This is a genomic window from Enterococcus sp. DIV0574 (assembly GCF_051711125.1).
GTDB classification, from domain to species: Bacteria; Bacillota; Bacilli; order Lactobacillales; family Enterococcaceae; genus Enterococcus_D; species Enterococcus_D gallinarum.
Genome location: NZ_JBIOMA010000001.1, coordinates 1,707,844 through 1,938,529, shown reverse-complemented (window position 1 = coordinate 1,938,529; position 230,686 = coordinate 1,707,844). Strand labels below are relative to the sequence as shown.

The window sequence follows — 230,686 nt, the reverse complement described above, 5'->3', positions numbered from 1 at the left end:
ATTTGAACAAGAAAATAGCGAACCGATCATTTATCAAATCGTAGAATTTGAAGATTATTATGCTGCCAAAAATAAAAACGGGCAGCAAGTGCGAATCAAGAAAAACGGCAATCGGAATTTTCCGTCTGCTAATAAAACGTACACGTTGATGGCAGGATTCAAAAAAGCATTTTTCCCTAAACAACCTCTTTTTATCTTTTACTATGATATGTTGGAGAATACTTATGATGAAGCCTATCGCATTAGAAGAAATGGACAACCTACTTTTAGCAAATGGTCCCGTTACTTTAGTTTCCGCTCGTTTCGTGCCTCCATTGGAAATGGCTTCCGCTTTATTTTAGGTAACCTGTTTTTCTTGTTTTTGATCTATCGATTGATTCGTTATCTGATTTCGCTTTTGCGGATGTTTATTCAATGATAGGAAAACGTATAGCCTGAAGAGCTTTTTTTCTCACTATAGCATGCGAAGGTCAGACCTAGTTAAATAAGTCGTTGTTAGCAAAAAATTACTGTGAGCAGTAGTTAACCCAAAACATGAGTCTTTTAAGGAGTGGAGAAATCCACTCTTTTTTTATGGAGGGCAGAAAAAAACGATTAACAACCTTATTTAGAGAGAGTTTATAAGTTGATCCATCAACTATCAGTTGAACAAAAGACACTTGAGAAATAGTTTTTGCGATATTCTTTAGGAGAAATGATCGCAAATTGCTTGAATACTTGGATAAAGTGGCTTTGATTCGAAAAATGAAGCAATGCAGCTATTTCTTTATAGCTATAATCAGTAAACAATAACAAATGCTTTGCTTCCGCTACTTTCTGCTGATTGATATAGGTGTGGATCGTTTGGCCTACATGTTTTTTGAATTCTGTGCTCAGATGGGTGGGGTGTTTTTCAGTAAATTCAGCCAAATCGTTTAATGTAATTTTATCGTAAATATGCGTATCAATGTAATTGATGAGACTTCTGATCAAAAAACTTTTCTGGGTAGGAAATGCATGAATCAACCTCATGAAATGATAAGTACTTTCCTGAATATGGGTCAAACATTCCTGAACGTCATAAATATTTTGTAGTTTTTGGAGTAGTGTATCGGATAACCCATAGGCTTGACTCACCGGAACGCCTTCATTGATACTGACCCGAGTTAGAATGGTAATCAATCCTGAATACTTGTATTTCAAACTTTCTAGCTTGTTGTTTGCTAGTTCGACGCTGTAGGTGCTGCTCATTTTATGGAATAGCCAAAGAATTTTTTCGGGTTGATTTCGGCGTACAGCCTCTACGTAACGTTTCTCAAATTCAAACGAGTCCAAATAAGGATCCTCTAACCGTCGTTGATAAAGATTTTCTTCTAATAGGGTGGACGTATTGGAATTTGCTTGTTTCTCTGGAACGCTCCAACGAAACTTGTTGGCATCAGGGATGGCTCCTTTTAGGATCGTGTAAAACAATTCAACGAAAGCGACAAAAGATTCTCGACTTTCTTTCGAGTAATGGACCCCAGCAATGTAATCATATCCTTGAAAAGGAAATGATCTTTTGTTAGTACCTAATATCCCGCAAGGTCCAATCAGCACATTGCCAATTGAAGAATCTGGTAGATCACAAGTAAAGCTGCTGAAAAAAAAGTCATCTCCTTCAAAAAACGTCACCACATCCAATTCAGTCGATTGGCTGGTAAGGAAAAAATGTTCCGCCACTTGTTTATCAGTTATGAAGGAATTACGAGGAATCACCACTTGCTGTTTTTCATCGAAGATAAATAAAGGAATCAAATATTTATCGTAGAGTTTTTTCACAATTGATTCTAGTGCTGCTCGATTCATCAAAAACCTCATTTCTGTTTTTTTAGTATGAATTCTCTTTTTTTAGTATACCTTATTTTAGAAGATTCCTATAATAGAATTACGACTAAAAACGCTTGCAACTACCTGAGAGGGATAGTCGATCAAAACGTGACTATCTGTCTGAGAAGAAAAAGGAGGACAATGATGAAACAACGACAGCATTCTCAAAAATTGATACTAGGAGGAGAAGTCCATAACTCCACTGCTTCATCTATCGCTTACATGGAGGAAAAAGTATGGGACAAGATTGACAAAGTTGCGATCAATACCCTTTTGATACCTATTTATTGGGAGCTGATCGAACCACAGCCTAATCAGTTTGATTTTTCATTAATTGATTCCCATTTGGAAAATGCCGCTGAGAAGAAAATCGATGTGATTTTTTTGTGGTTTGGCCTTTGGAAGAATGGCTTATCCACGTATGTTCCTGAATGGATCAAAACGGATCCCAAATATTTTCGCATAGAGGATAGCGACGGAAACAAGATGAATAGTTATAGTCCGCTATGTCAAGATGTGATAGCACAGGCTCATTCAGCCTTTGCCGCCATCTGCGACTACTTGGGAAGCCATCCTTTGCGGGCCTTTATCAGAATGGTGCAGATTGAAAACGAGATTGGTAGTCTTGGCACTAGTCGTGATCATTCGTCAGCAGCAGAAAAAGTCTATCAGATGGCGTTGCCGCAAGAAATCAGAAACCTCTATCCTGGAGCTAAACAATGGTCAGAAGTACCCTTTGGGGATGAAGTGTTTATGGCATATCATTATGCCGCAGCAATCCAAGACTATGCAAAGATTGCAAGAAAACGTTTAGCGTTGCCGTTATTTACGAATGTATGGCTCAAAAAGCCAGACAGGCGGCCGGGAGAATATCCTAGTGGTGGCGCTGTATCCACCACTTGGCAAGTTTGGAAAGTTATTGCCTCTCAGTTGGATTTTATTGCCCCAGATATTTACGAAGAAGAAATCAAACCGATCATCGCGGAATACGGGAATGATCAGCCGTTGTTAATTCCGGAAACCCGAATTGACAAAAGATATATTTCGAATCTATTTTATGCTTTTGGTCAAGGAGCAATCGGCTATTCACCTTTTGGTATCGAAGATCTTCTAACGAATGATACTAGTCAGGATTACCGCTTTTTATCCCAGTTAGGATTAGCGAAAGACGCCTTTGATTCTTCCGATACACTGCCTCATTTAAACCAAGGGTATCGAATCATCGCCGCCCTTGAGCCACTGTTGCAAGATCAGGAAGCTCAAATCTTCTCATTTAAAAAAGAAGGGGCTCAGAACCAAATTGTGTATGAAAATGGACAGGATCGCTGGGCAGTCAAATTATTTTCTCGAGACAAAATGATCAATTCCGCAGGTCTGATCATTAAACACAAAGAATATTACTATCTCACCGGTGCTAATTTCGCATTGGATCTGCAAGCGAAGCAGGGTTCTAATCCTTTAGGTATCCTTTCTTTAGAAGAGGGGGTTCTACAAGATGGGCAATGGCGGACAAATCGTCGCCTGAATGGGGATGAAGCCTATTTCCCATTTATCGGTGAAGATTTTAAAATTTTGCGCATGCGATTGTATTCTTATTAACGGATAGCAGTGAGATCTGCTTCTAACTACTTTTAATGCAGAGGCGTTTCGAGATAATCTTACTTATGATAGAATGGGGAGCGGATATACCTCGGATCAGGTTCATTTGCTGCGAGCCGTATTTGTGCAGTTGAACGTTGATTTGATCTCTGAAAGGAATAAAAATATGCAAACCATGAATAAGATTCCAATCAATACACTTCCCACCAGTACTTCTGCCTATATTCACATCCCATTCTGTGAACATATTTGCTATTACTGTGACTTTAATAAAGTTTTTTTAGAAGGGCAACCGGTAGATGAATACATCGACTGTTTGCTGAAAGAAATCGCTCTAACGGTGAGCAAACAACCAATCACTACTTGTGAGACGATTTATATTGGCGGCGGAACGCCGACTTCCCTTTCGGCTGCGCAGCTAGACCGTCTGATTACGGGCATACATGAATTACTGCCCACGCAAACGACCAAAGAATTTACGGTAGAGGCCAATCCTGGGGATTTAACGGAAGATAAATTGCTAGTTTTGAAAAATCTGGGCATTGATCGGTTGTCGATGGGGGTGCAGACTTTTGATAACCGCTTGTTAAAGAAAATCGGCCGCAAGCACACGGCAGAGGATGTCTATCAAACGATTCGGTTGTTAGATAAACATGATTTTCAAAATATTACGATCGATCTGATTTATGCTTTACCTGGACAAACGATGGAAAGTTTTCGAGATACGCTAACACGAGCAATTGATTTGGGTTTGCCTCACTATGCTATGTATTCACTGATTTTAGAGAACAAAACGATGTTCATGAATTGGGTTAGGCAAGGGAAAATGGAGCTGCCTTCTCAGGAATCTGAGACACAAATGTTTGAAGAAGCCATCACTGCAATGGCTAAAGCTGGCTTATCGCAATATGAGATCAGTAATTTTGCCCGGCCAGGATATGAGTCTAAGCACAATCTTGTTTATTGGAATAATGAACATTATTACGGATTTGGCGCAGGAGCGAGTGGTTATATCGGACAGACGAGATACAAAAACTTTGGACCGATCCAGCACTATCTGCGTCCATTGAGGGAAGATCAACTGCCGATCCATGAAACAGAATCGTTAACGACCAGCAATCAAATGGAAGAAGAAATGTTTCTTGGATTACGGAAGAAACAAGGTGTATCGAAAACAGCCTTTTCAAATAAATTTGCCTGTTCTTTTGATTCGATCTATGGCAATGTCGTTGAAGAACTTTCTAAAAATGGCTGGTTAGTCTCAGAAGGAGACCGCGTTTATTTAACAAAGTCTGGGATGTTTATCGGCAATGATGTTTTTGAAAAATTTTTATTAAGTTAAGAATAACCAAGAAGATCGAGCTGTTTTCGATCTTCTTTTTTTGGAGCTAATTGACAATGAAGTGGATTAGCACTCTCTCTATAAGAGTGCTAAAAGTCTGTGTCAAATTCTTGACATTCGTAGGAAATATGGTATATTAATAATCGTGTTAGCACTTAATGTGAAAGAGTGCTAACGGAGGAGTGGATAAGATGTTGACACAACGACAACAAACTATTTTACACCTCATCATCCAAAATTATACGGATACTGGTCAGCCTACGGGCTCCAAACGATTGATGGAGGATGGGGTTGAAGCAAGTTCGGCTACCATCCGCAATGAGATGAAGGCCTTAGAAGAAGCGGGTCTCTTATTGAAGACACATTCCTCTTCTGGACGTGTTCCTTCAATGGCCGGCTACCGCTATTACGTTGATCACTTATTAAGACCATCAAAAGTCAATCAAAATGAGATCAAAGCAATTCGCCATTCCTTGGGGAAAGAATTTCATGAAATCAATGAAATCATTCAGCAATCTGCTACGATCCTATCCAACCTTACGAGCTATACCGCATTATCGTTAGGACCGGATGTCAAAGAACGGAAATTAACTGGCTTTCGGATCGTACCTTTGAATGCCCGACAAATTATTGCTATCATTGTTACGGATAAAGGCAATGTTGAAAATCAGATTTTTTCATTACCTTCATCGATGGATAGCAGCGACTTAGAAAAGATGGTTCGGATTATCAATGAAAAATTAGTGGGTGAACCGCTCATGACGGTCTATCATCGATTGCGAACAGAGATTCCGATGATTTTGCACAAGTATTTTCAAACAACAGAAGGAATCATTGATTTATTCGATGATATGTTGAGTCATCTCTTTGAAGAGAAAATTTACGTCGGCGGACGGATGAATCTATTAGATTTTGAACCAAGTCAAGATGTTCGTCAGTTTAAGTCGATGTACTCTTTCATGAAAAATGCAGAAGAACTCACACAATTATTGGCACCGAGAGACTCCACGATTCAGATCCGCATTGGTCAGGAACTAGGGAATGAATTACTCCAAAATATGAGTTTGATTCAAGCAAGCTATGACATTGAAGGTCATGGCCAAGGGACGATTGCTTTATTAGGTCCTTCTAGTATGCCTTATTCGCGAATGTTTGGACTGATGGATGCCTTTCGTCGAGAATTAGCAATGACATTGGCTGATTACTATCGCACACTAGATGCAAACAGTGAATGATCAAATAAGTGAATTATAGAAGGGATGGTAGCAAGTGTCAGAAAAAGAAGAACAGGTAGAAAAAGATCTTGAGACAACTGAAGAGCCTCTGACAGAACCGTCAGAAGAAGAAATCGATGCAGCTGGTCTATCAGAAGCAGAAGTAGAAAAAAGCGAGATCGACAGTTTAAAAGAAAAAAACAATGAACTAGAAGACCAATTTCTGCGCGCACGGGCCGAAATCGCTAATATTACAGCAAGAAACCGTAATGAACGTGAATTGTTGCAAAAATACCGTTCGCAAGATTTGGGCAAAAAATTATTGCCAGCGATCGATAATTTGGAACGCGCTATGGCAGCAAATGTGGAAGAAGACCAAGCGGCTAACTTGAAAAAAGGTGTCGAAATGGTGTTGGAAAGTTTGCGTCAAGCGTTGAAAGAAGAAGGAATCGAAGAAATTCCTGCTGAAGGAGAAACTTTCGATCCCAATCTTCATCAAGCGGTACAGACCGTACCTGCGACAGAAGATGTGCCTGCGGATACGATCGTCACAGTATTGCAAAAGGGCTATAAGCTGCATGATCGTGTCTTGCGTGCAAGTATGGTTATCGTAGCACAATAAATAAAAGAACGATGAATGAAAAGGAGCGTATTACTTATGAGTAAAATTATCGGTATTGACTTAGGTACAACTAATTCAGCTGTTGCTGTCCTAGAAGGCGGCGAAGCAAAAATCATCACCAATCCAGAAGGAAATCGTACAACACCATCTGTTGTTTCATTTAAAAACGGCGAGATCCAAGTAGGGGAAGTTGCTAAACGTCAAGCAGTTACGAACCCTAACACGATTTCATCAATCAAACGTCATATGGGTGAAGCTGGCTATAAAGTAGAAGTTGAAGGGAAATCATACACTCCTCAAGAAATCTCTGCAATGGTCCTACAATATATCAAAGGATTTGCTGAAGATTATCTAGGAGAAAAAGTAGACAAAGCAGTTATCACTGTTCCTGCTTACTTCAATGATGCACAACGTCAAGCAACAAAAGATGCTGGTAAAATTGCCGGATTAGAAGTAGAACGAATCGTCAACGAACCAACAGCAGCAGCTTTAGCTTATGGATTAGACAAAACAGACAAAGACGAAAAAATCTTAGTCTTCGACCTTGGTGGGGGTACATTTGACGTATCGATCCTTGAATTAGGGGATGGCGTATTCGATGTGTTGTCTACTGCTGGGGACAACAATCTAGGTGGAGATGACTTTGATAACAAGATTATCGATCACATGGTTGCAGAATTCAAAAAAGAAAATGGCATTGATTTAGGTAAAGACAAAATGGCATTGCAACGTCTGAAAGATGCTGCTGAAAAAGCGAAAAAAGACCTTTCAGGTGTGACAAGTACACAAATCAGCTTGCCATTTATTACAGCTGGCGATGCTGGTCCATTGCACTTAGAAATGACATTGACACGGGCAAAATTTGATGAATTAACCGCTGATTTAGTCGAACGGACAAAAGTTCCTGTACGTCAAGCGCTAAAAGATGCTGGTCTTTCACAATCTGAAATCGATGAAGTGATCTTAGTCGGTGGATCAACTCGGATTCCTGCAGTCGTCGAAGCAGTTCGCAAAGAAACCAATAAAGAACCAAACAAATCAGTGAACCCAGATGAAGTAGTAGCAATGGGTGCTGCGATTCAAGGTGGCGTGATCACTGGTGATGTGAAAGATGTCGTTTTACTTGATGTCACACCATTATCATTGGGTATCGAAACAATGGGCGGCGTCTTTACGAAGTTGATCGATCGCAATACGACGATCCCAACAAGCAAATCACAAGTCTTCTCAACAGCTGCAGACAATCAACCTGCTGTAGACATCCATGTCCTACAAGGCGAACGTCCAATGGCTGCTGACAACAAGACATTAGGAAGATTCCAATTAACGGAAATTCCACCAGCACCTCGAGGAATTCCACAAATCGAAGTAACATTTGATATTGATAAAAATGGTATCGTAAATGTATCTGCAAAAGATTTAGGAACTCAAAAAGAACAAAAAATCACGATCAAATCTTCTTCAGGTCTAACCGATGAAGAAATTGAACGGATGGTTAAAGATGCGGAAGCAAATGCGGAAGCAGACAAACAACGTAAAGAAGAAGTTGATTTGCGTAATGATGTCGACGCATTACTATTCACTGTTGACAAAACATTGAAAGAGCTTGAAGGCAAGGTAGATGCCGATGAAGTGAAGAAAGCGGAAGAAGCTCGTGATGAGTTGAAAGCTGCTGTCGATGCAAACAATATCGAAGAAATGAAAACAAAACGCGATGCATTGAATGAAATCGTACAAAACTTGACAGTGAAGTTGTATGAGCAAGCTGCACAACAACAAGCACAAGAAAATCCAGAAGCTGCACAAGGCGGCGCAGACGATGTGGTAGACGCCGATTTTGAAGAAGTAGACGGCGACGATAAATAATCGCTGTTTGTGAAAAAGCCAAAGTCACCACTTTGGCTTTTTCTTATGAATTTCTGAAACGTATTTTTCTGAAGCAAATTATATGCTAAAATACGAGGGACGCAAGAAAATAGTGGAGGGAAGCCAATGGCAGACAAAAGAGATTATTATGAGGTCTTAGGTCTACAAAAAGGGGCTTCGGATGACGAAATAAAAAAAGCATATCGGAAGCTTTCCAAAAAGTATCATCCAGACATCAATAAAGAACCTGATGCAGAAGCAAAATTCAAAGAAATTTCTGAAGCATATGAAATACTGAGCGATCCTCAAAAACGAGCTGCTTACGATCAATATGGTCACGCGGGAACTGATCCGAACTACGGTGGTGGTTATGGCGGCGGCTTTGGCGGCTTTAACGGCGGGGGATTCTCCGGTGGTGGCTTTGGTGGATTTGAAGACATCTTTGAATCATTCTTTGGCGGCGGTGGCAGAACGGCAAATCCAAATGCTCCGCGACAAGGAGCTGATTTGCAATATGCTGTCGATCTTTCTTTCGAAGAAGCGATTTTTGGTGTGGAAAAAAATATTCAGTATAACCGCGAAGAAACCTGTCATACTTGTGGCGGTAATGGCGCAAAACCAGGAACACAACCTGAGACCTGTCATAAATGTCATGGCTCAGGTACGATCAATGTGGAACGTCAAACACCTCTTGGTCGTGTCATGAGTCGTCAAACCTGTGATGTATGTCACGGTACAGGGAAAGAAATCAAAGAACCTTGTACGACTTGTCATGGCACAGGACACGAAAAGAAAAAACATAGCGTCAAAGTCAATGTACCCGCTGGCGTGGAAGATGGCCAACAAATGCGCCTATCCGGTCAAGGAGAAGCTGGCAGCAATGGCGGACCTTATGGAGACCTGTATGTCGTTTTCCGTGTTGAGGAAAGTGATATCTTCGATCGTGATGGATCCGAAATTTATTACGAATTACCATTGAACTTTGTTCAAGCAGCTTTAGGTGACGAGGTCAATGTTCCGACTGTTCACGGAAATGTCAAATTGAAGATTCCTGCTGGTACCCAGACGGGCACGAATTTCCGTCTAAGAGGCAAAGGTGCACCAAAATTACGTGGCAATGGCAATGGTGACCAACAAGTCAAAGTTAAGTTGATCACACCAAAGAATTTGAATGAAGAACAAAAAGAAGCGTTACGGGCTTATGCAAAAGCAAGCGGCCATGTAACCAACGAGCAACAACCCGAAGGATTTTTTGATAAAATGAAAGATGCTTTTGGTGGTAAGAAAAAATAATAAGCGGAGCCTGAAGAAAACCACTTTTTCAGGCTGCGCTTTTACTAGTTTTTGTGAAATTTTTAACAAAGTCGGGAATTGGTATAAAAAACTGAAAGTAGGAGAGTTCATGGAAAAAATATTTGTTAGTCCGCAACGCTACATTCAAGGAGAAAACGTATTAAAAAAAGGCTTGCACTATATTAGCTCATTAGGAGATAAATTATTACTAATAACCGATCCATTTGTTTGGAGGATTGCTGGCGAAGAACTGGCAAGTGATTTAGCCCATCTAGGAATCGAAGTAACCTTAGCAAATTTCAGCGGTGAATCCTCCAATGCAGAAATCAGACGTATTGCAAAAGAAGCAGAAAGAGCAGAAGTGGCAGCAGTTGTTGCTCTTGGTGGCGGAAAGGTGATCGATACCGGTAAAGCAGTGGCCCATCAATTGAAGCGAGCGGTTGCTGTCGTACCAACAGTTGCCTCAACAGATGCCCCTACCTCCTCCATCTCGGTTCTTTATTCGGAAGAAGGGAAGTTTGAACAGTATAGTTATTATCCGAAGAATCCAGAACTGGTCTTGGTTGATACAACTCTGTTAGCCAAGGCACCTGCAAAATTATTAACTTTCGGCATCGCCGATGGATTGGCGACGTATGTTGAAGCCAGAGCAGTAGCTAAAAGCAGCGCTCAGAATCTCGTAGGAGGCCGGCCGACTTTAGCAGCTCTGGCAATTGCTGAGAAATGTGAAGCAGTGCTGTTTGCCAATGGGGTCGCTGCCTATAAGGCCAATCAGCAGCAACAGGTAACAGCCGCTTTCGATCAAGTAGTGGAGGCGAATACACTTTTGAGCGGACTAGGATTTGAAAGTGGAGGACTAGCAGCAGCTCATGCGATCCATAATGGGTTGACAGCCGCTACTGGGAAGTTCCACCAACTTTCTCACGGAGAAAAAATTGCCTATACGACGTTGATGCAATTGCTGTTGGAACAAGATACAAACGAGTTGGAACGTTATATTGTTTTATATCAAGCTCTGGGGTTACCAACAACGTTAGCAGAAATGCAGATGGACTCACTTAGCGATCAGGAATTACTAGCAATCGGTATTCAAGCCACTATCCCTAATGAAACGATCCATCGAATGTCCTTTAAGATCACAGCAGAAGAGGTAGCAAATGCGTTTCAGGCTGTCGATGCATATGTCACCAAAAATTTTTCACAAAGAAAAAAAGATTGACTTCTATTTTTTCCCATGCTATTTTGTTTACAAGCTTAAAAAGGAGGGGACATAGACATGACAAACAACAACTTTGCATTGGTATGTTGTTGTTGTATGGTGCTAAAAAGCAGCATACTGATTTGTCATGCCTATTAATCGTTCCCTCATCTTGATAAATCACTCTAAGAGTCTCTTTCGTTGGGAAAGAAGAGTCCTAGAGTCATTCTCTAAGAGGTACTGATTGAATAGTCAGTGCCTCTTTTTGTTTGCTTTGATTTACCTTGCAAAGATCTGTAAACAAAGACAGATCATGCCTTTTTAAGCAGGTGATCACCTAGGAATGACCAATTGTAAAACGCAGTGCCTCTGATTTGCTGCAGCACTTTAGCGGACTGACAACAAAAATTTCATTGAAAAGAAGGTTGCCCATGATCGTATCAGATATTAAAGAATTAATTGGTAAGACACCGATTTTTCAGTTTTTAGCCACTGACTACGGCGGAGAAAGCCAAAGCCGGATCTATGCGAAATTAGAATACTTAAACCCTGGAGGTAGTATCAAAGACCGATTAGGCAGTTATTTGATCTCAGAAGCAGTTGCTGCTGGAAGAATAACGAAAGACACAACCGTGATTGAACCCACCGCTGGCAATACTGGGATTGGCTTAGCTTTAGCCGGTTTGGCATATGGATTAGACATGCTTTTTGTGATTCCAGAGACATTCAGTCAAGAAAAGCAACAACTAATCAAAGCCTTAGGAGCACGAATCATTCACTCGCCTAGTCAAGAAGGCATGCAAGGGGCAATCAGGAAAGCCAAATTTCTTGCTGACCAATTGCCAAACTCTTTTTTGCCGCTACAGTTTGAAAATGAACAAAATCCGGCTGCCTATTATCGAACACTAGGTCCGGAAATCGTTCAAGAAATTCCTGAGAGAATTGACAGTTTTGTAGCAGGAGTGGGGAGTGGCGGGACTTTCGCCGGGACAGGCGCGTATTTAAAGTCGATAGATTCTACTATACGTTTGATTGCTGTGGAACCAGAAGGATCGATCTTGAATGGCGGGCCTGCTCATGAACATGCGATCGAGGGGATAGGCGTTGAAGAGAGGCCGATCTTTTTTAAGAGTCTTATGCCAGACAGCATTGAGACTATCAGTGATCCAGAGGGATTTTATTATACCCGGTTGCTGGCAGCCCGTCATGGTCTATTGGTAGGCAGTTCCAGCGGTGCAGCATTTGCAGCCGCTATCCGAGAAAGCAAGCGACTGCCAAAGGGAAGCACGATCGTCACTATCTTTCCTGACAGTGGAGATCGCTACTTGTCAAAAAATATTTATGGTCAACTAGAGGAGGCATAAACATGGAATTTCGCACAAAATTGATTCATGCTGGGATCAGTCAAGATCAAGAAACGGGGGCTGTCAGTGTACCTATCTATCAAACGTCTACCTACAAGCAAGTAGCTGTGGGACAGCCAAAACAATATGAGTACTCTCGTTCGGGCAATCCTACACGGTTTGCATTAGAAGAACTGATTGCTGAACTGGAAGAAGGCATACGTGGGTTTGCTTTTGCTTCAGGTTTAGCAGCAACCCATACTATTTTTTCTTTATTTCAGTCCGGAGACCATATTTTGTTGGGAGATGATGTCTATGGAGGCACCTTTCGACTGCTTCAGAAAATCTTCAAAAAGAATGGATTGACGTATACATTGGTCAAGACTGATGATCCCCAAGCGATTCAGCGGATTGCCGCAGCGATTCGGCCAGAAACAAGAGGAATCTTTCTGGAGACGCCTACTAATCCTTTGTTGAAAATCACAGATATTCAACAAGTTGCCACGATTGCTAAGAAAAAGGATCTCTTGACCATCGTTGATAACACATTTGCGACACCTTATTTTCAGCGTCCACTGGCATTAGGTGCCGATATTGTCATTCATAGTGCAACGAAATATCTGGGGGGCCATAGTGATGTCGTTGCTGGGTTGGTCGTAACCAATCAAGCGGAACTAGCTGAGCAAATTGGTTTTCTGCAAAATGCTATAGGTGGTGTGTTAGGGCCTCATGACAGCTGGCTAGTTCAGCGGAGCATCAAAACATTGGCTTTGAGGATGGAAGCCCATCAAGCCAATGCACTAAAAATCGCCACATTGCTTCAAGAACATGCAGCTGTAGCCAGAGTTTATTATCCGGGGTTATCAAGCCATAAAGGACATGAGATCGCCAAAAAACAAATGTCTGGTTTTAGCGGGATGATTTCATTTGAATTAAAAGCGGAAAACCGAGTAGCTGCGTTTGTTGAATCGCTAACTATTTTTACACTAGCTGAAAGCTTAGGTGGCGTTGAAAGTTTAGTTGAAGTTCCTGCGGTCATGACGCATGCTTCAATTCCACCTTCAATCAGAGAAAAAGCGGGAATCAAAGATGGCTTGATCCGTTTGTCTATTGGTATTGAAGACGCTGCCGATTTATGGACGGACTTAAAGCAAGGATTAGAAAGGGTGCTGGAAGATGGGGCGTGAATTCATTCCGATTTTTTCTGAGTGGGCCAAGCAATATGACGAGACCGTCAAAGGGAAGGATGAAGAATATCGGGAGGTTTTTCTTCATTATCCAGAATTGTTAGCAAATATTGCTGAAAAAGCAGGAGATTCTGTGATAGAATTTGGTAGTGGTACGGGAAATTTGACGTTGGAGTTGATTCGCAGAAAGAAAACAGTGTTCGCGATCGAGCCATCGGCTGCGATGCGTCAAGTAGCTGAGGCAAAGCCGGAGTTGTCACAGGTAACTTTTATTGATGGAGATATGGAACAATTTCCACAGATCAATTTTCCAATCGATACGATCGTTTCTAGTTATGTCTTTCATCACTTGAATGAAACAGAGAAACAGCGAGTGATCAAAAGATATAAAGCGCTGCTTTCTGAAGGCGGAAAAGTCATTATAGGGGATACGATGTTTTTATCCCCTGAGCATAAAGAAAGCATCCTAAGACAGGCAATCAAAGCCAATCACTTACGATTAGCAGCGGATCTGCAACGAGAATACTACCCATTGATACCAGATATTGAAACCTATTTTCGAGCCAATGGTTTTACCAGTCGCTTTAAACAAATCAATGCTTTTGTTTGGCTCGTCGAAGCGAGAGGAGAAAAAGAATGAAAATGAACGTGGAAAGCTTTAATCTAGATCATACGAAAGTCAAGGCACCTTATGTACGGGTCGCTGACAAAAAACAAGGAACAAAAGATACGATTATCAAATATGATGTTCGATTGAAACAACCGAATCAAGCACATATGGAGATGGCTAGCCTCCACTCATTAGAGCACTTGACCGCAGAATTGATTCGTAATCATGCCGATTACATTGTTGACTGGTCTCCGATGGGCTGTCAAACAGGATTTTATCTAACGGTTTTAAATCATGAAGATTATGATGAAATTTTAACTGTGTTAGAAAAAACGATGGAAGATGTGTTGAAAGCGACAGAAGTTCTAGCTAGTAACGAAGTCCAATGCGGCTGGGCAGCCAACCATACCTTAGAAGGCGCCCAACAATTGGCAAGGGAGTTTTTAGCCGAACGGGACAACTGGTCAACCGTCTTTGCTTAAATCCATTCTAAAAAGCTGTAAGCCACACGAAACATTTCAGCGTGGTTTACAGCTTTTTTTGTTTTGTTACGTAGAAATAACCTTCTGAATACGTTAGTAACAGTGATATACTATTCTTACTATAATATTTTTTTGCAACTTTTTTGTTGTTCACTCGTCTATATAAGTAAGGAGGGGTAGTGTTGGAGGAGATTTATCAGATCTATTACGAGAAAATTCAGCACTACTTTCAAAAAAGAGTGGGGGATGAGTATCAAGCAGAGGATTTAACGCAAGATGTATTTGTTAAAGTTTTTTTGGCTTTGCCAAAGACAAAGCCAGATGACTTTGAGAGGTGGCTCTTTACGATTGCTAAGTTTACACTATATGATTTTTACCGTCGTAAGCGGTATCTTTTGGTAGCGGAAGAAGTCGATACTTTGATGCAGGAGATTCCTATCGAAGACCAAGATAGTCTTGAAAAAGAAGAAGCGCTCCGTCATGTGAATCAATTGCCTAACAAATTAAGGCATCCTTTGATATTGGCGATTCGCGGCTATAGCTATCAAGAAATAGCAGAAATATTAAATCTAACGTTAAGTACAGTGAAATCTCGTGTTTTTCAAGCGAGAAAACAAGTGAAAAGCAGGTGGTCACATGGATAAAAAACAGTACCAGCGATTACAAAAGTCAGTGGATCGTACAAAGAAAAGCATGGTACTCCAAATGATCTATAGCGTGTTGTTTTGGGGGATGGTAGTGCTTGTTTTATGCTACTTTTTACCATTAGCCTATTATCGTGCAACCGGAAATGACCGCGAGGATTATCAATCGATTCCTTCGGCGATGAATGCTCCATATTCGGAAGATGCGCTCAAGAATGATACGTTAGAGAAGTACCGCTACTATTGGTATGAGATGGGACAGCGAAACCTCCATTACGATCCTATCAATCGGCAATCTCTGCTTGCATTTTTGGGGAAAGAGGACGTTTATCCGGTCATTTCTCGTTTAGGAAATCAGAAGACGGTCGCGTACACAGTCGAAAATCGCTATATTTTTGATCAGGCAGTTCAGACAATTGTTTCCAGCGATACGCTGACCGCATTTGCTCCCTCTGCAACACTATATGAGCCAGGCAATGCGGTTTCGACCTATGACTCCTTTCTCGCCTATTTACGTTCACTCGGCGAGTACAAGCAGGCTGAAATTTCTATTACTTTAAAAAATCCTCAAATTCCTAGTGAGCTAAGGGAAAAACTGGCTGATTTGTCTGTTCAACATTATAGTATTGATTATCATTCAGGCAATATTTTTGGTTATTCAGATGAAATGGTTCGTCAGACAACAGGAAATAATTATGATCGGCAAGTAACAGAAAGCGTCACGCAAGGACTGGTTTTTTTGGAAAAATATTATCCGACTTTTGGGAATCTAGGCTGGGATAGTCCTGACAATCTCCATTTTACCAATGATCTTACCAATCAAATCAATTTCTATGATTTCGGCGACATTCTAAATTATGTCAAAGATAATGGTGTGAAAGTAAGTGCCGTTCATGTATCGGCCTCTTGCACTGAATTAGCTCGATGGTTAGCGGAGAATCGGTCGCTTGTCATGAGAGTCCAGCTGCAGCAGCTCTCAGATATCATGGTCCAAGATGTAATCACGGAAGGAGAATGAGTATTGTTGAAAAAAATTCCATTTAGCAAACTATTCCGTTGGTTTGCAAAAGGGTATTCATTGGTGTTTTTGTCTTGTTATGTTTTCAGTCGTTTCATTCTTTTTCGTTTCAGTTCTTTTAGGTTAAGCACAGGGGGTGATAAACTAACAACCAGAACCTATTCAGGTAATTTGATTGGCTTATTGTTTGAACCGACTATTTTATTGCTGATCATTGGCGGTTTGCTGTATCTTGCTTGGAAAGAAAAACACTGGATCAGAGAATTGATGTATCCAGTTGTTGTTTTGTTATTAATAGTCATTGGAACAATTCTTTATTGATCAAAGGAGGGTATGGGATGAGTTTTTTTAAGGAAATAAAGGAGCAGCGGCAGCAAAAGAAAGAAGCGAAGAAACAAGAATTGCGTAAAAAGAACGCTGAACTAAGGAAACAAGGAAAAGATCCGCTGAAAGGCTGGGGGCAAATGATGGATACTGGTGCTGGGGGATTCAACAAAGCCAATCCAATCGATACAAAAGTTTATTTTGGTGAAAAGCAGAAACGAATCGCTTTAGAAGCACAGCACAAAAAGCAGCAACGAGAAACTAAAATGTCAGATGAATAACAAAATCCGCAGAAAACTTGGTCGTTTTCTGCGGATTTTGTTTAGATATTCAAGACTTTGTCTAAAAAGTCTTTGGTTCGTTCGTTTTTCGGACTAGTGAAAATTTGTTCTGGTGTGCCGTCTTCGAGGAAATTTCCGCCATCGATAAACATGACGCGATTGGCTACTTCTTTAGCAAAACCCATCTCATGGGTAACGATAACCATCGTCATGCCTTGTTTTGCCAATTTTTTCATAACATTCAAAACATCACCGACCATTTCAGGGTCTAACGCAGATGTAGGTTCATCAAACAGCATAACATCAGGATTCATAGCTAATGCACGGGCGATGGCTACCCGTTGTTTTTGACCACCAGATAGATTGTCTGGATACATGTCTTTTTTGTCAGCCAAACCCACTGTGTCCAGCAATTGAATGGCTTTTGATTCAGCTTCATTACGGGACATCTTTTTTAAATCCATCGGTGCTAAGATAATATTCTCTAGTACAGAAAGATGAGGAAACAGATTGAAATGTTGAAAAACCATGCCTATGTGTTGACGGACGGCATTGATATTGGTGTTTTTATCCATTAGATGAGCACCATCGATAATGATATCACCACTAGTAGGTTCTTCTAAACGGTTCAAGCAACGCAGGAAAGTAGATTTACCTGAGCCAGAAGGACCGATAACACAAACGACTTCGCCTTCTTGGATCGAGACATTGATATCATTTAAAACAGTGTTATCCCCATATTTTTTTACAAGATTTTCGACTAAGATTTTTTCCTTCATTTATTTCACCTTCTTTTCTAAAACTTTAGCAAGTTTTGTTAAGGCTGTGATAACAATTAGATACATGACAGCAACGATTAGATAAACATAGGTACTTTGTGTGGTTCTTGCGACAATGATCTTACCAGTTTGCAGCAGCTCCACAACACCAATAACCGAAATGATTGTCGTATCTTTCAGCGAGATAACGAATTGATTGACGAAAGATGGGATCATGATCTTGATGGCTTGCGGCAAAATGATTTTTTGCATGGTTCGGGTATAGGTCAATCCCAAACTGCGGGAAGCTTCCATTTGGCCTACAGGAACAGCCTTGATCCCTCCGCGAACGATTTCTGCGATATACGCACTAGCGTTCAGTGTCAAAGTGATGACTCCTGCAGCAAAGTCGGGGATTGTAATCCCAATTGCATCCGAAAGGCCAAAGAAAATGAAGAAAGCTAACACCATCATTGGTATCCCGCGAATAATATCGACATAGATACCGGCGAAGATACGCAAAGCTCGGATTGGGGACACGCTGAAGAGTCCCAAGATGATCCCAATGATCAACGCTAAAGCAAAGGAGATCAATGCAAGCAGCAGGGTATTCCATAAACCTTTTAGCAAAACTTTGTAATTGTTTTTGATTAAACCAGCGACTGTTGATTCATCGGCTTTCTTTTCTGTAGCCGAACCGTCTTTGATATAACGGCCGACGATTTCATCGTATTCGCCAGTTCGTTTCATTTCTTTTAACGCTTCATTGAACATTTGGATCAATTCAGGATTTTGGCCTTTTTTGACGGCAAACCCATATTGTCCGCCCACTTCTTTTTCAATCGGCGTACTTAGTTTTTGTCCTTGACTGATGGCGTAGCCAATGACTGGGTAATCATCCATCATGGCGTCGATCTGACCGCCACTGACTGCAGCATAAAGTTGATCAGCTGCGTCATAATACTTAATGGTATAGCCGTATTTGTCTTCATTTTCAATCAAGAAGTCTGCACTCTCGGTACCAACTTTAGCACCAACTGTTTTTCCTTCTAAATCTTCATAAGACTTGATACTATCGTTTCCTTCTTTGACCGCAATTTGAATACCACTTTCAAAATAGGAGTCTGAGAAGTCATACGCTTTTTTGCGTTCATCATTGATACTCATCCCAGCAATCATACCATCCGCTTGATTCCCATCTAACGCTTGTAGCGCTCCTGAGAAACCAATGAAATTAAACTCAATGTTGAATCCTTGCATTTCCGCCGCTCTAGTTAAGAGATCGACATCGATTCCGACATATTCATTGTCTTCATTTTGAAACTCGAAAGGTGCGAATGCAGAGTCACTTGAGATTCGATAGACGTCTTTTTTCGGTTCAACTTTAACCATTTCACTTGCTTCATCAGAAGTGCTTTCTGATGAAGCAATATAAGTAGCAATGATTTCGTCGTATTTACCACTGGATTTCAACTCTTTTAGACCAGCGTTGAATTTAGCCAGTAATTCAGGATTTTGGCCTTTTTTGACTGCGAACCCGTAAGATGCCCCTTTTTCAGGCTCACCCACAAGTTTCATAGCTTCACCATTACTAATCGCATAACCTAAGACTGGATAGTCATCAAAGATGGCCACAACTGTTCCATTGCGAACGGCACCATAAAGCCCGCTAGCATCATCATAGTTTTTGATAGAGTAGCCATATTTTTTTTGATTGGTTTCTAGAAAACGAGCACTCTCGGTACCAACTTTAGCGCCAACTGTTTTATCTTTCAAATCAGCGTAAGTTTTGATATCTTGGTTGTCTTTTGCGACAGCCATCTGAATCCCACTGTCGAAGTAAGGATCTGAAAAATCAAAGGTTTCTTTCCGTTCGTCTGTAATACTCATCCCAGCGATCATCCCATCAAGTTGATTGGATTGGACGCCCTGTAACGAGGAATCAAAGCCTAATGGGCGCAAATCAACAGCAAAGCCTTGATCTTCAGCAATAGCATTTAACAGATCAATGTCGATCCCTACATACTCATTTTTTTCGTTTTGAAATTCGAAAGGAGCAAATGTCAGGTCTGTTCCGATTTTATACGTTGTTTCTGCTGCACTGACTGGCTTGTTCGCAAAAGCGAAAAAGCAGAAAATCACTGAAAACAGTGCACAAAACATATATTTTCTTTTCAAGAAAATTCCCCCTTTTGATTTTAACGTATTTTTAGATTATAGGTATTTTTGTAAAAACACACAAGTCTTTCGGTCAATATTTGCAAAAAACAGCGCTATTTCTGACATTGGGTGTTAGAAAAACTGACATCTTAAGTAAAGTTAAACTAGCAGAATAAAAAGTACAAAAGATGGCGAAAGTATGTTCGCTATGGTATACTATTCTATGGAAAAGCGTCAGCTTTCTTTTTGTTTCACGGACGCTTCGCAAATATAAATACAGGGGGAATGAAGATGATCGAAAGAACGACTTCCCATGAATTTGAATTAATCTCAAAATATCAGCCGGCAGGAGATCAGCCAGAAGCCATCCATCAATTGGTCGATGGCGTCGTTGGGGGCAAGAAGGCGCAGATTTTGTTGGGGGCAACTGGAACAGGGAAAACCTATACTGTTTCAAACTTGATCAAAGAGGTCAATAAGCCAACACTGATTATCGCACACAACAAAACATTGGCGGGTCAATTATACGGTGAGTTCAAGGAATTCTTTCCTAATAATGCAGTAGAATATTTTGTCAGCTATTATGACTATTATCAACCAGAAGCATATGTACCTTCCAGTGATACTTACATTGAGAAAGATTCAAGTATCAATGATGAGATCGACAAGCTGCGGCACTCGGCGACCAGTTCATTACTGGAACGCAACGATGTGATCGTGGTTGCTTCAGTCTCTTGTATTTTTGGTTTGGGTTCACCAATTGAATATGCTAAGCAAGTGGTTTCTTTACGAGTAGGAATGGAAAAACCGCGGGATCAACTACTGAAAGAAATGATCGACATACAATTTGAACGCAATGATATCGATTTCCAACGGGGACGCTTTCGTGTTCGAGGAGATGTGGTAGAAATTTTTCCGGCATCGCGGGACGAGCGGGCATTACGCATCGAGTTTTTTGGCGATGAGATCGATCGAATTCGAGAAGTGGATGCGTTGACTGGGGAGATTTTAGGGGAAACAGAACACGTTTCTATTTTCCCAGCTACTCACTTTGTGACCAACGAAGACCATATGGAACATGCTATCGCTTCGATACAAAAAGAACTCGAAGATCGATTAGCTGTTCTTCGAAGTGAGAACAAATTATTGGAAGCACAACGTTTAGAGCAACGCACCAATTATGATATCGAAATGTTGCGGGAAATGGGCTACACATCCGGGATCGAAAACTATTCACGACACATGGACGGGCGTAAAGAAGGCGAACCACCTTACACGTTGCTGGACTTCTTTCCTGATGATTTCCTGATCGTGATCGACGAGTCTCACGTAACGATGCCCCAGATTCGTGGGATGTACAACGGTGACCGTGCCCGCAAACAAATGCTGGTGGATTATGGCTTTCGTTTACCGTCTGCGTTAGATAACCGGCCGTTACGTTTAGAAGAATTTGAAGAACATGTGAATCAGATCGTTTATGTCTCAGCAACGCCGGGACCTTACGAGCATGAACAAACGGATACCGTTATCCAACAGATCATTCGTCCAACAGGGTTATTGGATCCAGTAGTAGAGGTTCGCCCGATCATGGGGCAAATTGATGATCTTGTAGGAGAAATCAATGAGCGGGTAGAGAAAGATCAACGGGTCTTTGTTACCACATTGACGAAAAAAATGGCAGAGGATCTGACCGATTATTTTAAAGAGTTAGGAATCAAAGTCAAATATCTTCATAGCGACGTCAAGACACTTGAGCGGACAGAGATCATTCGCGATTTGCGGCTTGGTGAATTTGATGTATTAGTCGGGATCAATCTGCTTCGAGAAGGGATCGACGTTCCTGAAGTTTCTCTCGTAGCGATCTTAGATGCAGATAAAGAAGGATTCTTGCGTAGTGAGCGTTCTTTGGTCCAAACAATTGGTCGAGCTGCTCGGAATTCTGATGGTAAAGTGATCATGTATGCGGATAAAATGACTGACTCTATGCAGCGAGCGATTGATGAAACAAGTCGCCGCCGCAGTATCCAAGAGGCGTATAATAAAGAGCATGGCATCGAACCAAAAACGATCATTAAGGAAATTCGCGATTTGATCGCTATTACGAAAGTTGCGGAAGAGTCAGGCGATTATACAACCACTTCGTATGAAGACATGACTCGTGAAGAGAAAGCAACTCTCTTATTGAAACTGGAAAAAGAAATGAAAGATGCCGCAAAAGCATTAGACTTTGAAACTGCAGCTACTTTACGAGACACGATCTTGGAATTGAAAGCAGCTGAGTAAAAGGAGACAAGAGAATGGCAAATGATAAAATCGTAATCCATGGCGCTCGCGCACACAATTTAAAGAACATTGATGTGACGATTCCTAGAGATAAACTGGTTGTTGTGACCGGTTTGTCTGGTTCAGGAAAGAGCTCTTTGGCGTTTGATACCCTTTATGCAGAAGGACAGCGGCGGTATGTGGAAAGCTTGTCTGCATATGCACGACAATTTCTAGGACAAATGGATAAGCCAGATGTGGATAGTATCGATGGACTGAGTCCAGCGATCTCCATTGATCAGAAAACGACGAGTAAGAATCCTCGCTCAACGGTCGGTACGGTGACCGAGATCAATGACTATCTGCGTTTGCTGTACGCCCGTATTGGACACCCGATCTGCCCGAATGATCATATTGAGATCACTAGTCAATCAGTGGAACAAATGGTCGACGAAGTACTGGCATTGCCAGATCGGACAAAGATCCAGTTGTTGGCACCGATCGTTTATCAAAAGAAAGGCCAGCACAAAAAAGTTTTTGAAATGATTCAACGAGAAGGGTATGTGAGGATCCGAGTAGACGGTGAAATCTATGATGTTTCTGAAGCGCCTGAACTGGAAAAAAATAAAAAACACGACATCGCCATCGTGATTGACCGGATCGTTGTCAAAGAGGGCATTCGTTCGCGATTGTTTGATTCTTTTGAAGCCGCATTACGTTTGGCAGATGGCTACGCTGTAGTAGATGTGATTGGTCAAGAAGAGATGTTGTTTAGTGAACACTATTCTTGTCCTTATTGCGGATTCACAGTAGGCGAGTTAGAACCACGTTTGTTTTCTTTCAATGCACCTTTTGGGGCTTGTCCGGATTGTGATGGATTAGGGGTAAAATTAGAAGTTGATACTGATCTAGTGATTCCTGATACTAGCAAAACGTTGCGTGAAGGTGCGATCGTTCCTTGGAATCCCATCAGTTCACAATATTATCCACAAATGCTGGAACAAGCTTGCTTGGAATTCAATATTGACATGGACACGCCTTTTGAAGAATTGCCAGAAGAACACCAAGCAATTATTTTGAATGGTTCCAATGGCGAAATGTTCCATTTTCATTATGAAAATGATTTTGGCGGTGTACGGGACGTTGAAGTACCCTTTGAAGGAATTCTTCCTAATATCAAACGTCGCTATCATGAAACCAATAGTGATTTCACCCGGGAACAAATGCGTCTGTACATGACAGAATTGACCTGTAAAACCTGTCATGGCTACCGGCTAAACCCGCAAGCATTATCCGTCAAAGTGAATGGCAAGCATATTGGTGAACTTAGTGAGATGGCAATTAATAACGCTTTATCATTTGTCGAAAAATTAACGCTCTCTGAACAAGAAAAGATGATCGCAAAACCGATCGTCAAAGAAGTGGATGACCGTTTAAGCTTTTTGCGTAATGTGGGATTGGATTATTTGACCTTAAGTCGGGCTTCTGGCACTTTGTCCGGGGGCGAAGCTCAACGTATTCGCTTAGCGACACAAATTGGTTCCAATCTTTCTGGTGTGCTTTATATCTTGGATGAACCTTCGATCGGTCTTCATCAGAGAGACAATGACCGCTTATTGGATTCATTGCGTAAAATGAGAGATCTTGGCAATACATTGATTGTGGTCGAACATGATGAAGACACCATGCGTTCTGCCGATTATTTGATTGATGTGGGTCCGGGAGCTGGACATGCTGGCGGCGAGATCGTTGCAGCAGGGACCCCAGAGGAAGTTGCGGCTAATGAACATTCACTGACTGGACAATATCTTTCAGGAAAACGGGAGATTCCAACGCCGGCAGAACGTCGAGCAGGAAATGGACAGTCCATTCGCTTGACTGGAGCAGCTGAGAACAACTTGAAAAATGTCAGCGTTGATTTCCCTCTTGGAAAGTTTATTGCTGTGACTGGGGTATCTGGTTCGGGAAAATCAACATTAGTGAATGAAATTTTGAAAAAAGCTTTAGCACAAAAAATCAACCGCAATTCGAACAAACCGGGAAAATATAAGAAACTAACCGGATATGAAGCAATCGAAAAGCTAATCGACATTGACCAAAGTCCCATCGGGCGAACCCCTCGAAGTAATCCGGCAACTTATACAAGTGTTTTTGACGACATTCGTGATTTGTTTGCAAAAACCAATGAAGCCAAAGTCCGCGGTTATAAAAAAGGTCGCTTCAGCTTTAATGTCCGCGGCGGTCGCTGTGAGGCATGTAAAGGAGATGGGATCATCAAGATCGAGATGCATTTCTTGCCGGATGTCTATGTTCCTTGTGAGGTTTGCCACGGCAAACGATACAATTCAGAAACCCTCGAAGTGCATTACAAAGGGAAGAATATAGCAGAGATCCTTGAGATGACGGTCGAAGATGCTGTCGAATTCTTCAAACATATTCCTAAGATCCATCGAAAATTACAAACGATCGTTGATGTAGGTTTAGGGTATGTCACGATGGGGCAACCGGCAACCACTTTATCAGGTGGGGAAGCACAGCGAATGAAACTTGCCAGTGAACTCCACAAAAATTCTCACGGAAAAAGCTTCTATATATTAGATGAACCTACAACTGGTTTGCATACGGATGATATTGCTCGTTTATTGAAAGTCTTGGAGCGTTTTGTTGATGCAGGGAATACAGTTCTAGTGATCGAGCATAATCTTGATGTGATCAAATCAGCAGATCATGTGATTGATTTAGGTCCAGAAGGCGGCGAGGGCGGAGGAACGATCCTTGCAACTGGTACACCTGAAGAGATAGCAGCAGTTCCTGAAAGCTATACCGGAAAATACCTCAAGAAAGTCTTATGAGAGAGGTAGGATAAAGGCGGAGATAAAGGGGATTTTAGCAAAATTTAATATTTACTGTAATAATTCTGCAAATTCTCAAATAACTCTTGTAATGCACCGTTTATTTGTTAAAATAGCAATAGGTAAATGTCTATTCGTAACAGAATAAACGACCTATAAGTTCTATCCGTTCAAAGAAGAGGAAGGCAATCAGAGGTACATACTTTGATTGCTTTTTTCTTTATGGTATTATAGGTCTGTTGTAACAAAGTAAATAGGTAAAAATCTAAATTTATATATGCAAAAGAGAGAGTGGTTTTATGAATCCGGAAAAATTCGTTCCTATTTTGTTAGGAAGCGATATGAATGTCTATGGTATGGCAAGAGCCTTTCACGAAGCATATGGCATCCAGTCAATTGCTTATGCTGGGACACAGCTTGCCCCCACCCGCTATAGCAAAATCGTCAAGGTCAATCAAGTAGCAGGATTTGATCATGATCCTGGTTTTTTAGATACATTGATTGATTTGGCAAAAACCACTTATAACGATCCCTCTATGACTTATTTGTTGATTCCTTGCGGGGATGGTTATGCTGAATTGTTAGCGAAACATAAAGCAGATTTAGCGTCATATTACACATTTATTGCGAATGATTATTCTTTGTTGAAACGATTGATCAATAAAGTGAGTTTCTATGAAGTGTGTGAAGAGTTTGGCTTACCTTATCCAAAAACTTTTATTTTGACACCAGATCTATTAGAGGATGGCCGCTTTACTCAAGAACTGCCATTTGAGTTTCCCGTGGCATTGAAACCGGCAAATAGTGTCGCCTGGTTATCTGTTGATTTCGAAGGACGGAAGAAAGCCTTTATTATTGAAGATCGTGCCGAGTTCGATAAAATTGTTGAGCGGATTTATCAAGCTGGCTATAATTACGAGATGATCGTGCAAGATTTTATTCCAGGGGATGACAGCAATATGCGTGTGCTGAATGCCTATGTTGACAAAGACCATAATGTACGAGTGATGGCATTGGGTCATCCACTTTTAGAAGATCCAACTCCTGGAGCAGTCGGCAATTACGTGGTTATTCTGCCGGATGAAAACCAACAAATCTATCAAATGATTTCGACGTTCTTAAAACAAATTCAATATGTTGGCTTTGCCAATTTTGATTTGAAATATGATAGCCGAGATGGGCAATACAAATTATTTGAAATCAATCTTCGTCAGGGGAGAAGTAGCTTTTTCATCACATTAAGTGGATTGAATCTTGCTAAATTTCTGACAGAAGACTTAGTATTTGATGTGCCTTTCCAAGAAACTGTTTATGGGAAAGCAGATGCTCCAACAGCGAAGCTTTGGTTGGGTGTACCGAAAAACATCTTTTTGGATTATGCCAATGAAAATGAAGAAAAAGAACGGGCTAAAAAGCTGCTAGCCGAAAATCGCTGGGGGACTACCGTTTTTTATGACAAAGATCTCTCCATCAAACGTTGGATTCTACTAAAAAGAATGTTCTATCTTTACAACAAACGATTTAAACTGCATTTCCATTCGAAAGAAGGCTAGTCTATGGAAAACTTCTTTAGTATCTTAGGTGGAATGGGAACGATGGCGACTGAAAGTTTTGTACGAATCTTGAACCGTCGAACCGTTGCTCATAAAGACCAAGATTATTTGAACTATGTGTTATTCAATCATGCGACAGTGCCAGATCGCACTGCGTATATCTTGAACAACGATTTAGAAGATCCTGTTCCTTATTTGCTTGATGACATCGCTAAACAGAACTTATTACAGCCAAATTTTATTGTACTGACATGTAATACTGCGCATTATTTCTTTGATCAGTTGCAAGAAGCCACACCGATTCCGCTACTTCACATGCCGCGGGAAGCTGCTAAATCTTTGCAAAAAGAAGGTGTTACCGGGAAAGTGGCCTTTTTAGGAACAGAAGGTAGTATCAAGGCTGGGATTTATGAAGCCGAGTTACGTGCTTGTGGCTTTGATGTCTACTTGCCTGAGCCGCAATTACAACAAAAAGTAAATACATTGATTTATGATCGGATCAAAGAATCTGATACATTAGACCAAGATCTTTATTTTGAGATCTTAGAAGAAGTAACGCATAAAATTGGTTGTGAGAAAGCTGTCCTAGGCTGTACCGAACTTTCATTGATGGAAGAATTCACGGAAAATAATCCTTATCCGGTAGTCGATGCGCAATCGATTTTAGTCGATCGAACAATTGAAAAAGCGTTAACTTATCGAAATTGAGCGAGGCATTGACATGGGAGTCAACTCTCATGTTGATGCTTTTTTTGTGCGGTAGTGTTTAAATGATACGCCCGGCATGATATACTGTTAATGAGTGAGGAAGGAGTTTTACGATGACAGAAGTAGATAATTTAGAACTAGTGATCATCACTGGTATGAGTGGAGCAGGAAAAACCGTTGCTATTCAAAGTTTTGAGGACATGGGCTATTTTTGTATTGACAACATGCCGCCGAGTTTAATTCCTAAATTCTGGGAATTGATCAAAGAGTCAGGGAAAGTGACCAAAATTGCATTGGTCGTTGATTTGCGTTCGCGTTCCTTTTTTGAAGAAATCCAAAGCATGCTGATCGATATCGAGAATACTCGATTCATCGATACAAAAATATTGTTCTTAGATGCTACAGACAATGAGTTGGTTTCTCGTTATAAAGAGACACGCAGAGCCCATCCCCTTGCGATGGACGGCTTAATAACGGAAGGGATCCGTAAAGAGCGTGCGATCTTGGAAGACTTGAAGACAAAAGCGAATATCGTGATCGACACGACAACTTTAACACCAAGACAGCTGCGAGAAAAGATCAATCAAGAATTTCGTTCTTCCCATGAACATGGATTTCGGGTGGAAGTTGTTTCCTTTGGCTTCAAATACGGATTGCCTATCGATGCGGATATCGTGATGGACGTGCGATTCTTACCAAACCCACATTATATACCCGAATTGCGTCCGCTAACGGGAAAAGATAAAACCGTATATGACTATGTCATGTCTTTTCCAGAAACTGAAGAGTTTTATCAGCAATTTGAGACATTGCTTGAAACTATAATGCCTGGGTATATCAAAGAAGGAAAAAGCAGTTTGACGGTCGCAATTGGTTGTACGGGCGGACAACATCGTTCGGTCGCTTTATCTGAACGGATCAGCGCTGCTTTAGCAAAAAATTACAAAGTCAATGTGACCCATCGTGACAAAGATAAGCGCAAAGAGACGGTGAATCGATCATGAAAATGAAAACCTATCGAATCCGTAAACCTAAGATCGTTGTCATTGGGGGCGGAACTGGCCTGCCGGTCATTTTAAAAAGTTTGCGGAATCAAGGTGTTGATATCACAGCAATTGTGACGGTCGCAGATGATGGTGGCAGCAGTGGTGAGATCCGCAACCTAGTTTCGTCTATTTCGCCTCCAGGTGATTTGCGCAATGTGCTGGCTGCTTTGTCAGATATGCCGCAACTCTATAATGATATTTTTCAGTATCGGTTCAAGAAAGAAGACAAATTTCTTGCAAACCATGCCTTAGGTAATTTGATCATTGCCGCCATTGCGGAAATGCGCAACAGTACCTATGAAGCGATCCAGATACTTTCAAAAATCATGCACATTGATGGCCATGTCTATCCCTCTTCTGACCAACCTTTGATTTTGCACGCTGTTTTTAAAGACGGGACAGAAGCAGTGGGAGAATCCAAAATTGCCTTGGATCGTAAAACCATTGATCACGTGTTTGTGCGGAATCAAGATGACGAAAATGAACCCAAAGCTGCACGTAAAGTTGTGACGTCGATATTAGAAGCTGATATGATCGTATTAGGACCGGGTAGCTTGTTTACGAGTATCTTGCCGAATTTGATGATCAGTGAGATCGGACAGGCGTTGCTAGAAACGGCAGCGGAGACTGTTTACATCTGCAATATCATGACGCAAAAAGGGGAAACAGAACACTTTACTGATGCAGATCATGTTCGAGTTTTGCATCAACATTTAGGGAAGTCTTTTATTGATACCGTGTTAGTCAATACAGAGAAGGTCCCAGAAGGCTATATGGATCCAGAAATCTACGATGAATACCTTGTCCAAGTGAAACATGACTTCCAAGGACTGCGGAATGAAAGTTGTCGCGTGGTTTCAGCGGATTTCTTAGAGTTACGTGATGGCGGTGTCTTTCATGACGGTGATAAAGTGATCGATGAATTACTGCGGATCGTCTACGGTGCCAAAATCTAGAAAGGAGGCGACGCTATGTCCTTTGCAGCAGAAGTCAAAAAGGAACTGACATCACTAGAAGTACATCGGGAACATGCAAAAGCAGAATTAGCTGCTTTGATACGAATGAATGGATCGTTAAGTATTAATAACCAGCAGTTCGTTCTCAATGTGCAAACAGAAAATGCTGCCATTGCTCGGCGGATTTATTCCTTATTGAAAGATCACTACAATGTCCGAAGTGAGCTGTTGGTTCGTAGAAAAATGAAGTTGAAAAAGAACAATGTTTACATCGTTCGCTTAAAACAAGAGACCAAACGTGTATTGCTAGATTTAGATATTATGGATGGATTGATGTTTCATAGTCATGTATCGGATGAAATTATGGGGAATGCCCAAAAAATGCGTTCCTATTTACGGGGGGCATTTATGGCATCAGGTTCAGTCAACAATCCAGAGACCAGCCGCTATCATTTGGAAATCTATTCGATCTATGAAGAGCACAATCAAGATATCTGCGATATGTTGAACTATTATGGATTGAATGCGCGAGCCCTTGAACGACGAAATGGCTTTATTTCTTATTTAAAGGGCGCAGAAAAAATTGCCGATTTTCTCACATTGATCGGCGCGACCAATTCGATGCTCAAGTTTGAAGATGTTCGGATTGTCCGCGACATGCGCAATTCAGTCAATCGTTTGGTGAATTGTGAAACAGCAAATATGAACAAGACCATCGATGCAGCTTCCAAACAGATTGACAATATTGAATTTATTCAACAACGGGTGGGGCTGGGAGCTCTTCCAGAGAAGCTGCAGGAAATTGCCGAATTGCGATTGGAACATCCTGAAGTCAGCTTGAAGGAGTTGGGAGAGATGATTCCTTCTGGAGCGATCTCCAAATCAGGCATCAACCATCGAATCCGTAAAATCAATGAATTTGCGGATCGTTTGCGAGATAAAGTCAGTTAAACTAACCTGTGCCACAGGTCATAACAAGACAACAGTTGAAGGGATAGAATGAAGCTAAAACGGCTAAGTATCAAGTAGTTTTGGCTTCGTTGGACCGCACGTGCGAGTCGATTATCCTTCAAGAGTGGGTTGCTGTTAGAACTGTGGCACAGGTTTTATTCATTGATCAATTGTGTCAACTCATCCGCTGAGATTGATTCATCGAAAATGTGACTGCCTACCATAACGGTCGGCACAAATTGAATATTTGCTTTTCGGGCTTCTTCCACGATTTCACCAGCATACGTGGAATGGTTATGTTCGGTTAATCCTAGCTGTTTTTGCGCAAATTCTGCAACCTCCTCTAAAGTTAAATGTCCCCATTGATCTTGTGTTTGATAGATTTTAGTAATATCTGCGATCGTTTGAGCAGGATTATCCGTTGCTACAAACCGATGCATCACATTTCCCCGTTGAAGAGACTCTTTTTCTTTATCGAATAATTTGATTACTCGTTGAACTTTTCCCGCAGCAACAGCTTCGGTTAGGATCGGCAATGACTCTTCAAACCATTTGCGGCAATAAGGACAACGAAGATTCATGAATTCAATGATTGGCTTAGCATTTTCATCACCAATCTTGATTCCTGTAGTCGTATTTGTTTCTTTAGCTTTGATAATTGAAATATCCATGTTTCATCCTCCTTTTTTTTAAGTTTAACAGAATTTCAACTAGAAAGAAAAGGAGAAACAACCAAATGAAATTTGTGAAAAAATCTTAGATTAGATAGAAACTGTATCGTTTGCTCTTTCACTAAATCGCTGCTATTTTGATTTGCAGTATTTATTCAAGTAGATTTTTCAGCTATAATGGATTGTGTGAGAATGCTCAAAATGGAAGATAAAGGAAGTTAGAGAGATGCGCAAGAAAAAAACAATGGACGGAAATACAGCGGCAGCCTACATTTCTTATGCTTTTACAGAATTAGCCGCAATCTATCCTATTACCCCTAGTTCAACAATGGCGGAATTGGTAGATCAATGGTCCGCCAGCGGAAAGAAAAATATTTTTGGACAACCAGTGAAAGTGGTTGAAATGCAGTCAGAAGCCGGAGCAGCTGGTGTAGTACATGGTTCATTAAAGACTGGGGCTTTAACGACGACTTATACAGCTTCGCAAGGATTGCTGTTGATGATTCCAAATATGTACAAAATCGCGGGAGAACGTTTGCCTGGCGTATTTCACGTTGCCAGCCGAGCAGTCACTACGAATGCATTGAATATTTTTGGTGACCATACAGACGTGATGGCGGCTCGCCAAACAGGCTTTGCGATGTTGGCGGAAAGCAGTGTTCAAGAAGTTATGGATCTTGCACCTGTGGCTCATTTAGCGGCGATTGAAAGTGGGATTCCCTTTCTGAATTTCTTTGATGGTTTTCGAACCAGCCATGAAATCCAGAAGATTGATGTACTTGAATACAGTGAATTGGCTCAATTGATTGATCAAGAAAAATTAGCAGCTTTTCGCGAAAAGGCAATGAATCCAAACCATCCAACGGTTAGCGGAACGAATCAAAACCCCGATATTCATTTTCAACAGCGAGAAACGGTCAATGCCCATTACGATGCGTTACCGGCAACAATTCGCAAATACATGAAAGCCATTAATGATTTGCGCGGAACCAACTATGATTTGGTCGATTATTATGGCTGTGCTGATGCAGAAGAAGTAATTGTAACAATGGGTTCTTCGGCTCAGACTGTACAACAGACGGTGGATCATTTGCTCAAACAAGGAAGAAAAGTCGGGGTCTTGACAATTCATTTGTATCGACCATTTCCATTAGAAGTCTTTTTGGAAAAACTTCCATCAACGGTCAAAGCAATTGCCGTTTTAGACCGTAGCAAGGAGCCGGGAGCAAACGGCGAGTCTCTGCTTTTAGATGTCCAAAGTGCCCTTTATGATGCAGCGATCCGGCCAGCTGTCATTGGTGGTCGCTATGGATTGGGTTCAAAAGATGTAACGCCAGATCAAATCGTTGCTGTATACGAAGAACTGACGAAACCAAAAAGTGAGCAAAAAAGACGGTTTACGATTGGGATCATGGATGATGTTACCCATCTCTCGTTGAATACGGAAGCTACTTTGGACTTGACCAATACCAATACATTTCAGGCAAAATTTTGGGGATTTGGCTCCGATGGAACCGTGGGTGCCAATAAATCAGCGATCAAAATTATTGGCGATCACACAGATAAGTATGTTCAAGGTTATTTTTATTATGATTCCAAAAAATCAGGAGGATTAACAGTCTCCCATTTGCGTTTCGGAGACACACCGATCCGCTCGACTTATTTGATCGAGCATGCTGACTTTGTCGCATGCCATACCCCTGCGTATCTGCATACATATGATTTGCTGAAGGGGCTAAAAAAAGGCGGTACCTTCCTACTAAATACCACCTGGAATGAGCAACAAATTGCAACTAGTCTTCCTAAACACATCAAGCGTTACATTGCAGAAAATGACATCCGTTTTTATACCATCAATGCCATGCAATTAGCGATGGAGACTGGGCTCGGCAGACGCATCAACACGGCAATGGAAACTGCCTTTTTCTATTTGTCTGATATTATGCCTTTCGACGAGGTTCTGCCGATTTTAAAAGCGGAGGTATTAAAGAATTACGGACATAAGTCCATGGAAATTGTCGAAAAAAACTATTTAGCGATTGATCGGACCCTTGAATTGCTTTGCGAGATTCAAGTGCCATCTGAATGGGCCTTCATTGATGTGCCTGAACGGAAATCAACTGCAACATCCCGTTATGTTCGGGAGATCGTTGAGCCAATCAATCGACAGGAAGGCAATCAATTATCAGTGGGGACGCTCGTTCGGAATCAAATGACGGAAGGAGCGATGCCTCTAGGGACCACTGCAGTGGAAAAACGAGGGATTGCTTTAGAAGTGCCAGAATGGTTATCCGACCGTTGTACGATGTGCAATGAATGTGCATTTGTTTGTCCGCATGCAGCGATTCGACCTTTCTTAGTGGATGAAGATGAACTGACAGAGGCACCAGAAGGGTTTATTGTTCGAGAAATGCGAGGAAAAGATGGTCAGAAGTATCGAATCCAAGTTTCAATCGAAGATTGTACTGGCTGCGGGCTTTGTGTTGAAGCGTGTCCCGCAAAGGACAAAGCTTTGGTCATGCGCTCCTATGAAAGCCAAAAAGAGCAAGCAATGAATTGGGCCTTTGCTATGACACTACGTCAGAAAGAGAATCCGGCAAAACCGGGTACCGTAATGGGCACCCAATTCAATAAACCGCTTCTAGAATTTTCAGGAGCCTGTGCAGGATGTGGCGAAACTCCGTATGTCAAACTGTTGACTCAAATGTTCGGGGACCGCATGATGATCGCAAATGCCACCGGCTGCTCATCGATTTGGGGCGGCGCTGCTCCGGTGTCTCCTTATACGACCAACGACCAAGGGCAAGGACCGGCATGGTCCAATTCACTATTTGAAGACAATGCCGAATTTGGTTATGGGATGTTTCTAGCAAATCAAACACGAAGAGAAGCCTTAGCAGCAAAAATGCAGGCAGCCTTAGTCACTGTTCCGATAGATCTACAAGGAATTATGCAAGACTGGATCGATCATCGGGAAGAAAGTGCAGGAAGCCAACAGAGGGCGGCAAAATTACAGGCTGCTTTACAGCAAGAAATTCATCAACAGCCAAGTTTGCAAGCGATTCTTGACGACAGCGACTTGTTTGTTAAGCCAAGTCAATGGATGATTGGTGGAGATGGTTGGGCTTACGATATCGGATTTGGCGGAATCGATCATGTCTTGGCCTCAGGCGCGGATGTAAATATTCTGGTTTTAGATAATGAAGTCTATTCAAATACTGGCGGGCAAGTCTCTAAAGCAACCCCAACTTCAGCGATTGCTAAGTTTGCAGCTAGTGGGAAATATGTGTCGAAAAAAGATTTAGGGATGATGGCTATGACATATGGTCATGTATACGTGGCGCAAATTGCTTCCGGAGCCAATCAAATGCAGACGATCAAAGCTTTCGAAGAAGCGGAGAAATTCCCTGGACCGTCTTTGATCATTGCTTATACACCATGTATCACCCATGGATTAGCAGGTGGTATGAGACAATCCATCAAAGAAGCAAAAGAAGCGGTAGCTTCCGGTTATTGGTCTCTATACCGTTACAACCCATTAATGACTGAAAAAGGTAAGCCAGCAATGACACTAGACTATAAAAAACCTGATTTTTCGTTGATGCCAACGTTTATGAAAACACAGGTTCGTTTTTCAGCCTTAGATGCAGCTAACCCAAGTGCTGCTAGTGCATTATTCACAAAAACAGTCTTGGATGCCAAAAACCGTTTCTATAATTATGCGCGTCTTGCTGGACAAGAAGAAAAGATTCGAGCAAAATTAGAAAAAGAGCCATTGTCTGAAGCAGAACCTCAATCGGTGGAAAAACAAGGAGATTCTGTTAGAACTAAACAGCGTAGATCAGTCTCTGATCCTGAAGTCGAAGCAGCTCGCGCGGCAAGAAGAGCTGCCAGAGCGCAGCGGAGAAAAAAATCAGAATAGACAAGTGTCACAGCTCTAGCCAGTATCTGGCAGAGCTGTTTTTTTTAAGCTCCATTACGTAAAGATCAACCGTGTTATCCAATAATCGAGAGTCCAGAAAAAAGTGAGATTTTTTTTGGAAAAATGAGATAAATTTGCTTTTTTTCAACGTGTTAAAAGAAGTCCTATGTTATACTATTATTTGAAGTCTTAAGAATAAAGGAAGGCTGTTTATGTCGATGAATTTCAGTGATTTTTTTAATTTTGATTATTGGAGAGAAGTTTTCTCGTTTAATATATTTTCTATTTCGTTTTTAATCAATGTTTTGGATGTTTTAGTTGTCTGGTATGTGGTCTACAAATTGATTCAGTTAGTCAGAGGGACCAAGGCGATCCAGCTATTCAAAGGGGTCGGGCTGTTTATCGTCTTACGTTTTTTAGCGGGTTTGATTGGTTTGAGAACTCTCTCATGGCTGATGGATCAAGTAATCACCTATGGGGTGATCGCTGCTATTGTCATTTTTCAACCGGAGATTCGGCGAGGTTTGGAACATTTAGGTCGGAGTTCGCTATTCAAGACCTCTAAGTCTGAAAAGCACGAAGACGAAGTGATGGTCCAATCTTTAGATAAAGCGATCCAGTATATGGCGAAACGCAAAATAGGTGCCTTGATTACAATTGAGCGAACTACCGGTTTGGAAGAGTATGTCGAAACTGGGATTGCCTTGGATGCCGATATTACCGGAGAACTATTGATCAATATTTTTATTCCCAACACACCTTTGCACGACGGAGCAGTCATTATACGAGACGGCAAAATTGCGGTTTCGAGTGCGTATCTGCCCCTTTCAGAAAGCTTGTTGATTCCTAAAGAATTCGGGACTAGGCATCGGGCGGCAGTGGGGGTGTCAGAAGTCAGTGATGCTTTGACGATCGTTGTGTCTGAAGAAACTGGGGATGTCAGTATCACTATGAACAACCAATTGTTATCTGGGTTATCTCGAGAACAATACTTGGATATTTTGAATCGAGAGCTTGTGCCTGAAGAAAAAACAGCAAAACGTAATCTACTGCAATCTTTCCTTGACGGTGTGAACAAAGGGGGAAGAAAATGATTAAGAAAGAACGCCAACGAAATATTTTTTATGGTATACTAGCGCTGTTCTTTAGTTTGGTGTTGTTTTTTATTGCTAGTGGTTCCACACTGCAAGTCAATCTATCCGGCTCTACTAGTGGTTATGAAGAACATCTTAGCAATGTTCCCATCCAAACGACGTATGATACAGATAGCTATTTTATCCAAGGGTATGAAACCACCGTGAATGTCACCTTGAAAAGTCGAAATCGTATCCAGTTGAATGCAGAAAAAAATGATGAGACACGAAACTTTCGCGTGATGGCGGATCTCTCTGAATTAGGGGAAGGAACGCATGAAGTTCCTTTAGAAGTTCAGAATTTGAGTTCGGGTGTAACAGCTGAAATCGAGCCGAAGACCATCACAGTGACTATTGAAAAGAAAGTAACAAAAACATTTACTGTTGAACCAGTCATATCGGGCGCAGATTTAAAAGAAGGGTATTCTATCGCTTCTCTAGAGGCAGATCCTCAGAAAGTAGCGATCACAACGGGTGATCGCACCTTAAATGATATCGATCGTGTGGTGGCTGTCATTGATCCTAATGAGATCGGAACGTCCTCTTCAACAGTCAAAGGAACGATACAAGCGTGGGATACCGCTAAAAATGCATTAGCAATTTTGCCAGATCCCGAAACTGTTAACGTAACGGTAACATTAGAAGCCCCGACAAAACAAGTGGAATTATTCGTCACCCAGCAAGGAACAGTTCCTAACGGCATCTCCCATTTTATCTACAGAATGAGTGCAATCAGCGGAACGATTTCTGGTAGCCAGTCTATTTTAGATACATTAGATCAAATTGGCGTACCAATCGATATTTCAAGAATCACCTCAACTGTTGAGCGAACTGTTGAAGTGCCAGTGCCAGATGGTGTGACGGTTGATCCTAAAGTAGTGACGATCCAAGTGACACCTGTTTTCCAATCAACGAAAACGAATGGTCAAACTGGCAACGATTCATCTGCCGAATCTCGATCAGATGAAACTAGTGAATCATCTAGTGAAGAAAACCGTGATTCAGAAAGTGAAACAACTGTTACAACTTCAGATGAGAGTAAAGAATAAGAGAGGGTAATACATTATGGGAAAATATTTTGGTACAGATGGTGTTCGTGGAGAAGCAAATAAGGAACTTACACCAGAATTAGCATTTAAACTTGGCCGCTATGGCGGATATGTATTGAGTCAACATGAAACAGACGATCGTCGACCTCGCGTCTTAGTTGGTCGAGACACACGAATCTCTGGTCAGCTATTAGAAAATGCACTGATCGCTGGTTTGCTATCTGTGGGAATCGAAGTGTTTCAACTAGGCGTCATCTCAACGCCGGGTGTGGCTTATCTGACACGGGTCCAAAAAGCTAGTGCTGGAGTAATGATCTCAGCATCACATAATCCAGCACAAGACAACGGAATTAAATTCTTCGGTAATGATGGCTTCAAATTGGTGGACGAACAAGAAGCGGAGATCGAAGCTTTATTAGATGCTGCAGAAGATACGTTACCACGGCCGTCAGCTGAAGGTTTAGGAACCGTTGATGAATTTCCAGAAGGTCTTTTGAAGTATTCCCAATTTCTCCGTCAAACGATCCCGGGTGATCTAGAGGGCATCACCGTCTGTGTAGATGCAGCCAATGGGGCGACTGCTACAAGTGTCAATCGGTTGTTTGCAGACTTAGAAACTGATTTTTATACCATGGGAACTTCGCCGAATGGTTTGAACATCAATGATGGTGTTGGTTCCACTCATCCTGAGAAATTAGCAGAGTTTGTTGTCGAAAAAGGGGCCGATGTTGGACTAGCCTTTGATGGAGACGGTGATCGGGTGATCGCTATTGATGAACAAGGTAATATTGTTGACGGCGATAAGATCATGTACATTTGTGCAAAATACTTAGCTGAACAAAAACGTTTGAAACAAGATACCATCGTTACAACTGTGATGAGCAATTTAGGTTTTCATAAAGCTGTTGAAGCCATTGGTTTGAAAGATGTGATTACTCAAGTGGGTGATCGCTACGTTGTAGAAGAAATGCGCAAAAATGACTACAACTTTGGCGGGGAACAGTCCGGACACATGATCTTCTTAGACTTCAATACGACAGGGGATGGAATGCTGTCTGGTATCCAGTTATTGAATATCATGAAGCAGACTGGGAAAAAACTTTCTGAGCTGGCAGGGGAAGTTACGATCTATCCGCAAAAATTAGTTAATATTCGTGTGACAGATAAAAATGGCGCGATGGATGTACCGGCAATCCGAAAAATCGTCGAAGAAACAGAAGCAGAAATGAATGGGGAAGGTAGAATCTTAGTACGCCCTTCTGGAACAGAGCCACTATTGCGCGTGATGGCTGAGGCACCAACAACAGAAAAAGTAGATTATTATGTCGATAAAATCGCAGCTGTCGTACGGGAAGAAATCGGTGCGGAATAAATGAGATCAAAAACCAACGAAAGTCGTTTTCGTTGGTTTTTTTATCTTGTGAAAATATAATGATAATCCAAATAATGATTTTCATGTGGTATACTCACTGTATAAAGCGCAAGAAACCGATTGGTGAATGGATCTAAACGTTAGGCAGACGTGTAGAGAGGATGAATGTGTGATGGGAAATACAACAGGATGGTTAGTCGTGGGTTTGTTTTTTATTACAGGTATCCTATTTTTAAGCAGACATGGATGGCAATTGATTGCTGGATACAATATGGCTTCTGAAGAAAAAAAGGCACAGTATGATTTAGATCGTTTGTATGTAGCGAATGGCATCGGTATGTTGGTTCTGGGTGCTTTCATCCTGCTTTCATTACTTTTTAGTGATCACTGGTCATTAATGGGGAATATTTTATTCGTTGCAACTAGTTTACTGACGATAGTAGGGATAATCATCATAAATGGCACGTGGTGTGTAAAGAAATGATACATTTCTCCTATGTTGATCAACAGAGGTGCAATGAATCTGGGATGAATGCTGCTTGCTGTTTTGTGCATTACTTAAAAGACTTTAAAAAAATTGAGGGACGAGAAAAGAAAGGATGATCAAAATAGGCAATTCCAAGCAGTTTCAGCTTGTCTAAAAAAATTGCTTTTAATTGGTTGTACGAAAAAAAGAGCTGCGACAATCGTCTTGTCGCAGCTCTTTTTTCTGCCTAAAAACTTTTAAAAGTTTTATTCGACAGTCACTGATTTAGCTAAATTTCGAGGTTTATCCACGTCATACCCTCGTTGCAATGTTGCAAAGTAAGCCAACAGTTGCGTAGGAATCACGGCAACTAAACTAGTAACCAATGGATGGACCGAAGGCAAAACAATGTGATCCGTCGCTTTCGCTAGTTCTTGGCTGACGATGACTAAAGTATGAGCGCCACGAGACTCAACTTCTTTCAAATTTCCTCTCGTATGGGAGCCGGTCACTTCTTCAGTGATGATTCCGATGACTGGGGTTCCTTCTTCGATCAGTGCGATGGTTCCATGTTTCAATTCGCCAGCTGCAAATCCTTCTGCTTGAATATAAGAAATCTCTTTTAGCTTCAGTGCAGCTTCCATGGAAACATAATAGTCATTGCTTCGACCAATATAAAACGCATTGCGACTAACAGACAAATAATCTTCTGCTAATTGACTGATGACCGCTTTTTCATCAACTAATGTTTCCATAGCAGAGGCAACAATACTTAATTCATGGAAAACATCGAAGTCCTGTGCAGCAGCAATACCTTTAGCATCACCGATTGCTTTTGCTAATAAGGTTAAAACTGCGATTTGAGCAGTATAGGCCTTGGTAGAAGCTACGGCGATTTCAGGTCCGGCATGAAGCAACAATGTATGGTCAGCTTCACGAGAAAGAGTCGAGCCTGCTACATTGGTAATAGTCAGACTAGGCAAATTCATTTGATTGATTTTTACCAAGACTTGTCGGCTGTCGGCTGTTTCTCCACTTTGTGATAGAAAAATAAAGAAAGGTTTTGCAGACAGCAAAGGCATGTTGTAGCCGAATTCACTTGATAAATGTACTTCAACAGGAATCTGTGTCAGAGATTCTAGAATCGCTTTTGCGGCCCAACCAGCGTGATTACTGGTTCCGCAAGCAACGATGTAGATGCGGTCGCTCGCAATCATTTTATCCTTTAATGCGTCATCGATCGTCACTTCTCCTGTGCCTTGATACTCTTGAACGAGACGACGCATCACAGCTGGCTGCTCGTCGATTTCTTTCAGCATATAGTAAGGATACGTTCCTTTTTCGATGTCTGTTAAATCAAGTTGTGCTTCATAAGACTCGCGATAAACAAGATTTCCTTTTAAGTCTTCGATTTCAATCGTTTCTGCCGTCACAGTTACCATTTCACCGTCTTCAATTTCAACGAAATGAGTAGTCTGATCCAACATAGCCAATGCATCACTACAAATAACGTTAAACCCATCCCCAAGCCCAATCAATAACGGACTTTTATTTTTTGCTACATAGATGGTTTCAGGGTCATTTTTATCAACTAATGCAAAGGCATAAGAACCACGAATCAATGAGAGTGCCTTTTTGAACGCTTCTTTAGTCGAAAGGTCTTTTTTCAATACTTCGATCAAGTGGACGACAATTTCTGTATCTGTCTGTCCTTCGAAGTGATGATCACTTAAATAGTTTTGATGCAATTCTTCAAAATTCTCGATTACTCCGTTATGAACCAGTACTAATTCTTGGTTAGAAGAAGTATGAGGGTGGGCATTTTTTTCTGATGGTTTACCATGAGTTGCCCAGCGAGTGTGTCCGATACCGATCGTTCCTGTTACTTCTGGTGTGACTTTGTCTTCCAAGTTTTTGATACGCCCTTGTGCTTTGACTAAGTGGCCAGAAGTACGATCAGCAACATATAAACCTGCTGAGTCATACCCACGATATTCTAAACGTTCCAAACCATTCAAAATGACTTGTTCAGCATTTGATTTTCCTACAATTCCTACGATTCCACACATAATGACAAATCCTACTTTCCACTACTTATTTACGATTCATTATGTATTTCTACCTGCGCAGCAAGAGGTTTGTTTTCATCTCACGATGAGGTTTTGTTCTTGCTTATAGAGTGCAGTCCCTAGAGTTACCCGCCGAAAACTTCGATAAACTCTTTCCTCGTCATCTGTTGTACAGATCTGGCGCTATTCCTATTGGTCTATCTATCCTCCTTAAATTATTTTATAGAAATACATGCATTATCATAATATTTATAAGGACGTTAGTCAAGAGAAAAAGCTAAAAAAAATAATTGGTATAGATGTTATTAGAGGCAATGTTTGTTCTGTAATGGAGATTTAAAGAAGGAGAATTGCGGATGATCCAATTCGTAAAATTGGAATTGTCGTTTTTGACTATCCTTTTTTTTTTAATTTCGATACAATGACAGAAGAAAGTGAGGGATGAAGATGTCAGAAGCTGTACAATGTATGACGTTTTCCGAGTTGAAGGAAATAGTGGAAAGATTAGAGAAACAAGAAAATGTCAATGATGATACAAAAATCATGTTAGACACTGGTTGGGACAGCCTGCAGGAAATTCTTCCGGGTGCGATCTCTGTTCAAGAAGCACAAGCGTTTCGAGTGCAAGATGAATTAACTAAAGAATATTTCGGCGGCTACGCATTGAAAGAAAAAAGCGAAAAATTCGATGCAAGTGGACTAGTTGAAGCGGTAATTGTGATTGAGAACCGCTATTAAAAAGGAGTGGAAAAATGAATAAGAGAAGATGGGTGGCTGTTGCGATTGCAATTGGATTGTTTGTGTGCTCAGGTGTTTTTGCTTTGATGGCTCCGCCAGCAAATGAAGAGTCGTCACTGGACGGATTGAATGCTCTTTTATACGGAAGCAATGAATTGGAGGAACATCAAATAGCGGCTGGAGATAGCAATAACCGTATCCTTCGCTTGACTTTGGAAGGGACGATTGCGAATACTTCAGGTGGTGGATTGTTCTCATCAGAAGGATATGATCATCAATTATTTCTTGAAGAATTACGTGCCGCGCAAGAGGACCCAACGATCAAAGGGATTCTATTTGAAGTGAATTCGCCTGGGGGCGGAGTTTACGAAAGTGCAGAGATTGCTCGTGAAATGAAAAAGATCAAAGAAATTGGAATTCCTGTCTATGTCAGTATGAAGAACACCGCAGCTAGCGGTGGTTATTATGTCTCAGCGGGTGCGGACAAAATCTTTGCCACAGATGAAACCGTGACAGGTTCTATCGGAGTTATTATGTCTGGATTGAATTATTCAGGTTTATTGGATAAATTAGGGATCGAAGATAGCACCTATAAAAGTGGTGCCTTGAAAGATATGGGTTCCTCTACAAGAGCCGCTACCGATGAGGACAAGAAAGTTCTGCAAACTTACGTGGATAATGCATACGGACGCTTTGTTTCCATTGTAGCTGAAGGACGAGGCATGTCAGAAGAAGCTGTAAGAAAAATTGCTGACGGACGGATTTATGATGGTCAACAAGCAGTGGAGAACGGGTTAGTTGACGAAATTGGGTTTCCTGAGGACGCCTTCGCTGCATTAGAAGCAGATCAAGGGTTAGAGGATGCGGAAATTTTTGAATATGGTGTCGGTTCCACAGGGTTCGCTTCTACATGGCTGGGTTCAAAGCTGGCAGAGTTTCAAGGGCTGAAGGCATCTGAGTCTAGTCGTCTTTTGCAAGTAGTGGAAAGCCTAGGTACGATGGATGCGCCGAAACCTCTTTATTATTATGGAGGTGAATAACTATGCCTGAAAAAGAAACGAAAGAGCCACGAATCAAACAACAACCTGTTGAACAGGGAGCAGAAAACGTAACTCTGGAAAATCTAGAGTCGACCTCTGGAATCTCTACAGAGCAGGCGAATCAAGAAGCACAACTAGCTGTGGATACCCCAAATCAAGAGGCCGCTGTGACGAATCATCCAGATGATTTCTATCAACAAGTATTGGGCTCGTTTAAGAGAAAAGAATTTAGCGAGGAAGAGATTGATCAGCGTCAAAAAGAATGGCAACGGTATGAGGGGATAGAAGACAAACAGAAAGAACGCAGACGAGTGAATGATTTTCCAGATTACTTTTTTGCTGGGTTTTGGATTCGGCTATTTGCTTATCTCGTAGATGTACTTTGTATCGGAGCTATTACAGGAATTACTCTGGATACGATCTATCACTTAGGTGGTTGGTCAAGTAGCGGGCATCCTTTTGGACTCTACCAGTTACTCTCGTTGGCCATCTACTTAGGCTATTTTGTTTTATTAACAAAGTTCAATCAGGGACAAACGGTAGGTAAGATGATTTTCGGTATTCGGGTCGTGTCATTTACAGAAGCTGATTTGAGTTGGAAAACAGTTCTGACAAGAGAACTGTGTATGCGCTACGTTTTGCAATTCAATCCTTTCTTTTATTGCGGTTATTTGCCAGTGATTTTTACTAAAGAAAAGCAGCATGCCGGAGATTATTTTTCTGAGACCAGTGTGGTTACTATCAATTTGATTAAAGCATTCAATAAACAGGCAAATGCCAATATATAACAAGAATAGACAATAACGTAATGAGCGGTCAGTCTCTATTTGAGGCAAACGAAGACTGACCCGTTGAAAAGCGGTCTTGCTACCAGAAGATTGCACCATGCAAGCGGAAGTGCGATTGCAGATCGATTACAGATAAAGGAGAATGAGATATGGGAGACACGATCCAGTTTCCAAAACCTGAAGACCGCCTGCGTCATTCAGCAGAAAAAGCATATCAGGCAAAAGATTATCTGAAGGCTTACCATGATTACCAGGAAATTTATACTGAGCATTCTTCTTTTGAGATCAATCAGTCTCTCGTTAAGTGCTTACAGCAACTGGCTGATTTTGCAAAAGCGTTGGAAGTGGCAGATGATTTCTTGGATGAATACCTACAAGATCCAAATGGTTTTGTTCAAATTGGTCATTTGTTGATTCTTGATGGTCAATACTTGCAAGCGAGAAAATGGATAAGACTCGCAGAGGAATTTCCGGTGATCTCTGAAGCGGTAAGCGAAAATTTAGTGAAAGAATTGGATAAAGTAGAAGAAGTTCAACAAATACTTGGTTTGGAAGATTTTTTAGGAAAAAAACAGTCATTGCTTGCAATGGACAGCAGCAACCAACCAGTTAGCGGGCACACATGGCACGTTTTTTCCCAAGGACTCACAAAGGATCAGTTTGTATCGTTGATGACGGAGCTGCTTCCTCAGTTAACGAATCCTTTTTTGTTACCAAAACTAGTAGAAGAGCTTGTCCGTTTAGGAAGTTCACAGCAGTTTGAATTGATAGACTACATGGGGGATCAACGGCAGATCATTCCCAATCAGTTATCTTTATTGAGGGATGTGCCAGTTTTCAGCCAAATGCGACAAGCTGTGAATGAACGAATCGGGCAAGAAAATCCAACCTTAGCAGAAGGCATTTTAGAAGAGTTGAATGATCATTTTGCTTTAAGCTATCCGTTCTTGCCAGAAACCCAAGAGATTGATCGCTGGGTACAAAGCTATATAGATGAGTATCAAGATCTTTTTGCAAAAAGCGAACCACAAGCGATCGACGAAGAGATCCAACGTAAGAAAACAAGATTACGAAAGATTTTGGGTTCTTTCTAATTCTGAAAGCAGATCACTCAAGAAAAAAACGAGAAGTTTCTAGGTAAAATGTTTACAATTAAAGAACGTTAGTGTACTATTTAAAGGTATGCATGAAACTATTTCATATGTAAAATATAATTGTTATTCGGAGGGAAATAAATGACTGCAAAATGGGAAAAAACAGGCACCAATGATGGTGTATTGACATTTTCGATCGAGCAAGCTGAAATCCAAAAAGGTTTGACGACTGCATTTAATAAAGTGAAAGGCAACTTAAACGTACCTGGCTTCCGTAAAGGAAAAGTATCCCGCCAAGTGTTTAACCGTATGTACGGAGAAGAAGCATTGTATGAAGATGCATTGAATGCTGTCTTGCCAGAAGCTTATGAAGCAGCAGTTAAAGAAGCTGGTATTGATCCAGTATCACAACCAAAAATCGATGTTGACAGCATGGAAAAAGGTCAAGACTGGGTGATCAAAGCAGAAGTGACTGTGAAACCAGAAGTTAAACTTGGTGATTACAAAGAGTTGACTGTTGAAAAACAAGATCGTGAAGTAACAGAAGAAGACGTAGATGCTCGCATCAAACGTGAACAAGAAGCACAAGCTGAGTTAGTCATCAAAGAAGACGAAGCTGCTGAAAATGGCGATACAGTCGTTATCGACTTTGAAGGTTTCTTAGGTGAAGAAACATTTGAAGGCGGCAAAGGCGAAAACTATTCATTAGAATTGGGTTCTAACTCTTTCATCCCAGGTTTTGAAGATCAATTAGTAGGAGTGAAAGCTGGCGAAAGCAAAGAAGTCAACGTCACTTTCCCTGAAGATTATCAAGCAGAAGATCTAGCAGGTAAAGATGCGGTCTTTAAAGTAACTGTTCACGAAGTCAAATCAAAAGAATTGCCTGAATTAGATGATGAATTTGCGAAAGATGTTGATGATAGCGTTGAAACACTTGCTGAACTAAAAGAAAAATACCGCAAAGAATTGACAGAAACAAAAGAAAAAGCTGCTGAAGATGCAAAAGATGAAGCAGCGATTCGCCAAGCAGTAGAAAACGCAGAAATCGTTGAATTACCACATTCAATGGTCCATGACGAAGTTCACCGCTCAATGGATGAGTTCTTGAACAACATGCAACGTCAAGGAATTTCACCAGAAATGTACTATCAATTGACTGGTTCAACGGAAGCTGACTTGCATCAACAATTTGAAGGCGAAGCAGAAACTCGTGTGAAAACTAACCTTGTGATTGAAGCAATCGCAAAAGCAGAAGGTTTGGAAGCAACTGAAGAAGACATCGAAAAAGAAATTCAAGAGCTTTCAGAAGCTTACAACATGCCTGTTGATCAAATCAAACGCGTCTTGACAGAAGATATGTTGAAACATGACATCACAATGAAGAAAGCCGTTGAAATCGTAACTGGTACGGCGAAAGAAGCTTAATTTTCATCAAAAGAGCGGCAAACGTCTTTTCCGATGTTTGCCCTTTTTGATTGATCAAAAAGCAATGGTGTGTATATTTCATACGATCGTTTTTGCTTACTTTGCCTTTTTGAGCAGGAGGATCTTGACTTATTTTGTGGACGTGGTCAATTGCTAAGAAAACGTAACGGCCATGAGAAATAGCTTTTTCTTTCAAATGAGTTATGATAAGATGATTAAAGACTGTAAAGATAGTAAAACCAATTCCACTCCTTTACAGGTTAGAAATTTATCAAGGGGTGAACAGTATGTACGACAACACAAATGGAAATGACGCTGTTCGTTGTTCTTTTTGCGGGAAGACGCAAGAGGAAGTAAAGAAGATCGTTGCCGGTCCTGGTGTATACATATGTAATGAATGTATCGACTTGTGCAAGGAGATCATTGACGAAGAGTTCTACGAAGAAGCCATTCGTGAATTTACCGAGGTACCTAAACCACAAGAATTGCTGCATATATTAAATGATTACGTCATCGGACAAGATCGTGCGAAAAAGACACTTGCTGTAGCGGTTTACAATCATTACAAACGAGTGAACGTTGAGCCGACCGCAGAAGACGTTGAGTTGCAAAAAAGCAATATTTGTCTAATTGGACCAACTGGCTCTGGGAAGACGTTCCTTGCTCAAACATTGGCCCGTTCATTGAATGTGCCATTTGCTATCGCCGATGCCACCAGCTTGACGGAAGCTGGATATGTCGGAGAAGATGTAGAAAATATTTTGCTGAAACTTCTGCAAGCAGCGGACTATAACGTTGAAATGGCAGAAAAGGGTATCATTTATATTGATGAAATCGACAAAATCGCTCGTAAAAGCGAAAATGTTTCGATTACGCGAGATGTATCGGGTGAAGGGGTGCAACAAGCGTTGCTGAAGATCTTGGAAGGGACACAAGCAAGTGTACCGCCTCAAGGTGGACGGAAGCATCCTCATCAAGAAATGATTCAAATCGATACGACGAATATTTTATTCATCGTTGGTGGTGCATTTGATGGGATTGATACCATCGTTAAAAACCGGATGGGTGAAAAAACGATCGGTTTTGGAACGAACAACAAACGGTTCTCAGAAGATGAAAGCATCATGCAACATATCATTCCTGAAGACTTGTTGAAATTCGGCTTGATCCCAGAATTTATTGGCCGTTTGCCGGTTATGGCAGCTTTAGACAAATTGACGACCGATGACTTGGTCCGTATTTTGACGGAGCCGAAAAATGCGCTAGTCAAACAATACCAAAAACTGTTAGCATTAGACGATACTGAGCTTGAGTTTGATCCAGCTGCTCTACGCGCGATTGCGGATAAAGCGATCGAACGCAATACGGGTGCTCGTGGTTTACGTTCGATTATCGAAAATATCATGATGGACGTGATGTTCAATGTTCCTTCTGATGAGTCGATTGAAAAAGTCATTATTACCGAAGATGCAGCCAAAGAAATCGGTGAACCGACAATCATTTATAATGAAGAAACAAAAAAAGCAGTTTGATTTTAGTAAGTCGGATAGTTTGATGACTATCCGACTTTCTTTCTGAAAGCATATGAGATTTTATTAGAAGGGAGCGAGCAGATGAAAGTACATGATGCAGAAATTGTGATCAGTGCTGTTTCACCGGCACAATATCCGGATACGCATTTACCGGAAATCGCGTTAGCGGGTCGTTCCAATGTTGGGAAGTCTTCCTTTATCAATACATTGATTAATCGAAAAAATTTAGCGCGAACGTCTTCGAAACCTGGTAAGACCCAAACATTGAATTTTTACTTGATTGAAAACACCTTGCATTTTGTGGATGTGCCAGGATATGGCTATGCAAAAGTTTCAAAAACGGAGCGGGCAAAGTGGGGGAAGATGATCGAGACGTATCTTGCAGAGAGACAGCAGCTGCGGGCAGTCGTCTCTCTAGTGGATCTGCGCCATGCGCCTTCTCAGGAAGATATTCAAATGTATCAGTTTTTGAAATATTATGAGATTCCAGTAATCGTGGTGGCCACGAAAGCAGATAAGATTCCTCGCGGGAAATGGAACAAGCATGAAAGTGTGATCAAAAAAGCGCTGGAATTCGATCCAGCAGACACCTTTATTCTTTTTTCTTCCATCACTAAACAGGGGAAAGAAGAAGCTTGGCAAGCGATAGAAGCGGCCATCAAGCAATAATAGATAAGAGGTAAGATGCATGGGGCAATCTCTCAGGACTAGAAAATAAACGGAGAAAGTTTGCTCCGGAACATCTTTTATCGGAAAAATTCTGTGCAAACAAAAAAACATCGATTAGGATGTTTTTTTTGTTTGCTTTTTAAGATCCGTATTTTTTTCAGTTTCTTCTTTATCTTCTTTCGCATTCAAGAAGCGTTCGATGTCGGGTTTGTTTTCTTTTTTGTCATTGTCGGGAAGAATAGCAAACTCATCGAACATTTTATCAAGAGAATCTTCACGTTGGAATTTTAATCCCATATTCCCACCTCCAAGCGCCTCTAGTTTACCATGAAAACCAAAGTTTTTCATCTCAAAAGTAAGCGAAATAGTGTTCAATCATGAATCCCTTTACTATAATAAAATAAGAAGTACATAAAGAGGTGAGAAAGATGATCAAAACGAAGAAAATCTATGCCTTTATTCAATCGGCACAACTCGCCGATGCTCTGATGCGTGAACAAATAGCCAACTGGTTCGCTTTGGTCCGTCTTTCCTTTACCCCCACCAGCTACTATTTAAATCAAAAGGAAATCCACTCCTATGATATCGCTGAAGTACGCTCATTGCTGGAGGGAAGTATTGATGAGGTCAATTTTGAACTGATTTTAACCGATGGACAAAATGAATCCAGTATACACGTTGTCCAAGAAGCCGTACTGCAACGACATCTTTTTACATTTGATGTTTTTCAGGGATCGCGAGAACTATTACTGAGTTATATAAAGACCACAATGGAACAAGGCGGTCTCTTTAGTTATATTCGAGCTTATGATGAATTCCTCAATCATAATGTCGAAAGTGTAGAGAAACGCTATAACTTTCAGAAACCAGAAGAAATCGCTGAATTACCAAAGCGAAAAAACCATGCCAAAGAAATCGTGATCGATTGCAATCAATTTGCCGGATATGATGTTTTTTATAACGGGTTTTGTTTAACTTCCTGTTGGCGCATGTATTTCTCAGAGTACTATGAGCGAGTATTACCGTTAGTGATTATTAAAGATGCCCAACAAGTAGAACAAATCCAAACGATGGAGGAAGGGGTTGTCATGGTGGAGCTTTACCGTGATCCGTTTCAATGGGATCATCCTGCCAACCTTTCTTATCAACGTTTGTTTCGGGACCAAATCGGGGTGGATCAACTTACTTGGGATAACGGAGTAGGGATTTTGCGAGAACCGTTTATTGAATACGCGTTTGGCCATCAGTTGATCCAAACGATCCAATATCAAAATGATCGTTTACAGCCCACCGTCAAACGCAAAGCGACCCATTTTATCACTCGGAACTTTGATTTAGTTCGTGAGATTTACCAAGAACGTCGGGTGAGGGGATTGTTGAATGCACAGGCTTATTTCCCTTGGATCGACCAAGAAGGCATGCGGATGATGGATTACATTGTCTTAAAACCACAGTTAACGCTCGATAATGGCTTAGATGCTTATGAATTTTATATTCGCAGTCATTTAGAGGCGGATTACACTACGGAACATTTTGAAGAATACACCGTCTGTTTGCAGTTCTATTTGCCGCAAGAGGCGATGACAGATATACCTATCGACGAATTGAAAGATCGTATGTCAGATGTTCGCTTTGGTTTTTTGCATCGCAGCAAAAAATATACCTGGGTCAATCTAAAAAAAGAAACCCATCGCTTGCGGGTCTATTTTATGAATATGGAACGCTTAGCTGAACACCAATCCATTTCTGGAAATAAATAGAGCCATATAAAATAGCAAAGACAAGAAAGTTGAATGATTCTCGCAAAAAAATCTCCAGTGTGTTTCAAACACACTGGAGATTTTTTTTGCATAGGAGACGCTAGTTGTTTCACACAACACGTATTAAGCGGTAGTTACTTCTTTTTTTAACAAACCGAAGATGATTCCTGAAACAATCGCACCAATTAATATGAACAATAGGAATAATAATGGTTTTGATAGTAAAAGGACCACAAAGATCCCGCCGTGAGGAGCCATCAATTGAATATTGAATGCACCGACTAGGGCACCAGTTAAAGCAGAACCAATCACGAAACTTGGAATGGCCCGAAGAGGATCAGCTGCTGCAAAAGGAATCGCACCTTCAGTAACAAAAGATAAGCCCATCACGATATTCGTCAAACCTGCTTCTTTTTGATCTTTAGTGAATTTATTTTTGAATAAAACTGTTGCGATAAAGATCGCCAATGGCGGCACCATTCCACCAGCCATGACTGAGGCCATTACGACACTACCACCTTCGGCAACCGTTGTGGCAAGTGTTGCTGTACCGAACACATAGGCAGCTTTGTTGATTGGACCACCTAGATCGGCTGCCATCATAGCTGCTAACAGAGCACCTAGTAAAGCGGCATTTGTTCCACTCAATCCTGTTAAGAAGCTGTTTAAGCCGTCATTGATCGCTTTCATTGGGACATTGATCATTAGCATGAGGAACCCAGTAATCAACAAACCAAAAACAGGGTAAAAGAGAATCGTTTTGATTCCGTCTAATGACTTAGGTAAACCTTTGAAAAGATTGCGCAAGAATTTGATGACATATCCTGCTAAAAATCCACCAATCAATGCACCAAGGAATCCTGCGCCACCACTGTTTGCCAATGCGCCAGCAGCAAAACCAACGATCAAACCTGGGCGATCACTGATACTCGATGCAATAAATCCAGCCAAGACAGGTAACATGAATCCGAAAGCGGCATTACCGATTTGATTGAACCAAGCAGCTTGTTGATTATAACTACCTAATTGATTTAAAGCGTCTTGCGGTACACCCATGAATTGATCGACCATAAAGGAAATAGCGATCATGATTCCGCCTGCAATAACGAATGGCAACATATGGGAAACACCATTCATCAAATCTTTATAGATTCGTTGACCAAACGTACCATCAGCAGAAGATTCTTCTGCAACTGTTTGTCCGCTACTGTGAAAGACAGGAGCATCACCGCTTAAAGCTTCATTGATCAGTTGTTCCGTCTTACGAATCCCGTCACTAACAGGACGATTCACTAGATGTTTGCCGTTGAAACGATCCATCTCGACCTTTTTATCAGCAGCGACAATGACGCCAGCTGCTCGCGCAATGTCCTCTTCTGTTAATCGATTTTTAATGCCTTCCGAACCATTCGTTTCAACTTTGATTTCTACGCCTAGTTCTTTGGCTTTTTTCTTTAATGCATCTTCAGCCATGTAAGTATGAGCAATACCTGTTGGACAGGCTGTAACAGCAACGATATAAGGGCGATCACTCACTGACTCTGTAGTTGTGACATCTGTCTGTTCTTCTTTTTGTACTTCTGCTTCAGCAAATAGTTGTTGGACTGCATCCGCAGTTGGTGCTTTCTTTAATTTCTCAACAAATTCTGGATCAATCAACAAGCGGGAAAGAGCAGCTAAGGCTTGTAAATGGGTATCATTAGCCCCTTCAGGAGCAGCAATCATGAAGAAGAGGTAAGTAGGTTGACCATCCAGTGCCTCATAATCCACACCGGTTTTACTTTTAGCAAATAAAACAGTCGCTTCATTGACTGCTTGATTTTTCGCATGAGGCATTGCGATACCGTCGCCAAGACCGGTTGATGTTTGGGCTTCGCGAGCCAAGATCCCTTCTTTGTAGACAGCAATATCTGAAATGCGGCCAACTTCATAAAGTTTGGCAACCATTTCGTCAATCGCACCTTTTTTATCCGTTGCTTGAAGGTCCATGATCATGGCATCTTTTAAGAGTAAATCGTTGATTTTCATTGTTTATCCTCCTTATGTTAAGTCAAAGTATCTTTTCAATAACAACTTCTGGCAATAATTCTTGAATAAATGCTGATGTGGCTAAATCATCTGAAAAAGCAGTGGCGCTGCCGCAAGCAACTCCCCATTTAAAGGCTTCCAGTGCATTTTTTGTTGCTGTATATTGTCCGATAAAGCCAGCAATCATTGAGTCGCCAGCTCCAACCGAGTTTTTCAGTGAACGCTTCAGAACATTCGAGCGGTAGATTTCGTTTCCAGTAAAGAAAATGGCTCCATCTCCGCCAAGGGAGACAATGACATTCTTGGCGCCATCAGCGATTAATTTTTGTCCATAAGGTAAAATATCTTCGAAGGAGTGGAATGTCGTTTGATACAATTCCGCTAATTCATGATTGTTGGGTTTGATCAGCAACGGTTGGTCGGGTAATGCTGCGAACAACTCTGGACCCGTTGTGTCAATGACGAACTCGGCTCCAGCTTCTTTGACGATGGCGATCAACTCTTGATAGTAGTCAGCCGTCAGTCCATTCGGTTTGCTACCAGAAAAAATGACGATATCTTCCTTGGTAAGAGAAGACAGTTTGTCTTTCAATTGCTGACTTTCATCCTTTGAGATTGTTGGCCCTAATCCATTGATTTCAGTTTCTTCGCCAGATTTTAATTTAATATTGATCCTTGTATCGGCAGCAACTTGTGTGAAATCGGTCGTGATTCTTTCATTGATCAGCCAATCTTCAATGAAACGTCCAGTGAATCCGCCAATAAATCCAAGTGCAGTGGAAGGGATCTGGATCCGCTGTAAAATACGAGAAACATTGATGCCTTTGCCGCCAGGAAGTTTAAAGTCTTGCTTCATTCGATTAAGTTCGCCCAATTGTAATGCTTCGACGTGGACAATATAGTCAATTGATGGGTTGAGTGTGACAGTATAAATCATTCGGATACCTCCATAATAGTTGTTTGTGTTCGAAATTTAGCCGCATAGTTTTTCGGACAGAAGTCTGTGATAATCTCTGCGTCTTCAATGGCAGCAACTTGAGCAAAAGTAGTTTGTTGAAATTTAGAATGGTCCAGTAATACATAAGCTTTTTGACTATTTTCAATCGCGATTTTTTTGATCATTGCTTCTTCAGGATCTGGAGTCGTAAAGCCTGCGTCTACATGAGCACCATTCATTCCAATAAAACAGCGATTGAAGCGCAGTTTTCGCAATTGCTCACTGGCACCGCTCCCCAAGACAGCGTTCGTACTGATTTTGATCGTTCCTCCTAAAATCAATGTCTCGATTCCTTGATCGATCAGTAATGCCGCATGTTTGACAGAGTTGGTTACAACCTTCACATTTGAGATCGATGACAAGAAAGGGATCATTTCTAAAGTTGTGGTTCCAGCATCCAAGTAAATGACCTCATCCTTTTTGATCAGTGAGACGGCATATTGGGCGATTTTTTGTTTCTCTACTTGGAACTTTTGCGTTTTTTCTTTCATATTGGGTTCAAATCCAAGGTGCTGGATCTTTTTGGCACCTCCATGGATTCGGACCAAAACTCCCTGTGCTTCAAGTTCTTGTAAATCGCGACGGATAGTGGACTCAGATGCTTGTAATTGATGGATCAATTCGCTGACTTTCACGATATCCGTTTCTTCTAAAAGGGCTAAAATCCTTTGATGACGCTCTTCTGTAAGCATTTACATCACCTCTTCAATTGTTATGATAGCACATAAAACAGTCATAATCAATCACAATCGGTTAAAAACAGTCAAAATGTAAGGGTAATACATTCTTAAACGGTCAAAAACGGTCGGCAAATCATTCAGAAAAGAATCGAAATGGGTTAATGTTTGACAAGAATGGCTATTCTTTGGCTTAATTATTTTAAGGGGGGAATTATATGAAGAATGAAGTGATATTGCAAGGCTTCGAATGGGACTTGCCTGCAGACAGTCAACATTGGAATAGATTGAAAGAAATGAGTAGTGAGCTTAAAGATTATGGATTTACAGCGGTATGGTTGCCTCCTGCATATAAAGGTACAGCGGGCGTCGAAGATGTTGGCTATGGTGTTTACGACTACTACGATCTTGGAGAATTTGATCAAAAGGGATCAATACCGACCAAGTACGGAACCAAAGATGAATATCTTGAAGCAATCAAAGCGTTGCAAGATCAGGGGTTGGAGGTTTACGCAGATATTGTATTCAATCATTTGATAGGAGCCGATGAAAAAGAAACGGCACCAGCGGTCAAATACAGTTGGGACAATCGCAACAAGCCGATAAGTGATGAAGAAGAGATCGAAGCTTGGACGAAGTTCACTTTCCCTGGAAGAAAAGGGAAATACAATGACTATGTCTGGACTTGGAAAAATTTTTCTGGCGTTGATTATGATGACCGAACCAACGATCATGCCTTGTTTAACTTTGCCCAAAAAGGGTGGGAAGATCAAGTGGATGATGAGATGGGCAACTATGATTATCTAATGGGCTGTGATTTGGATATGGAGAATCCAGAAACTATCGAACAGCTGGATAAATGGGGCAAATGGTATCAAGAGTTAACGAATGTGGATGGCTATCGCCTAGATGCTGTCAAACATATTGAGTTTAATTATTATGTTAATTGGCTTTTGAATCGCCGGGAAGAAAAAGGCAAAGATTTATTTGTGGTGGGAGAATATTGGTCGGGTGATCTGCCGAAACTAGAAGAGTATCTCGATTCTTCCGGAAATCTGATCCATCTGTTCGATGTGCCACTGCATTACAATTTCTATGAAGCATCTCATTCGAATGGTGCGTACGATATGAGTCAAATCTTTGCAGGTACATTGACTGCTTCTCGAGAAGACTACGCTGTGACTTTTGTCGATAACCATGATACGCAAGTCGGTCAGAGTTTACAGTCATGGGTAGATGGCTGGTTTAAAGTGCATGCCTATGCGTTGATCTTGTTGCGAAAAGCTGGAGTACCAGTTGTTTTCTGGGGGGATCTATTCGGTATTCCTGAACAAGGTATTGAACCAGTTGGAGAAGATTTAGAAAATCTCCTGAAATTGCGTGAAAAAATCTCCTTTGGCAATCAAGTTGATTATTTCGATGACCCAAATTGTATCGGTTGGGTACTGACAGGAGATTATGAGCACGAACTGTCTGGCTTGGCCGTGGTCATGACGAATGCCCAAGGTGCTGAGAAAGAAATGACCATCAGCGCCATTCATGGTGGTGAAACTTACGTAGATATTTTGAAAAATAATGAAGCAAAAGTTGTCTTAGACGAAACAGGTAAAGGAATTTTCCCAGTCAATGACGGTCAAGTTTCCGTTTATGTGGATGAACGTTTGGTGGAAAAATACTATAGCTGATTTCAGAAGCTGATTTTAGAAAGAACCGTTTGGCAATATTATACGACAGCGATTGTATGGCAATGAAAGAAGGAGCAAAACTGCAGAACATGTTCTGCAGCTTTGCTCCTTCGATTTTTTTCTGATCGATAAATAAAGACAGGAGGATGTTGACGGCAATTTGGCAGCCAATGTTTAAGTCAGAGGACCATCAGCTAAATAGCTGATTTTTTTCTTCACTTCCGAAACACTATTCGAATCCGTTAAGATCAAAAGGGCATCACCAACTTTCATGATCGTATCTCCGCGGGTCAAAATTTCGTTTTCGCCACGACGAATGGAAATCAGCAACATGTTTTCTGGCCAAGGAAAGTCTCGAACGGCCATCCCATCAAATGAACTTTCTGCGGTTACCGGATACTCGATCACTGTTTTCGTTCCTCGGATATTCACAGCGGGTTCTTTATGCATCTTTTCAAGGAGAGACTCATAAATAGGATGACCACCAAGACCATCGACCACGATATAAGCTACTAAACTAACTAGTCCTAACGGCATTAGGTGATTGATTGATCCAACCATCTCTGTTACTAAAATAATAGCAGTTAAAGGAGCCTTACCGATCGCTGTAAAATAACCAGCCATTGCTACGATCACGAAATTCTTGATATAAATAGGATCCAGACCGATCGACTGTGCCAAAAAGGTACCAAAGATCGCACCAATCAGCGCACCTAATGTTAAGATAGGTAGGAAAATCCCCCCAGGCAGTCCAGCTCCATATGAAATCATGGAAAAACAGTAACGCAAAATCAGCAACATGACCAAAAACAACAGTGGAGCCCCGGTTTCTCCTAAAGTCAAGATAATTTGATTCCCGCCGCCTAAATAGTCTGGTAAAAATAGACCGATTGGAATAATCAGCACAAAAGGAATCAATCCATACCAGTCAGAGGATATGGGTAGTTTTCCATACCATTTAGGCAAAGACAGCAATGTCCACTGGTAAAATCGTCCTAAGATCCCTAGTAAGATACCTAAGATGACTAAAGCACCGTAATATTTCAAAGGCAAGTCATTGATCTTTCCTTGGTAAAGGACAGGTTTCAATCCAAAAAAATTTAAAGAGACAAAGTTAGCAGTAATCACTGAAGCAAAAGATGTCAGCCATACAAGAGGTGAAAAGGAATGATGGATCTCTTCTAAAATGAACAGCAAACCGGCAATCGGTGCATTGAAAGCCGCCGACAATCCTGCACTGGCACCACTGGAAATCAATATTTTTTCTTCTGACTTTGGGGCTTTGAAGAACTGACTTAAACCTTGTCCGACAGCAGCACCTAGTTGAATCGAAGGACCTTCCCGCCCCAAAAAAAGACCCGATCCGACGGATAAAATGCCCCCGATAAACTTTTTCCAAAGGACAGAGAACCAATTATAATCGATCTCGCCACTTAACTTCCCTTCAACTTGAGGAATACCGCTGCCTTTGATTTGAGGTTCTGATTTTACTAAAAGGATCACAATAATTGCAGTGATGATAGAGAGAATTACCCACAGTATGATCTGATCTGGATAATCAGCAAGGTGTCGATAGACAGCAGCAACTTTTTCGCCTATCCATTCAATCGCAAGGCGAAACAAACTAACCACGATCCCCACAAATGCTCCTACCAAGATTCCTTTGCCTATAAAGGCCAGGCGGGTTGTATCTAAATAATGGATTTCATGTTTCTTCATCAAACTCCTCACTTTCCTTATTTAATTTAGCCCTTTTTTGAATAGATAACAAGGAATTTTTTTGAAGGACAAAAAAGAAAAATTTAGCAACTTTTCAAGGCGTTCGGTTTTCCCAACAATCGGATAATGCTATAATTGAATGGATTGAGAAAGAAAGGATGGTTAAAACCATGTCATCCAAAAATGAATTACTTGCGAATATGAATCCCCGGCAAAAAGAGGCCGTGATGCATACAGAAGGACCTCTGTTGTTAATGGCCGGAGCCGGTAGTGGCAAAACGCGGGTCTTAACCCATCGGATTGCTTATTTGATTGAAGAAAAAAATGTCAATCCTTGGAATATTCTAGCCATTACTTTTACGAATAAGGCGGCTAGAGAAATGAAAGAACGGGTGAATCAGCTTCTTGGATCTGGGGGAGAAGATGTTTGGGTCTCTACGTTTCACTCGATGTGTGTCCGGATTTTACGAAGAGATGTTGATCAGATCGGCTACTCTAGAAACTTTACGATCATTGATACCTCTGAACAAAACACTTTGATGAAACGAGTCTTAAAAGAGTTAAATATTGATCCAAAAAAATATGACCCGCGTTCCATTTTAGGAGCGATCTCCAATGCCAAAAATGAATTGTTGACTCCGGCAGATTATGAAAATCAACAAGGGAGCTTGTTTGAACAGATCGTAGGCCGCTGTTATGCGCTGTATCAAAAGGAATTACGAAATAATCAATGTATGGATTTTGATGATCTGATCATGAATACCATTCGCTTGTTTAAGGAAAATGAAGATGCACTGCAGTTTTATCAACGAAAATTTCACTATATCCATGTGGATGAATACCAAGATACGAATCATGCCCAATATACGCTTGTTAATTTATTAGCGGACCGCTTCAAAAATCTTTGTGTCGTGGGAGATGCGGATCAAAGTATCTATGGCTGGCGGGGTGCCAATATGCAAAATATTTTGGACTTCGAAAAAGATTATCCGGATGCAGCAGTGATTTTGTTGGAACAAAATTACCGCTCAACTCAGACGATTTTGAACGCTGCGAATCAAGTCATCAAAAACAACCGCAACCGTCCAGACAAAAATTTGTGGACTGAAAATAGAGCCGGTGAAAAAATCACTTACTATCGCGGGGATAGTGAACGAGATGAAGCTCGTTTTATAGTCAGTGAGATGCAAAAACAAATTGCAGATAAAGGACGTAAATTCGGCGATTTTGCTGTTTTGTATCGGACCAATGCTCAATCCCGGGTGATTGAAGAAATGCTATTAAAAGCAAACGTGCCTTATACAATGGTGGGCGGACGCAAATTCTATGATCGGAAAGAAATCCGTGATATCTTGGCTTATCTTTCGGCCATTGCTAACCCAAGCGATTCTCTAAGCCTAGAACGGATCATTAATGTGCCTAAACGTGGTATCGGGGCGACTTCTGTCGAAAAACTTCGTGAGTTTGCTTCGCTTCATGAATGGTCCTTGTTAGAAGCTGCGATGAATGTCGATTTAGCCAATATCTCAGGCAAGGCCGGCAAAGAACTTGGTAGCTTCGGCATGATGATGGACCAGTTTGCCCAAATGATTCCTTATCTGTCAGTGACAGAACTGACGAAAGAAATTTTGGATAAAACAGGTTACAAACAAGATTTGATCAATCAGAACAATCTGGAATCACAATCCCGGCTGGAGAACTTGGAAGAGTTCTTAACAGTGACCCAAGAATTTGACAAACGCTTTGAGGCACAAAATGAAGATGATGCCGATGCGCCAGAAGAAAAATTGACTGTCTTCCTCAATGACCTCGCTTTACTTTCCGATGTTGATTCCTATGAAGAAGAAAGCAGTCAAGTGACATTAATGACATTGCATGCGGCAAAAGGATTGGAATTTCCTGTGGTCTTTTTGATTGGGCTAGAAGAGAACATCTTCCCGTTATCTCGAGCATTGATGGAAGAAAGCGAACTGGAAGAAGAACGTCGTTTGGCTTATGTGGGGATTACTCGTGCAGAAGAAGAGCTATTCTTGACAAACGCATTTTCTCGTACATTGTATGGACGCACTCAATACAATCGTCCTTCTCGGTTTGTGGAAGAGATTGAACAAGATCTTCTGCAGTCACTGGGAGAAAGAACTCAGCCGAAAGGGGCAGCTGCTTCCTTTCAGCCTAAAGTTTTCAAACCAACGTATACCCAACCTCGTCAGTCCACTGTTTCGTCGAGACAAACCACGACTGCAGCCGGCAATCAATGGCAAGTGGGGGAAAAAGTCAACCATAAAAAATGGGGTGTCGGCACGATCGTTCGGACCACAGGGGCCGCCCAGGATCTAGAATTAGATGTCGCTTTTCCCCAACAAGGAGTAAAACGGCTGCTTGCAGCATTTGCTCCGATCGAAAAACTATAAGGAGGAATCGAAATGGCTGTGCCATCAACTGAAGTTCAACAACGAGCGGAAGAATTAAGAACCACTTTGAATCAATATGCCTATGAGTATTATGTGAAGGATCAGCCGTCTGTCGAAGATTACGTCTATGATCGACTTTATAAAGAACTTGTTCAATTAGAAACGGATTACCCGCAGCTGGTCACAGAAGATTCTCCTACTCAGCGAGTGGGTGGAATCGTTCTGCCTGGATTTGAAAAGGTCATCCATGATATTCCTCTGTACAGTTTGAATGATGTGTTTGATAAAGAAGAAATCATCGCTTTTGATGCGCGAGTCCAAAAAGCGCTAGGTCGTGCCGTTGATTATGTCTGTGAATTGAAGATCGATGGGCTATCAATCTCTTTGAAATATGAGAATGGACGGTTTGTGCGTGGTGCAACACGGGGTGACGGAACAGTCGGCGAGAATATTACGGAAAACTTGAAGACAGTCAAGTCAATTCCATTAAAATTGAAAGAACCTGTTTCATTAGAAGTCCGAGGCGAATGTTACATGCCTAAAGCTTCTTTCATCCGTTTGAATCAAGTACGGGAAGAAGAGGGCTTAGAGGTATTTGCCAATCCTCGAAATGCCGCAGCAGGAAGCTTGCGGCAACTGGATACACGGATTGCTGCCAGCCGTAATTTGAGCACATTCTTATATACTCTGGCAGATTTCGGTCCTATCGAGGCACACGATCAATTCTCAGCGCTTGATGAATTAGACAGTTTGGGTTTCCGGACAAATCATGAACGGCGTTTGTGCCGAACGATCGATGAAGTTTGGGCGTATATCGAAGAATTTCACGAAAAACGCAGTGAGCTGCCTTATGAAATCGATGGCGTTGTCATCAAAGTCAATGACTTCTCCGATCAAGATACACTAGGATTTACGGTTAAAGCTCCTCGGTGGGCGGCAGCTTATAAATTTCCACCCGAAGAAGCAGAAACGACCATTGAAGATATTGAATGGACAGTTGGACGCACAGGTGTTGTGACACCAACAGCGGTCATGACGCCGGTTCGAGTAGCTGGTACAACAGTAAGTCGTGCCAGCCTGCATAATGTCGATTATATTCGCGCCAAAGATATTCGCTTGAATGACTCTGTGATTATCTATAAAGCAGGAGACATCATTCCAGAAGTTGCCAACGTATTGACGGATAAGCGGTCAAAAGCCAGTGAGCCCTATCCGATTCCTACCCATTGTCCCATTTGCGACAGTGAATTGGTCCATTTAGATGAAGAGGTGGCACTGCGCTGCATTAATCCGAAGTGTCCTGCACAAATGAAAGAAGGATTGAGTCATTTTGTTTCCCGAAATGCTATGAATATTGAAGGGTTAGGCCCACGAGTTCTTGAACAAATGTATGAAAAGCACTTAGTTGCTGATGTTGCAGACCTATATTATTTGACGGAAGAACAATTGTTGACATTAGACAAAATCAAAGAAAAATCGGCAAACAATATTTTGTCAGCAATCGAAGCCAGTAAAGAAAATTCCGTTGAGCGTTTGATATTTGGCTTAGGGATTCGCCATGTCGGATCTAAAGCAGCAAGAATTCTTGCGGAACATTATCGCAATCTGCGTAATCTAAGCAAAGCGGATGAGTCGGAGATCGTTTCTTTAGAAACGATTGGGCAAACCATCGCGGATAGTGTTGTCACTTATTTCAACAACGAAGAAGTCCATGATCTTTTAGATGAGTTGGAGAAAGCAGGGGTCAATTTTGATTACCTTGGTTTAAAAAATGAGGAGCTCTCGGCTATTGACTCACCCTTTAAAGGTAAGACAGTTGTCTTAACAGGAAAGTTGACTCATTTCACTCGGGAAGAAGCAAAGGAAAGAATTGAGAACCTTGGCGGCAAAGTGACGGGAAGTGTCTCAAAGAAAACAGATATCGTCGTAGCGGGAGAAGAGGCTGGTAGTAAATTGACGAAAGCGCAAAGCTTGGGCATTACAGTTTGGGAAGAGAATCAAATGGTGGCAGCGATTGAAGGGAGCCATAACCATGAAGATTAAACACTTCTTGATCGTCGCGATGTCGTTAAGCTTTTTGTCAGGTTGCGGCAATCTCAACAAAGGAATCACGAATATCAACGAAGGTGAAGAGACGGCCAGCGGTAATATTACCACTGGCCGTGTCGATAATTCAGTCTATCAGGCAGTCATGACAGACGGCAAGTACCAACCGAGTGCTGCTAGAGGATTGAATGCAGAGCAAATGAACAGCGGGTTCAATCAAACCAATTTTGAGAATGGCTTGCTGAGGCTGTCCAAGCAGACTTTTTCTGTCGATACGTGCTACTTTCAAGAAGGTCAAAAAATTCCTGCTGATACGATCAAGAATTGGCTGAAACGTGTCTCTGATGATAACCCGCAAGGTCTTAACCCTGCCGGTTCAGATCAGCCGCTTATTTTTCAACAATTGATGGAGCAAGATTTTATTAAAGAAGACGGCAAAACATTGGCAGGTATTAGTTTAGGCTTTGCCTTTAATACCGTCTACTATGGCAGCGACGAGACCATTTCTATCTCTCGTGATGAGTGGATGGCAAACGCGCGGAAGACAGTCAATGCTGTTTTGACACAAGTAAGAAAAATCAAAGGGTTGGAGACTATACCTATCGTGATCGGTTTATTCGAACAAGCTGCTAAAGATGATATCGCCGGAGGCAATTATGTTTATCAAGCAGTCAGCCAAGATGGAGGAACAACTATCGATCAGTATGAGAAAGTAGCAGAGGCCCACATTATTTTACCTGTAGCTGCGGGGGTCACCAATGCTGCCACCGATGATGGTTTGGATAATAAGTTCAAAACATTTCGTGATGCTGTCATTAGTTTCTTTCCTGACTTGAGTGGTGTGACCGGCAATGCGTATTACGTAGATGATCAACTCCAAAAACTTGTTTTGAAAGTCGAGTCGAATTATTACAGTAAAACCGAGATCACCAGTTTTGTTCAGTATAGCGCAAAGCAAGTCGAATCTGTCTTCAAAGGAGTTCCTGGCGAGATCGAAGTCCAAGTTGGCTCTCTAGGGAAACAGCAAGCTTTTATTGCCCGTAAAGATGGGGCAGAAAAAATCGAGACCTACATTTTCAATTAAGTATGATAATTTTCAAAATGTATTTCATGATTTGCTGGAAAAGTGATACAATACATTGGAAAAACGTAAACGTATTTTTATGGATGCGAGAAAGAGGAGGATTTTATGGCGATAAGCGAAGAACAAGTCAAACACGTTGCCAAGCTAGCAAAATTATCATTCTCAGATGATGAATTACATGAGTTTACCTCTCAGCTAGGAAAAATTATTGATATGGTAGAAACCTTAGAGGAAGTAGACACAGAAGGTGTGCCATTTACATCAAACGTTGCTGAAACAATCAATGTGATGCGTGAAGATATCGCAGCAGAAGGCTGGAACCGACAAGAATTGATGCGTAATGTGCCGGAATCAGAAGATGGTTTCATTAAAGTACCAGCAATTATTGATAATGGGGAGGCCGGTGCGTAATGACAGAATTAGTAAGTAAAAGTTTGGAAGAGCTCCATGGCATGCTTGTTGCCAAAGAAATTTCAGCTGTCGATTTGACAGCAGAGACATTCGAGCAAATCAAAGCGACTGAACCAAAAGTGGATTCTTTTATTACATTGAACGAGTCAAACGCGATGGCATTAGCCAAAGCAATTGATGAGAAGGGTATTTCTGAAAGCAATGTTTTGGCAGGGATTCCGATTGGGATCAAAGACAATATCGTGACCAAAGACTTACTGACTACAGCTGCATCTAAGATCTTGGCTAACTTTGAACCAATATATGATGCAACTGTGATGGAAAAAGTCTACCAAGCAGACATGATACCAGTCGGTAAATTGAACATGGATGAATTTGCCATGGGAGCAAGTACGGAAACTTCTTACTTCAAAAAAACAAAGAATGCGTGGGATCATACTAAAGTTCCTGGCGGTTCTTCTGGTGGTTCTGCAGCTGCAGTAGCTGCTGGGCAAGTACCAGTCTCATTAGGGAGTGACACAGGTGGTTCGATCCGGCAGCCTGCTTCTTTCAATGGAATCGTAGGAATGAAACCAACATATGGTCGTGTTTCACGTTTTGGTCTGATTGCGTTTGCTTCTTCATTGGATCAAATCGGACCAATGACTCGTTCAGTAAAAGATAATGCACTGGCATTGTCTGCCATTAGTGGATTTGACGCCAAAGACAGCACTTCTGCTGGAGTAGCAGTACCAGATTTTGCTGCAGGGTTAACTGGCGATATCAAAGGTATGAAAGTTGCGCTGCCAAAAGAATATATGGGTGAGGGGATTCAACCTGGTGTCCGTGAAGCTGTGTTGAAAGCGGCAGAAACATTCCGAGCATTAGGAGCAACAGTCGAAGAAGTCAGCTTGCCTCATTCTAAATATGGCGTTTCCGTTTATTATATTATTGCCTCTTCTGAAGCAAGCTCTAACTTGCAACGTTTTGACGGAATCCGTTATGGCTACCGTTCAGAAAACGTAAAAAATCTAGACGATGTGTATGTCAATTCTCGTAGTGAAGGATTCGGAGAAGAAGTAAAACGCCGGATCATGTTAGGGACATTCTCATTAAGTGCTGGATATTATGATGCTTACTTCAAAAAGGCTGGACAAGTCCGTACATTGATCAAACAAGATTTTGACAAAGTATTTGCTGATTACGATTTGATTATTGGTCCTGCATCTCCAACCGTTGCTTTTGGTCTAGGTGAAAATATCAATGATCCAATCACAATGTACATGAATGATATCTTAACGATTCCAGTCAATTTGGCTGGATTGCCAGGTATGTCTGTACCAGCAGGATTTTCTGAAGGATTACCAGTCGGTTTGCAAATCATTGGTAAACATTTTGATGAAGCAACGATGTATCAAGCGGCTTATGCGTTTGAACAAGCAACTGATTTTCATACGAAAAAACCAGTGATTTTAGGAGGGAATAACGCATGAACTTCGAAACAGTCATTGGGCTTGAAGTCCACGTAGAATTAAAAACCAACTCAAAAATCTTTTCACCGGCGCCAGCACATTTTGGTGCCGAGCCAAATAGCAATACGAATGTGATTGACTGGGGTTATCCAGGGGTATTACCGGTGATGAATAAAGCCGCGTTAGAATTTGGGATGAAAGCAGCACTAGCGTTAAACTGTGAAATTTCCAAAGATACTCATTTCGACCGCAAAAACTATTTCTATCCGGATAATCCGAAAGCCTATCAAATTTCTCAATTTGATCAACCAATCGGTCATGATGGTTGGATCGAGATCGAAGTAGCAGGCAAAAAGAAAAAAATCCGTATTGAGCGGGTTCATCTTGAAGAAGATGCTGGGAAAAATATGCATGGCATCGGCGGCTATTCCTATGTGGATTTAAATCGTCAGGGCACGCCGTTGATCGAGATCGTTTCTGAAGCAGATATGCGCTCGCCAGAAGAAGCCTATGCTTATTTGGAAGCTTTGCGCTCTATCATCCAATTTACAGAAGTATCTGATGTGAAGATGGAAGAAGGATCCATGCGTTGTGATGCCAATATCTCTTTACGTCCTTATGGTCAAGAAGCTTTTGGTACCAAAACCGAATTGAAAAACCTAAACTCTATGTCCTTTGTCAAAAAAGGCTTGGCTTTCGAAGAAAAACGCCAAGCAAAAGTATTGCTTTCTGGCGGTGAGATCCAACAAGAAACACGTCGTTTTGATGAAACCACTAATAAGACAATCTTGATGCGGGTCAAAGAAGGATCATCTGATTACCGTTATTTCCCAGAACCAGATATTCCTAAATTTGTTATCGATGACGAATGGATCGAACGAGTACGGCAAACATTGCCAGAACTTCCACAAAAACGCCGCCAACGGTACATCAACGAACTTGGATTGCCAGAATACGACGCAATGGTCTTGACACTGACCAAAGAAATGTCCGACTTCTTTGAAGCAACCATCGATGCTGGGGCAGAACCAAAACAAGCATCAAACTGGTTGATGGGTGAAGTTTCGGCCTACTTGAACAGTGAAAAATTGGAATTAGAAGAAACCAAATTAACGCCGGATAATCTTGCAGGAATGATCCAACTGATTGCTGATGGAACGATCAGTTCTAAGATTGCGAAAAAAGTCTTTAAAGAATTGATCACCAATGGCGGCGATGCCAAAGAAGTTGTCAAAGCGAAAGGATTGATCCAACTATCCGATCCAGCACAACTTCTGCCAATGATCAATGAAGTCTTGGATAAGAATCAACAATCCGTTGATGACTTCAAGAACGGAAAAGACCGGGCAGTTGGGTTCTTAGTTGGTCAAATCATGAAAGCAACTAAAGGACAAGCGAACCCTGGCGTTGTGAACAAATTACTTCAAGAAGAATTAGCAAAACGATAAGAGGCGGAATATGAAAAGAGCCAGAGTCATTTATAATCCAACATCAGGAAAAGAACTGATTCGTAAACATCTTGCCGATATATTAGAAGTCTTAGAGAAAGCCGGTTATGAAGCCAGTGCTTTTGCGACGACTGCTCTCCCATTCTCTGCTCGCGATGAAGCGAGTAGGGCAGGGAGAGCCGGATTTGATCTGGTTGTTGCAGCCGGAGGCGACGGAACCATTAATGAGGTAGTTAATGGTATCGCTCCGCTAAAAAAGCGTCCCAAAATGGCGATCATCCCAGGCGGAACAACCAACGATTATGCTCGTGCATTGAAGATTCCTAGAAACGATGTGAAGGCTGCTGCAGAAGTCATTCTCAAGGAACAAACGATCAAAATGGATATTGGAAAAACTGATCGGGATTATTTTATCAATATCGCTGCAGGTGGACACCTGACTGAGTTGACCTATGATGTTCCTTCAGAGTTGAAGAGTGTGTTCGGTTATTTGGCATATCTTGCAAAAGGCGCAGAATTGTTGCCGCGAGTCAAACCAATCAAGATGCACTTTAAATATGACGATGGAGAATATATTGGCGGCGCTTCGATGTTCTTCCTAGGATTGACGAATTCAGTGGGAGGTTTTGAACAAATCGCCCCGGATGCGAAACTTGACGATGGGAAATTTTCGCTGATCATAGTGAAAACGGCAAATATTTTTGAGATTGTTCATCTGATTGCATTGATGATGAACGGTGGCAAACATATCAATGACCGACGCTTGATCTATACAAAAACGTCTCGTTTGGAAGTCGATGCGCCAGATGCAAAAGATCGTTTGATGATCAATTTAGATGGTGAATACGGCGGCGATGCCCCGATGATCTTTACCAACTTGCATAATCATATTGAATTTTTTGCTAACCTAGATCAAATTCCAGATGACGCAGTTGTTGGGGAATCTTACGAAGAACTTAGTCAGGGATTCATCAAAGAAGTCGAACGGTTATCAGATGAGGACATCAACGGTGATGGCTTTATCGGTGAAAAGCAGAAACAGTAGTAATCAAAAGAACATGAAGCGGTGCGCTTCCTGTTCTTTTTTTGAAAGGAAAAAAGAACATGTGGACAATTCCACTTCTTTTTTTTCAATAAAGGCTGCTGGATCAATCTTTTGTCTTTTTCCTTATTAAGAGAATCGCAAAGAATGTTTCACAATTGGTTCATGTTTCACGATTTACAAAGCAAAGCGGAACCCAATGAAACAGAAAAAAACGAATGAAAATACTTCTTTTTTTTATATCAGTCGATAATTCGCTTTTTTTGTTAGCAAAAAAAAATTTATGTTCGTTATTTACGGTTGAATTTATGGCATCCTACTGTGCCAAATCGGTATAGAATATGCTATAATAATGAAACTAAGAAATGGGGGGACCAGAATGGCGCAGATTGATTCAGAAATGGCATTGAATCTGCTTTTAGAGGATGCCGAACGAATCAAACGATTGATTCGCAATCAAGAAAATAGTTTGTGTATTGCTCAGTGTAAAGCATTCGAGGAAGTCGTTGACACACAAATGTATGGCTTATCACGACAAGTCGCTTTCGCAACACGCTTGGGTATTGTAGACAATGCTGCTGGCCAACAATTGATGGCAGATCTGGAAAAAGACCTAAATCAATTGTATAGCGAAGTATATGAAGAACAAAAATCTACTGAAATCGGCAAGGAGGCATAATCTTGCCAGAAAAAGTTAAAAAAAGACACCTTTTAGACTATAGCATTTTAATACCTTACCTTATTTTATGCGTAACTGGTTTGATGATGGTTTACAGTTCGACCTCATATGTCGCAATGACAGCAAAGCCACCGACTACTTCAGCAGCTTATGTGATCAATCAAGCCGTTTTTTGGGTGGTAAGTTTGATTATGATCACGATCATGTACAAGATGAAAACTGATGTCTTTCGCAATAAGAAGTTTGTCCAAATTGCCATGATCGTTATTTTCTTTCTTTTGATCGCCGCCTTTTTCTTCCAAAAAAGGAATGGTGCATGGGGCTGGCTCTCGATTGCAGGATTCTCTGTTCAGCCAGCGGAGTACTTAAAGTTTATTATCATTTGGTTCTTGTCGGTCACATTCTCTTATCGCCAAGAGGGCATCCAGCAAGACTTCTGGGGTTCTGTGAGAAGACCAATGGCGATCGTATTGGCTTATACGGTGATTTTGGCCTTCTATCCCGATTTCGGGAACGCTGTTATTATTTTCATGCTGGCTTTTGTGGTTTTGCTGGCTAGCGGATTAAACTATGTGTATACCTTGATATTAGGTGGGGCCACAGTTCTCTTTAGTTTTTTGGCGATTACTTTTGTCAATTTGACAGGTGGGAAATTTCTGCCTGAATATATCTACAATCGATTTGCCGCTTTCACCAATCCTTTTGCCGATGAATTTGATACAGGACATCAAATGGTCAATGGATATTATGCCATGTTCAATGGCGGATTATTTGGTCGCGGATTAGGAAATAGTATTCAAAAACGAGGATTCTTGAATGAAGCCCATACCGATTATATTTTTTCAATCGTGATGGAAGAACTTGGCTTGATTCCCTCAATCGTTTTGTTAGGGATTCTCTTTTATATGGTAGGAAGAATGTTTTTGATTGGCATTCGATCAAGAGATTCCTTTAATTCCATGATGTGTATTGGGATCGGGACATTATTTATGTCACAGATCTTTATCAATTTAGGCGGGATCACCGGCTTGATTCCGTTAACGGGGATCACTTTTCCTTTTTTGAGTCAAGGAGGATCAAGTTTGTTAATGTTGTCGATTTGTATCGGCTTTATTTTGAACATTAGTGCAGAAGAAAAGAGGAAACAATATAGTTTGAATTATTGATCAATGGAATGGAGTGGTATGATGAAAAAAGTATTAGTCGCTAATCGTGGAGAAATCGCGATTCGAGTTTTCCGTGCGTGTGCAGAGTTGGGCATCAAAACAGTGGGGATCTACGCTTCAGAAGATGAATATTCAGTCCATCGTTTTAAAGCGGATGAAGCGTATCTTGTCGGAAAAGGCAAGCGCCCCATTGAAGCCTATCTGGACATAGAAGATATTATTCGCACCGCGAAAAAGGCCGGTGCCGAAGCGATTCATCCCGGTTACGGATTTTTATCCGAGAATTTAGCGTTTGCGCAACGCTGTGAAGAAGAAGGCTTGATTTTTATTGGACCTTCGACACACCATCTGGATATCTTTGGCGATAAAATCAAAGCCAAAACAGCTGCAATCGAGGCTGGTATCCAATCCATTCCAGGTTCCGACGGACCCGTCAACACTATTGATGACGTTTTGCTGTTTGCTGAAACCCATGGTTATCCAATCATGATCAAAGCAGCCTTAGGCGGTGGTGGCCGCGGCATGCGGGTCGCTCACGATGAGAAAGAAGCCCGTGAAGGTTACGAACGAGCGAAAAGCGAAGCGAAAGCGGCATTTGGTAGTGATGAAGTCTATGTAGAGAAATACATCAGTAATCCAAAACATATCGAAGTGCAAGTATTAGGGGACAGTCATGGCAATGTTGTCCATCTATTTGAAAGAGATTGTTCTGTCCAACGTCGACACCAAAAAGTGGTGGAAGTCGCTCCATGTGTATCAATGAATGCTGCCCAACGAGAAAAAATTTGTCAAGCTGCGGTACAGTTGATGAAACATGTCGGGTATATCAATGCGGGAACCGTAGAGTTTTTGGTAGAAGGAGACAACTTTTACTTTATCGAAGTGAATCCTCGGGTTCAAGTAGAGCATACCATTACTGAAATGATCACTAACTTGGACATTGTAACGACACAAATTTTGATTGCTCAAGGGAAAGACTTGCACAAAGAAATCGGCATCCCGCAACAAAAGGATATCCACTTTGAAGGGGTTGCGATCCAGTGTCGTGTAACGACAGAAGATCCTGCCAATAACTTTATGCCTGATACTGGAAAAATCGATACTTATCGTTCACCTGGTGGTTTTGGTGTTCGGCTAGATGTTGGTAATGCCTATGCTGGCGCCGTTGTAACTCCCTATTTTGATTCATTGCTGGTAAAAGTTTGTACCCATGCAGCGACATTTGATCAAGCGATTCAAAAAATGATGCGCTGCTTGAAAGAATTTCGGGTTCGTGGAGTCAAAACCAATATTCTCTTTATGCGTAATGTTGTTTCTCATCCGCAATTTCGTTCTGGCGAAGCGAAAACGACATTTATTGATAATACTCCTGAATTGTTTGAGTTTCCTCGCATTCGCGACCGCGGAAATAAAACAATGAAATATATCGGTGAGATTACGATCAATGGCTTTCCGGGAATCGAGAAACAGAAAAAACCATTTTATAATGATCCAAGAATCCCGCAACAGATCGAGACATTGCCTGATTTCGTATCGGCTAAAACCATTTTAGATACTCAAGGTGCTGATGGCGTCATTCGTTGGATCAATCAGCAAAAAAATGTTTTACTAACGGATACGACTTTCCGTGATGCGCATCAAAGCTTGCTAGCTACACGAGTTCGTACCCAGGACTTCAAGAAGATCGCTGCGCTGACAGAAGAGGGGATTCCTCAACTATTCTCCAGTGAAATGTGGGGCGGAGCAACGTTTGATGTTGCTTACCGTTTCTTGACAGAAGATCCATGGGAACGGCTGCGTATGTTTCGTAAGAAAATGCCGAACACATTGTTACAAATGCTGTTTCGAGGATCAAATGCGGTGGGATATTCAAATTATCCAGATAATGTGTTAGAAGAATTTATCAAAGAATCTGCTGCGCAAGGAATCGATGTCTTCCGAATTTTTGATAGCTTGAACTGGGTTCCGCAAATGGAAAAAAGCATCCAAGCAGTAAGGGACGCAGGCAAAATTGCAGAAGCAGCGATCTGTTATACCGGAGATATTAATGATCCGACTCGTCAAAAATACTCGATCGATTATTATAAGGATATGGCCAAGGAGTTGCAAAATCTTGGTGCACATATCATTGCGATCAAGGATATGGCAGGATTGCTGAAACCACAAGCGGCGTATCGCTTGATCAGTGAACTGAAAGCGAGTATTGATGTACCAATTCATCTGCACACCCACGACACGAGTGGCAATGGCATCATCACTTACTCTGCTGCAACCAAAGCGGGTGTCGATATTGTCGATGTTGCTATGTCTGCAGTCAGTGGAGCAACTAGCCAGCCAAGTATGAGTAGCCTTTACTATGCGTTAGTCAACGGCGAACGTTGTCCAGAAATTAATGTCGATAATATTCAGCAGTTGAATCATTACTGGGAAGATGTGCGTATGTATTACCATCCTTTCGAGAATGGGTTGAATGCTCCTCAGACAGAAGTGTATAAACACGAGATGCCTGGTGGTCAATATTCGAACCTGCAACAACAAGCAAAAGCAGTGGGACTTGGGGAAAAATGGGACGAAATCAAAGAAGTTTATCATGAAGTCAATATGATGTTCGGTGATATCGTCAAAGTCACGCCATCATCAAAAGTGGTTGGCGATATGGCTCTTTTCATGGTACAAAACGGGTTATCTGAACAAGACATTTATGATAAAAGTGAAACCTTAAGTTTTCCAGAATCAGTCGTTACTTTCTTCCAAGGTGAACTAGGTCAACCAGTCGGTGGTTTTCCAAAAGAATTACAACGGATCATTCTGAAAGGTCGGCCAGCATTCACAGAACGTCCTGGTGCGTTTGCTGAACCAGTAGATTTTGAAAAAGTCAAAGCCGAATTAGCAGAAAAGATCGGCTACCAGCCTAAAACAGAAGAAGTATTGAGCTATTTGATGTATCCGCAAGTCTTTTTAGACTACCGAAAAGCATATGAACAGTTTGCCGACGTCAAGGTCCTAGATACACCAACATTCTTTAATGGGATGCGATTAGGTGAAACGATCAATGTTGAACTTGAAAAAGGGAAAATCTTGATCATCCGCTTGGATGAAATCGGCGAACCAGATATTGAAGGCAACCGCACGTTGTTCTTTAACTTGAATGGACAACGTCGGGAGATCTTAGTCAAAGATCATTCGATCATCAGCTCCGTTCAAACAAAACGCAAAGCTGAGCCAACAAATAAAGAACAAATTGGTGCAACGATGTCAGGTTCTGTTCTACAAGTATTAGTCAAAAAAGGGGATCGGGTAGCGAAAGGACAAACCGTTCTAGTAACTGAAGCGATGAAGATGGAAACAGCGATCGAAGCTCGTTTCTCAGGTGTGGTAGAACACGTCTATGTTGCAGAAGGAGAAGCCATCACATCAGGTGATTTGCTGATCGAAATCAAAGAGAAGTAGGAAGTAGGTCTTGAAGATGAAACGTAGAGGAATTTTATTTTGCTGCTTGTTTATTTTGGCGCTGGTCGTCGTCTATCTGCAGCCAGTATTTTTTCAGCGGGTTTCTCCTTCAAGACCTCTTTTTGATAATCCTGTAAAAGCGCCTACCAATTTGAATTATGAACCAATCAAAGCAGATGGCTTAGCAAAAGCGATCGGTGAACCTCTTTCTGATTTTGAAGAAGATTTTGGCTCGCCGATACGCACGTATCGCACAGGATATGACTTTGAAGTTCGCGTATATAATCACCTAGATGATCAACAATATCTCGAAATCAACACCGACGGCGAAAGTGTTCAGGCAATCAAAGTGATTGGCCAGGGCGGCGCATCCTTAGCCCCATTTTCGATTGGGATGACAATGACAGATCTTACAGAGCTTACGATGATCTATCCGAATTTTACATTGAGTCAAAATGATCGTTCAGTGAGTTTTGAACTTATGGAACAAGATATGAACTATCGTCCCTTAGTGGCGTTTGACAATGGCACTTTCGCGGTTTTGTTTTTTGATCAAACGACATCGGAATTAGCAGCAGTCACTTATCTGGATCAAACGACATTATTGAAGCTGTCTCCTTATCAATTAACAGAAGGGGAGCTGCCGCTGTTTCAAGAGTCTCAAACAGTGAACCAAGAAACAGCTGCTCTTGAAAAAGAAACGTTAGCTTTTGTGATCATCCAAAAAATGCGTGATCAAAAAGAGCTGGAAAGTTTTGGGATGGCTTTAGATACTCATAGTGAAGCCAAAGATCTCCTTCAAGAAATCACGGAGAATCTTTCGGATCACTTAACATCTCAACGGATTCATGCCTATCAAAAAGCATTAACAGCAGAACGAACCAGCACCTTCACTCTGACCCAAGAAGAATGGCAGGATATTTTAAAGGAAAAGGAAATTTCAACCGTTTCTTCCATCTTTGAAGCACCTGTCTACGATCCGACATTTACGATTTTATCATGGTATAGTGATCCTTCGGTTTACAATGTTTTATCGAATCAAACCCCTGAGAAGATAGGAATTGCTTTTTCTAAAGCAAATATGGTAGTCTTAATCCAAGAAGATGAGAATGAACACACAGAGGATAGCACATCAGATGATTTATAATGACCATTTATATGCAATTGAAGACCAAATTGAACAATTAATTTCCAGTATCAAGAACAGTCAGTTGTTTCGCTCTTATTGTTACAACAAGAAGGCGATGTACCAAGACCAAGAAGTATTGGGATTAATTGATTCATTTGTACATAAAAAGACCGATTTTGAAAAAATAGCTGCTTATGGCACGTTTGCTCCCGGGTATAAAGAACAGCAGCGGGCATTACGCAAAGCCAAAAGGGCACTTGATTTGAATCCTCAAGTCGGAGAATTTCGACACAGTGAAAACCAGCTGCAAGTCTTGCTTGATGAGATCACAGTGTCGATTGCTGATTGTTTCTCAGAGGAAGTCAAAGTGGACGCTGGAAGTCCTTTTTTTCAATCGAAATCAACATGTGGAGGAAGTTGTCATGCAAGAGGAGACGAAAGAAACGTTTGAGATCCAAAAACGACGGGGACTGATCGTATGGGTCTATAGTTTACGCCAATTAAAAAATTTACGCAGATTCGGATTTGTCCATTATGTGTCACGCAAAATGAAATATGTGGTCATGTACTTGAATGAAGAAGACTATGAAATGAAAAAAAATAAAATCGAACAATTTCATTTCGTACGGCAAGTGGAACCTTCATATCGACCAGATGTTGAGATGAATTTTGCGGAAAAAATCGGCACTGACGCAGCATATCAAGTGAGTGATGATGGATTTGATGTGGAAGAAAAAAATACGACGATTCGACTGGCAGAAAATGTATAACAAAAGTTTGGGTGCCAATCGCACCCATTTTTGTTGCTCAAAAAGATGACGGTCACTGGAATACTTTTTTAAGAAATTATGGAACCTTTGGAGGAACGCATATGCGTGTTGTTGCAGGAGATTATCGAGGAAGAAAATTGAAGAGCTTAAGCGGGGATAATACCCGGCCAACCACCGATAAAGTGAAAGAATCGATTTTTAATATGATTGGTCCTTATTTAGATGGCGGCTTAGTATTGGATTTATTTGCGGGCAGTGGCGGATTAGCTATTGAAGCTGTTTCTCGCGGCGCCGCACATGCCATCTGTGTCGATCGCAGTTATCCAGCGATTAAGATTATTCGAGAAAATATTGGCATCACAAAGGAGCCCGAAAAGTTTACTGTTTTAAAAATGGATGCCAAACAAGCCCTAAAAGAATTTGTGGGCACTCAACAGCAGTTCGACTATATTTTTTTGGATCCTCCTTATGCGAAGCAAGAGCTGGTTTTGCAGCTGGAACAAATGGTACAAGCGGATCTTATGGCAACTCATGCGGTCATTGTTTGCGAAACAGCAAAAGAAGTGGATTTGCCAGAGAGGATTGGCACATTGGTCCAAAGTAGACAGCAGGTTTATGGGATTACGGCAGTCACAATTTATAGAAATGAGGGATAAGATGAAGAGAATAGCATTATTTCCGGGCAGTTTCGACCCATTGACTGCTGGTCACGTAGATCTGATCGAACGGGGAGCTTCCCTTTTTGATGAATTGATCATTGGTGTCTTTGTGAATACTAGTAAAGTCAACTTCTTTACCGGTGGCGAAAAAGTGGAATTGATCACTGAGGCACTAGCGCATGTCCCGAATGTTCGCGTTGTTGCGCAAGAGACGGAATTGACCGTTACGGCTTCCAAAAAAATGGGTGCCCAATTTTTACTGCGAGGAATTCGGAGTGTCAAGGATTATGAGTACGAACGAGATATCATGGAAATGAATCACCACTTAGATCCGACGCTCGAAACAGTCTTTTTATTGGCAAATGCCAAATACAGTTATATTAGTTCAAGTTTGCTAAAAGAAATCTTGCATTTCGGTGGCGATGTGGAAGCCTATTTACCACCAAATATTTACCAAGCAATCGTAAAGAAGCGTGATGCTCATGAATCTTAAATCAACCGTTAAATATACCTTATTACTTGTTGCAGCATTAGTAGTTGCCGCCTGTGCTTTTTTACCAATCCCTTATTATATTGAACAGCCTGGGGCAACAATCAATTTGAAAGAACTAATTACAGTCAATGACCAAAAAGATCAACACGATGGCTCGTTTTCATTGACCAGTGTCGGTATTCGGCAGGCAACCGTTTTTACGGCAATTGGCAGTAAATTTAATCAATTTCAAGACTTGGTTTCTGAAGAAGAACTTTTTGGCGGTGCAACGGATGAAGAGTACAATCGGATCCAACGTTACTACATGGAATCCTCTCAAAATAGTGCCATTGAGCAAGCACTGAAGCTAGCAGATATTCCCTACACAATGAACTATAAAGGTGTTTATGTTATGGGTGTAGAATCCAACTCTAGCTTCAAAGGAAAAATTTCTGTTGGTGATACAGTAGTAGCTGTCAATGGAAAACGGTTTGACAACAGTCAAGATTTTATTGATTATGTTCAAAGTCAAAAAGTCGGTGATAAGATCCAAGTGACGTATCTCCAAGATGATGTAGAAAAAGAAGCAACCGGATCGCTGATTGAATTGCCATCGAATAAAAAAGCCGGCATCGGCATTTCGTTAGTTGACCATACGGAAATTAGTTCAGATCAAGATATTGTTATTGATGCAGGAAATATCGGTGGGCCATCAGCAGGCTTGATGTTCACATTAGAAATCTACGAACAATTGACGCAGCAAAACCTGCGTAAAGGGCATAATATTGCCGGTACTGGAACGATTTCCAGTGACGGAACCGTTGGCCGCATTGGTGGTATCGATAAAAAAGTAGCAAGCGCAAGTGAAAGTGGTGTAGAAATCTTTTTTGCACCAGAGGATGAAATCACGAAGGAAGAAAAAGAAGTTGATCCTTCGATCAAAACAAATTATCAAGAAGCTTTAGCAGCTGCGAAGAAACTAGGGACTGACATGAAGATCGTACCAGTCTCAAATGTGCAAGACGCACTAGATTATCTCAAAACGCTTAAATAAAGAATTTTACTTAACGAAATAGAAGCAAGAATCCATCAGGAAGCAAGAACCCATCAGATAGAAAAACGATTTATCAAGTCACGATTGTATCCTAACGATCCAATTGTAACGACGGAACAAGTTTTCTAGCATGGAGGAGATCTTGCTTCTTTTTGTCTGGATTTTTTTAATGAAGGTAGGCTGGATGTCATCGGTATGCTATACTTTTAATCAAGGAGTGTGAAGACTGTGGAAATCAAACGACAACAACCAATCGTCGAAGCTTATCATTTCGATATGAAACCTAAAGACAAAGAAATGGAAACCAAATTGAATGTTGGCTTTGCCCCGTTGAAGGTACAAGATGAAGAGTATATGAAACAAAATAGCATTATTGGCGCCCGCTTGGAATTTCAACTCGTTTTTCCTGAATATGTGCTGTCCGGTCGGGTAGGGCAGGTCAATCACATCTTGAACCGGCAAGTCCGTTCAGGTGAAGACTTAAGCAAAGCGGAGACAGACCGCTTAGTGGAGCCGCTGTTTGATATTATCAAACGCTTAACCTATGAAGTAACAGAAATCATTACCGACAAACCAGGTCTGCAATTGAATTTCAATATGTCAAATGAAGCCTCAGAAACATCAGAATCATCAACAACAGAGGAGTGAGAGATATGTTTGCGAATCAAATGCAGATCATGATATATGTAGAGAACGTGCCCAAATCCGTTGCGTTTTGGCAATCATTGGGATTTGAAATCATTGATGAGCAAACGGCAGATGGGACTTCTGTCGTTGAAATAGCACCAAGCAGAGAATCAGATGCTCGTTTTGTGCTTTATGATAAAGGCTTTATTGAAGCCCATTCTCCTGAAGTAGCATTGAACTCACCATCGATCATGTTTTTTTCGGAAGATATCACAACGCTTTACAAGAAATTACTAGATACAAATGTAGAAGTTGGCGACCTGATCCAGATGGAAGAACGAATGGTCTTTAATTTTGCAGATCCAGATGGTAATTACTTTGCTGTTTCTGGAAAATAAAAAAAGAGAATTCCCAGTACTTAACTGGAGAATTCTCTTTTTTTGATTCAATCAATTAACGATCAAAATTCAAACTATTTCTTACCATGTGCAGCGATAGCTCCTGTATCAAAAGCTTCTCGCATGTCTTTTTTAAAATGGATCCATTGTTGATGCAGCCAATTCATCTTCTCGCTCCTTTAGTTGGTTTTATTATAAGGAAAGGGCTAACAGTTGTAAAGTTTCGCTGGCTTTTTTATAATAATTTAAAGAAGGGGATGAACCCAAATGAAAAAACTCATTTACGTCATTAGTGATATCCACGGGATGTATGATCTTTTTAAAAAACTTTTATTGGATTACGATCCATCACTGCATCAGCTTGTTCTGATTGGGGACTTGAATGATCGAGGGCCACGAAGTAAAGAGTGTCTCTTGTTGGGTAAACAATTGGTGGAAGAGACAGGAGCGATTTATTTGCGCGGGAACCATGAAGAATATTTTCTGCAATTTTTGAACGCACCAGAAGACTGGTATTCCGCTTATGTCCGCAATGGAGGCAAGGAGACGATGGAAAGTCTTTTACATCCGGGAGCAACAGAAGAGTACTCGCCAACTGAGATTGCATTAATGATCCGGAGTCGCTACCGTGACTTAGTGGCGTTTTTGATGGCAAGGCCGCTTTCTTATGAATGGCAAAAATATCTTTTTGTTCATGCTGGTGTTGATTTGACCAAGAAGCATTGGCAGTATACTTCTGACCACGATTTTATCTGGATCCGAGAGCCATTTCATACTGGAGAAAATCATACGGGAAAAACAATCGTCTTTGGACATACCATCACACCCATGCTTCATGGTGACATGGAAACAACGGATTTATGGTTTCATGATAATAAGATTGGCATTGATGGAGGGGCTGTTTTTGGTGGTTCCGTTCACGGCGTGATTTTTGATGAAGACGGCATTGTACAAGATATTGAATACCAAAATTTAACCGGCCCTTGGCATCCAGACTTTTAAAAAACTTTTCTAATCATAGAGGAATCTATGTGTCATTATGACTATTGGGTCTAAAGGTCCTTGGAAAAAGATAGGGTATACAAACTATTTCCAAACAGATTAGTTAAGATGGATCCGCATAGTAAAAAGGAAACATCCATGCTTGGTAATAACTAAGGCTTTCGAGGACGTTGAAGAAAGATTTTGAATGTAGATGACACTTCCTGCTGATGATTCAGCGGAAGTGTTTTTTGCTGGTTTATACCTTGAGCTTTAATTTCGCACCTCATGTTCTGTATGTTCTGTTTTTAGCCTGTTACTTACGTCTCTTTTCTGAGGTGTCTTTTTTATGTTAAACTTTTTATGTTAAACTTAGAGCAGTTAAATTGAAAGGTGAACGAATATGGCAGAATTAAATCATGATGTGTTGCACTTACTAATGCAGGAAACCACATCTTACAATCAACGACAAATCACGAAAGTACTGGAACTGCTCCATGAAGGAAACACCGTTCCGTTTATCGCTCGCTACCGCAAAGAAATGACTAGCGGTTTAGATGAGGTACAAATTCGTGAAATTGAAGAGCGCTATCAATATCTGGAGAATTTGGAAAAACGCAAGCAAGAAGTTGCTCGGTTGATCGACGAACAAGGAAAATTGACTAGTGAATTGGCGCAATCGATTCAGCAAGCAACAAAAATGCAGCAGGTCGAAGATCTTTATCGTCCTTACAAACAAAAACGGCGTACGAAAGCAACTATTGCAAAAGAAAATGGCTTGCAGCCGTTAGCTGACTGGATAGCGGCATTTCCAACAACAGGAGATGTCTATGCAAAAGCGGCAGAATTTACCAATGAAGCCATCCCTGACCCTGAATCTGCGTTACAAGGTGCCCACGAGATCATTGCTGAAACCATTGGTGATGAGCCGATCTATCGTTCTTGGATCAGAAGTTATTTTGCAAATAAGGGAAGTTACACGAGTACACTTCGCGATGCTGAAAAGGATGAGAAAGGTGTTTATGAAATGTATTACGATTTTCAGCACCCCATCAATAAAATGGTTTCTCATCGTATTTTGGCAACGAATCGCGGTGAAAAAGAAGATGTTTTAAAGGTTGCCTTAGTCGTCGATGAGTCAAAAATCACTGATTATTTTGAACGGCAACTCATTAAGCACGCCAATTCACCAGCAACTCCATTTGTTCGTGAGGCTTATCTTGATGCTTATAAACGATTCATTGCACCATCGATTGAGCGGGAAATCCGCAATGAATTAACAGAGAAAGCAGATGAACAAGCAATTGCCATCTTCGGTGAAAACTTGCGAAATCTTTTGCTGCAGCCACCTTTAAAAGGAAAAATCGTCTTAGGGTTTGACCCGGCTTACCGAACAGGTTGTAAATTAGCTGTGATTGATGAAACTGGGAAAGTATTAGCCATCGAAGTTATTTACCCTCATAAACCGGCACCGATGAATAAACGCCAAGCAGCTGGTCCAGCACTGCAACGTTTGATCAATCGATACGGTGTCCAAATGATCGCTATTGGGAATGGGACGGCAAGTCGTGAATCAGAACAATTCGTTGCCGAACAATTGAAACAAATCGATCATGAAGCATTTTATGTGATTGTGAATGAAGCGGGTGCATCCGTGTATTCCGCCAGCCCAATCGCCCGTCAAGAATTTCCGGATCTACAAGTGGAAGAACGCAGCGCCATTAGTATCGGGCGTCGACTCCAAGATCCTTTAGCTGAACTGGTCAAAATTGATCCTCAATCTGTAGGGGTTGGTCAATACCAGCACGATGTTTCACAAAAACGATTGAGTGACCAACTTGATTTTGTGGTCGAAACTGCCGTCAACCAAGTAGGGGTCGATGTCAATACTGCTAGTCCTCAACTGCTGCAGCATGTCTCAGGATTGAATAAAACGACTGCACAAAATATTGTTGCTTACAGAGAAGAAAACGGTAGCTTCACGCAAAGAAGCCAATTAAAAAAGGTGCCTCGTTTAGGACCTAAAGCTTATGAACAAGCGATTGGATTTTTGCGGATCCCTGGTGGGAAGAATATTTTAGACAACACTGGAATCCATCCGGAAAGTTATACTGCAGCCAAAGAAATTTTAGAAGTTGCTGGAGTTAAACTAACTCAACTAGGAGCCCAATCAGCAGAAGCCAAAGAACGACTCGCACAGTTAAATGTTGCTGATCTTTCTAAACAACTAGCGATCGGAAAAGAAACGATCACAGATATCTTGAAATCACTGATGCAACCTGGAAGAGATATGCGAGATGAGATGCCGGCACCATTATTGCGTAAAGATGTCCTGAGCATGGAAGACCTTAAACCAGGAATGGAATTGATGGGAACTGTCCGGAATGTGATTGACTTTGGTGCGTTTGTTGATATTGGTGTCAAACAAGATGGTTTGGTTCATTTATCAAAATTAAGCCGAAATTTTGTCAAGCATCCGAAAGACGTTGTCGCTGTCGGAGATATCGTTACTGTCTGGATTGAACAAGTCGATACCACGAAAGGCCGAATCAGCCTGACAATGGTTGATCCAACACACGGAAAATGACCACCAAAGAATTGCAGCAGCTCGTTGAAAAAGTTTCTCTAGAATCGTTTGGCAAACCATTTCAACATGAGGCGTATTTCAATGGGCGGCTAAAGACCACCGGTGGACGTTATCACTTAAGCGATCATCATTTAGATTTCAATCCGCATTTATTAGCTGAATTTGGTGTAGATACATTCATTCAAATCATCAAGCATGAGTTGTGTCACTATCATCTGCATTTAGCTGGCAAAGGCTACCGACACCGAGATCCAGAATTCAAAGCTCTTTTGGCAGCTACTGGTGGACTTCGTTATGCCCCAAGTATGATGAAAAATGCGAAGCATCAGTACCAGTGCCAACAATGTGGAGCTGTGATCAAGCGAACGAGAAGGCTGAACACTAAACGTTTTGGCTGTGGAAAGTGCCGCGGACGCTTGAAAGAAATAGCGATTTGAGCAAAAAGTCAAGCCCAAAAACAAAACTCGTTGCTATTTTTTTCATTTTGTATGATAATGTAGGACGTGCAACAAATCTAAATGTTAATAAACATGCGTTTATTGTAATGTGAACTTGAGAAAAGAGGATTTTAAAAAATGGAAAATCAAGACAAAGTATATCATTTTGTTGGAATCAAAGGTTCCGGCATGAGTTCATTGGCTTTGGTTCTGCATGAAAAGGGCTATCATGTACAAGGTTCAGATGTGGAAGAGTACTTCTTTACACAGCGTGATCTGGAAAAAGCCGGAATCACATTACTGCCTTTCGATAAAGAGAATATTCAGCCAGAAATGGTGATTATCCAAGGAAATGCCTTTCCGGATACCCACGAAGAAATCCTTCGTGCGAAGGAATTAGGGTTAGAAATTACGCGTTACCATGATTTTATTGGTAAATTCATTCAACCTTACACAAGTATTGCAGTCACTGGTTCTCATGGTAAAACCAGTACGACAGGTCTATTGTCCCATGTGTTGAGCGGTGTTCGTCCAACTAGTTTTCTGATTGGCGATGGAACAGGTCATGGAGACCCTAACGCAGAGTTCTTCTCATTTGAAGCCTGTGAATATCGTCGTCACTTTTTAGCGTATTCTCCAGATTATGCGATCATGACGAATATCGATTTTGATCACCCTGATTATTATCAATCGATCGACGATGTTTTCTCAGCTTTTCAATCGATGGCCAAGCAAGTCAAAAAAGGAATCTTTGCGTTTGGTGACGATGCCTATTTAAGAAAATTAGAAGCAGATGTACCGATCTATTATTATGGTGTGAATGATGATGATGATGTACAAGCAAAAAACATTCAGCGTACAACGACAGGTTCTGAGTTCGATGTCTATATCCATAACGAAAACATCGGTCATTTCGTGTTACCGGCATTTGGCCAACATAATATCAACAACGCTTTAGGGGTCATTGCAGTAGCCTATAAAGAAGGGCTGGATATGACAGAAGTTGCGGAAGAAATGTTGTCATTTCCTGGTGTTAAACGTCGTTTCAGTGAGAAGAAAGTCGCTGATATGACAATCGTTGATGATTATGCTCATCATCCGGCAGAAATCAGAGCAACAATTGACGGCGCACGCCAAAAATACCCTGAAAAAGAAATTATCGCTGTTTTCCAACCCCATACCTTTACCCGAACGATTGCATTGATGGACGAATTCGCAGAGGCATTGGATCTAGCCGATAGCGTTTATCTATGCGATATCTTCGGCTCGGCTCGGGAATCTCGCGGCGATGTGAAAATTGAAGATCTTGGGAACAAGATTCAAAAGGGTGGACAAGTGATCAAAGAAGAGAATGTTTCACCATTATTGGATCATCAAGATGCTGTGATCATTTTCATGGGTGCCGGGGACGTACAAAAGTTTGAATCAGCCTATGAAAAGTTGTTGAGTAATACGACTCGAAACGTGTTATAAAAAATACGGAGCGATGACCAAATCAAATCACCCGAGCAGATCAACGAAACAAATGGTATCTCATTTGCACTGGCTGTCAACAGAACCATGATACAAAATCAACCAGTGAGACCTACTATTTAGCCTTCGTTGCTATTGCTCGCATCGATTTGACAAAAGTCAGCGCCCCGTTTTTGCTTTTTTGGGACATCGCACCACGAACTTGCACTTTTATCTGCATCTGATAAAATGAAATCAGAGTAAAATTATTTATTTTGGAGGAAATAAATTTGAACATTGGTAAACCGCGAAAATTAGGTAAGAAAATTGATGAAATCGAGGAAGGCGATTCGTTATCTTTAACAGAATCGATCGAAGACAGTCAGCTTTTGTTGTATCTCGGTTTGACAAATGATGCCAATCCGCTTTATATTCAGCATGACTATACCCAAAAAACAGAATACCAACGGCCAATCGTGCCTTCGGTAATGTTGATGGGGATTATTACAAGTGCGATTTCTAAACATTTGCCAGGACCAGGTTCTCATGTGGTGAATTTTTCGGTGAACTTTATTGAACCTGTTTTTCATTATGAGACGTTGACCTTCGATTTCGAAGTGATCAAAGTCGATAAGATGAAAGACGTAGTGACGATCTCTGTTGAAGCTGTCAATACGCAAGAAGATCGTGTGTTGGATGCAGTAGTGATGGTCCAACCTCCAAAAATCGTAGAGGAAGGTGAAGAAAATGAACAATGAAGTAGTTAATGCCCAAGGGCTCAATCGTTTTTATTCCAAAGTCTATCTATTTTTTGCTGTAGGACTAGGAATCAGCGCAGTGTCTGCCTACTTTTTCGGACAAGTATTTGCAGAACAAACAATGAATTTTATCCGTAATTTTCCACTAGGCTTTACAGGGTTATGGATCCTTCAAATTATTTTGGTCTTGGTATTAGGCGCAAAAGCGCAAAAGAATCCTTCGCTGACCATAGCAGGATATCTGGTTTACTCCCTTTTAAATGGGGTGACGCTGTCAGTTACACTAATGTATTATGACTTCGGATCGATCGCAGGTGCATTTGTTTCCGCAGCGATCACTTTCGGCGTAATGTCAGCATTTGGTATCATGACAAAACGTGATTTAAGTGTTGTGGGACGAATCGGCTACGGCATATTGATCGGGATCATCATTTCGACATTGCTGAATGTGTTTATTTTGCATAGTGGTCCAGTTGACTTTTTCTTGTCAATCGTGACAGTATTTGTCTTTATGGGAATCACTGCCTATGACAACCAACAGATCCGTAATCTATACCAAGCAACGAATGGCCAAGCAAATACTGGAATGGCTGTCTTCATGGCATTACAGTTGTATCTTGACTTTATCAACTTGTTCTTAGCGATTTTGCGAATCTTTGGTAAAAACAACTAATGAGGAAATGCGAGGAAACTCGCATTTTTTTTTGCAATTGGCTTAATCGAACAAAGGCAATCCATCGCTTTTCATGGATTTCTTTGATAGAATAAGAGAGAACTTTTGAGGTGAGGAGTTATTCAAATGACAAAAAATAAATTATTGCTAGTTGACGGAAATAGTGTCGCATTTCGGGCTTTTTTTGCACTGCACAATTCATTGGAACGTTTTAAAAACAACAATGGTTTGCATACCAATGCGATTTACGCTTTTCACACCATGTTTGAAAATGTAATGGCAAAAGAACAGCCAACTCATGTCCTGGTGGCTTTCGACGCGGGCAAAACAACTTTTCGGACTGCGATGTATGAGGAATATAAAGGCGGCCGTTCAAAAACGCCTGGAGAATTCAAGGAACAAATGCCCTATATTCGCGAATTGATCACCGCTTTAGGTGTTCAGTATTATGAACTGGACAATTATGAAGCGGATGATATTATCGGCACATTGGCACAAAAAGTTGACAAAGAGCAATTTGATGTTGTGGTACTATCTGGAGATCGCGATTTGACCCAGTTGGCTACCGACCATGTGAAGGTTGATATCACAGTAAAGGGTGTCAGCGAGATCGAAAGTTATACGCCAGAACATGTTGCAGAAAAATATGATGGTTTAGCGCCATTACAGATCATTGACATGAAAGGATTAGCTGGAGATGCCTCTGACAACATTCCCGGTGTCACAAAAATCGGTGAAAAGACGGCCATCAAACTTTTGAAAGAATATGGTTCAGTTGAAGGAATCTACGAGCATATCGATGAGATGAAACCAAGCAAGATGAAAGAAAACTTGCTCAATGATAAAGAGACAGCCTTTTTGTCAAAAAAATTGGCAACGATCGATGTGGATGCGCCAGTGGATGTGGCCATTGATTCATTGAAGTACGAAGGAAAAGATCTGGATAAATTGATTCCATTCTATCAAGAAATGAACTTCAATTCTTTCTTGGAAAAATTAAATGTGGTGACTGAACCGGAAGAAATGGAAGATATTCTTTTTGACGTTGTAACAGAGGTCACTCCGGAAATGTTTACTGAGGATATGGCTCTTTATATCGAGATGCTGGGCGATAACTATCATTTAGAAGATATCGTTGGTGTCGCTTGGGGGAATCAGCAAAAAATTTATGTGACCAATCAAGATGATCTCTTTGAAAATGAGTATTTTATTGCTTGGCTAAAAAATGCCTCTTCACAGAAGAAAGTCTATGATGCAAAACGAACGTATGTGGCGCTGAATCGTTATGCGACTGCACCACAAGGGATTGTCTTTGATACATTATTAGCTGCTTACTTGCTAGATACCAATGATTCAAATAATGATATTGCTGGTGTTGCTAAGCATTATGGATTTGATGCGATTCAATCGGACGAAGCTATCTATGGCAAAGGTGCGAAACGAGGACTACCGGCAGATGAAGAAGTCTTTTTCGCTCATTTAGCTCGAAAAGTTGCGGCGATCAACTACCTTTCTGTCCGTTTGGCGAAAGAGCTAGCAGAGAAAAATCAGACTGCACTCTTTACTGATATGGAATTGCCATTATCAAAAATTTTAGCAGAGATGGAAATCACTGGGATTCGCGTGGACGCTTCTCGTTTGCATCAGATGAAGGGCGAATTTGCAGAACGTTTGCATGAAATCGAACAAAAGATTTATCAAGAAGCTGGCGAAGAGTTCAATTTAAATTCGCCAAAACAATTAGGCGTGATTTTATTTGAAAAAATGGGGCTGCCAGTGATCAAGAAAACTAAGACTGGCTATTCAACGGCAGTGGATGTTTTGGAACAGTTGAAGGAACAGGCACCGATCGTCGAAGACATTTTGATCTATCGTCAAATTGCCAAAATCCAATCCACCTATGTGGAAGGACTGCTTAAAGTGATTCAAGGAGATGGCAAAGTCCATACCCGTTACGTGCAGACTTTAACACAAACTGGACGTTTGAGTTCCGTTGATCCAAATCTGCAGAATATCCCAATCCGATTAGAAGAAGGGCGGAAAATTCGAGAAGCCTTTGTTCCAAGAGCCAAAGATTGGGTCATTTATTCTTCGGATTATTCTCAGATCGAGCTGCGGGTTTTAGCCCATATCTCGAATGATGAGCATTTAAAAGCGGCCTTTGTAGAAGGACAAGATATTCATTCAAGTACCGCTATGCGAGTCTTTGGGATCTCCACTCCAGAAGAAGTTACACCAAACATGCGACGTCAAGCAAAAGCGGTCAACTTTGGGATCGTTTATGGTATCTCTGATTATGGACTCTCCCAAAATCTTGGGATCACTCGCAAAGCGGCGCAGCAATATATTGATACCTACTTTGAAAAATATCCAGGGGTCAAAACTTATATGGAAGAAGTTGTCCGTGAAGCGAAAGACAAAGGCTATGTGGAAACATTGTATCATCGTCGTCGCTATTTACCAGATATCAATTCCCGCAATTTTAATTTGCGGACATTCGCAGAACGTACAGCAATCAATACACCGATCCAAGGCAGTGCCGCAGATATTTTGAAAATTGCCATGATTGATTTGGATCGTCGTCTAAAGGATGAAAAATTACAAGCAACGATGCTTTTACAAGTCCACGATGAACTTGTCTTCGAAGTACCAGAAGATGAATTAGAACGCTTAGATGCTCTTGTCAAAGAAGTCATGGAAAATGCTGTCTCACTGCATGTGCCATTGTTGACAGATAGTAACTGGGGCAAAACGTGGTATGAAGCAAAATAAATGAGGTGAAATGTTGTGCCGGAATTACCAGAAGTGGAAACAGTTCGCAGAGGACTAGAGAAACTGATTTTAAATAAAACGATCAAAGAAATGGAGATTCGTTGGCCCCGGATCATTGAATCTCCAGAAGTACCGATTTTTGCAGCGATGCTAAAAGGACAACAATTTCAAGCTTTTGATCGTCGAGGCAAATTCTTGATTTTCAAATTGACCGATTATGATCTGATTTCCCATTTACGCATGGAAGGCAAGTATGAATTTTTTGAAAAAGAAGGGGTGCCGGACAAACACACGCATGTGATTTTTCATTTCACTGATGGCAGTGAATTGCATTATCGGGACGTGCGAAAATTTGGACGTATGACTTTAGTTGAAAAAGACCAGAGCAGTACGTATAAAGGAATCATGCAGTTGGGGCCGGAACCATTGCCGGAACTGTTTCTGTTGACAGACTTTACTCGTGACCTAAAGAAATCAAAAAAAGCCATCAAGCCGCTGCTTTTAGATCAAAAGCTTGTGACAGGTTTAGGCAATATCTATGTGGATGAGGCTTTATGGGAAGCAAAGATTCATCCTGAGCAATCGGCAGCGACACTGAATGAAGCCGAAATTAACTTGTTGCATCGGGCGATCATTGATGTCTTAGCCCGAGCAGTGGAGGCAGGAGGCACAACGATTCGGACCTATTTGAATGCGTTAGGCGAAGCGGGGCATTTCCAAGTCTCTCTACACGTTTATGGTCAAACCGGCAATCCTTGTGTCCGCTGTGGTACCCCGATCGTAAAAACAAAAGTTGCACAACGAGGGACCCACTATTGTCCATTCTGCCAGCAATTACACGCGGGGACAGAAAGATGAGCTTGGTTGTAGGTGTAACGGGCGGGATTGCTACTGGCAAAAGTACCGTTGTCAAGTGCTTTGAAGAAGCTGGTATCCCAATCATCGATGCTGATATCGTTGCTCGTGAAGTGGTGGAGCCAGGGATGCCAGGGCTTGAAAAAATCAAAACTGTTTTTGGGCCAGAGGTCATCAATCCCGATGGGACACTAGCTCGGAAAAAATTAGGAAAAATCATTTTTGCGGATGACAATAAACGGGAATTGCTGAACCGCACATTAGGGCCCTTTATCCGTAAAGAAATCCTACGACAGATTGAAGTCATGAAAGCAAAAGCTGATCTTGTGATCGTAGATATTCCTTTGTTATACGAAACTGGTTATGAATCCCTGCTAGATCAAGTAGCGGTCGTCTATCTTCCGGAATCGATCCAGTTGCAGCGACTGATGAAGCGAGACCATTTAACCAGCATCGAAGCCCAACAACGTATCAATAGTCAAATGCCAATAGAAGAGAAGCGCAAACGGGCAGATATCCTCTTTGACAATCAAGGAACCATTGAAGAAGTTAAGACGCAAGTTCAAGAATGGCTTGCTAAAAGAAAGAATTAAGACAGAGACACCGGCACAAAGGAGCCCCCTTTATTTCTGAAAAGCTAACAGTTGACGCATTATTTTGTCGTTTGCTGGAAACTGAAGTTAGAAAGGATATCTGGAAAGAGGCTTTGGTTGTCGCTGTCTCTTTTTTTGTTTCATTTTTTGTTTAGTGAGTTGCTTTTTGGTAAAACTGCCAGGCGATCGGAAGTGACTTCATGGAAAAAAACAGGTTTCCCATAAAAAGCAGATAACGTTTTTTCGTTAAAAATTTGCTGGCGCTTGCCAGAAGCGTGGATTTTACCATTTTTCAGCATCATGATATGGTCAAAAATCGGTAAAATCTCTTCTGTATGGTGGGTCACATAAATCAACGTAGGTGATTCCTTGTGCGCCATCTCGCCAATTCGACTTAGCAATTCTTCTCGAGCAAAAAGATCCAATCCATTACAAGGTTCATCTAAAATCAACAATTCGGGATTTGCCATCAAAGCGCGGCTGATTAAGACTAATTGACGTTCCCCTTGAGATAACTGATGAAATGGCTGGCCAATCAGTTGACTGCCGCCAGTTGAACAAAGAATGGCAATAGCTTGGTTCAAGTCTTTCATTTGGTAGTCTTGATAAATACCGATACTAGCATATTTTCCCGATAGAACGACCATTTCTGAGAGCTCCTGAGCAGGAATCTTATCTTGCAAGGTCGCACTTATCCAACCAATTCTGCGCTGAAGGTCTGGCACAGATGTTTTTCCGTAGACTTGACCTAGAACTTGCCGTTTGCCAGAAGTCGGCCAGATCATCCCAATGATCAGTTGTAATAAAAGTGTTTTGCCAGCACCATTTAATCCTAAAAGTGCCCAATGCTGATTTTTAGCAATTTGCCAGTTGATGTCTTGCAACAAAACAGTTTGCTTGCGAACCAACTGGATGTCTTCAAAATTTAAGATGTCCATAAACTGCTCCTTGTCAAAGAATATTCTGAAAATTTGATTCAGTATACCATATCTTTAAATGAAGCGCATACGTATCTTTTGTCAATCGAAGAAATTCTTGCTATGCTAATAAAAAAGGAGGAATCATCATGGGATCATTGAAAGACGAAAAAGATGTAATTGTTGGTTCTGCAAAAGAAAAAATTGGTGAATGGATCAATAATGAAAAAATGGAACAAGAAGGAAAAGAACAGGCAAATGAAGCAAAAGCCAAAAAAGATCACCGTCAACAACAGGTAGACGAAATTGAGGATCGGCATGATGAATTAGATGCTCAACCAGGTGATAAAACATCAGAAACACTTGGTCGGGACCGATTGCTAAACGAAAATGAAGACACAGATGCTGCAAAGATCTCTTCAACCGAACGACGGGATGCTGATCATTTGAAACATTATACAGGAATCGAAGAAAAACTCTAGACAGGATCTGGAGTTTTTTTTATGATAAACCATATTCGTCAATCAATATAAATAGATAAAAAAGAAGGAAATCCTGTTTTAAAAGGTATCAATAATTCCACTTTGACAAGAAAAGGATGCTGTCTGCGGACAATGATTGACAACCCCTGAAGGAAAAACTATAATAGCCAATGACTTTCCATAAAAAAAAGGGAAGTCCAGGAGGTGGTCAACAAATGCTGAATTCTGCATTGTCCTTGACTGTGGTCAGAGGAATTTATCAGTAATATCTTTTGTTTTTTCATTAAAGAGAGGATCGATATCTATTATGACCACCATTGAACCCTATCAATTTCATTTCATCAAACATCAAGTCCAACAATTAGTTCGGACTTATCAGTCTGTTAATGATCGCCATACGATTCGCACAGTTGAAATGTTAACTGAAGAAGCCATTCAACCATTTTTTTCTGAGGAGGACAAAGAAGCACAGTCTCTGATTCGTCAATTTTTTGATTCATCTTTGACGATGTCAAAGAGCTTGACCATTCTTGAAGCACTAAAAAAGAATGTCCGACCTTTTCAAGTGCCTTCAGTCAAACAAACAGAGAAACTGTTTCGTAAAGTAAAAAAATTAAAAGTACCTGATTTTTCCCAAACAGACCTTCGTGATTATACGTATTTGGCTTGGGATGACATCGGCAGTCAAAGTAAATTTATGATCGTAAATACTCAAAAAGGCTACCAAGGAATCTATGGTCATTTATCTACAGAAGTAAAAAAAGGAATCTGTCCTTTATGTCAGCATGAGTCTACTGTCTCCATGTTTTTATCGTTGACAAAAAGTGGTGGCGATGGAACATACACCAAACGAGGAAATTACATTTGTCGCGACAGTGAGCAATGCAACCAGCAAATGGAACAACGGGAAACTCTGGATGAGTTTGTGTCACTGTTACAAATGAGATAAGGAGGAGAACGACAGAATTGATTCTGTCGTTTTTCTTTTGTGGCTAAAAAAACAACCGTCACATTATTTAAATTTGTAATATTTCTTTCGCTTGAAAGACTTTACCTATTAGATAAAAGAATTTCATGTTATAATTAAGCATATAAATCATCGCTGTCTCGCCATCATTCGAGACACGGAAGAGAGAACGGGGTGGAACTATGCAATGTCCAAAATGTCATCATAACAATTCTCGAGTGATTGATAGCCGCCAAGCCGACGATGGTCGCGTGATTCGCCGCCGCCGCGAATGTGAAAACTGTGGTTATCGATTTACCACATTTGAACGAATTGAAGAAGCACCATTATTAGTTATTAAGAAAAATGGCGCTCGTGAAGAATTTAATCGTGAAAAGATATTAAGAGGGTTGATACGCTCTGCTGAAAAAAGACCCGTTACAATGGAACAAATGGAAAAAATTGTTGATCATGTGGAGAATCGTGTGCGAGCACTAGGTGAAAATGAAGTTTCGACAACGATGATTGGCGAATATGTCATGGAAGATCTAGTCGACTTAGATGAGATTGCTTACATTCGGTTTGCTAGTGTCTACCGCCAATTCAAAGATATGTCAGTCTTCTTAAAAGAATTGCAGGACATCGTTGAAAAGGCAAAAGAACCAAGTGATCCGCAAGAAACAGCAGACAATCAAGAGGAATAGGAGGTCCCTGAATGGTGGGCAACATATTACCAAATCAATTGTATCGTGTCTTCAAAAGTCGTCCACTAACAACTGAAGGGAAGGATGCGCTGATTCATCTTTATCAGCCAATCATCGAAAGTGATGCCTTAGCACTCTATCTGACACTGACTGCGGATCAGCAGGATCCGCAAGAAAGTGAGTTTATTCATCTAGATATTTTGAATGCGATGAATGTAGGGTTACAGCGTTTTATTCAAGCACGAAATAAGTTAGAAGGAATCGGCTTACTCAAAACGTTTGAAAAAGAAGATGACGAGTTAGGAATCACATTTTTGTATCACCTGCAAGAGCCAGTTCATGCGAGCGATTTCTTTCAAGATGAACTCTATAGTTTCTTATTGCTTAACCATGTTGGCGAGCGAAAGTTTCGACAACTTGTTTCGTTGTTCCAACCAGCAAAATGGCAAGCAGAAGGCTATCAAGAAGTTACGGCTTCTTTTATGGATGCTTATCGCTTGGATACGCAGCAATTTGCAGCCAATGAAGAGGAATTACAGGAAGTCAATGGCAAATTCCAGGACACTCAAAGCAGACTGGTGTTAGATGAACAACAACTAGATTGGGATTTTCTTCTTTATGAAGCACAACGCCGCTACATCCGTGCAGACAATTTCGATAAAGATTTTCGGCAAAAACTACTCCTATACCATTCATTATACGGCTATGATGTGATGGAGCTGTTGGATCTGATGACAGATTCGGTTTCTTTAACTACTGGGAAAATCGATCAGAAGGCATTAGAACAATTGATTTTACAAAAAGCACGGACGCATTTTACCAAAACTGTAAATAAAGTGGATCCCACTTCAGATGAAGAGATCCGACGATTTAATACATTAAAACAAAATGGGTATAGTGATAACGATCTAGCATTGATCCGCGAAAGTGAGAATAATGCGCCGATGGCATTCTTGAAAGCAATCAAAGCTGAAAAAAAGAGCTTTGTCACAGACTCCGAACAATGGCTGCTAAAAAGCTTAGTGGAACGCTCGCCATTATCCAATAGTGTGATCAATGTTCTTATTCATTATGTGTTAGTGGTACAGAACAATGCGGCTTTGCCAGCAAGTTATGTCAATAACATTGCGGCACAATGGTCTGAATTGCAAGTAAAAACCGCGGAAGAAGCGATCAAGCATGTACGGGACTTAGTTAAAGAAGCAAAAGAAAAACGCACACGGCCGCAAAGCCCGTCTAAAAAGATCATTCGTGAAGAAAAACTGCCAAGCTGGGCCGAAAAACCAGTTGAAGAAACGACATTATCCCCAGAACGTCAGGCAGAGATCGACAAAAAACTGCAAGCCTACTTGCAAAAGAAAGCAGGTGACAATTAATGGAAGATGTTGGGAAGAATCTATCAAAAATTTTAGACAAACGAAACTATCGCGATCGTTTCTCAGAAATGATGGGGGACGTATTGAAAGATCCGGATGTCAAAGAATTCATTTCAGAACATCGGGAGGAACTGACAGATGCAGATATCCAAAAAAGTTATGCGAAACTCTATGAATTTGTTCAAGAAAAACGAAAGTTTCGTTTGAATGACCCTACGATGATCGCACCTGGATATGAGCCACGACTAGCGTTGAACTTTCATTTTATCGATGTCACTTATGTGCCCACGCAAGAGCTTTTAGCGCATCAACGACAAGAAGAGATCCGTAGTCGCATCAAAGCAATGGATATGCCGAAAGATATTCAAGAGGCCAATTTTGCTCAGTATGAAAGTACTCCCGGCCGGGGCGAAGCTTTGATGGCTGCAGTCGAGTTTATTGAAAACCTAAAAAACGATCCAAGGGCTTTTCACAAAGGATTATATCTGGTGGGAAGTTTTGGGATCGGCAAAACTTATTTACTAGGGGCAATTGCCCGGGACCTTGCGGAAGCAGGTTATACGACGACCCTTGTTCACTTCCCGACATTTGCTGTCGAAATGAAACAAGCAATCGGCAAAGACTTGGTTGGCGACAAACTCAATGCAGTTAAAAAAGCCCCCATCCTAATGATGGATGATATTGGTGCAGATGCCATGAGCAGCTGGATCCGTGATGAAGTCTTTGGTGTCATTCTGCAATATCGGATGCAAGAACAACTGCCAACGTTCTTTTCCTCTAACTTTTCCATGCAAGAGTTAGAGAAGCATCTATCCGTTACTCAACGTGGAGAATCAGAGCCATTGAAAGCCAAGCGGATCATGGAACGAATTCGTTACTTGACAAAAGAGATCCAAATGACTGGCAAAAATCGCCGGAATTCGGAAATATAGAAGAGAGGAGAACTTCTTATGAAGAAATTGACGATTTTAGGTTTGGCTTTGACAACCTTATTATTAGCTTCCTGCGGTTCGCCGTCAGATAATGATTCGATGAGTGAAACAACTAAAAACGATGAAAGCACGACAAATAGCACTGTCGAAAGCGAGGCAACGACTATTTTTACAGGAGTTCTTCAAGAAAATGCAACAGCTGGCGACAACGAAACGATACAGATTTTTCTAAATGATATCGAAGCAGTCGACGATCAAGAAACGATTGTTCCTAACTTTCAAACAGACGGCGTGATCCTACACGCACCGCAAGAATCATTTGAAGGTCAAGTTTCTGAGTTGACCAAAGGAACAACGGTCCAAGTCACATTGTCAGGCTTGCCAGTAATGACTATGTCAATCCCACCTCAAGTTCCAGGAAATTCAATCAAAACAGTTGAAATTGTGCAATAACCCCACGCGTTGTCCCAACGGACAACGCGTTTTGCTGCGAATCACTGCGATTGGCTTGCGAAGCAAGACAGAGCAGATGATGAGCAGTACTAGGTGACCGAAGGGAGCGCAGTAACCTTCGTATGAATCACTGCGATTGGCTTGCGAAGCAAGACAGAGCAGATGATGAGCAGTACTAGGCGGCCGAAGGGAGCGCAGTAACCTTCATATGATATGGATCACAACGATTGGTTTGAAAAGCAAGATATGCAAGTTTTCTTTACGAAAAGTGCAAAAGTAACTCTAGGCGAAGTAAAGCCGTAAATAAAAGGAGTAAAAACTCTCCCTTTAAAATGCATTAAAGAATGATATACTATTTCTGAAGGAGTGACGTTATGAACGAACAATCATTATCCCTGCGATTGACTCGTGTTGGCGAACAGATTCCGGATCAAGCCCGCTTGGCAGATATTGGATCAGATCATGCCTATTTACCCGTGGCATTGATGCTACAAAATAAAATTCAGTATGCAGTAGCAGGTGAAGTTGTAAAAGGACCATTCGAATCTGCTTCACGGCAAGTCGAAAAAAATGGCTTGAGCGACAAAATCACTGTTCGCTTAGCAGATGGGTTAGCTGCAATCCAACCTGATGATCAGATTGATACGGTGGTTATTGCTGGTATGGGTGGCACTTTGATTCGAACAATTTTAGAAAATGGAAAATCTCAGCAGAAAATTACTGGGAAGGAGCGCCTTGTCTTGCAACCCAATGTGGGGGAGCGGACTTTGCGAGAATGGCTTCAGGAGAATAATTACATGATTTTACACGAAGAACTGATTGAAGAAAACCATAAAAACTACGAAATCATCGTAGCTGAAGAAGGCAGTAAAATCTATACACCACAAGAATTATTTTTTGGCCCGTGTTTATTGAAAGAAAAAAATCTCGTTTTTTATAAAAAATGGGCCCATGAATTGCAGCAGCGAGAAATCGTTTTGCAAGAACTAGAGAAAGCGGCAATTCCTCCTCAAGATAAAATAAGTGAGTTAAACGAACAGATTGATTGGATCAAGGAGGTGCTGGAATAATGTTAGCTAGAACGTTTATTGAACGTTTCGAAAGATATTGTCCGCAATGGTTAGCAGAAGATGGTGATCCAGTGGGATTGCATATCGGAACGTTGGACAATGAGATCCAACGGGTAATGATGACACTAGATGTTCGTCCAGAAGTCGTTGCAGAAGCAATTGAAAAACAAGTAGACTTCATTGTTGCCAAACATCCACCGATTTTTCGTTCCATACGTCGTTTGAGAGCCGATGATCCGCAACAAAAAATGTATATGGATTTGATCAAACATAATATTTCAGTCTATGCTGCGCATACGAATATGGATATTATTCATGATGGGCTGAATGACTGGTTTTGTGAAATGCTTGGAATAGAAGAAACCACGTATCTCGTTCCCACCCATACAATCAAAATGAAAAAATTGGCTGTTTTTGTTCCAATTGAGCAAGGCGCATCAATGAGGAAAGCTTTAGGAAAAGCTGGAGCTGGACAGCAAGGAAATTATCAAAACACCAGCTACTCACTGATTGGTACCGGCCGTTTTACTCCTCAAGAGGATGCGCATCCTGCGATTGGTGAAATTGGGGAAGAAGAGTCGGTACAAGAAGCAAAAATCGAAGTGATTTTCCCAGAAACCATCACCGAAAAGGTGTTGCAAGCGATGGTTGAGGCGCATCCCTATGAAGAACCCGCCTATGACCTTTATTCCTTGGATAACTTGTCTCAGCATTATGGGATCGGGCGAGTAGGTCAATTAAAAGCACCTGTTTTGTTGGAAGATTTCATCGATGAAATCAAAAGTGTTTTTCAGTTAGAGGGGTTGCGTTTGATCGAACCAAAAGCAAAGCGGCAAAACGTTCAACGGATTGCTATATGCGGCGGCAGTGGCGAACAGTTTTATCAAGAAGCCGTGAAGGCCAAAGCAGATGTGTATATTACTGGAGACATCAGTTATCACACCGCTCATGATATACAAGCAAACGGCTTGACGGCAATCGATCCAGGTCATAACATTGAACGGGAATGTATCCCTCGTTTTATCAAAAAATTCAATGAATGGAAAGCGGAAGAAGGTTGGCAGGTAGACTTTATTCCTTCAGAGACTTCCACAAATCCATTCCAATATAAATAGGAGTGATCAATTATGTACGAAAATTTATTACCGCGTTTTTTAAGATATGTAAAGACGGAAACTCGTTCTGATGCGACAAGCCAAACAACACCCTCCACACAAACGCAAGTGGCGTTTGCCAAGACATTGCAAAAAGAAATGGAAGAATTAGGACTTCATGATGTCCATTATAATGAGGAAAATGGTTTTGTGATTGGTACGTTACCAAGTAATGTTTCCGAACCAGTTCGTTCCATTGGTTTTATCGCACATATGGATACGGCGGATTTTAACGCGGTGAATGTGGATCCCCAAATTATTGAAAACTATGACGGTGAGTCAACGATCAAATTGGATAAAGAGGGCAAATTTACACTGAATGTCAAAGACTTTCCTAATTTGAAAAATTATCGTGGAGAAACATTGATTACGACAGATGGCAGCACGCTTTTAGGAGCCGATGACAAAGCAGGTATCGCAGAGATTTTGACGGCGATGGAAATTTTGCTTAACCATCCTGAAATCAAACACGGAGAAATCAAAATCGCCTTTGGACCAGATGAAGAAATTGGGGTGGGGGCTGATAAATTTGATGTGGCTGATTTCAATGTTGATTTTGCTTATACCATGGATGGCGGTCCAGTGGGTGAGTTGCAATATGAAACTTTCAATGCTGCACAAGCTGAACTGACGATCCAAGGGAAAAATGTGCACCCAGGAACCGCAAAAGATACGATGATCAATGCTTTGCAATTGGCGATTGATTTTCATAATCAATTGCCAACAGATCAAGTGCCGGAAAAAACCGATGGTGCCGAAGGATTTTTCCATCTGATGGCGTTGAATGGAACCGTCGAAGAAGCAAAAATGGCGTATATCATTCGTGATCATGATCGTGAAACGTTTGAAAATCGTAAAAAACAATTGCTTACAATCCAAGAAAAAATGAATGCCCAATTTGACGAAGCAAGAATCCAAATGGATTTATATGATCAATATTACAACATGAAAGAAATCATTGAAAAAGACATGAGTATTATTGAGTTAGCTAAGTCTGCAATGGAAGATCTGGGTATCGAGCCAGTGATCGAACCAGTTCGAGGCGGAACAGATGGATCGAAGATCTCTTATTTAGGGATTCCGACACCAAATATTTTTGCCGGTGGTGAAAATATGCATGGACGCTATGAATTTGTTTCCTTGGAATCAATGAAAAAAGCAACTGATGTAATCGTGAAGATTGCCGAAAAAAACGCACAGTAGAACTTTATTTTGTTTCGTTTTCAAGTGGAAAAATATCGCTTGATAATGAAAAATGAGTTGAATAATGGGCTGAGACTTGATGCAGAAGTCTGCACCATTCGCAGCCCTATTTTATTTAGGAAGTGAAAAATATGAAGATCATGGTTTTATATAATGATACGGCTGGTAAAAGCGATGCCAAGGATACTGCAGAGTCTTTTAAGAATTATCTAGAAGAACATGATCCTAAAAGTGAAGCAGTCTTGCAACCTTCCAATCCTGATATTGAGCCGGAAACAATCCAAAAAAATGCGAAAGAACATCAAATCGATACGATTGCAATCATTGGTGGAGACGGTACAATCCATCATGCGCTGCAAACATTTGTGGATCAGTTAGATAAGCTGACAGTGGCAATTATTCCAGGCGGAACGGTCAATAACTTTGCCCGTATGTTAGGGATTCCTCTCAAACCTGAAGAAGCATTTGAAACGATATTGAATGGGACTGATCGACAAATTGATTATGGATTGGTCAATGACTCCATGATGATCTCGACGATGACCATCGGATTGCTGGCCGATACGGCAGCGGCTACTTCGCAAGAAGAAAAACAACAGTTCGGACCACTCGCTTTTACCAAGCGGTTTTTCCATTATTTATTCAAAAAGAAACAATACAAATTAGAAATTATTGCAGACGGAAAACGCTGGCGTGGCAAGAGTCAATTGTTAACAGTAGTCATGTCCAATTCAGCTGGCGGATTTACCAATTTCGACGAGTTGGCACGACCAGATGACGGGCTGTTTCACATGATTTTATTGCCAAAACTCAATCTATTGGAATTCATTATTTATTTGCCCCGGATCATACGTGGTCGTATTGCGAAAGTGCCAGGTGTCGAGTACTTTACTGCAAATGAAATTGAGATTCGTGCTCAGGAAAAAACTGTTTATACACGAACTGATGGCGATCCGACAGATAATCTGCCTGTTAAAATGAAGGTGATGAAACAGGCCCTTCGTGTCCGTGTTCAAGAAGAAGACTTGGATGCTAAATAATATCAACCAGAGGAGAAATGATGACAGAATTTATACAAAATCCATTGTGGTTTTATTTACTTATAGCGAATCTTTATCTTTTTGGCTTGATGGGGTATGATAAATACCAAGCCGTAAGAAAAAAATGGCGTGTCCCTGAATGGAATCTGTTGTTTATGGGATTGATTGGCGGCGGAATCGGTGGATTGATCGCGCAACGCGTTTTTCACCATAAAACACGCAAACGTAAATTTTATATTTTTTTTGCTTTCGGTGTGATTGTAGATCTTCTATTGTTTATTAAGTTTGCCTAAGGAGTTAAAAATGAAAGCAAAAGTGAAATTTGCCTTAAACCTGCTATTAATGGTCGTGATCTTAGGTGCGATGTACTATTTTATTCGCAGCTCTATGACTGATATTTTGGCGGAATTAAGACAAACCAGTCTGTCGATCGTTACAGCAGTGATGGCGTTAGGAACAATTTACTTATTTATTGAAGGACGTTCCGTCAAAGAGATCGCTGTAGGATTTCAACCGGAGTTTACAACGAAAGACGGCTTATTTACCGTTTGTTACTCTGGATTCTATCGAATTATTACTTTTGGTGCTGGGACGTTGATATCAGAAGTCAATTTTTATCGTAAAAATGGATTGAAATTGTCACAAGGTGTAGGTGTGACTACGTTGCATATGGTCATGTATAAATTGGCGGTCTTGACTTATGCTATCGCAGGGCTAGTGATTCAATTTTCTTTATTCTTTGAGAAAGCCCCAAATATGATTTGGGTGATATTAGCTGGTATGGTCGTTACTTTTCTGATTATTGCCTTTTTACTTGCACTTTCTGTAAGTGTCAACGTTCAAGTCGCTTTTGTGGTAATCAGCGACAAACTTTTCAAAAGTAAGAGCATGCGCAAAATCATCGATACTTGCAATACGCAGATTTACTCGTTACGGGAGACAGTCTATTCGATTCTCCGTGATCGTACGGCTTTTTTACGGATCTATTTCTGGAATGTCGTTAAATTGGCTGCTTGGTATGTGATTCCTTATGTAGTATTGGCACCTAAACATCCAGAAATCGACTTCTTACTGACGCTTTCTTTTGTCAGCTTTGCAGTGATCCTATCGGGTGTTATTCCTACGCCGGCTGGAATCGGTTCGTTTGAATTTGTTTATATGTTACTTTTCGGACCAATGGTAGGGACTGTTGATGCAGCGTCATCGATGTTGCTTTATCGATTTGCTACTTTTATTTGGCCATTCGTGATCGGTTTCGTCTATGTCATTTTGGAAAAACGCAAAACCATGAGTGCTGAGTTGGAAGAGTTGAAGAACGAAAAAGCGTCAGCAAAGGAATGAAACTTTTTCTTTCTCCTATTAAATCTAAATCAAAAAAAATCTCGAAGGCATGCCTCAAAAACTTCAGCTAGTTCGCTGAAATTTCGGCACTTCTTCGAGATTTTTTAGTGTCGTACTTATTCACTTAATTCAATAATTCGATCTGCAAAGTCTTCGTAGAAATCGGCTTCGTGGGAAACCACTAAGACAGTTCCTTGAAAATCAGCCAGTGCTGCATTCAGATTATCTTTGGTTGCTTGGTCAATATGATTAGTAGGCTCATCCAATAGAAGAAAATTGCTTTTGATCATCATCATTTCAGCAAGTTTGACTTTTGTTTGTTCGCCACCACTCAATGATTTTAGCGCTTCTTGTGCCAGCTGACTCGGCAATCCTGCACGGGATAATTGGCGGCGTAGTTCTTTGATTGTAGCTTTAGGAAATTTATCGCTCATATAGTGCAAAGGATTTTGTAATGGTTGTTCCCAAGTTAAGTCTTGCGAGAAATAATTGAATTTTGTGTGTTGGGGAAATGAAACCGATCCATTGATAGCCGGTATCTGACCTAAGAGTGTCTTGATCAACGTTGATTTCCCAATTCCATTAAACCCGCGAATAGCGATTTTTTCACCGTAGCGTATCGTCAAATCGATCGGTGACAAAAGCGGTTTGTCATAGCCAATTTCTAAGTGTGTTGTTTCCAACGCCAATGTTGTGACGATAGGGGCATAAGGAAAAGCAATATGCGGTGTCGGCGCATCTGTTGGTGGCGTTAATCGTTCGATTTTCGCTAATTGTTTTTCTCGGCTTTTAGCCATCGTAGAACGAGAACCCGCTTTATATTTTCGAATATAGGCTTCTGTTTTCTTGATATGTGCCTGTTGGGCTTCATATTGTTTCAAATAACTTTCATTTTGCAACGCTTTGAGCTTCAGTGATTTTTCGAGATTGCCGGTATATTTCGTTAATTTGCCAAATTCGATATCGATGATATGCGTCGTGATCTGGTTGAGAAACTGTTGGTCATGAGAAACCACCAAATAGGTGCCATTGAAATCCTGGAGAAATTGAACCAGCCACTTGATGTGCTCATCATCTAAGTGATTGGTTGGTTCATCCAAGATCAGCATATCGGGTTTTTCCAATAACATTTTTGCTAAGATTAATTTTGATCGCTGCCCACCACTTAAATTGACCAGTGGGGTCTCCATACCAAGAATGGCAATGCCCAGACCTTCCGCTAAGTCAGCAATCAGTGTGTCCATTTGATAGAAGGAACCTTGATCCAATTGATTTTGTAATTCACCGGCTTTTTCAAGTAACTCATCATCCAATGTTTCAGCATATTCACCATATAGTGAAGCAATTTTTGCCTCTTTTTCAAAATCAGCAGCAAAGGCTGAGCGTAAGAAATCGCGAATGGTTTGGGTTTCGTCCACATTGACATATTGATCCAAATAGCCCATTTTCAGATTTTTTGGGAAAGTGACCTGGCCTTCATCAGGAAGAATCTCCCCGGTAATGATCTTGATCAAGGTACTTTTTCCGGCACCATTTCGTCCAATCAGTCCGACTTTCTCGCCACGATTGATTTGAACGCTGACTTCTTCATACAAGATTTTGTCGCCGAATTGTTGCGATAGATTTGATAGTGTTAACATAATTTTCCTCCATATAAAAAAGCCATAGACAGTCATTGTCTACAGCTTACAATCTTTTTAGTATCCATCAAAAACCAGGGCATGAGAAAGAAACCTCACTCCGAGTCTTTGATGAAGCAGATGCGCTAGGCGCTTGTAGGCTCTTAACAATGCTTCATCGTGTTCTTGTTAAGAGCAGATTTTCTGATAAATTTAAAGATAAATTTAAAATAGTAGCGTGACATCTGCTTTTCCTCCGTTGAAATGGTTCATTAAGCATACCATCTTAGCTTTCCTTATGTCAACTTTTGCTGATAGTTTGCTAAAAAAGAAAGTCAAAAAGTGCTTGCATATCTTTTGACCATTACTGACCAAAGTGGTATACTACAATGTAGGAGAAATCCTAGAAATGACGGGGAGGTAGAACAATGAACCCAGAAAAAATGACAACAACTTTACAAAGTGCCATTGCAGAAGCACAACAAGTAGCGGTAACACGCCATCATCAGGAGATCGATATCGCTCATTTATGGAAAATTTTATTGCAAGCCAATCAATTTGGCCGCAATTTTTATACGGACGCTGGTCTTGATGTCGATGCTTTCGAGAAGGAAGTTGACCGACTATTGGATGAAATCCCATCTGTTGAAGGTGGCAATGTTCAATACGGACAAAGCATGAGTCAAAACTTATTTCGTTTGCTTTCTGAAGCAGACCAACTAAAAAAAGAGTTCAATGATGAGTATTTATCGACTGAAGTCGTTTTACTCGCATTAATGAAACTAAAAAACCATCCATTGACCAATTACTTAAAAGGTCAAGGAATCAATGAAAAAGAATTAAAAGCAACCATTGAATCTTTGAGAGGGGGAGAACGTGTGACATCTCAAAACCAAGAAGAACAATACAAAGCCTTAGAAAAATATGGTGTGGACCTCGTTCAACAAGTCCGCAGTGGAAAAATGGATCCGATCATTGGCCGGGATGAAGAGATCCGCGATGTGATTCGTATTCTTTCAAGAAAAACCAAAAATAATCCTGTTTTGATTGGAGAGCCTGGTGTCGGTAAAACAGCGATCGTTGAAGGACTGGCGCAACGAATCGTTAGAAAAGATGTACCGGAAAACTTAAAAGACAAAACGATTTTCTCTTTAGACATGGGCGCATTGATCGCTGGAGCAAAATTCCGTGGTGAATTTGAAGAACGGTTGAAGGCGGTCTTGAAAGAAGTCAAGAAATCTGAAGGACGGATCATCTTATTTATTGATGAGATCCACAATATCGTGGGTGCCGGCAAAACGGAAGGCAGCATGGATGCTGGTAATTTACTAAAACCAATGCTGGCTCGTGGCGAACTTCATACGATCGGTGCAACAACATTGGACGAATACCGTCAATATATGGAAAAAGATAAAGCTTTGGAACGTCGTTTCCAAAAAGTTTTAGTCAAGGAACCAACGGTTGAAGATACCATCTCGATCTTGCGGGGACTAAAAGAACGCTTTGAGATCCATCACGGGGTCAACATTCATGACAATGCACTAGTTGCTGCAGCGACATTATCCGATCGTTATATCACAGATCGCTTTTTACCGGATAAAGCAATCGATCTGATTGATGAAGCGAGTGCAACGATCCGCGTAGAAATGAATTCAATGCCAACTGAACTCGATCAAGTCACGCGACGTTTAATGCAGCTGGAAATTGAAGAAGCCGCATTGAAAAAAGAAACGGATGATGCTTCTAAAAAACGGTTGGCAAACCTGCAAGAAGAATTAGCTGATTTGCGGGAAGAAGCCAATACCATGAAGATGCAATGGGAAACTGAGAAAGATGAAGTCAATGCGGTTTCCAATAAACGGGCAGAAATCGACAAAGCTAAACATGAATTAGAAGATGCTGAAAATAATTATGATTTAGAGCGCGCTGCTGTTTTACGCCATGGAACGATTCCGCAATTAGAAAAAGAACTTGCCGAATTGGAAGCAAAAAACCAAGCGGAAGGCGTTCGAATGGTGCAAGAATCTGTGACTGAAAACGAAATTGCACTAGTTGTTGGTCGCCTAACAGGCATTCCGGTTGCGAAATTGGTAGAAGGCGAACGGGAAAAACTACTGAAATTGAATGAAACACTCCATCAACGCGTGATTGGCCAAGACGAGGCAGTCGATGCAGTAAGTGATGCGGTGATCCGTTCCCGTGCAGGTCTCCAAGATCCGAATCGACCATTAGGTTCTTTCCTATTCTTAGGGCCAACAGGAGTCGGTAAGACCGAGTTAGCCAAAGCGTTAGCCGTCAATCTGTTTGATTCAGAAGATCATATGGTGCGGATTGACATGAGTGAGTACATGGAGAAACATTCTGTGTCACGTTTAGTCGGAGCACCTCCAGGTTATGTTGGTTTTGAAGAAGGTGGCCAACTGACAGAAGCTGTTCGCCGTAACCCTTATACGATCGTCTTATTGGATGAGATCGAAAAAGCCCATCCAGATGTTTTCAATATTTTATTGCAAGTATTGGATGACGGCCGATTGACGGATTCAAAAGGTCGAGTGGTAGATTTCAAGAACACGGTCTTGATCATGACGAGCAATATTGGCTCGCAAATACTATTAGATGGTGTGACTGGGGAAGGAACGATTCCAGAATCGGTGGCTGAAAATGTTCGTTCGCTATTACGCGGTCATTTTAAACCAGAGTTCTTGAACCGTATCGATGATACAATTTTGTTCACGCCACTAAGCCTAGCCAATGTTACAGGTATCGTGGATAAAATTATTGCTCAATTGTCTCAACGATTGGAAAATCAAGACATTCAGTTATCCATTACAGAAGAAGCCAAAAAATGGATCGCAGAGCATTCGTACGAACCCGCTTATGGCGCAAGACCATTGCGACGTTTCATTACACGGGAGGTAGAAACACCTCTGGCTAAAGAAATCGTTGCAGGACGTGTTCTGCCGAAAACAAAAGTGACGATAGAAGTGTTGAATGACCAGCTTGTTTTTGAAAATACACCGATAAGTGAATAAGAGATTTCTTAGTCATCTAACTTAAATGAGAGAAATAACCCTTGAATTACCTGAATGATAGACGGAATGATACTGTGGGAAAGACCTGAAAAAAGTCTTCTGCCTATTCCGCTATTTTTCAGGTTTTTTCTTTTGAATAAAAAAATCATCATGTTATTATGCTACGTCAATGTGGTTTAAGAACTTCCTTTTTATTAAACAAAGATTGGTAAATTTCTCGTAAAAAAAACCTTTCGTAAAAAGATTTTACTTGCCGAAAAGGCAAATTAAACGTAAGATTGAGAAGTAAACGCAAAACGCAGGTCTATTTTCTAATGAAGGATCTACTGAGAAAATAGTTGAAGGAGCAAATAAAATAAGATGCAGAAATTTTTAAAAGAGAATTGGTTTATTCTCGCTTTTATTGTGGTGATTATTGTTGTTCGATTGTTTATTTTAACGCCTGTCAAAGTCAGCGGGCATTCAATGGATCCGACTTTGGCTGATGGACAACGCTTGATTGCTTCCAAGATTTCAAGTTATCAGCGGCAAGACGTGATTATTTGCGTAGAACCGGACGATACCAGTAAAATTGCGGTGAAACGCCTAATTGGCTTGCCTGGAGATAAAATCGAGATGAAAAATGACGTCCTGACAATCAATGGCAAAGAGTATCACGAAGAGTACTTAGAAGATTTTAAGAAGCAATTTGCGGATGATCAGTTGCAAAAGGAATATAGCTACCGGGAATTATTCCAGCAAATCGCGGCCAGTGCAACCCAATTCACTGAAGATTTCTCTATTACCGTCCCTAAGGGAAAATATTTTGTTATGGGAGACAATCGTCTGATTTCAAGAGATAGCCGTTCTTTCGGTGTGGTGGATGCCGATCAAATGCAAGGAAAAGTTATCTTGCGTTACTGGCCATTAAGTGAAATTTCATTATTTTAAAAGCACAGTAAAAAAGCATTCTTGCACAGGAGCGAGTCTTCACTCGAAACATGCAAGAATGCTTTTTTAAACGACCCAAGCTACTAGCGCAATCACGGAAAAGAACATTGTCCAAACGGCAATCGCCGCAGAAGCAATGAAAATGATTTTAATAGGCAGGGGTTGGACGAATTTTCGTGCATCTTTAGAAAAGGCATAGGTAATAGATGAAAAGATCATGCAGCACAAAAGAAAAAATACCGTCAAAATCATGGCGATCTCCTTACTGACTTCCAGGTCGACTTATTGTTAAATATTATAACAGACCTTTTGAGAATCGTGAAATCAAATACACTGCATTTCAGGCAATTCTTTTTGCAATTATTGGTATAAAGAGGACTCGTCCAATAACATAAATTATTAAATAACGTTTATTCCTTTATTAATGAAAGCGGGTTCAATGAATTTGGGAGATTTTTGCCAAAAAAAGATCATTGTCAAAATTAGTTTTTGCGAAATCATTCGGATAAAAAAACTGTCTGAACTAATTTTATTAGTTCAGACAGTTGATAAAAATTACTGTTTAATTTTTTTGATACGATAGCTTTCAAAATAATCAGGCTTGCCTCGCCCTTGGAAGTAAGCAATCAATCCCATCAATACAGCTCCGATCGTGTTCGTCAAAAGATCACCCATCGTATCCATCAATGCCTCGCGGCCAATGAATGGGGTGCCTTCTAGCGTCGCATAGCGCTGCAGATTCATTCCACCAAGCGAATCGCAGATAAACTCCCAGAACTCCCAAAAAACACCACACAGGCCTGCAAAAGCAAATCCCATCAGAAGAAAAAGCCATGGAGAAACTTCTCGTACTGGAACATCTTTTAGGAACATACAGATCAGCCCATAACCAACTGCTGTCAGAACCATCGGACTAACTGTGTGCAGTACTTTATCCCAGAAGGAAATAATTTCAATCAGATGCAAAATCGTTCCCATAAAGACCGAGATCAACAGAAAGAACCAATAAAAGTAAATAGTCGCATTGGGAAGTTGAATACGGAACAGCTTTTTACTGAATTCAGGTACATAGATCAACAAAATACCTAGTAATGCTTGAACTAGAAAAATCAGTGCTTGCTGTTTAGGATAGACACCTTGAAAGAATTCCCAAACAGAAAATGCGAAAACAAGGAAGCCAAATAGTGTAAATAGTTTTAATAAACGTTTATAATTCTCACCCATTTATTGTTCCTCCCCGAGATAGGCAGCCAAGCCTTCTAGTAAAGCAGTTTCTGAAGAATAGATCTCTCCATTCAGTTTGATCAAACCGACTGTATAGAGATTCAAATAATGAAATTGATTTTCGGCTACAGTTTTCAGTGCAGTAATCTTTTGCTGATTATCTGCTCCTTGTTGGCGACTGTCTGTATATAGCCCTAAGACAGGGATTTCTTTGGCAAAAGCCACGCCGATTTCTGAAGCTACGCCTGGATCGATCGTTAGACCATCTAATAATGCAATCATTAGGTCACTTTCCAATACTTTTTCTGTATCAGCTTGAGCTATCATTTTACTATCAGCATAAGCAGACTTATCATTAATGGATGCATTTTCTTGTGGCAAATAGATATCTGCTTGAGGATAGGTGCTTCGGATTTGATTGACTAGATCGGCATTATAAAGCAGATCACTTTTAGCAAAGAGGGGGGCTGCAAAGTAAATATTCATTTTCATTCTCCTTCATTTTATCAACATGATTAAAAATAGTCGCCAAAATAAGCTTCCATATCAGGAATAATAGTCTCCAATAACTGTAACGTATCCGAATCGGTATGGAGACGCTCGATTCGAGCCAAATACGCAGGTCTTCGATAATTCATCAGTACGCAAGTTAACGTTTGGATATCTAATTGGACCGCTTTTCCGATCGGATCATTCGAAACGATGACTTCACCTTTAGCATAGTTCAATCCAAAAATACCATTATTCCATTCAGCAACAGGATCGGAGACAACGAAATGAAAAGGCTGATCGAATGCTTTAAAGGGGAATTTTTTCAAAAACTCTGTTACGTCAACGATGCGTGCCATATAGTAAGGTTCGATCGTTTCTTTGATTTGGCTGTCTTCCAACAAGAAAGCCAAAGGTTCATTTTTATAAATATCGCCTTTGACCCAGTAGACCATAGAGAAATGAGCCGAGATAAAGTTCCATAATCCATTGCGGGCTTCTTGATTCAAGTAAAACATTTCTTTTACGTGAAAGACTTCTTCGGCGACCCAATAAAAAAGCACACCAGTGGGGTGACCACTTTTATTATAATAGACAGCTGCTGTTCGGCTTTCTTCGTTTTCGTAGCGCCAGTATTCTTCCCAGTGAAAAGCGGTCCGCTGTAATGCGCCATGATTTTCTCTTGAAAATTGATTATAGACAGTAAAAACGTCAGGATCATCTACCTCTTTTCGTTCAACGATCCCTGGAACTTCCACCGTTTTTGGTAACTGGGTATCACGTATTTTGAAGGTTAATTTATCTGACATCATCTCCCAGCCCTTACGACGATAATAAGGAACATTATAAGGATAGAGATAAGAGATCCATTGCTTGTCTGCTCGCATCGTTTCAAGAGCGAGTTTGATCAAGTCTTTCATCAGTCCATGTCCCGCATATTCAGGGTAAGTTCCGACACCGGTCACGCCGCCCATTTTGTAAAGAGTTCCATGAATGTTCACTTCACAGGGATAGACAGCAATTTGTGAAACAAGCTGATCACCGTTGAACCACCCGAACACTTTAGATAATTCCAAGATTGGTCGTTTTGATTTGATCATTTCACGCTTGCTTTCATAACCGCTTTCCTCGATATCCGACTCAGTGATTTGAAAAACATAGCTTAGAAGCTCATTGAACTGATCGACATCTTTTTCTTCTACTGGTCGAATATGCAAATCTTGATGAAAATTATTGTCCATTCTTTCAACTCCAATTTATTTACTAGCTATAGTATAGCAAAACCTGAACAAATTTGTTTAGATATCGGTCAAGAAAAATACTTTAATTATCAGCATTTCGTTGGTATAATAGAAAAGCTGACTAAAAGAAATGAGGAACGTATCCATGAATATAGAAGAAATGAAAAAACGACAGGAAAAGATTCGTAACTTTTCCATTATCGCTCATATTGACCACGGAAAGTCTACGCTAGCCGATCGGATTTTGGAACAAACTCATACGGTAACGTCCAGAGAAATGCAAAATCAATTATTAGACTCCATGGACTTAGAACGGGAACGGGGAATCACCATTAAATTGAATGCGGTTGAGTTGAATTATACCGCAAAAGATGGTGAAACCTATATTTTCCATTTGATCGACACACCAGGACACGTGGATTTCACTTATGAAGTATCGCGGAGTTTGGCTGCGTGTGAAGGTGCTGTATTGGTTGTGGATGCAGCTCAAGGGATTGAAGCTCAAACATTAGCCAATGTTTATTTGGCTCTGGACAACGACTTAGAGATCTTACCAGTCATCAATAAAATCGATCTGCCAGCAGCAGACCCAGAACGAGTACGTACAGAAATCGAAGACGTTATCGGTATCGATGCAAGTGAAGCGGTTTTAGCTAGTGCCAAAGCCGGAATTGGCATCGAAGATATCTTAGAACAAATTGTCGAATATGTACCGGCACCAGCTGGAGATATTGAAGCGCCATTGAAAGCATTGATCTTTGATTCTGTCTACGATTCTTATCGAGGGGTTGTTCTGAACGTCCGTATCATGGATGGGATGGTCAAACCTGGGGATAAAATTCAAATGATGAGTAATGGAAAAACCTTTGATGTCACCGAAGTTGGGGTGTTTTCACCTAAAGCGATCCAACGGGATGCATTGATGGTGGGAGATGTTGGTTATATCACAGCAGCTATCAAAACAGTGAAAGATACACAAGTAGGGGATACTGTGACACTAGCAAATAATCCAGCCCAAGAAGCTTTGGAAGGGTATCGTCAAATGAATCCAATGGTGTATTGTGGACTCTATCCAATCGATACTTCTCGTTACAATGATCTGCGGGAAGCATTAGAGAAGCTGCAATTGAATGATGCGGCACTCCAATTCGAGCCTGAAACTTCTCAAGCGCTAGGCTTTGGTTTCCGTTGCGGTTTCCTAGGTCTCTTGCATATGGATGTTGTTCAAGAGCGTTTAGAACGTGAGTTCAATTTGGAATTGATCACGACAGCGCCTTCTGTTATCTATCATGTCAACAAGACAGACGGAACAACCGTGACAGTCGATAATCCAGCAGATTTCCCTGAACCAGGTACTATTGAAAATGTCGAAGAACCTTTTGTCAAAGCACAAATCATGGTACCAAATGACTATGTAGGTGCAGTTATGGAACTCTCACAGCGTAAACGGGGAGATTTTGTCACCATGGACTACCTAGATGATTATCGGGTCAATGTCGTCTATGAAATTCCATTATCTGAAATCGTCTTTGATTTCTTTGACAAACTGAAATCCAGCACAAAAGGTTACGCATCACTGGATTATGAAATGTCCGGTTACCGTACCAGCAAGTTAGTTAAAATGGACATCTTGTTGAACGCTGAGAAAGTCGATGCATTAAGCTTTATTGTTCACCGAGATTTTGCCTATGAACGCGGAAAAGCCATCGTAGAAAAATTGAAAAAACTCATCCCGCGTCAACAATTCGAAGTACCGATACAAGCAGCGATCGGCCAAAAAATCGTGGCTCGCTCCGATATCAAGGCTCTTCGCAAAAATGTTTTAGCGAAATGTTATGGTGGGGATGTTTCTCGTAAACGGAAACTCCTAGAGAAACAAAAAGAAGGTAAGAAACGCATGAAACAAATCGGTTCAGTAGAAGTTCCGCAGGAAGCCTTCATGGCCGTTCTGAAAATGGACGAGGATGAGCCGAAGAAATAGCAAAGGATTTTTGAAAATGAATTAAGTTTTTCATGTCCAAAGATATATTTTGTCTACCATTTGCCTACGATTAGATTAGCTCGTAGGCAAATTTTTTTTTACTTTATTTGCTGACCATTTAATAGAGTTAGGTGTAACTGGTTCACCATTTCCATTGTGCAAACAAATGACGTCAGCAGGAATTCAGAAGCTTGTAAAATAATTAGGGAAGCGAGCAGGAGTAGTAAACGTCCAGCCTTATAGTTTCAGACGTACTGCAGCAACTTTAGCAAGAAGACATGGAATACAGACTGAGACACAAAAGAACATAGAGAACAACTAAACTATTTAATTGGTACAATTAATATGTGGGCTTATATGCCAGAAAGATTTTCACCATCCATGTATGAGTCTCTTAACCTTTGTGAAGGTAAGTACAAAGTTTATCTGTATTCAACAAATCTGATTTGAAGATTCAATCAAAATGTAGATTTAGAAAAAATTGGATTTAACCAAAAGAATAATCAATGGGAATTAGTCTAGTATCGACAGAAATAGCGGAATAGGGGGGAAATAAATGACAGTTGCTGAACTAATTGAGGAACTAAAAAACTAGCCATCTGATGCAAAAGTTACCACAACAGTTGGTGGGGAAGTATGCGAAGAACCTTAGTTGGAGTACAACGATAACTACAACATTCTTGATTTAGGCACAACATGATTAAGTCAGCAATCCAACAAAAAAAATAGCTAGAAAGCTAGTTTAGAATAGAGATTAGATATTCTTCGGTGACTTTTTCTTGAGAAAGTAAGTAGCAGTATCAACAAGTAAAACCGCAATAAAAAATTTAACTAGGGAACTAATTATTTCTGGATGGGGAGTATTAGTAATAAGGCAAAATAAATAGAATACGATGCCAACGAAAAAAGTTGCAATTAGTCTTTTAATCAAATGTTGTAACACGAAGTATCACCCCTTATAGCGTTTGTCCAATATTATACATCTATAAAATAAAAAGGAAATGTTATTTTATGCCGATTCATTTATCCACCGAAATAGTTGACTTTGAAGCGGTCATAAAATAATGGACCCTAACCAGGTAGAGAATAATGCAGTTATCCATTCAGAATCTTTTCTTCTGTTATCAAATGGAGTATAGCCGTTATAAGAATAGTTATAATCAGTTTTCCATCCGCCAGAAGATGTTTGTTTTTTTCGGAGCACTTCCAACAGTGGGGAAACTTCTGGGCGATTAAAACTTTTTGTTTTACTGACTATATAAACAAGATCCGTAAAGGAGAGCATATAACTTTGAGGAAACATAATGTCGGTAATATGAGCACTAATCGGTTGACGATTACTTAGGCGTTGGAACATATTGTGCTGTAACATATATTCTAATCCGATATGAATTAAATGATTTACCTCTTTATCTGGAACAGGAGAAAATTCAAGATAGGTATTTAATGCTCGAATTGTTTTACCTATACCAATATAACAAGGAACATTCTTCATACATCCGCCATGTTTACAAATACCACTGTAGGGCCAAGTAGTTTTCGTAACACGATCAAAAACTTGATAGTTTTTAATCCAATAAAGCGCATTTTGAGCCTCTGTAGATTGATGTAAACCAAGTCGGCAGTAAGCTTCAAAAATCATTGCATTGTAACAAGGAACAATATCATTAATTGATCCGGTGTAAGAAAAACCTTTGTCAGTGGATAAATTTTTATTAATAAAGAGCATTAAGTTTTGTGTGTGTTCTAGGTAAATTGAATTCGGTATTTCTGCTATTCCGATTAAATTCCAGATATAACTCAATAGATTTTTATGTTCAATACTCGTCAACTTTTCAATAAGCTTTGAGTCTGTTAATAGACGCATCACTTCTATATGAGTTTGGTTTTTGAGTAAATTTTTTTCTTTAAGTAATCGAAGTTTTAATGCAGTATCCATTCTTTACACCTACTTTTTACTTAAATTATAGCAAATAAAAGATGTTTTAAAAGTCAGTTATCCGACGAAATAAAAAACTACATTCTAGTATCCAGGTTGAAACGTGTGAAACAGAAACGCTATTTGCCATGAATGGAACAGTGCTCAAAAAAATTAGTCGTGCAGAAGTGTGAAGAGGGGATATCTTTATCGTCGGAACTCCTGGGGCTTCTCATGGATCAGAAGGGCATACCGGTATTATTGGAAGGGAATTCACACAGACAGCCATGATTCATACATGAGCACTCGATTAACGCATCATTTCTATCGAATTGTTACGATCGGCAATTCTGATGTAAATATTGACAACAGTGCTCAAATGATCAAATTGGCAATCGATGGGTAATGGGAATCACTCGTTACTCTACGTTTGCAAGAATACTACAATACAACTAGAGATAAAGTGATTAGTCATCAATACAAACAAAAGTACAATCAAAATATCTATTCCGCAGAATTTGATACTACTTTGATCGGAACCGACGTGATTCGTGCAATCCAGATGGGTCTCAAAGCAAGAGAATATTATTCTGGTGTAATTGATGGTCTATGTGGTGAAGCAACAATCAAAGCGATGCAAAAAGCATTAGGAACAACGGTTGATGGTATTATCAGTCCGCAATCCGATATGGTTAAGGCATTACAGAGAGCATTGAATAGCAATAAACTTCCATGGTAAACAAATAGCCCGCTTCGGCGGTCAATACATATGTTGCAGTAAAAAAACAAATCGTATATTAAATAAAAATTAATTTGAGAAAAATTTACTATTAATTTTTATATATTTCTTATAGACTAAAATAAAAAGATTCCATAAACAATTGGAGGGTTAAGAATGCTAATAATCATTTCTATTATATCCATTTTAGTAGCGGCTGTTTTAGCTTATTTTTTCTATGGTATTTTTGCAGTTCATATTGGTGAGATGCTAAGAATAAAAAAAGAAACAGGAATTCCGGTAACGGAGCAATTAAAAATTTTTTATTCACAATTAAAAGACAAAATAAAAAAGCAGTGATTTTCACTGCTTTTTTAGACTGTAGACTAAAAGCCTCTTCCTCCACCACCCATTTGGGTCCGACTAGATATAATTCTCCAAGGCTTAGTACCAATTTCCCATTGATGACCACGGTTGCCATTTACGGATTTTAATTGATTATGCATTCCATTTGCCACCATTGCATCCAAAGGGAGTCCTACAACTGCTCCATAAGCTTGGATAGCATAAATAGCTGCTCGTCCACCATACTTCCATGTTTTTACTATTGCTGAGTTTACTCCAATTGATATTCTTGTTTCTTTGCCAACCTTATAAGTTTTGATCCAAGAGCTACCTGTACGGAGCATATCCTGTCTTAGAGCGGCTTTGTATTTATCTTCGCCTAAAATAGTCTTCACATTTATACCTGCAGATTCTGCTGCGTCGAATGCTTGTTGATTTGAGATGAAATAAAATTGTACATCTGTTTCTTCAACTTGTGCAGAAGTTGCTTGTTGAGCAGGGGGCACAGTAGTTGCATTTGCTACACTAGGACCTGACAATAAAAAAGTTGAAAGGAGCGTGAAAATAGAAAAAGTGGTGACTGACAGTTTCTTCATAAAAATACCCTCTCTCTTTATTTAATTAGTACAAATATATTATAAAACGATGTAGATGTAAAATCAACGGCTAAAAACATGAATACAATATTTATTTATTGATTTAGTAGTAGTGTCTTGTCTCCTTTTTGTTCAAATGCAAACTGTCGTTTGGTATAATTCTTACATAATCCTCATACGATTGTATCTGCTATAGGAAGCCTAGGAAAACGCTTGTTTTCGAGGCTTCCTTTTGGTTTAATTTATTTAGCAGATATGAATCAGAAGAGGCGGAGTTTATGTAAAATATTATACAAGAAAGCACAATAAGAAATTTACCACAGTTTGATCCGAACACTAAATACTGGCTTGTAAGAGGCGAAGGCGGAATATTTTATGATGACTTTCTTATCAATAACTATATTGCGATAGGATGGAACGAAATTTCTGCAGAAGAAGTTGATCAGAACGTTTGGAATTCAGATACAATTAGGGCTAAATTGATAAGTGAAAATGGACTTGTGTTCAACTCTAGAAACAAAAGAAAAATGGGATCTGCTGCTAAGCAAATGATTAAGTTTCAAAATGATATAAGGCCCGGACATATAATTTTAGTACCCTCGCAAAATTCCGAAAGATTTTCTGTAGGGGAAGTCGTGGGGGAAGTCTATTCTGAAGAAAAAGAATAGAAACTGCTTGCTTGTCCCTACGTAAAAAGAAGAAAAATAAAATGGATCGGTAAATTCAACAGATTTAAAGCAGATCCATTATTGCAAAAGGTAGTTTACGCTGCGCATACTGTATCTGATATTACACAATATAAAAGCTACATAAATAGAGCAACTTTTGATACTAGCGATTCTTAGAAGAGATCAACTGTCTCGCTTTTCATTTGTTTTGTAACGTGTACATATTTATCTAAAGTGGGTGAGATTCTTGAATGACCCAATTGCTTTTGAACAGCTTTCGGCTTTGTTCCTACTTTTAATAGCATAGTCGCATGAGTGTGTCTCAATGAATGATAATGGAAATCGAGAGCCAAATTTTTTTGACTTTATTTGCTGACCATTTAATAGAGTAAGGTGTAACTGGTTCACCATTTTCCTTTGTGCAACCAAATGACGTCAGCAGGAATTCAGAAGCTTGTAAAACGGTTAGGGGAGCGAGCAGGAGTAACAAACGTCCATGCTCATAGGTTCAGACGTACTGCAGCAACTTTAGCAAGAATGCGTGGAATGCCGAATTTACGAGAACCCCACACTACTAAAACAAGCCGATGAATCGTAGACAATCCATTATTATAATTGACTGTTTTTGAGCTAAGTTAACTATCCTATACAATTACTGATAAGCAACAGGCTATGTTTCGCTAATTTGGGACAGGTCTAGTCGGTAAAGCTAGACCCAAAGACTTGCCAGACGAAGTCACACCAATTTATTCGCAAACAGCATGGTTTATACCAGCTCAAGATGTTGCGGTTGACTTGAAAGCTATATACGGTATTCCTCATGTAATTGTCTAAGGTACAGACTTCTATATTACCAAGTGACAGCCAACAGGTCCGTTCTTTTATCCTTCTTTGATGGATTTGATCGGTGAAGCGCCAGAAGTATACAAAGAGCATGCACAACGGAAGTTAATGGAATTAAAGTGTTAAAACGTGTGAAACAGAAACGCTATTTGCCATGAATGGAACAGTGCTCAAAAAAATTAGTCGTGCAGAAGTGAGAAGAGGGGGATATCTTTATCGTCGGAACTCCTGGGGCTTCTCATGGATCAGAAGGGCATACCGGTATTATTGGAACGGAATCCATACTGATAGTCATGATTCATACATGAGCACTCGATTAACGCATCATTTCTATCGAATTGTTACGATCGGCAATTGCAAGAATACTACAATACAACTAGAGATAAAGTGATTAGTCATCAATACAAACAAAAGTACAATCAAAATATCTTTTCCGCAGAATTTGATACTACTTTGATCGGATCCGACATGATTCGTGCAATCCAGATGGGCCTCAAAGCAAGAGAATATTATTCTGGTGTAATTGATGGTCTATGTGGTGAAGCAACAATCAAAGCGATGCAAAAAGCATTAGGAATTACGGTTGACGGTACTATCAGTCCTGTTTCTAATATGGTTCGAGCATTGCAACGAGCACTGAACAACAATAAGTTGCCATGGTAAACAAATAGCCCGCTCTTGTTGAGTGGGCTTGTACATAGGTAACAAAGACAGTATTAAAACAGGCATTTTTTAGTTGTAAAATTGAGTTAGCACGCGAAGGATAAGCTGGATTTTTATTCTTCTGGGTAATCGAAGGGAATATTTGGATAAGCAAAATTTTCCCTAATTATTTTTTTGTTTCCCGTAGCATCTCCAGCTATCTCGTATACAAAACTTATTGTTTTTCTATTTGAATTATAGGAAAAGGTATAAATTAATTCGCAGTCTTCTAATTTAGGAGTGTAATTACTAGGTACTATTTCTTCGTTGTAGAATTTACCTGTCTCTTTGATTTTTTGTTTCCAAGTTTCATAATCTGATTTTGTGGTGATCTCCTCTTGAAATCCGTCAATAGAAAGGAGTCCGATGGAGTATTGTTCTCCATTCAAAATAATTATTTCATCATCAGGTATATTTATAGATTGGATATAATGAGCAATCTCCTCCTTACCTTTTGCCTCAATTGTTAACCCTTTTATAAAGAAAAATAACAGTAAACTAATGAATAAGATAAACGGAAAGAGTATTATTAGTATAAGCCACTTTGATTTTTTCCATATTCTTTTCATTCTAAGTCCTCCACTATAATCTAATAACTGCCCACTTTGTAAGGTTTGTACGAACTAGTAAATAAGTTAGGTAAAGCGCTTGGTGCAATAAAAGCAAGTCCTGATGCATATCCTTGTACGACAGGAGCGTTGCCACTGCCATACCAATACGCTTGAAAAACTAGTTTGGAACAATAGTTTGGATTGGTACTAAGTGTACCTGATCTAAGTAAATAATCGATTTTGCGATTTTTTTGTAACCCCCTGAAGAATTCCAAAACGTTTTATCAGCATATGTTCCGCATTTATTAGCCATAGTTTTGTTAGGGACACGCCATATTTGTATAGGTTCATCTATTCTTGGTTTTACTTTTACCCCTTGTTCTCGGTTTCCCCACAACCAATTATTCTTATTGAACTGATTGTTATTAGATATGCCTGTCAAAAACCAATTTACAGGGTTATCTCCCCCAGTCATTTCAAGAATATAATTATCACTGGTCGCGATAGCAGCATGTCCAAATCCTCCACTATTCACAATAATGATGTCTCCCTTTCGAATATCACGCTTAAAACGATTGGCATTTTGTTCTTTTGTTGCTCTTTTTTCTCGCTTTGTTTCACTAGGTGAATGACCTTCACCATCTGGAAAAGCAGCATAGTTCATTATCTGAGCAAACCAGTCACTATAAGAGTAATAATCGGGAAATATATCTTTCATTTCTTCATAAGTTGTTTTATTTGCTTGATAATTTTCTTGAAAAGCTTCATAGGAATACAATTCTCGAGTAACTTTTCCTTCAGATACCCCTTTTTCATATAATTCTTTGATATTCATTACTTCTTGCTCTGCTAGTTCTGGCGAATGTGTTTGATCAGAATCATAGTTTACTTCGTTTTTATCTTCAATATCCCAAAGAGATGTTTGAGATTCTTGCTCTGATGAAGCGGTCGTAGGGGATGCTGTGTCGGCATCAAGTGAGTTTGTTACTATAGGATTAGAAATATCATTTGATGAAGCAGTTATGAAGGCGTTGCTTGCATCAGTGGAATAGGTTGATTCATTGGATGTTCTTCTGAATAAGCGTTTACAATGAAGCTTAGACCAATGAATAACATAGAGAGAACGGAAAGACTTATAAATGATTTTTTCATTTAATTCACAACTTTCTATTTTTTAATTGTATATAAATTATTATATGATTGGAAATTAACACTAATGGTGCAAAAAAAACAACTTACGTTATTGTCACCTGATTATTGATCAGAAGAAAAATAGTATTGTACAAAAAAACTTTTGCACCCAGAATCGAGTAGGGCCTTTCTTCATTGCTTCAAATTCAATCATAATCTTCGTTTTACTAATCACCGAATACTTCTTCGCAACAAACTACATTAGTTTTAATCATCTGTGAATTCATTTATCGATCTTTTTAATAAATAGTAATACCAAGATATCATTGGAATAAAAATAAAACTTAGTAGGTAAAAGAGGTAATTTTTTTGAATAAATAAAATAATCGTAGCAATAGAGAAGAACACTAGTAACACTAAGAATAGATTGATGGCCGTATTAAATGTCTCTTAAAGTTTTTACTCATATTTTTCCTGCTTTCATTTTAGTGAAAGTATATCATTTTCCATAAATTCACTTGATGCTTTTTGAATTGTAGTGGGCTTTGTTTACAATAGAGACTTGTTAATTGATTCATATAACAAGTAATATTTTTTTAAAACATTTTTGCATACTTACTTATTGAAAACAATTTATAAAATCACTTTCATTTTATAAATAACTGGATTTTTATCAAATAAAAGTTCAAAATACTTATAGAATATAATAGGTTTTTTCATCAAAAAAGCTAGAGACTTCAGAATATTTTAGCGAAAACTCATTATTATCCCCATTTATTAACAATTCTGAGGAGTATACTGTTTCTGTTAAATGAAAACCACGAAAGAAAATTAACTGATTTCCCTAAGAATAGAGGAGAACATTTTAGCTCACATGAATGAATGCTAAGTGGATGCTTTCTTTGATGAGACAGCCTCCTAATGGTGTGTTTCTGTAGAATAGTTAAGTGTAAATCTGGTTACAAAATCTAAAAAGTGTTGAGGAGTCCACTATGCAAAAATTTTTCCCAAAGTTCCTGCTGTTTCGAACAATAGTCGTTTGTTTGCTATTCTAATGGCTTTTTCAGGAGGAGCAATAGATGTCTATTGTCACAATTATTTCCATGGACTAGTTGCTACACAGACCGGAAATATAATATTGATGGCGTCGAATTTATCTCACAATGATTGGCAGCAAATGCCTCCTAAAGTCCTATCTATCATCATGTTCACAGTAGGTTTTTTATTAGGGATTCTTCTTAAACGGAGTAACTTCAGTGACTACTGGCGGAGTTACACCATGTTGCCTGCGATTTTATCTAGTTTTGTCATTCCATTATTACCTCAAGATCTTCAGCTTTTTAAAATTGGTATTCTTGCTTTCGGGAGTGGTTTACTTATGCTGACGTTTAGCGGTACTCAAATTGAAGGAAATCCTTATACGATTATGATGACCTCGGGGAATTATCGTAAGATGCTTAACGAGTGGTACTTGTATTTGACCTCAAAAGATAAATCTTCCATGCAAAAACGGAATGCACACAACTATACTATAGTCGTTGTCTCTTTCATAGTTGGTGCATGTTTACTAGCCTTTATCAGCCAGTCTTTAAAAATGTATTCGATTTGGATAGTAACGATCACATTTACCACTTCTTTTTTTATTGAAATTTACCATGCCAAGAAGACGAATAGATAAAACGTCAAAGCAACATGTATGTTAAACAAGCTAAGTCTTATTTTTAAGCATATGACCACTAAGTATTATTGATGAAAAGAGAAATTAGTGGATGAAATTCGTACAAAAGAACAAGTGAGATAGTTATGGCAATTGGGGAGTTTAAAAAAGCACAAAATAATTTCTGTCTTTCTGACTTTTCAAAAAGACTGTTGAACAAACTGATTATAAATACACTACCTAATTGATCAGATAAGGCACAAGATAATGTAATCGAGCCCGTATCAAATTTGTTAATAGGGTCTCACGAAAAGTTATATTTTTAAGTTTAATCTATCAGCTAGTGTCTCCAAGTATTTGCTTTTTGATGGATGAGCCATAGAGCCATAATAGTTTATCAGTTTTCTCTCAAAAGAGTCACATAATAACCAAAAAAGTAAATATTATTTACAGAATGATTATTGTAACTAAAAATCTCTCTTACACGGAATTAAGTAGGAGAGATTTTTACGTTCAATTCAATTTTTCCTTAGTTCGTTAAGAATAGGTGATTATTACATTAATCTTTAGTATCGTTATCAAACAGTCGTCAAACTAAAGAAGTGTCATACTTCTTTGGAATCGTTAATGCCATGTTTAACAGCAAGCCGAATGATCCAGTATAAGACAAAGCCAATAAAACCATACCAAACAAAACTGAAAAGCCACATTTTGAACTCCTCCTTTTTACTAAATCATACCACGATAAAAAATAGTCACTTACAAATATTTAGAAAAGAGAAAAGAGGATAATTAGTCTTCATGTCTCTCCAAAGCACCATTGCTCATTAAAATAACTTCTCTTAGAAAAAATAATACTTAAGAATAAGGATTTTTCCATTTTGGGAAGATCTTTTTTTTGCTAAGGAACCGTATGTCAAACAAAGCAACAAATATTCTTTTGATAATAAAATAATCTATGAATAAATTATTGATTCAAAAAAACGAGCATAGTATAATTAAGAAAATAAAAAATATATTTTTACTAATTTATTAATTGCTATTTAATCTGACTTAGGATAAGGTATTAAGCCAACATGATGGGTTTTAATATAAAGAAACGAAGGAGTGTGGAGATAGATGAACATGAAAAAATTTCGTAAGAGTCTTTTGTTTGTTGCTGGCTTATTTGTTGTTACTTTTGGTGGTCTTTTCTTCTCTGAAAATGCCTCTGCCACATCGACTTCTCAGGCAACATCCTGGGTAAATAGCTCTATTGGTAAATCTTATGATTTTGATGGCGTGTACGGGGCGCAATGCTTTGATTATATCAACAAGTATGCCTATGATCTATTTGGAACAAGTTTTTCGGGGGCTGGCGCAATTGATTTATTGAATACGGGTAATAAGAATGGTTTCAAAGTTATCAGAGATGGCGCTAATCTTTATCCTCAGACAGGAGATATTTTTATATATCAGGTATATGGCTCACCTTGGGGACATACAGGAATTGTTATTAATGCTGATAAGAATGGGATGACGGTAGCGGATCAAAACTTTAACAATGTTCAACGAGTTCAAAAGCATTATATTAAATACAATGACTCATGGGGTGTTATCAAAGGGTGGATCAGACCACCGTTCAACAATCAAAACAATCCGAATCCTACACCCAACCAAAGGCTAAAAGTTTATAAAGTAGATGATCTACAGCATATAAATGGGCTTTGGCAAATCAAATCCAATGATCTCGTACCGACTGGCTTTAATTGGACAGATAATGGGATTGCTGTAGGTGATGTGATTGAGGTTGATCGAAATGGGAACAAAACTAGCGATCAAGTGATTGAAAAAGGCAGCTATTTCGTTTTTGATTCAGCAAAAGTGATCAGTGCGACGAATGCCCAAAAAGGAACAGGTGGCTGGTTCTGGTCGAATGTTCATTTGAAAGATAGCGGGTCGATTTGGTTATCCGTATGGAATAAAAATGATTTACTCTATGGAAAAAAATAGCAAAATTAGCCGCCTTATCCTAGGCGGCTTTAAAATTTTGAAGATCATGATTAAAAATTTACGTTTGCTTATTTTTCTTGACATGGAACGCGTTTCATTGACTATAATCACCTTGAAGGGTGGTATAAAAATGACAATAAAAATGATCGCTGTTGACATGGACGGGACGTTCTTAAATGATGAAAAGAAATATAATGTCGTTCAATTCAATCAGATTTTTCAGGTCCTAGAAGAAAAGAAAATTAAATTTGTGGTAGCAAGTGGCAATCAGTATTTTCAGTTACGTTCCTTTTTTCCTTCTCATTATGAAAGAATGGCTTTTGTAGCAGAAAACGGCGCAAATATTTTAATTGGAAGGAAACATATTTATAATGCAGAAATCCCGTCTGAGAATATCAAGAATACATTGGCAATTCTTGAAAAATTACAACCGAAAAATTTGATTTTATGCGGCAAAAAAAGCGCTTATATTTCTGAAACGATATCAGACTCCGCGCTAAATGAAGCAAAATTTTATTATCCTGTACTAAAAAAAATAGCTAACCTATATGATATAGGTGATGAAGATGATGCGATTTTTAAGCTGGCTCTTTCATTTGATGAAGAGGACGCGAATGAAAAATTACACATTCTAAAAAAATCCTTAACCGGTATACTGATTCCAGTGTCAAGTGGACATGGAGACATCGATTTAATCCTCCCGGGAGTTCATAAATTGAACGGACTAAAAATTTTAGGAGAAAAGTGGGGAATCGGCTTAGACGAAATGGCAACATTCGGAGATAGCGGCAATGATTTAGAAATGATCAGGGGTGTCAAAAATAGTTTTGCTATGGAAAATGCGCAACAAAAGATTAAAGAAGCAGCGACAACTGTGATTGGAACGAATAACTCTGGTGCTGTTTTGGATACCATCCAATCTCTGATAAATTAGAATCAGAGACAATTTTTCTTGTTACAAACCATTCCATTTACAATAAAAAGTCATTAAGTGATACTTTTTGGGACTCAAAGTCAATGGACTAGAAGGTGAAGAAAAGTATCATGTGTTTAAAATAAAAAAATCTGTTTAAACAGACCAAAAAGGGTAAAAAGCTTGTAGTTTAGGGCTTTTTACCCTTTCCTTTTTTGGCATGAATCTTGCTTTTAATAGAGTGAGGTGAAGGATATGAAAAAAAAATTTTTAGTGGCAACACATGGAAAACTAGCCAGCGGTTTTCAAAATTCGTTGACAATATTAGCTGGTCGAGGCGCTGATCTTATCGTTGTTGATGCATATTTGACAAATGAGGATTATACGCCAATCATTAGTGATTTTATCAACTCGATCAACGCTGATGAACAAGGCATTATCTTTACTGACCTTTATGGTGGTAGTGTCAATCAAACAGCGGTGACCGAGCTGATGAGAAACAAGAAGGAGCAGATCTTTGTCATTTCTAACAGTAATTTGGCAATTATTTTATCATTAGTTCTGACTCCTGAAAGTGAAATTTTCACTCACAATAGTATCAATGAAGCAATTAATGATTGTCAGGTTCGCTTAGTGTCCACTCAATTACCAGAGGAAGAAGCACTTTTTTAGATAAATAAGAAGAATTTATAGGAGGAAAAAAGATGATAACACAAATACGCGTAGATGATCGCCTGATCCATGGACAAGTGGCTGTCGTTTGGACAAAAGAATTGAATGCTCCCTTATTAGTTGTTGCCAATGATGAGGCAGCAAAAAATGAAGTGATGCAAATGACATTGAAAATGGCGGTGCCTAATGGGATGAAGTTATTGATCCGATCCGTCGAGGAGGCCATTCAACTATTTAATGATCCTAGAGGAGCTGATAAACGAATTTTTGTGATTGTAAACAGTGTGAAAGATGCCAATAAAATTGCTCAAAATGTTGAAACCGTTGAAACTGTGAACATTGCTAATGCTGGTCGATTCGACAAATCAGATAAAGCAACAAAGACGATGGTTTTTCCGAGTGTGCAATTAAATCCTGATGAGTTGGCTGCGGCAAGGGAATTGGTGCGTTTGGACCGTGTTACCTGTTATAACCAAGTTTTGCCGTCTAATCCGCAATTAAGTTTAAAAGATGCTTTAAAATAGGAGGGGAAAGAAATGTTAATGCATGCAACGATGGCAGCTCTGGCGGTCTTTATCTGTTTTGCCGGAAATTATTTGACTGGTCAAAGTATGTTGGAGCGCCCATTAGTGGTAGGGCTTGTAACTGGTATATTGATGGGAGATATGAAAACTGGAATTCTAATGGGTGCATCATTAGAGGCGGTCTTTTTAGGAAATGTAAATATTGGTGGGGTAATTGCTGCAGAACCAGTGACAGCGACAACGTTAGCAACAACTTTTGCAATTATTTCGAATGTGGAACAAAATGCAGCAATGACATTAGCGGTTCCTATCGGTATGCTAGCTGCATTCGTAGTGATGTTCTTAAAAAATGTATTCATGAATATCTTTGCTCCATCCTTGGATAAGGCGGCTCGCGAGGATAATCAAAGAATGATCGTGCTTTTGCATTATGGAACGTGGCTTATTTATTATTTGATTATCGCTTCTATCGCTTTTATTGGTATTTTAGTTGGCAGTGGTCCGGTCAATACATTTGTTGAAAATATTCCTCAAAATTTGATGAACGGGCTTAGTGCAGCAGGAGGTTTGTTGCCGGCTGTGGGATTTGCTATGTTGATGAAACTTTTGTGGGACAAGAAGCTGTCGGTCTTTTATATTTTAGGTTTTGTCCTAACCGCTTATTTGCAATTGCCCGCAGTTGCGGTTGCAGTTATTGGTGTAGTGATCTGCGTGGTCAGTGCGCAACGAGACTTAGAGATCCGCGACGTGAACAATGGAGGAAACAGTCGCCATGTTGGACCGATGACAAAAGCGGAAGAAGAGGAGGACTTTTTCGCATGAAATTTCAAGAGAATTTATCCAAAGAAGAAAAGAAAATGATGCGCTCCGTCTTTTGGCGTTCATGGACGATGAACGCCAGTCGTACAGGAGCAACGCAATACCACGCAGTAGGTGTGATCTATACGTTATTGCCAGTAATCAATCGTTTCTATCAATCGAAGGAAGAGCGTGCAGAGGCGATCGTCCGTCACACGACCTGGTTCAATGCAACGATGCATATCAACAATTTCATTATGGGATTAGTTGCATCTATGGAAAAACAAAATAGCGAAGATGACCAATTTGATCCGAGTTCGATCACAGCGGTAAAAGCTTCATTGATGGGACCTATTTCTGGGATCGGTGATTCTTTCTTTTGGGGCATTTTGCGGGTCATTGCAGCTGGAATCGGTATTTCACTCGCAGCGACTGGCTCACCATTAGGTGCTATCTTATTTCTAGTAATCTATAACGTTCCTGCCTTCTTGATTCACTATTATGCACTTTATAGCGGATACTCGGTTGGCGCTAGTTTTATTCAGCGGATGTATGAATCCGGTGGTATGAAGATTTTAACGAAAGCATCTAGCATGCTTGGTTTAATGATGATGGGTTCAATGACAGCATCCAACGTGAAGTTTAAAACCATTCTCGAAGTAAGCGTTGAAGGAAGTAAGGAAGCAATGAAGATCCAAGATTATTTGGATCAGTTATTTGTGGGGATTGTCCCATTAACAGTCACTTTGATTGCTTTTTGGCTCTTACGGAAAAAAGTGAACGTCAACGCTGTGATGTTTGGGATTATGTTTCTTGGTATTATTTTGGGACTGTTAGGAATATGTTAGATAAGCAAGCTGTTTTTTTCGATATTGATGATACATTATTAGATAACTATTGTGCCTTCAAGGAGACGATCCAGGAATTCTTTCCTGGATCTCTGAATGAATTCGCTTTGAAACGGTTGTATCGAAACTTTCGCCAAAACAGTGAAAAGATCTATCAAAGCTACTTAGATGGAAACAGGAAGCACAAGGCTGATCGCTGGCGGTTAGTTCTTCAAACATTACAGCCAACTTCAATCGTTAATATTTCTGAGTTAGACGACTATTACCATCTACGCCAAGGAAAACAACTCCTATCAAAAGAGATGCAACTTCTTTTGCGAAGCTTAAAGAAAAGCGGAATCTTATGTGGCGTGCTGACCAATGGATTTACGTTGCAACAGCAGAATAAAATCGATCAATTGATGCTTAATCAATTTATTGATCCAAATTGGCAGTTTATCTCAGAAGAGATAGATGATGCGAAGCCCAATGTAAGCTGTTTTCAGAAAGTGGCAAAGCAATTACCAGAGCAAATACAACGAATCTATTATTTAGGAGACAGCTATTCGAATGATATTATCCCCGCTCAAATGGCAGGCTGGCGGCCAATCTGGCTAAATCGGTTTGGCGATAAGGGAGAATCAGCTATTATTCAAGCAAAAAATGCAGAAGAAGCTGTCGTTTTACTTTTGTCACAATTGCTTTCTAATCGGGTATAAATCGGGGAATCAATCAACGTTTTTAAAAAGTACAGGAATTTTTATCCCCTAACAAGAAAGTTTATAGCAGAACTAATTCTCTTACAGAGACGGAGTGACTTTTTTTCTTCTATGCTGTATTTTTTATGGGGGAGGTAAAGATATGCGAAAAGAAACACGAGAACAGATACTACAGCTAGTAGTACAAGAAAAGGCCATGACGACGCAAGAAATTGCCAACGCTATTGGGTTGAGTCGCTCAGCAACCAGCTTGTACTTAAATGAACTGCTAAATCAAAACATCGTAAGTAAAGTTGGAACGAAGCCTGTCTACTGGGAGCTTGTTTCAGATGACACTTTTGTGGAAGACGTCTTTTCTCAGTATATAGGCAGTACTGGTAGTGCAAAAAATGCCATTGAAAAGTGTAAGTCAGCCGTTTTATACCCTCCATTAGGATTGCCCTTGCTCTTACATGGGGCGAGCGGTGTAGGTAAAAGTTTTTTGGCGGAGTTGATTTTTGATTATCTTCAAATGAAAAAATATCCAGGCGCACAAAAGTTTTTGGTCTTTAATTGCGCTGATTACGCGAATAACCCCGAACTATTGTCTTCCATTCTATTTGGGCATACGCGAGGAGCTTTTACTGGAGCAGAAAAGGAAAAAAGCGGACTTTTAGCTTTGGCAGACAATGGGGTATTGTTTTTAGATGAAGTTCATCGACTCTCGCATGAGAATCAGGAGAAGCTTTTTCAATTTATGGATACCGGGAGATTTCGTCCAGTTGGCGAAGAAGCAGAGATGGTCCAAGCAAATGTGCGACTCTTATTTGCGACGACAGAAGCGCCTGAAGAAGTTTTACTGCCTACTTTTTATCGTCGAATTTCAGTAATTGTGGATTTACCTTCTTTTCATGAACGACCCATTTTCGAAAGAGTAGATTTGGTCACCCATTTATTTGAGCGGGAGGCAAAGCGCATCAAGAAAAGTATCGTCATTTCAAATGATGTTTTTTCTGAATTAACCCACCAAGAACTTCCAGGTAACATTGGCAGCTTGTCAAACCAGGTAAGAATGGATTGCGCCAATGCATTACGGATAGCGCCAAACAGTTCAACATTATTTATCGGATCGGACAATGAACATACTATTCAAATCTCTTATCCACCATCACCAAAGGCAACTTCGGCCAATCTTCATCTTTTGAAGCAGAAACTGATTTCATTACTTGATATAAGTGATTTCATTGTTATGAAAGAAAAGTTACAAGATTTTGATAACAAGTATCTTGAACGAACTATATCCTGGATGAACGATAGTCTTTCAATAAACATTATCACTAGCATTCAACAGCAAAACCGATTAGTGATTGATAATGAGTCTTTGACAGAGGATGCTGCTTCCTTAGTTTGTCGGCTAATACAAGTATTACAAACCGAGACTACTACGAAAAAAATAACAGAGAAACGTCATCTTCTTTCAAAAGAATACCCAAGAACCTTGCTTTTATCAACAAATTTAACAAAGACATTACCCGATGAGATTCAACCAATAGCAAATTTTCTTCTGGCAGTGCTGCTTATTGGCAAAGTTACAGAAGATATTTACTATCAAGCGCTTCTTGTTGCTCATGGAAATACCACCGCTAGTAGCATCCAAGCTGTGGCAAATAAAATGTGCGGTGACTATGTTTTTGATGCCATTGATATGCCTTTGACTTCTTCCGCAAGAGATATCGTTTTGAAAGTTAGCGATTGGCTATCAGAAAGAGATACTTCTGAAGGGGTCATTATGCTAGTAGATATGGGCTCATTGACACATTTGTATAAAAGTTTAAAACCTCAGATTCTTGGTGAACTATTAGTGATCAATAATTTAACCACCTCTTTCGCATTAGAGATCGGACAGCAGCTAATAAATGGACATTTTTTTTACGAGATTGCCAAAACGGCAGAGCAGGATTTTATTACGAATATTCAATATTTTGAAGGGTTTGCAGTAGAAAAGAATGTCATCATAGCCAGTATATCTGGCCGAGACGTCGCCAAACAAATCAAAGCCATTTGCGAGAAATATTTTAATCCTGATATCAAGCTGATTGTATTGAATTATAGTGAACTAGTGAATACATTAGAGCGCGCCTCATCAGAAGAAGGTTACTTGAAAGAAACCGCATTGATCGTAACCACTTCTTACCTAGATAATTCGGCGGCTGTTCCTAGTATCAACTTGATTGACGCACTAGATGAAGATGCAGAGGGACATTTGAATAAACAACTGAAAAACTTGATTCACCCAAGTAGCGTGCCATTATTAGTCAAAGAGTTCATCCATTTTTTCTCAAAAGAAGGACTGTCAGAAAAGCTAGAGTTCCTGAACCCTGATGTCATTATTCGTCAAGTAGAAGATGTGGTAGAGAAGTGCGAGAAAAGGTTCAACTTAAGATTGAATGCAAAAATGAAATTCAACTTGATGATGCATTTGGCGTTGATGGTGGAACGAACAATTCTTGGAGCCGAAGATTATCCTGTACCGGAAGACATCAATAAGTTAAAAATAAACCAGAAACCTTTTTATCAGAATGCACAGATGATTTTTTATACTCTAGAGCAATTTTATAAAATCAAAGTATCGACTTGGGAACTGTATATCGTGTATGAGATTTTGTTAGGATAAAGCTTGATAAAAATGATCAACTGAAACCTTTGAGAATATTCAACAGGTGTTTTTAACAAATTGCATAAAAACGAAAAAAGATCTGAGATGGTAGTTACCGTTCAGATCTTTTTTCTATGGGCTCAGCTATAGATAAAAGGAAAGGGCGTTCCCTTTAACCATTTTTGTTTATTATTTTATTAACAGCATTTTTTCATCTCCCAAGAAAAACATTGCACTAGAAGCGACAAATTGTTCATGAGAGAATAAAAATATATGGTAATTCACTTTATATTAAAGAGAAAGTTTTAAATGCTCGTTTCAAGAATTGATCGAAGTAGTGGATGATTGAGATAGGTAGAACGATTGTTGGACTTACTTTGAAGGGTGAAATGATGCTGGCCTCTTTGCACAATATGTGATTCTTTCCGACGAAAAGTAACGGATATACCGATGGAAAAATGGAATAACTAAAAAAAGATGAAGGAGTATTGATATGAAAAAGAAAGCAAAAATCTATTGTTTACTAGTTCTGGTCGTGTTTACAGCTGGATGTATTAGCAAAACTGAAATAGGATTTGCTGAAGAGAAAGGAACAATTTCTGCTAGTTCTGATAGTTCAGCTTTTATTGATTCATTCAAGAATGATTCATCCAAATGTTCAATAGCGGCACCGCAATGTCCAAATTCTGAGTCTTCATCTTCAAGTACTGAAGTTAAAACTAGTGACGAACAACCATCCAATGATAAAAAAACTCTAAATACAACTGAAGATTCGATTTCGGACAAGCAAATGGAGTCAGAAGGAAAAAAAGAGTACCGTGCAAAAAAAGACTTGAAAAAGGCATCAATAGAGAACTCTGTGACGGTAAACACATATCCTGAATTTAAGGCTGCGTTGCTTGACTCAAAGGTACAATCGATTACTTTAGCTAAGGATCTTAAAGTATTGGAAACATTTAATATCTTCAATAATAAAAAGATTCTTGGAAATGGTCATACAATCGATATGAATTATCAAAAAATTGGTGTAGCGTTGAACAACGCTGTATGTGGGATCGAAGACATTCACTTAACCAATCAGCCCATCTATCCGCTTTTCTGGTCCGAGTATCCAGGCGTGACTGTTAACTATAAGAACGTGACTTCAACAGGAAATCAGTTTATTTATTTGGCGAATGGAACGGCAAATTTGGAAGGAACCATAGAAGCAAGTGCCAATTTAGAAGAAATCTTTCAAGGAAAGCAGTTAAACATCGCAGAAGATGCGAAGGTGAAATTTACAGATACCGCAAATTACATTGCTCTTAATACAGGCGATGGCCTAAACGTTGATGCAAAAGCAAACGTAAAAGTAGCTGCAAAAGGATTAGGGCTATCTATGTATAATCCTAACGGAAACATTGCTGTCCACGGAAATGTAATGATCGACTCCGATGTGGACTCTGCCATTCGTGGTGCAGCAGGAGGAAACTTGGTAATTGATCATGCTGGAACATTAGACACAAGTTCAAAGGTAACTGATGAAGAAGCGATTCTGCTTTATAATGGATCAGTGACAGTCAAAAGCAATGGGACATTGGTTGCTTCCTCTGAAGGATTGCAGGCAACAGTTCAAACTGGGAACAAATTAAATCTCCTTGAAGGTTCCAATTTCAAGATTTCCAATAGTAAGGGGCCTGCTTTGGGGGCCTGGGCGCTTCCAACAACTGTTCATGTTGATTCGTCAAAAGGACTAAGTACGTGGAAAGTAAAGAATACCGAATCAGAAGAACCAGATGCTGTTTATGAAGGCCCCTTAACCGCAAGTTTTGTTCTAGATACCTATACAACTGGCCAACGAACGTTAGACTTGGAATCAACTAATGCAGCTTTCTTAAAGAATTTTGATTCAGGAAAAGTTGGGAAAATTGTTGGCGGCAGTTTTTCAAAGAAAACAGAGATCGCCCCAACTACGATTGAGGCATTGACCACTGAAAGTACGCAAGTAAGTGGAACGGCTGAGCCGAAAGCGGAAATTGTAATCAAAGTGAATGATAACGAAATCGCAAAAGGAACGGTCAACAAAAACGGAAAATATCTGCTGTCAATTCCACAACAAAAAGAAGGGACGAAAGTTGTTGCAGTGGCAACATTGAATGAATTATCATCCGATGCAAGTACAATAGTCAAATACGTTGGACCTCGCTTCGAAATACCAGATACCCTCGATTTCAAAGAGCAAGAAATTCCAGCTTCGGATGAGTTTATGAATCTGCCAAGTGACCAAGAAATACGAGTGAATGATACTAGCAGTAAAAAGAAGGAGTGGTTCCTGTCTGTTCGCGAAGAACAACCTCTGCAGAATAGTCACGGGGATCAGCTAAAACATCGATTGAGCATTGTTGAACAAGAACAGATAACTCAAATCAACTCAACGTACCAACCGGTTTTTGAAGGCAAAGGAGCTGCCAAGATTAAACTCGCAGAATGTCTTCGAATGACGGTTCATCCGACAGATCAAAAAGGAACATATGAAGGACAATTAACTTGGACTTTGACAAATGGTCCTCAATAATAAAGTGATTTTCAAAACGAAAACAAAGCTTTTAACGTTTGTTCTTGTTATGCCGCCAAGAACGAACAATAAGTATTCATTTAAGCCGTCATAAGGATAAAAAGGAGATAAGAAACATGAAAGCAGCAGTGATTAAACACATTGGATCGCCGGAAAAAATAGAAATTGTAACGTTGCCAGATCCGAAAATTGCGCCAAATGAAGTTTTGATTGAAGTATGCGGTGTTGCTGTGAATCATGTCGATACCTTTATTCGTTCTGGAAGTTACCAAACACCCATTCCTTTGCCTTTTATTATTGGACGTGATGCAGTAGGAAAAGTCATTGATGCAGGTGAGAAAACCAGGAAGTTTAAAGTGGGAGAATGGGTTTGGACCAATAGCATGGGCTATGGAGGCCGTCAAGGAATTACCAGTACACTCGCTGCCATTCCAGAGGAGCGCTTGTTTCGCGTGCCGGAAAACTGTGATCCATTGCAACTTGTTGCTTCTGTACATTCAGCAGCCACTGCTGCTATTTTGCTGAAGGATGTACTAAATCTATCTGGTGAAAGAACACTATTGATTGAGGGAGGCGCGGGGCATTTAGGAAAGAAGTTGATTCAGATTGCTTGTGACTTAGGTGCTCATGTTTTAACAACGAGCCATCCTGATTCCTTTGGTGGACTCCGAAGTTTAGGCACCCAAGAGTGTTATAGTTATCATACAGATGATCTAGTTCAGCTGATTCATCAAAAGCATCCTCAAGGGGTCGATTTTGTGATTGATACTTCTGGACAAGTCTCTTTACAAACAAACCTGGACTGCTTATCTGTTAATGGTGTCCTAGGACTCATCACAGCACCGATTCAACCAGCTGCTTTTTCCGTGCAGTCTTTCTATACCCAGAATAAACAAATCAAAGGATTTGTGATTAGTTTAGCTACAATTTCTCAACTTCAGTCTGCTGGGGAACAGATAAATCGCTATTTTGGTCAGGGAAAATTACTGGAAAACAATATTCTCATCAAACATTTTTCCGATGCCTCTTGGGCTCATTCGATCCTCGAAAGAAATGAGGAACAACGTAAAATCGTTCTAATCCCTGGAGATGAACAATAAAGGAGGACTCTTTCAAATCCGATAATTCATACACGGTGCTAGTTGAAAACCGCTGTTTTTAAAATCTAAAGTAATCATTTTATTAGAAAGGACTGGTTTACATAAGAAAGTAAGCTGGTCTTTTTCATTTTGTCCCTACACGTTCATTTTTATTCGCTTCTCGCGAAATTTATTAAACTAGAAAAATTTTGCCTATCATGGGAAAATAATTTTTGGTCGATTTTGGACCCTAGTTTCTGTAATAAGTTGTACAAAGAGAAAATGACAATTTTTCATTAAAAGAGGTTATCAATTGACGTTTCTTAAAGATCGTCTCATCATATAATTAAGACATCACTGTTTATTCATAAAAGGTATAAAAATTAAAAGGCCTGATTCTAAAAAATTGTTGTGGGAACTTTCATGTCTTTAGATTGTAGATGAGTGGTATTTTTTCCTCTCAAGAAGGTAATGGCGGACTTATCCGCTTCAGAAAGAAAACATTTCTTTCTAAAGCATTAGGAATTACAAGTCTGAACAAGTTAGCGGAAGAAATATTTTAAGAAATTCGTTTAAAAGGCGTGATTTTAACGGTTGGTGATAGTAAATGAAAAGGAAGTGGGTAGAATGGAATTAAAACAAATTTCTAAAACGATTGAGAACAAACCGATTTTGAACAATATCGACCTCGACGTTCGACCGGGAGAAATCGTTGGTTTGATCGGTCCGAATGGTGCGGGTAAGACCACCACGATGAAGATAATGAGCGGTTTAACGGTTAACTATACAGGGGAAGTGACTGGCGATGAACGAGTGGGGATGTTGATTGATGGACCAAAGTATTTTCCAAACAAGACAGCAAGAGAAAACTTATCTTATTTTCAGGCTATGTCTAATGATAGTTACCCGCTAGAATATATCGAATCGCTTTTTAACATGGAAGGCTATCAAAACAAAAAGGTAAAGAACTTCTCTTTAGGCATGAAGCAACGTCTAGGGATGGGAATCGCACTCATTAATAAGAATGATTTATTGATTCTGGATGAACCGATGAACGGTCTTGATCCAGATGGAATTCAAGCAACCATTGACACACTGAAACACCTTGCGAAAGATTTAAATCTCTCGATAATCATATCGAGCCATATTTTAAGAGACTTAGAGAAACTTTGTGACAGAGCTTATTTCATCAAGAATGGCGAAATTGTCTATCATGCGGAACTCGGCGCAAAAGAGCGTTATCAATTTGTTTTCTCAAAAGAAGACATAGTCAACGTTGAGAAATTGATCGGCCAAATTGGAGAATATGAACAATTGAATGAAACCTTTATCGTAGACGCTTCGGTAAGAGTTGAATTAATGAAATTACTTGTTCGTTTTGATTTATTTCCAACTGAAATAAAAAAATACCAATCAAATTTGGAAGAGCTGTATTTTTCAATGTAGGAAGGAGAAAGAATGATGAATGTATCCGTATTAACAAGAAAAGATATTCGAAGACGCGTCGTCTCTTTTGGCAGCAAGTATTTAATTGCAGTTAGCCTGGTTTGTTTAGCATTGCCATTCCTAAACTATTTCATGGGAGATCATTTGGATTTCACTGATTATCTGAGCGCGGTTAACTTTATTTTCCCTATTTTATTGCCTATACTAGCTGTTTATTTCCTAATAGACGATCAAAACACGCATATTGGCGATTTCTTCTTTAAAACAAAGAAAGGCAGAAGAAACTATCTTCTTTCGCTTTTGCTCTCTGCATTTGCTCTAGGTATTGTGGCAGGAATGTTATTATTGATTTTTAGTTTAGTCTTTCAATTTGGCTTTCAAGTGACAGTTCCCTGGGAACCAGTTCTGCTTTCGATAGGGGCTTATCTCTTGTGTCCGCTTTTCTATTTGAGCATTGCGTTGATTTTAGCGTTTTTTGTTAAATACGAAGGGGTAACACTGATGACCATCACGATTTTATTGCTGATCCTGTTACCAATTTTGATCTCGATTGGTGCTGCCAATATCGGGCTTTCTTTTCTATTTGAGACACCATTGTATTTACTTAGTTTTTTAGGAGTAGAGTCCTTTGCAGCAATCGATCTTGTGTATACAGCGTTTATGATCCTTATTCTTTATCTGATAGCTAATTGGAGAATCAAAAAGATTGATTTCTAAATGGGGGCTTCAGCAAAAAACTTAGCGTGACAATATATGTTCATAGACGAATGAACATCAGTCTGTAAAAAGATTTTTTAAATGATTAATTTCAGTATTCGCCTACGTCCATAAGATATGTAGGTGATTTTTTTAAGTTCCAGAAGCTGTTATTTTTCTCTGACCTTACTTGATCGGCTAGAATGAAGAACTTCAGAGAATAGCAAATAATTCAAAAGATTTGAGGTGCGAACAATGCAAACTTTTTTAACAAAAACATCCTTGAAGAAAATCGTTCTACTAGATTATTTACTTGAACAGAACACTCCCTGTGAAATCGACGAATTAAAAAAGATCCTTCATGTAACAGATCGATCAATCTTAAATTATATAGACGAACTAACAGAATTATTCGAAAAATATGATAGCAAAATCTTGTTGCTGAATGATAATAATAAACGATTTCAAATCCAAAAAGAAGAAGATTTTCCGATATACACTATCTATCTTCATTTTTACAAAGCATCCTATAATTATCATTTGATTCAGTTCATGTACAATCACCCAGAAAAAACCTTGAAAGACTTTGCTGAAAAACAATTTACTAGTGTCTCGACTGTTCTTCGTTATGCGAAACTTCTTGAACAGTACTTTAATCGTTACCGAATACATTTCCATCCATATCGATTGCAATTAACTGCAGATGAGAGAAAAATCCGCAGCTTTTTCTATTACTTCTATTGGAACGCTACTAGAGAAAATGGTGACAAATGGCCTTTCCAAACAACTTTAAGCAAAATAGAGCATCTGATAAGTTCTTTTGAAAAAAACTATCAGATCACATTAGAACCTTTACAAAAAAGGGTCTTTTCTTATTGGCTGGCGATCAATTTAGAGCGAAGTCAAATCAAAAAGGTCGTTGTCACTGTTGATGATCAGTCAGTGATCCAAGCAGATCCTAATTTTGAGCGATTGCAAAAATGGAACAATCAGTCAGGTTTGTTTCTTGATGAAAATGAACTCTTTTTTCTTTATCAAGTAATTTATTCTTTTGGTATTATCGATGGAAATAGCCAATATGAAAATAGTTATGCTACTGTTCAAAAAAAACATCAAACCCGTTCTTATAAAATTGTTTTACATTTGGATAAAGTTTTAAGAGAGATGTTTAAGTTTAATCTAGCAGTTGATGATCAAGAATTAATTTTTAATTTTATTGCGTTTCATGAGCGTAGTTCCTTTTTCTTTGGAAATACGGATCTTTTTTTTAATCGTTCCTACATCGATGAAGTAAAAGAAGAAAGCCCAAAGAAATATCGCATTATTGAAGAATTCCATCAGCGATTGACTGACACAACAGATCAAGATTTAGCACTTCTTTTGCAGAACTGGGAACAATTATTCTTAAATTATTATTTTATTCTCGATTACTACGATCTTTTCTCATTTTATATTGATCCGATAAAAATTTTAGTTCATGATGATTTGCATCATACTCACCGGCTGTGGTTGATGAATAAAATCAATGCGCTTTTCGGACATTCTTATACCTTTGCATTTTATGATTACCAAACAAATATTAGGGAGGTTGATTTAGTGATTTCAAATTACTACTTCAACACTGGTGAAATTCCATTGATTTTAATGAAAAACATTCCTACAGAGCGCAACTGGCGCCAACTTGGAGAAGTGTTATTTCAGTTAACAAGTATCAAAGCAAGTTTGCGTTAAACGCAGATTTGCTTTTTTAAATCGTAATTTCTTCTCGAAACAAGAAAATTCTTGAACTAGAAAAAGCAATCCGGGCATGGCAAAATATTCTTAGATCTTAATTAGATCAATTATTATTTAGGAGGAATTACAAAATGAAAAAAACTTTGGTTGCTACAACCGCGCTAGGACTACTCGCACTTAGCGCAACAAGTATGACTGCTTTAGCAGACAGTCAAGAAAGTCCTTTGACAAGCATTACGAACAAAACTGACGTAACTTTTACGCCTGGATCAGGAGAAGATGTAGACCCAATCGTTCCTGATGATACCCATGATGACGATCCAAGTACAGGAGATACCGGTTCATTATCAATTCCTTTCGCTTCGAACATCACATTTGGTCAACATGAAGTCTCTCAAGGAGACGAAACGTACTTTGCATTGAACCAAAAACCACACGTACAAGTAAACGACACCCGGGGCGGAGCAAAAGGTTGGTCACTTGGTGTGACATTGAAACCATTTGTTGGTGAAAATGGGAACGAACTAACTGGAGCCAAAATGACATTGTCTAATGGTAAAGTTGTCACTAAAAACAACAAATCTCCTATGCCTAAGATGGCAGACACATCATTCGAATTGAATGAACAATACCAAGACTTAATGCTTGCTAAAGAGGGGCAAGGTGCTGGTGGCTTTGCTGCTGTTTTTGAAGGGGAAGACGGCAATAACCAAAACGTGAAGCTTTATGTTCCACGAGCAGGAGTTGAGGCACAAGCTTATACAGCAGATCTAACGTGGGTGTTAACTGATGCGCCAGCCTAAGAATCACGGAGGATGGGGAATAGCATTCTCCATCTTTTTTATTTTTTCTATTTTCTTCTTGTTAGGTACATCTCCCTTAAATGGCTTTGCTGAGGACGATTCGAAAACAGACAATAAAGTTTCTTTTGATGCACAAGCTGTTTTACCGGAAAATCAACAATCAGAAGCAAGTTATTACGATTTGAAAGTTGCTCCTGGAAGTTCACAAAAGTTAGTTCTTAAACTGCGAAATACCAGTACAAAGGACATCAAGGTCAATGTAGAAGCAAACAATGGAGTAACCAATCAGAATGGGGCAATTGACTATTCTAAACATGGGGAAAAACTTCTTGGAGGACCTTCTTTTGAAGAACTGATTTCAAAGTCACAAAAAATCTCCTTAAAACCGGAAGAAGAAAAAGATGTTACTTTTGAACTGAAAATTCCTAAAGCAGGGTTCGATGGAACTGTGCTAGGCGGATTTTATTGCTATGAAGACACGGAAGGAAAAGAAGAACAATCCAAAGGGTTTACTCTAAACAACAAATTTGCCTATACGATTGGAGCGAAATTGATTTGTTCTGGTAAAAAAGTGCAACCAGACTTTGCTTTGACAAAGGTTACGCCGGGTTTAGATAATGGCTATTTAACAGTTTTTGCTGACCTGGAGAATTCGCAACCTATACTCATGAGCAAATTGGATATGCATGCTACGGTCACTAAAAAAGGCCAAAAAGATGTGCTAAAAGAAATGAATAAAAAAGTCTCTTTTGCTCCTCGGACTAAATTCAGTCTGCCAATCAGCTGGAACAATGATCCGTTAAAAAAAGGAACCTATGAATTAGTCATTGATTTGAAAAATGACGAAGGAAAAGCATGGCAATTGAAGAAAGACTTTGAAATCAAGGGGAAAGATGAAGAACTTAACACGAAAGCAGTCGAAGTAAACAAAGAAAAAGACAACACCTTCATTTATGTGATTGCTGCACTGTTCTTAGTGATCATTCTGGTATTAGTCGGCTATATTTACAATATGAAACGTAAAAAGCAATAGAATGGGGGAAGAACAATGAAAAAAATCTTTAGTCTATTCTTATTGATGGTATTACTTGGGGGAGCAGTATCAGTATCAGCAAGTGAACAAGTCAAAAGCGAAGTAGGAATCTCTTTCTATCAGCCTACCAATAAAAATCAAGTAATCCCAATGGAAAAAGTAGCGGTTGGGGATAATGGTGTGGCTGTAGGACCTAAAACATTGCCAAAAACTGGAGAAGAAAGGCCGTTTTTCTTACAAGGATTCGGTGTACTATTACTAGGCACAGCTATTACGCTTTACTTATTGAAGAAGAATCAGAAGGATAAACGGGATGCCTTATGAGAAGATATAAGCATCTAATCTACTGGTTGATACTATTTTCCGGCATTTTTTTAGGTGCAGTTACAGCAGAAGCTGCACCAAGACCTTTAACTGATCTAGGCTACTTTCATTGGGCCAATCAATCAGTGACACCAGCTGAGAATACATTTGTCATGCACTACAATGATCGTTTGTCAGTTACACCTCTAGAAGGAAAAGCGAGTAAGAGTTTCATAGAAGTTAACCGAAATACGAATCGAAGTAAAGCATTAGTAAAAAATGTCGGCTTCTATAAAGGGCAAGAAGTTAATCTGATGATAACACTTGAAAGAAATAAAGGAAATCTAGATGGAGGATCGATTTATTTCACGAAAAAAGATTTTTTGCGAATCTATATTTATGGGGAAATGATCGTTAACTATGATTTTTTGGATAAAAACGGGAACCCACTATTTTTGGAAACAACTTTAAATTATTATGGCTTAAATCAAAATAAATATGTCGGCTTTTTGTCTCCAAGTTCTCTGATCAAAGGATTGTACGCCAACAATCCTACAAATGTCAGGTATGATGTTTGGGATGGAGGAGCAGATGATTATTGGGTATATTTCAAAAATCCAGCAGGCGGCGGGGAATGGGCAGTTGATCCAAGGCAAAGTTTTGAAATAACTACCAAGGCAATTTCTAGTATGAAATTTGTGATCCATAATAATGATGCCACTACTTCGTCGGTAAAGTATGATACCAAATTTTTAGCAAAACCAGAATTTCCTGTTGCATACGGCGTTCAATCATCTTTTGAAAAAGCAAATCAGGATGTCTACTTGAAAGCGCAGCAAACTATTCCAAATATAGAAAATTGGCAAAAAAATAATTCTATCCAAGTTTCTTTCAATTTAAAAGATATGTATAATACAAAACAATATTCCATCAAAAATGCCAAAGTCGTCAATTTTAGCGGGGAAGATGTGACAAAATATTTTACCATTGAAAATGTTTCAGATAGTGATGTTATCAGTTTTAAAATTAAAGATTTTAATTCCCCAGAGTTATATGATACTGTTTTGTCCTATTTTGTAGATCTAACATGGGAAGGTGCATCATACCCAGTAAATGTTGACCTCGTCAAAGAGGGGAAGCTATCACTGCCGTTTAGCACTCAAACATTCCGAAATGAGCAAAAAATAGGAGAGCATTCCGGAGAATCTTTGGTGAATTATCTAGGGAAAGTGACTGTCCCTTTCCTAGATGAGAATGATGATATTTTGCAGGCGCCATTTGTTAAGGAGGGGATCGTTACAACCTCCTTTGATTTTTCTGATGAATATCCGCAAATAGAAGGATACTATCCAATAAAAAGGACAGAAAAAGACAGAGGACTTTTTTTGCCAGATGAGCAAGTGATTGCTCATTATTACAAAAAAGGACAGCCTTTACACTTTGAACTCCTTAATAAAGAAAGTCCTTTACTGGTCTCAAGGTTTAACAACAAAAGAGAGTTAGCTATCCAATACTCTCAAGACCCTTCAAAAGAGGAAGCGACAACTCTCTCTTTCGTTGCCAAGTATCAGGATGAAGAAAAAGTTGTAAAAGAAATTCCGTCTGCTCCTCAAAAAGGGGATGCTAAAATTACCTTCGCATTTCCTGAAGAATGGATTGGTCATGAGGTTTCTTTTTACATGAAAGATACAGACGGTCAAGAATCGAATATGGAAACGCGGATCATTGAAAAGGAAAAAGGCCCTAGCTTGTCTCTTCCCGATGAAATCAGTTTCGGTGAAGTTGCTATTCCTACAGAGGACAAAGTCGTCTTTCCAATTACTAAAGATAAGGCTCAAATCGAAGATCATAGTAAGCTAGATCGAAGTCGCTGGAAAGTGAAAGTCAAAGAAGAACAGCCGCTTATGAATGATCAGAAAAACGTATTAGCTCATCGTTTAATCATAAAAGGCGATAAAACAGACTTTCAGATCAATAATTCCGACCAAGAAATCTGGTCAGGAAGTGGAAGTGCTTCTTTTGATTTATCGAAAGATCTAAAATTGGTTGTCCATCCTTCTGATAATATAGGAAGCTATCATGGTTCTTTACGATGGACTTTTGAAGACGCGCCAGACTAGGTAATTTGAGCAACAAAATCCATCGCTAAATATTAGAGGAACATTGGCTCCTTAATAATTAGTGATGGTAGAGAAAAAAACTTTAAAATTTTGGTAAGACAACATTATTGACCCAGAGTCAGATAATGTTGTCTTGTTAATTTGCCTCAAGAAAAGGAGAATCAACAATCTTCTTGTGTTGATATGTCAGAATATCTTAGCGCTACAACTAAACGATCATCATTTAAGATCAGAATAGGTAGGTGACATGAAAAATTATAAATTTTTTTTGGTTCTTTTTTTAGCCGGGTTGCTTTTGAATTTGGGACTATCTATTCTAATCGATAGACCTTTCAAATGGTGGATAACTGGGGGCTTATTTATAGGTTTTTCAGTTGCTTACCATGTTAGTTCAGAGAACAAAAAAACTACAGATAAAGGTACTCCTAGTAAGTAAGATTACTATCGCAAGACCAAATGACTTTTTGCTAAAAAACTTGGTATTTTCACTTAGATAGACTGGCACTTTACCAATAAGGAGTAATAGTTGTGTGAGATCATTTTTGATTCAACTAGTTCCATAAATTCTATAGAAAAAGGACTAGCGAAACAGCTAGTCCTTTTTCTACGGAATTCTATTCCCAAGTTTGATTCATTTTGTCAGCATAAAAAGCAATCGCTTTGTGATAATCTCTGATATTTTGATCCGATGAAGTTTGTGCCAGCAGTTCTAATAAAATTTGATTGGATTGGCTGTATTGCTGAAGGTTAAATAGAGCCATCGCATAAAACACCTTTAGCGCATTATTAGTCGGGAATTTATCTTGTGCTTCACTTAAAACTTGTTCCGCTTTTTGATAGTTCCCTAAAGCCCGGTAAGTACTGCCTAATCCCAGGTAGGCTTCTTCCAGATCTGGCTCAGTCAATCCTAATTGAATCGCTCGTTCATAATAAGGCACCGCTTGAGATTCTTTTCCTAAGACATCAAAGCTCCAAGCAATTTGATAATTTAGATAGGCATTCTCAGGATTAGTTGGATAGATTTTTAGCAATAAGTCATTTGAATCTTGAAATTTTCCAGCTTTTCTTAACTGGATGGCTGTTTCGATTATATTCATTTGGTTTTCCATCATCTGTTATAAACACCCTTCGATTATATCCTTATTTCTGATAAGCCTCAAGCCAATGATGAGGCTGTAAGCTTCTCAATTCTGCAAATTCAATCCTGTCAACATCTTTTGTGGTCAATGCACACAACACATCACCACCCCAAAGAGCCAGCCGTTCTTGACATATGCCGCAGGGAGAAAGAATTTTGAAGGGAGCATTTTCGTCCTCTCGAACCAAACAGAGGGTATGGGTGATTCGTGCATTCATTTTAGCCGCTTCCAACATACAACCTAGTTCCATACACACACTGGAACCGGCATTCGGAAAGTCTGGCGAGATGCCAATTACTATTTCATCAGTATCTAAATAGGCACCGGCAACACCACCCCAACCTGTCGGATACCGCTGAAGTAACTCCGATTTAACCGTTTCAAAAAGTCTTGTTTCAGCTTTCATAAAAATCTCCTTTTCTTAATCGTGTCCTAGAAAAGCTTCTTTAGCGCTAAAAAGTAGAAGGGGACAAGCTTATGAAAGGAGAAATGCTTAGTTCGCCTCTACTTTTATGTGGCACTCTCTTTAAATACTAAACCCATTTAAATAAGAAACTTCTAAAGAAAATCAAACAGGCAATGTTGCTGTTCGCCTTCTTTTATTAACTGGCTGTTCCGTATTCCCGATGCAGTTTACTGATTCTTTGTTTCTGCTTATCTGTCAGGTGCGGTAGGTTTTCTAACTTGGAGAACAGAGCAGGCAATGCCTCAAGAGGGGTAATTTGAGCAACACGAATCGCATTTTGAAGCATAATCAGCAAGTTGCTGATTTTTTCAGTTTCAATCATCCCCAGGTAATCGTCTTTGATATTTGAAAACTTATTCTCAATATCACAAGCAACTAAATGGCTGACCAGATCATGGGCGATTCGTCGATGATAGGAGTTTTTATGGGCATGCAGTTGCCAAAAATCCTCCCAGTATGGATAAAAAAGTGTTGGCTCCAACAGAGAAGCTCGTTCAATAATCAAGTAACTATTGAAATAATAATTAATGTGATTCTTGCCATCAATGACATTTTTAACTAATTTTTCTCTTAACGAGTGGTCCAGCAAAGTGCTTTTAATATACGGTGTTGGGTCAAAACTTGTCGTATCAAATTTTGATTCAATCATTTCATAGGTAAACCGTTCCGAGTAGGTCATAACAGCGCTCCTTTATAAGTAGTTGAGAGAAGTGAATCACTATTTTCCTTCGTCATTTTTCAAATCAATGTTGTGGATTACTATTATAGTATCAAAGAATGAAAAGAATTACTTAAAAAAATTGCTCTTCTTCAATTAGCCCTTTTTGTTCTCTTTACTATTGAAGGATTTGATTGGAGATGACAAAAATGATAGTTACTGACTGGCATTTTTCGTGCTATATTGTGTAAACCCTATTAGTGAAAGAAGGAATTCTCGATGCCAGTCATCGCTATTTTAATTGATTTGATTACTTGTGCTAGCTACTTTTTTCAATTGCATTCCATACCGTCACAATCCTTGTACTTGTTGGGAATGATCTTACAAGTATTCTTTGCCCTCATTTTATTGATTATCGCTTTCACCTATAGCGGTAAAAAATTTGCTCGTATCCAGCCCCATCTTTTTTACCGGGTCGTTTCTATTAGGTATGGGATTATTTTGATCTCTACATTCATCAACGGAGCAGTCCTGTTTTTGTATGTCCTGAATTACTTAGGTATCAATGATGTGGTCTTTTCCAACTTCTAATCAAGCAAAACAGTAAAAATCACAAAAAAAAATCCACTCGTATAAAGTGGATTTTTTTTGTGATTTTCATTTAAATTAGGTGGCAGACGAAAAGGCAATTAGCACTTCGTCTTTTTATTTCGATCTTAGGAGAGATAAAACTCTTTCAACGTTTTCGCGATCATTTTTGCGATGGGATGGCCCTCGGTAAAGCTGGAAGACAGATAAATCGTACGAGAGAGCGGGAAATCATCCAAGGTGCGCAATACGAATGGGGCACTTTCTTTGTAGCCCCAGGTCACTTTAGGAAAGAAGGTGATCCCTAATCCCTGATTGATTAATGAACGCAATGTTGCCGGATCATCTGTGGTGGCGCCAATACTCAAAGCAATTTTTCTTGATTCAAATGCTTCGTCAATAGTACGTCGTAATGGTGTATTCGATACCAGCATGATTAGTGGCAAATCAACGATATCAGCGGTCAATAGCGCTGCTTTTTTCGCTAATGGATGATTTTTAGGAATGGCCAACAAAATCGGTTCGGTAAAAATGGGTAAATTCGTCATTCCGGTTTTCGGTTCAGAAGTAATGTAAAAGACCCGACCTTTTTCCTTTTCAGCTTTTCCGTGTTGTTTGATTGAAAGTTGAATATCTGGGTGCTTCTCAACAAAAGTTTTGACCAAATTGGGAATTGATACCGAGGCAACTTCAGAATAGATCGTGATGGAAGGAATGATTTCTTCATTAAGAGATCGAATCGCTTCTAATCCCTGGTCATATTGTTCCAGTGTTTTAGTGACATAAGGGTAAAATTCTTCCGCATACATCGTCAGTTCAATGTGACGGCCAGTATGATAGAACAAAGGCACGCCTAAATCACTTTCTAAATGTTTCATGGCCCGGCTCAATGCCGGTTGCGAAATATACAGTTCTTGCGCAGATTGAGTAATATTTTTAGATTCCGCGACTTTTTGGAAATAACGTAAATGTTCGAGGTTCATAGGACACTCCTTATTCCATACCTTTTTGTTATGGATACTCATCAAATTGGTATTTTTTATTATAACAAACTTTGACTAGAATAACAGTGTAAGAGAAATTGTTAAGGAGGTTCTTCATGAGTACAGGTTTCTTATTCCCAGGTCAAGGCAGTCAAACAAGCGACATGTTGCATGATGTACCAGATGATTACTTCATTCGCTTGGAACAAGCTACTGGCTATCAATTGAAAAAGGCATCGAACATTGAAAATGACACTGTCTATATTCAATTAGCTATGCTTGTCAAAGCTGCTTATTATACCGACCAGATCAAGAAAGCAGGCATTTATCCTGATTTGGTCGCAGGTCATTCAATCGGCGCTTTTTGCGCAGCATTGGCTAGTGAATGTCTGAGCTTTGAAAATACTGCCAGTCTGGTCTATCATCGAGCGACACTGATGAAAGAAGCGTATCCTGCGGACTATGCGATGGGTGTAATCGTTGGGCTGACAAGATCAGAAGCGGAAAAGGTAGTTGCAGAAAGTTTTGACATCAATTTTCCCGTGTATCTATCTAATGAAAATTGCCCAATGCAACATACCTTATCTGGACATATCAAGGGTTTGCAGCAAGCATTAGACCATGCGAAAACGTATCATGCCCAGACCGCAAAGCTACTAGCAGTTCCTGTTCCATCTCATTGTGAATTGATGGACGAAACCGTCAAAAAGTTTGAGCCCTTCTTGCAGAACGTCACGATCAATTCGCCAGCTTGTCCTTATGTCAAAAATATAGACGGACGATTGACAACTGATCCAGCGGAGATCCGCAAAGATCTGTTAAAAAATATTGCTCATCCAGTGCAATGGAACAAAATGATGGATGTCATAAAAGAAATGGGAACCGATATCGCTCTTGAATTTCCTCCCGGCAATACCTTAACAAAGCTGATTCATGCGAAATTTGGTGAAAACAAGGTGATCCGAACCATCAACTTGGACCAACACGGTATTGATGATGCCATATTCCTATATCAAAAATGGAGATGAACACAATGGAAAAACCAGCAAGAAACTGGGCCAGCAAACGCGAGCAAAAAGCCCAAACAATGAAAAAAATCGAACATTTGCTTGATGGAAAATATGTACCAACTGAAACCATTATCGAAGTGTTAGAAACGGTTATTCAACCAGGTGACAAAGTCGTTCTAGAAGGAGATAACCAAAAACAAGCAAGCTTCCTTTCAAAAAGTTTGGAACAAGTCAATACAGATAAAGTCAATCAATTGCATATGATCATGTCGAGTATTTCTCGTCCAGAACATTTAACTATTTTTGAAAAAGGCATCGCAGCAAAAATCGATTTTTCATACGCTGGTGCCCAAAGCACACGTGTCGCTCAAATGATCGAAGACGGCACAATGAAATTAGGCGATATTCATACTTATTTAGAATTATACGGACGTTTGTTCGTTGATTTGATTCCTAATGTCGTTCTTGTCGCTGCAGACAAAGCCGATAAACAAGGAAATCTTTATACAGGCTACAATACAGAAGAAACACCAACTATCGTTGAAGCTGCTGCTTTTAAAGATGGCATCGTCATCGTGCAAGTCAATGAAGTGGTAGACGAATTGCCACGGGTCGATATTCCAAGTGATTGGATCGATATCGTTGTCCTGGCTGATCAACCTTATCAATTAGAAGCATTATTTACTCGGGACCCTCAAAACATCACCGAATTACAAATCTTGATGGCAATGATGGCATTAAAAGGAATTTATGCCGAACATGAAGTTCAATCATTGAATCATGGGATTGGGTTCAACACTGCCGCGATCGAGCTACTTTTACCTACCTATGGCGAAACGTTAGGAATCAAAGGGAAAGTTGCTAAAAACTGGGTCTTAAATCCACATCCAACAATGATTCCTGCTATTGAATCTGGTTGGGTCGAAAGCATTCACAGTTTTGGCGGCGAAGTAGGGATGGAAGAATATATTGCTGCTCGTCCAGATATTTTCTTTGTTGGGAAAGACGGTACGATGCGTAGTAACCGTGCTTTGTCGCAAACAGCTGGTCAATATGCGGTTGATATGTTCATCGGTTCCACTCTGCAATTGGATTATGAAGGAAATTCTTCAACCGTAACCAAAGGACGTTTATCTGGTTTTGGCGGTGCGCCAAACATGGGTCATAACCCTGGCGGTCGTCGTCACTCAACACCGGCATGGCAATCATTGCGTGACGAAAAGGATCCATTAGGCAAAGGTCAAAAATTAGTTGTTCAAATGGTCGAAACTTACAGCTCAAACAAAAAACCAGTCTTTGTTGAAACACTAGATGCATTGGACGTTCAAAAACAAGCGGGATTAGCCAACGCCCCTGTAATGATCTACAGTGATGACACAACTCATATTGTGACCGAAGAAGGAATTGCTTACCTTTATAAAGCCACTTCTAAAGAACAAAAACAAGCAGCAATCGCAGCAATCGGCGGTGTCACCCCATTAGGTATGACGAGTACCAAAGAATCATTGGATCAATTGCGTGCTGCTGGCATTGTAAAATTACCAGAAGATCTTGGTATCAAACGCAGCGATGCGAAACGTTCATTACTAGCTGCGCAAACCGTGGATGATTTGATTGAATGGTCTGATGGCTTGTATCAACCACCTATGAAATTTAGAACTTGGTCATAAAGGAGAGAAGAATAAAATGGAACAATTAGCATATACCTATAAAACAACCAAACCCATCAAAGAAAAAATCCATGTTGGTGTGGTGGGTTCAGGCGATTTAGAAATTTTACTTTTTCCAACAGATAAAGCGGAAACTTCAGTGAAGATTTGTACCGGAAGTGACGGCTTTGGCGATGTTTGGCAAAATGTTTTGACACGCTTCTTTGAACGTTACCCAATCACCGCAGACATGGTTATCAATGACTTTGGTGCTACTCCTGGAGTTGTCTATCTTCGATTAACACAAGCAATGGAGGAACTTTCAGATGAAAAATAGTTTTGTTGAATTAAATGCCCGCGAACGTGTCAATGCGTTAGTTGATAATGGCCGTGAATTGATTGATCCCTTTGATCAAATGATCGCGCCTAATTTGGTCGCACAAGATATTGTTCCCCAAAGTGATGACGGGATCGTGGTTAGCCGCGGTAAAATTGCTGACAAAGAAGTTGTCGTTATTGCTATGGAAGGTAAATTCCAAGGTGGCGGTATCGGTGAAGTTTCCGGTGCGAAAATCATTACCGCTTTGACCCATGTACTGGAAGAAAACCAAAACGGCCACGAAATCTATCCAATCATTGTATTGGATACTGGTGGTGTCCGTTTGCAAGAAGCCAATTACGGGTTGCTCTCGATTTCTGAAATTGGTAATTTGATCGTCGCTTTGAAAAAATATGTTCCAGTCATCGGCTTAGTTCCTGGTCGTGTTGGTTCATTTGGTGGGATGTCCATCACTTCAGCCTTAATGAGCTATTTGATTGCTACCAAAAAAGCCCGGATCGGTTTAAATGGACCAGAAGTGATTGAACAAGAAGCGGGTGTTCGCGAATTTGATTCCAGTGATAAAGACTTGATCTGGAACACGATCGGTGCCCGGCAACGGTTGAATGCGCAAATCGTTGATGAATTAGTAACAGATAGCGTTGAGGCAATCAAAGCAGCTGTGATTGCAGCAATCAACGAAAAGAAAGACAGCCATCGCAGCGAAAACGCCGACTTTTATCTTTCTTTGTTGGCAAAACTAGATTTATCCAAACCATTGGCGATTGACGCGTACAATCAAGCATTAGCCGCTCACAAATCAGCAGCTGTGAAGGAAATCAACGTAACAGAAGGGACAGAAGATGCTGCTACAAGTGTTGGTTACGACTGGTTTGCGGCATTGACAGGGTTGAAACACCCAACTTCTACAAGTGCCACGGTTTATGCTGCAGCTTCAAACTTATTCAACGAAGATGCGGTTGTCACAGCCATTGTCCCAAATGCACAAAACCCAATGTACCGTGTTCGTAATGGGGAAGTTGGCTTGATCGAAGGTTTTGAAATGGCTCATGTCTTAGAAACCGTTTATCAAGAAGACAAAGAGAAGGCCGTGAAACGTCCGGTTGTTGTCGTGATCGACGTACCAAGTCAAGCTTACGGTTATAACGAAGAATTGATTGGAATCCACGTAGCCTTAGCAAATAGTGCTGCAGCTTATGCAAAATTGCGTCAAGCAGGTCATCCAGTGATTGGCTTTATCGCTGGGAATGCGATCTCTGGTGCATTCTTAGCCCATGGCTTACAATCTAGTCGCTTGATCGCTTTGAATAGTACCAATATCACTGTTCAAGCAATGTCTAAAGAAAGCGCCAGCCGTGTAACAAAACGTTCAATCGCAGCGATCGAAGCAGCAGCAGAAAAAGTGCCAAGTATTGCCTACGACATCAAAAATTATACGAAGCTTGGTGCGATTTTCACTTTCTTAGAATCAATTACGGATCAAGAAACCAGCGCTGACCATGTCAATGCGGTGATCGACGCCATCAATGCAGCGATTCTTGATGTTCGTCAAACAAACGACACTATGTTGACCAACCGATACACCAACGAGATTGCTGTTAAAGGCGGTCGTTTAGAAACAAATAAAGTTTTTGCCCGTATGAATGAAGAATGGACTGATTAAACAATGAACTTTGCCCACGATATTGTATTGATCGATAACCAAGCGCTTGCTGATCTCGTTTTACCAGATTGGCTGCAACAAAGGGAAAAAATGTATGCGACTGTCCGTAGAGGCATTCCTCAAAGCCCACAACATATCCTTGTCGGCTTTCGAGGAACAAAACGGGTACAGCGCTTCGGCACCGAGATACTTTCCAAGTATGTGATGGCGACCATTCATCCATGGCAGCTGATTGCCAAAGAAAGTTTTCGCCAAAAAGACATTGCAGATTATCCTGTTTATCGCCAATATCGTGAGGCACAACGATTGTTGTGTGATTGTCAGTGGGGTGTGGGTGGCAGTTTGGGGTTTGAATTGGCTTCAGACCAAACCGCGATCAAAGTAACCAGTGACTTGGATCTCTTGCTTTATGCTGATTCTGCCACTCAACTTCCTTTACAACTCATTCAGGACAATAAAGATTTTTTCAATGATTTAGATATTCAAGTAATAACTAAAAAAGGCGGTTTTTCCTTAAAAGAATATTTGAGGAACCCCCAAAAGAAACTATTACTTAAGACAGACGAGGGTCCAAAACTCACCAACGAGATTTGGTAAATATAAGAAAAGTGAGCGAAAAAAATGTTCGAGAATAAAGAAATCAAAATCAATATCAGCGACTTCCTAAAAGTCTTTGCTGTGACCGCCGTTATGATGCAGACTGTTTTGAGTTTTGCTTTAGCAAATGTCCAAAACGAAAAAACCGCCGCCTTTATTGGTATATTTTATGTCATCGTGAAATACACCGCACCAATGTTTATTTTTGCAATTGTTTATAATATGGTAAAAACAAGCCAACATCTTTCTTATTGGGAATTTCTGAAAGAAAAATTCTTTGAATTAGTGGTTCCTTATCTGTTGTGGACGACTGCATACTTATGGCTCTTTCCAGCCGTTCAACAAGGTCAACCCTACACAGATACTGCTTCATTCTTATTGAAATATATTACCGGTGACGGCGCACCCCATCTATGGTATACCGTGATGATGCTTCAAATTCAATTATTGATGCCGTTTTTCGTATGGTTAGGCTACAAAGTCTTTTCAAACAAGAAAAATGTTTGGCCTGTCCTAATCGTTGCGACAGTTTTATATGTAGCTTGGTATTTATTCTATGATGCGCAAGTTTTTGCCGGACCTCATCATGACAACTGGTACTTATTGGATCGTTTCGTTGCTAGCTTTGTGATTTATGGTATTTATGGCGAAGCGGCATTGATGTATCATGAAGCCATTTACCGCTTTTTATATAAAATGCGCTATGCACTATTGCCAGTTGGCTTAGTATTAGCTTTATTTTCAGCTGATCATTTATTACACTTTAGCGGAGATCTTTCTTTCGCTCATGCACCTTATTTGAATACATTACAAAGTCTTTATAGCTTAGTGGTGATCTTCGGCGTCTTTATGTTAGGCTCAACTATGATCAAGAACAATGCACCACAGCTTCGTGCATTCAAATGGTTATCTGTATATGCGTACCGTACCTATTTAGCCAATGTATTTGTATTTCAAGTTATTCTAGTTTGTTTCAAAGATACACTATTACAATTGCCAACGGGAATCATGATTCTTGTTGCCTACTTAGCTACTGCCAGCTGCAGCTTTTTATTAAGCTATCTTCTGCATGTGATTTGGTTAGGGATCAAAGGACCATTTAGTAATTAATTCATAAAAAGAGGGGATCTTATGGAAGAACAATCTGCCTTCGCTACCTGTCATCAACTGGCAAAACTAGTTGAAAAAGCGCTGATCGATGAAGTGGAACTCTCACCCAAGCCAGGCTTAGTCGATCGTTTTACAAATGGTTCACATAGCGATATGAATCACGAACTATTTGTCTTATCTGCACAAACGCTGACACCATTTTTTGAAGAAATGGCGCTGGCTTCTTGGCAAAAAAGACCGAGCCAAGCCGTCAGAGAAGCGATCGCTGAGATTGGTCGCCGTGCTGAAACAGCCATGTTTGCAGCTACTGGTGGAGTCAATACCCATAAAGGGGCCATTTGGGCAATGGGATTGTTTATCAGTGTGATAAGTAGCCAATACAGCTGTGATCGTCAGTTGTTTTTACCAAAGATTTTTACAGAGATTCAACAACTGGTCGCTTATCCAGATCGTCGGATACAAGTTGCGGCTACTGGAAGTCACGGAAACAAAGTCAAACAAAAATATGGTTATACGGGTGCTTTTGGGGAAGCAGCAGCAGGTTTTCCTCATGTTCAAGTGGCATTATCTGATTTTTTGTCACGACAAATAAAAGATTCACCAGAAAAAAGACTCCATATGCTCCTAGCGATCATGGCCACTCTTGATGATACTTGTATTTTGTATCGCAGCGATAAACAAGTGCTGAACCATGTTCAACAGTTGGCAAAGCAAGCCAATAAACAGCCCATTCCTAGCGCCGCTTTTGAAGCATTGAACAACTATTGTCAACAGCAAAATGTTTCACCCGGCGGAAGTGCCGATTTATTAGCTGCCAGTTTCTTTCTGCTTTCTTTGAAAAACTTAACGAGTCAGAAACTTTATTTCACTACAGCAAAATAACATATTTATTCCATTCACAAGACTTTTAAAGAGATTGTTTCTTAAACTCTTTAAAAGTCTTTTTTTATCTGTTCAAAAAACGTGTTATTCAATCGAAATAAATAAAATATAAAAAGAGAAATAATTTATCCAGGAAACCTCTTTTAATTGTTTGCTTGGAGGTCGCTAAATTCTAAAAAACTTTTTAAAGTCTTCTCAGATAACGGCGAATGTTGGACTTAAACATTTGTTTTAATTGTTATTTAAAAAGGATAGAAGAGGGGTTTGACACCTGAATTAAAAAATAGTAGTATCTAACGTGAATTGAATATGTTTCTTCGGGGCAGGGTGTGATTCCCGACCGACGGTGACAAGCAATGCTTGAAGTCCGTGACCCGCATTCGTGCGGTTGATCCAGTGAAACTCTGGAACCGACAGTTAAAGTCTGGATGGGAGAAGAAAAACTTACAAGAATATTGACGGGAGGAGTCTATCCTTTTGGTCATCGTTTCTTTGAGTTTGTCTAATCATGACCTCGTGTACTTATGCACGAGGTCTTTTTATTTAAAGAAAGGAGGAATGTTTATGCATGAAACGTATATGAAGCGCGCTATATCCGAAGCACTAAAAGGCAAAGGACAAACCTTCACGAACCCTTTAGTCGGTGCTGTCATTGTGAAAGATGAGGAAATAGTTGCTGTAGGCAGCCACATGGCTTATGGCCAGCCACATGCGGAAAAGAACGCCATCGATTCATGTAGTTCCCCCGAAAAACTAATTGATTCAACCATTTATGTGACCCTTGAGCCTTGCCACCATTACGGAAAACAGCCACCTTGTACAACTGCTATTCTACAAAGCGGCATCAAAAAAGTGGTAATTGGTCAATTGGATCCCAATCCGTTGGTATCTGGCAAGGGCAAAGCGTTTTTAGAATCACAAGGAGTAGCAGTGATCACCGGTGTTTTAGAAAAGGAGGTACGTGAAATCAATCGCCACTATAATACGTATCACGAAGAGCAACGTCCTTTTGTGGCTTTAAAGCAAGCAACCACACTTGATGGAAAAATCGCTTTAGCTGGTCAGCGAACAAGGATAACCGGTGAAGCTGCATTGCGCCGGGTTCGTCAGGAACGTTCAGACTATCAGGCTATTTTGATAGGGAGCCGCACTGCCTTAATCGATAATCCTACTTTGCGGACAGAGGCTGCCTTTCCGACTTATCGAGTGGTCCTAGATCGTAAAGGAGAAACCTTGAAACAGCAACTAACTCTTTTTGAGGATACCAGTAGTCCTGTACTGGTCTTTACTACGAAAAAAGTCCAAACTGTTTTCTCAAATCACGTGAAAATCATTACCACGCCTTCACTGACTCTCTCGTTTGTCATGAAAGAATTGTATCGACGCAAGATTCAATCGGTTTATGTTGAAGGCGGAAGCAGCATTCATGATGCCTTTCTGGCGGATGGTTATTGGGATCAAGTTATCACCTATCTTTCGCCAAAACTTATCGGCGGCAATGGAACAGCGAGTTTTGCTAGTTCTCGAGAAGTGAATCAGATGTTTGCGCTAACGGAAGTCACTGTTGAACCGGTCGGAGAAGAGTTAAGGATCGTTGGAAGGAGGCAGGAAAATGTTTACCGGACTCATTCAAGAAAAGGGTAAGATCACACGGATCGTGCCTAGTGGTCGCACCATTGCATTGACTTGTCATGCTTCTGAAGCATTGTTAACGGATTATCGGGTTGGCGATAGTATGGCGATCAATGGCGTATGTTTGACAGCGATCAAGACTGGCAAACAAGAATTCACTGTCGAGATCATGCCGGAAACTTATCAACGAACCACCTTTTCGACCGCAAAAATCAATGACGAAGTCAATTTGGAACGAGCGTTAGCTTTCAACGGCCGCTTGGAAGGACACTTGGTGGCAGGTCATGTAGATACTACGACAACGCTGCTAGAAAAGCGTGTGTTGGAGAATGCGCTGATTCTGACATTTGCTTATCCCGACGAACTGAGAAATGAGATCATTCCACAGGGCTCTATCGCATTGAATGGGGTTAGTTTGACGATTATCGAGACCACACTGCGCTATTTCTCCGTTGGACTGATTCCTCATTCCAAAAATCAAACCAATCTGGGGCGACTTAACCGCGGTGAAGCAGTGAATGTTGAAACAGATCTATTAGGAAAATATGTCAAAGCCAATCAACTGATCCGTGGCGGAAGAAAGGAAATGTCCTATGAGTAAAAATAAAATCGAAACAGCATTAGACTATTTAAGAAATGGGCAATTAATTATTGTTGCTGATGATGACGACCGGGAAGCGGAAGGAGACCTTGTTGGGATCGCTAATCTAGCTACGATGGAAAGCGTGAATTTTATGACGAAATTTGCTCGAGGGTTGATTTGCGCACCTATCTCAGCTCAACTAGCTGACCGCTTGCAGCTAACTGAAATGGTCGCGCAAAATACGGATACTTTCAAAACAGCCTTCACTATAAGTGTCGATCACCGTTCAACGACAACAGGAATTTCTGCTGAAGAACGCGCGCGAACGATCCGAGCATTGGCTAATCCTCAAACTAAGGAAGAGGACTTTCAAAAACCAGGTCATATTTTCCCGTTGATCGGAAGAATAGGCGGGGTGCTGGAAAGAAGGGGCCATACCGAGGCTGCATTGGATTTAGCAAAATTGACCAATCAAAGTGAAGCGGCCTATATTTGTGAGATTCTAAATGAGGATGGCACGATGGCTCGCCGCCCACAATTGGCTCAACTCGCGGAAAAATGGCAGCTGCCGATGATCACTATCGAAGAGTTAGCGACTTATATGGCAACAAGTCAGTTAACCGTTCAATTGCCAACCGCATTTGGATCCTTCGATTTAACCTTATTTGAAGATCAGCATCATCTTGAGCACTTAGTATTAGCAAAAGGGGATTTGACTAATCCCGCAAAACCATTATTGGTTCGTCTTCACTCAGAATGCTTGACCGGAGATGTTTTTGGATCCCAGCGGTGCGATTGCGGGGAACAACTACATGAAGCCATGCGTCAAATCGAAAAAGAAGGTACCGGAGCCATCTTGTATTTGCGTCAGGAAGGCCGAGGTATCGGCTTGAAACAGAAACTGCAGGCGTATCAATTACAGGAAAAAGGCTTGGATACGTATGAAGCCAATGTTGAATTAGGTTTTCGTCCAGATGAACGGGATTATGGTTTTGCGGCCATTATTCTGAAGTCTCTTGGCATCGATACGATTCGCTTGCTGACAAATAATCCAGAAAAAATCACCGAGTTAGAAGCTCATGGCATTCATGTTGCTGAAAGAATTCCGCTGGAAATAACTCCAGTTGCAGAAAATAATCGTTATCTTCAAACAAAAAAAGAAAAATTCCATCATTTATTATCACTTTGAGAAAGAAGGAGAGCACAACATGACACAATTTGAAGGAACATTTGACGGACAAGGAATGAAAGTAGGGATCGTGGTTGCGCGTTTTAACGAGTTTATTACGGCGAAACTTTTGAGTGGCGCCCAAGATAATTTGATACGGCATGGAGTAAAAGAAGAAGACATTGATGTTTACTGGGTACCCGGTGCCTTTGAAATTCCCTATATAACAAAAAAATTAGTCAACGTGAAGCAATACGATGGCTTGATCACACTGGGTGCAGTTATCCGCGGTGCGACTACCCATTATGAGCTTGTTAGCAATGAAGTCGCGAAAGGCGTGGCCCAAGTTGGATTAGCGGCAGACATTCCAGTCATGTTTGGCGTTCTAACTACAGAAACTATCGAACAAGCCATCGAGCGGGCCGGAACCAAAGCGGGCAATAAAGGTTCAGAAGCGGCGCAAGGATTGATCGAAATGATTTCATTGAACCGGGTGATTTAATGTTTTAAAGCCTGTCCGCGACTTTCTTATAGTTGCATTTATTTGCTAAAGGCATTCAATTTTTTCTGAAAAACTGCTATGATGAACAAAAAAAACTAGGGGCGAAACGAACGGATGCAAGAAGGAAAAAGACAAGTCAAAGCGATGGGAACGATCATTCAGCTTTGGATCCAACATGAAGATCCCACACCAATTTTAAAAGCAGCAGTCCAACAAATCAGAACGTTTGAAAAACGGTTTAGTGCCAATGATCCTGCTTCAGATCTGATGAAAGTCAATCAAAACGCCGGAATTCAGCCGACCAAAGTAGCCAAAGACTTGTTTGCTTTGATCGCCTTAGCAAAAGAGCACAGCTTGCCAGAGGATAGTTTCTTGAACATCGCGATGGGACCCCTGATTCAGGAGTGGCGTATTGGTTTCTCAGATGCCAAAGTGCCGACTGCCGAAAAAGTGACGGAATTACTACAGGTGACCGATCCTCAACGAATCGAATTGGATAACAAACAGCAGAGCGTTGCCTTAGCTGCCGGTATGTCAATAGACCTAGGTGCTGTGGCCAAAGGCTATTTCGCAGATCAGCTGGCAGATTTTTTTAAGCAATCTGGTGTCAGTGCCGCTTTGATTGATCTGGGCGGGAATGTTGTTACCTTTGGTGAAACACCAAATCATGCGGATCACTTATGGCGTATCGGAATTCAGAATCCTTTTTTGCCAAGAGGAAATTTCGTGGCAGCCTTAAAAATCCGCGATCGTTCTATCGTAACCTCAGGGATCTATGAACGTTCCCACACCGTCGACGGTAAGACCTATCATCATATTTTCAATCGTAAAACCGGTTATCCGATAGAATCAGCGTTAGCAAGTATCACGATTATTTCCGATCGTTCAGTGGATGGCGAAATTTGGACCACACGTCTCTTTGGTAAAAAACCTGAAGAAATCATGAAACAACTCAGCCAACTCGATGGCATTACTGGATTAATCGTAACCCGACAAGGCCAATTGCTTTATCCCTCTACGCTACAACCACTGATTGAGTTACCTGAAACGAATCAAAAAGCCTAATTGAAACATACTCAAAGATAGAGACGAAACTGCCTTGACAAAGCAGCTTTCAGAGTCTGGTAAATGAAGTAAAATGAAGTATTTAAACTGGTGAAACAAGATAGCAGAACGACTGCGCCCCCTGGCAATTGCACGATCTTAAAGTGCCTGCTTAATCTGTTTAGCTCGTTTGACATACCATTACTTCTGACTCTTTCTTCTTTGAGTATGTTTTTTTTTACTTTTGATGGCGGTTTTAGCGATCATACTTTTTCTAGAAAATAGCGAATCAAGTTTTGATCAGCTATCGATAACGGACGCTCTGCTTGATGAGCGATAAAATAATTTAACGTTAGCATTTCTTCAGGTATCGGATAAAGGTTGAAAGGCGTCATTGTCGCTGCTTGCAAGACACTTTCAGGAACGATGGCCAACCCGAGATTGTTTTCAGCAAGTGCTGCTGCAGTATAAATATTGCTGCTTTCTACGAGAATGGTTGGTTCAACTTTGTACTTTTTCAATAATTGATCAATTTGCCGACGAATCGCGGAGCCGCTTGTCGTCAATATCAACGGACTTTGTAACAGTTCTTTCATTGAAACACTGTCTTGAGAGAGAAATTTTTTGTTTGCTTGATACAAAGGCGAAATAGGGGGGATGATCGCAAAATAATTTTCACTCTTTGTGGCGTAAGTCGTCAAATTAGGTGAAATAGTCTCCGGGTTCTGGCCAACAAAAAAATCCAATTGATTACTTAATAAACGTTTCTCATTGTGCTTTGGCAAATCTTCACGCAAAAAAAACGGTCACATCCTGGTGTTCTGCCAAATAGTCAGGTAAAAAAAGTGGGAGCAAGAATGAGCCCAGACTGGGCAAGATACCCAATCGCAATGTTTTGGTTTCTGGTGATGTATAGCGCAGTAACCGATGACGAAATTTCGCGGAAGCGGTTTCCAATGATTCAAGGTATTGATAATAGATTTTACCCGCTTCAGTCAAATGCAAAACACCTGACTGACGAATAATGATGGCCGTTCCCAACTCTTGTTCGACTTTTTTGATGGCTTGCGTAAGATAAGGCTGAGAAATAAATAGGTCTTTCGCTGCTTTGGTATAGTTATTGTACTTTAGTAATGTGTCGATGTACTGCAGCATCAAATGGGAATCTTTAAGAGACATAGAAGTTGCTCCTTCCGTAGAAATATGTCTATTATAACAAAAAAGTTATCATAATATAATTAAATAAATATTTCACAAATGTGAATGGTCAGACTAAACTGTAGAAGTACTTAATTGGAACAAATAAATTGTCCTTCAGATCCTTCTATCGGAATGAAATCAGAGAGATTTAAGCTGAGTTTGACCATTTTTATCTTTCTAAGACGACTATTTGTACGATTAACTTTTGAAACAATTGATCTAAAAGCGAGTTATAATCGAATCAATTGTTAAATTTATCACATTTAGGAGAGATGAGTATGAAACTGATCGGAATCGTTGGCACTAACTCTGCACGTTCGACCAATCGCCAGTTATTGAAATTTATCCAAACCCATTTCAAAGATCAGGCAGAAATCGAGCTTTGCGAAATCAAAGATCTGCCAGCATTCAATGAACCAGAAGACAGAACAGCACCTGAAGCAGTTCGAGAATTAGCAGAAAAAATCGAGGCTGCTGATGGCGTGATTATCAGTACACCTGAATACGATCATTCCATTCCAGCAGTACTAAAAAGCATGATTGAATGGCTTTCTTATACGACCCGTCCCTTGATCGACAAACCAGTGATGATCACTGGTGCCTCACTTGGTGCTTTAGGTTCTTCCCGAGCGCAAGCACATCTTCGCCAAATTCTTGATGCACCGGAAGTCAAAGCACGAATCATGCCTAGTGCCGAATTTTTACTCGGTCATTCGATGCAAGCCTTTGATGAAGAAGGATGCTTAAAAGATGAGGAAAAAGTCGCTGAATTAGAAGACTGCTTCAATGAATTCAAATTATTCGTGGAAATCACGAATCGTCTCGTCAGTGAATATTCGACTGCCAAAGAGCGCTCAAAGAAATTTTCTTGGGAACAGGTATAAGAAAGAGAGGAAATGTCCATGAAATTTGTCGGTATGATCGGTACAAATGCAAAGAAATCGACTAATCGCCAACTGGTGACATATATGCAACAAGCATTTGCCGATTTAGCAGAAATCGAAATTTTAGAAATTGATCAAGTTCCTATGTTCAATGAAACAGAGGATCAAACCAATAGTGAAGTCATTCAAACATTAAATCAAAAAATTTTGGCTGCCGATGGCGTGATTATCGCGACACCAGAACACAATCATTCCATTCCATCCGCACTAAAAAGTGTCTTAGAGTGGTTGTCCTTCAATGTACACCCGTTTGATGGCAAACCAGTGATGATCGTGGGCGCTTCTTATGACGTCCAAGGTTCTTCACGGGCACAACTACACTTGCGTCAAATTCTTGATGCACCTGGTGTCAATGCAACGGTTATGCCTGGTAATGAATTTCTTTTAGGTCGTGCGCATCAAGCATTCGATGAAAATGGGCAGCTGAAAGATCAACGGACTGTTGACTTTTTGGAAAGCTGTTTTAGAAAATTCATTCGCTTTACAGAAGTTGCTAATATCTTGAATGTTCCCGAAGAAGTAGTTTATCAGCCTGGGGATTATACTGTCACGGCACCAGGACACAATGGTGATTTACCAATGGTGGTTACATTAAGTGAAGAACGGATCGAAGCAATCAATATCGATACTTCCGGTGAATCGGAAGGAATCGCAGATGTGGTCTTTGCGCGTGTTCCACAAGAAATCATTGAAGGCCAAACATTGAACGTCGATGCGATCTCAGGTGCTTCCGTTACCAGTAACGGTGTCGTTGATGGTGTCGCGAAAGCAGTGAAAATGGCTGGTGCAAACCCAGATGTTTTAAGAAAACGTCCTAAGGCAGCCAGTGCGCTAAAAACGGAAGATGAAACTTACACCACGGATATCATCGTTGTCGGTGGTGGTGGGGCAGGATTGAGTGCCGCAGCAAGTATCCTCCAAGAAGGCAAAGAGGTGATTTTAGTTGAAAAATACCCAGCCATCGGTGGGAATACCGTTCGCACGGGTGGACCAATGAATGCCGCAGATCCGGATTGGCAAAAAACATTTGCTGCGCTTCCAGGTGAACGGGCTGCGCTAGAAGAAATCATTGCCGTAGATGAAGCAACCATTGATGCAGAATACTTGGCTGATTTTAGATTGTTGAAAGAACAAATCACAACGTATTTACAAGCAACTACTCCAGAGAAAGAATTCTTATTTGACTCTGCCATCTGGCATCGTATCCAAACTTATTTAGGCGGCAAAAGGACCGACTTAGAAGGAAATGTGATCTACGGTCAATATGACTTAGTAAAAATCCTAACTGATCGTGCACTAGAGTCTGTGAAATGGCTAGAAGAAATCGGCGTTGAATTTGATTACAAACATGTCGATATGCCAGTTGGAGCAAAATGGCGCCGAGGCCATAAACCATTGAAAAATGAAGGGTACGCTTTTGTTTCTGCCCTACACAATTTCGTCAATGAAAATGGTGGAAAAATTCTTACCGACACACCAGTCAAAGAATTGATCATCGAAGAGGGACAAGTCGTAGGGATCATTGGGGAAGGTCGCAATGGACAAAAAGTAACGATCCATGCCAAAGCGGTTATCTTAGCTTCTGGTGGCTTCGGTGCGAATACACAAATGCTGAAGCAGTACAACACGTATTGGACTGAAATCGAAGATGACATCAAAACTTCCAATTCGCCGGCAATCACAGGGGATGGTATCAAACTAGGGGAAAGTGCCGGTGCGGATCTAGTTGGAATGGGCTTCTCACAAATGATGCCGGTATCTGATCCGAATACGGGAGCATTATTCAGCGGTCTACAAGTACCTCCCGCAAACTTTGTGATGGTCAATCAAGAAGGCAAACGTTTCGTCAATGAATATGAAAGCCGTGATGTATTGACACAAGCAGCAATCGATAATGGTGGCCTATTCTATTTGATTGCTGATGAAGAAATCAAGAAAACAGCGTACAATACGTCCCAAGAAAAAATCGACAAACAAGTAGCTAACGGAACATTATTCCGCGCCGATACCCTTGAAGAATTAGCAGAACAAATTAATGTTGATCCAACCATCTTGAAAGAAACGATCACTGCATACAACGCCTATGTCGATGCAGGAAAAGATCCTGAATTTGGCAAAGATGTGTTTGATCTTAAAGTAACGACTGCTCCATTTTATGCAACTCCAAGAAAACCGGCAGTACATCACACCATGGGGGGGTTAAAGATCGATACACAAACCCATGTGTTATCAAAAGAAAATCAAGTGATCAAAGGTCTATATGCAGCTGGTGAAGTAGCAGGAGGAATCCATGCAGGAAATCGCCTTGGTGGTAACTCATTGACTGATATCTTTACCTTTGGACGGATCGCTGGTAAGACAGCAGTTGCAGAAAATCTTTAATAGGTTAAAAGAAATGTGCAGAGAATCGCACTGCACATTTTCTTTCAAAACGTTATGTGAAATAAGTAACATGAGGTGTATTCATTCAATTTATTTAAACAAAACTATTTTTTGGGGGTAAAATATGGAAACAAAACTCAACCGTTGGCTAGTCTTGATTGCTTCAACTGCTGTTCTGTTATGTACAGGTGCCGTTTATGCATTTAGCGTTTTCGCTGGACCGCTTAGTCAACTAAAAAATTGGACAATGGAAGAAATCATGCTGGCATTTACAATCAATGCTGCTGTCGGACCTATCACAATGATTTTAGGAGGATTCTTGACCGACCGTGGATTGGCAAAATGGACGATTACTTTTGGTGGTTTATTATTTGCGCTAGGTTTCTTCTTAACTGGATTTGTGGAATCACCTGGGATGCTCTATCTAACTTATGGTGTGCTTTCAGGTCTTGGTCAAGGATTTGCTTATTCTGCTTGCTTAAGTAATACGATTCGTTTATTCCCAGACAAACGTGGACTTGCTTCAGGATTGATCACTGCAGGTATGGGCGGTGCAGCCATCATCGCCGCACCGATCGCGAATGCAATTATTGAATCAAGAGATGTGTTGACTGCTTTTCGTTTTATCGGTATTGCTTATATGATCGTCGTTGTAATGGCAAGTTTCTTTATCAAAAAAGCCCCTGCAGATTATCGTCCAGCAGGATGGGTCCCACAAACTTCTGCGGCTAAAGGAACCGCAGCAAATTATTCCTGGCAAGAGATGATGAAAACACCTGCTTTTTATTTGATTATCTTGATGCTCGGAGTTGGTGCATTTTCTGGTTTGATGATTGCTTCCAATGCTGCTGTGATTGGGCAGGAAATGTTCGGATTAACAGCTACAACAGCCGCTTTTTATGTTAGTCTATATTCTTTAAGCAATTGCTTAGGTCGAGTGATTTGGGGAACAGTTTCTGATAAGATTGGGCGCTCCAATACATCGATGATCATTTACGGTGTCGTTGCGTTATCTTTACTCGTTTTGACACTTTCAAGTGCAGCGATGATCTTTGCAGTGGGAATCATTGGGCTAGGACTCTGCTTTGGCGGAGTGATGGGGGTTTTCCCATCGATCGTAATGGAAAATTACGGACCAGCTAACCAAGGAGTCAACTATGGAATCGTCTTTGTTGGTTATTCTACTGCTGCTTTCTTTGGACCACGAGTAGCAGCAGGAATGGCTGCCAGCAACAATGGAGATTTTACAAACGCATTCTATACAGCAATTGCTTTAGCAGTCGTCGGCTTTATTTTGAATATTGCTTATGTTCAACTAAAAAAATCACATAACGTTTCAATCGCCAAATAAACAGCGCAGCATTGAAAGGGCTATAAGTCTCTATAAAAAGATAAATAATCAGTAGTACTAATATAGATATATGCGGATTGACAGACTTGATTGACCATGATCATGGTCAATGAACTTAGAAATGCTTGTACCGGTGACAGGAGTTAGTACGATTGATTAATCAGTTAGATGGAGTAGCTTTTCAAGTACTGAGAATAAAAAAGTGGTAAAGTCTTTAATTTCTTTTTTTTCATGTTCCAGTGCAAAAAGTGATTATACTATTTTTCCCTAAGTGATAGGATATCAGGTAGAAAGATGATTTTATAAAAGGAAACTCGAATCAGCTGATTATTCATTTTTATACGATAGTCATAATATTCATGAAGGAATGAAAAAATAGATTTGGTAGTGTCAATACACGTCGCTTATCATAAAAAGGCAACGTGAATTTTAATAACCATCAGTAATAGAAGTGCTTGGGGAAGTCTTTTCTTTTGCTGATGGTTTTTTCACAGCGACATCGGATGTTTGACTAAAATAAGAATAAAGAAGGACACTAATCTGCTTTCCTAAGATTAGTGTCCTTCTTATCTTTCATTCAAGTTGGAAGTTAGCAATAATTTTCTGGCTGACCATTTCGGGTGACAACTCAGTATTATCGATTTTCATCGTTTTTACTTTTGGAAAAAGGGATGCCAATTCCGTCGAATGGCTTTCCAAACGGTATTTTTCATTAAAAGTAAGAAGTTCTTGATGCGAAAAAGCAAGATCCCGTTTTGACGGTTTCGCTTTTAAACGTGCTTCCTGACGGTTACGTGCGATGCGCTCCTCTAATTGCGCAACAAGTTCAACAAAATAAACCGGTTGTCCAGCGCTTAAAAAGATCTCAGAAATTTTGTGTAAAAAAGCAATATCTTCTTTCTGATCAAATCCCACTAAAACAGTAAATATGATTGTCTTAACTGTATTCTGTTCACCAGCCACAAATGCTTTGAAAAGTTCGATCCTAGTGGAATCAGACAACTTAAATGCCGCAGGCGTATACCCAAGATAATTGGCAAATAAATCAATAGTTTGATGATTAAATAGTAATTTACCATCAATTCTTTTTTCAAGTTCGCGACCGACAGTCATTTTTCCAACAGCCTGAGCACCAATCAAAACCAGTAATGGCATAGAAGCACCTCATTCTTTTAGACTTATTGTAACAGAATGTCAGGAAATAATGGATCCTATTTAGATGCGAAAGGCCAACTTTTCTCCCAATCCTGCTGAGCGAATCCTTTTGTTGCGTTTGGGCATTCAGCTATACTTAAGGCAGACTAGAATAGTGGAGGATGGAATATATGAATGAAATCATTCAAACGTTTAGCGAGCGAAAGGAGGAGTTGCTGCGGGCAATCTTTCAACACTTGGCCATTTCGCTGAGTGCGTTGATTTTAGCCATTTTAATTGCTATTCCATTAGCAATTTTGTTGAGCCAAAAGAAACGAATGGCAGAATTTGTTTTACAGATCACAAGTATTCTACAAACAATTCCATCATTGGCATTATTGGGATTATTGATTCCTTTTGTTGGTATTGGCACCGTTCCCGCTCTAATAGCATTGGTAGTTTATGCGTTACTGCCCATTTTTCAAAACACGTATATTGGGCTTTCCGAAATCGATCCGTCGATTGAAGAAGCGGCGGATGCATTCGGTATGTCTCGCTTGCGAAAACTCTTCAAAGTTGAGTTACCTATTGCAATGCCTGTCATCATTTCTGGGGTACGTACAGCATTGGTGTTGATCATTGGAACGGCCACGTTGGCAGCATTGATTGGTGCTGGTGGATTGGGAACCTTTATTTTGTTAGGGATCGACCGTAATGATCCGAGTTTGACACTCATAGGGGCGGTTAGTTCGGCTCTATTAGCAATCTTGTTCAGTGGACTGATTCGTTTTTTACAAAACCGCAGTATGAAAACCACACTGATCTCTTTAGGTGTTATCTTTCTTGGAATCGGCGGAATTCTTTTCGCACAGTATAATCCTATTTCAAATAAAACGGTAACGATTGCTGGTAAACTCGGTTCAGAACCAGATATCCTTATCAATATGTATCAAGCAGTGATCGAAGAAGAAGATCCTAGTTTAACCGTCGAGATCAAACCAAACTTTGGTAAAACAAGTTTCTTATTTAGCGCCCTTGAAAATGACCAGATTGATATTTATCCCGAGTTTACGGGAACAGTATTAGAAAGTCTAGTCAAAGTCCCAGAAAATACCCAAATAGATGGTTCTCCAGAATCAACTTATCAAGAAGCAACAAAACTGCTTAGTGACCAGTTTAATATGCGCCTGTTAGAGCCGATGACCTACGAAAACACCTATGCTTTAGCCATGCGTCGTGAACAAGCAGAAGAGTTGGGTATAACGAAGATTTCTGAATTAGTTGTTCATGAGTCAGAGCTTCGGGCTGGTTTTACTTTAGAGTTTATTGATCGGGAAGATGGCTATCGCGGGATCCAAAAACAGTACGGGCTGACTTTTGATTCTGTCCAAAGTATGGAACCGGCACTGCGCTATCAAGCGATCCAAAGCAAGGATGTCGATGTGATCGATGCTTATTCGACAGATAGTGAGATCAAACAATACAATCTCGTCGTTTTAGAAGATGATCGACAGCTCTTTCCACCTTATCAAGGAGCCGCATTGATGAAAGATGAATTTGCTGCAGAACATCCGCAAGTCGTCAAAGCATTGGAAAAACTATCAGGAAAAATCACAGAGGACCAGATGATTGACATGAACTATCAAGTGAATGTGGAAGGAAAACAACCGGCAGATGTTGCTCGTGAATTTCTAAAAAAAGAAAAGATTATTGGGGAGGGAAACTAAATGGAACCAATTATCGAATTTAAACAAGTTGCCAAAGAATTTGAGGGACAAGTTGTATTAAAAGAATTGGATCTCTCCATTCATCAAGGAGAAATCTTTGTCTTAGTAGGTCCCTCAGGAAGCGGAAAAACAACCTCCCTTAAAATGATCAATGGGCTGATCGAACCGACGGAAGGCAATGTTTACTTCAAACAAAAACGAGTGAAAGACTATCAACTCCAAAAGTTACGTTGGAAAATTGGTTACGTGTTGCAGCAAATTGCTTTGTTTCCAACGATGTCCGTCAAGGAGAATATTGAAATCATTCCAGAAATGCTCGGTTGGGATAAAAATCGTCGCAATCAACGTGTCGATGAACTACTCACTGAGGTTGGACTTGAACCAGAGACGTTCAAAAAACGGATGCCGGCTGAACTTTCAGGTGGTCAAAGCCAGCGGATCGGAATCTTGCGAGCGTTGGCTGCAGAACCGGACATCATCTTGATGGATGAACCTTTTAGCGCCCTTGATCCGATTTCTCGAACCAATCTTCAGGATCTCGTATTAGATTTGCATAAAAAATTAGGCAATACGATCGTCTTTGTTACCCATAATATGAATGAAGCCTTAAAATTGGGAGATCGAATCGGTGTGATGAATGAAGGCAGACTGGTACAATGTGATACGCCTGAAAAAATACGGACAGAGCCAAAAACGGATTTCGTTCGCGCCTTTTTTGACGAAACACAAGGAGCACAGCAAGAACAACGTCTTCAAGCGATTATTGATGCTGGTTACTACCAACAACCAACTACACAAGAGGGAATGTCCCTCGATGTGAAAGTCCCTCTTTCACAAGTATATGAAGTCTTGGCCAACCACGAACATTTGGTTGTTACAGAACAAGGACAAGCGATTGGTGAAGTTAGCCGTACAGATATCTTTCATTTTCTAAGTCAGGAGGAGCAAGATGCAAAACTATGATGTAATCGTTGTGGGTGGTGGACCAGCCGGAACTGCTGCGGCCTATTCTTTCAGCGAGCAAGGGAAGACTGTCGCAATCGTTGAAGCCGATCTCTGGGGAGGAACTTGCCCCAACCGCGGGTGCGACCCCAAGAAGATTTTAATGAGTGCCGTTGAAGCAAAGGCGAAGGCTGCTCACTTAGCAGGAAAAGGGATCACTGGAGAGCTGGGTATTGACTGGAAAACTTTGATGGCTTTCAAGCGCAGTTACACGGACACTGTTCCCACACAGACGAAGCAGGGCTTAGTGGATACTGGAATCACGACCTATGAAGGAGAAGCGGGATTTATTGATGAACAAACGCTGCGGATTGGTTCAGAAATCGTTTCAGCTGATCAGTTCTTGATTGCTACAGGACAACGACCTGCGCTACTCCCGATTAAAGGAAAAGAATATTTGCATACAAGCACCGATTTTCTTGCAATGGAAAAAATGCCCGCGAAAATCACTTTTTTAGGAGCGGGGTATGTTGCTTTTGAACTTGCGACAATCGCTCAAGCAGCAGGAGCAGAGGTACACATTATTCATCATAACGACAGACCACTGAAAGCATTTGATCAAGAATTGGTGAATGCCTTTGTTGAGCAATTACAAAAGCAAGGAATTTCCTTTCATTTCAATGTTGAGATTGAAAGCATCAGCCAAATCAATGAAGGATACACGCTGCAAGGTACAGGCTTTGAGCTGGACACCGATTACGTGGTAAGTGCTGTTGGACGCATCCCAAATGTTGAATCCTTGCACTTAGAAAATGCAGGAGTTGATTATTCCAAACGCGGGATCAAAGTCAATGATTATTTACAAACATCGAACCCACGAGTTTTTGCCTGTGGAGATGTATTGGATAAGGAACAACCTAAACTGACACCTGTTTCAAGTTTTGAAGCAAAATATGCGGTCGCTTCAATGAGCCAAAAAGGTTCTCGTTCTGCAATCACGTATCCCCTGATTCCTACAATCGTTTTTGGTGGGTTGAAATTGGCTCGGATCGGTCAAAGTGAAAAACAGCTCGCTCAAAATCTGCAGATCCATAGTGAAACAATCAACCTTGCCGATTGGTTTACGTACCGTCGCATCAACGATCCTGTTGCGATGGTTAAACTTGTTTACAATCAAGAGGGACAAATCATTGCGATTACCTGTCTTTCAAGTATCGCAGATGAATTGATTGATTTGTGCTGCTTGATTCTGGAAAAACAGCTCACTCACCAAGAAATTGAAGCGCTGATCTTTGCTTATCCAACTCCTGCAAGTGATTTGACTTACATCATTTAACGCTGGAAAACGATCGTGTCTCATAACGAATGATTTTGAAAGAGTCTCTCCTTCAACTTTTCTGCTGATAAAACAGATCACCATGACAAGTTGAAGGGTGGGCTTTTTTGTGTTCATGTGTTCTACCTGTCTGTTGCTTACTTTCGTGAAAAAGTTTCAAAAGTTTCTTGACTTAAAGTGAAGGTGAAGCAGTATACTATCAAACAGAGAAGGGAGTTTTTTGATGTTATTAAAATCAATTACAGATCCAGCAGATTTAAAGAAGCTATCCGCTGCAGAACTACAACAAGTTAGTGAGGAAGCAAGAACCGTGTTATTAGAAAAAATCAGCCATCATGGAGGACATAACGGACCGAATTTGGGCGTTGCCGAAATGACAGTTGCTTTACACGCTGTCTTTGATTCTCCAAGAGATAAAATGATTTTTGATGTTTCTCACCAAACCTATATTCATAAAATGCTGACTGGGCGAGGTCAAGCCTTCTGGGATCCAGCGCATTATAGCGATGTCTCTGGTTATACCAATCCAAAAGAAAGTGACCATGACTTGTTTACAGTGGGGCATACATCCACGTCATTGTCTTTAGCAAATGGGGTTGCCAAAGCACGAGACTTAAAAAATGAAGAAGGGAACGTAATTGCGGTCATTGGTGACGGCTCGTTATCTGGTGGTCTGGCTTATGAAGGATTGAACAATATCGCGGAGACTGGAACAAACACTATCGTGATTGTAAATGATAACGACCAGTCGATTGCGGAAAACCACGGAGGTCTCTACAATAACTTACGAGCATTGCGAGATACGAATGGTCAAGCGGAAAACAATTTCTTTAAGTCATTAGGGTTTGACTACTATTATCTTGCTGATGGCAATGATCTGACAGCCTTGATGCATCTATTCAAACAAGTGAAAGACAGCGATCATCCTGTTGTCCTTCATATTCAGACCGTTAAAGGAAAAGGCTTCAAATTTGCCGAAGAAAATCGCGAGAAATTCCATGCTGGTGGACCATTTAGTCTTGAAACAGGGGATTATCTTGCAAATTCTGGTGGAGAAACTTATTCAACGGTAACGACCGATTATCTTTTAGAAAAAATGGCACAGGATCCAACAGTCGTTGCAGTAAATGCTGGCACGCCGATGATCCTTTTTACCCCTGAACAACGAAAAATCGCCGGCAGTCAATTTGTTGACGTCGGGATCGCAGAGGAACATGCTGCAACCATGACTGCCGGTCTGGCAAAAAATGGGGCGAAACCCGTTTGGGCAGTTTTTTCAACCTTTATGCAACGAAGTTTTGACCAAATCTCACATGATTTGTCTTTGAACAATGTGGCGGGAACTATTTTAGTTTATGGCGCTTCAGCTTATGGCACGAATGATGAAAGCCATTTAGGGATCTTTGATATTCCATTTTTGAGTCATATTCCGAATCTTGTTTATCTTGCACCGACCAATAAGGAAGAATATTTAGCGATGCTGGATTGGTCTATTGACCAATCCCAACACCCGGTGGCAATTCGCGTTCCTGTCGGTCCATTAGAATCAGGTCGTGTCGATCAAACAGATTACAGTCAACTAAACAAAAATCAACTCATTCAAGCGGGCAGCAAAGTTGCCTTACTTGGTGTAGGAAATGCTCTTGGCCTGGCAAAAAAAGCAGCTGCCATGATAGAAACCGAGCTTGGGATCACACCTACGGTCATTAATCCTAGATTTATTTCTGGATTAGATACTGACACATTGTCTGGCTTAATTGCTACACATCAATTGTTGCTCACTCTTGAAGATGGCCTTCTTGAAGGAGGCTATGGACAAGCTGTCGCTAGTTATTTAGGAAAAGCTCCGATCAAAATTGTCAATTTTGGTTTAGATAAAGCCTTTCATGACCGTTATCAAGCAAATGAGTTGCTACAAGAAAATGGGTTGACCGTTGATGCCATTCTTCGAGAAGTTCGTCAAGAATTGTCTCTTTAGTCATAGTGAGCTAGTCGCATAGTGAGCGTCCTTTTAAGGAAAGCAGACAATTCGTCTAGGAGTAACAACTGATAAGAATAAATATAGAATCGTTTAAACTGCCCTTTGTTCGATACAAACAGAACAAAGGGCAGTTTTTGATAAAAAAAGCGTCTGCCTTAGTTTCCGCTAAGACAGACTGTAAATTATTATGTCAAGGTCTATTGTGTCATAGTAACCTTAAAACAACCATAAACTTTTCGAAAAAATAGGCATTTATCTTTTGAAAATAATCATCAGTCCTTCATTCACGATACTTGGTCCAGTTGCCACTGACAGCAGGCTGCTTTTGCTTTAGCATATGACTCTACCCACAATAGTCTTCTTAATTGATTTGAGTTGATAATTGCTTCAAAAAGTGGTTAGATTAATTGGGGAATGAAGTAACAGTCGTTGATTGACGACTTGAAAAAAGGAGCGTGTTCATGAATTACTACCATCGGTTTGTTGCCAATGTTCCATTAAGACGTTGGACAGTGCTGATCTTTCTTTGCGGGATCTTATTTCTGCTTCGCAGTATGATGACTATTATTTTATTAACCTTTATTTTTACTTATTTGATTTACAAACTGGTCCAGCTAATACGCAAGAAAGTGAATGTGTCAATCAAACTTCTTTCAATCGTGTTGTACTTGATCGTTATCGCTTTGGTTTACTTAGTCATTACCAAGTATGCACCGATTCTTTTGAACCAATCCGCGCAACTGGTCAAGTCAGTGACCGATTTTTATCAAAAAGCAGACTCTAACAATGAGTTATTAGAGTATTTGCTACATTTGGTGCAAACAAGCGATTATGTCCAAAAAATCCAGAATGGAGTCGTCGTCGTCATCAATTATCTTTACAACTTCGGTGAATTGGCTTTGACTGTATTGATCTCTTTCTTATTGAGTTTTTTCTTTATGATTGACAACAAAAAAACAGTGGCATTTTCTCAGCTCTTTTTGCAAGGGAGTGCTTCCTGGTTTTTTGAGGATGTTTACTATCTCGCAAGGAAATTTACCCGCGCATTCGGAAGTGTGATCGAAACCCAGCTATTGATTGCTATCGTTAATACAGTGATCACAGTGCTTGCTTTAGCTGTCATGGGCTTTCCTCAGCTGTTAAGTTTGGCCATGATGATTTTCTTCTTAAGCTTGATTCCAGTAGCAGGAGTCATCATTTCTTGTATTCCATTAACCTTTATTGCCTATACGATTGGCGGACTCAATGATGTTGTCTATGTTTTATTAATCATTATTTTTGTTCATGCTCTCGAGTCCTATGTTCTCAATCCGCGGCTGATGTCCCATAAAACAGAGATTCCCATGTTCTATACGTTCATTGTTTTATATCTGGGTGAGCATCTCTTTGGTATCTGGGGTCTGATCGTGGGGATCCCACTATTTACTTTCTTATTAGATCTAATGAAAATCAAGCAAGTCCCATCAATCCGCAATGCACTTAAAAAAAGTGAGTCGAATGAAAAAGTGTAAATAAATGCCAACCAGTCCTCAGATTAGAGGACTGAAGAAACGTCTAGAATGATTTATCTTAACTAGACGTTTCTTTTTATTTTCTGGTACACTGTCTGTGATAGCTTCACCAATTTAGTGATAGGAGAGAATCATGCAAAAAATATACCTTGTAGAAGATGATGCTACGATCGTTTCAGTACTGGCTGATTATTTAAGACAATGGGGATATGAGTGTTATCCCGCCAAAAAATTTGCTGAAATTTTGCAGGAATTTCGTGCGGTAAGTCCCGACTTGGTTCTTTTGGACATTTCTTTGCCTTATTACAACGGGTACCATTGGTGCCAAGAAATTCGTAACATTTCTGAAGTGCCAATCATTTTTCTTTCTTCAATGGATCAACAAATGAATCAAATCATGGCAATGAACATGGGAGCCGATGATTATCTAACAAAACCTTTTGATTTGGCGTTTGTTTTGGCTAAGATCCAAGCACTGTTGCGCCGCAGTTACCAATATACCCATCAACAAGTCCAGACGTTTTCATTAGGAGAAGTCACTTTTCATCCAATAGAAAATTTGCTGAAAAGTAAAACGGAATCTTTGCCGCTGTCGCCAAACGAATCTCGAATCCTTTCCTTACTCTTGCAACAGCAAGGGAAAATCGTTCCCAAAGAAACGATTATCGAAATGCTTTGGAATAGCGAAGAGTTTATTGATAATAATACATTAGCCGTTAACATGACCCGCTTGCGAAAGAAATTAAGTCAAACTGGATTGTCTGATTTGATTCAAACAGTGAAAAACAAAGGCTATTTGATTGAAAAGGAACAAGCCTATGATTAACTTAAAAGAGTATTTTTTGCTTTACGGCAAGTTCTATTTGTTTTTGATTTTGTTTAGTAGCGGTCTTTTAGGCTTGTTCTTTCTCCATGAGCTTCCTTTAGAGCCCTTCATCGATTATGTGATTTTCACGGGAGTGATTTTAGGTATTTTCTCTGTCTGGCAATATATGCGTTATCTACAAAAAAGACGTCAATTACAAAACTTATTAGCCAAGAAAATGATCACTGAAGCAGCTTTGGCTTTCTTGCCGATTGCGCGAAACAGTATCGAAGAAGAATACCAGCAGCTAATCAAACGACAAGCTAAAGAAAAAACCGCCTCCGAGTATCAAGCAGTCTTGAAGAATGAAGAAATCTACGAAGACTTCGGATTATGGCTGCATCAGATCAAAACACCATTAGCAGCGATGGATTTGTTAGTGCAAAGTGATGGCCTATCGCCCACTGAAGTCAAAGCAGAACTATTTAAAGTGAATGATTATTTGCAAATGATGCTGAATTATTTACGACAAAACTTGAAAAATGATGACTTTGTTTTTGAACCGATTGTGTTAGCACCTCTCATTCACCAAGCAATCAAAAAATATGCCTTGTTTTTTTCAAAAAAAGACTTGCAACTGGATTTGGCTATCGACTTGACCGTTACTTCGGATCGAAAATGGCTGACTTTTATCTTTGAGCAGTTGCTTTTTAATAGCCTGAAGTATACAGAAAAAGGCGGAATCCGGATTTTTACCGAAAACAATTGTCTTTTGATTCAAGACACAGGGATCGGTATTCGTCAAGAAGATTTGCCGCGGGTTTTTGAAAAAGGTTATACAGGACAAAATGGACGCTTTCAGCAGCGTGCTAGCGGATTAGGATTATATTTGAGCCAGCAAGCAGCAGAAAAAATCGGCTGTCAGCTAACGATTGACTCCGAAGTAGGGAAGGGAACTACGGTGACGATCCATTTTCCCACTAAAAATTTCATTTGAACGCAAACTTTCAACACTGTAAGTTTGCGTTTTTTATTGTAAGTCGCTTTTTTCTTCTAAACAGCTTATGCTAAAAAAGAAGGGGGAGAGAACAATGCCACTATTAAACATTCAACAAGTTAAAAAAGTGTATCAAAGTCAGTTGAACGGCCAGCCGGTCGAAGCATTGAAGAATATCACGTTTTCAGTAGAAGAAGGCGAATATGTCGCCATTATGGGAGAATCAGGATCTGGGAAAAGCACCCTACTGAACTTGATGGCCACGTTAGATCAACCGACAGTGGGAGATTTAGCGCTTAATGGTATCGATTTGACGACCATCAAAGAAAAAGACGCTGCAAGTTTTCGCCGAGATCATTTGGGCTTTGTTTTTCAAGATTTCAATTTATTGGATACTTTTTCTGTCAAAGACAATATCTTATTACCATTAGTCTTATCGAAAGTGCCGGTCAAACAAATGGACCAACGACTGCAACCATTAGTGCGAACACTGGGAATTACCGACTTGTTACAACACTATCCCTATGAATTATCCGGCGGCCAGAAACAACGGGTAGCTGTCGCACGCGCGATTATCACAAAGCCGGATCTCTTACTAGCAGATGAACCAACTGGGGCGCTAGATTCAAAAACTTCCGATCAATTGCTGACGTTGTTTCAGCAAATCAATCAGAATGGACAAACGATCATCATGGTTACTCATAGCTCCATTGCTGCAAGCCGCGCGCAACGAGTATTATTCATCAAAGACGGTCACGTCTTCCATCAGCTTTATCGCGGAGAACGAACGAATAGCGCTTTTCTAGAAGCAATCTCGGAAACCATGACAGCTGTCTTTGCAAGGGAGGAGTAAGGAATGTTCTTTCAAAAAATCGCCTTTTCCAATTTGCGAAAAAACACCAAAGCTTATACTCCTTTTTTACTGTCCATGAGTCTTCTAGTTGCAGTGATAATGATGACACAAATCATTGTAAATAATCCAGGGATGAATAAACTGCCAAGCAGTCAAAGTGCTATTTTTATGTTTCGACTAGGAAATATCATTTTAATGGTTTTCGCCGCCATTTTTTCGTTTTACACCAATAACTTTTTGATCAAACAACGAAAAAAAGAATTTGGACTTTACAATGTTCTAGGATTAGGGAAACGAGAAATTGCGTTAGTGGTCTTTTGGGAACTTTTTTATAGCTGCCTCATCAGTCTGGCCGCAGGGCTAGTTGGAGGTCTTTTGTTTGCACGATTGGGGTTCTTGATTTTAAAAAGAATTCTAGAGGTGGGAGAATCCTTCGTATTTGAACTGTCTGTAGAAAGTATCGGTCTTGTGATCCTTTACTTTTTGATGGTTTATGGCTGCCTTTTTCTATTCAATATGCTGCAAGTCCGGCGAACCAAGCCGATCGAACTGCTGCAAGGTAGTAAGCGCAATGAACAAGAGCCGCGAGCAAAAGGCTTTTTAGCCCTTCTAGGGATCATTTGTTTAGCGGTAGGGTATACAATTTCTGTCACAATCAAGTCGCCCATCAGCGCCTTGGCACTCTTTTTTGTCGCTGTGATTCTTGTGATCATCGCCACGTATCTGTTGTTTATTTCTGGCAGTATTAAAGCATTGCAGTTTTTAAGAAAGCGATCCACTTATTATTATCAGACGACCCATTTCATCAATGTATCAACGATGCTTTATCGAATGAAACAAAATGCAGCAGGTCTAGCAAGTATTTGTATTTTGTCAACAATGGTTTTAGTGACTGTTGCCACAACAGCTAGTCTTTATTTCGGACAGAAGAATGTGGTGGAAACACGATTTCCTTATGACTTTCAGATCGAGTCAGAGGCGAATCTGCAACAATTGAACCAAGCCATCGATAGTCTTGAAAATAAAGTAACGCTCAAAAACCGGAAACAAGTCACTGCTACTAAAGACCTACTTTTTACGGTTGAGGGAAACACACTTACTCCTTCAACAACTTTTGAAGATAACAGCGAGAATTTAGAAAAAGCGGTCTTTCTCACATTTGTTACTAGTACGGAGTACCAAAGAATCACAGGAAAAGAAGGACCAGAAAAAGATGAATTGTTGGTCTTTCCAGAAACTTGGACCCATCAAGCGTTGCCTAAAGAGCTGACGATCGATCATAGTCAGTTCACTCTTCGATCACTAACTGACCTGCCACCTTTTACTCAAGTGGAGAATCCCGTTCAACAACTTGTGGTGGTAGTCGATGATACTTGGCTTTCTGAGAAATTAACTAGTTGGTATCAGGAAAAAGAATTCCTTATCTATCAACAACCAGTGATCACTACTGTTTTTGACTTCCAAGTGCCTGAAACCAGTGATCGAGAAACAATGGGCAAAGAGATACGAAAGGACCTTCAAGCAGCTGATCCGAATGCACGCATTGAATCAAAAGATCTCTTCCAAGTACAGACCAAAACGTTTACGGGAGGATTCTTTTTCTTAGGGTTGATTTTTGGACTGATCTTTATTTTGGCAGCTACATTAATCATCTATTACAAGCAAGTCTCTGAAGGAATAGAAGATAAAGAACGTTTTGAGATCTTACAGAAAGTTGGCTTAAGTCATAAAGAAGTCAAGCAAGTGATCCAACAACAAGTATTGATGATTTTTTCTTTTCCATTGGTAGCTGCGATCATCCACCTTGCATTCGCGTTTCCGATGATTCGCAAGCTGCTTTTGCTTTTCGGGTTGACCGACCGCAATCTGCTGATCAGTGTGACTGTTGTATCAGTTGCTCTTTTCGCAGTCATTTATCTGTTGGTATACCTTATCACAGCAAAAGTCTATTACCGACTTGTTGAACGAGAGCAATAATTGTTTGTCACTCACTAAGTTAAATTAGTTAAATTGAACAAAAAATACCCAAAGGAATAGAGCCCTCAGTGTTTGCATTACTGCAAAGACCTATCGTCAATGACAACGTCATGACTTGCTCTTTTCTCTGGGTATTTTTTAAGAAAATTCTCTATGCTAGCTTCTCCGATTCACTTTCGATACGAATAAATGAAAACTAATCACCGAAGCACGAAAGGTAGCATCCAGATGCCATAAAGCAGACAAGCAACCAGAACACTGCCTAAAAAAGAATTTTCTGAATGCCACATAAATGCAAGTTCGATTGCAAAATGAACGAGAAGAATAGCGACAGCAAGTACCGCAGACTGATCAGTAAACAACAACCAGCCATAAATAAGTATCAGACAGATAAGATAGAGAATGTACCATTTTCTTAACTTTCTTGGTAGATAACGAACATTGCCAATCATCTGATGCTCCTTTCAATAAATCCACTCTCGGAACTATTTGTTTTTCTTGATCGTCATGACTACTAACGGGATCGTTAATGTGATATACCCAATAATAGAGGCCACCAACAAATAAAATGGCATAGTTGAAATATTGAATAAGTTGGTCAGTAAAACAGCAACCACCATAGATACGAAATAGCAAATAAACAATTGTACAAAACGTTTGAGATTCATCGATTTTCCTCCACAACAAATTTTTGATTATTCCTGCAATATTGTAGTCAAGCTAAGGTTCTGAAAGTTAGGTTCTTCTGAAGTGATTTAGGGAAGAACTTCCTGCATGACATCCATCTGATCTGCAGGAACGTTGCCAGCATAGTTCGGCGTTGCTAGGGAAAGCCCACCATCATGGTTGTAAAACAAATACATTGTACCATGGTAGTCTTTACGATCTTGGGTTCCACCCAGTATTTTACCGATTGAGATTTGTGTATTCACTTTGACTTCACGAATTTGATTCGTTCCTACACTAAAAACGCGAATTGTTTTTGTGGGAACCGTTGCGATTGTTGCTCGGTAGCGGCTAGTCACGGAATCATCGGGTGTAGAACTTTCAAAAGTAACTTCCTCTTTGCTCTGATCAATAGTAACAGTGTCAGGAACGTTGAATCCTTCAAAAGAAAATGTCAGGACATTGGATTGTTGTGACATATCTACTTGATAGGGATATGCGCTTGCTGTTTCTGGAGTCTTTGGTGACTCCGTCTTTGATACCGATTCACTGGTAGACCCGCTAGCAGAAGCCCTCGTAACAGTTTTTGCATCTGAAAGAGAAGATTGCGATGATTCTACGGTTTCGCTAGTCATTTGTTTTTGGCTGCTCGAAGATGTGGCTGCTTCTTCTGGTACGTTTGCAGAACAGCCGCTTAATAGCAAGGATAGCAGCAATGGGACAAGTACCTTTCTTTTCATAAAACGGGTAGACCTTCTCTCGTTAATTTTTGACTATTATAACATAATTATCGGACAAAAAATGATCTCTGATCAACAAACCCAATCAAATCACGATAGTACCAGTCTTTAAAAATCCCGATTCCAAAGACGATCCCCAAGACTAACCCAATAGCTAAAAGAATTAGTAAAAGATTGACGAATATCATCAATCGATAATTGAAATGCCAATTACTGATTATGTAATCTAAGGGATTTTTACGGTGGATTTTTTCAGTGATTGGAATTTTTTTGAGTGCAGGAATCGTGTCATGGAAATGTTGAAACAGTTGATAGTCTTTCTTTGTCAATACATCACTAAAAATATGGCTATCCGATTGAAAATCAAAGTAAGCCCAAAACATGATTTCCTCGTCTTCTGGTTTCTCAAAGCGATTCAGTTTACGCGTCTTCAAAGAAAATGCCGGAATCGAGGAGTAGGGGTAACTGAAATAGGTTTGATCATCTAAAAAGTCGATGATCACAAGAAAAAGGATCCGTTTTTCTGTAAAAACAAATAGACGATTACTCCGAGTATCATTGAACTGTGCGACATATTGCTTTGCTCTTTCTGTACGTGCATAAGACAAACCAGCTATCCCTTGATTACTGATTGCAAGGTTGCCTGAAGTTGAGAGAGGGAGATAGCCTTGAACTGTTTCGTCTTTATCTAAGAGTGATTGAATTTCAGTCATCAATTCTTGAAAAAAGATATATGTTTTGCCATTAGCTAAAAGACGATTTTTTTCATCTTGCGTTACTTCATTTCTGAGACGACGATTTTCTGAATCAACGATCTGTTTAAAATTCATCACGATTCATCCTTTCTTTCCAAATCTTTTTCAACAATTTTCTGCCGCGAGATAAGTGATTATAAATAGCTGTTGTCTGCAAATCCAGTTGTTGCGCGATCTCTTCTGGACTTTCTTGATAAAAATAATATAAAAGAAAAATTTGTTGATCGACTTGGGATAACTCTTCGAGCCAAATCAGAAATTCTTCTTCACTTAACGGGGATTCCGTAATAGCTAGCTCTTGATATTCTTCAATACTTTCTTGTTGAAATGCTTTATTTAACTTACGCTTGCGATCGATTCCGCGACTTCGAGTAATCAGCAAGATCCAAGTGATAAAACTACTTTTCTCAGGATCATAGGCCTCGATTTTTTGCCAGATTTCATAAAATACTTCATTTGCTACATCTGACCATTCACTTTGTTCATGAGGGGCTTGTAAGATTCGATGGATGGTCATAAGAATACTTGACCCGTAGCTATCAATTAGTTGTTCCAAGCCGGTATAATCTTTGTTCTTGATCAAATGAATCATTTGATGATCGTTCATTTTTTCACCTCTTTGTCTATTATACGGACGTCTCAACTGTTTTCTATCAGAGTTGTGAAAAATTCTTTTATCAACAAAAAAAGCTCCTGGTCAAGAGCTCTCATTGATCACCGGAACGGATTCAGTCAAAGAAGTCGTGATTCGCTGACGTATGAGGTGATGTTTCTCTTCATCATAGGTATTCTGCGGACATGTCCAATATGTTGCTGGATATAGCCAAACAGGTTTTGAACGACGCTCTTCGGTCTCCCAAGAATATCGTGGAAAAACGTGTGCATGAAGAAATTGATCCGTGTTGCCAAGAATATCGTAATTGACTCGCAGTGGCGAACAGGCGGCTAAAATGGCATCACCCAGAACACTCATCGAGACGAGAAATTCTTGTCTTTCTTCCAGTGATAAATCATTTAGGCTTCCGACTGATTTTTTAGGTAACAACACACAGTAGCCTGGTAAAAATTGGGTATCGCCAAAAACCGCAAAACCACCCGATAATTCCTTCATTAACATGGGATTTGTTCCATTTTGACAAGCTTTGATCCGATCATTGCGCCAATCCATCGAAATTCGCTCCTTTAACGAATTATTTTATCAGTAAACCAACGAAGTCTAAATCGTTGACAAAAATGATCCCACAAAAATGTACCAAAAAACGCACCCACGAAGTAGAGTGTCCATGAAGCAAGTTCAAAGGGATTTCCAAATAAAAGAGACATGATTCCACCGATAATAAAAAGATAAGTACCAATCAGAATCTTTCGCAAGGTAGAAGGTAACTGGCGAATGAAAAAGGAGAGTAGAATAAATATTAGGAAATTCATTAATTGCAGCACGTCTAACCAAGCGAAATGATGAACGATAACCTGTTTCATAAGATCTGCTCCCATAAAAATCAAAAAGAAAAAAAGCAGTTTTATCCAGGATGGTTGATGTTGTTCCATAAATCCACCTTCTCTTATAGTAATTATCTAGTTTTAAAATACATAATTAATTATAACATAAGATCAGCAACATTATAGAAAGATGATGAAAAGGAACTAGGAAATAAATTGCATAAATAAGGAAAGAAACTGATAAAAGCTAGTTGAGAAAACGAATGAGTGGCTCCAAAAAACGCTTGTATGAGACCTTTTCGTGAAACTCGTTTGAACTTTCTCTCGAAAAGTATCAAGGAAACAAGAAGTGTTTTTTATTTACCAGTATAATATTATGTAAACAAGATTACCTATGACAGTCGCTCTTTAAGAGACTCTGTCATAGGTAATGGGGAGAAAAGACAATAAGTAATGAGTTTTAGTGGATATGTTTGGTAAGAAATACACGATCCATACCAGTCACAATCGGGCTCGTACGATCTGATAGCTGATAACCGAGTGTTTGATAAAATGAAAGTAGGCGGGTTTCTTGCAAAATCGTACTTAGCTGCCATGTCTTAATAGACGAGAATCTAGCTTCGGCTAACTGAATGGCCATTTTACCAATCCCATGATTTTCATTAGCAGGCAAAATACAGATGGGGGCCACTCGAGCTACCAGCGCCGGGGCTTCTGATAGAACGATTCGTACAAAACCTACTGCTGATCCGTCGGCTTGGATCAAATAGAAATAATTATTCTCTCGTTGGTACTTTTTAGAGAAATTCTCATACGTTTCCAGATAAGGGGAGGTTTCTGTATCATGATAGTGTTCAAACAACTGTTTAAAACTTTCTTTTTGTATCCGATACGCTATCGGTAATGTTTGGTAGGTAACTTTTTCTAACTGAATATCCATTGATCATTCTCTCTTTCATTGTTCAATTGACGACTCGTTAATAACCTTCTTACTTTTTACTGTCATGAAAATCGGGCCAAGCATTGATGCCGTCGCCTTCTTTTCGAGGAATCAAATGGATATGCAGATGATTAACGGATTGTTGGGCAGCAGCGCCATGGGCACTTAAGAAATTGATACCTTCAAAGTTACCAGATTTCACGCAATCTGTTGCCACCTTTTTTGCTGTCTTGGTAACTTGCACCCATATTTCTTCGTCACAAGCAAGAATAGAAGTTACATGTTGTTTCGGTATAACTAAGAGGTGACCGTCTACAGCGGGATTTTTAGGAAGAATCGCCATTGTCCATTGATTTTCATAAATGATTGTTGCAGGAAGCTGTCTGGCTGCGATCTGACAAAAAGGACATCTCATCGTTTTCTCCTTTTTGAATCAATCATAGTCTATTTGTTTCAAAATGATAAGCGCTTTGTTTCATTAGTTAATTAAGGAGACATACAAATCGGCGGCGAGAAGGATTCTTGCTTCCATCTAATCGTTTGTTTGACTATAATGGAACTATCATGAAAAATGGGGGCTTTAAACTATGCTAACAATTGCTTATATTGGCAATGGAAAAAGCACTAATCGCTATCACTTGCCGTTTGCTACTAAATTATCCGACAAAATCCACGTGAAAACAATCTATTCCCGAGTGATTCGCGATACTTGGGCAAAACTTCCTGGAACGACCTACACAACAGATATCAACGATATCTATGATGATCCAGCGATTCAATTAGTCGTTGTGACTACTCCTAACCATCTGCATTTTGAAACTGCCAAGGATGCATTGCTTCACGGAAAGAATGTATTGCTAGAGAAACCTTTTACTGAAACATATGCACAAGCTCAAGAACTTTTTGCTTTGGCTGCAGAAAAAGGACTGTTGATTCAATGTTATCAAAATCGCCGCTACGATTCTGACTTTCTGACTGTCCAAAAAGTTATTGAAAGTGGCGTTCTAGGGGATTTACTTGAAGTAGAAATGCACTATGACTATTATCGCCCCGAAATTCCAGAAAATACACAAGAATTCTCATTAAATAGTAGTTATCTTTATGGACATGCTTGTCATACCATCGATCAAGTGCTGTCTTATTTCGGCGAACCAGAGACATACCATTCAGAAGTTCGCCAACTTTTAGGTCCGAATCGCATGAACGATTATTTCGATCTGGACTTCTTCTATGGCCCTTTAAAGGTATCGATCAAATCAAGCTATTTCCGAATCAAAGAACGACCAAGCTTTGTCGTTTATGGTAAGAAAGGCATGTTTGTCAAACAAACCAAAGATCGCCAAGAAGAGCATTTAAAAATGTTTTATATGCCTGATCATGCGGACTTTGGAATTGATCTTCCTGAACATTATGGCTGTCTGACGTATTATGATGATGAAGGAATCTATCATGAGGAAAAAGTAGTTTCTGAAGTAGGGGACTATAGCCGTGTTTATGCCGGACTGTATGAAGCTATTATTAATGGAAAGCCTAAAACAGTCAAAGACGAAGAAACCCTAGTACAAATGAAGATTCTTGAAGACAGTATCCAAGCAGTTTATCCACGATAATTTCATTTCTGGTAATTCTCGTCAGAGAGCAGGCCAAAAGCCATCTGATTCTATTTTTTTAGAGACAGATGGCTTTTTTCAATTAGCGTTTTCTATTTTTTTGCTTAACAAAAGCGATATATTCTAAGATATCCGTGATTTCTTCCTCGGTCATATCTTTGATTTGATGGGCCACTCGCCGTTGATTTTCGTCATAATCCCATTCATCATATGAAACGGAATCACCAATCAATAAAGGCAATGGGACTGAGAGTGCTTTTGCCAATTTTTTTGCAGTATCCACATGGGGTGTCTTACGCTTACCATTTTCAAAGCGGGAAATTTGCGCTGCACTGACTCCAGATTTCAAAGCCAACTGATTGACGCCGAGCTGTTTTTCTTCTCGGAATTTTTTTAGATTTTCGCCAAAACTCATACCAACGCCTCACTTTTTTCTTCTACTCTTTTCATCATAAAGTCAAAAGAAAACAAATGCGATGAAAAGCCAGCGACTTCTTCAAAAACTGTTGTTCCAAGGGAATTTTTCATTTATAATATTACCTATAGGAAATAAACGCTTAGGTTTTTCAATTGTCCGTTGCTTTTGTCTTCTACCCCCTGGAGGAAAATATGATTAGAAGAGATCGGATCTTATTATTTATTGATGCTTATCAGCAAGAACAGAAACGAGCACCATCTATTCGAGAAATTTGTGCCCATGAAGGAATCAAATCAACTTCTCTCATTCACCGTCATCTACTTCGGATGGAAAATAGAGGCCTAATCACGAGAGAAAAATTTCCAAAATCACGCACATTGCGTTTAACAGAAGCAGGAAATAACTATTTGACAGAGTTACAAAAATCAAGGTACGAGCAAGCGCTATAAGGTTAACGTGTCGAATAGGGATGCTCTCAAAATAAAAAAGCCTATGGCTTTTTTATTTTGGTGCTCGATAACCAGCAGCTTTGGCTTCCGCAATCGTTTTGAACCATTCTTTTGGATTTGTCGTCTGTTCATAGCCTCTCGTACCTGGCAGATGATAAATGCCATTTTTTGACCCTTTGATCAGACCATTTCCCTTCGCATCTACATATTCTTTTTCATCTTCAGCAACATTCGATGTAGTATTTTTTGCCGAAGTGCTAGTCGCATCCGATGCTTCTTCAGAAAGCACACTTGTCCCATCTTGGTAATGGATCGTCACACCATCTTGAATATTGAATATATAAATATTGAAGCGGATCGTATTATCGCCAATCGATTGGGCTTGCATTTGAACGCCTCGTGCCACTAATTCATCACCGCGGTAAATAGGAGTCACCGAATAACGAACATAATGGCTGGGATCTTGTTCTAAATAGTATTTGATATCCATTTCATAGCGTAACATTTCGGGATTATTCAACTGTTGTGTACCTGTGATCAGATTTTTCCAGTTGGCATTTTCTCCCGCCAGAGCAAAGCCGATCAAATGAGTTCGATTATAAAGATAACCTTTTTTCAGCTTTTTATTGTGCCAGCCTGTAGGCGTGACACTAGAGATATCCCCGCGTTTTTCAGTAGGCATCAGGGATTGATTCAACATAGCTTCCGCAGAAGTGGCTCGATTTAAGTGATCGAGATCACCATATTTTTCCCATGCACCATTTTTTGTAGAGAGGGTATCTTGTGAGAAGGAGGGGACATTGTTGTTGATAGTAATGGTTTGTGTCCCTTGATACGTCAATGCAGCGAGATTATTTGCTGACTGGGTTTCTTTTGTATGCGAATCTGATGCTTTAGAAGACTTCGACTGTTTCACCTGTATAGTAGATGAGTGTCCAGGTGATGAAGTGGGGTTCGGGTCTTTTTGGGTTTGCGTGTACAAGCTGATACCAAGTACAGCAGCAATCAAAAGACCACTGATTGTACCAAGAAGTTTCTTTGCCATGATTTTCTCCTAACATATGGTTTGCTCCTTTGTAAAATCGCGAGCGTAAGATGTGGTTGCGAGTTTCAATAAAGGAGGAAAAAATAAATATTCTGCTGCTATCATACCATTTTTTAAATAACAGTTGAAAAGAAAAAAACTTTTTTTACCAAATATTTCTTATATGAATAAATAGAAAAGAGAATATTATATAACGAATCATTCACAAAAGAACTAAGATTATTCACTAATGGGTAAAGGAGAATGGTCAAAAGTTAATGAACATAGGGAAGATAGGGCAAGAATGGGGATCTCAGAAGAAGATAGGAAGGAACAACGATAATAGTAGAACAGTGATACAAGGGGAGGCTTATTGCTTAATGAGCGAGGAGCTATCTTGCTTGAAAAAATCGTAGAGGATGAAGAGAGTTTAAAGGGGACTGTCTATCGTGTGAGTTTCAGCTTTTTCGTTTTAGTGGTTTTGAAGCCATTGACAGGGGATATTCAACGCTCCATAGCACTTCTTGCGGCTAATCATTATTGAGCCATAAAAGAAAAGCTAGTCTGACAATCGCAAGAAATGCTATACTAGGGATACATCAATCGATGAATTTACTCACGAAAGGGGAAATGTCATATGAATACTTATAATGGACGTCAAGATCATGGAGGTTTCCCTTTATAGAGTGGCACCTCCAAACATAAATGGAGGGAATTCATGGAAAATCAAGGAATTGTTATCTTTCAAGCGAAAGATCTGGCAAAAGTATTCTTGTCTTCAGGAGAAGAACGTTATGCCCGTGTCTCCGGAAAGTTTCGCCAGCAAGCAACAGCATTGAAAGACTATCCGATCGTAGGCGATCGGGTAATGGGGCATTGTTATGATCAAAATCAATTTTTGATTGATACCGTCTTGCCGCGAAAAAGTTTTTTACAGCGGAAAGTAGCTGGAAATCGACCAGACGAACAAGGAATCGCTGCTAATGTGACGACTGTCTTTCTTACAACAAGCGCCAATGAAGAGTTTAATCTCGCTCGCTTGGAGCGGTTCGTTACGATTGTTTGGAACAGTGGAGCCAATCCAGTCATTGTATTAACAAAAATCGATCAGATGGACACAACAGAAACAGAAGCAATCATCAACCAGCTGAAGCTGACATTCGCTTTGCCGGTTTTAGCTACCACCATCTACAAAGATGAGCGGACGCAATTCGAACCATTTTTGACGCCAGAAAGCATGGTAGCCTTTATTGGTTCTTCAGGGGTTGGTAAATCTTCTTTACTCAATCAATTACTAGGAGACGAACGGCAGACAACCAAAGCCATTCGTGAAGAAGATGGGCGTGGTCGTCACACTACCACGAGTAGACAGCTGTTCCGCTTGCCAAATGGGGCAATGGTCATCGATACTCCTGGCATGAGAGAAATCAGTTTGGAGACGGTTGCTGCTTCTTCATTAGATCGGTATTACCAGATGATTGAACTTTTAGCAGAAAAATGCCGCTTCAAAAATTGTCGTCATGAATCAGAGCCAAATTGTGCAGTCAAAGAAGCGTTAGCTTCTGGAGAACTCTCGCAAGATCTATTTAACCGTTACCGTAAAATGGAGAAAGAATTGGCCTATTTGAAACACAAAGAACACCTGCAAGCACGTAAAAAAAGAGAAAGATAGCAATACTAAAAGCGCTGTGACCTGAATGCTGTATACATTTTGACTCGTTTTCCTAGTCACATTAAGAAAGGGAGGTACCAAAATGGGATTCCTGCAAAAGAACCACAGCGCTTTTTTTAGACTGAATTTAAATAAAAAAATCCGTCGGACATGAATGCCCAACGGATCGAAGCAAACGATTTGCCCCTGCCAAGGTAGTCTCATTATACGTAATGGACCAATGAAACGCAATAATTATAGAATAGGACCACTTAAAAACTAACCTCGCAAAATTTTTTCAATTGTTTTTCCTCTGGCTAATTCATCAATCAATTTATCCAAGTATCGAATTTCTTGCATTAAAGGTTCCTTGATCTCTTCTACACGAACGCCGCAGATAACTCCTTTGATCATTTTTCTTTTCGGATTCAAGTCAGGCGCCTCTGCGAAGAAACGTTCCATTGAAACTTCTTCTGCTAATTGTCGGGACAGACCTTCTTTCGAATAACCAGTTAACCAAAAAATAATCTGATCCACTTCATCTCGGGTACGATTTTTGCGCTCCGCCTTCTGTACATAGAGGGGATAGACACTTGCAAAAGACATGGTGTATATGCGCGGATTTCCCATTTTTTACCTCCGTTGAAAATGTTTTCTTGATCTATAGTATACCATGAATAAAAAGAAGAATGATTGGTTAGTATCTCACAGAAAAAAGATCAGAGAATGATCTGTCGATCTTCTTCACGAAACCCATAGACCTTTTGTCGTTCTTCACCGTCCCAATAGAGCAAAGGCAAGTTTTTGTGCAACATTAAACTCGTGTAAAGTTCTTTGATGGATAGTGGGGGACGATTAGGTTCAAAAAATAAAATCAAGTTCCCAGAAGCATCTTGTGCAATCGTCGTGAAAGGGACCAAGGTTTCCTTACGGCTTAAGTAAATTCCCTGATACTCTTGTTGTGTCGTTGTCGTTAATGCTGTCAGCAAATCCCGCGCTCTCATGAAAGAACCGCCTTTCCTCGTTGTTTAGACAATTGTTCGATGTCCATCATAATTTTCGTTTTCCCCCGAACAGCATATTTACGGACAATAAATTGCTTGCGCGCATTCCACTCGCCAACAGCCACCAAAGACATGCCTTCCGTGACATCTGCTAAAAAAGATAAGCTATGGCGATTGATCAAACAATTCGTCGTTCCTACTGTAAAACGGACGAGGGGAGAAGAAGTAAACGTCAGCAATCGAATCTTTGTCACTGTTCCTTTAATCGTTTGCATAAGGGAAACCTCCTTTAAAAAAAATAGATTTGCACATTCCGTAAAAAACTTTCCGATTGTACGCTTGTCGTGGCTCATCGCCTACGATTCATTCATCCAGTGCGAACCATTTCGTCTCTTCGAAAAAGGAAATATGCCGGATCTCATCGTAATGTACTTTACGTCCATCAATATAAATGCCTAAAGAATCGTAGCTTTGGATCATGCCGACCACGTCAGGAGGGTAGAGACCGTCTTCATTGACTTCTTCACATTGGATCGCTACTGCTCGACTTTTGATCCTAGCTAAAGTCAACACTTCATTGATCTCTTCGCTAGTCATGGATGGCTTTGCAGGCCACACAAAGTGACGCTGGCGCTCATCCTGTCCGACTTCTGTTGTATGTTCCGATAGAAAGAATCCCTGCCATTTTAATTTTTTCCGATCTTCGTAGGGTTGGAGCATGCCCATAAGAATCACCTCTCACCACTATAATACAAACATTCGTTCGCATTTGTAAAGCGAACAGTTCTTTAAATTTTGCCGCAAAAATAGATAAGAGTGAGGGCGATCTTAAACTCAAACAGGACAGGGATGGATGGATACACTTTTTTAATGACTTTTATCAGCAAAATCTTTTTCCCGCAACTCACATCAGGTCAGTAGTAAACCAACACGATAAAAAAACGCGTATCATAACAATATAAAAAAATAAAACAAAACAATCTATTTTATTTATATGTTAATAAGTAAAGATTATTGAACTAAACAAGAATTAAATTTACAATAAAAAATAACGTACAAACCAATAAAAATAAAAAGGATGGAGAAATAATATTATATGATAACGCTTTATTGTAAAACTAATTGTATTCAATGCAAAAAGACAAAATTATTTTTAGACGCTCATCGAATCCCATATATCGAAAAGAACATTGAAGAAAAAGAAGAATTTCGCGAAGAAGTGAAACTATACGGATTCCAGTCCGTACCAGTTTTAATCCCTAATGCCTCAACTGGTTCGAACCCGTGGTTTGGCTTTCGCCCAGATGAATTAAGAAAACTCAAACAGAAATGATCGTCGCAGCCGCCAGACACAACCACAGGAATGCATTTTATAACAATCGATCGCTATTTTTTGAAGTAAACTCAAGAATTGATTTTAAGGAAATTAACTCAGCTTAATCTGATACCTAATAAACTTATAAACGAAACATACACAGCAACAGCAACAATTTTATGAAATCAAACAAATGAGTCACTTAGTAACAAACGAAAGATCTTAATGACGAGACCCAATCAAATGAAATCGATGTATTAAACTAGTGATCAGTGACAATACACCAAGACAATACATCAATTAGCAGCCAAATAAACACCAATGACAGGAAAATTGGCGAATCGTTGTTGATTTCAATATTCATAAGGGGAAAAAGACAGCGAGAGAGGTTCAAAATGCAAAAATCAAAAACATTTTGAACCGTCTTTTTCCAAATACAACTTTGTATAATATATATTATGTAAACTAAAATAAATAATTTTTAAAGTTCTGAAAAAATCTGGTGAATTTACTTCTCCTCCCTCTGATTGAGCTGTATTTTTTCTTAAAAACAGCGATTTTTCTTAAAGTGAACCATTTTGAGTAAAAAATGAGTCTTTGCCGCGCAGATTGATGATTTTTATGTATTGAATGCCAGTATTGTACAGTTGGCTTCCTAAAACAAATTTTAGCGTGCTTCAGCTGCTTATTAGGATTTTTGATGCATGACTGATTGGTGATTTCAGTGATGATTGAACTGCAACCAAAATCTATGATTGTAGCTGCAGTTAGATTTCAACTCCTGAGAGAAACTTTTCTTTATATGACTGATGACATAACTAACAATCATGTAAAATGATAACGGCTGATTAATTCCAAGTGGTTCATGACAGCAGCTTTCCGCAAAACACCCATACCTGGAAACTTATCCTTTTTGTATGCTTCAAGTAATAACTCTAAGCCTGATGTTTGAGTTGGATAGATTTCTTCATGTTGCAAAACTTGTGACATGAGCTGTAGAAACTTTTCTTTTTGAGTTTCTAATGATTCGTCCGAAACAAAATGAGTGATTCGCAACTTTTGCTGCTGATCAACAAATAGCCAGTGTAAAACAATTGTTTTAGAGGGATAACTATGTGCATAATAGATTTTGCTGTCGATAGAAAAATCACTATAGCCGGAAAATCCTTGCTGCTCGTAGTGTTGATAAACGGTTGGTAGCACTTCTTCTGGTACTTCCTGATAGAAGCTGTTTCTAGGAAGTCTAGTAAAAAAATCATGCATGAGAATCTTTGGTCCCTGGATTTTTTTCAATAAACGGAATTCTTGTCCAACTAAGATCGGTGTCTGATTTTTACTCCAGTCACTGGCCAACGCTGGAGCAGATTCATGAACAACCCAAAGGTCCGGCTGACAGTCAATGGTTTCAATTGGCTGATCGATGATATAGGCTTTAGCGTTAGGCAGTGTTTGTAATAAACGACTTCCTTCTTCCGTCAGAAAGTCCCCCGCCTGTGGATTGACGATAACAAAAAAAGGATGCGCTTTTTTCTGAAACAGCTCGACTGTATCCCAAAAAGTCTTGGATTGCCGGATAGGCTCAATGACGGGTTGAACTTCTAAAGACAGCTGTTCCATTTCTAATAGACTTTTTAATGCCAACAAGTCAAATTGTTTGCCGCGAAAATATGGATAATACATAGTGCTACTCCTTTTCTTGTGTCAAAAAACGCTGTTCCAATTCGAAATAAGCTTCTCGCGTTGCAGCCAGTTCTTCTTTTAGCGCTTCAATAGCTTGTAGCTGCGTATCTTCAATAAAACGGTCGTAGTAATTGACCCCGCCGCCAAATAAATCGTATTCTGGTTCCCTTTTCTTTAGTTCTTTGTACAATCGTTCCGTCGAGAAAACGCGCAAACCTCGTGCTGTTTGCTTGGCCTTCCCCACTTCTCGTGCTTGTGCAGAGATCAAACGATACAACAATGCGTTTTCGTTGACGAGTAAAGATTGCCGCTGCGGTTTTTTCTCGACACTAAAATAACCAGGGCTCCCCTTTTCTTGATCAGCAAATGCATGGTAAACCAATACACCGATGGCAGCAGGAATCTCTTCCTTGACCTTTACATATAATGCATGCGGCAAAACAAAATAATTATAATGCCCAATAAATGACAGCTTCGCTTTTGAACGAAAATCCGCCAGGCTGACTTTTAATTCATAACAGCGCCATTCAAACAAATTTTCTGGTGTTAAGCGACAACTTAGAGTATCAACGATTCCTTGATCATCCGGCATGATTACCTCTTCGATGACGATATCACTGTTTTCGCGACAGTAATAATAAAGGGCTTCTTCCATTTCAAGAGTCAACGTAGTTTTCATCTGACTAGACCCTCCTATTCACAACTTTCTCTCATTATAAAACATATGTTCGCATTTGTGAATAGGTTTTATAATGCAGTCCTGATTCTCTCCTATTCTTTGATTTTAAAGGTCTTCGGCGCGAAGCGAATGATTAGTACATATCCGACAAAAACATAGAGTAATAAGACCATTGAGACAACGATCGAGTAAGCAAATCCAGAAACATGCAGGCGCAGGTTGATATAGCTGATCCAATACAATACTCCACTGACAAATTTGTAGACCGGATTGACCACTCTCATGTCCCCAGTAAAAGGTTGTAACAAGTAATAGATAAATAATTCATGAAATGAGAACAATGCTGTCAAACTCGTCAATAATAAAAATAAGACCCCAATGAAATACCAGCTAGCTTGCAATCCATTTAGCAAGTCCCATAATAAGAAGCCGCCAAAAATACTTCCCGCAAAGACTCCGTTGTAAAACATTGATTTGATAAAACGGTAATTAAACCCACTGAGGATCGTTTCTTTCTCCCGATAAAAAGGATAGTAAAGCATGGAGATGTCACAGTTAACAAAAACCATTTGGACGATTGCTTTTCCCAATGAACCAAAATACATGACTAAAAATAGCGCTGGCAGTAGTGCTGTCAGATCCTCTTCATTAGGATATGGAACAATCTTCAAAAAGGATAATAAAATCAATCCTAAAAATAGAATAGACACAATACCGACACGGTTCAGCAATTTTTTGCGCAACAGTTTACGGTATCTTTGAAAGAGCAATCCGTTGAGGTATTCTGATCCTTGCAAATGAGTGAGTGGCTTCTCTTGATCCAAAGAAAGTTTTTTCTGCATTTCAATCCCTTCATTGAGATATTGACTTGAATCTGAACTGATGGTTTCTAGCACACTAAATTGCTGATAGCTTTTTTCAACAGAATAAAGGAAAAAATCATTTTCTTGTGTAAAGTGTTTTAGGTAGTAAAAACAGCCAGTGCCGGCAATCAGAAAGAACGCCAAAAGTCCCAACCCGAATGTCATAGTTGGAATAATCTGTTGAAGCAATAAGCCGTAGAGCGACGCTAAAGTCAGCATAGATATGGCTAGTCGCCAACCGATGCGCCAGCCACTGCCCCATTGCTTTTGGAATCCCCAGCGAATTAGACTGGCAGCTGCCACACAAGCAAAGCCAGCACCAAAGATACCAACGAGGGTCAGCCAACTATTGCCAGCAAAAAAGCTGTACAACAAAAATGCTGGTAGATAATAAATAATGGATTGGATCGTCTTAAAGAAAAGATTCATTCGCAAATACTGTCGTTTTGACACCATGAAGTAATCCGTGAATTCAATCGCTTTTTGATCTAATGTAAATGAGAACAAAGAAAAAAAATTGCTGGCTAGTGCAACGACCACTAGCCAAGTATAAAAACCAGCAATCATTATTTGTTCTTCAAACTGATCAAAAGAGCCAAATAAATTCTCCCAACCATGAAAAGCAACCAAGGCAATTGCATAATAAAAAAGCAGCCAAATAATTTTTGTGAAAAATGGCAAGATCAAGCGCAAGCTAAATAATACAGTAAAAAGCATTTTTTTGAGACCGTATTGCCCATAAAGATCATGGGGAAGATGTTTTCCAATCAAAGGAATTTTGGTCAAAAAATAGAGAAATCCATTCGCTTTCGTTGAAAAAATCGTCTCTTCATAAAGCCAATAAAGTTTAATCCATTGCAGCATCGGGCTCCCCCTCCGTCAGCAAAGTAACGATTTCTTTCTCAAAATCTGGTTCATGAATGTGAGAAGGATCAATCCCGGTCAATTGATGATTATTTAGTAGGACCACTTCATCACATAAATCTTGTGCAAGCTGTAAAATATGAGTGGAAAACAGTATGATCGAATCCTCTTTTGCTGATCGGATCATTTGTTTGATTTCATGGGCAGCTACAACATCGAAGGAGGTCAATGGTTCATCAAACAACATGATTGGTGGCTGCACCATCAAAGAAAGAAGCATTTGTACTTTGTTTTTCATGCCATGGGAATAATCTTTCATTAAACGATGCTGCTCTTCTGAAGAAATTCCTACAGACATTAAAAATTCTTCTGGAGAAAGCGACTGTTTGATGCGCTCCCGATTGACATCCATAAAAAAGCGCAAAAACTCAATCGCCGTCATAAAACCTGGCAGATGCGGTTGCGTGAATGTAAATCCGACATCTGTATTTTCATAGGTTCGTTGATTGTCGTCTTCAACTAAATAAATACTCCCGCTATCAACGGTCATATTCCGAGCGATACATTGGAATAACGTCGTTTTCCCTGCCCCATTGCGCCCTAAAATACCATAGATTTTTCCGGTTTCAAATTGATAACTTGCCTGATCAAAAATTTGTTTCTTGTCAAAGCTTTTGGAAATAGCATTGATCTCTAAAAACAAAAAAACACCCCTTCTCTTTAAAAACAAAGATTATTAACTAGAGATCGCGCTTGCAAGGTTTTCTAAGTGAAACGATTTACGTTGGTAGCCGTCATCATCTTAGCAAGCAAGTGCAAACGAGACTCGTTCATTTTTTTCTCATCGATAGAACATTATCCTTTCACATCAACTTACTTCATGGCGATTGACGATTTCAGGCAACCGGCTCCTGTAGCCAAGCCAACAGCCTAGGACCACTAGCAGACCAATTAGTAAATGCCATGCCCAAGATATCACTGAAGAACCGCTATTCAGTAATCCAGCAGGCAACTGATAAAAACTGGCTAAAATCATGAAAGGCTCGTTCAAAAACAATCCCACCTAATGAATTGCCAATCAAAAAAGCCAAACCAATCCCGTTCAAGGAAAAAAGAGTCTCCTCGATAACCATCAAATGAAGCGATTGTCCTACTAAAAATCGGATCGTCACGGATTTTTCCCCTTCGGAAAAAAGGAATTGTTTGTAACATGAACGACTATATAGGAAAAAGATAACTGCCATGCCGATCCATAGAATACCGACCACCCCTAGGAAAATAAGGAGTAAAAAGAGCCAACTTTGAAAAGAACTGTCTTGTGAAGTCTGTTTTAAACGCCGTTCAAGAGCATACCAACGAAAAAAAGAATGACCACTTTTCACAAAAAAATAAGAGCGAACTCACAAATGTAAATAGTCCATAACTCATCCACAATGTTCTTCTTCGAATGTTCTTCTTCGAATGAAATAAGCTCCTGCAGTAGAGAAAGGATAGATATAACGCCAATTCAAAGTCATTGTTGTTCCTCCTTTGTGATCAGTTTAGCATACGAAGCAGAAATTGAAAACGTTCGTTTAATTTAGTTTACATATTCTTTTTATAAGAAACAAATAACATCCGCCTCCCACTTCTATGCAAGACGGATGTTATTTAAAAAGCAGCCGAATGAATCGTAATTTAGAAATAACGGCTGATCAGTGTTAGTAATTGTTTGGGAAATTCTTTAAGATTGCTGATATCGATATATCTTTCCGCGCCATAGATTTCTTTGATGACGTCTTTGTCTTGTCCGATGGCAGCGGACAAAAAGATGATTTCCTGGCGTTCATACTCTTTGATGACTGCTTGAATATCCGCTTTCGCCTTATTGCCCGTATAATCTGGCATCGCCTTTGGCTGACCATCACTAATCGTCAATAGTAATTTTGTCGTAGCAGATTGTTGGGAAAGTTTTTCAGCTAGTACCCGCAGCACTGCCCCATCACGATTGTTTTGTCGGGGTTGAAGAGACATCAGCTTTGCCGGCACATAATCAAAAGGTTCAGCAAATTCCTTATAAGAATAGAGAGAAGTCTTCTCTCGTACAGACAAATCGGCTGTGTCGCCATAAATCATCAGCGGAAGATCTAGGCGCTGTGCAAACGCACTCACTGCGAGTGCAGCTTGTTGTGCAGCGGTGATCCGTCCCTCCCGTACCATGGACCCTGATTCATCGATTCGTAAAGCGATCGCTAATGAAGGCTGTTCATGAGGAGGATTTTTCTTATCAAATGTTCGAAAGTCGCCATAAGCAACACGACTTGCATCAAAGCGTGTCCCGCTATATTTTCCTTTGCCATAAGAAGAAGCTGCTTCATTTTCTAATAATTCAAGCAACTGTTTTGTTATTGTTTCAACCACCGGCAACAACGGTGCTAGAAGTTGCTGGGCTTTCTGAGAAGCATTTTCTTGGAGCTTTGGCCGATGCACAATCAATCCTTCTTTCGCATGGATAGATTGTTTTAGCGCTTGCCGCGCTTCTTGATTTGCTTGTTTTCTTACTTCTTTATCCAATTGCCTGAATTCTTCAATCGAAAGATGCTGACTGGAAGGTTCTTGAGCAGATTGTTCACTTCCTTCCTTTGTGTGTCCCTCATCAGACGAATGTTGGCTCTCTAAAGAGTCTCCATCTATAGTGTCTTGAGGCACCGCTTCCTGATCATCTTGGTTTGTTTCCTGTGTATCTAGCACCTCAGGTGTCTCCAGTGTCTCTGCTGTTTCTTCAGTACTAGCTGCTGTCCCCATCTGCAAGGATGCTTCTTCAATATTTCGCGCATCCGCCTCTTCAGCAGATACGATGCGTCCTTGTATTGGTTGTCGATGACTCATTTTCTGTCCTTGATACAAACGTCTTAGCTCTAAGAGCAATTCTGATTGATCGAGGGCTTCTTGCAGCAGGCGCAATTCGTCTGGATCTGTCGTTAACTTGTATAAGACTTTGACCGCTAACGTATTTAAAGGTGATTGCCCATTTTTAACCGTATTCAGCCAATAAAAATAAGATCGCATACCAGCCACACCCTTGATGGCATTTGCTCGTGCAGAAGTATCGAGAAGTCGAATAATCTCTGCCATTTTGCTAGCGATCGCTTGATCTTGAAAGCCGGTTTTAGCAAGTCCCCGTGCGACCATCACAGATAGTTCAGGAAGGTCCATTTTTTCCGCATGTTGCATCCGATCTCTAAGAGATTCATTCAATGGACGATTGCCCTGATAGTTCCGATTTGTTGTGATAATGACGACACAATCCGGATGGCGCCTGACAACGCCAGTTGGCAGATTCAGCATCCCATTTTGCTCCAATGCAGAGTTGAGAGCGACGAGTACCGAGGCATCCCGGATGACTGTTGGTTCTTGGATTTCTAATAGATACCCTTTTTCCATCGCACGAACGATTTCCGAAGGATAAAATTTATAATGAACGACATCGGTCGTATCTGTTTCTTCAATTCGTCGAATCAAGTCTGCTAATTTTTCTCGGGCACCCTCACTGGTGAGCGAATAGTGATCCGCAATCACTTGAATGACCTGATCTAAGCTATCACTCAAATAGATCGCTTCTAACAATTCACTGTCTTCTTCTTGATCTGTTGCTACGATCGGCAACAATGCACCAAAAACATCTGATTTATCCATATCAGCAAAACAGGTGATTTTGGTATAAGGCAATTGAAGATCATAGGAGAGAGCTTTGGCTAATTGCGTTTTTCCAGAGCCAGCATCTCCTTCCAATAAAACATTGAAAATCTTCATCTCTGGATCTTGCCAGTTTAGCTTGATTTCTTGAGCGATCCGCAGTTCTTCTTGACTTGTCTGATGACTCGCTGGTTTTTGCCAAATCATTTGCTGTTCTAACTTGCTGAACTGTCGACCTTCTGTCAAAGTAAAAGGGGTACGATTGATCCCCATGTAGATTCCTCCTTTCTTAATAGCCCAATTCGTTTAACAACCGACTTAAAATTCGAAAACGTTCACCGATCAATTCACCATCTTTTTGCAAGGCATCATAGAACAATAGAATATCCTCATCAATTTTAGGATTGTCTGTATCAACTTCTACTGTCATCCGATTTCCTTGCAGTCCAATAATATCGATGAGTGGGTTTTCTGGATCATAAAACTTTTCATGACGATAGGCATCTTGAAAATAGAGGCTAGATTGCGCGACAAGGATCGCTAAGTCAAGAATCCGTGATAATGGGAGTTCTTCTGATTGACGAGACCACTTTTCCCCCGTGTGCCGCCATACTTTCCCTGAGATATCTACTTTACCTCGATCATTCCATTGTGCCAGACCCAACGATAAGCCTTTCGCATCCGTATGAAGCGCATAGCGTCCGTCTACTGTATCATAGTCTTCAACTTTGATGACGGGTTTGTGTTTTAAGTTTTCTGGTATTTTCATTTTCCATCCTCCTGTTTAGTAATTTACTAAAGTAGTAATTGGATTAAGTATAGTCAGTGTGAATCAGATAAACAAGCAAGATGCTTTTAAAGCAAAAAAAATACCCATGTGACCAGAAACTAGCAAAAGGAATCCCTTGACAAGCTTCTAAGTAACATAGGTATTTTTATAAAAATCAAATAATTGCATAGGAATAAATAACTCACTTTTATTATTGCGCTGCGATGGCAATCCCAATCGCTTTTTCACCCAAATGAGAACCAATCACAGGACCAAAATGACCCACTTCGATTTCGGCATCAGGGTATTTCTTTTGCAGCTTCGCCTTTTCCTCTAAAGCCACAGACAAGTTATTGGCATGGATCACATAGAATTTCACTGGGTAAGCGATTTCTGATTCTCTTTGACCAATAATGTCTTCTGCGCGATTAAAAGCTTTTTTACTGGAACGAATCTTCTCATAAAGCACGATTTTTCCTTCGTCAAAAGTCAAGATCGGTTTGATTTTCAATAATCCGCCGATCAATGCAGCACCATTTGTTAAACGTCCACCTCGCACAAGATTGTTTAAGTCATCTACGATCAAATAAGCATACGTATTATCGCGGATGCGATCGATGTGGGTCACGATCTCTTCAATGGTTTTGCCTTGTTGGTTCAGATCCAATGCAGCTTCTACCATATGTCCCATTGGCATGCTGGTGATTTTAGAATCATAGGGAATAACCCGCGCGCCTTTGATATCATCTTTGATACCATATAACGTATTGATAAAGCCAGAAATGCCGCTAGAAAGGTGAATACTTAAGATCGTATCATAACCTTTCTGGGCAAGGGTTTCGTATAATGCAATCACTTCACCAAGGACAGGTTGAGAAGTTTTAGGAAATTCTTTACTGTTTTTCAGCAAAGAGTAATATTCATCTGGCTGAATGTCGATCCCTTCGTTATAGCTTTTTCCATCTAAAATAACAGGTATTGGGATAACGAACAAGTCAGCGTGATCCTGGATGCGTTCAGGCAAGTAAGCTGTACTGTCAGTAACAACGGCTAATTTCATTTCTTTTCCTCGTTTCAACATATTTCAAACGTCATTAATAATATAGCATAAACCAGTAAGCTTTCAAAACTCTTTTCAAAAAGTTTTCAGTTAAACTTACTGATTTAAGAAACTTTCGATGGCTTGTTTATTGGTATCAAAGTTGATGACCAGCACACTTCCTGCTTCATAGGTTGAGCCATACTGCCATGAATCATCGACAGGAACAGTTAAGCGATCAATGCCCCCTGCGCCTTTGGCAATCGAAAATGTGTTTCTCAGCAAGAAGCTAACTGGCAGATTAGTAGAAGCATACCCTAGGACTTTCCCTGCTGCGTATGGCAATTTAACGATGGATAAAGGATTTTTCATGGCATTAAACACAGCATCCATCACTTGTTGTTGTCGACGCACACGCCCAAAGTCGCCTTCTTCATCCATACGGAACCGCGCATATTGCAATAATTCTAAACCGTTCATATTCTGTTGCCCTTTCTTGATAGGGACTTCAAGGTTTTTACTCATATCTTTCTCAGCGTTGATCGGTACACCACTAGGAAAAAGGGTGTCAATCACTTTTTCGAAAGATTGAAAGTCTACTTTGACATAATAATTCGTTTGGATTCCGAAATTTTCAGCTAACGTTTGCCGAACTAACTCTGCCCCGCCAAATGCATAAGCTGCATTGATCTTGTTTTCTCCATATCCCGGAATCGTGACTAGCGTATCCCGCATGAAAGAAAGCAGCTTCGGTTTCTTTGAAGGGCCATCCAATTGCAGCACCATGATCGTGTCTGCACGACCAGTTTCGCCTTTACGGCTGTCGCTTCCTAAAAGCAAAATATTTTTTGCTCCGTTCGCAGATGCTACACCATTAAACGTTTCCGTCTCTGAGACTTGTGCATCGCTTTTGGCCACCTGCTGCCCTGCCACAAAAGCCACGATCGAGTAAGCAAGTACAAACACTAGCACATACAGGATGAAACGCAAAATTGGCCGTTTCTTACGTTTAGCTTCTTTTGATTTTACTTTCTGCTCTTGTTTCGCTGGCTTCTTGTTAACTGACTGACCATTGTTGCCGAAATCCTTTTGTTTACCAAAGGATTTTGACTTGGTTTTTTTGCCAGTTAACAGATTCGGCCGCTGAAGGGTTGTTTTTTTTGACGAATGATTGCCAGAAGACCGCTTCTGACTTGTTTGGTCGTTCTCCCTTTGTTGTGCAAAATCGTTTTCTGCTGAATATTCTTCTTCCTTTTGAGGTCTTCTCACAGATTTTGTTTCTCGACGAGCAAAGATCGTTTCTTTATGAGCAGCTCGTTGCTCTTCTTTCGCTAATTGTTCATGCAATTTTTTGTTGCGGTCCATTCGACTCATAGGACAGTATCCTCCAAATAAAAAAAGCTTTTCTTTCTTATAAGAATACCTTACGAAAAAAAGAAAGAAAGCTATTTTTTTAAATTTTAAGATTTTCCTAGCAACTTTTTGATAGAAAGATGAAAAGCGGCTCATAAAATCTTGCTTGCTCTGTAACGTTCAACTTGAAAACCATTTCGTTGGTAAAAATCAGCCACTTGGTTTTTGGTCCAGAAATTCAGAGTGAGGGTTGCAAACTGCTTTTCTCGAGCAAAATCTGCGGCATGGGTTAATAAGGCTTCACCGACCCCTTGCTTCTGGTACGCATTTTCAACCGATAACGCTTCGATCTCAAGTCGACGTTGAGAGACCATCAGCGGTGTATCCGATAACTCAATCTCTTTTAGATGAATAAATCCGCAAGGTTGTTTTTGCCAGGCTACAAAAAAATGATGCGTTTCTGTGGCAAGCAAATCCTGTAACAAGTCGCGGAATGCCTCGTAGTCAAAGGATTTGAAAACGTTAGGTATCAATTGATGATGGACCTCTTGAACACTTTGATAAAGTTTAGCTAATAAATCAGCATCCTCGCAAGGACTGATTTTCCTCTCTTTCATTTCCTTCACCTATTTTCTTCACAGCATACGTACCTAGAAGATGGACATTACAATTTAACATCCTGATTTCTTCTAAGGCATTCTCAACCAAGGCCCAAGGCTGATTTAGCACTAAATCTATCACAAAAAAATATTCCCCTAGACTCGTTTTTAATGGTCGGGATTCGATTTTGCTCAAGTCAATGCCGCGCCAGCCAAAAGCGGCCAAAATCTGATGCAGACTACCTGGTCGATTGGTAGGCAAGGTCACATAGATCGTGGCTTTCGTTGCCTTATCATGGAAAACGCTCGATTCGTTTGTGTCTTTTTGCAAGATCCAAAAACGAGTTTGGTTGCTAGTCGTATCCTGGATATTTTTTTCCTGAATGAATAGACCATAAGCATGGGCTGCTTCTTTGGAAGCAATGGCTGCTACCGGCTCCGCTGGATGCTCTGCGACAAAGACGGCAGCAGCAGTCGTCGATGCCACCGCTTCAATAGGAACATCTGGAAAGTTATGTTGCAAAAACTCCGCACATTGGGCCAAAGCCTGTGGATGAGAAATGATTTTGGAAATCTGCTGTCCTGACTGAATGGTCAGCAGCTGATGGTTGATAGGCAAAATCACTTCTTGTTCAATGATCAGTTCCTTTTGTCGGAAAAGTGTATCGATTGTTGCATGAACCGAACCCTCTAATGAATTTTCATTGGGGACTACCGCTCGTTGGATGTCCCCTGCTACTAATGCTTGAATACATAATGGGATCGATCCAAAAGGAACCATTTCTTCATTTAAAAAAGATTCACAGGCGGCTCGATAAGTGAAGGAGTTTTTTGGGCCTAGATAACCAATCTTCATTTATTCACCTGCTTTTTGAATGATTTCAGTCACGATCTCTGCTGGAGATTTGCGGGTGGTATCGATCACTACTGTCGCACTTTCTTCGTATAGTGGCATTCTTGGACGATAAATATCAATGATTTCTGCCGGCGATTTCGAAACGACAAGCGGACGAATATTGACCGTATCCTTTTTCAACCGATTGAGCAATTCTTCTGGCTCCGTTTTTAAATAGACGACTTTCGGAAACTGCTGCAATAGTTGCCGATTTTCTTCTTTTAGGATGATGCCGCCACCAGTAGAGATCACTTGATCAAGTGTTAATGAATGAGTCAAAATCTCCGTTTCTTTTTCTCGAAAAGCGGCTTCCCCGTAACGATCAAAATAGTCTTGGATCGTCATGCCGATCGATTCAACGATCAGATCGTCAAAATCAACATGTGCCAACTGTAATCGTTCTGCTAACAAGCGGCCAATAGTTGTTTTACCAGCACCCATAAAACCGATCAAAACGATTCCTTTCATTCAACATCACCTCCAGTTAATTGGCGGAGATCCTCAAAGAAGTGGGGGTAGGAGACCGCTACTGCTTCCGCCTGTTCTAATTCCACATCTTCTTGCGTCAATAAAGCAGCTACTTGCAGCATCATACCAATTCGATGATCGCCGCGACTGGACACGTTGCCACCATGAAGGGGTGTCGGACCATTAATAATCAGTCCATCTTCCGTTGGCGTGATATCTGCTCCCAGTTTCGTTAATTCTTCTGCGGTCGCATCGATTCGGTTCGTCTCTTTGACTTTCAATTCTTCAGCATCACGAATCACCGTTTGGCCGACAGCTTGTGTAGCTAACAAAGCGATGATTGGTAATTCATCAATGAGTCGAGGAATGATCGCGCCTTGGATCTCGATTCCTTTTAATACAGAAGAATGAATAGTAATCGTAGCTGATTGATTGTTCTGATCGATCGCTGTCAGTGAAATCTGAGCACCCATTTGTTCCAGCACATCTAAAATTCCTGTTCGCGTCGGGTTAATCCCAACATTTTCTAGCGTGATTTCACTATTGGGTAAAACAGCTCCTGCGGTTAAGAAAAAAGCAGCTGAAGAAATATCACCTGGTACAATCACTTCTTGTCCAACAAAGGATTGAGGACCTGTAATTTGAATCTCCTTTCCTTTAACCGTGATCTCGCCGCCAAATTGACGAATCATTTCTTCCGTATGGTTGCGGCTCGGTTCTTTCTCGACGATTCGGGAGGTACCCTGTGCTTGCAATGCGGCAAAAAGTAACGCTGATTTGACTTGTGCACTAGCAACAGGCATTGAATAATCGATTGGGCTTAAATCGCGTGTACCTTGAATAGTAATCGGTGGAAACTCACTTTCATTGCTGCCGTTAAGTCTCGCACCCATTTGATTCAATGGCAACATCACTCGATTCATTGGTCGCTGATTCAACGAATCATCCCCCAGTAAAGTAGTTGTGAAAGGTTGCCCGGCTAAAATCCCCATCATTAAACGAATCGTTGTGCCTGAATTTCCTACATCAATCGGACGGTCAGCAGCTTTCAAACCGCCAAACCCTTGACCAGTGATCGTGATCGTCTCGCCGTCATCTTGAATGGGGATTCCCAATTCTTGAAAAGCGTGAAGGGTACTAAGACAATCTTCCCCTCTTAAAAAATTACGAACCGTCGTCGTCCCTTCTGCTAATGCACCAAACATGATGCTGCGGTGAGAAATAGATTTATCTGAAGGGACTGTCAGTGTGCCTCTTAGGTGGTTAGCTTTAAGTAGTTTCATCATTGTTCTCCTATTTTATCCGACATTGATAGGTCGTATTTTCAGTGATCAGCTGCTGGGCTTGCTGCAGCTCTTTTTGACTTTTGAAAGAAATCTGCAAGACACCAAGTATATCTTCACGCGTCTCTAAAATTTTTAAATTGATCAATGAGAGATTGCCTGTGCTTAACAGCTGGGTGACCTCTGCTACCACACCCGGATGATCCGGAACATCGATCAATAGATCATAGAACGCTGGAATTGCTCCAGTTTGGTGGATAGGTAAATGGTCTCTTGTTTCTTTAGCATCTTCAAAAAAACGGAATATTGCTTTTTCATCTTTAGTCAGCAACCACTGTGATACTTGCTCCATTTGTTTTTGCCAGGTTGCGATTAGCTGCAAAAGCTCCTGTCGATTACTTAATAAAATATCCGTCCACATGCGGGGATCGGAAGAAGCAATGCGAGTGATGTCCCGAAACCCTCCTGCGGCTAGTTGCTGAGCCCTAGGCTGTGATTGATTAAACGTATTCGCCTGATTGACTAACCCGGAAGCAATAATATGAGGTAAATGACTTAGCATTCCAGTGATTTGATCATGCTCGTTTGGTGCCAATTCGACGTATTTTGCTCTGGTCCCTTGAAACAATCGCTGCAGTTCATTCATGCGGTTGCTAGTAGTCGGGGTGAAAATGTAGTAGGCATTTTCGAATAAATTCTCATCTGCTGCTAAAATACCCGATTTATGAGAGCCAGCCATAGGATGACCGCCAATAAAATCAAAGGAGAATTGCTGCGCAAATTGAACAATCTCTGCTTTTGTACTACCAGTATCCGTTACTAAGACATTTGACTTTAAAGTTACTCTTCCCAATTCAGCCAAATAAGCTTTCGTGATCTCCACTGGAAGTGCCAAAATGATGATATCTGATTGGATCGCTCCTTCAGTAAATGAAGCTGGCACGAAGTCAACAATCTGTGACTGTATGGCAATTTCATTGGTCGATTCACAATGATCCCAACCAATCAGATAGCTGTCAGCAACAGCTTTTTTGATGCATTTTGCCAACGAAGCACCGATCAATCCTAGACCAGCGATCATGATTTTTTGTGACATTGGAATGTCCCTCGTTTCCTTTTTCTCAAGATATTTTTTTAGTAGTGGGATAAACTCCACTACTTTTAGTAATGAATTTTAGTAATGAAGCAAGTAGTCACGGTATTCTTGGACAGCTGTTTGTAATTCTTCAAAGGAGTCACTCGGAAATTTTTCGAGTATTTCATTGGCTACTACTGTAGCAACGACATTTTCACAAACCACACTGGCTGCAGGAACTGCCGTACTATCTGAACGTTCAACACTTGCTTTGTAGGGCTCTTTGCTATCGATATCAACGCTTTGCAACGGTTTGTATAATGTTGGAATGGGCTTCATCACTCCACGAACGACAATCGGTTCTCCATTTGTCATTCCTCCTTCAAATCCGCCCAAATTATTGCTGCGACGCGTGTATCCTTTTTGCTGATCCCAGAGGATTTCATCCATCACTTGCGAACCGGGTAAGACTCCTGCTTCAAATCCGACACCAAATTCAGCACCTTTAAATGCATTGATACTAACCACGGCCTGCGCAATTTTGGCATCCAATTTTTTATCCCACTGCACATAACTGCCTAGACCAGCGGGGACACCCCCGATTAGAACTTCTACGACGCCACCAATCGTATCCCCATTTCTCTTGGTTTGGTCGATCAATTGCTTGATTTCTTCTTCGACAGAAGGATCCAACACCCGAACTTCAGATGCTTCGGAGCGCTCGGCAATTTCTTGAACAGTCAAACCATCAGGAATAGCTGCTTTGATGCCGCCAAGCATTGTCACATGGCCAGCCACTTCAATCCCTAATTCCTTTAAGATTTTTTTGGCAATTGCACCAATGGCCACTCGCATCGTTGTTTCCCGCGCAGAGGAACGCTCTAAGACGTTTCGCAAATCCTGATGACGGTATTTCATGCCTCCGACCAAGTCTGCATGTCCTGGTCTAGGCCGAGCCACTCGTCGTAATTTCCGATCTTTTTCAGGAACTTCCTCGATTGCCATCACTTTCGTCCAATTTTTCCAGTCTTTATTTTCCACAACCAATGTCACAGGCGACCCTAATGTTTTTCCATGTCGGATGCCGGAAGTAATACGGACTTGGTCTTTTTCAATCAGCATGCGACCGCCGCGGCCATAACCCGTTTGTCTTCTCGCTAGTTCGTGATTGATATCTGCTGCTGTTAAGGGTAATCCCGCCGGTAGACCTTCAATAATTGCGGTCAATTCAGGTCCGTGGGATTCACCTGCTGTAATATAACGCATCATCCGCCGCTTCCTCTCTTTTTTATAAATAATTTTTGATTTCTTCTGTAGGGATCGTAACGATCTTCGCTTGACCGATTTTTTCTAACAAAATAATCTTCAATTGGTTTCCTCGGGTCTTTTTATCATGAGTGATCGCTTGATACAACTGATCTTTGTCAACCGATTCTGACTGAGTAGGCAAATGAAACTTGCTGATCATTTCTATTAATTGGGCCGTAGTTCCTTTTGGAGATAATCCGATGGACTCCGCGTGTTGGGTGATCATCACCATGCCGATTGCTACTCCTGCACCATGGCTGATTTCAAACGCTGCTGTTTTTTCTAGCCCATGTCCGATGGTATGGCCGAAATTCAACATCAAGCGACTGCCATGATCGAAAGGGTCTTCCTCGACAACTTTTCGTTTGACCGTTAAAGCCGCGGTGATCACTTGTTCTGCATGGTCCAATAATGCCGTCTCATCTTGCAATTCGGCTAGTTTTTGCCATAACTGGTCATCAGCGATTGCTGCCGACTTAATGATCTCTGCAATTCCTTCTTGTACGCGATAAAGTGGTAATGATCGTAAAAGTTCTGGATCGATCAAAACACCAGCGGGTTGGGCAAAGGTTCCAACCAAATTTTTAGCATTTCCAGTATTGACAGCTGTTTTGCCGCCAATACTAGAATCTACTTGCGCCAATAAAGTCGTGGGAATCTGAAGAAAATGGATTCCTCGCATATAGGTCGAAGCCACGAAACCTGCTAAATCTCCGATTACTCCGCCGCCCAGCGCAATTATTCCATCGCTTCGGGTCAGCCCAAGTTCTGCTAAACGATCATAAAGAATCGTCGCTTGCTCAAGAGACTTGCTCTTTTCTCCCGCTGGAACAACAAGTAATTTTGCTGCAAATCCTTCATGAGTAAGCGCATCAATAATGACTTGTCCATAGATTGGGGAAACGTTACTATCCGTAATCACTGCGATCCTTTGAGGTTGCCAAAGTCCTTTGACCCATTTCCCTACTTCTTGAAAGGCACCTCGTTGAATGACAATATCATACGAATGTTTTGCTAAATTTATGTGTAACATCAAATGGTACACTCCTTTTTTAGTCTTCACAATGACTTGATTTCTTCTGAAATAGCTGTCATTCTCAGCTGAAAAACGACGATTATTTTTGCAGTGCTTTGATTTCTTTCATCGCTTTTTCCATGATATGGACTTCATTCATCATATTCATGTAGGTTTTTTCGTTCAATGATTGAGGACCATCAGACCAAGCATTTGCCGGATCTGGATGGATCTCAACGATCATGCCGTCTGCGCCCGCAGCAACCCCAGCTCTAGCCATTGGCGGAACTAGATCCCAGATACCTGTCCCATGACTAGGATCAACGATAATTGGGAAATGACTCAACTTTTTGATGATCGGTACAGCACTAAGGTCGAATGTATTCCGCGTTGCTGTTTCGTATGTTCGAATTCCCCGCTCAATGAAGATCACTTCACTTTTATCTTGAACAGCAATGTATTCTGCAGCATTCAACCATTCATCAATTGTTCCTGAAATTCCCCGCTTCAATCCAATAGGTTTTCCTGTTTTACCGACAGCCGCTAATAGTTTGAAATTCTGCATGTTACGAGCACCGATTTGCAAAATATCGCTGTATTCCGCAACCATATCGATATGTCCTTCGTCCATTACTTCAGTGATGACTTTCATCCCTGTTTCATCGGCAGCTTGACGGATGTATTTCAGCCCTTCTTCTTCCAGACCTTGGAAAGCGTAAGGAGAGGTCCGAGGTTTGAAAGCACCTCCTCGTAAGATTTGAGCACCGCCAGCTTTGGCGATCCGTGCACATTCACGGATTTGTTCTAATCCTTCGATCGAACATGGGCCAGCCATTGTTACGAAATGTCCATCTCCGATTTTGACACCATCAACATCAACTACCGTGTCCTGCGGATGAAATTCCCGCGAAGTCAATTTATACGTATTGGAAATACGAATTGCGTCTTCTACACCATCGTAGCTGCGAAAAGCGACATCTTGGATCAGACGCGTATCTCCTTTAAGTCCAATGACGATTTGTTCCTTCCCTTGATTGACCTGTACATCTAATCCTTCTTTTTTGATTCGTTTCACAACAACTTCTACTTGTTCTGCCGTGGCATTTGGTTTCATAATTACGATCATTTTTTCTTCCTACCTTCATAGTTATTAGTTTTTTTACATTTTTTCAATCAGTGTTTTGACTTTCTCAATCGGCATTTTTTTATCAGTCCATAGCTCAAAAGCCGCCGCGCCTTGGTAGAGCAACATACTTAACCCATTGGCTGTTTTTGCTCCCGCGGCTTTTGCTTCACGCAACAGCCGTGTTTCTCGCGGATTATAGATCACATCATAAACTGCCAACGATTCTCGTAACATTCCGCGGTCTTTTAATGGGCTGGCATCTTCCTGCGGCTTCATTCCAACACCAGTCGCATTTACTAGCAATTGGCTCTCTTTGATCGCCAGACCCAATGCTTGCTGATCATCTAGATCACCAAGTGTGATGTTGCAGGTAGTAGCCGCCGCGATTTGTTGCAGCTTGCTTTCAATCACTGGATAAAATTCATCGTTTCGATTAAAAACATGAATGGTTTCTACCCCATCTAAGGCAGCTTGACTAATAATTGCTGTAGCAGCTCCACCAGCGCCGATAACTGTCATGGTACCGCCAATAATCGAGACTTCAATGTCTCCTAGCGCTCGCATAAATCCAATCCCATCCGTATTGTGACCGATCAAATGACCTTTGTGGTTGACGATTGTATTGATAGCACCAATCAGTTCTGCGGCAGGAGATAATTCATCGACTAAAGGAACAGCTGCCATTTTGTGCGGCATCGATAAATTGACCCCTAACAAATCAAGCTGACGAATACTTTGGATACTTGCTGCTAAACTTTCTGGTTCAACATCAAAAGCTAGATAGACAGCATCCACTTTTTGATCTTCAAAAGAAAGATTATGCATGGCTGGCGAGATGCTGTGTTTGGCAGGTTTCGCAAACAACGCTGCTAAACGGGTGTGTCCAGTGATTAATTGGTTCATCCTATTCATTCCTTTCAACAAAAAAAGATGTCCACTGTAAATTGATAGAATCTACAGTGAACACCTTCAAACATTACATATCAGCTGATATGTGAATATAAAAAATAGCCACTATAGATTTTACGATCTACGTGGCTTTAAAGTCATTACGAAATGCCTTAGCCATCATAGATACAAACGAGTGTTTGTACCCATGTGTTTCATGAATACAAACCTATCTAAAATAGCTAAAGTAATATTTATTCAGTTGTGAGGGGTTCGCTTGCAATTGTTTCATGATTGTTCGCTCCAAACTGATGTAAGATTGTCCTAAGTATAGGTTGAACTTTGAAAGTTGTCAATGATTTTTTCTTATTTTTTTCATTTCACTGGTTTTCATTTATTTTTTTTCTGCGATTTTCACTGGTAGATTCGGTTTTCTAAAGGTCGTCTTCAAAGAATAGTAATAGATCTTGCAAACGAAGCTGCGCTTTTTCTGCTGCGGATAAATCTTTCACGATCTGCCCTTTACGAAGCAAGATCAATCGGTTGCCATATTTTAGAGCATCTTCCATGCGATGAGTGATCATCAAGCAAGTCAACTGTTGTTGTTCCACTCGATCTGCAGTGATTTGCATCAACTGTTTAGACGTTTTCGGATCCAATGCCGCAGTATGTTCGTCTAAAAGCAGCAATTTTGGGGTCTGGATCGTTGCCATCAAAAGACTCAATGCTTGGCGTTGCCCACCAGATAAATTTCCTGTTGGTGTATCCAAATGTTGTTCGAGCCCGTTGCCCACTTCTTGACATAATTGGTAATAAACATCTTTTTGTGCTTGTAATTGGCGCAAATGCAAATTCCTTTTCTGTCCACGACGTTGCGCCAACAATAGATTTTCAGCGACGGTCATTCGCGGCGCAGTGCCCATTTTAGGGTCTTGAAAGACTCTTGACAAGTAAACAGCTCTTTTTTCTTCTGACAACTGCGTGACATCTTGGTCATCGATCAAGATCTGACCACTAGTAAGTGGCAGTGAACCGGATATACAATTAAACAATGTACTTTTTCCAGCACCATTGCCGCCGACTACAGTCACAAATTCCCCTGGTTGCAGTTTTAAATCTACTTTCTGTAAGAGCGTCTTCTTTTCATGAGGACCATTGCCAATGATTTTGGTTGCTTTATTGATCGTTAACATCATTCATCCTCCTTTTCGAAACCCGTCCGCAAGTGCAGTGCATTTTTGAATTGCGGGATCAATAGACAAAGCGTCAAGACGATCGCCGAAAAGATTTTTAAGTAAGTAGTATCAAAGCCAGCTCTGATCACAAATAGGATCAACAGCTGATAAATGATACTGCCCACAACAATCGCTACGAGCCGCTCCAATAATGTTAGTTCGCCAAATAATACTTCACCGATGATAATCGATGCTAACCCTATTACAATGACCCCGATTCCTTTACTAACATCTGCGTAACCATCATTTTGGGCGATCAATGCCCCAGATAATGCAATCACTCCATTGGAAACAACTAAGCCAATGATCTTCATAGTGTCTGTATCGATCCCTAGTGATTTAGCCATATGCTCGTTGTCTCCTGTGGCAATATAGGCTTGCCCAAGATTGGTATGGAAAAAGAATAGCAAGACAGCCCCGATCACTAATACCATCACTAATCCGATCAACACAGTATCAAAGTAATTAGGCAAATTTAGCTTCGTGAAGAAATCTTGGATTTTTGGTTGATTCAATAGAGAAAGATTTGGCGAGCGCATCACAAACAGCATCACTGAATTTAGTCCCGACATCACAAGGATTCCAGCTAGAATTACTGGGATCTTGCCTTTCGTATATAAAAGACCAGTTACTAATCCGGCACACATCCCCGCACCTACCCCTAAAAGCGTAGCTACTATCGGTGAGACACCTTGCGTGATAGCAGTCACACAGACCGCGCCGCCAAGAGGAAAAGAGCCCTCAGTAGTCATATCTGGAAAATTTAAAATTCGATACGTCATAAAAATACCTAACCCAAGAATCCCCCAAAGGAATCCTTGCCCAATCGCTGAAACGATCATTTTTTTTCCTCCTCGTTACTTGTTTTTCTATCTGTCTTCCAAACCCCTGTCCTGACAACAAGAAGTTTCTGTCAGGACACATATTCCTTAAAAGCAATAGATTTTTTTCTTGTTTCTTTATGAAACGTTAGTTAGCATTGCTATCACCCTTTTAAGAGCAGCTGTTTCAATGGTTAGTCTGTGCTTGATGTTGTTTCGGTCGCTTCTTCAGAAATGAGTCTGGCTTTTTCTTTGAGTGCTTCTGGAATAGTGATGCCAAGAAATTCAGCTTGCTTTTCATTAATGACCGTATCGCCATCTTTAAAAGTATAGATGGGGGTTGTTGCTGGATCAGATTCCCCTTTTAAGATCGCAGCTGCCATTTTACCTGATTGGACACCTAAGCTAAACTGATTTTGACCCACAGTCGCCAAGCCACCTTGTTGCACCATCGTTTCTGCAGAGGTGATGATTGGTGTTTTCGTTTTGTTTGCTTCTCCGACAACCGTCTGCATCGCATTGGCAATCGTATTATCCAATGGGATAAAAATGAAATCGACGGTTTCTGCCATCACCTGTACCGTCTGAGCAATTTCATTGCTTGAAGGAACTGCATATTTTTTTGACGTCAATCCATATTTTTCTGCGGCCGCTTCTGCTTCTGCTGCTTGATACTTGGAGTTATCCTCTGTTGAAGAATATAAGATACCAACTGATTTTGCCTCTGGCATCAATTCTTGGGCTAATTCAAACTGAGCAGCTACTGGTGTTTTATCTGATACTCCAGTGATATTTCCTCCAGGTTTATCCATATCAGCTACTAGATTGGCCCCAACCGGATCGGTCACCGCGCCTAAAACGATTGGCACATCCTTAGTAGTATTAGCCAAAGCTTGAGCAGCAGGTGTTGCTATCCCTACTAATACATCAGCGCCTTTGTTCAGCAATTGCTGACTCATGGTCGCTAATTTACTTTGATCCGCTTGGCCATTTTGAAATTCGATTGTTAAATTATCCCCTTCGGTATAACCCGATTGTTTTAACCCTTCTTTGACGCCTCGAGTGATTTCGTCGAGCGCTTCATGACTGACAAATTGCAGAATACCCACCGTTTTGTGTTCTTTTTTTGCTGTTTGATCCGTAGGTTGTTCAGCGGATGCTCCTGTTTGTTTTGCTCCCATTTGGTACCCAAAAGCCGCCAATAAAAATCCAAAAATAACAATAACTGCAGCAATTAATCCTTTGTTTTTCATTTTTAACTCTCCTCGCTTCTTTCTCATTTTTTTGTTTATACTTGAGAACTAAAAAAAGCAACTGCCGACAATCCGGCAGTTGCTTCAAGCAAAAACCGCATAGACTAATCGTTCTATGCGGTGAAAGATTCATTTACCAGCATAGATACAGCACTTTAGAAGGTTCTCTAAAAAGTTGTATCTATGGATTGAGGTCCACCAATACAACTATCTACGCCAGTTTTGCCATGAATTTGATTGCAATGCGTAAAATAGTCTCATATTAGCTCCTCCTTTTTCCATTTGTTTAACTTTGTTTCACTTAGTTTAGCGTATTGATAAAAGAACGTCAATAACTTTTATTCAAATTGTCAGATTTTTTCTTACTCTGCTAATTTGCGAATATTCCACATTGGTAACCGATTCAATTCAGGAATAAATTCTTCTGCAGGATCTTTAAGTGATTGATAAGTAAATCGATTTTTCTCTTGTCCGTTTTCAAAGAAAACAAAGGTGATTTCATTTGCTTTTACACCGTAAGTATCTAAAAAAGACTGTGTATCATATACGATCGGATAATAGTACACGGATCGATTCATTTCACTCTCTTTATCATTAAACAATTGAAACACTTCTGCCAACTCTTCGCCATTCGGTTTACTAAACATCACAGAAATGGCTTTTGTGTCACGAATCGTCTGATCTGCTTCTGCATATTCTAATGGTTCGATCTTATCAGAAGGCAATTCTTCAAAAGCCATCTTGTGGATCAGCGATGTTTTGATCCTCGTTTGAGAAGTAATAATCACTACAGCAAATAGCACAGCAAGTAGAATACCCGTACCTAAATAATACATGGTCTTACGCTGATTTTGGTAGACACTTTGGACAAAAGCTTCCCAGCTTTCTCGTATCTTCTCTTTTACTAACTGAAAAAAATTCTCGAATCGCTCCATCCTAAACCCCGCCCTTTTCATCTGCCATCAACCTTATCTTTATACTAGCAAGATGTCTTTGGAGCGTCAAGAAACTTCCCATATAACTTCCCATATTAAGTAAAATTCGATAAGATAGAGAAAAAACCAAAGGAGTTAGTCATGGCTGATCTTGCTGAACTTTTAATGGATAATGCAATCCCCATTTTAGATTTAATCGTCGTTTGTCTGAATCTGCTTTCAATTTTAGTGCTTGTGTGGGGAGTTGTAAAAGCTGGTTTTGATTTTATTCGTTTTGAAATAAAAGCGAAAGACCGTATGAGTGCGGCCAGAGAAAACAATTTTATTCGAAATTTTCTCGGCAGTTATGTTTTGCTTGGTTTGGAGATCTTGATTGCTGCAGATATCATTGAGACCATCATCCATCCGACATTTGCCGATATCGTCCGCTTAGCAGTAGTCGTAGTCATTCGAACAGTCATTTCCTATTTCTTGAATATGGAGATTGAAAAAGCCCTAAAGGATGCACAAAACAATAAAACGGACTCTTAGTGAATGCTTCAATATATCCTAAATCTGATGGGGTATGTCCTGCTTGGATCAGGATTGGTCTTTCTGGTTTCTTTTCGTTATAATAGAACTACTCGATTCAATCTGGATTCGTTAATTTTACTTACCTTTATCGGTCAAATGTCTTGACCTCAAAAATTGAATGAGAAAAAAGTTTGATAAAACAGAAATGAGGGAAACAAATGTCCTTCGATGGCATCTTTACCCACTTGATGGTTCAGGAATTACAAAATGAACTCGTCAATGGTCGAGTGAATAAAATTCACCAGCCTTATGAGAACGAAGTGATCTTCGTGATTCGTTCTCAAGGGAAAAATCACAAATTATTGCTATCTGCCCATCCGAGCTATGCTCGGATTCAATGTACACAAGCTACCTATACCAACCCAGAAACACCTCCAACATTTTTGATGATGTTACGGAAGTATTTAGATGGCGCAATCCTGGAAACGATTGAACAAGTTGCGAATGATCGAGTCGTTCATTTCCATTTTACTCGTCGTGACGAATTAGGCGATTTACAAAACTTTGTTTTGATCGTTGAATTGATGGGCAGACACAGCACGATTCTCTTAATGAATCGGGCAACCGGTAAAATCGTTGATACGATCAAGCACATTGGCCATTCGCAAAATACGTATCGTACCTTGCTGCCAGGGTCCCTTTATGTTGCTCCGCCAAAACAAGACACTGTTGATCCGTATACACTCAATCAAACAAAAGTCTTTGAAATGCTGTCTCGTCTAGAAGAATTGTCGCCCAAAGTCTTGCAGCAGACTTTTCAAGGATTTGGCAGGGATACGGCAGATGAGCTGGTATCTCGTCTGAAAGAACGACCAAATGAAAAAGTAACCGTTTGGGAAGAATTTTTTGCCGAGCTAGCGGATCCTGTTCCTACCTACTTAAAATCCGGGAACAAAGAATTCTTTACTCCGGTCCCCTTTCATTCACTGATGGAACAAGCGGACTGGCAGGAAACTTACCAGAGTCTAAGCGAATTGCTTGATGCGTTTTATCATGAAAAAGCTGACCGTGACCGAGTAAAACAGCAAGGCAGTGAATTACTGAAAAAAATCGACAATGAGCTGAAGCGAAACAAGCACAAGCTAGAAAAAAGACAGCAAACTTTGCGAGAATCTGAGAATGCGGAAGAATTCCGTCAAAAAGGCGAGCTTTTAACGACTTTCATGGCGCAAGTCCCTCGCGGTGCAGGCGAAGTGGAATTAGCTAATTACTATGATGAGAACAAACCAATAAAAATTGCCTTAGATCCGGCCTTGACACCCAACCAGAACGCGCAAAAATATTTCCAGCGTTATCAAAAGCTGAAAAATGCTGTCAAACTGATTCATCAGCAAATTGCTGAAACAAAAGATGAGATAGCCTATTTGGAATCAGTAGAAGCACAGTTGGAAATTGCCGCACCGAAAGATCTTTTGACGATTCGCGAAGAACTTGCTGCCCAAGGATATGTCAAAAATCGGACGAAACAACGGAAAAAACAAACGCCCTCGCAACCGGAACGTTTTCTCTCTTCTGATGGAACGGAGATTCTGGTAGGCAAAAACAATCTGCAAAATGATCAGTTAACTTTAAAAACGGCACGTAAAACAGATTATTGGCTCCATACGAAAAATATCCCCGGGTCTCATGTGATCATTCGGTCGGATTCACCTAGCGAAGAAACAATCTTGGAAGCCGCAGAATTAGCTGCCTACTTCTCGAAATACCGCCACTCCGCACAAGTACCTGTGGATTTGGTACAAGTCAAACATATTCGCAAACCAAATGGTGCAAAACCAGGCTTTGTGATTTATGAGAACCAGACGACTTATTATGTAACACCTGAGGAAACAATTTTGGATTTAAAACAAAACTAACGCTGTTCTTTTGCTGATTTTCCAAAAAAGTTGGCGAAGAATTAAAAAAATGACCCACTTACATGTCTCTAACACACAGCCTTCTCGTCAATCGCTGAGAATGGGTGGATAGAACAAATTCGTAAGTGGCTCATTTTTTATGGAAAAATACTTGGAAACGCTAAGAAGCTCTCGGACACATCAGCCAAGCCATTTCATCGAAACAACACTAGACCAGATGACTGATCAATGGAATCGATGCATTGTTGGTGGTTAAAAAGTGTCATTTTGATCAATCATGCGCTTATTTTCAAAATCAAAATGATAGAGCTTTTCCCAGTGATTGATATTCAATGTCCCTTTCGTTAACCGAATGGCAAGAAAGCAACAGCCTTGATCTGCTTCATCATTAACTTCATCGTACCAAACAAACGCCTTGCGAATTTTCTTTCTCAATTCCGCATTTTTTGGGTCCAAGACCCATCCTAGATTTTCTCCGATGCCATTAGCGGTAAACCATTCGCCACAGACTGCGATAGAAACTTCGGGATTTTCTTTGATTTGCTGGATTTTGTTGGAGCTTTCATGGGTCGATACATAAAAGACACCATTCTCATAATAAGCATCGACATCCCGCACCATAGGACGAGGCAGCCCATTTTCACCGCAATTGCGCGCAATCGTTGCTAAAGAGATCAAATTATCTTTGTCGTTACCAAACTTTTCTTCCAGTAATGTCAGGCCCTCTTCATAATTCATCATTTGTTTTTCCTCCTTGAAAATTTTCTCTTGTTTTAAAAGGAATCCATAATTCGACAATCATGATCTCCGCTTGCGATTGTCGATAAAGCTCAGGAAAAAAGCCATCCGCTATCAAACCGTGTTTTTTTAGCCAAAAACGAGTATACCTCATTGCCTTACCCATCCCGACGATCATTTGTGCTTTAGTCGTCTCAAAGCTGCAAACAACATAGTCACGGGCCGGTAATGTCCAGCTTGTCAGATGGCTCATGTCTTTCTCATATCTTCCAGTGACAGATTCTGCCCCGACAAAATAACTGGAATGACCTGCTGGTGCCTCTCCTGGATAGGAAACACCAATGAGCGTCTCTGCTCGCAAAAATGGATGATTGGCGCAAGCGTGAAAAAAGTCTTGCCAAATCTTTTCAACTGGATCTACGCCGGTTCTTTCTCCTAGCATTTTGCCATACTTGAAAGGATAATAACCAACGATACCATTGAAAACCCGCGGCTGATCCATTGTTTTCTGCTGTATTGCTAAGACGACTCCTTCACTGATCAACGGTTCCCCTTCCTCTACCACAATATGGCTCAGGGATAAATCTGGTTTATCGAAATTTTGTAATGGGAGCAACTGTTTCTGATAGTGTGAGGGTGAAATGCCATAAACTTCTTTAAACGATCGCGAAAAAGAAATAGGATTATTGAATCCAACCTCCAGCGCAACATCAATGATTCGCCGTTGCTGATCTTGTAAATAGGTGGCTGCTACAGCCAAACGGCGTAACTTGATATACTCTCTGACTGAGGATTTGACTAATCGCGTGAATAAACGCTGATAATAAAACGGCGACAAAGCAGCAACTTTGGCTAACTCATCAATTTCGATTGTCTCAGCTAAATTTGCTTCAATATGGTCCAATGTTTTCTGTATGGCTTCCCATGCATGCATAGAAGTCTCCTTTCTCACACTATAAAACAACTAAAAGAAAAAAGCTTAACGACCTCTGCTCTTTTTCCTAAAAAAGATTCGATTGTGCTTTCGTTCACAATAGTTGGTATTATTAAAAGGATTTTCGTGTATTTTCCACTATTTTAGCATAATTCGGTCGCTATTGTCTGATGATCCCGGATTTAAACCAACAAAAAAGACGAATAAATCGTCTTTTTTGTTGGCCATTAAAATTTATTTTCAGAACGACTATCTAGCGCCAAAAGGTTTGATAATCCGCTTTGTCTTCCATATTAAAACGGATAATGTCGAAGATCAGCTTTTCGTCAACCGGCTGATCCCATAAAATACGAAAAATGTTTTTTGTTTGTGAATAGCCACTTGCTTCAATGCGGGTATTGAACAAGGCCATCGTTTTCACTTCTGGCGAGACTGAGAAATGTTTCTTCGAACTGCTAATCCCCAAGATGAAGGTTCCATGATCCGTAAACATCGGCTGGTTCCAAGCAATTCGGGTCTGCAAATCCGGGAATTCAGTTAATATATGTTCAAATAATGGCTCCAGGACTTTTCGCTGTGCCTCTGACAATTCTTTTGTTAGGTACTCTTGAAACTGATCCATTTCGTAGCCTTCCTTTCGTTCGCTAGACCATCAGTAAAAGTAGATTGGTCGGTCTTTTCGATCCTGCAATGGACGATTATTGTTTTCCAAAACTTCTTCACGAAATTCCAGAATAAAGCGACGACTCATCTCGCCTACCCAGTCAAATACAAACCAGTTGATCGGACCTTTAGTTGGAGGAGTTGTCAAAGAACCTACATAGTGAAAATGGTGGGTCATTTCCGGTAAAAACATCGATGGGTCAAACCATTGGGTATGGTTTTTGAAATCCCAAATACTATCATCTTGCTGATTACAGATCCAGTTTAATTTATCTGTTAACCGGAACAAAATACCGACGACTAAGTTTTCTCCTTGTTCATTCATATGTACCAAATGAAATTCAAGTTCTTGCTGCTCATCATCGATGATATGCTCAGAAGGCATATGAAAATGAATATCCGTTAGGTAGTAATTGATGCCTTGAAAGGTCACGTAACTTTCTTTATTGTATGGAACAAAATGAATCGTATTTTTAAATTCTTTTTCAGTAAAGCGTTCCCGATGGTAATGGAAGCTTAAATCCTCATCGACAGGTTCCTCTGTATCGTCATGGTAAAGCGCAATGGGCGATTGCAATGGAAACTTTGCTCCTTCAGCATACCAGTCACACAATGTGTGCCAATACTCAGGACCATTCTCCCCAGAATAACTCCATGGAACATCCATATTTCTTTTCAATAAAACTGCCTCCCTATTGAAACTGGCTGCCTTTCAACTGCCAGATAACTTTTGATGAATCGTCTCAAATCGTATCAGAAAAAAGATAAAAATAAAACGAATATGCTCTTGGATCACTCCAGGCATATTCGTTGTTCTTATTTACCAGTCCAAGTTTGAGGTGACTGTTTCCATTGCTGCAGCAATGCAATATCTTCTTTTCCGATATAGTCCATCTCTAATGCAGTATCGATCATTGTTGAATAGTTGGTCAACGTCACTAATGGCAGCTGGGCCTTTTCAAAGTTGGTTAATCCCTGCGGCAATTCATAGGTAAAGATCGCTGCCACCCCCAGAACATTTGCCCCTTCGCGAGCGGCTGCTTCGCAAGCTTCTAACACACTGCCGCCAGTAGAGATCAAATCTTCGATCACAACCATTTTCTGACCTTCCGTGATACGTCCTTCGATTTGGTTTCCTTTGCCATGATCTTTGGCTTTGCTGCGGATATAGACCATTGGCAAATCAAGAATATCTGCTACCCAAGCGGCATGAGGGATCCCAGCAGTAGCTGTACCCGCAATTACTTCGACGTCTGGAAAGTGTTCTTTGATTTGCGCAGCCAAACCACTGGCAATCGCTTTACGTACAGCAGGGTAACTCATTGTCATACGATTATCACAATAAATCGGGCTTTTGATGCCGCTTGCCCAAGTAAAGGGTTCATTTGGACGTAAAAATACTGCTTCAATCGTTAAAAGGTCTTTGGCAATTGCTTTACTGATTTCTGTCATTGAATAGCTTCCTTCCATGCTTGTTTAATTTCCTGGTAAGTATCAAAAGGTGTTGCAGATTGTGTGATTGGTCGACCGACAACAATCGCAGAAGAACCAATTTGTCTTGCTTTTGCTGGTGTGACGATTCGTTTTTGATCTCCGGCATCACTACCAGCCGGACGAATTCCTGGGGTTAAGCACATAAATTCAGGATTGGTAGCTACCTTGATGGCAGCAGCTTCTTGGGCGGAACAAACCACGCCAGCTAATCCTGCTTTTTCTGCACATTGAGCATAATGACGCACGCTTTCTTCTAAAGAAACAGAAATTAGCTGTTCTTGCTGCATTTGTTCTTCGCTAGTAGAAGTCAGCTGTGTGACAGCAATCAATAGCGGCACATTTTGGCCTTCCTTGGTTCCATTTTGCAGTCCCCGCTTTGCTGCTATCATCATCTCAATACCACCCGCCGCATGAACATTGGTGATCGCGACCCCAAGATTTGCCAAACGTGTCATGGCCCGCTCGACAGTATTGGGAATGTCGTGAAGTTTTAAGTCTAAGAAAATATCATGGCCTAAATCTTTTAACCAGCTGACGATTTCTGGTCCTTCTTGATAAAAGATTTCCATACCGACTTTGACGAATAATTTTTCTGTTTTAGGAAATTTCTCTAAAAAAAGCTCAATTTCTTTTTTGCTTGGAAAATCCAAAGCAATAATTGGTCGTTCAATCATCTTAATGCCCCTCTCTTACTTCCTTGATCAACTGTGCCAAAGATTCGATACCTAATTCTGCCATTCGTACAGGCAATTCTTCGATCAACTTGGGACAAATATAAGGATCGGTAAAATTTGCGGTACCAACTGCTACTGCACTCGCTCCAGCTAAATACATTTCTAACACATCATCAACCGTCATCACACCGCCCATGCCAATGATTGGCAACGAAGAAACTTGTGCCACTTGTTTGATCAAACGAATCGCCACTGGCTTGATGGCTGGGCCTGAGAGCCCCCCGGTCTGGTTGGCCAAAATAGGACGTCGTGTCTTCAAATCAATGCGCATACCCAATAACGTATTGATCATCGTGAAACCATCGGCACCCCCCGCCTCGATTGCTTTTGCAATGGGTACGATATCGGTCACATTTGGCGATAGTTTGACATAGATTGGCACTTGCGAAACTGCTTTGACCGCTTGGGTCAGTTCTTTCGCCACTTGAGGATCGGTACCAAAAGTAATACCACCATGTTTGACGTTTGGGCAGGAAACATTTAATTCAATGGCTTTTACATTCGGCGCTTGACTGATTTTTTGACAGACAGTGACATAATCTTCTTGAGTGGAACCAGCCACGTTTGCGATGATCGGCAGATCTGGATGCTTTTGCGCTAACTCTGGCAAAATGTCTTCCATGACTACTCGAAGGCCAGGATTTTGTAAGCCAATCGCATTCAACATGCCGCTTGGTGTTTCAGCCACTCGCGGTGTTGGATTGCCAAAGCGTGCTTCTGGGGTCGTGGCTTTGATCATGACGGCACCGAGCTGACTGATATCATAATACTTGTTGTATTCTGCGCCAAAACCAAAACAGCCACTAGCCGGCATTATGGGGTTTTTGAGAGACAACCCCGGTAATTCAACAGCTAAAACCACTTAAATAACCACCTTTCCAGCTTGAAAAACAGGGCCTTCGTCACAGACTTTGACACTTTTGGTCCCTGTTGGATCATCGGCTTTATGACAAACACAAGCATAGCAAGCACCGATCCCGCAAGCCATGCGAGATTCCAATGAAAGTTGCACATTCGGACAGTCTTGGAAAAGTTGTTCAACCGTTTTTAACAAGCCATTGTTGCCGCAGGCAAAAACAGCCGCAGGTTTGCTATCGGCTGCTAACAATAGATTACCGACATTCCCTTGGACGCCATAGGTGCCATCATCCGTTGCGATTCGTGTATCCCCTAGAGCTTGAAACGCCTTTTCGTAATACATGACTTCCGAACTAGCAAATCCCAAAAAATGAATCGTCCGTACACCTTTTGCGACTAATTGTTTAGAAAGTTCGTAGAGTGGCGGAACTCCGATACCACCACCTACGATAAAAACAGTCTCATCTTTTTGTAAATCTTCGATATGAAAGCCATTCCCTAGAGGGCCTAAAACATCCAGTTGATCCCCGCTTTGCAGATGGGCAAACCGCTTGGTCCCCTCCCCTTCTGTCCGATAAATGATGCGACAACTTTGGCTTTCTTGATCGATCCAGCTAATACTGATTGGTCGTCTTAAGAGAAAGGCATCATCCGGCACTCGAATATGCAGAAATTGTCCCGGTGTGGTCATTTCTTGAACGAGAGCACCAGAGAGAGTCATCTCGTAGATTCGCGGTGCGAGCATTCGCTGTTTTGTAATGGTCATTCGTTCTTGTTTCATGAGCTGTTTTCCTTTCTGACTGCTAGATTGCTTTCGTTGAAAAACCTCTTGATTCCATTACTTGAAGAATGGCATCAGCGGTGTCTAACGAGGTGAAGAGCGGCACCCCATGCTCGACTGCTTCCCGGCGAATAATAAATCCGTCTTCAGTGGCTTTTTGCCGATTTTTGTCCATTGTATTGATCACCACTTGTGTCACGCCTTTTCTGATGAGATCAACGACAGTTTCATCTTCTGTTTCCGAGATTTTCGCTACCCGGGTGACTGGCAAGCCATAGCCTTCAAAGTAATCGGCTGTTCCTTTTGTCGCTAAGATCGAGAAGCCGATTTCGAAAAAGCGCGCAGCCAACACGGCGGCCTCTGCTTTGCTTTCATCCGCTACGGTAAAGAGAACTTTCCCGAATTCCGGAATATGCAAACCAGCTGCTTCAAAAGCTTTATATAAAGCTTTTTCTAAGTTTTTGTCTGAACCCATGACTTCACCGGTTGATTTCATTTCCGGACCTAAGTAAGTATCGACTTTTTGTAACTTGGTGAAAGAAAAGACCGGTGCTTTGATATGAACTTCGTTTGGTGTTGGATAAAGGCCATCACGGTAGCCCAGATCCACCAATTTTTCTCCTAAAATCGCTTTTGTCGCGATCTGTGCCATAGGAATCTCTGTAACTTTGCTTAGGAACGGCACTGTTCGGCTGGCCCGTGGATTGACCTCAATGACATAGACTTTCTCCTCATGGATGACAAATTGAATATTCATCATTCCGACACAATTCAATCCCAATGCTAACCGTTTCGTATAGTCTTCGATGGTGGCAATCGTTGCGTCAGAAAGGTTTTGCGGTGGATAGACTGCCATCGAGTCACCTGAGTGGACCCCTGCTCGTTCGATATGTTCCATGATCCCCGGAATCAGAACCGTCGTGCCATCACAAATTGCGTCAACTTCACATTCTTTCCCTACTAAGTACCGATCGACTAAAACAGGATGTTCGGGAGAAGCTTTTACTGCATGCTTCATATAATCTTCCAGATCCGCTTGGTTCTCAACGATTTCCATTGCCCGACCACCTAAGACATAACTCGGACGAACAAGGACCGGATAACCGATGCGATTAGCGATCGCCACTGCTTCCGTGGTATTTGTAGCAGTATCTCCTGGGGGTTGCGGAATAGCTAATGCCTGTAGCGCTTGTTCAAAGAGATCACGGTTTTCAGCACGATCGAGGTCTTCGATACTCGTACCTAAGATGCTGACTCCTGCGGCAACTAATGGCTCCGCCAAATTGATCGCTGTTTGACCGCCAAATTGAACAATGACCCCAATTGGTTGTTCCAGTTCGATCACATGCAAGACGTCTTCTAGTGTCAATGGCTCAAAATACAATTTATCGGAAATCGAGAAGTCTGTCGAAACGGTTTCCGGATTGCTGTTCATAATAATGGCTTCATAGCCCGCAGCCTGAATTGCTTTGACCGAGTGTACTGTTGCATAATCGAATTCCACACCTTGACCGATGCGGATCGGCCCAGAACCTAAGACTAAAACAGATTCTTTTTCACTGCGAACACTCTCGTTCTCAAACTCATACGTACTATAAAAGTAAGGCGTTGCCGACTCAAACTCGGCAGCACAAGTGTCTACCATTTTGTAGACGGGAAGCAACTGATTTTCCTTACGGATGTCTCGAATCTCTTGTTCTGTCATCTGCCATAACTCAGCAATTTTTTTATCGGTAAAGCCGTTTTGCTTCGCTCGTTTTAATGTTGTAAAATCTTGGCTGTTGGCAGCAAGTTCTTGTTCGATTTCATAGATGTGCAGCATTTTATCCAAGAAGAAAAGATCGATTTTAGTCATTTCGTTCAATTCTTCAATAGCATAGCCGCGGCGAATGGCTTCCATGACATAAAATAAGCGATCATCTTGCGCTTTGATCACCTTATCGATCAAGTCATTGTCTGAAAGCTGTTCTAATTCTTTCATTTCAATATGATGTGTGCCGATCTCCAATGAACGCACAGCCTTCAGCAAAGATTCCTCGATATTCCGACCGATAGCCATCACTTCACCGGTTGCTTTCATCTGTGTCCCTAAACGGCGTTCGCCGGACTCAAATTTGTCAAAGGGCCAACGAGGGATTTTGGCTACCACGTAATCCAATGCCGGTTCAAACTCGGCATAAGTTGTTTCTGTGACAGGGTTTTTCATTTCATCTAATGTCAACCCAACAGCAATCTTTGCTGCTAGCTTCGCAATCGGATAGCCAGTTGCTTTACTTGCTAAAGCAGACGAACGGGAAACCCGGGGATTGACTTCGATCACATAGTAATTAAAGCTGTGGGGATCAAGCGCTAATTGAACATTACAACCGCCCTCGATTTTCAATGCGCGAATGATTTTTAGAGAAGCATCACGCAACATTTGGTACTCATGATCGGAGAGTGTTTGACTCGGTGCAAAAACGATCGAATCACCTGTATGGATCCCGACAGGGTCAAAGTTTTCCATGTTGCAGACAACGATCGCATTATCGGCTGAATCCCGCATGACTTCATATTCGATTTCCTTATAGCCGGCAATACTGCGTTCGATCAGACATTGCGTCACTGGTGACAGTTTTAGACCATTCTCAGCAATCACTCGCAATTCCTCTTCATTATTACACATACCGCCTCCAGTACCGCCAAGGGTAAAGGCTGGACGAACGATGATTGGATACCCAATCTTAGTTGCAAAAGCAACTGCTTCTTCCACTGTTGAAACGATCTCCGATTCAGGAATCGGTTGATTTAACTCTTCCATTAATTGTTTGAATAGATCACGGTCTTCTGCTTGATCAATCGCTGCTAATTTGGTTCCTAACAACTCGATTTCCAACTCATCCAAGATGCCGGAATTGGCTAATTCCATCGCCATATTCAAGCCGGTTTGACCGCCTAATGTTGGCAAGATCGCATCCGGACGTTCTTTCCTTAAAATCCGGGAGACAAATTCGAAAGTGATTGGTTCAATATAGACTTTGTCGGCAATTTCTTTATCGGTCATGATCGTTGCAGGGTTCGAGTTGACCAGCACAACTTCATAGCCTTCTTCTCGCAACGCTAAGCAGGCTTGCGTTCCTGCATAGTCAAATTCGGCTGCTTGGCCAATAATGATCGGTCCAGAACCGATAACCATGATTTTCTTAATATCTGTACGTTTTGGCATTTAGTTCTGCTCCTTCCATGCATCGATCATTTCTAAAAATTCATCAAATAAATGTACACCATCATGTGGTCCCGGTGCAGCATCTGGATGATACTGAACACTAAATGCTGGGTAGCGACGATGACGGACACCTTCAATGGTTCCATCATTGACTTCCACATGAGTGATGATCAGTTTCTCTTGATCAATCGATGCTTCTGCTACTGCAAAACCGTGATTTTGTGAGGTGAAATCAATTCTTCCTGTAGCGATTTCTCGAACGGGATGGTTCAATCCTCGGTGACCGAATTTCATTTTGTAAGTATCAGCGCCATTAGCTAAAGCAAACAACTGATGTCCTAAACAGATACCGAAAATCGGTACTTTTCCTTGGATTTCTTGAATCATTTTGATGGCTTCAGGGAGGCTTTTCGGATCACCAGGTCCGTTGGTCAGCATGACACCATCTGGCGCGAGATCCAAAATTTCCTGAGCGGTGGTATTGTAGGGTAAAATCGTCAGATTACAATTTCGTTGAGAAAGTTCTCTTAGAATGCTGTGTTTCAAGCCAAAATCGATCACGACGATATTCCGTCCTGTTCCTGGACTTGGATAAGGCTTTGAAGTTGAAACTTGTGCCACTTGATTGGTGGGCAAAACGGCTGCTTTCAATTGATCAAAGGCATGAGCAAACTCATCATTGGCATCCACAATACTAGCTTTCATCGTTCCAAATTGGCGGATTTTACGAGTCAAAGCCCGAGTATCGATTCCTGCGATTCCCGGAATGTTTTTGCGCTTTAGAAATTCGTCTAAGGTCAATTGTTTCCGCCAGTTGCTGGCTACACGAGCATGTTCTTTCACTACAACACCTTTACAAGTGGGAGCGATTGATTCATAGTCATCGCGATTAACACCGTAATTTCCCACCATTGGGTAGGTAAAGGTGATGATCTGACCGTTGAAACTTTGATCCGTAATGGTTTCTTGATACCCTGTCATACTAGTGGTAAAGACAATCTCGCCATAGACATTGATCTCTGCGCCAAATCCCTCACCTTCAAATAATGTGCCATCTTCCAAAATCAACCAGCGTTTCATAAAATCCCCCTACCTTTTTGCCAAACTAATTTTCCATTGACCAATGTATGGGTGGTATCCCCATATAATGGCCAGTTATTAAATGGTGTGTTTTTTCCTTTTGAAAGAAATTGATCCGAATCGACAGTATAAGCTGTCTCTAGATCAAAAATCGCGAGATCTGCCGGAGCTCCCACCATTAATTTGCCAGCTTTCAATCCAAAGATTTCAGCAGGCTTCTCGGTCATCCAAGCCACCGCTTGTTGGAGTGTAAAGCGGCCCGTTTTGACAAAATGCGTATAAATCAATTGAAAAGCATATTCTGAACCGACGATTCCAAATGGTGCTTTTAAAAAACTTTGCATTTTTTCGTCATAGCCATGTGGTGCGTGGTCTGTTGCGATACAATCGATCGTCCCATCCAGTAATCCTTCGATCAATGCCTCGCGATCTGCTCTACCTCTAAGCGGCGGATTCATTTTCCAAAATCCTTCATCGCCAGGGATATCTTCATCGATCAAAAGCAAGTGATGGGGGGAAACTTCTGCCGTCACATGGATTCCTGCTTGTTTAGCTTCACGTATGACCCGCACACTTTCTTTTGTCGAAACATGGCAGACATGGTAATGGGCCCCGGTTTCTTCTGCCAGCAGTACATCCCGGGCAATTTGTGATGCTTCTGTGGCACTAAGAATCCCCGGCAAGCCTAATTCTGCTGCTCTCTTACCCGCATGCATCACACCGCCAAACAACAGAGAGTCATCTTCTGTATGCGCCACTAATGCCATCTGGTTTTTGGCCGCTTCTTTCATCGCCAAGTACATCGTACCAGCAGTTTGGACGCCAACGCCATCATTGGTGAATGCAAAAGCGCCGGCTTCTTTCAATGCTTTTTGATCCGTTAAAACTTCACTACGTAATTCTTCTGTGATCGGTGCATACTGCAAAACATGAACCACGGCGTCTTCTTGGATACGTTGGTAGACTTGTTGCAATTTTTCTGCGGTATCTGGCACAGGATTTAAATTTGGCATGGCACAAACAGTAGTGAAACCGCCACGAGCGGCTGCCATACTTCCTGTTTTGATCGTTTCTTTGTATTCAAATCCTGGCTCTCTGAAGTGAACATGAACATCCACTAATCCTGGAGTGATCAGTTGTTGCTTTGCATCGATCACTTGATCGAACCCTGTTTCTGAAAAAGTCGTTCCGATCGCTTGGATGATACCATCTTCGATCCAAATTTCTGCAGGGATACAATGATCACCGTCAGCGATGATCTTTCCGTTCTTAATGAGTGTTTTCATGTTGCTTCCTCCTCTATCTCTATTGGTCGCGTTTCTTATAATTAAGCTTTGCCATTCAATACCGCTTCTAAAATTGCCATCCGGACAAACACGCCATTCGTCATTTGCGTGACAATTCTTGAACGCAGCCCTTCAACTAATGGATCTGCCAGCTCAACATCACGATTGACTGGAGCCGGATGCATGATGATGGCATGGTCTTGCATTTTTGCTGCACGTTCCACTGTCAATCCATAATCCCGTAAGTAAGCCTCTTTTGAGAAACTTTCTGAGCCATCATGGCGTTCGTGTTGGACCCGAAGCATCATCATCACATCGACTTGATCCACTAATTCATCTAGAGGCAACCAGTGTCCATACACTTCAAATTCATTGTCATACCATTGTGGCGGGCCAGAAAAATACACTTTGGCGCCTAATCGTTTGAGCATTTGCATATTTGATTTGGCGACACGGGAATGGGTGATGTCTCCGACGATCGCTACTTTCAATTGATCAAAGTGGCCAAATTCTTCATAGATCGTCATCAAGTCTAATAAGCATTGCGTGGGATGCTGTCCGCTGCCATCGCCTCCATTGATGATGCTGCATTGGATCGTTTTACTTTGGATCAGCTCGTCATAATAATTTTCATCCCCGTGGCGGATCACAGCGACATCCACGCCAAGGGCTGACATTGTCAGCACGGTATCATAAAGGGTTTCGCCCTTTTGCACAGAACTCGTTGAGGAGTCAAATTCAATCACTTCAAGACCTAATTTCTTTTCGGCTACATCAAAACTTTTGTGGGTTCTGGTACTATTTTCAAAGAAAAGGTTCGTAGCAAAGTATTGTTCTTTTTGCGGCATCCATTTGGCCCCTCTTTTAAATTCCTGCCCTCTGCGGATAAGCCCCATCACTTCTCGATCTGTTAATGCTTCAACGGTCAAAAGATGCTTTAAACTGATTCTTTCTGATTGGATGATCATGAATAATACCTCCTAGTTTTTCCCTTTTAGTTGACGACTAGTTATTGTTCTTCACTGCGTGATGTTTCTGGCAAAATTAGATTTAAAATGATTCCTAAGACAGTTGCTAATGCCATGGCTGATAAGGTGAATGTTCCGACCGTAAAGACAAGGCCGCCGATTCCGATCACCAGAATCACAGAAGCAATGATCAAATTCTTTTTGCGGTCAAAATTGATTTTATTGTCGATCAAGATTTTCATCCCGCTTGCAGCAATGACACCGAACAATAGGAAGCTGATTCCAGAAATGACCGGATTTGGGATACTCAAGATCAAGGCACTCAATTTTCCGACAAAGCCTAACAAGACAGCCAAGACAGCCGCACCACCGATAACAAAGACACTGTGCACTCTCGTAATGGCCAAGACACCAATGTTTTCACCATAACTTGTCACAGGGGGTCCCCCAACGAATCCGGCAACGATTTGCGCAAAGCCGTCTCCCATCAATGTTTTGTTTAATCCTGGTTCTTCAAAAAAGTTACGCTTTGTTAGTTTATTCAAAACCATCAAATGGCCAATATGTTCTGTCATCGTGACAAAAGCGATAGGCGCCATCGTCGTGATCGCATTCAAATGTAGCGTTGGCTTGTATTGAACAAAGGGAATTTCGAAGCTTGGTAATGAGAACCAAGCAGCATCAATGATTGGCTGCACATCTACGATCCCAGCAGCTAAAGCTACTAAGTAACCACCAATGATCCCTAGTAAGATGGGGATCAAGCCAAGAAAACCTCGCAAAAACATGTTGAAGAAAATCGTCAATCCCAATGTAACCAATGCAACTAAGATAAATTTAAAATCATAGATGTCCCCATTGTACATTGCGTTTTGAGCGGCATTAGCAGCTAGTCCTAACCCGATAACCATGATCACAGGCCCTACGACGATCGGCGGCAAAATTTTATCCAGCCATGCAGCACCAATCTTTTTGATGATCAGAGAAACGATGATGTAAACCAGTCCTGTTGTAACAGCTCCCTGGGCGATTGCCGGGTAGCCGTCTGATTTCATCAACATTTGCATTGCAGCGATAAAAGCAAAGCTGCTCCCTAAGTATGCGGGAATCTTTCCTTTCGTCGTAACGAGGTAAACAAGTGTCCCCAAACCGGAACTTACTAAAGCGATACTTGGGTTGATCCCAACTAGGATCGGTACTAAAACAGTTGCTCCGAACATCGTGAATAAATGTTGAAGACTTAAGCCTAACCAAGGCAATGCCTTTGGGCGATCATTGATATCTAATACCACATCGGTATTGCGAAATTCTTGCTTTTCCATGTGTCTGTCACTCTTCTTCCTACTCGTTTTCTTTATTGATCATGATTCGATCAGAACCGTCAGATTCTTCCATTTCAACAATGATTTGTTCGCTTAATGCCGTTGGAATATTTTTCCCTACAAAATCTGCCCGAATCGGTAATTCTCGATGCCCCCGATCGACTAGTACGGCTAGTGAAATCCGGCGAGGACGACCGAAATCCATGATGGCATCTAATGCTGCCCGGATGGTGCGCCCTGTAAACAACACATCATCGATCAAGATGACTTCTTTGCCATCGATTGCTGTTGGAATGTCAGAAGAATGGATCTCAGGATCTTCATCTGATTTTTTATCGTCTCGATACAATGTGATATCCAGTTCGCCAACGGGGACTTCTACCCCTTCCAATTGTTTCAAGCGTTCAGCAATTCGTTGTGCGATATAGATTCCCCTAGTCTTGATTCCTACTAAGACTAGGTCATCAATCCCTCGGTTGCGTTCGATGATTTCATAAGTGATTCTGGTCAATGCTCGTTTCATTGTTACTGCATCTACTACTTCTTTGGTTGGCATTTCGTTCCCTCCTAATTTTGAACATAAAAAAACTCCTGCCTAGTGAGGCAGGAGTTATGTTTTCCGATCATACTTTCTGGCGCTGTATACAGCGATCCAGAATATGCGCAATCATCCAGCAAGTTTTCGATGCTCCAACGCGGGAGTCGTCTGCTTGCTCATTTCCTTCTTAGCCTCACGGGACTACACTTAAAGGAGCTATTTATTTGTTACACACACTATACAGTTCTTTGAAAAAAAAATCAATCATTTTTTCGCAATTTTTTTAAGGTTTCCTCAAAAAGTTCGGGTAATGGCGCTTCAAAAACCATTGATTCTCCAGTTGTCGGATGGGTAAATCCTAACAGTTTGGCGTGAAGGAATTGGCCATTGCCTTTCAAAGTCTTTTTAGGGCCATAAACAGGATCGCCGGCTAATGGAAAGCCAATGTATTGCATGTGGACCCGAATTTGATGGGTCCGACCCGTTTCCAACTGTAATTCGACTAAAGTAAATTGATCAAAACGTTCCAAAACTGTAAAATGTGTCACAGCCGGCTTACCATCTTCTTGCACTGCTTGCATCTTGCGATTCACTTTAGAACGGCCAATCGGTGCATTGATCGTGCCTTTTTCGTGAGAAATATTCCCATGGACCAGCGCAACATACTTCCGTAAAGAAGTTTTGTCTTTCAACTGTTTGGCTAACGCTTCATGGGCATGATCATTTTTGGCAATCATCAATAGCCCTGACGTATCCTTGTCGATACGATGAACAATTCCTGGTCGTACAACATCATTGATCGAAGATAAATCGGTCATATGATACAACAATGCATTGACCAGCGTTCCGTTAGGATGCCCTGCCGAAGGATGAACGACCATTCCTTGCGGTTTATTGATCACGGCAACATCTTGGTCTTGATACACAATCGTCAAAGGAATATCTTCAGGTTCCAGATCTAGGGACTCTGGTTCTGGTACTTGAATCACTAACTGGTCACCAGCTTTTACTTTGTAATTTGCACGAATTGGATCCCCTTGACAGGTGACCGCACCTTCTTTCAACCATTGTTGAATTTGCGAACGGCTCGCTTCTAGACGATCTGCCAATACTTTATCGACACGCCCTTTTTCTTCATGGATTACTACTTCAATTTGATTATTCATTTATTTTCCCTTCACTTCATCATCAACTAACGCATAGATAAAAATCAATAACACGCCGATCACTAACGACATGTCTGCAATATTAAAAATCGGAAAATTGATAAAATCTAGCTGAAACATATCCACGACGTACCCCAAACGCAAGCGATCGATAAAATTTCCGATCGCTCCGGCTAAGATAAAGGATAGTCCCAATCGAAACCATATACTGCTTTTACGATGACGGATCAACAAATAAGTTACAACAATAACAGCGGCAACCGTGATGATCGTAAAGAAGGTCATCTTCCCTTCTAAGATACTCCATGCGGCACCGGTATTCCGAATATAAGTTAGTGAAAAGACATGGTCGATCAACGTTTGAACATCACCTAATTCAAAATTGCTGACGATCCAAAACTTCAACCACTGATCAAGTCCAACAATTATGGCACTTAGTAAAAAAAACAAAGCTATCATCTTTTTTCCACACTTTCTTCGTTAAAAATATCCCGCGGACGAACGATGCCTAATAAATTTCCATTAGGATCGCCATTTTTTGTGATTAATACCGCTTCAAGTAAAGCATTTTTATGGAACAGGTCTTCTACTTCAGTGACCGTTGTTGTCGCGGGTACAAACTGATAATTGGACTCTTTACCGTCTTTGATCAACAAGTCTTCAGCTTTACGCCCTTCTAATCGGATCTCTCCTTTTAGACTTTCTTGAGCAAACCAGTATCCTAACATACGTAAAGTGATCAACCCAACAAAACGTCCTTTGTCATAGAGTGGAAATTGTGAAAACCGCTTTTGAGCGACGATCTTCAAGATTTCTTTCAGCGCCAACGTTTTTTCAAAACCGGTCACTTTTTTACCAAACTTAGGTAAGACCGTTTCAGGCTGCAACAAGGCCTGTTCGATTTGTTGGATTCGTGTCACTACCCATTGATTTGGCTCGGCGATCACAAAATTTTCACCGATTTTTTCATGAACGATGGCGTTCCGCAATTGGGCCATCTGCAATAAATCTTCTTCGTATTTTTTGATGTCTCC

Annotated in this window: 212 protein-coding genes, 3 pseudogenes and 1 riboswitch (2 of these 216 running past the window's edge); of the genes and pseudogenes, 134 read left to right on the top strand and 81 right to left on the bottom strand. The window is 40.4% G+C overall.

All coding sequences use genetic code 11. From position 1 onward, the window contains the following. Positions 1-418 carry the 3' portion of a hypothetical protein gene (locus IGJ45_RS09390; RefSeq protein ID WP_349703737.1) on the top strand. 233 nt of this gene lie to the left of the window's left edge, so the window shows 418 of its 651 coding nt (coding positions 234-651); the start codon falls outside the window, past its left edge; it ends in the stop codon at positions 416-418. A 215-nt stretch (positions 419-633) separates the two neighbouring features. On the opposite strand, the gene IGJ45_RS09385 is transcribed toward IGJ45_RS09390, so the two are convergent. Beyond that, positions 634-1,827, bottom strand: coding sequence for an AraC family transcriptional regulator (locus tag IGJ45_RS09385; protein ID WP_113849615.1), 1,194 nt, complete (start codon positions 1,825-1,827; stop codon positions 634-636). Between the two features lie 165 nt (positions 1,828-1,992). Between IGJ45_RS09385 and IGJ45_RS09380 the strand changes: the two genes are divergently transcribed. The 15 genes from IGJ45_RS09380 to IGJ45_RS09310 all read left to right on the top strand — a co-directional run bounded on the left by IGJ45_RS09380 (position 1,993) and on the right by IGJ45_RS09310 (position 16,871). Further along, the gene (locus tag IGJ45_RS09380) at positions 1,993-3,447 is read left to right on the top strand and encodes a DUF5597 domain-containing protein (protein ID WP_349703736.1); all 1,455 of its coding nucleotides are present in this window, start codon (positions 1,993-1,995) and stop codon (positions 3,445-3,447) included. 175 nt (positions 3,448-3,622) lie between these two features. Beyond that, the gene (gene hemW, locus IGJ45_RS09375) at positions 3,623-4,789 is read left to right on the top strand and encodes a radical SAM family heme chaperone HemW (RefSeq protein ID WP_103299837.1); all 1,167 of its coding nucleotides are present in this window, start codon (positions 3,623-3,625) and stop codon (positions 4,787-4,789) included. 191 nt (positions 4,790-4,980) lie between these two features. Then, a complete protein-coding gene (gene hrcA, locus IGJ45_RS09370) occupies positions 4,981-6,024 on the top strand; it encodes a heat-inducible transcriptional repressor HrcA (RefSeq protein WP_003126395.1) in 1,044 nt (347 codons plus the stop codon). A 34-nt stretch (positions 6,025-6,058) separates the two neighbouring features. Beyond that, on the top strand, positions 6,059-6,625 hold the full coding sequence (gene grpE / locus IGJ45_RS09365) for a nucleotide exchange factor GrpE (protein WP_003126396.1): 567 nt from the start codon (positions 6,059-6,061) through the stop codon (positions 6,623-6,625). Between the two features lie 36 nt (positions 6,626-6,661). After that, positions 6,662-8,491 (top strand): molecular chaperone DnaK, encoded by a 1,830-nt coding sequence (dnaK, locus tag IGJ45_RS09360; RefSeq protein WP_003126397.1) that lies wholly within the window; start codon positions 6,662-6,664, stop codon positions 8,489-8,491. 126 nt (positions 8,492-8,617) lie between these two features. Beyond that, entirely contained in the window at positions 8,618-9,784 is a 1,167-nt protein-coding gene (gene dnaJ / locus IGJ45_RS09355; RefSeq protein ID WP_060813350.1) for a molecular chaperone DnaJ, read from the top strand. A gap of 109 nt (positions 9,785-9,893) precedes the next feature. Further along, entirely contained in the window at positions 9,894-11,003 is a 1,110-nt protein-coding gene (locus IGJ45_RS09350; RefSeq protein ID WP_349703734.1) for a glycerol dehydrogenase, read from the top strand. A 410-nt stretch (positions 11,004-11,413) separates the two neighbouring features. Continuing rightward, positions 11,414-12,346 (top strand): PLP-dependent cysteine synthase family protein, encoded by a 933-nt coding sequence (locus IGJ45_RS09345; protein ID WP_096711058.1) that lies wholly within the window; start codon positions 11,414-11,416, stop codon positions 12,344-12,346. A 2-nt stretch (positions 12,347-12,348) separates the two neighbouring features. Then, entirely contained in the window at positions 12,349-13,512 is a 1,164-nt protein-coding gene (locus IGJ45_RS09340) for a cystathionine gamma-synthase (RefSeq protein ID WP_029486761.1), read from the top strand. Further along, positions 13,502-14,152, top strand: coding sequence for a class I SAM-dependent methyltransferase (locus IGJ45_RS09335; protein ID WP_003126403.1), 651 nt, complete (start codon positions 13,502-13,504; stop codon positions 14,150-14,152). Before IGJ45_RS09340 ends, IGJ45_RS09335 begins: the two co-directional genes overlap by 11 nt. Beyond that, positions 14,149-14,604 carry an S-ribosylhomocysteine lyase gene (locus tag IGJ45_RS09330; RefSeq protein WP_349703733.1) on the top strand — a complete coding sequence of 152 codons (456 nt, stop codon included), beginning with the start codon at positions 14,149-14,151 and terminating at the stop codon, positions 14,602-14,604. Before IGJ45_RS09335 ends, IGJ45_RS09330 begins: the two co-directional genes overlap by 4 nt. A gap of 179 nt (positions 14,605-14,783) precedes the next feature. Then, entirely contained in the window at positions 14,784-15,248 is a 465-nt protein-coding gene (locus IGJ45_RS09325; RefSeq protein WP_003126405.1) for an RNA polymerase sigma factor, read from the top strand. Continuing rightward, on the top strand, positions 15,241-16,266 hold the full coding sequence (locus IGJ45_RS09320) for a hypothetical protein (RefSeq protein ID WP_171917522.1): 1,026 nt from the start codon (positions 15,241-15,243) through the stop codon (positions 16,264-16,266). The genes IGJ45_RS09325 and IGJ45_RS09320 overlap by 8 nt, the downstream gene beginning before the upstream one ends. Before the next feature lie 3 nt (positions 16,267-16,269). Continuing rightward, on the top strand, positions 16,270-16,587 hold the full coding sequence (locus IGJ45_RS09315) for a hypothetical protein (RefSeq protein WP_176333544.1): 318 nt from the start codon (positions 16,270-16,272) through the stop codon (positions 16,585-16,587). A 17-nt stretch (positions 16,588-16,604) separates the two neighbouring features. Beyond that, on the top strand, positions 16,605-16,871 hold the full coding sequence (locus tag IGJ45_RS09310) for a hypothetical protein (protein WP_081132010.1): 267 nt from the start codon (positions 16,605-16,607) through the stop codon (positions 16,869-16,871). A 41-nt stretch (positions 16,872-16,912) separates the two neighbouring features. On the opposite strand, the gene IGJ45_RS09305 is transcribed toward IGJ45_RS09310, so the two are convergent. Both IGJ45_RS09305 and IGJ45_RS09300 read right to left on the bottom strand, forming a co-directional pair. Further along, positions 16,913-17,650, bottom strand: coding sequence for an amino acid ABC transporter ATP-binding protein (locus IGJ45_RS09305; RefSeq protein ID WP_003126409.1), 738 nt, complete (start codon positions 17,648-17,650; stop codon positions 16,913-16,915). Continuing rightward, positions 17,651-19,807 (bottom strand): amino acid ABC transporter substrate-binding protein/permease, encoded by a 2,157-nt coding sequence (locus IGJ45_RS09300; protein WP_103299776.1) that lies wholly within the window; start codon positions 19,805-19,807, stop codon positions 17,651-17,653. Between the two features lie 273 nt (positions 19,808-20,080). On the opposite strand from IGJ45_RS09300, the gene uvrB reads away from it, so the two are divergent. The 7 genes from uvrB to whiA all read left to right on the top strand — a co-directional run bounded on the left by uvrB (position 20,081) and on the right by whiA (position 30,117). Continuing rightward, the gene (uvrB, locus tag IGJ45_RS09295; protein ID WP_005471338.1) at positions 20,081-22,072 is read left to right on the top strand and encodes an excinuclease ABC subunit UvrB; all 1,992 of its coding nucleotides are present in this window, start codon (positions 20,081-20,083) and stop codon (positions 22,070-22,072) included. Between the two features lie 14 nt (positions 22,073-22,086). After that, complete coding sequence (gene uvrA, locus IGJ45_RS09290; RefSeq protein ID WP_003126412.1) at positions 22,087-24,903, top strand: excinuclease ABC subunit UvrA; 2,817 nt, start codon at positions 22,087-22,089, stop codon at positions 24,901-24,903. 299 nt (positions 24,904-25,202) lie between these two features. Next, complete coding sequence (locus IGJ45_RS09285) at positions 25,203-26,456, top strand: carboxylate--amine ligase (RefSeq protein ID WP_060813336.1); 1,254 nt, start codon at positions 25,203-25,205, stop codon at positions 26,454-26,456. A gap of 3 nt (positions 26,457-26,459) precedes the next feature. Next, entirely contained in the window at positions 26,460-27,164 is a 705-nt protein-coding gene (locus IGJ45_RS09280; RefSeq protein WP_021149805.1) for an amino acid racemase, read from the top strand. Positions 27,165-27,277: 113 nt separating this feature from the next. Further along, the gene (rapZ, locus tag IGJ45_RS09275; RefSeq protein ID WP_311810613.1) at positions 27,278-28,168 is read left to right on the top strand and encodes an RNase adapter RapZ; all 891 of its coding nucleotides are present in this window, start codon (positions 27,278-27,280) and stop codon (positions 28,166-28,168) included. After that, positions 28,165-29,166 carry a gluconeogenesis factor YvcK family protein gene (locus IGJ45_RS09270; protein ID WP_005471344.1) on the top strand — a complete coding sequence of 334 codons (1,002 nt, stop codon included), beginning with the start codon at positions 28,165-28,167 and terminating at the stop codon, positions 29,164-29,166. Before rapZ ends, IGJ45_RS09270 begins: the two co-directional genes overlap by 4 nt. A 15-nt stretch (positions 29,167-29,181) precedes the next feature. After that, on the top strand, positions 29,182-30,117 hold the full coding sequence (whiA, locus tag IGJ45_RS09265) for a DNA-binding protein WhiA (protein ID WP_003126418.1): 936 nt from the start codon (positions 29,182-29,184) through the stop codon (positions 30,115-30,117). Between the two features lie 155 nt (positions 30,118-30,272). Here the strand turns inward: whiA and IGJ45_RS09260 are convergent, their stop codons facing one another. After that, positions 30,273-30,788, bottom strand: coding sequence for a DsbA family protein (locus tag IGJ45_RS09260; RefSeq protein ID WP_349703731.1), 516 nt, complete (start codon positions 30,786-30,788; stop codon positions 30,273-30,275). Between the two features lie 226 nt (positions 30,789-31,014). On the opposite strand from IGJ45_RS09260, the gene nifJ reads away from it, so the two are divergent. The 5 genes from nifJ to IGJ45_RS09235 all read left to right on the top strand — a co-directional run bounded on the left by nifJ (position 31,015) and on the right by IGJ45_RS09235 (position 38,748). Next, positions 31,015-34,710 carry a pyruvate:ferredoxin (flavodoxin) oxidoreductase gene (nifJ, locus tag IGJ45_RS09255; RefSeq protein WP_349703730.1) on the top strand — a complete coding sequence of 1,232 codons (3,696 nt, stop codon included), beginning with the start codon at positions 31,015-31,017 and terminating at the stop codon, positions 34,708-34,710. A 212-nt stretch (positions 34,711-34,922) separates the two neighbouring features. Then, a complete protein-coding gene (cdaA, locus tag IGJ45_RS09250) occupies positions 34,923-35,804 on the top strand; it encodes a diadenylate cyclase CdaA (protein ID WP_005471347.1) in 882 nt (293 codons plus the stop codon). Next, entirely contained in the window at positions 35,801-36,892 is a 1,092-nt protein-coding gene (locus IGJ45_RS09245; protein ID WP_349703729.1) for a CdaR family protein, read from the top strand. The genes cdaA and IGJ45_RS09245 overlap by 4 nt, the downstream gene beginning before the upstream one ends. A gap of 16 nt (positions 36,893-36,908) precedes the next feature. Beyond that, positions 36,909-38,264 (top strand): phosphoglucosamine mutase, encoded by a 1,356-nt coding sequence (gene glmM, locus IGJ45_RS09240; RefSeq protein WP_003126423.1) that lies wholly within the window; start codon positions 36,909-36,911, stop codon positions 38,262-38,264. 172 nt (positions 38,265-38,436) lie between these two features. Then, a complete protein-coding gene (locus IGJ45_RS09235; RefSeq protein ID WP_005471352.1) occupies positions 38,437-38,748 on the top strand; it encodes a DUF3784 domain-containing protein in 312 nt (103 codons plus the stop codon). Between the two features lie 248 nt (positions 38,749-38,996). On the opposite strand, the gene glmS is transcribed toward IGJ45_RS09235, so the two are convergent. Further along, a complete protein-coding gene (gene glmS, locus IGJ45_RS09230; protein ID WP_409531776.1) occupies positions 38,997-40,799 on the bottom strand; it encodes a glutamine--fructose-6-phosphate transaminase (isomerizing) in 1,803 nt (600 codons plus the stop codon). Between the two features lie 447 nt (positions 40,800-41,246). On the opposite strand from glmS, the gene IGJ45_RS09225 reads away from it, so the two are divergent. From IGJ45_RS09225 to yihA, 7 genes are all read left to right on the top strand, one after another. Further along, positions 41,247-41,537, top strand: a complete 291-nt coding sequence (locus IGJ45_RS09225) for a hypothetical protein (protein WP_060813438.1) — start codon at positions 41,247-41,249, stop codon at positions 41,535-41,537. A gap of 14 nt (positions 41,538-41,551) precedes the next feature. Further along, positions 41,552-42,577, top strand: coding sequence for a signal peptide peptidase SppA (gene sppA / locus IGJ45_RS09220; protein ID WP_103299787.1), 1,026 nt, complete (start codon positions 41,552-41,554; stop codon positions 42,575-42,577). 2 nt (positions 42,578-42,579) lie between these two features. Then, positions 42,580-43,365, top strand: a complete 786-nt coding sequence (locus IGJ45_RS09215) for an RDD family protein (protein WP_103299788.1) — start codon at positions 42,580-42,582, stop codon at positions 43,363-43,365. A 149-nt stretch (positions 43,366-43,514) separates the two neighbouring features. Next, positions 43,515-44,459, top strand: coding sequence for a hypothetical protein (locus tag IGJ45_RS09210; RefSeq protein WP_242387049.1), 945 nt, complete (start codon positions 43,515-43,517; stop codon positions 44,457-44,459). A 141-nt stretch (positions 44,460-44,600) separates the two neighbouring features. After that, positions 44,601-45,884: a trigger factor gene (gene tig, locus IGJ45_RS09205; RefSeq protein WP_219645035.1), complete on the top strand. Its 1,284-nt coding sequence runs from the start codon at positions 44,601-44,603 to the stop codon at positions 45,882-45,884. 287 nt (positions 45,885-46,171) lie between these two features. Next, entirely contained in the window at positions 46,172-47,416 is a 1,245-nt protein-coding gene (gene clpX / locus IGJ45_RS09200) for an ATP-dependent Clp protease ATP-binding subunit ClpX (protein WP_219645036.1), read from the top strand. A gap of 81 nt (positions 47,417-47,497) precedes the next feature. Then, positions 47,498-48,085: a ribosome biogenesis GTP-binding protein YihA/YsxC gene (gene yihA / locus IGJ45_RS09195; protein WP_003126435.1), complete on the top strand. Its 588-nt coding sequence runs from the start codon at positions 47,498-47,500 to the stop codon at positions 48,083-48,085. A gap of 114 nt (positions 48,086-48,199) precedes the next feature. Here yihA and IGJ45_RS09190 read toward each other — a convergent pair whose 3' ends face one another. Beyond that, positions 48,200-48,382, bottom strand: a complete 183-nt coding sequence (locus tag IGJ45_RS09190) for an SPJ_0845 family protein (protein ID WP_029486767.1) — start codon at positions 48,380-48,382, stop codon at positions 48,200-48,202. Between the two features lie 131 nt (positions 48,383-48,513). On the opposite strand from IGJ45_RS09190, the gene IGJ45_RS09185 reads away from it, so the two are divergent. Further along, entirely contained in the window at positions 48,514-49,845 is a 1,332-nt protein-coding gene (locus tag IGJ45_RS09185; protein ID WP_138372002.1) for a hypothetical protein, read from the top strand. A gap of 123 nt (positions 49,846-49,968) precedes the next feature. Here IGJ45_RS09185 and IGJ45_RS09180 read toward each other — a convergent pair whose 3' ends face one another. Genes IGJ45_RS09180 through IGJ45_RS09170 form a run of 3 tightly spaced genes read right to left on the bottom strand, consistent with a single transcriptional unit; the run spans position 49,969 to position 53,562 of the window. Next, entirely contained in the window at positions 49,969-51,873 is a 1,905-nt protein-coding gene (locus IGJ45_RS09180) for a PTS fructose transporter subunit IIABC (protein ID WP_103299792.1), read from the bottom strand. Between the two features lie 22 nt (positions 51,874-51,895). Then, positions 51,896-52,810 (bottom strand): 1-phosphofructokinase, encoded by a 915-nt coding sequence (pfkB, locus tag IGJ45_RS09175; RefSeq protein WP_003126439.1) that lies wholly within the window; start codon positions 52,808-52,810, stop codon positions 51,896-51,898. Continuing rightward, entirely contained in the window at positions 52,807-53,562 is a 756-nt protein-coding gene (locus IGJ45_RS09170; protein WP_003126440.1) for a DeoR/GlpR family DNA-binding transcription regulator, read from the bottom strand. Before IGJ45_RS09170 ends, pfkB begins: the two co-directional genes overlap by 4 nt. Positions 53,563-53,765: 203 nt before the next feature. Between IGJ45_RS09170 and IGJ45_RS09165 the strand changes: the two genes are divergently transcribed. Beyond that, positions 53,766-55,232: an alpha-amylase gene (locus tag IGJ45_RS09165; RefSeq protein ID WP_081132025.1), complete on the top strand. Its 1,467-nt coding sequence runs from the start codon at positions 53,766-53,768 to the stop codon at positions 55,230-55,232. 174 nt (positions 55,233-55,406) lie between these two features. Here the strand turns inward: IGJ45_RS09165 and IGJ45_RS09160 are convergent, their stop codons facing one another. After that, on the bottom strand, positions 55,407-56,954 hold the full coding sequence (locus IGJ45_RS09160; protein WP_409531775.1) for a ClC family H(+)/Cl(-) exchange transporter: 1,548 nt from the start codon (positions 56,952-56,954) through the stop codon (positions 55,407-55,409). Positions 56,955-57,121: 167 nt separating this feature from the next. Here IGJ45_RS09160 and pcrA point away from each other — a divergent pair, with 167 nt between their 5' ends. The 27 genes from pcrA to coaE all read left to right on the top strand — a co-directional run bounded on the left by pcrA (position 57,122) and on the right by coaE (position 88,356). Next, on the top strand, positions 57,122-59,362 hold the full coding sequence (gene pcrA / locus IGJ45_RS09155) for a DNA helicase PcrA (RefSeq protein ID WP_021149781.1): 2,241 nt from the start codon (positions 57,122-57,124) through the stop codon (positions 59,360-59,362). Between the two features lie 12 nt (positions 59,363-59,374). After that, positions 59,375-61,405, top strand: a complete 2,031-nt coding sequence (gene ligA, locus IGJ45_RS09150) for an NAD-dependent DNA ligase LigA (protein WP_103299797.1) — start codon at positions 59,375-59,377, stop codon at positions 61,403-61,405. Beyond that, positions 61,395-62,492 (top strand): CamS family sex pheromone protein, encoded by a 1,098-nt coding sequence (locus IGJ45_RS09145; protein ID WP_103299798.1) that lies wholly within the window; start codon positions 61,395-61,397, stop codon positions 62,490-62,492. The genes ligA and IGJ45_RS09145 overlap by 11 nt, the downstream gene beginning before the upstream one ends. Before the next feature lie 105 nt (positions 62,493-62,597). After that, the gene (gatC, locus tag IGJ45_RS09140; RefSeq protein WP_003126448.1) at positions 62,598-62,903 is read left to right on the top strand and encodes an Asp-tRNA(Asn)/Glu-tRNA(Gln) amidotransferase subunit GatC; all 306 of its coding nucleotides are present in this window, start codon (positions 62,598-62,600) and stop codon (positions 62,901-62,903) included. After that, a complete protein-coding gene (gatA, locus tag IGJ45_RS09135; protein ID WP_081132026.1) occupies positions 62,903-64,375 on the top strand; it encodes an Asp-tRNA(Asn)/Glu-tRNA(Gln) amidotransferase subunit GatA in 1,473 nt (490 codons plus the stop codon). The genes gatC and gatA overlap by 1 nt, the downstream gene beginning before the upstream one ends. Beyond that, positions 64,372-65,802: an Asp-tRNA(Asn)/Glu-tRNA(Gln) amidotransferase subunit GatB gene (gene gatB / locus IGJ45_RS09130; RefSeq protein WP_003126451.1), complete on the top strand. Its 1,431-nt coding sequence runs from the start codon at positions 64,372-64,374 to the stop codon at positions 65,800-65,802. The genes gatA and gatB overlap by 4 nt, the downstream gene beginning before the upstream one ends. Positions 65,803-65,812: 10 nt before the next feature. Continuing rightward, the gene (locus IGJ45_RS09125; protein WP_003126452.1) at positions 65,813-66,847 is read left to right on the top strand and encodes a diacylglycerol kinase; all 1,035 of its coding nucleotides are present in this window, start codon (positions 65,813-65,815) and stop codon (positions 66,845-66,847) included. A 376-nt stretch (positions 66,848-67,223) separates the two neighbouring features. Further along, a complete protein-coding gene (locus tag IGJ45_RS09120) occupies positions 67,224-67,523 on the top strand; it encodes a YlaN family protein (protein WP_003126453.1) in 300 nt (99 codons plus the stop codon). Between the two features lie 2 nt (positions 67,524-67,525). Beyond that, the gene (locus IGJ45_RS09115) at positions 67,526-68,689 is read left to right on the top strand and encodes an FtsW/RodA/SpoVE family cell cycle protein (protein WP_003126454.1); all 1,164 of its coding nucleotides are present in this window, start codon (positions 67,526-67,528) and stop codon (positions 68,687-68,689) included. Between the two features lie 21 nt (positions 68,690-68,710). Next, positions 68,711-72,139, top strand: coding sequence for a pyruvate carboxylase (locus tag IGJ45_RS09110; RefSeq protein ID WP_438768672.1), 3,429 nt, complete (start codon positions 68,711-68,713; stop codon positions 72,137-72,139). Between the two features lie 16 nt (positions 72,140-72,155). Next, the gene (locus IGJ45_RS09105) at positions 72,156-73,286 is read left to right on the top strand and encodes a CAP-associated domain-containing protein (RefSeq protein WP_103299802.1); all 1,131 of its coding nucleotides are present in this window, start codon (positions 72,156-72,158) and stop codon (positions 73,284-73,286) included. Further along, positions 73,276-73,719, top strand: a complete 444-nt coding sequence (locus IGJ45_RS09100) for a YlbF family regulator (protein WP_003126467.1) — start codon at positions 73,276-73,278, stop codon at positions 73,717-73,719. The genes IGJ45_RS09105 and IGJ45_RS09100 overlap by 11 nt, the downstream gene beginning before the upstream one ends. Further along, the gene (locus IGJ45_RS09095) at positions 73,691-74,038 is read left to right on the top strand and encodes a YlbG family protein (RefSeq protein WP_003126468.1); all 348 of its coding nucleotides are present in this window, start codon (positions 73,691-73,693) and stop codon (positions 74,036-74,038) included. Before IGJ45_RS09100 ends, IGJ45_RS09095 begins: the two co-directional genes overlap by 29 nt. A gap of 101 nt (positions 74,039-74,139) precedes the next feature. Further along, positions 74,140-74,694, top strand: coding sequence for a 16S rRNA (guanine(966)-N(2))-methyltransferase RsmD (gene rsmD, locus IGJ45_RS09090; RefSeq protein WP_409531772.1), 555 nt, complete (start codon positions 74,140-74,142; stop codon positions 74,692-74,694). Between the two features lies 1 nt (position 74,695). Further along, positions 74,696-75,190 (top strand): pantetheine-phosphate adenylyltransferase, encoded by a 495-nt coding sequence (coaD, locus tag IGJ45_RS09085; protein ID WP_409531771.1) that lies wholly within the window; start codon positions 74,696-74,698, stop codon positions 75,188-75,190. Then, positions 75,180-76,223: a SepM family pheromone-processing serine protease gene (locus IGJ45_RS09080; RefSeq protein ID WP_103299804.1), complete on the top strand. Its 1,044-nt coding sequence runs from the start codon at positions 75,180-75,182 to the stop codon at positions 76,221-76,223. The genes coaD and IGJ45_RS09080 overlap by 11 nt, the downstream gene beginning before the upstream one ends. A gap of 228 nt (positions 76,224-76,451) precedes the next feature. After that, entirely contained in the window at positions 76,452-76,871 is a 420-nt protein-coding gene (locus IGJ45_RS09075) for a DUF1149 family protein (RefSeq protein ID WP_409531770.1), read from the top strand. Positions 76,872-76,876: 5 nt separating this feature from the next. Next, the gene (locus IGJ45_RS09070) at positions 76,877-77,248 is read left to right on the top strand and encodes a VOC family protein (RefSeq protein WP_409531768.1); all 372 of its coding nucleotides are present in this window, start codon (positions 76,877-76,879) and stop codon (positions 77,246-77,248) included. Positions 77,249-77,515: 267 nt separating this feature from the next. Beyond that, positions 77,516-78,250: a metallophosphoesterase family protein gene (locus IGJ45_RS09065; RefSeq protein WP_409531767.1), complete on the top strand. Its 735-nt coding sequence runs from the start codon at positions 77,516-77,518 to the stop codon at positions 78,248-78,250. Positions 78,251-78,632: 382 nt separating this feature from the next. Next, complete coding sequence (locus IGJ45_RS09060) at positions 78,633-80,816, top strand: Tex family protein (protein WP_103299807.1); 2,184 nt, start codon at positions 78,633-78,635, stop codon at positions 80,814-80,816. Then, positions 80,813-81,253 carry a SprT family protein gene (locus IGJ45_RS09055; protein WP_176333557.1) on the top strand — a complete coding sequence of 147 codons (441 nt, stop codon included), beginning with the start codon at positions 80,813-80,815 and terminating at the stop codon, positions 81,251-81,253. The genes IGJ45_RS09060 and IGJ45_RS09055 overlap by 4 nt, the downstream gene beginning before the upstream one ends. 138 nt (positions 81,254-81,391) lie before the next feature. Next, on the top strand, positions 81,392-82,726 hold the full coding sequence (gene murC / locus IGJ45_RS09050; RefSeq protein ID WP_003126484.1) for a UDP-N-acetylmuramate--L-alanine ligase: 1,335 nt from the start codon (positions 81,392-81,394) through the stop codon (positions 82,724-82,726). A 269-nt stretch (positions 82,727-82,995) separates the two neighbouring features. Next, the gene (locus IGJ45_RS09045; protein ID WP_003126486.1) at positions 82,996-83,463 is read left to right on the top strand and encodes a MaoC family dehydratase; all 468 of its coding nucleotides are present in this window, start codon (positions 82,996-82,998) and stop codon (positions 83,461-83,463) included. Then, entirely contained in the window at positions 83,444-84,136 is a 693-nt protein-coding gene (locus IGJ45_RS09040) for a Bax inhibitor-1/YccA family protein (RefSeq protein ID WP_003126488.1), read from the top strand. The genes IGJ45_RS09045 and IGJ45_RS09040 overlap by 20 nt, the downstream gene beginning before the upstream one ends. A 126-nt stretch (positions 84,137-84,262) precedes the next feature. Continuing rightward, complete coding sequence (gene polA, locus IGJ45_RS09035) at positions 84,263-86,908, top strand: DNA polymerase I (protein WP_103299812.1); 2,646 nt, start codon at positions 84,263-84,265, stop codon at positions 86,906-86,908. Positions 86,909-86,923: 15 nt separating this feature from the next. Further along, on the top strand, positions 86,924-87,766 hold the full coding sequence (gene mutM / locus IGJ45_RS09030; protein WP_113849642.1) for a DNA-formamidopyrimidine glycosylase: 843 nt from the start codon (positions 86,924-86,926) through the stop codon (positions 87,764-87,766). Further along, positions 87,763-88,356, top strand: a complete 594-nt coding sequence (gene coaE / locus IGJ45_RS09025) for a dephospho-CoA kinase (RefSeq protein WP_103299815.1) — start codon at positions 87,763-87,765, stop codon at positions 88,354-88,356. Before mutM ends, coaE begins: the two co-directional genes overlap by 4 nt. Positions 88,357-88,496: 140 nt before the next feature. Here coaE and IGJ45_RS09020 read toward each other — a convergent pair whose 3' ends face one another. Continuing rightward, the gene (locus IGJ45_RS09020; protein WP_438768671.1) at positions 88,497-89,294 is read right to left on the bottom strand and encodes an ABC transporter ATP-binding protein; all 798 of its coding nucleotides are present in this window, start codon (positions 89,292-89,294) and stop codon (positions 88,497-88,499) included. 128 nt (positions 89,295-89,422) lie between these two features. Between IGJ45_RS09020 and IGJ45_RS09015 the strand changes: the two genes are divergently transcribed. From IGJ45_RS09015 to IGJ45_RS08960, 12 genes are all read left to right on the top strand, one after another. Beyond that, positions 89,423-89,755: a CsbD family protein gene (locus IGJ45_RS09015; protein ID WP_135172123.1), complete on the top strand. Its 333-nt coding sequence runs from the start codon at positions 89,423-89,425 to the stop codon at positions 89,753-89,755. A gap of 307 nt (positions 89,756-90,062) precedes the next feature. Beyond that, positions 90,063-90,704, top strand: coding sequence for a FusB/FusC family EF-G-binding protein (locus IGJ45_RS09010; protein ID WP_113849644.1), 642 nt, complete (start codon positions 90,063-90,065; stop codon positions 90,702-90,704). 200 nt (positions 90,705-90,904) lie between these two features. After that, a complete protein-coding gene (gene nrdR, locus IGJ45_RS09005; RefSeq protein ID WP_003126495.1) occupies positions 90,905-91,405 on the top strand; it encodes a transcriptional regulator NrdR in 501 nt (166 codons plus the stop codon). A 14-nt stretch (positions 91,406-91,419) separates the two neighbouring features. Next, positions 91,420-92,781, top strand: coding sequence for a replication initiation and membrane attachment family protein (locus IGJ45_RS09000; protein WP_409531785.1), 1,362 nt, complete (start codon positions 91,420-91,422; stop codon positions 92,779-92,781). Beyond that, positions 92,781-93,713 (top strand): primosomal protein DnaI, encoded by a 933-nt coding sequence (gene dnaI / locus IGJ45_RS08995; RefSeq protein WP_003126498.1) that lies wholly within the window; start codon positions 92,781-92,783, stop codon positions 93,711-93,713. The genes IGJ45_RS09000 and dnaI overlap by 1 nt, the downstream gene beginning before the upstream one ends. An 18-nt stretch (positions 93,714-93,731) precedes the next feature. Further along, on the top strand, positions 93,732-94,166 hold the full coding sequence (locus IGJ45_RS08990) for a hypothetical protein (protein ID WP_003126500.1): 435 nt from the start codon (positions 93,732-93,734) through the stop codon (positions 94,164-94,166). A 374-nt stretch (positions 94,167-94,540) separates the two neighbouring features. Continuing rightward, positions 94,541-95,236 carry a tRNA (adenine(22)-N(1))-methyltransferase gene (locus IGJ45_RS08985; protein WP_103300798.1) on the top strand — a complete coding sequence of 232 codons (696 nt, stop codon included), beginning with the start codon at positions 94,541-94,543 and terminating at the stop codon, positions 95,234-95,236. Then, on the top strand, positions 95,236-96,351 hold the full coding sequence (locus IGJ45_RS08980) for a Nif3-like dinuclear metal center hexameric protein (protein WP_409535903.1): 1,116 nt from the start codon (positions 95,236-95,238) through the stop codon (positions 96,349-96,351). Before IGJ45_RS08985 ends, IGJ45_RS08980 begins: the two co-directional genes overlap by 1 nt. Before the next feature lie 12 nt (positions 96,352-96,363). After that, positions 96,364-97,593: a peptidase T gene (gene pepT, locus IGJ45_RS08975; protein ID WP_156247469.1), complete on the top strand. Its 1,230-nt coding sequence runs from the start codon at positions 96,364-96,366 to the stop codon at positions 97,591-97,593. 131 nt (positions 97,594-97,724) lie between these two features. Beyond that, entirely contained in the window at positions 97,725-98,633 is a 909-nt protein-coding gene (locus IGJ45_RS08970) for a diacylglycerol/lipid kinase family protein (RefSeq protein WP_103300801.1), read from the top strand. 20 nt (positions 98,634-98,653) lie between these two features. After that, a complete protein-coding gene (locus IGJ45_RS08965) occupies positions 98,654-98,926 on the top strand; it encodes a DUF1294 domain-containing protein (RefSeq protein WP_005471409.1) in 273 nt (90 codons plus the stop codon). A 10-nt stretch (positions 98,927-98,936) separates the two neighbouring features. Beyond that, positions 98,937-99,974: a lysylphosphatidylglycerol synthase transmembrane domain-containing protein gene (locus IGJ45_RS08960; RefSeq protein ID WP_219645045.1), complete on the top strand. Its 1,038-nt coding sequence runs from the start codon at positions 98,937-98,939 to the stop codon at positions 99,972-99,974. 116 nt (positions 99,975-100,090) lie between these two features. Here the strand turns inward: IGJ45_RS08960 and IGJ45_RS08955 are convergent, their stop codons facing one another. Continuing rightward, positions 100,091-101,614 carry an ABC-F family ATP-binding cassette domain-containing protein gene (locus tag IGJ45_RS08955; protein WP_005471413.1) on the bottom strand — a complete coding sequence of 508 codons (1,524 nt, stop codon included), beginning with the start codon at positions 101,612-101,614 and terminating at the stop codon, positions 100,091-100,093. Between the two features lie 407 nt (positions 101,615-102,021). Between IGJ45_RS08955 and clpB the strand changes: the two genes are divergently transcribed. After that, entirely contained in the window at positions 102,022-104,625 is a 2,604-nt protein-coding gene (clpB, locus tag IGJ45_RS08950; RefSeq protein WP_113849646.1) for an ATP-dependent chaperone ClpB, read from the top strand. 360 nt (positions 104,626-104,985) lie between these two features. Beyond that, a complete protein-coding gene (lepB, locus tag IGJ45_RS08945; RefSeq protein WP_103300804.1) occupies positions 104,986-105,555 on the top strand; it encodes a signal peptidase I in 570 nt (189 codons plus the stop codon). A 66-nt stretch (positions 105,556-105,621) separates the two neighbouring features. On the opposite strand, the gene IGJ45_RS08940 is transcribed toward lepB, so the two are convergent. The 4 genes from IGJ45_RS08940 to IGJ45_RS08925 all read right to left on the bottom strand — a co-directional run bounded on the left by IGJ45_RS08940 (position 105,622) and on the right by IGJ45_RS08925 (position 108,509). Next, positions 105,622-105,807: a hypothetical protein gene (locus IGJ45_RS08940; RefSeq protein ID WP_003126511.1), complete on the bottom strand. Its 186-nt coding sequence runs from the start codon at positions 105,805-105,807 to the stop codon at positions 105,622-105,624. Positions 105,808-106,110: 303 nt separating this feature from the next. Next, the gene (locus tag IGJ45_RS08935; RefSeq protein ID WP_409531761.1) at positions 106,111-106,779 is read right to left on the bottom strand and encodes a hypothetical protein; all 669 of its coding nucleotides are present in this window, start codon (positions 106,777-106,779) and stop codon (positions 106,111-106,113) included. After that, entirely contained in the window at positions 106,780-107,265 is a 486-nt protein-coding gene (locus tag IGJ45_RS08930) for a nucleoside 2-deoxyribosyltransferase (protein ID WP_113849648.1), read from the bottom strand. A gap of 29 nt (positions 107,266-107,294) precedes the next feature. Continuing rightward, complete coding sequence (locus IGJ45_RS08925) at positions 107,295-108,509, bottom strand: GNAT family N-acetyltransferase (RefSeq protein ID WP_103300807.1); 1,215 nt, start codon at positions 108,507-108,509, stop codon at positions 107,295-107,297. 145 nt (positions 108,510-108,654) lie between these two features. Between IGJ45_RS08925 and lepA the strand changes: the two genes are divergently transcribed. Continuing rightward, the gene (gene lepA, locus IGJ45_RS08920) at positions 108,655-110,490 is read left to right on the top strand and encodes a translation elongation factor 4 (protein ID WP_003126516.1); all 1,836 of its coding nucleotides are present in this window, start codon (positions 108,655-108,657) and stop codon (positions 110,488-110,490) included. Positions 110,491-111,544: 1,054 nt separating this feature from the next. Here lepA and IGJ45_RS08915 read toward each other — a convergent pair. Next, a complete protein-coding gene (locus tag IGJ45_RS08915; RefSeq protein WP_347083338.1) occupies positions 111,545-112,429 on the bottom strand; it encodes a hypothetical protein in 885 nt (294 codons plus the stop codon). Positions 112,430-112,611: 182 nt separating this feature from the next. On the opposite strand from IGJ45_RS08915, the gene IGJ45_RS08910 reads away from it, so the two are divergent. The 3 genes from IGJ45_RS08910 to IGJ45_RS08900 all read left to right on the top strand — a co-directional run bounded on the left by IGJ45_RS08910 (position 112,612) and on the right by IGJ45_RS08900 (position 113,486). Next, on the top strand, positions 112,612-112,710 hold the full coding sequence (locus IGJ45_RS08910; RefSeq protein ID WP_409531784.1) for a hypothetical protein: 99 nt from the start codon (positions 112,612-112,614) through the stop codon (positions 112,708-112,710). Between the two features lie 161 nt (positions 112,711-112,871). Then, positions 112,872-113,147, top strand: coding sequence for a peptidoglycan-binding domain-containing protein (locus tag IGJ45_RS08905; RefSeq protein WP_438768670.1), 276 nt, complete (start codon positions 112,872-112,874; stop codon positions 113,145-113,147). A 156-nt stretch (positions 113,148-113,303) separates the two neighbouring features. Then, positions 113,304-113,486: a hypothetical protein gene (locus IGJ45_RS08900; protein WP_103300809.1), complete on the top strand. Its 183-nt coding sequence runs from the start codon at positions 113,304-113,306 to the stop codon at positions 113,484-113,486. Positions 113,487-113,512: 26 nt separating this feature from the next. On the opposite strand, the gene IGJ45_RS08895 is transcribed toward IGJ45_RS08900, so the two are convergent. Together IGJ45_RS08895 and IGJ45_RS08890 are read right to left on the bottom strand one after the other, a co-directional pair. Continuing rightward, positions 113,513-114,067, bottom strand: a complete 555-nt coding sequence (locus IGJ45_RS08895) for a hypothetical protein (RefSeq protein ID WP_195957211.1) — start codon at positions 114,065-114,067, stop codon at positions 113,513-113,515. Between the two features lie 841 nt (positions 114,068-114,908). After that, positions 114,909-115,040: a hypothetical protein gene (locus IGJ45_RS08890; RefSeq protein ID WP_230322254.1), complete on the bottom strand. Its 132-nt coding sequence runs from the start codon at positions 115,038-115,040 to the stop codon at positions 114,909-114,911. Positions 115,041-115,164: 124 nt separating this feature from the next. On the opposite strand from IGJ45_RS08890, the pseudogene IGJ45_RS08885 reads away from it, so the two are divergent. From IGJ45_RS08885 to IGJ45_RS08875, 3 genes and pseudogenes are all read left to right on the top strand, one after another. Next, positions 115,165-115,284: pseudogene (locus IGJ45_RS08885) on the top strand (site-specific recombinase); the annotation flags it as partial. Positions 115,285-115,787: 503 nt separating this feature from the next. After that, a complete protein-coding gene (locus IGJ45_RS08880) occupies positions 115,788-115,886 on the top strand; it encodes a hypothetical protein (protein ID WP_205223785.1) in 99 nt (32 codons plus the stop codon). 46 nt (positions 115,887-115,932) lie between these two features. After that, positions 115,933-116,241 (top strand): peptidoglycan-binding domain-containing protein, encoded by a 309-nt coding sequence (locus tag IGJ45_RS08875; RefSeq protein WP_347083341.1) that lies wholly within the window; start codon positions 115,933-115,935, stop codon positions 116,239-116,241. Positions 116,242-116,354: 113 nt separating this feature from the next. Here IGJ45_RS08875 and IGJ45_RS08870 read toward each other — a convergent pair whose 3' ends face one another. Together IGJ45_RS08870 and IGJ45_RS08865 are read right to left on the bottom strand one after the other, a co-directional pair. Further along, complete coding sequence (locus IGJ45_RS08870; RefSeq protein ID WP_113849652.1) at positions 116,355-116,849, bottom strand: hypothetical protein; 495 nt, start codon at positions 116,847-116,849, stop codon at positions 116,355-116,357. A gap of 160 nt (positions 116,850-117,009) precedes the next feature. After that, entirely contained in the window at positions 117,010-117,666 is a 657-nt protein-coding gene (locus IGJ45_RS08865) for a hypothetical protein (RefSeq protein ID WP_438768669.1), read from the bottom strand. A gap of 1,350 nt (positions 117,667-119,016) precedes the next feature. On the opposite strand from IGJ45_RS08865, the gene IGJ45_RS08860 reads away from it, so the two are divergent. From IGJ45_RS08860 to IGJ45_RS08775, 18 genes are all read left to right on the top strand, one after another. Beyond that, a complete protein-coding gene (locus IGJ45_RS08860) occupies positions 119,017-119,640 on the top strand; it encodes a YoaK family protein (RefSeq protein WP_347083343.1) in 624 nt (207 codons plus the stop codon). A 1,098-nt stretch (positions 119,641-120,738) separates the two neighbouring features. Further along, a complete protein-coding gene (locus IGJ45_RS08855; RefSeq protein ID WP_113849654.1) occupies positions 120,739-121,611 on the top strand; it encodes a lytic exoenzyme target recognition domain-containing protein in 873 nt (290 codons plus the stop codon). After that, positions 121,598-122,545, top strand: a complete 948-nt coding sequence (locus IGJ45_RS08850) for a Cof-type HAD-IIB family hydrolase (RefSeq protein ID WP_347083345.1) — start codon at positions 121,598-121,600, stop codon at positions 122,543-122,545. Before IGJ45_RS08855 ends, IGJ45_RS08850 begins: the two co-directional genes overlap by 14 nt. 234 nt (positions 122,546-122,779) lie before the next feature. Continuing rightward, positions 122,780-123,196: a PTS mannose transporter subunit IIA gene (locus IGJ45_RS08845; RefSeq protein ID WP_138371925.1), complete on the top strand. Its 417-nt coding sequence runs from the start codon at positions 122,780-122,782 to the stop codon at positions 123,194-123,196. Positions 123,197-123,228: 32 nt separating this feature from the next. Continuing rightward, on the top strand, positions 123,229-123,720 hold the full coding sequence (locus IGJ45_RS08840; RefSeq protein WP_103300813.1) for a PTS system mannose/fructose/N-acetylgalactosamine-transporter subunit IIB: 492 nt from the start codon (positions 123,229-123,231) through the stop codon (positions 123,718-123,720). Between the two features lie 12 nt (positions 123,721-123,732). Then, positions 123,733-124,542 (top strand): PTS mannose/fructose/sorbose/N-acetylgalactosamine transporter subunit IIC, encoded by an 810-nt coding sequence (locus tag IGJ45_RS08835; protein WP_113849656.1) that lies wholly within the window; start codon positions 123,733-123,735, stop codon positions 124,540-124,542. Further along, positions 124,539-125,366 (top strand): PTS system mannose/fructose/sorbose family transporter subunit IID, encoded by an 828-nt coding sequence (locus IGJ45_RS08830; RefSeq protein ID WP_060814759.1) that lies wholly within the window; start codon positions 124,539-124,541, stop codon positions 125,364-125,366. Before IGJ45_RS08835 ends, IGJ45_RS08830 begins: the two co-directional genes overlap by 4 nt. Further along, complete coding sequence (locus tag IGJ45_RS08825) at positions 125,360-126,064, top strand: HAD family hydrolase (RefSeq protein ID WP_113849657.1); 705 nt, start codon at positions 125,360-125,362, stop codon at positions 126,062-126,064. The genes IGJ45_RS08830 and IGJ45_RS08825 overlap by 7 nt, the downstream gene beginning before the upstream one ends. Before the next feature lie 142 nt (positions 126,065-126,206). Further along, on the top strand, positions 126,207-128,717 hold the full coding sequence (locus IGJ45_RS08820) for a sigma 54-interacting transcriptional regulator (RefSeq protein WP_208774376.1): 2,511 nt from the start codon (positions 126,207-126,209) through the stop codon (positions 128,715-128,717). A 475-nt stretch (positions 128,718-129,192) separates the two neighbouring features. Then, positions 129,193-131,253, top strand: a complete 2,061-nt coding sequence (locus IGJ45_RS08815; RefSeq protein WP_409531757.1) for a pectate lyase-like adhesive domain-containing protein — start codon at positions 129,193-129,195, stop codon at positions 131,251-131,253. 116 nt (positions 131,254-131,369) lie between these two features. Then, the gene (locus tag IGJ45_RS08810) at positions 131,370-132,353 is read left to right on the top strand and encodes a zinc-binding dehydrogenase (protein WP_409531756.1); all 984 of its coding nucleotides are present in this window, start codon (positions 131,370-131,372) and stop codon (positions 132,351-132,353) included. A gap of 606 nt (positions 132,354-132,959) precedes the next feature. Continuing rightward, positions 132,960-133,778, top strand: a complete 819-nt coding sequence (locus tag IGJ45_RS08805) for an ABC transporter ATP-binding protein (RefSeq protein WP_195957220.1) — start codon at positions 132,960-132,962, stop codon at positions 133,776-133,778. A gap of 15 nt (positions 133,779-133,793) precedes the next feature. After that, positions 133,794-134,495, top strand: coding sequence for a hypothetical protein (locus tag IGJ45_RS08800; RefSeq protein ID WP_409531755.1), 702 nt, complete (start codon positions 133,794-133,796; stop codon positions 134,493-134,495). A gap of 234 nt (positions 134,496-134,729) precedes the next feature. Beyond that, entirely contained in the window at positions 134,730-136,205 is a 1,476-nt protein-coding gene (locus IGJ45_RS08795; protein WP_138371920.1) for a helix-turn-helix domain-containing protein, read from the top strand. A 134-nt stretch (positions 136,206-136,339) separates the two neighbouring features. After that, positions 136,340-137,011 carry a WxL domain-containing protein gene (locus IGJ45_RS08790; RefSeq protein WP_138371919.1) on the top strand — a complete coding sequence of 224 codons (672 nt, stop codon included), beginning with the start codon at positions 136,340-136,342 and terminating at the stop codon, positions 137,009-137,011. Beyond that, positions 136,998-138,044, top strand: a complete 1,047-nt coding sequence (locus IGJ45_RS08785) for a DUF916 and DUF3324 domain-containing protein (RefSeq protein ID WP_409531754.1) — start codon at positions 136,998-137,000, stop codon at positions 138,042-138,044. The genes IGJ45_RS08790 and IGJ45_RS08785 overlap by 14 nt, the downstream gene beginning before the upstream one ends. A 15-nt stretch (positions 138,045-138,059) precedes the next feature. Continuing rightward, complete coding sequence (locus tag IGJ45_RS08780) at positions 138,060-138,368, top strand: LPXTG cell wall anchor domain-containing protein (protein WP_103300824.1); 309 nt, start codon at positions 138,060-138,062, stop codon at positions 138,366-138,368. Next, positions 138,365-140,467 carry a hypothetical protein gene (locus IGJ45_RS08775; RefSeq protein ID WP_409535880.1) on the top strand — a complete coding sequence of 701 codons (2,103 nt, stop codon included), beginning with the start codon at positions 138,365-138,367 and terminating at the stop codon, positions 140,465-140,467. The genes IGJ45_RS08780 and IGJ45_RS08775 overlap by 4 nt, the downstream gene beginning before the upstream one ends. Positions 140,468-141,081: 614 nt before the next feature. On the opposite strand, the gene IGJ45_RS08770 is transcribed toward IGJ45_RS08775, so the two are convergent. From IGJ45_RS08770 to IGJ45_RS08760, 3 genes are all read right to left on the bottom strand, one after another. Then, positions 141,082-141,564 (bottom strand): tetratricopeptide repeat protein, encoded by a 483-nt coding sequence (locus IGJ45_RS08770; protein WP_113850305.1) that lies wholly within the window; start codon positions 141,562-141,564, stop codon positions 141,082-141,084. Positions 141,565-141,607: 43 nt separating this feature from the next. Next, positions 141,608-142,012: a cytidine deaminase gene (locus IGJ45_RS08765; protein ID WP_138371916.1), complete on the bottom strand. Its 405-nt coding sequence runs from the start codon at positions 142,010-142,012 to the stop codon at positions 141,608-141,610. A gap of 196 nt (positions 142,013-142,208) precedes the next feature. Then, positions 142,209-142,751: a hypothetical protein gene (locus IGJ45_RS08760; protein WP_253937986.1), complete on the bottom strand. Its 543-nt coding sequence runs from the start codon at positions 142,749-142,751 to the stop codon at positions 142,209-142,211. A gap of 258 nt (positions 142,752-143,009) precedes the next feature. Here IGJ45_RS08760 and IGJ45_RS08755 point away from each other — a divergent pair, with 258 nt between their 5' ends. Further along, the gene (locus IGJ45_RS08755; RefSeq protein ID WP_195957223.1) at positions 143,010-143,321 is read left to right on the top strand and encodes a hypothetical protein; all 312 of its coding nucleotides are present in this window, start codon (positions 143,010-143,012) and stop codon (positions 143,319-143,321) included. A gap of 125 nt (positions 143,322-143,446) precedes the next feature. Here IGJ45_RS08755 and IGJ45_RS08750 read toward each other — a convergent pair whose 3' ends face one another. Then, complete coding sequence (locus IGJ45_RS08750; RefSeq protein WP_138371914.1) at positions 143,447-144,301, bottom strand: LysR family transcriptional regulator; 855 nt, start codon at positions 144,299-144,301, stop codon at positions 143,447-143,449. 116 nt (positions 144,302-144,417) lie between these two features. On the opposite strand from IGJ45_RS08750, the gene IGJ45_RS08745 reads away from it, so the two are divergent. The 12 genes from IGJ45_RS08745 to IGJ45_RS08690 all read left to right on the top strand — a co-directional run bounded on the left by IGJ45_RS08745 (position 144,418) and on the right by IGJ45_RS08690 (position 156,502). Beyond that, positions 144,418-145,329, top strand: a complete 912-nt coding sequence (locus IGJ45_RS08745) for an ACP S-malonyltransferase (protein WP_438768668.1) — start codon at positions 144,418-144,420, stop codon at positions 145,327-145,329. Between the two features lie 5 nt (positions 145,330-145,334). Continuing rightward, positions 145,335-146,981: a malonate decarboxylase subunit alpha gene (gene mdcA / locus IGJ45_RS08740; protein ID WP_156247495.1), complete on the top strand. Its 1,647-nt coding sequence runs from the start codon at positions 145,335-145,337 to the stop codon at positions 146,979-146,981. A gap of 16 nt (positions 146,982-146,997) precedes the next feature. Continuing rightward, positions 146,998-147,297 carry a malonate decarboxylase subunit delta gene (locus IGJ45_RS08735; protein ID WP_060814921.1) on the top strand — a complete coding sequence of 100 codons (300 nt, stop codon included), beginning with the start codon at positions 146,998-147,000 and terminating at the stop codon, positions 147,295-147,297. Next, the gene (mdcD, locus tag IGJ45_RS08730; protein ID WP_409531751.1) at positions 147,287-148,963 is read left to right on the top strand and encodes a biotin-independent malonate decarboxylase subunit beta; all 1,677 of its coding nucleotides are present in this window, start codon (positions 147,287-147,289) and stop codon (positions 148,961-148,963) included. Before IGJ45_RS08735 ends, mdcD begins: the two co-directional genes overlap by 11 nt. A 3-nt stretch (positions 148,964-148,966) precedes the next feature. Beyond that, on the top strand, positions 148,967-149,560 hold the full coding sequence (locus IGJ45_RS08725) for a malonate decarboxylase holo-ACP synthase (protein WP_113849673.1): 594 nt from the start codon (positions 148,967-148,969) through the stop codon (positions 149,558-149,560). A 24-nt stretch (positions 149,561-149,584) separates the two neighbouring features. After that, entirely contained in the window at positions 149,585-150,670 is a 1,086-nt protein-coding gene (locus tag IGJ45_RS08720; RefSeq protein WP_409531750.1) for an acyltransferase family protein, read from the top strand. Between the two features lie 21 nt (positions 150,671-150,691). Then, positions 150,692-151,552 carry a triphosphoribosyl-dephospho-CoA synthase MdcB gene (locus IGJ45_RS08715; RefSeq protein WP_409531748.1) on the top strand — a complete coding sequence of 287 codons (861 nt, stop codon included), beginning with the start codon at positions 150,692-150,694 and terminating at the stop codon, positions 151,550-151,552. 309 nt (positions 151,553-151,861) lie between these two features. Next, a riboswitch (FMN riboswitch) is annotated at positions 151,862-151,996 on the top strand. Between the two features lie 120 nt (positions 151,997-152,116). Continuing rightward, on the top strand, positions 152,117-153,196 hold the full coding sequence (gene ribD, locus IGJ45_RS08710; protein ID WP_349703706.1) for a bifunctional diaminohydroxyphosphoribosylaminopyrimidine deaminase/5-amino-6-(5-phosphoribosylamino)uracil reductase RibD: 1,080 nt from the start codon (positions 152,117-152,119) through the stop codon (positions 153,194-153,196). Then, on the top strand, positions 153,165-153,785 hold the full coding sequence (locus IGJ45_RS08705) for a riboflavin synthase (protein WP_021149731.1): 621 nt from the start codon (positions 153,165-153,167) through the stop codon (positions 153,783-153,785). The genes ribD and IGJ45_RS08705 overlap by 32 nt, the downstream gene beginning before the upstream one ends. Further along, positions 153,778-154,956 (top strand): GTP cyclohydrolase II, encoded by a 1,179-nt coding sequence (ribA, locus tag IGJ45_RS08700; RefSeq protein WP_195957228.1) that lies wholly within the window; start codon positions 153,778-153,780, stop codon positions 154,954-154,956. The genes IGJ45_RS08705 and ribA overlap by 8 nt, the downstream gene beginning before the upstream one ends. A 19-nt stretch (positions 154,957-154,975) precedes the next feature. After that, a complete protein-coding gene (gene ribH, locus IGJ45_RS08695; protein WP_003126533.1) occupies positions 154,976-155,437 on the top strand; it encodes a 6,7-dimethyl-8-ribityllumazine synthase in 462 nt (153 codons plus the stop codon). Between the two features lie 114 nt (positions 155,438-155,551). Then, the gene (locus tag IGJ45_RS08690) at positions 155,552-156,502 is read left to right on the top strand and encodes an FAD:protein FMN transferase (RefSeq protein ID WP_409531746.1); all 951 of its coding nucleotides are present in this window, start codon (positions 155,552-155,554) and stop codon (positions 156,500-156,502) included. Positions 156,503-156,744: 242 nt separating this feature from the next. Here IGJ45_RS08690 and IGJ45_RS08685 read toward each other — a convergent pair. Beyond that, positions 156,745-157,660: pseudogene (locus IGJ45_RS08685) on the bottom strand (LysR substrate-binding domain-containing protein). A 299-nt stretch (positions 157,661-157,959) separates the two neighbouring features. Between IGJ45_RS08685 and IGJ45_RS08680 the strand changes: the two are divergent. The 3 genes from IGJ45_RS08680 (at position 157,960) to IGJ45_RS08670 (ending at position 162,358) form a co-directional block, all read left to right on the top strand. Further along, positions 157,960-158,565, top strand: a complete 606-nt coding sequence (locus IGJ45_RS08680; RefSeq protein ID WP_409531744.1) for an NADPH-dependent FMN reductase — start codon at positions 157,960-157,962, stop codon at positions 158,563-158,565. An 18-nt stretch (positions 158,566-158,583) separates the two neighbouring features. After that, a complete protein-coding gene (locus IGJ45_RS08675; RefSeq protein WP_156247500.1) occupies positions 158,584-161,007 on the top strand; it encodes a flavocytochrome c in 2,424 nt (807 codons plus the stop codon). Positions 161,008-161,131: 124 nt separating this feature from the next. Continuing rightward, positions 161,132-162,358 carry an L-lactate MFS transporter gene (locus IGJ45_RS08670; RefSeq protein WP_409531743.1) on the top strand — a complete coding sequence of 409 codons (1,227 nt, stop codon included), beginning with the start codon at positions 161,132-161,134 and terminating at the stop codon, positions 162,356-162,358. 573 nt (positions 162,359-162,931) lie between these two features. On the opposite strand, the gene IGJ45_RS08665 is transcribed toward IGJ45_RS08670, so the two are convergent. Beyond that, positions 162,932-163,513: a hypothetical protein gene (locus IGJ45_RS08665; RefSeq protein WP_113849682.1), complete on the bottom strand. Its 582-nt coding sequence runs from the start codon at positions 163,511-163,513 to the stop codon at positions 162,932-162,934. A gap of 170 nt (positions 163,514-163,683) precedes the next feature. Between IGJ45_RS08665 and IGJ45_RS08660 the strand changes: the two genes are divergently transcribed. From IGJ45_RS08660 to IGJ45_RS08620, 9 genes are all read left to right on the top strand, one after another. Then, positions 163,684-165,219: an ABC transporter permease/substrate-binding protein gene (locus IGJ45_RS08660; RefSeq protein ID WP_409531741.1), complete on the top strand. Its 1,536-nt coding sequence runs from the start codon at positions 163,684-163,686 to the stop codon at positions 165,217-165,219. Then, positions 165,220-166,182: an ABC transporter ATP-binding protein gene (locus IGJ45_RS08655; protein ID WP_409531739.1), complete on the top strand. Its 963-nt coding sequence runs from the start codon at positions 165,220-165,222 to the stop codon at positions 166,180-166,182. Then, positions 166,169-167,497, top strand: coding sequence for a dihydrolipoyl dehydrogenase family protein (locus IGJ45_RS08650; RefSeq protein ID WP_409531738.1), 1,329 nt, complete (start codon positions 166,169-166,171; stop codon positions 167,495-167,497). The genes IGJ45_RS08655 and IGJ45_RS08650 overlap by 14 nt, the downstream gene beginning before the upstream one ends. A gap of 223 nt (positions 167,498-167,720) precedes the next feature. Further along, the gene (locus IGJ45_RS08645; protein WP_423121525.1) at positions 167,721-169,475 is read left to right on the top strand and encodes a 1-deoxy-D-xylulose-5-phosphate synthase; all 1,755 of its coding nucleotides are present in this window, start codon (positions 167,721-167,723) and stop codon (positions 169,473-169,475) included. Between the two features lie 464 nt (positions 169,476-169,939). Further along, positions 169,940-170,989, top strand: a complete 1,050-nt coding sequence (locus IGJ45_RS08640) for an AI-2E family transporter (RefSeq protein ID WP_409531736.1) — start codon at positions 169,940-169,942, stop codon at positions 170,987-170,989. Positions 170,990-171,122: 133 nt separating this feature from the next. Then, complete coding sequence (locus IGJ45_RS08635; RefSeq protein ID WP_103300846.1) at positions 171,123-171,815, top strand: response regulator transcription factor; 693 nt, start codon at positions 171,123-171,125, stop codon at positions 171,813-171,815. Then, a complete protein-coding gene (locus tag IGJ45_RS08630) occupies positions 171,808-172,791 on the top strand; it encodes a sensor histidine kinase (protein WP_113849686.1) in 984 nt (327 codons plus the stop codon). The genes IGJ45_RS08635 and IGJ45_RS08630 overlap by 8 nt, the downstream gene beginning before the upstream one ends. A 94-nt stretch (positions 172,792-172,885) precedes the next feature. Next, positions 172,886-173,644, top strand: coding sequence for an ABC transporter ATP-binding protein (locus tag IGJ45_RS08625; protein ID WP_409531733.1), 759 nt, complete (start codon positions 172,886-172,888; stop codon positions 173,642-173,644). A gap of 3 nt (positions 173,645-173,647) precedes the next feature. After that, on the top strand, positions 173,648-175,621 hold the full coding sequence (locus IGJ45_RS08620; RefSeq protein ID WP_409531731.1) for an ABC transporter permease: 1,974 nt from the start codon (positions 173,648-173,650) through the stop codon (positions 175,619-175,621). 200 nt (positions 175,622-175,821) lie between these two features. Here IGJ45_RS08620 and IGJ45_RS08615 read toward each other — a convergent pair whose 3' ends face one another. The 9 genes from IGJ45_RS08615 to IGJ45_RS08575 all read right to left on the bottom strand — a co-directional run bounded on the left by IGJ45_RS08615 (position 175,822) and on the right by IGJ45_RS08575 (position 180,577). After that, complete coding sequence (locus tag IGJ45_RS08615) at positions 175,822-176,073, bottom strand: hypothetical protein (RefSeq protein WP_138371900.1); 252 nt, start codon at positions 176,071-176,073, stop codon at positions 175,822-175,824. Positions 176,074-176,106: 33 nt separating this feature from the next. Continuing rightward, the gene (locus IGJ45_RS08610) at positions 176,107-176,289 is read right to left on the bottom strand and encodes a hypothetical protein (protein WP_003126552.1); all 183 of its coding nucleotides are present in this window, start codon (positions 176,287-176,289) and stop codon (positions 176,107-176,109) included. An 87-nt stretch (positions 176,290-176,376) separates the two neighbouring features. Then, positions 176,377-177,027, bottom strand: a complete 651-nt coding sequence (locus IGJ45_RS08605) for a hypothetical protein (RefSeq protein ID WP_138371899.1) — start codon at positions 177,025-177,027, stop codon at positions 176,377-176,379. A 47-nt stretch (positions 177,028-177,074) separates the two neighbouring features. After that, complete coding sequence (locus IGJ45_RS08600; RefSeq protein WP_103300850.1) at positions 177,075-177,857, bottom strand: hypothetical protein; 783 nt, start codon at positions 177,855-177,857, stop codon at positions 177,075-177,077. Beyond that, entirely contained in the window at positions 177,847-178,389 is a 543-nt protein-coding gene (locus tag IGJ45_RS08595) for a sigma-70 family RNA polymerase sigma factor (protein ID WP_103300851.1), read from the bottom strand. Before IGJ45_RS08595 ends, IGJ45_RS08600 begins: the two co-directional genes overlap by 11 nt. Before the next feature lie 90 nt (positions 178,390-178,479). Next, positions 178,480-178,950 (bottom strand): HIT family protein, encoded by a 471-nt coding sequence (locus IGJ45_RS08590; protein WP_208774405.1) that lies wholly within the window; start codon positions 178,948-178,950, stop codon positions 178,480-178,482. A gap of 14 nt (positions 178,951-178,964) precedes the next feature. Continuing rightward, a complete protein-coding gene (locus IGJ45_RS08585) occupies positions 178,965-179,330 on the bottom strand; it encodes a hypothetical protein (RefSeq protein ID WP_103300853.1) in 366 nt (121 codons plus the stop codon). A gap of 352 nt (positions 179,331-179,682) precedes the next feature. Next, complete coding sequence (locus IGJ45_RS08580; protein WP_409531728.1) at positions 179,683-180,162, bottom strand: GNAT family N-acetyltransferase; 480 nt, start codon at positions 180,160-180,162, stop codon at positions 179,683-179,685. A gap of 49 nt (positions 180,163-180,211) precedes the next feature. Then, positions 180,212-180,577, bottom strand: coding sequence for an HIT family protein (locus IGJ45_RS08575; RefSeq protein WP_103300855.1), 366 nt, complete (start codon positions 180,575-180,577; stop codon positions 180,212-180,214). A 172-nt stretch (positions 180,578-180,749) separates the two neighbouring features. Here IGJ45_RS08575 and IGJ45_RS08570 point away from each other — a divergent pair, with 172 nt between their 5' ends. Next, a complete protein-coding gene (locus IGJ45_RS08570) occupies positions 180,750-181,772 on the top strand; it encodes a Gfo/Idh/MocA family oxidoreductase (RefSeq protein WP_003126561.1) in 1,023 nt (340 codons plus the stop codon). 82 nt (positions 181,773-181,854) lie between these two features. Here IGJ45_RS08570 and IGJ45_RS08565 read toward each other — a convergent pair whose 3' ends face one another. Next, a complete protein-coding gene (locus IGJ45_RS08565) occupies positions 181,855-182,187 on the bottom strand; it encodes a helix-turn-helix domain-containing protein (protein WP_138371894.1) in 333 nt (110 codons plus the stop codon). 194 nt (positions 182,188-182,381) lie between these two features. On the opposite strand from IGJ45_RS08565, the gene IGJ45_RS08560 reads away from it, so the two are divergent. Next, positions 182,382-182,639 carry a LexA family protein gene (locus IGJ45_RS08560; RefSeq protein ID WP_103300856.1) on the top strand — a complete coding sequence of 86 codons (258 nt, stop codon included), beginning with the start codon at positions 182,382-182,384 and terminating at the stop codon, positions 182,637-182,639. A 52-nt stretch (positions 182,640-182,691) separates the two neighbouring features. Here IGJ45_RS08560 and IGJ45_RS08555 read toward each other — a convergent pair whose 3' ends face one another. Continuing rightward, on the bottom strand, positions 182,692-183,684 hold the full coding sequence (locus IGJ45_RS08555; protein ID WP_409531727.1) for a DNA/RNA non-specific endonuclease: 993 nt from the start codon (positions 183,682-183,684) through the stop codon (positions 182,692-182,694). 697 nt (positions 183,685-184,381) lie between these two features. On the opposite strand from IGJ45_RS08555, the gene rsgA reads away from it, so the two are divergent. Continuing rightward, a complete protein-coding gene (rsgA, locus tag IGJ45_RS08550; protein ID WP_409531724.1) occupies positions 184,382-185,335 on the top strand; it encodes a ribosome small subunit-dependent GTPase A in 954 nt (317 codons plus the stop codon). Between the two features lie 258 nt (positions 185,336-185,593). Here the strand turns inward: rsgA and IGJ45_RS08545 are convergent, their stop codons facing one another. From IGJ45_RS08545 to IGJ45_RS08530, 4 genes are all read right to left on the bottom strand, one after another. Beyond that, entirely contained in the window at positions 185,594-185,944 is a 351-nt protein-coding gene (locus IGJ45_RS08545; protein WP_103300859.1) for a DUF2200 domain-containing protein, read from the bottom strand. A gap of 89 nt (positions 185,945-186,033) precedes the next feature. Next, the gene (locus tag IGJ45_RS08540; protein WP_005473131.1) at positions 186,034-186,318 is read right to left on the bottom strand and encodes a hypothetical protein; all 285 of its coding nucleotides are present in this window, start codon (positions 186,316-186,318) and stop codon (positions 186,034-186,036) included. Beyond that, complete coding sequence (locus tag IGJ45_RS08535; protein ID WP_113849692.1) at positions 186,315-186,593, bottom strand: hypothetical protein; 279 nt, start codon at positions 186,591-186,593, stop codon at positions 186,315-186,317. The genes IGJ45_RS08540 and IGJ45_RS08535 overlap by 4 nt, the downstream gene beginning before the upstream one ends. Before the next feature lie 88 nt (positions 186,594-186,681). Then, positions 186,682-187,044, bottom strand: coding sequence for a hypothetical protein (locus IGJ45_RS08530; protein WP_409531722.1), 363 nt, complete (start codon positions 187,042-187,044; stop codon positions 186,682-186,684). 370 nt (positions 187,045-187,414) lie between these two features. Between IGJ45_RS08530 and IGJ45_RS08525 the strand changes: the two genes are divergently transcribed. Further along, positions 187,415-187,651 (top strand): glutaredoxin domain-containing protein, encoded by a 237-nt coding sequence (locus IGJ45_RS08525; protein ID WP_123836289.1) that lies wholly within the window; start codon positions 187,415-187,417, stop codon positions 187,649-187,651. An 807-nt stretch (positions 187,652-188,458) separates the two neighbouring features. On the opposite strand, the gene IGJ45_RS08520 is transcribed toward IGJ45_RS08525, so the two are convergent. The 22 genes from IGJ45_RS08520 to IGJ45_RS08415 all read right to left on the bottom strand — a co-directional run bounded on the left by IGJ45_RS08520 (position 188,459) and on the right by IGJ45_RS08415 (position 211,456). Beyond that, entirely contained in the window at positions 188,459-189,313 is an 855-nt protein-coding gene (locus IGJ45_RS08520; protein WP_103300861.1) for a sce7725 family protein, read from the bottom strand. Positions 189,314-189,317: 4 nt separating this feature from the next. Continuing rightward, entirely contained in the window at positions 189,318-189,992 is a 675-nt protein-coding gene (locus IGJ45_RS08515; protein WP_021149701.1) for a hypothetical protein, read from the bottom strand. 92 nt (positions 189,993-190,084) lie between these two features. Then, positions 190,085-191,719: a hypothetical protein gene (locus IGJ45_RS08510; RefSeq protein WP_156247513.1), complete on the bottom strand. Its 1,635-nt coding sequence runs from the start codon at positions 191,717-191,719 to the stop codon at positions 190,085-190,087. Continuing rightward, positions 191,703-192,422 carry an ABC transporter ATP-binding protein gene (locus tag IGJ45_RS08505; protein ID WP_103300863.1) on the bottom strand — a complete coding sequence of 240 codons (720 nt, stop codon included), beginning with the start codon at positions 192,420-192,422 and terminating at the stop codon, positions 191,703-191,705. The genes IGJ45_RS08510 and IGJ45_RS08505 overlap by 17 nt, the downstream gene beginning before the upstream one ends. Before the next feature lie 286 nt (positions 192,423-192,708). Continuing rightward, a complete protein-coding gene (locus tag IGJ45_RS08500) occupies positions 192,709-192,891 on the bottom strand; it encodes a hypothetical protein (protein WP_197081131.1) in 183 nt (60 codons plus the stop codon). Between the two features lie 505 nt (positions 192,892-193,396). After that, the gene (locus IGJ45_RS08495; RefSeq protein ID WP_409531416.1) at positions 193,397-195,667 is read right to left on the bottom strand and encodes an AAA family ATPase; all 2,271 of its coding nucleotides are present in this window, start codon (positions 195,665-195,667) and stop codon (positions 193,397-193,399) included. Between the two features lie 16 nt (positions 195,668-195,683). Then, on the bottom strand, positions 195,684-196,163 hold the full coding sequence (locus IGJ45_RS08490) for a DUF6530 family protein (RefSeq protein ID WP_003126580.1): 480 nt from the start codon (positions 196,161-196,163) through the stop codon (positions 195,684-195,686). 211 nt (positions 196,164-196,374) lie between these two features. Continuing rightward, positions 196,375-197,223, bottom strand: a complete 849-nt coding sequence (locus IGJ45_RS08485) for a DegV family protein (RefSeq protein ID WP_005473140.1) — start codon at positions 197,221-197,223, stop codon at positions 196,375-196,377. A gap of 96 nt (positions 197,224-197,319) precedes the next feature. Continuing rightward, positions 197,320-198,576 carry an LCP family protein gene (locus IGJ45_RS08480; protein WP_086269189.1) on the bottom strand — a complete coding sequence of 419 codons (1,257 nt, stop codon included), beginning with the start codon at positions 198,574-198,576 and terminating at the stop codon, positions 197,320-197,322. 131 nt (positions 198,577-198,707) lie between these two features. Next, entirely contained in the window at positions 198,708-199,172 is a 465-nt protein-coding gene (locus IGJ45_RS08475; RefSeq protein WP_195957246.1) for a GNAT family N-acetyltransferase, read from the bottom strand. Then, positions 199,135-200,010, bottom strand: coding sequence for a prephenate dehydratase (pheA, locus tag IGJ45_RS08470; RefSeq protein ID WP_409531417.1), 876 nt, complete (start codon positions 200,008-200,010; stop codon positions 199,135-199,137). The genes IGJ45_RS08475 and pheA overlap by 38 nt, the downstream gene beginning before the upstream one ends. Further along, positions 200,011-200,517 carry a shikimate kinase gene (locus IGJ45_RS08465; RefSeq protein ID WP_219645329.1) on the bottom strand — a complete coding sequence of 169 codons (507 nt, stop codon included), beginning with the start codon at positions 200,515-200,517 and terminating at the stop codon, positions 200,011-200,013. It abuts the gene before it with no gap. Next, positions 200,514-201,800 carry a 3-phosphoshikimate 1-carboxyvinyltransferase gene (gene aroA / locus IGJ45_RS08460; protein ID WP_409531418.1) on the bottom strand — a complete coding sequence of 429 codons (1,287 nt, stop codon included), beginning with the start codon at positions 201,798-201,800 and terminating at the stop codon, positions 200,514-200,516. The genes IGJ45_RS08465 and aroA overlap by 4 nt, the downstream gene beginning before the upstream one ends. 10 nt (positions 201,801-201,810) lie before the next feature. Next, a complete protein-coding gene (locus IGJ45_RS08455; protein ID WP_003126587.1) occupies positions 201,811-202,896 on the bottom strand; it encodes a prephenate dehydrogenase in 1,086 nt (361 codons plus the stop codon). A 78-nt stretch (positions 202,897-202,974) separates the two neighbouring features. After that, a complete protein-coding gene (gene aroC / locus IGJ45_RS08450; protein WP_060814365.1) occupies positions 202,975-204,141 on the bottom strand; it encodes a chorismate synthase in 1,167 nt (388 codons plus the stop codon). 22 nt (positions 204,142-204,163) lie between these two features. After that, positions 204,164-205,216: a 3-dehydroquinate synthase gene (gene aroB / locus IGJ45_RS08445; protein WP_409531419.1), complete on the bottom strand. Its 1,053-nt coding sequence runs from the start codon at positions 205,214-205,216 to the stop codon at positions 204,164-204,166. 82 nt (positions 205,217-205,298) lie between these two features. Further along, positions 205,299-206,324: a 3-deoxy-7-phosphoheptulonate synthase gene (gene aroF, locus IGJ45_RS08440; protein ID WP_003126590.1), complete on the bottom strand. Its 1,026-nt coding sequence runs from the start codon at positions 206,322-206,324 to the stop codon at positions 205,299-205,301. A 33-nt stretch (positions 206,325-206,357) separates the two neighbouring features. Beyond that, a complete protein-coding gene (gene aroE / locus IGJ45_RS08435; protein ID WP_113849704.1) occupies positions 206,358-207,227 on the bottom strand; it encodes a shikimate dehydrogenase in 870 nt (289 codons plus the stop codon). A 419-nt stretch (positions 207,228-207,646) separates the two neighbouring features. Beyond that, complete coding sequence (locus tag IGJ45_RS08430) at positions 207,647-208,405, bottom strand: ABC transporter ATP-binding protein (RefSeq protein ID WP_113849705.1); 759 nt, start codon at positions 208,403-208,405, stop codon at positions 207,647-207,649. Next, a complete protein-coding gene (locus tag IGJ45_RS08425; protein ID WP_409531420.1) occupies positions 208,405-209,289 on the bottom strand; it encodes an ABC transporter permease in 885 nt (294 codons plus the stop codon). The genes IGJ45_RS08430 and IGJ45_RS08425 overlap by 1 nt, the downstream gene beginning before the upstream one ends. 173 nt (positions 209,290-209,462) lie before the next feature. Continuing rightward, positions 209,463-210,521 (bottom strand): tryptophan ABC transporter substrate-binding protein, encoded by a 1,059-nt coding sequence (gene trpX / locus IGJ45_RS08420; RefSeq protein WP_409531720.1) that lies wholly within the window; start codon positions 210,519-210,521, stop codon positions 209,463-209,465. A gap of 362 nt (positions 210,522-210,883) precedes the next feature. Beyond that, complete coding sequence (locus IGJ45_RS08415; RefSeq protein WP_176333371.1) at positions 210,884-211,456, bottom strand: hypothetical protein; 573 nt, start codon at positions 211,454-211,456, stop codon at positions 210,884-210,886. Positions 211,457-211,597: 141 nt separating this feature from the next. Between IGJ45_RS08415 and IGJ45_RS08410 the strand changes: the two genes are divergently transcribed. Together IGJ45_RS08410 and efbA are read left to right on the top strand one after the other, a co-directional pair. Continuing rightward, on the top strand, positions 211,598-211,987 hold the full coding sequence (locus tag IGJ45_RS08410) for a DUF1622 domain-containing protein (protein ID WP_003126597.1): 390 nt from the start codon (positions 211,598-211,600) through the stop codon (positions 211,985-211,987). Positions 211,988-212,187: 200 nt separating this feature from the next. Continuing rightward, positions 212,188-213,885: a fibronectin-binding protein EfbA gene (gene efbA, locus IGJ45_RS08405; RefSeq protein ID WP_003126598.1), complete on the top strand. Its 1,698-nt coding sequence runs from the start codon at positions 212,188-212,190 to the stop codon at positions 213,883-213,885. Positions 213,886-214,137: 252 nt separating this feature from the next. On the opposite strand, the gene IGJ45_RS08400 is transcribed toward efbA, so the two are convergent. The 17 genes and pseudogenes from IGJ45_RS08400 to IGJ45_RS08320 form a co-directional block, all read right to left on the bottom strand. Beyond that, positions 214,138-214,626 (bottom strand): pyridoxamine 5'-phosphate oxidase family protein, encoded by a 489-nt coding sequence (locus tag IGJ45_RS08400; protein WP_005473156.1) that lies wholly within the window; start codon positions 214,624-214,626, stop codon positions 214,138-214,140. Further along, positions 214,613-215,557, bottom strand: a complete 945-nt coding sequence (locus tag IGJ45_RS08395; RefSeq protein WP_409531423.1) for a helix-turn-helix domain-containing protein — start codon at positions 215,555-215,557, stop codon at positions 214,613-214,615. Before IGJ45_RS08395 ends, IGJ45_RS08400 begins: the two co-directional genes overlap by 14 nt. A gap of 253 nt (positions 215,558-215,810) precedes the next feature. Next, positions 215,811-216,179: an iron chaperone gene (locus tag IGJ45_RS08390; protein ID WP_409531424.1), complete on the bottom strand. Its 369-nt coding sequence runs from the start codon at positions 216,177-216,179 to the stop codon at positions 215,811-215,813. A 30-nt stretch (positions 216,180-216,209) separates the two neighbouring features. Further along, positions 216,210-216,887, bottom strand: coding sequence for a carbonic anhydrase family protein (locus IGJ45_RS08385; protein ID WP_034704506.1), 678 nt, complete (start codon positions 216,885-216,887; stop codon positions 216,210-216,212). A 149-nt stretch (positions 216,888-217,036) separates the two neighbouring features. After that, positions 217,037-217,672 (bottom strand): orotate phosphoribosyltransferase, encoded by a 636-nt coding sequence (gene pyrE / locus IGJ45_RS08380; RefSeq protein ID WP_005473159.1) that lies wholly within the window; start codon positions 217,670-217,672, stop codon positions 217,037-217,039. Further along, the gene (gene pyrF, locus IGJ45_RS08375) at positions 217,669-218,388 is read right to left on the bottom strand and encodes an orotidine-5'-phosphate decarboxylase (protein WP_005473160.1); all 720 of its coding nucleotides are present in this window, start codon (positions 218,386-218,388) and stop codon (positions 217,669-217,671) included. Before pyrF ends, pyrE begins: the two co-directional genes overlap by 4 nt. A gap of 1 nt (position 218,389) precedes the next feature. Next, a complete protein-coding gene (locus tag IGJ45_RS08370) occupies positions 218,390-219,310 on the bottom strand; it encodes a dihydroorotate dehydrogenase (RefSeq protein WP_071870113.1) in 921 nt (306 codons plus the stop codon). After that, positions 219,311-220,099, bottom strand: a pseudogene (locus tag IGJ45_RS08365) (dihydroorotate dehydrogenase electron transfer subunit); the annotation flags it as partial. Between the two features lie 10 nt (positions 220,100-220,109). Continuing rightward, a complete protein-coding gene (gene carB, locus IGJ45_RS08360; protein ID WP_409531425.1) occupies positions 220,110-223,292 on the bottom strand; it encodes a carbamoyl-phosphate synthase large subunit in 3,183 nt (1,060 codons plus the stop codon). Then, positions 223,293-224,372 (bottom strand): carbamoyl phosphate synthase small subunit, encoded by a 1,080-nt coding sequence (locus tag IGJ45_RS08355; RefSeq protein ID WP_003126609.1) that lies wholly within the window; start codon positions 224,370-224,372, stop codon positions 223,293-223,295. Next, on the bottom strand, positions 224,369-225,658 hold the full coding sequence (locus IGJ45_RS08350) for a dihydroorotase (protein ID WP_257602312.1): 1,290 nt from the start codon (positions 225,656-225,658) through the stop codon (positions 224,369-224,371). Before IGJ45_RS08350 ends, IGJ45_RS08355 begins: the two co-directional genes overlap by 4 nt. A gap of 41 nt (positions 225,659-225,699) precedes the next feature. Then, positions 225,700-226,626 (bottom strand): aspartate carbamoyltransferase catalytic subunit, encoded by a 927-nt coding sequence (locus IGJ45_RS08345; RefSeq protein WP_060814300.1) that lies wholly within the window; start codon positions 226,624-226,626, stop codon positions 225,700-225,702. A gap of 41 nt (positions 226,627-226,667) precedes the next feature. After that, positions 226,668-227,948: a solute carrier family 23 protein gene (locus IGJ45_RS08340; RefSeq protein ID WP_003126613.1), complete on the bottom strand. Its 1,281-nt coding sequence runs from the start codon at positions 227,946-227,948 to the stop codon at positions 226,668-226,670. A 19-nt stretch (positions 227,949-227,967) separates the two neighbouring features. Further along, positions 227,968-228,504 (bottom strand): bifunctional pyr operon transcriptional regulator/uracil phosphoribosyltransferase PyrR, encoded by a 537-nt coding sequence (pyrR, locus tag IGJ45_RS08335; protein WP_003126614.1) that lies wholly within the window; start codon positions 228,502-228,504, stop codon positions 227,968-227,970. Positions 228,505-228,746: 242 nt separating this feature from the next. After that, positions 228,747-229,652 carry an RluA family pseudouridine synthase gene (locus IGJ45_RS08330; RefSeq protein ID WP_003126615.1) on the bottom strand — a complete coding sequence of 302 codons (906 nt, stop codon included), beginning with the start codon at positions 229,650-229,652 and terminating at the stop codon, positions 228,747-228,749. Beyond that, positions 229,653-230,111, bottom strand: coding sequence for a signal peptidase II (gene lspA, locus IGJ45_RS08325; RefSeq protein ID WP_003126616.1), 459 nt, complete (start codon positions 230,109-230,111; stop codon positions 229,653-229,655). It lies immediately after the preceding gene. Then, positions 230,108-230,686: the 3' portion of a CBS domain-containing protein gene (locus IGJ45_RS08320; RefSeq protein ID WP_003126617.1), read on the bottom strand. Its footprint extends 129 nt past the window's final position; only the last 579 of its 708 coding nucleotides appear in the window; its start codon lies beyond the right edge, outside the window; it ends in the stop codon at positions 230,108-230,110. Before IGJ45_RS08320 ends, lspA begins: the two co-directional genes overlap by 4 nt.

Excerpts from the sequence above, each read along its gene's own strand:
- IGJ45_RS09385 (WP_113849615.1), bottom strand. The coding sequence starts at position 1,827 with ATGAATCGAGCAGCACTAGAATCAATTGTGAAAAAACTCTACGATAAA.
- IGJ45_RS09380 (WP_349703736.1), top strand. The coding sequence starts at position 1,993 with ATGAAACAACGACAGCATTCTCAAAAATTGATACTAGGAGGAGAAGTC.
- hemW (WP_103299837.1), top strand. The coding sequence starts at position 3,623 with ATGAATAAGATTCCAATCAATACACTTCCCACCAGTACTTCTGCCTAT.
- hrcA (WP_003126395.1), top strand. The coding sequence starts at position 4,981 with ATGTTGACACAACGACAACAAACTATTTTACACCTCATCATCCAAAAT.
- dnaK (WP_003126397.1), top strand. The coding sequence starts at position 6,662 with ATGAGTAAAATTATCGGTATTGACTTAGGTACAACTAATTCAGCTGTT.
- dnaJ (WP_060813350.1), top strand. The coding sequence starts at position 8,618 with ATGGCAGACAAAAGAGATTATTATGAGGTCTTAGGTCTACAAAAAGGG.
- IGJ45_RS09350 (WP_349703734.1), top strand. The coding sequence starts at position 9,894 with ATGGAAAAAATATTTGTTAGTCCGCAACGCTACATTCAAGGAGAAAAC.
- IGJ45_RS09345 (WP_096711058.1), top strand. The coding sequence starts at position 11,414 with ATGATCGTATCAGATATTAAAGAATTAATTGGTAAGACACCGATTTTT.
- IGJ45_RS09340 (WP_029486761.1), top strand. The coding sequence starts at position 12,349 with ATGGAATTTCGCACAAAATTGATTCATGCTGGGATCAGTCAAGATCAA.
- IGJ45_RS09335 (WP_003126403.1), top strand. The coding sequence starts at position 13,502 with ATGGGGCGTGAATTCATTCCGATTTTTTCTGAGTGGGCCAAGCAATAT.
- IGJ45_RS09330 (WP_349703733.1), top strand. The coding sequence starts at position 14,149 with ATGAAAATGAACGTGGAAAGCTTTAATCTAGATCATACGAAAGTCAAG.
- IGJ45_RS09320 (WP_171917522.1), top strand. The coding sequence starts at position 15,241 with ATGGATAAAAAACAGTACCAGCGATTACAAAAGTCAGTGGATCGTACA.
- IGJ45_RS09310 (WP_081132010.1), top strand. The coding sequence starts at position 16,605 with ATGAGTTTTTTTAAGGAAATAAAGGAGCAGCGGCAGCAAAAGAAAGAA.
- IGJ45_RS09305 (WP_003126409.1), bottom strand. The coding sequence starts at position 17,650 with ATGAAGGAAAAAATCTTAGTCGAAAATCTTGTAAAAAAATATGGGGAT.
- uvrB (WP_005471338.1), top strand. The coding sequence starts at position 20,081 with ATGATCGAAAGAACGACTTCCCATGAATTTGAATTAATCTCAAAATAT.
- uvrA (WP_003126412.1), top strand. The coding sequence starts at position 22,087 with ATGGCAAATGATAAAATCGTAATCCATGGCGCTCGCGCACACAATTTA.
- IGJ45_RS09285 (WP_060813336.1), top strand. The coding sequence starts at position 25,203 with ATGAATCCGGAAAAATTCGTTCCTATTTTGTTAGGAAGCGATATGAAT.
- IGJ45_RS09280 (WP_021149805.1), top strand. The coding sequence starts at position 26,460 with ATGGAAAACTTCTTTAGTATCTTAGGTGGAATGGGAACGATGGCGACT.
- rapZ (WP_311810613.1), top strand. The coding sequence starts at position 27,278 with ATGACAGAAGTAGATAATTTAGAACTAGTGATCATCACTGGTATGAGT.
- IGJ45_RS09270 (WP_005471344.1), top strand. The coding sequence starts at position 28,165 with ATGAAAATGAAAACCTATCGAATCCGTAAACCTAAGATCGTTGTCATT.
- whiA (WP_003126418.1), top strand. The coding sequence starts at position 29,182 with ATGTCCTTTGCAGCAGAAGTCAAAAAGGAACTGACATCACTAGAAGTA.
- IGJ45_RS09260 (WP_349703731.1), bottom strand. The coding sequence starts at position 30,788 with ATGGATATTTCAATTATCAAAGCTAAAGAAACAAATACGACTACAGGA.
- nifJ (WP_349703730.1), top strand. The coding sequence starts at position 31,015 with ATGCGCAAGAAAAAAACAATGGACGGAAATACAGCGGCAGCCTACATT.
- cdaA (WP_005471347.1), top strand. The coding sequence starts at position 34,923 with ATGTCGATGAATTTCAGTGATTTTTTTAATTTTGATTATTGGAGAGAA.
- IGJ45_RS09245 (WP_349703729.1), top strand. The coding sequence starts at position 35,801 with ATGATTAAGAAAGAACGCCAACGAAATATTTTTTATGGTATACTAGCG.
- glmM (WP_003126423.1), top strand. The coding sequence starts at position 36,909 with ATGGGAAAATATTTTGGTACAGATGGTGTTCGTGGAGAAGCAAATAAG.
- IGJ45_RS09235 (WP_005471352.1), top strand. The coding sequence starts at position 38,437 with ATGGGAAATACAACAGGATGGTTAGTCGTGGGTTTGTTTTTTATTACA.
- glmS (WP_409531776.1), bottom strand. The coding sequence starts at position 40,799 with ATGTGTGGAATCGTAGGAATTGTAGGAAAATCAAATGCTGAACAAGTC.
- IGJ45_RS09225 (WP_060813438.1), top strand. The coding sequence starts at position 41,247 with ATGTCAGAAGCTGTACAATGTATGACGTTTTCCGAGTTGAAGGAAATA.
- sppA (WP_103299787.1), top strand. The coding sequence starts at position 41,552 with ATGAATAAGAGAAGATGGGTGGCTGTTGCGATTGCAATTGGATTGTTT.
- IGJ45_RS09215 (WP_103299788.1), top strand. The coding sequence starts at position 42,580 with ATGCCTGAAAAAGAAACGAAAGAGCCACGAATCAAACAACAACCTGTT.
- IGJ45_RS09210 (WP_242387049.1), top strand. The coding sequence starts at position 43,515 with ATGGGAGACACGATCCAGTTTCCAAAACCTGAAGACCGCCTGCGTCAT.
- tig (WP_219645035.1), top strand. The coding sequence starts at position 44,601 with ATGACTGCAAAATGGGAAAAAACAGGCACCAATGATGGTGTATTGACA.
- clpX (WP_219645036.1), top strand. The coding sequence starts at position 46,172 with ATGTACGACAACACAAATGGAAATGACGCTGTTCGTTGTTCTTTTTGC.
- yihA (WP_003126435.1), top strand. The coding sequence starts at position 47,498 with ATGAAAGTACATGATGCAGAAATTGTGATCAGTGCTGTTTCACCGGCA.
- IGJ45_RS09190 (WP_029486767.1), bottom strand. The coding sequence starts at position 48,382 with ATGGGATTAAAATTCCAACGTGAAGATTCTCTTGATAAAATGTTCGAT.
- IGJ45_RS09185 (WP_138372002.1), top strand. The coding sequence starts at position 48,514 with ATGATCAAAACGAAGAAAATCTATGCCTTTATTCAATCGGCACAACTC.
- IGJ45_RS09180 (WP_103299792.1), bottom strand. The coding sequence starts at position 51,873 with ATGAAAATCAACGATTTACTCTTAAAAGATGCCATGATCATGGACCTT.
- pfkB (WP_003126439.1), bottom strand. The coding sequence starts at position 52,810 with ATGATTTATACTGTCACACTCAACCCATCAATTGACTATATTGTCCAC.
- IGJ45_RS09170 (WP_003126440.1), bottom strand. The coding sequence starts at position 53,562 with ATGCTTACAGAAGAGCGTCATCAAAGGATTTTAGCCCTTTTAGAAGAA.
- IGJ45_RS09165 (WP_081132025.1), top strand. The coding sequence starts at position 53,766 with ATGAAGAATGAAGTGATATTGCAAGGCTTCGAATGGGACTTGCCTGCA.
- pcrA (WP_021149781.1), top strand. The coding sequence starts at position 57,122 with ATGTCATCCAAAAATGAATTACTTGCGAATATGAATCCCCGGCAAAAA.
- ligA (WP_103299797.1), top strand. The coding sequence starts at position 59,375 with ATGGCTGTGCCATCAACTGAAGTTCAACAACGAGCGGAAGAATTAAGA.
- IGJ45_RS09145 (WP_103299798.1), top strand. The coding sequence starts at position 61,395 with ATGAAGATTAAACACTTCTTGATCGTCGCGATGTCGTTAAGCTTTTTG.
- gatC (WP_003126448.1), top strand. The coding sequence starts at position 62,598 with ATGGCGATAAGCGAAGAACAAGTCAAACACGTTGCCAAGCTAGCAAAA.
- gatA (WP_081132026.1), top strand. The coding sequence starts at position 62,903 with ATGACAGAATTAGTAAGTAAAAGTTTGGAAGAGCTCCATGGCATGCTT.
- gatB (WP_003126451.1), top strand. The coding sequence starts at position 64,372 with ATGAACTTCGAAACAGTCATTGGGCTTGAAGTCCACGTAGAATTAAAA.
- IGJ45_RS09125 (WP_003126452.1), top strand. The coding sequence starts at position 65,813 with ATGAAAAGAGCCAGAGTCATTTATAATCCAACATCAGGAAAAGAACTG.
- IGJ45_RS09120 (WP_003126453.1), top strand. The coding sequence starts at position 67,224 with ATGGCGCAGATTGATTCAGAAATGGCATTGAATCTGCTTTTAGAGGAT.
- IGJ45_RS09110 (WP_438768672.1), top strand. The coding sequence starts at position 68,711 with ATGAAAAAAGTATTAGTCGCTAATCGTGGAGAAATCGCGATTCGAGTT.
- IGJ45_RS09105 (WP_103299802.1), top strand. The coding sequence starts at position 72,156 with ATGAAACGTAGAGGAATTTTATTTTGCTGCTTGTTTATTTTGGCGCTG.
- IGJ45_RS09100 (WP_003126467.1), top strand. The coding sequence starts at position 73,276 with ATGATTTATAATGACCATTTATATGCAATTGAAGACCAAATTGAACAA.
- IGJ45_RS09095 (WP_003126468.1), top strand. The coding sequence starts at position 73,691 with ATGCAAGAGGAGACGAAAGAAACGTTTGAGATCCAAAAACGACGGGGA.
- rsmD (WP_409531772.1), top strand. The coding sequence starts at position 74,140 with ATGCGTGTTGTTGCAGGAGATTATCGAGGAAGAAAATTGAAGAGCTTA.
- coaD (WP_409531771.1), top strand. The coding sequence starts at position 74,696 with ATGAAGAGAATAGCATTATTTCCGGGCAGTTTCGACCCATTGACTGCT.
- IGJ45_RS09080 (WP_103299804.1), top strand. The coding sequence starts at position 75,180 with ATGAATCTTAAATCAACCGTTAAATATACCTTATTACTTGTTGCAGCA.
- IGJ45_RS09070 (WP_409531768.1), top strand. The coding sequence starts at position 76,877 with ATGTTTGCGAATCAAATGCAGATCATGATATATGTAGAGAACGTGCCC.
- IGJ45_RS09065 (WP_409531767.1), top strand. The coding sequence starts at position 77,516 with ATGAAAAAACTCATTTACGTCATTAGTGATATCCACGGGATGTATGAT.
- IGJ45_RS09060 (WP_103299807.1), top strand. The coding sequence starts at position 78,633 with ATGGCAGAATTAAATCATGATGTGTTGCACTTACTAATGCAGGAAACC.
- IGJ45_RS09055 (WP_176333557.1), top strand. The coding sequence starts at position 80,813 with ATGACCACCAAAGAATTGCAGCAGCTCGTTGAAAAAGTTTCTCTAGAA.
- murC (WP_003126484.1), top strand. The coding sequence starts at position 81,392 with ATGGAAAATCAAGACAAAGTATATCATTTTGTTGGAATCAAAGGTTCC.
- polA (WP_103299812.1), top strand. The coding sequence starts at position 84,263 with ATGACAAAAAATAAATTATTGCTAGTTGACGGAAATAGTGTCGCATTT.
- coaE (WP_103299815.1), top strand. The coding sequence starts at position 87,763 with ATGAGCTTGGTTGTAGGTGTAACGGGCGGGATTGCTACTGGCAAAAGT.
- IGJ45_RS09020 (WP_438768671.1), bottom strand. The coding sequence starts at position 89,294 with ATGGACATCTTAAATTTTGAAGACATCCAGTTGGTTCGCAAGCAAACT.
- IGJ45_RS09015 (WP_135172123.1), top strand. The coding sequence starts at position 89,423 with ATGGGATCATTGAAAGACGAAAAAGATGTAATTGTTGGTTCTGCAAAA.
- IGJ45_RS09010 (WP_113849644.1), top strand. The coding sequence starts at position 90,063 with ATGACCACCATTGAACCCTATCAATTTCATTTCATCAAACATCAAGTC.
- nrdR (WP_003126495.1), top strand. The coding sequence starts at position 90,905 with ATGCAATGTCCAAAATGTCATCATAACAATTCTCGAGTGATTGATAGC.
- dnaI (WP_003126498.1), top strand. The coding sequence starts at position 92,781 with ATGGAAGATGTTGGGAAGAATCTATCAAAAATTTTAGACAAACGAAAC.
- IGJ45_RS08990 (WP_003126500.1), top strand. The coding sequence starts at position 93,732 with ATGAAGAAATTGACGATTTTAGGTTTGGCTTTGACAACCTTATTATTA.
- IGJ45_RS08985 (WP_103300798.1), top strand. The coding sequence starts at position 94,541 with ATGAACGAACAATCATTATCCCTGCGATTGACTCGTGTTGGCGAACAG.
- IGJ45_RS08980 (WP_409535903.1), top strand. The coding sequence starts at position 95,236 with ATGTTAGCTAGAACGTTTATTGAACGTTTCGAAAGATATTGTCCGCAA.
- pepT (WP_156247469.1), top strand. The coding sequence starts at position 96,364 with ATGTACGAAAATTTATTACCGCGTTTTTTAAGATATGTAAAGACGGAA.
- IGJ45_RS08970 (WP_103300801.1), top strand. The coding sequence starts at position 97,725 with ATGAAGATCATGGTTTTATATAATGATACGGCTGGTAAAAGCGATGCC.
- IGJ45_RS08965 (WP_005471409.1), top strand. The coding sequence starts at position 98,654 with ATGACAGAATTTATACAAAATCCATTGTGGTTTTATTTACTTATAGCG.
- IGJ45_RS08960 (WP_219645045.1), top strand. The coding sequence starts at position 98,937 with ATGAAAGCAAAAGTGAAATTTGCCTTAAACCTGCTATTAATGGTCGTG.
- IGJ45_RS08955 (WP_005471413.1), bottom strand. The coding sequence starts at position 101,614 with ATGTTAACACTATCAAATCTATCGCAACAATTCGGCGACAAAATCTTG.
- clpB (WP_113849646.1), top strand. The coding sequence starts at position 102,022 with ATGAACCCAGAAAAAATGACAACAACTTTACAAAGTGCCATTGCAGAA.
- lepB (WP_103300804.1), top strand. The coding sequence starts at position 104,986 with ATGCAGAAATTTTTAAAAGAGAATTGGTTTATTCTCGCTTTTATTGTG.
- IGJ45_RS08940 (WP_003126511.1), bottom strand. The coding sequence starts at position 105,807 with ATGATTTTGACGGTATTTTTTCTTTTGTGCTGCATGATCTTTTCATCT.
- IGJ45_RS08935 (WP_409531761.1), bottom strand. The coding sequence starts at position 106,779 with ATGGGTGAGAATTATAAACGTTTATTAAAACTATTTACACTATTTGGC.
- IGJ45_RS08930 (WP_113849648.1), bottom strand. The coding sequence starts at position 107,265 with ATGAATATTTACTTTGCAGCCCCCCTCTTTGCTAAAAGTGATCTGCTT.
- IGJ45_RS08925 (WP_103300807.1), bottom strand. The coding sequence starts at position 108,509 with ATGGACAATAATTTTCATCAAGATTTGCATATTCGACCAGTAGAAGAA.
- lepA (WP_003126516.1), top strand. The coding sequence starts at position 108,655 with ATGAATATAGAAGAAATGAAAAAACGACAGGAAAAGATTCGTAACTTT.
- IGJ45_RS08915 (WP_347083338.1), bottom strand. The coding sequence starts at position 112,429 with ATGGATACTGCATTAAAACTTCGATTACTTAAAGAAAAAAATTTACTC.
- IGJ45_RS08900 (WP_103300809.1), top strand. The coding sequence starts at position 113,304 with ATGCTAATAATCATTTCTATTATATCCATTTTAGTAGCGGCTGTTTTA.
- IGJ45_RS08895 (WP_195957211.1), bottom strand. The coding sequence starts at position 114,067 with ATGAAGAAACTGTCAGTCACCACTTTTTCTATTTTCACGCTCCTTTCA.
- IGJ45_RS08890 (WP_230322254.1), bottom strand. The coding sequence starts at position 115,040 with ATGCTATTAAAAGTAGGAACAAAGCCGAAAGCTGTTCAAAAGCAATTG.
- IGJ45_RS08870 (WP_113849652.1), bottom strand. The coding sequence starts at position 116,849 with ATGAAAAGAATATGGAAAAAATCAAAGTGGCTTATACTAATAATACTC.
- IGJ45_RS08865 (WP_438768669.1), bottom strand. The coding sequence starts at position 117,666 with ATGAATATCAAAGAATTATATGAAAAAGGGGTATCTGAAGGAAAAGTT.
- IGJ45_RS08860 (WP_347083343.1), top strand. The coding sequence starts at position 119,017 with ATGGCTTTTTCAGGAGGAGCAATAGATGTCTATTGTCACAATTATTTC.
- IGJ45_RS08855 (WP_113849654.1), top strand. The coding sequence starts at position 120,739 with ATGAACATGAAAAAATTTCGTAAGAGTCTTTTGTTTGTTGCTGGCTTA.
- IGJ45_RS08850 (WP_347083345.1), top strand. The coding sequence starts at position 121,598 with ATGGAAAAAAATAGCAAAATTAGCCGCCTTATCCTAGGCGGCTTTAAA.
- IGJ45_RS08845 (WP_138371925.1), top strand. The coding sequence starts at position 122,780 with ATGAAAAAAAAATTTTTAGTGGCAACACATGGAAAACTAGCCAGCGGT.
- IGJ45_RS08840 (WP_103300813.1), top strand. The coding sequence starts at position 123,229 with ATGATAACACAAATACGCGTAGATGATCGCCTGATCCATGGACAAGTG.
- IGJ45_RS08835 (WP_113849656.1), top strand. The coding sequence starts at position 123,733 with ATGTTAATGCATGCAACGATGGCAGCTCTGGCGGTCTTTATCTGTTTT.
- IGJ45_RS08830 (WP_060814759.1), top strand. The coding sequence starts at position 124,539 with ATGAAATTTCAAGAGAATTTATCCAAAGAAGAAAAGAAAATGATGCGC.
- IGJ45_RS08825 (WP_113849657.1), top strand. The coding sequence starts at position 125,360 with ATGTTAGATAAGCAAGCTGTTTTTTTCGATATTGATGATACATTATTA.
- IGJ45_RS08820 (WP_208774376.1), top strand. The coding sequence starts at position 126,207 with ATGCGAAAAGAAACACGAGAACAGATACTACAGCTAGTAGTACAAGAA.
- IGJ45_RS08815 (WP_409531757.1), top strand. The coding sequence starts at position 129,193 with ATGAAAAAGAAAGCAAAAATCTATTGTTTACTAGTTCTGGTCGTGTTT.
- IGJ45_RS08810 (WP_409531756.1), top strand. The coding sequence starts at position 131,370 with ATGAAAGCAGCAGTGATTAAACACATTGGATCGCCGGAAAAAATAGAA.
- IGJ45_RS08805 (WP_195957220.1), top strand. The coding sequence starts at position 132,960 with ATGGAATTAAAACAAATTTCTAAAACGATTGAGAACAAACCGATTTTG.
- IGJ45_RS08800 (WP_409531755.1), top strand. The coding sequence starts at position 133,794 with ATGAATGTATCCGTATTAACAAGAAAAGATATTCGAAGACGCGTCGTC.
- IGJ45_RS08795 (WP_138371920.1), top strand. The coding sequence starts at position 134,730 with ATGCAAACTTTTTTAACAAAAACATCCTTGAAGAAAATCGTTCTACTA.
- IGJ45_RS08790 (WP_138371919.1), top strand. The coding sequence starts at position 136,340 with ATGAAAAAAACTTTGGTTGCTACAACCGCGCTAGGACTACTCGCACTT.
- IGJ45_RS08785 (WP_409531754.1), top strand. The coding sequence starts at position 136,998 with ATGCGCCAGCCTAAGAATCACGGAGGATGGGGAATAGCATTCTCCATC.
- IGJ45_RS08780 (WP_103300824.1), top strand. The coding sequence starts at position 138,060 with ATGAAAAAAATCTTTAGTCTATTCTTATTGATGGTATTACTTGGGGGA.
- IGJ45_RS08775 (WP_409535880.1), top strand. The coding sequence starts at position 138,365 with ATGAGAAGATATAAGCATCTAATCTACTGGTTGATACTATTTTCCGGC.
- IGJ45_RS08770 (WP_113850305.1), bottom strand. The coding sequence starts at position 141,564 with ATGAATATAATCGAAACAGCCATCCAGTTAAGAAAAGCTGGAAAATTT.
- IGJ45_RS08765 (WP_138371916.1), bottom strand. The coding sequence starts at position 142,012 with ATGAAAGCTGAAACAAGACTTTTTGAAACGGTTAAATCGGAGTTACTT.
- IGJ45_RS08760 (WP_253937986.1), bottom strand. The coding sequence starts at position 142,751 with ATGACCTACTCGGAACGGTTTACCTATGAAATGATTGAATCAAAATTT.
- IGJ45_RS08755 (WP_195957223.1), top strand. The coding sequence starts at position 143,010 with ATGCCAGTCATCGCTATTTTAATTGATTTGATTACTTGTGCTAGCTAC.
- IGJ45_RS08750 (WP_138371914.1), bottom strand. The coding sequence starts at position 144,301 with ATGAACCTCGAACATTTACGTTATTTCCAAAAAGTCGCGGAATCTAAA.
- IGJ45_RS08745 (WP_438768668.1), top strand. The coding sequence starts at position 144,418 with ATGAGTACAGGTTTCTTATTCCCAGGTCAAGGCAGTCAAACAAGCGAC.
- mdcA (WP_156247495.1), top strand. The coding sequence starts at position 145,335 with ATGGAAAAACCAGCAAGAAACTGGGCCAGCAAACGCGAGCAAAAAGCC.
- IGJ45_RS08735 (WP_060814921.1), top strand. The coding sequence starts at position 146,998 with ATGGAACAATTAGCATATACCTATAAAACAACCAAACCCATCAAAGAA.
- mdcD (WP_409531751.1), top strand. The coding sequence starts at position 147,287 with ATGAAAAATAGTTTTGTTGAATTAAATGCCCGCGAACGTGTCAATGCG.
- IGJ45_RS08725 (WP_113849673.1), top strand. The coding sequence starts at position 148,967 with ATGAACTTTGCCCACGATATTGTATTGATCGATAACCAAGCGCTTGCT.
- IGJ45_RS08720 (WP_409531750.1), top strand. The coding sequence starts at position 149,585 with ATGTTCGAGAATAAAGAAATCAAAATCAATATCAGCGACTTCCTAAAA.
- IGJ45_RS08715 (WP_409531748.1), top strand. The coding sequence starts at position 150,692 with ATGGAAGAACAATCTGCCTTCGCTACCTGTCATCAACTGGCAAAACTA.
- ribD (WP_349703706.1), top strand. The coding sequence starts at position 152,117 with ATGCATGAAACGTATATGAAGCGCGCTATATCCGAAGCACTAAAAGGC.
- IGJ45_RS08705 (WP_021149731.1), top strand. The coding sequence starts at position 153,165 with ATGTTTACCGGACTCATTCAAGAAAAGGGTAAGATCACACGGATCGTG.
- ribA (WP_195957228.1), top strand. The coding sequence starts at position 153,778 with ATGAGTAAAAATAAAATCGAAACAGCATTAGACTATTTAAGAAATGGG.
- ribH (WP_003126533.1), top strand. The coding sequence starts at position 154,976 with ATGACACAATTTGAAGGAACATTTGACGGACAAGGAATGAAAGTAGGG.
- IGJ45_RS08690 (WP_409531746.1), top strand. The coding sequence starts at position 155,552 with ATGCAAGAAGGAAAAAGACAAGTCAAAGCGATGGGAACGATCATTCAG.
- IGJ45_RS08680 (WP_409531744.1), top strand. The coding sequence starts at position 157,960 with ATGAAACTGATCGGAATCGTTGGCACTAACTCTGCACGTTCGACCAAT.
- IGJ45_RS08675 (WP_156247500.1), top strand. The coding sequence starts at position 158,584 with ATGAAATTTGTCGGTATGATCGGTACAAATGCAAAGAAATCGACTAAT.
- IGJ45_RS08670 (WP_409531743.1), top strand. The coding sequence starts at position 161,132 with ATGGAAACAAAACTCAACCGTTGGCTAGTCTTGATTGCTTCAACTGCT.
- IGJ45_RS08665 (WP_113849682.1), bottom strand. The coding sequence starts at position 163,513 with ATGCCATTACTGGTTTTGATTGGTGCTCAGGCTGTTGGAAAAATGACT.
- IGJ45_RS08660 (WP_409531741.1), top strand. The coding sequence starts at position 163,684 with ATGAATGAAATCATTCAAACGTTTAGCGAGCGAAAGGAGGAGTTGCTG.
- IGJ45_RS08655 (WP_409531739.1), top strand. The coding sequence starts at position 165,220 with ATGGAACCAATTATCGAATTTAAACAAGTTGCCAAAGAATTTGAGGGA.
- IGJ45_RS08650 (WP_409531738.1), top strand. The coding sequence starts at position 166,169 with ATGCAAAACTATGATGTAATCGTTGTGGGTGGTGGACCAGCCGGAACT.
- IGJ45_RS08645 (WP_423121525.1), top strand. The coding sequence starts at position 167,721 with ATGTTATTAAAATCAATTACAGATCCAGCAGATTTAAAGAAGCTATCC.
- IGJ45_RS08640 (WP_409531736.1), top strand. The coding sequence starts at position 169,940 with ATGAATTACTACCATCGGTTTGTTGCCAATGTTCCATTAAGACGTTGG.
- IGJ45_RS08635 (WP_103300846.1), top strand. The coding sequence starts at position 171,123 with ATGCAAAAAATATACCTTGTAGAAGATGATGCTACGATCGTTTCAGTA.
- IGJ45_RS08630 (WP_113849686.1), top strand. The coding sequence starts at position 171,808 with ATGATTAACTTAAAAGAGTATTTTTTGCTTTACGGCAAGTTCTATTTG.
- IGJ45_RS08625 (WP_409531733.1), top strand. The coding sequence starts at position 172,886 with ATGCCACTATTAAACATTCAACAAGTTAAAAAAGTGTATCAAAGTCAG.
- IGJ45_RS08620 (WP_409531731.1), top strand. The coding sequence starts at position 173,648 with ATGTTCTTTCAAAAAATCGCCTTTTCCAATTTGCGAAAAAACACCAAA.
- IGJ45_RS08615 (WP_138371900.1), bottom strand. The coding sequence starts at position 176,073 with ATGATTGGCAATGTTCGTTATCTACCAAGAAAGTTAAGAAAATGGTAC.
- IGJ45_RS08610 (WP_003126552.1), bottom strand. The coding sequence starts at position 176,289 with ATGAATCTCAAACGTTTTGTACAATTGTTTATTTGCTATTTCGTATCT.
- IGJ45_RS08605 (WP_138371899.1), bottom strand. The coding sequence starts at position 177,027 with ATGAAAAGAAAGGTACTTGTCCCATTGCTGCTATCCTTGCTATTAAGC.
- IGJ45_RS08600 (WP_103300850.1), bottom strand. The coding sequence starts at position 177,857 with ATGAATTTTAAACAGATCGTTGATTCAGAAAATCGTCGTCTCAGAAAT.
- IGJ45_RS08595 (WP_103300851.1), bottom strand. The coding sequence starts at position 178,389 with ATGAACGATCATCAAATGATTCATTTGATCAAGAACAAAGATTATACC.
- IGJ45_RS08590 (WP_208774405.1), bottom strand. The coding sequence starts at position 178,950 with ATGGATTGGCGCAATGATCGGATCAAAGCTTGTCAAAATGGAACAAAT.
- IGJ45_RS08585 (WP_103300853.1), bottom strand. The coding sequence starts at position 179,330 with ATGGAACAACATCAACCATCCTGGATAAAACTGCTTTTTTTCTTTTTG.
- IGJ45_RS08580 (WP_409531728.1), bottom strand. The coding sequence starts at position 180,162 with ATGGATATTCAGTTAGAAAAAGTTACCTACCAAACATTACCGATAGCG.
- IGJ45_RS08575 (WP_103300855.1), bottom strand. The coding sequence starts at position 180,577 with ATGAGATGTCCTTTTTGTCAGATCGCAGCCAGACAGCTTCCTGCAACA.
- IGJ45_RS08570 (WP_003126561.1), top strand. The coding sequence starts at position 180,750 with ATGCTAACAATTGCTTATATTGGCAATGGAAAAAGCACTAATCGCTAT.
- IGJ45_RS08565 (WP_138371894.1), bottom strand. The coding sequence starts at position 182,187 with ATGAGTTTTGGCGAAAATCTAAAAAAATTCCGAGAAGAAAAACAGCTC.
- IGJ45_RS08560 (WP_103300856.1), top strand. The coding sequence starts at position 182,382 with ATGATTAGAAGAGATCGGATCTTATTATTTATTGATGCTTATCAGCAA.
- IGJ45_RS08555 (WP_409531727.1), bottom strand. The coding sequence starts at position 183,684 with ATGGCAAAGAAACTTCTTGGTACAATCAGTGGTCTTTTGATTGCTGCT.
- rsgA (WP_409531724.1), top strand. The coding sequence starts at position 184,382 with ATGGAAAATCAAGGAATTGTTATCTTTCAAGCGAAAGATCTGGCAAAA.
- IGJ45_RS08545 (WP_103300859.1), bottom strand. The coding sequence starts at position 185,944 with ATGGGAAATCCGCGCATATACACCATGTCTTTTGCAAGTGTCTATCCC.
- IGJ45_RS08540 (WP_005473131.1), bottom strand. The coding sequence starts at position 186,318 with ATGAGAGCGCGGGATTTGCTGACAGCATTAACGACAACGACACAACAA.
- IGJ45_RS08535 (WP_113849692.1), bottom strand. The coding sequence starts at position 186,593 with ATGCAAACGATTAAAGGAACAGTGACAAAGATTCGATTGCTGACGTTT.
- IGJ45_RS08530 (WP_409531722.1), bottom strand. The coding sequence starts at position 187,044 with ATGGGCATGCTCCAACCCTACGAAGATCGGAAAAAATTAAAATGGCAG.
- IGJ45_RS08525 (WP_123836289.1), top strand. The coding sequence starts at position 187,415 with ATGATAACGCTTTATTGTAAAACTAATTGTATTCAATGCAAAAAGACA.
- IGJ45_RS08520 (WP_103300861.1), bottom strand. The coding sequence starts at position 189,313 with ATGTATTATCCATATTTTCGCGGCAAACAATTTGACTTGTTGGCATTA.
- IGJ45_RS08515 (WP_021149701.1), bottom strand. The coding sequence starts at position 189,992 with ATGAAAACTACGTTGACTCTTGAAATGGAAGAAGCCCTTTATTATTAC.
- IGJ45_RS08510 (WP_156247513.1), bottom strand. The coding sequence starts at position 191,719 with ATGCTGCAATGGATTAAACTTTATTGGCTTTATGAAGAGACGATTTTT.
- IGJ45_RS08495 (WP_409531416.1), bottom strand. The coding sequence starts at position 195,667 with ATGGGGATCAATCGTACCCCTTTTACTTTGACAGAAGGTCGACAGTTC.
- IGJ45_RS08490 (WP_003126580.1), bottom strand. The coding sequence starts at position 196,163 with ATGAAAATACCAGAAAACTTAAAACACAAACCCGTCATCAAAGTTGAA.
- IGJ45_RS08485 (WP_005473140.1), bottom strand. The coding sequence starts at position 197,223 with ATGAAATTAGCCGTTGTTACTGACAGTACAGCTTACTTGCCTGAACGC.
- IGJ45_RS08480 (WP_086269189.1), bottom strand. The coding sequence starts at position 198,576 with ATGAGTCGAATGGACCGCAACAAAAAATTGCATGAACAATTAGCGAAA.
- IGJ45_RS08475 (WP_195957246.1), bottom strand. The coding sequence starts at position 199,172 with ATGAAAGAGAGGAAAATCAGTCCTTGCGAGGATGCTGATTTATTAGCT.
- pheA (WP_409531417.1), bottom strand. The coding sequence starts at position 200,010 with ATGAAGATTGGTTATCTAGGCCCAAAAAACTCCTTCACTTATCGAGCC.
- IGJ45_RS08465 (WP_219645329.1), bottom strand. The coding sequence starts at position 200,517 with ATGAAAGGAATCGTTTTGATCGGTTTTATGGGTGCTGGTAAAACAACT.
- aroA (WP_409531418.1), bottom strand. The coding sequence starts at position 201,800 with ATGAAACTACTTAAAGCTAACCACCTAAGAGGCACACTGACAGTCCCT.
- IGJ45_RS08455 (WP_003126587.1), bottom strand. The coding sequence starts at position 202,896 with ATGTCACAAAAAATCATGATCGCTGGTCTAGGATTGATCGGTGCTTCG.
- aroC (WP_060814365.1), bottom strand. The coding sequence starts at position 204,141 with ATGCGTTATATTACAGCAGGTGAATCCCACGGACCTGAATTGACCGCA.
- aroB (WP_409531419.1), bottom strand. The coding sequence starts at position 205,216 with ATGTTACACATAAATTTAGCAAAACATTCGTATGATATTGTCATTCAA.
- aroF (WP_003126590.1), bottom strand. The coding sequence starts at position 206,324 with ATGATCGTAATTATGAAACCAAATGCCACGGCAGAACAAGTAGAAGTT.
- aroE (WP_113849704.1), bottom strand. The coding sequence starts at position 207,227 with ATGAACCAATTAATCACTGGACACACCCGTTTAGCAGCGTTGTTTGCG.
- IGJ45_RS08430 (WP_113849705.1), bottom strand. The coding sequence starts at position 208,405 with ATGTTAACGATCAATAAAGCAACCAAAATCATTGGCAATGGTCCTCAT.
- IGJ45_RS08425 (WP_409531420.1), bottom strand. The coding sequence starts at position 209,289 with ATGATCGTTTCAGCGATTGGGCAAGGATTCCTTTGGGGGATTCTTGGG.
- trpX (WP_409531720.1), bottom strand. The coding sequence starts at position 210,521 with ATGAAAAACAAAGGATTAATTGCTGCAGTTATTGTTATTTTTGGATTT.
- IGJ45_RS08415 (WP_176333371.1), bottom strand. The coding sequence starts at position 211,456 with ATGGAGCGATTCGAGAATTTTTTTCAGTTAGTAAAAGAGAAGATACGA.
- IGJ45_RS08410 (WP_003126597.1), top strand. The coding sequence starts at position 211,598 with ATGGCTGATCTTGCTGAACTTTTAATGGATAATGCAATCCCCATTTTA.
- efbA (WP_003126598.1), top strand. The coding sequence starts at position 212,188 with ATGTCCTTCGATGGCATCTTTACCCACTTGATGGTTCAGGAATTACAA.
- IGJ45_RS08400 (WP_005473156.1), bottom strand. The coding sequence starts at position 214,626 with ATGATGAATTATGAAGAGGGCCTGACATTACTGGAAGAAAAGTTTGGT.
- IGJ45_RS08395 (WP_409531423.1), bottom strand. The coding sequence starts at position 215,557 with ATGCATGCATGGGAAGCCATACAGAAAACATTGGACCATATTGAAGCA.
- IGJ45_RS08390 (WP_409531424.1), bottom strand. The coding sequence starts at position 216,179 with ATGGATCAGTTTCAAGAGTACCTAACAAAAGAATTGTCAGAGGCACAG.
- IGJ45_RS08385 (WP_034704506.1), bottom strand. The coding sequence starts at position 216,887 with ATGGATGTTCCATGGAGTTATTCTGGGGAGAATGGTCCTGAGTATTGG.
- pyrE (WP_005473159.1), bottom strand. The coding sequence starts at position 217,672 with ATGACAGAAATCAGTAAAGCAATTGCCAAAGACCTTTTAACGATTGAA.
- pyrF (WP_005473160.1), bottom strand. The coding sequence starts at position 218,388 with ATGATTGAACGACCAATTATTGCTTTGGATTTTCCAAGCAAAAAAGAA.
- carB (WP_409531425.1), bottom strand. The coding sequence starts at position 223,292 with ATGCCAAAACGTACAGATATTAAGAAAATCATGGTTATCGGTTCTGGA.
- IGJ45_RS08355 (WP_003126609.1), bottom strand. The coding sequence starts at position 224,372 with ATGAAACGCTGGTTGATTTTGGAAGATGGCACATTATTTGAAGGTGAG.
- IGJ45_RS08350 (WP_257602312.1), bottom strand. The coding sequence starts at position 225,658 with ATGAAAACACTCATTAAGAACGGAAAGATCATCGCTGACGGTGATCAT.
- IGJ45_RS08345 (WP_060814300.1), bottom strand. The coding sequence starts at position 226,626 with ATGATCATCCAATCAGAAAGAATCAGTTTAAAGCATCTTTTGACCGTT.
- IGJ45_RS08340 (WP_003126613.1), bottom strand. The coding sequence starts at position 227,948 with ATGGAAAAGCAAGAATTTCGCAATACCGATGTGGTATTAGATATCAAT.
- pyrR (WP_003126614.1), bottom strand. The coding sequence starts at position 228,504 with ATGCCAACCAAAGAAGTAGTAGATGCAGTAACAATGAAACGAGCATTG.
- IGJ45_RS08330 (WP_003126615.1), bottom strand. The coding sequence starts at position 229,652 with ATGAATAATCAAATTGAAGTAGTAATCCATGAAGAAAAAGGGCGTGTC.
- lspA (WP_003126616.1), bottom strand. The coding sequence starts at position 230,111 with ATGATAGCTTTGTTTTTTTTACTAAGTGCCATAATTGTTGGACTTGAT.